Origin of the sequence: Dethiosulfatarculus sandiegensis, assembly GCF_000931935.2 — a bacterium.
GTDB lineage: Bacteria > Desulfobacterota > Desulfarculia > Desulfarculales > Desulfarculaceae > Dethiosulfatarculus > Dethiosulfatarculus sandiegensis.
On sequence record NZ_AZAC01000014.1, the window covers coordinates 115,344 to 346,029 of the forward strand.

General features: G+C 51.6%; 188 protein-coding genes, 1 pseudogene and 1 riboswitch (1 of these 190 running past the window's edge). Of the genes and pseudogenes, 110 read left to right on the forward strand and 79 right to left on the reverse strand.

Going from position 1 to position 230,686, the window contains the following annotated elements; all coding sequences use genetic code 11:
- Positions 1-43: 43 nt before the first annotated feature.
- Both X474_RS10265 and X474_RS10270 read left to right on the forward strand, forming a co-directional pair.
- Positions 44-1,042: a helix-turn-helix domain-containing protein gene (locus tag X474_RS10265; protein ID WP_052515079.1), complete on the forward strand. Its 999-nt coding sequence runs from the start codon at positions 44-46 to the stop codon at positions 1,040-1,042.
- Positions 1,043-1,111: 69 nt separating this feature from the next.
- Positions 1,112-1,474 (forward strand): cupin domain-containing protein, encoded by a 363-nt coding sequence (locus tag X474_RS10270; RefSeq protein WP_044348687.1) that lies wholly within the window; start codon positions 1,112-1,114, stop codon positions 1,472-1,474.
- Between the two features lie 56 nt (positions 1,475-1,530).
- Here the strand turns inward: X474_RS10270 and X474_RS10275 are convergent, their stop codons facing one another.
- Positions 1,531-1,983: a hypothetical protein gene (locus X474_RS10275; protein WP_044348688.1), complete on the reverse strand. Its 453-nt coding sequence runs from the start codon at positions 1,981-1,983 to the stop codon at positions 1,531-1,533.
- Positions 1,984-2,582: 599 nt separating this feature from the next.
- On the opposite strand from X474_RS10275, the gene cooS reads away from it, so the two are divergent.
- The 10 genes from cooS (at position 2,583) to X474_RS10325 (ending at position 17,465) form a co-directional block, all read left to right on the forward strand.
- Positions 2,583-4,628, forward strand: a complete 2,046-nt coding sequence (gene cooS / locus X474_RS10280) for an anaerobic carbon-monoxide dehydrogenase catalytic subunit (RefSeq protein ID WP_044348689.1) — start codon at positions 2,583-2,585, stop codon at positions 4,626-4,628.
- Positions 4,629-4,747: 119 nt separating this feature from the next.
- Positions 4,748-5,611, forward strand: coding sequence for a DUF6544 family protein (locus X474_RS10285; protein WP_044348690.1), 864 nt, complete (start codon positions 4,748-4,750; stop codon positions 5,609-5,611).
- 790 nt (positions 5,612-6,401) lie between these two features.
- Positions 6,402-8,963, forward strand: a complete 2,562-nt coding sequence (locus X474_RS10290; protein WP_052515080.1) for a PocR ligand-binding domain-containing protein — start codon at positions 6,402-6,404, stop codon at positions 8,961-8,963.
- A 211-nt stretch (positions 8,964-9,174) separates the two neighbouring features.
- Entirely contained in the window at positions 9,175-10,113 is a 939-nt protein-coding gene (locus X474_RS10295) for a DMT family transporter (protein WP_044348691.1), read from the forward strand.
- Between the two features lie 596 nt (positions 10,114-10,709).
- Positions 10,710-11,897 carry a metal-dependent hydrolase family protein gene (locus X474_RS10300; protein ID WP_044348692.1) on the forward strand — a complete coding sequence of 396 codons (1,188 nt, stop codon included), beginning with the start codon at positions 10,710-10,712 and terminating at the stop codon, positions 11,895-11,897.
- Positions 11,898-11,935: 38 nt separating this feature from the next.
- Positions 11,936-13,495: an ABC transporter substrate-binding protein gene (locus X474_RS10305; RefSeq protein ID WP_052515081.1), complete on the forward strand. Its 1,560-nt coding sequence runs from the start codon at positions 11,936-11,938 to the stop codon at positions 13,493-13,495.
- Between the two features lie 171 nt (positions 13,496-13,666).
- The gene (gene nikB / locus X474_RS10310) at positions 13,667-14,587 is read left to right on the forward strand and encodes a nickel ABC transporter permease (RefSeq protein ID WP_044348693.1); all 921 of its coding nucleotides are present in this window, start codon (positions 13,667-13,669) and stop codon (positions 14,585-14,587) included.
- The gene (locus X474_RS10315; RefSeq protein ID WP_052515082.1) at positions 14,580-15,476 is read left to right on the forward strand and encodes an ABC transporter permease; all 897 of its coding nucleotides are present in this window, start codon (positions 14,580-14,582) and stop codon (positions 15,474-15,476) included. The genes nikB (X474_RS10310) and X474_RS10315 overlap by 8 nt, the downstream gene beginning before the upstream one ends.
- Complete coding sequence (locus tag X474_RS10320; RefSeq protein WP_044348694.1) at positions 15,476-16,501, forward strand: ABC transporter ATP-binding protein; 1,026 nt, start codon at positions 15,476-15,478, stop codon at positions 16,499-16,501. The genes X474_RS10315 and X474_RS10320 overlap by 1 nt, the downstream gene beginning before the upstream one ends.
- Position 16,502: 1 nt before the next feature.
- Entirely contained in the window at positions 16,503-17,465 is a 963-nt protein-coding gene (locus tag X474_RS10325) for an ABC transporter ATP-binding protein (RefSeq protein WP_044348695.1), read from the forward strand.
- A gap of 20 nt (positions 17,466-17,485) precedes the next feature.
- On the opposite strand, the gene X474_RS10330 is transcribed toward X474_RS10325, so the two are convergent.
- From X474_RS10330 to X474_RS10410, 17 genes are all read right to left on the reverse strand, one after another.
- Positions 17,486-19,084 carry a hypothetical protein gene (locus X474_RS10330; protein WP_044348696.1) on the reverse strand — a complete coding sequence of 533 codons (1,599 nt, stop codon included), beginning with the start codon at positions 19,082-19,084 and terminating at the stop codon, positions 17,486-17,488.
- Positions 19,081-20,256: a glycosyltransferase family 4 protein gene (locus X474_RS10335; RefSeq protein ID WP_082464290.1), complete on the reverse strand. Its 1,176-nt coding sequence runs from the start codon at positions 20,254-20,256 to the stop codon at positions 19,081-19,083. Before X474_RS10335 ends, X474_RS10330 begins: the two co-directional genes overlap by 4 nt.
- Positions 20,256-22,604: a glycosyltransferase family 4 protein gene (locus tag X474_RS10340; RefSeq protein WP_052515084.1), complete on the reverse strand. Its 2,349-nt coding sequence runs from the start codon at positions 22,602-22,604 to the stop codon at positions 20,256-20,258. The genes X474_RS10335 and X474_RS10340 overlap by 1 nt, the downstream gene beginning before the upstream one ends.
- 12 nt (positions 22,605-22,616) lie before the next feature.
- Positions 22,617-23,957: a class I SAM-dependent methyltransferase gene (locus X474_RS10345; RefSeq protein WP_052515085.1), complete on the reverse strand. Its 1,341-nt coding sequence runs from the start codon at positions 23,955-23,957 to the stop codon at positions 22,617-22,619.
- A gap of 22 nt (positions 23,958-23,979) precedes the next feature.
- A complete protein-coding gene (locus X474_RS10350) occupies positions 23,980-25,212 on the reverse strand; it encodes an ABC transporter ATP-binding protein (protein ID WP_044348698.1) in 1,233 nt (410 codons plus the stop codon).
- The gene (locus X474_RS10355; protein WP_044348699.1) at positions 25,209-25,991 is read right to left on the reverse strand and encodes an ABC transporter permease; all 783 of its coding nucleotides are present in this window, start codon (positions 25,989-25,991) and stop codon (positions 25,209-25,211) included. The genes X474_RS10350 and X474_RS10355 overlap by 4 nt, the downstream gene beginning before the upstream one ends.
- Positions 25,992-26,437: 446 nt before the next feature.
- Positions 26,438-27,835 (reverse strand): undecaprenyl-phosphate glucose phosphotransferase, encoded by a 1,398-nt coding sequence (locus X474_RS10360; protein WP_044348700.1) that lies wholly within the window; start codon positions 27,833-27,835, stop codon positions 26,438-26,440.
- Between the two features lie 141 nt (positions 27,836-27,976).
- Positions 27,977-28,339, reverse strand: coding sequence for an RNA polymerase-binding protein DksA (dksA, locus tag X474_RS10365; protein WP_044348701.1), 363 nt, complete (start codon positions 28,337-28,339; stop codon positions 27,977-27,979).
- A gap of 102 nt (positions 28,340-28,441) precedes the next feature.
- A complete protein-coding gene (moaC, locus tag X474_RS10370; RefSeq protein WP_044348702.1) occupies positions 28,442-28,906 on the reverse strand; it encodes a cyclic pyranopterin monophosphate synthase MoaC in 465 nt (154 codons plus the stop codon).
- Between the two features lie 7 nt (positions 28,907-28,913).
- Positions 28,914-30,053, reverse strand: a complete 1,140-nt coding sequence (gene dnaJ, locus X474_RS10375) for a molecular chaperone DnaJ (protein WP_044348703.1) — start codon at positions 30,051-30,053, stop codon at positions 28,914-28,916.
- A 6-nt stretch (positions 30,054-30,059) separates the two neighbouring features.
- Entirely contained in the window at positions 30,060-30,404 is a 345-nt protein-coding gene (locus X474_RS10380) for a hypothetical protein (RefSeq protein WP_044348704.1), read from the reverse strand.
- Positions 30,405-30,406: 2 nt separating this feature from the next.
- Positions 30,407-30,703, reverse strand: coding sequence for a DNA-directed RNA polymerase subunit omega (gene rpoZ, locus X474_RS25595; protein WP_082464291.1), 297 nt, complete (start codon positions 30,701-30,703; stop codon positions 30,407-30,409).
- Between the two features lie 124 nt (positions 30,704-30,827).
- The gene (locus X474_RS10390; protein WP_044348705.1) at positions 30,828-31,829 is read right to left on the reverse strand and encodes a DUF4340 domain-containing protein; all 1,002 of its coding nucleotides are present in this window, start codon (positions 31,827-31,829) and stop codon (positions 30,828-30,830) included.
- Positions 31,826-33,355, reverse strand: coding sequence for a GldG family protein (locus tag X474_RS10395; protein WP_044348706.1), 1,530 nt, complete (start codon positions 33,353-33,355; stop codon positions 31,826-31,828). The genes X474_RS10390 and X474_RS10395 overlap by 4 nt, the downstream gene beginning before the upstream one ends.
- Positions 33,352-34,125 carry an ABC transporter permease gene (locus X474_RS10400; protein ID WP_044348708.1) on the reverse strand — a complete coding sequence of 258 codons (774 nt, stop codon included), beginning with the start codon at positions 34,123-34,125 and terminating at the stop codon, positions 33,352-33,354. Before X474_RS10400 ends, X474_RS10395 begins: the two co-directional genes overlap by 4 nt.
- Positions 34,125-35,090: an ABC transporter ATP-binding protein gene (locus X474_RS10405; protein ID WP_044348710.1), complete on the reverse strand. Its 966-nt coding sequence runs from the start codon at positions 35,088-35,090 to the stop codon at positions 34,125-34,127. The genes X474_RS10400 and X474_RS10405 overlap by 1 nt, the downstream gene beginning before the upstream one ends.
- A 111-nt stretch (positions 35,091-35,201) precedes the next feature.
- A complete protein-coding gene (locus X474_RS10410; protein ID WP_044348712.1) occupies positions 35,202-36,641 on the reverse strand; it encodes a SagB/ThcOx family dehydrogenase in 1,440 nt (479 codons plus the stop codon).
- 104 nt (positions 36,642-36,745) lie between these two features.
- Between X474_RS10410 and X474_RS10415 the strand changes: the two genes are divergently transcribed.
- Positions 36,746-39,142, forward strand: coding sequence for a DUF3536 domain-containing protein (locus X474_RS10415; RefSeq protein WP_044348713.1), 2,397 nt, complete (start codon positions 36,746-36,748; stop codon positions 39,140-39,142).
- 60 nt (positions 39,143-39,202) lie between these two features.
- Positions 39,203-41,317 (forward strand): alpha-amylase/4-alpha-glucanotransferase domain-containing protein, encoded by a 2,115-nt coding sequence (locus tag X474_RS10420; protein ID WP_044348715.1) that lies wholly within the window; start codon positions 39,203-39,205, stop codon positions 41,315-41,317.
- A 52-nt stretch (positions 41,318-41,369) separates the two neighbouring features.
- Here X474_RS10420 and yedF read toward each other — a convergent pair whose 3' ends face one another.
- Positions 41,370-41,975 (reverse strand): sulfurtransferase-like selenium metabolism protein YedF, encoded by a 606-nt coding sequence (yedF, locus tag X474_RS10425; protein WP_044348716.1) that lies wholly within the window; start codon positions 41,973-41,975, stop codon positions 41,370-41,372.
- Positions 41,976-42,361: 386 nt separating this feature from the next.
- Between yedF and X474_RS10430 the strand changes: the two genes are divergently transcribed.
- From X474_RS10430 to X474_RS10465, 9 genes and pseudogenes are all read left to right on the forward strand, one after another.
- Positions 42,362-43,264 carry an MBL fold metallo-hydrolase gene (locus X474_RS10430; RefSeq protein ID WP_044348718.1) on the forward strand — a complete coding sequence of 301 codons (903 nt, stop codon included), beginning with the start codon at positions 42,362-42,364 and terminating at the stop codon, positions 43,262-43,264.
- A gap of 84 nt (positions 43,265-43,348) precedes the next feature.
- Positions 43,349-44,836, forward strand: coding sequence for an ATP-binding response regulator (locus X474_RS10435; protein ID WP_044348720.1), 1,488 nt, complete (start codon positions 43,349-43,351; stop codon positions 44,834-44,836).
- Between the two features lie 30 nt (positions 44,837-44,866).
- Positions 44,867-45,100 (forward strand): hypothetical protein, encoded by a 234-nt coding sequence (locus tag X474_RS10440; protein WP_044348722.1) that lies wholly within the window; start codon positions 44,867-44,869, stop codon positions 45,098-45,100.
- 937 nt (positions 45,101-46,037) lie between these two features.
- Complete coding sequence (locus tag X474_RS10445; RefSeq protein WP_044348724.1) at positions 46,038-47,240, forward strand: ABC-three component system protein; 1,203 nt, start codon at positions 46,038-46,040, stop codon at positions 47,238-47,240.
- Positions 47,237-47,725: a three component ABC system middle component gene (locus X474_RS10450; protein ID WP_044348725.1), complete on the forward strand. Its 489-nt coding sequence runs from the start codon at positions 47,237-47,239 to the stop codon at positions 47,723-47,725. The genes X474_RS10445 and X474_RS10450 overlap by 4 nt, the downstream gene beginning before the upstream one ends.
- Positions 47,722-49,668 (forward strand): DUF3732 domain-containing protein, encoded by a 1,947-nt coding sequence (locus X474_RS10455; protein WP_044348727.1) that lies wholly within the window; start codon positions 47,722-47,724, stop codon positions 49,666-49,668. The genes X474_RS10450 and X474_RS10455 overlap by 4 nt, the downstream gene beginning before the upstream one ends.
- A 251-nt stretch (positions 49,669-49,919) precedes the next feature.
- Complete coding sequence (locus tag X474_RS10460; RefSeq protein ID WP_156360717.1) at positions 49,920-52,796, forward strand: hypothetical protein; 2,877 nt, start codon at positions 49,920-49,922, stop codon at positions 52,794-52,796.
- 251 nt (positions 52,797-53,047) lie between these two features.
- Positions 53,048-53,283: pseudogene (locus X474_RS27255) on the forward strand (type II toxin-antitoxin system RelE/ParE family toxin).
- A gap of 9 nt (positions 53,284-53,292) precedes the next feature.
- On the forward strand, positions 53,293-53,592 hold the full coding sequence (locus tag X474_RS10465) for an addiction module antidote protein (RefSeq protein WP_044348731.1): 300 nt from the start codon (positions 53,293-53,295) through the stop codon (positions 53,590-53,592).
- Positions 53,593-54,069: 477 nt separating this feature from the next.
- Here X474_RS10465 and X474_RS10470 read toward each other — a convergent pair whose 3' ends face one another.
- The 6 genes from X474_RS10470 to X474_RS10495 form a co-directional block, all read right to left on the reverse strand.
- Positions 54,070-54,450 carry a response regulator transcription factor gene (locus X474_RS10470; protein WP_044348733.1) on the reverse strand — a complete coding sequence of 127 codons (381 nt, stop codon included), beginning with the start codon at positions 54,448-54,450 and terminating at the stop codon, positions 54,070-54,072.
- Positions 54,451-54,572: 122 nt separating this feature from the next.
- Entirely contained in the window at positions 54,573-55,460 is an 888-nt protein-coding gene (locus tag X474_RS10475; RefSeq protein WP_044348735.1) for a methylenetetrahydrofolate reductase, read from the reverse strand.
- 38 nt (positions 55,461-55,498) lie between these two features.
- A complete protein-coding gene (locus tag X474_RS10480; protein WP_044348737.1) occupies positions 55,499-56,152 on the reverse strand; it encodes a methylenetetrahydrofolate reductase C-terminal domain-containing protein in 654 nt (217 codons plus the stop codon).
- Between the two features lie 72 nt (positions 56,153-56,224).
- Entirely contained in the window at positions 56,225-59,350 is a 3,126-nt protein-coding gene (nuoF, locus tag X474_RS10485) for an NADH-quinone oxidoreductase subunit NuoF (RefSeq protein ID WP_044348738.1), read from the reverse strand.
- 3 nt (positions 59,351-59,353) lie between these two features.
- Positions 59,354-59,830: an NADH-quinone oxidoreductase subunit NuoE family protein gene (locus X474_RS10490; RefSeq protein WP_044348740.1), complete on the reverse strand. Its 477-nt coding sequence runs from the start codon at positions 59,828-59,830 to the stop codon at positions 59,354-59,356.
- A 26-nt stretch (positions 59,831-59,856) separates the two neighbouring features.
- A complete protein-coding gene (locus X474_RS10495; protein ID WP_044348741.1) occupies positions 59,857-62,529 on the reverse strand; it encodes a molybdopterin-dependent oxidoreductase in 2,673 nt (890 codons plus the stop codon).
- A 474-nt stretch (positions 62,530-63,003) separates the two neighbouring features.
- Here X474_RS10495 and X474_RS10505 point away from each other — a divergent pair, with 474 nt between their 5' ends.
- Both X474_RS10505 and X474_RS10510 read left to right on the forward strand, forming a co-directional pair.
- Positions 63,004-64,287 carry a phenylacetate--CoA ligase family protein gene (locus X474_RS10505; protein ID WP_052515086.1) on the forward strand — a complete coding sequence of 428 codons (1,284 nt, stop codon included), beginning with the start codon at positions 63,004-63,006 and terminating at the stop codon, positions 64,285-64,287.
- Between the two features lie 9 nt (positions 64,288-64,296).
- Positions 64,297-64,800, forward strand: coding sequence for an ACT domain-containing protein (locus tag X474_RS10510; protein WP_044348744.1), 504 nt, complete (start codon positions 64,297-64,299; stop codon positions 64,798-64,800).
- A 38-nt stretch (positions 64,801-64,838) separates the two neighbouring features.
- On the opposite strand, the gene X474_RS10515 is transcribed toward X474_RS10510, so the two are convergent.
- Entirely contained in the window at positions 64,839-65,879 is a 1,041-nt protein-coding gene (locus X474_RS10515) for a DHH family phosphoesterase (protein WP_044349070.1), read from the reverse strand.
- Positions 65,880-66,101: 222 nt separating this feature from the next.
- Here X474_RS10515 and X474_RS10520 point away from each other — a divergent pair, with 222 nt between their 5' ends.
- The 3 genes from X474_RS10520 (at position 66,102) to X474_RS10535 (ending at position 70,254) form a co-directional block, all read left to right on the forward strand.
- Complete coding sequence (locus X474_RS10520) at positions 66,102-67,598, forward strand: pyruvate carboxylase subunit B (protein ID WP_044348746.1); 1,497 nt, start codon at positions 66,102-66,104, stop codon at positions 67,596-67,598.
- Positions 67,599-68,121: 523 nt separating this feature from the next.
- Complete coding sequence (locus tag X474_RS10530; RefSeq protein WP_044348748.1) at positions 68,122-68,637, forward strand: ferritin; 516 nt, start codon at positions 68,122-68,124, stop codon at positions 68,635-68,637.
- Positions 68,638-68,754: 117 nt separating this feature from the next.
- Positions 68,755-70,254 (forward strand): multiheme c-type cytochrome, encoded by a 1,500-nt coding sequence (locus X474_RS10535; RefSeq protein ID WP_044348749.1) that lies wholly within the window; start codon positions 68,755-68,757, stop codon positions 70,252-70,254.
- Between the two features lie 89 nt (positions 70,255-70,343).
- Here the strand turns inward: X474_RS10535 and X474_RS10540 are convergent, their stop codons facing one another.
- Both X474_RS10540 and X474_RS10545 read right to left on the reverse strand, forming a co-directional pair.
- The gene (locus X474_RS10540; protein WP_044348750.1) at positions 70,344-71,624 is read right to left on the reverse strand and encodes a c-type cytochrome; all 1,281 of its coding nucleotides are present in this window, start codon (positions 71,622-71,624) and stop codon (positions 70,344-70,346) included.
- Positions 71,624-72,703 carry a hypothetical protein gene (locus tag X474_RS10545; protein ID WP_156360718.1) on the reverse strand — a complete coding sequence of 360 codons (1,080 nt, stop codon included), beginning with the start codon at positions 72,701-72,703 and terminating at the stop codon, positions 71,624-71,626. The genes X474_RS10540 and X474_RS10545 overlap by 1 nt, the downstream gene beginning before the upstream one ends.
- Before the next feature lie 1,227 nt (positions 72,704-73,930).
- On the opposite strand from X474_RS10545, the gene rbp reads away from it, so the two are divergent.
- The 4 genes from rbp to X474_RS10565 all read left to right on the forward strand — a co-directional run bounded on the left by rbp (position 73,931) and on the right by X474_RS10565 (position 79,585).
- Positions 73,931-74,200, forward strand: coding sequence for an RNA-binding regulator (gene rbp, locus X474_RS10550; protein ID WP_044348752.1), 270 nt, complete (start codon positions 73,931-73,933; stop codon positions 74,198-74,200).
- Between the two features lie 265 nt (positions 74,201-74,465).
- Complete coding sequence (locus X474_RS10555) at positions 74,466-76,679, forward strand: cache domain-containing protein (RefSeq protein WP_052515088.1); 2,214 nt, start codon at positions 74,466-74,468, stop codon at positions 76,677-76,679.
- Between the two features lie 48 nt (positions 76,680-76,727).
- Positions 76,728-78,113, forward strand: a complete 1,386-nt coding sequence (locus tag X474_RS10560) for a sigma-54-dependent transcriptional regulator (protein WP_044348753.1) — start codon at positions 76,728-76,730, stop codon at positions 78,111-78,113.
- Positions 78,114-78,298: 185 nt separating this feature from the next.
- Positions 78,299-79,585, forward strand: coding sequence for an L-lactate MFS transporter (locus tag X474_RS10565; RefSeq protein ID WP_044348754.1), 1,287 nt, complete (start codon positions 78,299-78,301; stop codon positions 79,583-79,585).
- Positions 79,586-80,239: 654 nt separating this feature from the next.
- Here the strand turns inward: X474_RS10565 and X474_RS26105 are convergent.
- On the reverse strand, positions 80,240-80,407 hold the full coding sequence (locus X474_RS26105; protein WP_156360719.1) for a hypothetical protein: 168 nt from the start codon (positions 80,405-80,407) through the stop codon (positions 80,240-80,242).
- Between the two features lie 69 nt (positions 80,408-80,476).
- On the opposite strand from X474_RS26105, the gene X474_RS10570 reads away from it, so the two are divergent.
- The 11 genes from X474_RS10570 to X474_RS10615 all read left to right on the forward strand — a co-directional run bounded on the left by X474_RS10570 (position 80,477) and on the right by X474_RS10615 (position 94,368).
- On the forward strand, positions 80,477-81,604 hold the full coding sequence (locus X474_RS10570; protein WP_156360720.1) for a hypothetical protein: 1,128 nt from the start codon (positions 80,477-80,479) through the stop codon (positions 81,602-81,604).
- 1,432 nt (positions 81,605-83,036) lie between these two features.
- The gene (locus X474_RS10575; protein ID WP_044348756.1) at positions 83,037-84,584 is read left to right on the forward strand and encodes a glutathione ABC transporter substrate-binding protein; all 1,548 of its coding nucleotides are present in this window, start codon (positions 83,037-83,039) and stop codon (positions 84,582-84,584) included.
- A 125-nt stretch (positions 84,585-84,709) separates the two neighbouring features.
- On the forward strand, positions 84,710-85,630 hold the full coding sequence (gene nikB, locus X474_RS10580) for a nickel ABC transporter permease (protein ID WP_044348757.1): 921 nt from the start codon (positions 84,710-84,712) through the stop codon (positions 85,628-85,630).
- Between the two features lie 4 nt (positions 85,631-85,634).
- The gene (gene nikC, locus X474_RS10585; RefSeq protein ID WP_044348758.1) at positions 85,635-86,507 is read left to right on the forward strand and encodes a nickel transporter permease; all 873 of its coding nucleotides are present in this window, start codon (positions 85,635-85,637) and stop codon (positions 86,505-86,507) included.
- A gap of 248 nt (positions 86,508-86,755) precedes the next feature.
- A complete protein-coding gene (gene iadA, locus X474_RS10590) occupies positions 86,756-87,919 on the forward strand; it encodes a beta-aspartyl-peptidase (RefSeq protein ID WP_044348759.1) in 1,164 nt (387 codons plus the stop codon).
- Positions 87,920-87,984: 65 nt separating this feature from the next.
- Complete coding sequence (locus X474_RS10595; protein WP_082464295.1) at positions 87,985-88,971, forward strand: ABC transporter ATP-binding protein; 987 nt, start codon at positions 87,985-87,987, stop codon at positions 88,969-88,971.
- 11 nt (positions 88,972-88,982) lie between these two features.
- Complete coding sequence (locus tag X474_RS10600) at positions 88,983-90,023, forward strand: ABC transporter ATP-binding protein (RefSeq protein WP_044348761.1); 1,041 nt, start codon at positions 88,983-88,985, stop codon at positions 90,021-90,023.
- A gap of 364 nt (positions 90,024-90,387) precedes the next feature.
- On the forward strand, positions 90,388-91,395 hold the full coding sequence (locus X474_RS27050; RefSeq protein ID WP_044348762.1) for a methyl-accepting chemotaxis protein: 1,008 nt from the start codon (positions 90,388-90,390) through the stop codon (positions 91,393-91,395).
- Complete coding sequence (locus X474_RS27260; RefSeq protein ID WP_082464297.1) at positions 91,292-91,510, forward strand: methyl-accepting chemotaxis protein; 219 nt, start codon at positions 91,292-91,294, stop codon at positions 91,508-91,510. The genes X474_RS27050 and X474_RS27260 overlap by 104 nt, the downstream gene beginning before the upstream one ends.
- Positions 91,511-91,590: 80 nt before the next feature.
- Positions 91,591-91,776: a hypothetical protein gene (locus X474_RS10610; RefSeq protein ID WP_044348763.1), complete on the forward strand. Its 186-nt coding sequence runs from the start codon at positions 91,591-91,593 to the stop codon at positions 91,774-91,776.
- A 624-nt stretch (positions 91,777-92,400) separates the two neighbouring features.
- Positions 92,401-94,368 (forward strand): methyl-accepting chemotaxis protein, encoded by a 1,968-nt coding sequence (locus X474_RS10615; RefSeq protein WP_082464298.1) that lies wholly within the window; start codon positions 92,401-92,403, stop codon positions 94,366-94,368.
- A gap of 139 nt (positions 94,369-94,507) precedes the next feature.
- Here X474_RS10615 and X474_RS10620 read toward each other — a convergent pair whose 3' ends face one another.
- Entirely contained in the window at positions 94,508-95,401 is an 894-nt protein-coding gene (locus X474_RS10620) for an NAD(P)-dependent oxidoreductase (RefSeq protein ID WP_156360721.1), read from the reverse strand.
- 308 nt (positions 95,402-95,709) lie between these two features.
- On the opposite strand from X474_RS10620, the gene X474_RS10625 reads away from it, so the two are divergent.
- Positions 95,710-95,952: a hypothetical protein gene (locus tag X474_RS10625; protein WP_044348765.1), complete on the forward strand. Its 243-nt coding sequence runs from the start codon at positions 95,710-95,712 to the stop codon at positions 95,950-95,952.
- A 68-nt stretch (positions 95,953-96,020) separates the two neighbouring features.
- Here the strand turns inward: X474_RS10625 and X474_RS10630 are convergent, their stop codons facing one another.
- The gene (locus X474_RS10630) at positions 96,021-96,857 is read right to left on the reverse strand and encodes a class I SAM-dependent methyltransferase (protein WP_052515090.1); all 837 of its coding nucleotides are present in this window, start codon (positions 96,855-96,857) and stop codon (positions 96,021-96,023) included.
- Positions 96,858-97,773: 916 nt separating this feature from the next.
- Between X474_RS10630 and X474_RS10635 the strand changes: the two genes are divergently transcribed.
- The 12 genes from X474_RS10635 to X474_RS10690 all read left to right on the forward strand — a co-directional run bounded on the left by X474_RS10635 (position 97,774) and on the right by X474_RS10690 (position 109,937).
- Positions 97,774-98,550 (forward strand): putative hydro-lyase, encoded by a 777-nt coding sequence (locus X474_RS10635; RefSeq protein WP_044349077.1) that lies wholly within the window; start codon positions 97,774-97,776, stop codon positions 98,548-98,550.
- Positions 98,551-98,798: 248 nt separating this feature from the next.
- Complete coding sequence (locus X474_RS10640; protein WP_044348766.1) at positions 98,799-99,452, forward strand: GntR family transcriptional regulator; 654 nt, start codon at positions 98,799-98,801, stop codon at positions 99,450-99,452.
- Positions 99,453-99,561: 109 nt separating this feature from the next.
- A complete protein-coding gene (locus tag X474_RS10645) occupies positions 99,562-100,599 on the forward strand; it encodes a TRAP transporter substrate-binding protein (protein ID WP_044348767.1) in 1,038 nt (345 codons plus the stop codon).
- 166 nt (positions 100,600-100,765) lie between these two features.
- Entirely contained in the window at positions 100,766-101,365 is a 600-nt protein-coding gene (locus X474_RS10650; RefSeq protein ID WP_044348768.1) for a TRAP transporter small permease subunit, read from the forward strand.
- Positions 101,362-102,645, forward strand: coding sequence for a TRAP transporter large permease (locus X474_RS10655; protein WP_044348769.1), 1,284 nt, complete (start codon positions 101,362-101,364; stop codon positions 102,643-102,645). Before X474_RS10650 ends, X474_RS10655 begins: the two co-directional genes overlap by 4 nt.
- A 110-nt stretch (positions 102,646-102,755) precedes the next feature.
- A complete protein-coding gene (locus X474_RS10660; RefSeq protein ID WP_044348770.1) occupies positions 102,756-103,451 on the forward strand; it encodes a DUF2848 domain-containing protein in 696 nt (231 codons plus the stop codon).
- A 59-nt stretch (positions 103,452-103,510) separates the two neighbouring features.
- Entirely contained in the window at positions 103,511-103,699 is a 189-nt protein-coding gene (locus X474_RS10665; protein ID WP_044348771.1) for a hypothetical protein, read from the forward strand.
- Positions 103,696-105,108 (forward strand): amidase, encoded by a 1,413-nt coding sequence (locus tag X474_RS10670; RefSeq protein ID WP_044348772.1) that lies wholly within the window; start codon positions 103,696-103,698, stop codon positions 105,106-105,108. The genes X474_RS10665 and X474_RS10670 overlap by 4 nt, the downstream gene beginning before the upstream one ends.
- A gap of 236 nt (positions 105,109-105,344) precedes the next feature.
- Positions 105,345-106,088, forward strand: a complete 744-nt coding sequence (locus X474_RS10675; protein ID WP_052515091.1) for a creatininase family protein — start codon at positions 105,345-105,347, stop codon at positions 106,086-106,088.
- Positions 106,089-106,242: 154 nt separating this feature from the next.
- Complete coding sequence (locus X474_RS10680; RefSeq protein WP_044348773.1) at positions 106,243-106,653, forward strand: FKBP-type peptidyl-prolyl cis-trans isomerase; 411 nt, start codon at positions 106,243-106,245, stop codon at positions 106,651-106,653.
- Positions 106,654-107,568: 915 nt separating this feature from the next.
- Positions 107,569-108,942: a tryptophanase gene (locus X474_RS10685; protein WP_044348774.1), complete on the forward strand. Its 1,374-nt coding sequence runs from the start codon at positions 107,569-107,571 to the stop codon at positions 108,940-108,942.
- Between the two features lie 281 nt (positions 108,943-109,223).
- Positions 109,224-109,937 (forward strand): substrate-binding periplasmic protein, encoded by a 714-nt coding sequence (locus X474_RS10690; protein ID WP_044349081.1) that lies wholly within the window; start codon positions 109,224-109,226, stop codon positions 109,935-109,937.
- 19 nt (positions 109,938-109,956) lie between these two features.
- Here the strand turns inward: X474_RS10690 and X474_RS10695 are convergent, their stop codons facing one another.
- From X474_RS10695 to X474_RS10715, 4 genes are all read right to left on the reverse strand, one after another.
- Entirely contained in the window at positions 109,957-113,244 is a 3,288-nt protein-coding gene (locus tag X474_RS10695) for a response regulator (RefSeq protein WP_082464299.1), read from the reverse strand.
- Positions 113,245-113,707: 463 nt separating this feature from the next.
- Positions 113,708-115,030 (reverse strand): amidohydrolase, encoded by a 1,323-nt coding sequence (locus X474_RS10705; RefSeq protein WP_044348777.1) that lies wholly within the window; start codon positions 115,028-115,030, stop codon positions 113,708-113,710.
- 92 nt (positions 115,031-115,122) lie between these two features.
- Positions 115,123-115,584 (reverse strand): hypothetical protein, encoded by a 462-nt coding sequence (locus X474_RS10710; RefSeq protein WP_044348778.1) that lies wholly within the window; start codon positions 115,582-115,584, stop codon positions 115,123-115,125.
- Positions 115,585-115,586: 2 nt separating this feature from the next.
- Positions 115,587-116,438 carry a DUF3100 domain-containing protein gene (locus X474_RS10715; protein WP_044348779.1) on the reverse strand — a complete coding sequence of 284 codons (852 nt, stop codon included), beginning with the start codon at positions 116,436-116,438 and terminating at the stop codon, positions 115,587-115,589.
- A 687-nt stretch (positions 116,439-117,125) separates the two neighbouring features.
- Between X474_RS10715 and X474_RS10720 the strand changes: the two genes are divergently transcribed.
- Positions 117,126-119,609, forward strand: coding sequence for a plasma-membrane proton-efflux P-type ATPase (locus X474_RS10720; protein WP_044348780.1), 2,484 nt, complete (start codon positions 117,126-117,128; stop codon positions 119,607-119,609).
- 68 nt (positions 119,610-119,677) lie between these two features.
- Here the strand turns inward: X474_RS10720 and X474_RS10725 are convergent, their stop codons facing one another.
- From X474_RS10725 to X474_RS10735, 3 genes are read right to left on the reverse strand one after another with little or no spacing between them, the layout of a single operon-like run.
- Positions 119,678-120,181 carry a universal stress protein gene (locus X474_RS10725; protein WP_044348781.1) on the reverse strand — a complete coding sequence of 168 codons (504 nt, stop codon included), beginning with the start codon at positions 120,179-120,181 and terminating at the stop codon, positions 119,678-119,680.
- 47 nt (positions 120,182-120,228) lie between these two features.
- Complete coding sequence (locus X474_RS10730; RefSeq protein WP_044348782.1) at positions 120,229-121,080, reverse strand: thiamine pyrophosphate-dependent enzyme; 852 nt, start codon at positions 121,078-121,080, stop codon at positions 120,229-120,231.
- 5 nt (positions 121,081-121,085) lie between these two features.
- Positions 121,086-122,774: a 2-oxoacid:acceptor oxidoreductase subunit alpha gene (locus X474_RS10735; RefSeq protein ID WP_044348783.1), complete on the reverse strand. Its 1,689-nt coding sequence runs from the start codon at positions 122,772-122,774 to the stop codon at positions 121,086-121,088.
- A gap of 807 nt (positions 122,775-123,581) precedes the next feature.
- On the opposite strand from X474_RS10735, the gene X474_RS10740 reads away from it, so the two are divergent.
- Both X474_RS10740 and X474_RS10745 read left to right on the forward strand, forming a co-directional pair.
- Positions 123,582-125,825 carry a molybdopterin-containing oxidoreductase family protein gene (locus X474_RS10740; RefSeq protein ID WP_082464301.1) on the forward strand — a complete coding sequence of 748 codons (2,244 nt, stop codon included), beginning with the start codon at positions 123,582-123,584 and terminating at the stop codon, positions 125,823-125,825.
- A gap of 240 nt (positions 125,826-126,065) precedes the next feature.
- A complete protein-coding gene (locus X474_RS10745; protein WP_044349084.1) occupies positions 126,066-126,590 on the forward strand; it encodes a 4Fe-4S dicluster domain-containing protein in 525 nt (174 codons plus the stop codon).
- Positions 126,591-126,662: 72 nt separating this feature from the next.
- Here the strand turns inward: X474_RS10745 and X474_RS10750 are convergent, their stop codons facing one another.
- Positions 126,663-127,160, reverse strand: a complete 498-nt coding sequence (locus X474_RS10750; protein WP_044348784.1) for a hypothetical protein — start codon at positions 127,158-127,160, stop codon at positions 126,663-126,665.
- A 1,105-nt stretch (positions 127,161-128,265) separates the two neighbouring features.
- Between X474_RS10750 and X474_RS10755 the strand changes: the two genes are divergently transcribed.
- The 5 genes from X474_RS10755 (at position 128,266) to X474_RS10775 (ending at position 135,508) form a co-directional block, all read left to right on the forward strand.
- Positions 128,266-130,884 (forward strand): SMEK domain-containing protein, encoded by a 2,619-nt coding sequence (locus X474_RS10755; RefSeq protein ID WP_044348785.1) that lies wholly within the window; start codon positions 128,266-128,268, stop codon positions 130,882-130,884.
- Positions 130,881-131,258 carry a hypothetical protein gene (locus X474_RS10760; RefSeq protein ID WP_044348786.1) on the forward strand — a complete coding sequence of 126 codons (378 nt, stop codon included), beginning with the start codon at positions 130,881-130,883 and terminating at the stop codon, positions 131,256-131,258. Before X474_RS10755 ends, X474_RS10760 begins: the two co-directional genes overlap by 4 nt.
- Positions 131,242-131,643, forward strand: coding sequence for a hypothetical protein (locus X474_RS10765; RefSeq protein WP_044348787.1), 402 nt, complete (start codon positions 131,242-131,244; stop codon positions 131,641-131,643). The genes X474_RS10760 and X474_RS10765 overlap by 17 nt, the downstream gene beginning before the upstream one ends.
- 4 nt (positions 131,644-131,647) lie before the next feature.
- Complete coding sequence (locus tag X474_RS10770; protein WP_044348788.1) at positions 131,648-132,682, forward strand: radical SAM/SPASM domain-containing protein; 1,035 nt, start codon at positions 131,648-131,650, stop codon at positions 132,680-132,682.
- A 774-nt stretch (positions 132,683-133,456) separates the two neighbouring features.
- Positions 133,457-135,508 carry a hypothetical protein gene (locus tag X474_RS10775; protein ID WP_044348789.1) on the forward strand — a complete coding sequence of 684 codons (2,052 nt, stop codon included), beginning with the start codon at positions 133,457-133,459 and terminating at the stop codon, positions 135,506-135,508.
- A 211-nt stretch (positions 135,509-135,719) separates the two neighbouring features.
- Here the strand turns inward: X474_RS10775 and X474_RS10780 are convergent, their stop codons facing one another.
- Complete coding sequence (locus X474_RS10780; protein WP_044348790.1) at positions 135,720-136,775, reverse strand: GAF domain-containing protein; 1,056 nt, start codon at positions 136,773-136,775, stop codon at positions 135,720-135,722.
- A 350-nt stretch (positions 136,776-137,125) separates the two neighbouring features.
- Between X474_RS10780 and X474_RS10785 the strand changes: the two genes are divergently transcribed.
- The 3 genes from X474_RS10785 (at position 137,126) to X474_RS10795 (ending at position 139,451) form a co-directional block, all read left to right on the forward strand.
- Entirely contained in the window at positions 137,126-137,557 is a 432-nt protein-coding gene (locus X474_RS10785; protein WP_044348791.1) for a hypothetical protein, read from the forward strand.
- A 186-nt stretch (positions 137,558-137,743) separates the two neighbouring features.
- Complete coding sequence (locus X474_RS10790) at positions 137,744-138,445, forward strand: CBS and ACT domain-containing protein (protein ID WP_044348792.1); 702 nt, start codon at positions 137,744-137,746, stop codon at positions 138,443-138,445.
- A 58-nt stretch (positions 138,446-138,503) separates the two neighbouring features.
- The gene (locus tag X474_RS10795; protein WP_044348793.1) at positions 138,504-139,451 is read left to right on the forward strand and encodes a universal stress protein; all 948 of its coding nucleotides are present in this window, start codon (positions 138,504-138,506) and stop codon (positions 139,449-139,451) included.
- A gap of 93 nt (positions 139,452-139,544) precedes the next feature.
- On the opposite strand, the gene X474_RS10800 is transcribed toward X474_RS10795, so the two are convergent.
- Positions 139,545-141,476 carry an oxidoreductase gene (locus X474_RS10800; RefSeq protein WP_044348795.1) on the reverse strand — a complete coding sequence of 644 codons (1,932 nt, stop codon included), beginning with the start codon at positions 141,474-141,476 and terminating at the stop codon, positions 139,545-139,547.
- A gap of 289 nt (positions 141,477-141,765) precedes the next feature.
- Here X474_RS10800 and X474_RS10810 point away from each other — a divergent pair, with 289 nt between their 5' ends.
- A complete protein-coding gene (locus X474_RS10810; RefSeq protein ID WP_044348797.1) occupies positions 141,766-142,524 on the forward strand; it encodes a gamma-glutamyl-gamma-aminobutyrate hydrolase family protein in 759 nt (252 codons plus the stop codon).
- Between the two features lie 207 nt (positions 142,525-142,731).
- Here the strand turns inward: X474_RS10810 and X474_RS10815 are convergent, their stop codons facing one another.
- The 5 genes from X474_RS10815 to X474_RS10835 form a co-directional block, all read right to left on the reverse strand.
- A complete protein-coding gene (locus X474_RS10815; RefSeq protein WP_044348798.1) occupies positions 142,732-143,130 on the reverse strand; it encodes a bacteriohemerythrin in 399 nt (132 codons plus the stop codon).
- Positions 143,131-143,309: 179 nt separating this feature from the next.
- Positions 143,310-143,618 (reverse strand): AzlD family protein, encoded by a 309-nt coding sequence (locus X474_RS10820; protein WP_044348799.1) that lies wholly within the window; start codon positions 143,616-143,618, stop codon positions 143,310-143,312.
- Positions 143,605-144,306, reverse strand: a complete 702-nt coding sequence (locus X474_RS10825; protein ID WP_044348801.1) for an AzlC family ABC transporter permease — start codon at positions 144,304-144,306, stop codon at positions 143,605-143,607. The genes X474_RS10820 and X474_RS10825 overlap by 14 nt, the downstream gene beginning before the upstream one ends.
- Before the next feature lie 93 nt (positions 144,307-144,399).
- Positions 144,400-145,242, reverse strand: coding sequence for an AraC family transcriptional regulator (locus X474_RS10830; protein ID WP_044348802.1), 843 nt, complete (start codon positions 145,240-145,242; stop codon positions 144,400-144,402).
- Complete coding sequence (locus tag X474_RS10835; protein WP_044348803.1) at positions 145,239-145,853, reverse strand: GNAT family N-acetyltransferase; 615 nt, start codon at positions 145,851-145,853, stop codon at positions 145,239-145,241. Before X474_RS10835 ends, X474_RS10830 begins: the two co-directional genes overlap by 4 nt.
- A gap of 350 nt (positions 145,854-146,203) precedes the next feature.
- Between X474_RS10835 and X474_RS10840 the strand changes: the two genes are divergently transcribed.
- A complete protein-coding gene (locus X474_RS10840) occupies positions 146,204-147,886 on the forward strand; it encodes an amidase (protein WP_044349086.1) in 1,683 nt (560 codons plus the stop codon).
- 30 nt (positions 147,887-147,916) lie between these two features.
- Here the strand turns inward: X474_RS10840 and X474_RS10845 are convergent, their stop codons facing one another.
- The 3 genes from X474_RS10845 to X474_RS10855 all read right to left on the reverse strand — a co-directional run bounded on the left by X474_RS10845 (position 147,917) and on the right by X474_RS10855 (position 150,823).
- Positions 147,917-148,891 carry a phosphoglycerate dehydrogenase gene (locus X474_RS10845; RefSeq protein ID WP_044348804.1) on the reverse strand — a complete coding sequence of 325 codons (975 nt, stop codon included), beginning with the start codon at positions 148,889-148,891 and terminating at the stop codon, positions 147,917-147,919.
- 202 nt (positions 148,892-149,093) lie between these two features.
- Complete coding sequence (locus X474_RS10850) at positions 149,094-149,417, reverse strand: DUF4387 domain-containing protein (RefSeq protein WP_044348806.1); 324 nt, start codon at positions 149,415-149,417, stop codon at positions 149,094-149,096.
- A 35-nt stretch (positions 149,418-149,452) separates the two neighbouring features.
- The gene (locus tag X474_RS10855) at positions 149,453-150,823 is read right to left on the reverse strand and encodes an acyclic terpene utilization AtuA family protein (RefSeq protein ID WP_044348807.1); all 1,371 of its coding nucleotides are present in this window, start codon (positions 150,821-150,823) and stop codon (positions 149,453-149,455) included.
- A gap of 447 nt (positions 150,824-151,270) precedes the next feature.
- Here X474_RS10855 and X474_RS10865 point away from each other — a divergent pair, with 447 nt between their 5' ends.
- Positions 151,271-152,662, forward strand: a complete 1,392-nt coding sequence (locus X474_RS10865; protein ID WP_044348808.1) for a TRAP transporter large permease subunit — start codon at positions 151,271-151,273, stop codon at positions 152,660-152,662.
- A gap of 12 nt (positions 152,663-152,674) precedes the next feature.
- Complete coding sequence (locus tag X474_RS10870) at positions 152,675-152,938, forward strand: hypothetical protein (protein WP_044348809.1); 264 nt, start codon at positions 152,675-152,677, stop codon at positions 152,936-152,938.
- Between the two features lie 80 nt (positions 152,939-153,018).
- On the opposite strand, the gene X474_RS10875 is transcribed toward X474_RS10870, so the two are convergent.
- The 6 genes from X474_RS10875 to thiC form a co-directional block, all read right to left on the reverse strand.
- Complete coding sequence (locus X474_RS10875; protein ID WP_044348810.1) at positions 153,019-154,371, reverse strand: sigma-54-dependent transcriptional regulator; 1,353 nt, start codon at positions 154,369-154,371, stop codon at positions 153,019-153,021.
- 1 nt (position 154,372) lies between these two features.
- Positions 154,373-155,989, reverse strand: coding sequence for an ATP-binding protein (locus X474_RS10880; RefSeq protein ID WP_044348811.1), 1,617 nt, complete (start codon positions 155,987-155,989; stop codon positions 154,373-154,375).
- A 145-nt stretch (positions 155,990-156,134) separates the two neighbouring features.
- The gene (gene hflK / locus X474_RS10885; protein ID WP_044348812.1) at positions 156,135-157,382 is read right to left on the reverse strand and encodes an FtsH protease activity modulator HflK; all 1,248 of its coding nucleotides are present in this window, start codon (positions 157,380-157,382) and stop codon (positions 156,135-156,137) included.
- Between the two features lie 10 nt (positions 157,383-157,392).
- Entirely contained in the window at positions 157,393-158,277 is an 885-nt protein-coding gene (gene hflC, locus X474_RS10890) for a protease modulator HflC (RefSeq protein ID WP_044348813.1), read from the reverse strand.
- Entirely contained in the window at positions 158,261-160,045 is a 1,785-nt protein-coding gene (gene hflK / locus X474_RS10895; protein WP_044348814.1) for an FtsH protease activity modulator HflK, read from the reverse strand. Before hflK (X474_RS10895) ends, hflC begins: the two co-directional genes overlap by 17 nt.
- Before the next feature lie 215 nt (positions 160,046-160,260).
- Positions 160,261-161,571: a phosphomethylpyrimidine synthase ThiC gene (gene thiC, locus X474_RS10900; protein ID WP_044348815.1), complete on the reverse strand. Its 1,311-nt coding sequence runs from the start codon at positions 161,569-161,571 to the stop codon at positions 160,261-160,263.
- A gap of 107 nt (positions 161,572-161,678) precedes the next feature.
- Positions 161,679-161,868, reverse strand: a riboswitch (cobalamin riboswitch).
- A gap of 376 nt (positions 161,869-162,244) precedes the next feature.
- Between thiC and cbiM the strand changes: the two genes are divergently transcribed.
- The 4 genes from cbiM (at position 162,245) to X474_RS10920 (ending at position 164,958) form a co-directional block, all read left to right on the forward strand.
- Positions 162,245-162,853, forward strand: coding sequence for a cobalt transporter CbiM (gene cbiM / locus X474_RS10905; RefSeq protein WP_044349087.1), 609 nt, complete (start codon positions 162,245-162,247; stop codon positions 162,851-162,853).
- A 64-nt stretch (positions 162,854-162,917) separates the two neighbouring features.
- Positions 162,918-163,508: a NikL family nickel/cobalt ECF transporter subunit gene (locus tag X474_RS10910; RefSeq protein WP_044348816.1), complete on the forward strand. Its 591-nt coding sequence runs from the start codon at positions 162,918-162,920 to the stop codon at positions 163,506-163,508.
- Positions 163,505-164,299: a cobalt ECF transporter T component CbiQ gene (gene cbiQ / locus X474_RS10915; RefSeq protein WP_052515095.1), complete on the forward strand. Its 795-nt coding sequence runs from the start codon at positions 163,505-163,507 to the stop codon at positions 164,297-164,299. Before X474_RS10910 ends, cbiQ begins: the two co-directional genes overlap by 4 nt.
- Positions 164,300-164,352: 53 nt before the next feature.
- Positions 164,353-164,958: an energy-coupling factor ABC transporter ATP-binding protein gene (locus tag X474_RS10920; RefSeq protein WP_156360723.1), complete on the forward strand. Its 606-nt coding sequence runs from the start codon at positions 164,353-164,355 to the stop codon at positions 164,956-164,958.
- 51 nt (positions 164,959-165,009) lie between these two features.
- Here X474_RS10920 and X474_RS10925 read toward each other — a convergent pair whose 3' ends face one another.
- Positions 165,010-169,116, reverse strand: coding sequence for a hypothetical protein (locus tag X474_RS10925; protein ID WP_052515096.1), 4,107 nt, complete (start codon positions 169,114-169,116; stop codon positions 165,010-165,012).
- Positions 169,117-169,337: 221 nt separating this feature from the next.
- On the opposite strand from X474_RS10925, the gene X474_RS10930 reads away from it, so the two are divergent.
- The 6 genes from X474_RS10930 (at position 169,338) to X474_RS10955 (ending at position 174,713) form a co-directional block, all read left to right on the forward strand.
- Positions 169,338-169,583, forward strand: coding sequence for a hypothetical protein (locus tag X474_RS10930; RefSeq protein WP_044348818.1), 246 nt, complete (start codon positions 169,338-169,340; stop codon positions 169,581-169,583).
- 25 nt (positions 169,584-169,608) lie between these two features.
- The gene (locus X474_RS10935) at positions 169,609-169,944 is read left to right on the forward strand and encodes a hypothetical protein (RefSeq protein WP_044348819.1); all 336 of its coding nucleotides are present in this window, start codon (positions 169,609-169,611) and stop codon (positions 169,942-169,944) included.
- Between the two features lie 70 nt (positions 169,945-170,014).
- The gene (locus X474_RS10940; protein ID WP_044348820.1) at positions 170,015-170,941 is read left to right on the forward strand and encodes a permease; all 927 of its coding nucleotides are present in this window, start codon (positions 170,015-170,017) and stop codon (positions 170,939-170,941) included.
- The gene (locus X474_RS10945) at positions 170,938-171,693 is read left to right on the forward strand and encodes a TIGR03943 family putative permease subunit (protein WP_044348821.1); all 756 of its coding nucleotides are present in this window, start codon (positions 170,938-170,940) and stop codon (positions 171,691-171,693) included. Before X474_RS10940 ends, X474_RS10945 begins: the two co-directional genes overlap by 4 nt.
- Positions 171,694-171,943: 250 nt before the next feature.
- Positions 171,944-174,019, forward strand: coding sequence for a methyl-accepting chemotaxis protein (locus tag X474_RS10950; RefSeq protein ID WP_044348822.1), 2,076 nt, complete (start codon positions 171,944-171,946; stop codon positions 174,017-174,019).
- A 67-nt stretch (positions 174,020-174,086) separates the two neighbouring features.
- On the forward strand, positions 174,087-174,713 hold the full coding sequence (locus X474_RS10955) for an HD-GYP domain-containing protein (protein ID WP_044348823.1): 627 nt from the start codon (positions 174,087-174,089) through the stop codon (positions 174,711-174,713).
- A 266-nt stretch (positions 174,714-174,979) separates the two neighbouring features.
- On the opposite strand, the gene X474_RS10960 is transcribed toward X474_RS10955, so the two are convergent.
- The 3 genes from X474_RS10960 to X474_RS10970 all read right to left on the reverse strand — a co-directional run bounded on the left by X474_RS10960 (position 174,980) and on the right by X474_RS10970 (position 176,295).
- On the reverse strand, positions 174,980-175,294 hold the full coding sequence (locus X474_RS10960) for a hypothetical protein (RefSeq protein ID WP_156360724.1): 315 nt from the start codon (positions 175,292-175,294) through the stop codon (positions 174,980-174,982).
- Between the two features lie 31 nt (positions 175,295-175,325).
- A complete protein-coding gene (locus X474_RS10965) occupies positions 175,326-175,778 on the reverse strand; it encodes a flavodoxin (protein ID WP_044348825.1) in 453 nt (150 codons plus the stop codon).
- Positions 175,779-175,968: 190 nt separating this feature from the next.
- Positions 175,969-176,295 (reverse strand): hypothetical protein, encoded by a 327-nt coding sequence (locus X474_RS10970; RefSeq protein ID WP_044348826.1) that lies wholly within the window; start codon positions 176,293-176,295, stop codon positions 175,969-175,971.
- A gap of 285 nt (positions 176,296-176,580) precedes the next feature.
- On the opposite strand from X474_RS10970, the gene X474_RS10975 reads away from it, so the two are divergent.
- The 10 genes from X474_RS10975 to X474_RS11015 all read left to right on the forward strand — a co-directional run bounded on the left by X474_RS10975 (position 176,581) and on the right by X474_RS11015 (position 188,361).
- Complete coding sequence (locus X474_RS10975) at positions 176,581-176,826, forward strand: FeoA family protein (RefSeq protein ID WP_231688319.1); 246 nt, start codon at positions 176,581-176,583, stop codon at positions 176,824-176,826.
- Between the two features lies 1 nt (position 176,827).
- Complete coding sequence (gene feoB / locus X474_RS10980) at positions 176,828-179,296, forward strand: ferrous iron transport protein B (RefSeq protein WP_044348828.1); 2,469 nt, start codon at positions 176,828-176,830, stop codon at positions 179,294-179,296.
- Between the two features lie 2 nt (positions 179,297-179,298).
- Positions 179,299-179,619, forward strand: coding sequence for a hypothetical protein (locus X474_RS10985; RefSeq protein WP_044348829.1), 321 nt, complete (start codon positions 179,299-179,301; stop codon positions 179,617-179,619).
- Between the two features lie 112 nt (positions 179,620-179,731).
- Positions 179,732-180,541 carry a DUF4198 domain-containing protein gene (locus X474_RS10990; RefSeq protein ID WP_044348830.1) on the forward strand — a complete coding sequence of 270 codons (810 nt, stop codon included), beginning with the start codon at positions 179,732-179,734 and terminating at the stop codon, positions 180,539-180,541.
- 122 nt (positions 180,542-180,663) lie between these two features.
- Positions 180,664-181,281: a DUF1007 family protein gene (locus X474_RS10995; RefSeq protein WP_052515097.1), complete on the forward strand. Its 618-nt coding sequence runs from the start codon at positions 180,664-180,666 to the stop codon at positions 181,279-181,281.
- The gene (locus X474_RS11000; RefSeq protein WP_052515098.1) at positions 181,278-182,240 is read left to right on the forward strand and encodes a nickel/cobalt transporter; all 963 of its coding nucleotides are present in this window, start codon (positions 181,278-181,280) and stop codon (positions 182,238-182,240) included. The genes X474_RS10995 and X474_RS11000 overlap by 4 nt, the downstream gene beginning before the upstream one ends.
- Before the next feature lie 250 nt (positions 182,241-182,490).
- Positions 182,491-182,664: a FeoB-associated Cys-rich membrane protein gene (locus X474_RS25610; RefSeq protein WP_156360725.1), complete on the forward strand. Its 174-nt coding sequence runs from the start codon at positions 182,491-182,493 to the stop codon at positions 182,662-182,664.
- Between the two features lie 250 nt (positions 182,665-182,914).
- Positions 182,915-184,198 carry an LbtU family siderophore porin gene (locus tag X474_RS11005; RefSeq protein ID WP_044348831.1) on the forward strand — a complete coding sequence of 428 codons (1,284 nt, stop codon included), beginning with the start codon at positions 182,915-182,917 and terminating at the stop codon, positions 184,196-184,198.
- Positions 184,199-184,325: 127 nt separating this feature from the next.
- On the forward strand, positions 184,326-185,306 hold the full coding sequence (locus tag X474_RS11010; RefSeq protein WP_052515099.1) for a GGDEF domain-containing protein: 981 nt from the start codon (positions 184,326-184,328) through the stop codon (positions 185,304-185,306).
- A gap of 385 nt (positions 185,307-185,691) precedes the next feature.
- Entirely contained in the window at positions 185,692-188,361 is a 2,670-nt protein-coding gene (locus X474_RS11015) for an ATP-binding protein (protein WP_156360726.1), read from the forward strand.
- A gap of 78 nt (positions 188,362-188,439) precedes the next feature.
- Here the strand turns inward: X474_RS11015 and X474_RS11020 are convergent, their stop codons facing one another.
- Positions 188,440-189,603, reverse strand: coding sequence for a M20 metallopeptidase family protein (locus X474_RS11020; protein WP_044348832.1), 1,164 nt, complete (start codon positions 189,601-189,603; stop codon positions 188,440-188,442).
- Positions 189,604-189,939: 336 nt separating this feature from the next.
- Here X474_RS11020 and X474_RS11025 point away from each other — a divergent pair, with 336 nt between their 5' ends.
- Complete coding sequence (locus tag X474_RS11025; RefSeq protein ID WP_044348833.1) at positions 189,940-190,581, forward strand: BsuPI-related putative proteinase inhibitor; 642 nt, start codon at positions 189,940-189,942, stop codon at positions 190,579-190,581.
- A gap of 26 nt (positions 190,582-190,607) precedes the next feature.
- Here the strand turns inward: X474_RS11025 and X474_RS11030 are convergent, their stop codons facing one another.
- From X474_RS11030 to X474_RS11050, 5 genes are all read right to left on the reverse strand, one after another.
- Positions 190,608-192,326: an adenylate/guanylate cyclase domain-containing protein gene (locus X474_RS11030; RefSeq protein WP_197282054.1), complete on the reverse strand. Its 1,719-nt coding sequence runs from the start codon at positions 192,324-192,326 to the stop codon at positions 190,608-190,610.
- 312 nt (positions 192,327-192,638) lie between these two features.
- The gene (locus X474_RS11035) at positions 192,639-194,756 is read right to left on the reverse strand and encodes a TonB-dependent receptor (protein WP_044348834.1); all 2,118 of its coding nucleotides are present in this window, start codon (positions 194,754-194,756) and stop codon (positions 192,639-192,641) included.
- A 122-nt stretch (positions 194,757-194,878) separates the two neighbouring features.
- A complete protein-coding gene (locus X474_RS11040; protein WP_052515102.1) occupies positions 194,879-195,895 on the reverse strand; it encodes a methyltransferase in 1,017 nt (338 codons plus the stop codon).
- Positions 195,896-195,913: 18 nt separating this feature from the next.
- A complete protein-coding gene (locus X474_RS11045; protein ID WP_197282055.1) occupies positions 195,914-197,254 on the reverse strand; it encodes an MFS transporter in 1,341 nt (446 codons plus the stop codon).
- Positions 197,255-197,594: 340 nt separating this feature from the next.
- Positions 197,595-198,587 (reverse strand): helix-turn-helix transcriptional regulator, encoded by a 993-nt coding sequence (locus X474_RS11050; RefSeq protein WP_044348836.1) that lies wholly within the window; start codon positions 198,585-198,587, stop codon positions 197,595-197,597.
- Positions 198,588-199,192: 605 nt separating this feature from the next.
- Here X474_RS11050 and X474_RS11055 point away from each other — a divergent pair.
- Positions 199,193-200,863, forward strand: a complete 1,671-nt coding sequence (locus tag X474_RS11055; protein ID WP_197282056.1) for a glycoside hydrolase family 99-like domain-containing protein — start codon at positions 199,193-199,195, stop codon at positions 200,861-200,863.
- Positions 200,864-200,888: 25 nt separating this feature from the next.
- A complete protein-coding gene (locus tag X474_RS11060) occupies positions 200,889-202,517 on the forward strand; it encodes a phospholipid carrier-dependent glycosyltransferase (protein WP_044348838.1) in 1,629 nt (542 codons plus the stop codon).
- A gap of 92 nt (positions 202,518-202,609) precedes the next feature.
- Here the strand turns inward: X474_RS11060 and alr are convergent, their stop codons facing one another.
- The 7 genes from alr to X474_RS11095 form a co-directional block, all read right to left on the reverse strand.
- The gene (alr, locus tag X474_RS11065) at positions 202,610-203,731 is read right to left on the reverse strand and encodes an alanine racemase (RefSeq protein ID WP_044348839.1); all 1,122 of its coding nucleotides are present in this window, start codon (positions 203,729-203,731) and stop codon (positions 202,610-202,612) included.
- A gap of 167 nt (positions 203,732-203,898) precedes the next feature.
- The gene (locus X474_RS11070) at positions 203,899-204,807 is read right to left on the reverse strand and encodes an aminotransferase class IV (RefSeq protein ID WP_044348840.1); all 909 of its coding nucleotides are present in this window, start codon (positions 204,805-204,807) and stop codon (positions 203,899-203,901) included.
- A gap of 102 nt (positions 204,808-204,909) precedes the next feature.
- Positions 204,910-206,205, reverse strand: a complete 1,296-nt coding sequence (locus tag X474_RS11075) for a TRAP transporter large permease (protein ID WP_044348841.1) — start codon at positions 206,203-206,205, stop codon at positions 204,910-204,912.
- On the reverse strand, positions 206,202-206,705 hold the full coding sequence (locus X474_RS11080; protein WP_052515103.1) for a TRAP transporter small permease: 504 nt from the start codon (positions 206,703-206,705) through the stop codon (positions 206,202-206,204). Before X474_RS11080 ends, X474_RS11075 begins: the two co-directional genes overlap by 4 nt.
- Positions 206,706-206,830: 125 nt before the next feature.
- On the reverse strand, positions 206,831-207,829 hold the full coding sequence (dctP, locus tag X474_RS11085) for a TRAP transporter substrate-binding protein DctP (RefSeq protein WP_044348842.1): 999 nt from the start codon (positions 207,827-207,829) through the stop codon (positions 206,831-206,833).
- A gap of 233 nt (positions 207,830-208,062) precedes the next feature.
- A complete protein-coding gene (gene ald / locus X474_RS11090; RefSeq protein WP_044348843.1) occupies positions 208,063-209,169 on the reverse strand; it encodes an alanine dehydrogenase in 1,107 nt (368 codons plus the stop codon).
- Between the two features lie 77 nt (positions 209,170-209,246).
- Entirely contained in the window at positions 209,247-209,993 is a 747-nt protein-coding gene (locus X474_RS11095; protein WP_052515104.1) for a FadR/GntR family transcriptional regulator, read from the reverse strand.
- A 337-nt stretch (positions 209,994-210,330) separates the two neighbouring features.
- Between X474_RS11095 and X474_RS11100 the strand changes: the two genes are divergently transcribed.
- The 10 genes from X474_RS11100 to X474_RS11145 all read left to right on the forward strand — a co-directional run bounded on the left by X474_RS11100 (position 210,331) and on the right by X474_RS11145 (position 220,817).
- On the forward strand, positions 210,331-211,917 hold the full coding sequence (locus X474_RS11100; RefSeq protein ID WP_044348845.1) for a two-component system sensor histidine kinase NtrB: 1,587 nt from the start codon (positions 210,331-210,333) through the stop codon (positions 211,915-211,917).
- Positions 211,905-213,272, forward strand: a complete 1,368-nt coding sequence (locus tag X474_RS11105; protein ID WP_044348846.1) for a sigma-54-dependent transcriptional regulator — start codon at positions 211,905-211,907, stop codon at positions 213,270-213,272. Before X474_RS11100 ends, X474_RS11105 begins: the two co-directional genes overlap by 13 nt.
- Positions 213,273-213,502: 230 nt before the next feature.
- A complete protein-coding gene (locus tag X474_RS11110; RefSeq protein ID WP_044348847.1) occupies positions 213,503-213,703 on the forward strand; it encodes a helix-turn-helix domain-containing protein in 201 nt (66 codons plus the stop codon).
- 12 nt (positions 213,704-213,715) lie between these two features.
- Complete coding sequence (locus X474_RS11115) at positions 213,716-214,993, forward strand: ABC transporter substrate-binding protein (protein ID WP_044348848.1); 1,278 nt, start codon at positions 213,716-213,718, stop codon at positions 214,991-214,993.
- A gap of 86 nt (positions 214,994-215,079) precedes the next feature.
- Positions 215,080-215,946 (forward strand): branched-chain amino acid ABC transporter permease, encoded by an 867-nt coding sequence (locus X474_RS11120; RefSeq protein ID WP_044348849.1) that lies wholly within the window; start codon positions 215,080-215,082, stop codon positions 215,944-215,946.
- 1 nt (position 215,947) lies between these two features.
- Positions 215,948-216,967 carry a branched-chain amino acid ABC transporter permease gene (locus X474_RS11125; RefSeq protein ID WP_044348850.1) on the forward strand — a complete coding sequence of 340 codons (1,020 nt, stop codon included), beginning with the start codon at positions 215,948-215,950 and terminating at the stop codon, positions 216,965-216,967.
- Positions 216,968-217,768 (forward strand): ABC transporter ATP-binding protein, encoded by an 801-nt coding sequence (locus X474_RS11130; protein WP_044348851.1) that lies wholly within the window; start codon positions 216,968-216,970, stop codon positions 217,766-217,768.
- Positions 217,761-218,507 (forward strand): ABC transporter ATP-binding protein, encoded by a 747-nt coding sequence (locus X474_RS11135; RefSeq protein ID WP_044348852.1) that lies wholly within the window; start codon positions 217,761-217,763, stop codon positions 218,505-218,507. Before X474_RS11130 ends, X474_RS11135 begins: the two co-directional genes overlap by 8 nt.
- A complete protein-coding gene (locus X474_RS11140) occupies positions 218,488-220,224 on the forward strand; it encodes a class I adenylate-forming enzyme family protein (RefSeq protein WP_197282057.1) in 1,737 nt (578 codons plus the stop codon). The genes X474_RS11135 and X474_RS11140 overlap by 20 nt, the downstream gene beginning before the upstream one ends.
- A 26-nt stretch (positions 220,225-220,250) precedes the next feature.
- Positions 220,251-220,817: a nitroreductase family protein gene (locus tag X474_RS11145; protein ID WP_044348853.1), complete on the forward strand. Its 567-nt coding sequence runs from the start codon at positions 220,251-220,253 to the stop codon at positions 220,815-220,817.
- A 163-nt stretch (positions 220,818-220,980) separates the two neighbouring features.
- Here X474_RS11145 and X474_RS11150 read toward each other — a convergent pair whose 3' ends face one another.
- A complete protein-coding gene (locus tag X474_RS11150) occupies positions 220,981-221,568 on the reverse strand; it encodes a hypothetical protein (protein WP_044348854.1) in 588 nt (195 codons plus the stop codon).
- Between the two features lie 168 nt (positions 221,569-221,736).
- On the opposite strand from X474_RS11150, the gene X474_RS11155 reads away from it, so the two are divergent.
- Positions 221,737-222,393, forward strand: a complete 657-nt coding sequence (locus X474_RS11155; RefSeq protein ID WP_044348855.1) for a hypothetical protein — start codon at positions 221,737-221,739, stop codon at positions 222,391-222,393.
- 132 nt (positions 222,394-222,525) lie between these two features.
- Here X474_RS11155 and X474_RS11160 read toward each other — a convergent pair whose 3' ends face one another.
- Entirely contained in the window at positions 222,526-222,726 is a 201-nt protein-coding gene (locus tag X474_RS11160) for a hypothetical protein (protein ID WP_044348857.1), read from the reverse strand.
- 460 nt (positions 222,727-223,186) lie between these two features.
- Between X474_RS11160 and X474_RS11165 the strand changes: the two genes are divergently transcribed.
- The 5 genes from X474_RS11165 to X474_RS11185 all read left to right on the forward strand — a co-directional run bounded on the left by X474_RS11165 (position 223,187) and on the right by X474_RS11185 (position 226,320).
- The gene (locus tag X474_RS11165) at positions 223,187-223,807 is read left to right on the forward strand and encodes a hypothetical protein (RefSeq protein ID WP_044348858.1); all 621 of its coding nucleotides are present in this window, start codon (positions 223,187-223,189) and stop codon (positions 223,805-223,807) included.
- 19 nt (positions 223,808-223,826) lie between these two features.
- Positions 223,827-224,504: a hypothetical protein gene (locus X474_RS11170; RefSeq protein WP_044348859.1), complete on the forward strand. Its 678-nt coding sequence runs from the start codon at positions 223,827-223,829 to the stop codon at positions 224,502-224,504.
- A gap of 11 nt (positions 224,505-224,515) precedes the next feature.
- Entirely contained in the window at positions 224,516-224,989 is a 474-nt protein-coding gene (locus tag X474_RS11175; protein WP_052515105.1) for a hypothetical protein, read from the forward strand.
- 146 nt (positions 224,990-225,135) lie between these two features.
- On the forward strand, positions 225,136-225,345 hold the full coding sequence (locus tag X474_RS11180; protein ID WP_052515106.1) for a hypothetical protein: 210 nt from the start codon (positions 225,136-225,138) through the stop codon (positions 225,343-225,345).
- Between the two features lie 408 nt (positions 225,346-225,753).
- Positions 225,754-226,320 (forward strand): NUDIX hydrolase, encoded by a 567-nt coding sequence (locus X474_RS11185; RefSeq protein ID WP_044348860.1) that lies wholly within the window; start codon positions 225,754-225,756, stop codon positions 226,318-226,320.
- 201 nt (positions 226,321-226,521) lie between these two features.
- Here X474_RS11185 and X474_RS11190 read toward each other — a convergent pair whose 3' ends face one another.
- From X474_RS11190 to X474_RS11210, 5 genes are all read right to left on the reverse strand, one after another.
- On the reverse strand, positions 226,522-227,235 hold the full coding sequence (locus X474_RS11190) for an ABC transporter ATP-binding protein (RefSeq protein WP_044348862.1): 714 nt from the start codon (positions 227,233-227,235) through the stop codon (positions 226,522-226,524).
- Positions 227,235-228,005 (reverse strand): ABC transporter ATP-binding protein, encoded by a 771-nt coding sequence (locus X474_RS11195; RefSeq protein WP_044348864.1) that lies wholly within the window; start codon positions 228,003-228,005, stop codon positions 227,235-227,237. Before X474_RS11195 ends, X474_RS11190 begins: the two co-directional genes overlap by 1 nt.
- Positions 228,006-228,019: 14 nt before the next feature.
- Positions 228,020-229,300, reverse strand: coding sequence for a branched-chain amino acid ABC transporter permease (locus X474_RS11200; protein WP_156360727.1), 1,281 nt, complete (start codon positions 229,298-229,300; stop codon positions 228,020-228,022).
- 62 nt (positions 229,301-229,362) lie between these two features.
- Positions 229,363-230,292: a branched-chain amino acid ABC transporter permease gene (locus X474_RS11205; RefSeq protein ID WP_044348865.1), complete on the reverse strand. Its 930-nt coding sequence runs from the start codon at positions 230,290-230,292 to the stop codon at positions 229,363-229,365.
- 181 nt (positions 230,293-230,473) lie between these two features.
- Positions 230,474-230,686, reverse strand: the 3' portion of a protein-coding gene (locus X474_RS11210; protein WP_044349101.1) for an ABC transporter substrate-binding protein. It continues 948 nt past the right edge of the window; the window shows 213 of its 1,161 coding nt (coding positions 949-1,161); its start codon lies off the right edge, out of view; its stop codon occupies positions 230,474-230,476.

The window sequence follows — 230,686 nt, forward strand, 5'->3', positions numbered from 1 at the left end:
TAAATGGAAAAAGTCATACTTAATCTGACCGGGAAACAAGCCCATGCAAAGCGGTGATTTTTTTCTTAAGGGACCGGAAGAGAGCTCCGGCTGGACCCCTCTTGAAGAAGAGCGGCTTGATGATTCTTTTAAGGGATTAAAAGTAGACGGATTTCAGGACGCAGGCCCTGCCAGCCGTACGTTTGAGCTTTTTCCGGGGGCCTGGGGCGCCTTTAACCGGGGGGCCACCAGTAAGGCGGCTCTGGTGGATTATGAGATCCAAAACGGCCCGGTCTGCTTTTGGTATTGCCTTTGCGGTGAGGTGAATAACCAGTTCAGCCCCCAGAAGGGGAAGCGGGCCGGGGTGACCCTGGATCAAGGGCAGTGCGCCCTTTCCTGGCTGGGCAATGCCCGGGGCAGAATCGAGCCTGTTTCAAAAGGTGAAATCTGCTCCTTGAGCCTGCACCTCTCGCCTGGGCATTTGGCCCGTTTTTTAGGTGCGGAAGAGTTTGACCGCATACCTCGCCTGCTGACCACGCTTTTGGACCAGGCCGACCCCCGGGCCTTCACCCTGGCCATGGCCCGCACAAGGGAAATGGATATGGTTTTGAACCGTATTTTAAATTGCCCCTTTCAGGGCAGTCTGGGCAGGCGATATATGGAGAGCAAGGCCACGGAGCTTTTGTGCCTGCATCTGGCCCAATTGCAGGTCAGTCAAATCAAAAAAGTTCCCGCAGGGCTTAACAGCCGGGATCAGGAAAAGATTCGGGCCGCCAGGGAGATCTTGCTGGCCAGGATGCAAAATCCGCCCGGCCTGAAGGAACTGGCCCACCTGGTGGGGACCAACGAATTTAAGTTGAAGAAGGGCTTTAACCAGGTTTTCGGCAGCACTGTTTTTGGGCTTCTCCATGAAAAACGCATGCAAATGGCCCGGGAAATGCTACTCGATGGCAGGGTGAATGTGAGCCAGGCCGCCTGGGAAGTGGGATATACCAATGTAAGCCATTTTATAACGGCTTTTCGCAAGTGCTTCGGTGTGACACCCGGCGATTTGCTTAAATAAGGTTTTATAGGGCTCTAAATCGAGGTTTTATGCTATAACTGGGCCCTATTCCTGTAAAAGGGGCCTTTTATGCTTAGAAAAATAAATTTGACTGAAAAGTTCAGCCTTATCAATGAGACTTGGTCCCCCAAAATAGCAGGCCAAGTCAATGACTGTCATGTTAAGTTGGCCAAGATAAAGGGCGAGTTTGTTTGGCATTCCCATGAAAGTCAGGATGAGATGTTCTTGGTGGTCTCCGGTGAGATGGAGCTTCAGACCAGGGACCGGAGCCTGATCCTGACCAGTGGTGAGTTTGTCATTGTTCCCAAGGGGGTGGAACATCGTCCCGTGGCTCTTGAAGAAACCTGTATCATGTTGTTTGAGCCGCTTGAAACCGTGAATACCGGAGATGTGGAAGACTCTCACACCCAAAAGGATCTTGAGTGGATCTGAGCCTCGGTGCTGGAAAATTCAGGCAGGCCGGGCTCAATGAACAGCGACGGGTCTGATCAGTCTTTATCCTTGTTTCTTTTTTGAACGGCCCGGTCAAAATCCACCACTTTTCCGTCTGTTTTTTGGTCAGCGCGGGCAGGGTCCACCTGGGCCGCCATGCGTAGGTTTTCAAGCAGCATGGCCTCCAGATGACTGGCCAGGGAACTCCCTTTTTTTTGGCGTAAAATCCAGAGAATGCCTTCCAGCCGCTCCCGCATCAAAGGGGATATGGGGCTTGGGTCAAATGGCGGCAGGCTGAGGTAATCCCTTTTGGAGCGCCCCCTTTCCCAGATAAGCAGGTCCAGGCAGGCGCTGACGGCATGGTGAAAAACCCTGGCAAAACGTTTGCCCATGGGATGGTTGGTGCGGCTGAGCCAAAGCGCGGTCTCCAGGTAGCTGCGTTCGGAGTTGGTGAGAGCTTCAGGTGACTTGTCCGGCAGATGAATCCAGGCTATCTGGCGCTCTTGCATGACTCTTCTCCAGGTTTGAATTCGGGGTGCTGAACCTCGCTAAAATCCACTATTTTCGGATACTCCGAAGCCTTTCACCTGACTATGCATTATCTTGGAGCCTCTGCTGGCAAGTGGCAAAGACACCGTGTTTTTTCCTAAGTTTTTAAAGATGCGGCCCCTAAAATTAACTTTTTGATTGTTTCTCGACTAAATTAGGCCAAATTATTTTTCCGGGCACACCCCTAGGCGCCAAGGCCCATGATCTAAGAATAACCACCTTAGAAGGGTTTGTCGGGTCTTTTCCTGTAAGTCAAAACAATTGAATGGGGCTTTTAATGGTTTTTAAGCCGACTAAAATACTATAGAATATATAGCCTGAAATATGCATTTTGCAAAATGCTTGTAAAAAGTAACCCGCCCCTGTTGTTCATTGCTTGCCAAATCTTGTAACTTGGTGATTTTGAAAAATAAAAATAGAAGGAAGGGAAAGGGGAATTTATTCTATTTTACCCTACTAAAAACATGGAAAGACTTGCAAAATAAATAGTAATGACTACTATTAATATTATTGTCGCCACTGCGCCCCACAGGGCAACCCAAACAAAAGGAGCCGAAGCATGTCATTGGACGAATCCAAACTCAAAAAAAAGGCCAAGAAGGCCTTGAATCCCAAAGAAGTAACGGTGGATGTGGCCACCCAGCAGATGCTGGAAAAGGCCCAGCATGATGGAGTGGAAACTATTTTTGACCGGGCCGTGACCATGAAGGCCTGCAACATTGGCGCACAAGGCACCTGCTGCAAGGTCTGCTCCCAGGGGCCTTGCCGATTGCCTTTGCCCAAGGGCGGAATTGAAGGGGACGACACCAGAAAAGGGCTTTGCGGAGCAACGCCCGAAACGATCGCGGCCCGTAACTTCGCCCGTATGGTGGCGGTTGGTTCCGCTGCCCACGGCGACCACGGCCGCGGCGTGGTCGAGACCTTTATAGCCATGGCCAACCGGGAAACAGAGGACTATTCGGTTCATGACACTGAAAAACTCATGGAAGTGGCTCAGTACCTCAATGTTCCCACCACCATCATGGTTGAGGGTGAAGACGGGGTGAAGCGGCCCGAGATGCGCGAAACCTACGAACTGGCGAGGGATGTGGGCCAAAAGGCCCTGGCCCAATGGACCAGTCAGGAGGGCGAAATCCTCTCCGCCCTGCAGGCCCCTCCGGCCAGGCTGGAGGTGTGGCGGGACCTGGACGTAGTGCCCAGGGGTATTGACCGGGAGATCGTGGAACTTTTACACCGCACCCATATGGGGGTGGACCAGGACTACAGAAACCTGGTCAAGCAGTGTTCCAGAGCGGCCCTGGCCGATGGTTGGGGCGGGTCCATGCTGGCCACGGACCTGCAGGACATCATGTTCGGCACTCCCTACCCCATGCAGGGCGAGATCAACCTGGGCGTTTTGAAGGAAGACCATGTGAACATACTGGTTCACGGTCACGAGCCTCTTCTTTCCGAGATGATTGTCGTGGCCTCCCAAGAGCCGGAGATGCTTGAATACGCCAAACAAAAGGGAGCCAAAGGCATTCTTCTGGCCGGTATGTGCTGCACGGCCAATGAGATACTGGTGCGTCACGGCCTGCCGACCGCGGGCAACTACCTGCAACAGGAGCTGGCTATTGTCACCGGAGCAGTGGAAGCCATGGTGGTGGATGTACAGTGCATCATGGAAAACATCGCCAATGTGGCCGAGTGCTACCACACCAAGATCATAACCACCAATCCCAGGGCCATGATAGAAAGCGGCAATACTACTCATATTGAGTTTGACGAGCATTCCGCCCTGGAGGACGCCCGTAAAATCGTGCGTCAGGCAGTGGAAAATTTCCCCAACCGAAGGCCGGGGGTGATGATCCCCAATGCCAAGGAGCCCATGGTGGCCGGTTTTTCCAAGGAGGCCATCAAGTACCACCTGGGCGGCGCTTTCAGAGGTTCTTATACGCCTTTGAACGACAATATCATAAACGGCCGCATTCGCGGCATCGCAGGCGTGGTCGGGTGCAACAATGCCCGCACAATGCATGACAGCGGCCATCTGACAGTTATCAAGGAACTTTTAAAACAGGATGTTATCGTACTTTCCACCGGCTGCTCGGCCATGGCCTGCGGTAAGGCGGGGCTCTTGGCCCCGGAGTCGGCCAAGGTCTACTGCGGACCCGGACTGGCCGAGGTCTGCGAGACGGTGGGCATCCCGCCGGTTCTGCATATGGGAGCCTGTGTGGATAACAGCCGCATCCTCATGGCCGCCACCGAGGTGGTCAAAGCCGGAGGCCTGGGCAAGGATATAAGCGAGCTGCCCGCGGCCGGAAGCGCACCTGAGTGGATGAGCGAAAAGGCGATTGCCATTGGCCATTACTTTGTAGCCAGCGGGGTTTACACTGTCTTTGGCAACGGGCTTCCGGTGACCGGGTCACCTAAGTTCCAGAAGTTCTTGTTTGAGGAGCTCGAGAATCTCTATGGCGGCAAATGGGACCTTGAGCTTGACCCCTATGCCCACGCCCGCAAAATGATTGAGCACATCAACAAAAAGCGGGCCGCCCTGGGCCTTGACAAAGGCAAGGAAAGGGTGCTGGTGGACATGGCGGCCAGAAGGGAGCTTGACGCAGCCTGATCCGCTTTGTTTCTTTAATCTAAACCGGTTAGGATTCCGCCTGTTCCCGAGGGAGCAGGCGGTTTTCTATTGGGCTTGCTTCAGGTGTGCTATGCTGAATAAAAACAAGGGATGGATCAATGCCTTTTGTAAAAATATTAAGGGTGCTGGTGGTCCTTATATTGCTGGGCTGTGTGGGGCTTTACGGGGCTGATTACCTGGGAGCCGACCGGTTTGAGCAAAGACACCAGGATCTTCTCAAGTCCATGCACCATATGGCAGATCAAACCGCGACTGAGCAATATAAAAGGACTGATCTGGCCGACCTGCCGCCTTTAGTGAGACAGTATCTTGAAAAGGCGGCGCCTTTAGATCAACCAAAGGCCGAGCTGACAAGAGTCTGGCAAAAAGGACGTATAAAAACCACCGAGGATTCTTCCTGGAGTGATTTCGAGGCCAGAGAGCACATAACCCTTTCCACCAGACAAATGGTATGGGCCGCAAAGGCAGATCTGGCCCCCCTGACCAAACTCTATATCCTCACCAGTAAATTGACGGATTCCGCTCGGGTGGATTCCTGGCTCTGGGGCCTTTTGGAGGTCTCGGATAGAAAAGGCCAGGTGATCAGGGCTTATCTCATGCTCCGCTGGCTGGCAGAGGCGGTGTGGCATCCGCATGCCCTTTTACCCGGACCTGATCTCAAGTGGGAGCGCACGGTTAAAAAAATAGGTAGCGGCAGGGCGGCCAGGGTGAGCTTGACCCAGGATGGGATCACGGTCAGTGGAACCTTTCTTTTTGCCGCCTCTAAAGGGGCGCCTTTCTTTTTCCTGGCTGATCCGGGCCCGTTTGCCGAACTCAGGATTCGTCGCTTTTTCTGCCGCTATTCCGATTGGCGCAAAGAACAAGGCACTTACATACCCTTTCGCATGGAACAGGGCACCAGGTACATGGTGTCAGACAGATCCATGCTCGAGATAGAACTCCTCAAGCTGGAAAAACCCTGATTATTCGTGATGTTGGGTGGTAAGCAACGGAATTGTCCGCATACATCCATGATTCACCCTTCTTAGGCCGCGGGTTTTTAAAATCGGTTTCAATATCCTTATTACCTGTTAACATTATTATTAACGGTTTGTTTTGGCTGCTTTATCATTATAGGTTTTCAAGGCGTCAAACTTTCATCTGATTTCATGGATATGGATTTCATGGAAGGCCCGGCCTGTGGCAGCGGAAAAAGTGGTTTTAGTACGGCTATTTCATACAAGGTTTTTTCTCCTTTTGCAGCCATAACTGCAGGCAGGGTTGATTATCCGTTTTGTCTGGTCCCGTAAATGTGCTTTCTGGTGATGGGTTTTGGAGATTGCTAAACAAAAAGTAAAAAAACGATCAGTTAATCTGTTCCGGTTTCGAGTTGACGCGGAATTTGTCCTGCCCGCTGTTCATTGGCATTGCATGAAAAAGAACATCATCTCTTTCCTTCGGCCTTCCACGAGCAAAATCTTGGCTTAAAACCAGGAACCTTCAGATCTGTATCCGCTCCGTGGGCAGACTGACCAAGTCAGTTTCAAAGTAGAACGCCTTGGTTTTATGCAGAGGGTCGGGATTTAAAAAAACCGCCAATGGTTTCAGGTGGCCTTGTTGCTTTTGCGGTTCTGTCATCATTAGACCATGCCGACTTAAGTCTTGGATCATGAGGTACTGATTAGTCATGACACAACAAGCTTAAATAAATATTAAAATCGGAGATTGGCGCCTCAAGGCAATACTAATGCATGGGAAGACAGGGATCAGCTGATGGATGCAAAAAACGCTGTTAAGGGAGGATTGAAACCGGGGAGGGAAAGGCAACACGATTATCTTACCCAATCGCTGCCGATAAGCGTATTTGAGGCGGATTCCGAAGGTAACCTGGTATATGTCAATCCCCATGGGCTTAAGCAATTCGGATACTCGCAAAAGGATTATGCTCAAGGTCTTATGGCTTCCGACCTGATCTCTCCCCCTGATCGCAACAGGGCCGTGACGAGCATGAGCCTCGTGCTTAAAGAAAACAGACCTCATCATTCCGAATATATTTTCATTAGGAAAGACAACTCGGTTTTTCCAGGCATTTTTCATTGTACGCATGCTGTTAAAGAAGACAAGGCAACCGGCCTTGTTGGGACGATCATTGATATCACAGAGCAAAGACAGGCTGAGGAGGCGCTTAGAAAAACCGAAGAAAAGATGCGAGGTGTCATCCAGGCTGCGCCGGTGGGTTTGGGGGTGGTCTCCGATCGTTTTTTTGTGGAGGTCAATGATCACCTGTGCGATATGACCGGCTATACCAAGGAGGAGCTTATTGGGGAAGACGCAAAAATATTATACGCTTCGGATGATGAATATGAAGAAGTCGGACGGGAGATTTACGGACAGCTGCAAGAACACGGGACAGGCAGCCTCGAGGTCCGGTGTAAGAGAAAAGATGGTGAAGTCTTTAATACGGTGCTGGGAGTAACACCGATTGATCCGTCCGACCTTTCAGCAGGTATAACCTTTACCGCTTTTGACATCACCGAGCGCATACGGACCGAGGAAGCCCTGGAAAAACGTATCATGGCGCTGACTCAGCCGCTGGACAAAGCCGAGGATATCCTTTTTGAAGATCTTTTTAACTTAGACGATATTCAGCGCCTTCAGGATGAGTTCGCCAGAGCCACAGGCACGGCCTCGCTGATAACGCATCCCGACGGCACGCCCATCACAAAACCCGGCAACTTCACACACCTTTGCGAAAACATAATTAGGAAAACGGAAACAGGCCGAATCAACTGCCAAATTTCTGATGCCGCCATTGGTAAACATGATCCTCGGGGCCCAATTGTTCAACCGTGCTTAAGCGCGGGCCTTTGGAACGCAGGTGCCAGCATTACCGTCGGCGGCAAGCACATTGCCAACTGGCTTATTGGGCAGGTGCGGGATGAAACCCAGACCGAGGATAACATGCGTGAATACGCCCGGAAGATCGAAGCTGACGAGGAGAGCTTCATAAAGGCCTTCCGGGAAGTCCCTTCCATGTCACAAGAGCATTTCATGTTTATTGCCCAAACCCTTTTCAATATTGCAGGCCAACTCTCCACCACGGCTTATCATAACGTTCAGCAGGCTCGTTTCATATTTGAGCGGAAGCGGGCCGAAAAAGAGAATGAAAAATTGCAGACTCAACTGCGGCAAGCGGAAAAAATGGAAGCCGTCGGAACTCTTGCAGGTGGAATTGCTCATGATTTCAATAATTTATTACAGGCCATCATAAGCTCCACCCAGTTTATCCTTCTGGATGTTGACAAAGGTTCCTCCATGTATCCCAAGTTGCGGGATATTTTATCTGTGAGTGAAAGAGCAAGGGAGCTGATTCAGCAGCTGCTTTTTTTCAGCCGCAAGCTGGAAACGCAAACCAAAAAAGTCAACCTTAACCGGATGATTGAGCAGACAATGGTGCTTCTGGAGCGAACCATACCCAAAATGATCGAGATCCGGGCGCACCTTGACCGGGAGTTATGGCCGGTCAATGCCGATCCTGTGCAAATTGAGCAGATATTGCTGAATCTGGGCTCCAATGCGGCGGACAGTATGTCTGACGGCGGCAAGTTCATAATAGAAACCAAAAATATAATTGTGGACGAGGAATTCATAAATAGCCATTTTGAAGCAAATTCCGGCGCCCATGTCTTGCTCACTGTCTCCGATACCGGGCACGGCATGGATCAGGAGACAATAGACCATGTTTTTGAACCTTTTTTTACAACCAAAGAAGTAGGCAAGGGGACAGGGCTTGGATTGGCTTCTGCTTACGGCATTGTTAAAAATCATGGCGGGTTCATGACTTGCTATAGTGAAGTCGGCCAAGGCACCGTATTTAAAATTTACCTGCCGGCAAGCGAACAGGTGACATCCGAGGCCGAGCCAAGTGAAAAAATAAAGGATATGGGCGGTGGGGAAACCACGGGAGGAACCGAGACTCTTCTCCTGGTGGATGATGAAGAAGCGATAAGGGGAATGGTTTCGGGATTACTGGAAAGGTTTGGTTATACGGTCCTGACCGCATCCAGTGCAGAACAAGCCGTGGAAACTTATGTAAACAGGTCGCATGAAATAGACCTGGTGATCATGGATATAGGTATGCCGGGGATGGGTGGTCATCTGGGGGTAAAGGAAATCATTCAGTTCGACCCCAAGGCCAAGGTCATTATCGCCAGTGGCTATTCCATCAACAGCCAGGCCCAAAAAACCATGGAGGCAGGAGCCTTGGGATACGTCGGCAAGCCATACCGTCTGGCTGATTTATTGGATAAGATCCGAACTGTTTTTGATAGATAATTCTGAAATTGAAGATTCAAGTAATATGCCCCGGCAGGTCTCCTTTAAGGCTGTCTATGGTGGGTTTTTGGCCCGGACGCCCTTACTTGTAGTCCATAGCCCTTCTCAGTGCCGCCTTTTCAGGTAAGTATGATTATCTTTATTCTCTTCCTTTAAAATTTAAATCAATCCTTCTTAAGCTTGTCCTTGCCAAAAAGGGGCCTGCGTGGTTATGCTGACCAGATTGATGGATGAGAGGGGTTTAATGGCAGGTGAGGAAAAAATAGGGCGAGGTGTGTCCTGGACCCTGGCTTCGGTTCTGATGTATGCGATCATGAACGGGGCGGCCAAGGTCGGCAGCGGCCACCTTTCAATCTGGCAGATCGGCCTTACCCGTTACCTGTTCGGGGGGGTGATCCTTCTGGCGGCGGCAAGGCTCTTCGGGCTTTCCCTTTGGGGCAGCCATCTGATCCTGCAATTGATAAGGGCCGGAGCCAGTGTGGCCGCTTTTCTTTTGATGGTCCTGGCCTTTGGCCGCATACCCATATCTGAGGCCATGGTGCTTTTTTACACCTGGCCCGCCTTTACCTGTCTGCTCTCCGCTTCAGTGGTGGGAGAACCGGCCGGACCCAAGGAATGGTCTCTGGTGGTTGTCGCCTTTATCGGTGCGGCGGTGATCCTGTGGCCTCAGGGCGATATCTCGCCCCTTGACTGGGGGCATATGATGGCCTTGACCGCCGCCTTGCTGGCCAGTCTGGCCATGATTCTTGTGCGGCGTCTTTGCAGGGACAACAACCCCATATCAATCTATTTTTACCTTTGCCTGGTGGGCAGTCTGGTTTGCCTGGCACCCTGGTTGCAGAATGGGCTCACGAATTCGGTTTCTTTTTGGCCGGATTCCCGGCTTGGCATAACCGTATTGGCGGTAATGGTTCTGCCCTCGGTTTTGTCACATCTTTTTGTAAACAAGGGTTTTGAAGTGTTGCGCGCCTCCAGGGTGGGGGTGCTGATGATTCTGGAATTGCCTTTGTTGGCTTTTTTCGGGGTGTTTTTTTTGAAGGAGCCACTGACCCTGAAGCTGGTCTTGGGCACTTTTTTGATTCTTGCCAGCAGCATGACCTTGAATCTGGAGAAAAAAGACCGGCAGGTTGCTTGTGATAAGCAAAACTGAATGACTTCAAGCAGGTTTTCGATGTTTCAATTTTGGGGTGAGCACCTGTTAAAAAACTTTTGATCTTTTTTACATTCGTCTGATAAAGCTCATTTGAAAATAGCATAGTTTTGAAAGGTATATTTAGGGGGAGTGTAGGGATAAGATAATAAAAAGTATAAAGATAATTATAACTTTAAAGAAAAATATAAGCTTACTAATCGTGTATAAATTGGAATTTTAATACACAACTTACTAATTTTACGTGGAATGCAATAGTCAAAATAGCTGATTGCTCCATATGTTACAGCTTTTCCAACCTGATTTCTTTGAACTGATATGCCTTTTCGCTGAGTGAAAAAATAACTTGCTCAAGTCGATAGGTTTTGATAAAAGTTTCAGAGTCCGATCTTGGCGACATGAATTAGTAAAATTATGGAATGAAAAACAGAATAAAAAGACTGTTTTTTGCGAAAAATTCTGTTTTTGGAAAATATTTGAATCACTCGTCACTCGTTGTCTTGCATTTTTGAGGGGCAAAACGAGTAGCGATGGGATTTCTATTATTGTAACTCTATAAAATAACAATAAAAACATATTAATCTAAGGGTAATGACATGCCTTTTGTTTTGGTAAACGGCCGAGTCCTGACCGGCGATGGTGAAGTATTTGATTCAGCCTGTGTGGTGGTGGAAAAAGACAGGATCATGGATGTGCTGACTGACAGAGAGGCGCTTTCACCGGACTGGAAACAGTTAGATGCATCGAACCATACCATAATGCCCGGACTGATCGACAGTCATGTGCATATGTGTCTGAACGGATCGGCCGACCCCCTTAATCTGGCCAGCAAAATGAACCTGCCCGCTTTGACGCTCCTGGCCGCATCTCAGGCGGAAAAAACCCTGAAGGCCGGCATAACCACGGTTCGCGATCTCGGCGGAGTGGATGGAGTGGACCTGGCCGTCAGAGACGCCATAAACAAGGGCGAGATAAAAGGCCCCAGAATGCTGGTCAGCGGCAAGCCCCTTTGCATAACCGGCGGTCATGGCTGGTTGATGGGGCGCGAGGCCGATGGTGCGGATGATTTCCGCAAGGCCGCCAGGGAGCAGCTCAAGGCGGGCGCGGATGTGGTGAAGATCATCTCCACCGGCGGAGTTTTGACCTTGGGGGTGGAGCCGGGCAGCGCCCAGGCCTGCCTGGAAGAGCAGAAAGCCGCGGTGGAAGAGGCTCACAAGGCAGGACGTAAGACCGCCAGCCATGCCCAGGGAACCCAGGGAATTCTGAACTCGCTCAAGGCGGGCATTGATTCCATTGAACACGGGTTTTTCTTGAATGACGAATCAATAGAGCTAATGAGGACAAACAAGGTGTATTTGGTCCCCACCATAGCGGCCCTTACCTTTATTGCGGATAAGGGCGTGGAGTCCGGCATACCGGCTCCTTTTGTGGAAAAGGCCAGAAATGTGCGGGAGGCTCATAAAAAGAGCATCCAAAGGGCTAAGGAGTCCGGTGTTCCAATTGCAATGGGCACCGATGCCGGGACTCCTTTCAACCTGCACGGAGAAAATGCCTTTGAGTTGAAATTAATGGTGGATTATGGGTTTACGGCCCATGAGGCGATTATCGCAGCCACCAGTCAGGCCGCCCGGCTTTTGGGTCAGGAGGGAGACTTGGGAGTCGTGGCCAAGGGTAAACAGGCTGATCTTTTGCTGGTGAAGGGCGATCCCCTTAAAGATGTGGAGCTGCTTTCCCGTTCGGAAAACATCACCACGGTTTTTAAGGCCGGGGAACCTGTCCGCTGAAGATCTTTATAATCCAGAGGACTTGAGGAGGTTATGTCATGTTGAAAGGTTTCAGACGGTTCGGATTCGCCATGGCCTTGGCGGTTTTGGCCGCCACGATGATGATTTTTACGGCTCCGGTGGAGGCCAAGGCGCAGATCAACACCCTCACCATAGGCATCGGAGTGGATGCAGACACTTTTAATCCCCAGGAGCAGACCACCACTCTGTTCCAAAATATGTGTGACCTGATCTATGACAACCTTTTCTTCCAGGAACCGGACGGAAATTTGGTGCCCAGGCTGGCCACGGGCTACGAGGTCTCCAAAGACGGTTTGACCTGGACCATCAAGCTCCGAAAGGGAGTGAAATACACCGACGGCACGCCTTTTAACGCCCAGGCCATGAAGGTCACCTTTGACCGCATCTTGAATCCCAAGCTCAGGGTGCCTTTGAGGTTCGCGGTTTCCATGGTCAAGTCCTGCGACGTGGTCGATGATTACACCATCAAGCTGAATTTGAAATACCCCTTCGCCCCCTTGGCTCCCACCCTTTCCATGGCCCTGGTGACTGCCATGAGCCCGACCGCCATTAAAAAATACGGCGAAGACGTGCGTCAGCATCCGGTTGGGGCCGGTCCCTATGTTTTGACTGAATGGGTGAAGGGCGACCGTATCGTAATGGTCCGCAATAAGGATTATTACGGGAAAAAACCCACCGTGGAAAAGATCGTCTGGAAAGTGGTGCCCGAAGTCTCAACCAGGGAAGCCATGCTCAGGTCCGGTGAGATCGATGTCTGCTATAAGCCCTCTCCGGCCAATGTGGCGGCCCTGGATGCGGATTCCAACCTCAAAGTGGACGCTCCCTTGGACACCAGGACCATCTTCATGGGGCTCAACTGCCAGAAGGGCATAACCAAGAACAAGCTGGTGCGTCAGGCCTTTAACTATGCGGTGGATAAAAGAGCCATCGTGAAAAAGATCCTCTTTGGCACTGCCCAGGCCATGGACGGTCCCTGCTCTCCCATTTTGTTCGGCTATAAGAAAATGGCCAATCAGTATGACTATGACCCTGAAAAGGCCAAGGCGCTTTTGAAAAAAGCGGGCTTTGACTTCAACCAGGTGGTCAAGATGCGCACCCCCAATGGCCGCTATCTCTTTGACAAGCAGGTCAGCGAGACGGTGCAGGCCTTTTTGCAGGCCATCGGCGTTAAGGTGGAATTGCGCACCTATGACTGGCCCACCTATGTGGCCGGCCTTTTGAAGCCCATTGAGGAAAGTGAACTGGAAGTCTTCCTCCTGGGATGGGGCCCCTTGTTCCTGGATGCGGATATGGCGCTTTACGGTCAGTTCACCTGCGCGGTGAACCCTCCCAAGGGCCTGGGTTCGGCATTTTACTGCAATGCCGAGTATGACAAGATCATGCTGGCTTCGCGCAGGGAAATGGACCCCAAAAAGCGGAAGGCTCTTTTATTCAAGGCTTCGGATATGGTCTGGGATGACTGCCCCTGGATCTGGCTTCATGTGGAAAAATTCGTGCTGGCCTACAAGAACAATATCAAGGGTATGGTGGTCACCCCTACTGAGAAGTTCTATCCCACCTATATCACTATGCAGTAATTTTTTTACCTGTTGATTTCGCCGGGGGCGATCCCTTGCCCTCGGCGAATGGCGGGAAAAACGGTTCCGGGCCGGGCTTTGCCCGGACCCGGGGCAGTTGCTTTTAAGTGGATAACTCTATCCTTTAGCAGGCCTTTTGAATAAAAAGGTGACAGTGCGATTGGTTCAGCCATGCTGCAATATATTACCAAACGTCTTTTATTTATTATTCCGGTGCTTTTAGGCATCTCTATTCTGCTTTTTTTTATGCTGCGCATGTTGCCCGGCGACCCGGCCCAGGTCTTGGCGGGGCAGATGGCCTCTCCGGAGGATATCCAGCAGATAAGGGTCCAATTGGGGCTGGATAAATCTGTTTTAGTGCAATACGGGCTCTTTCTCGGCAGGCTCGTTAAGCTTGACCTCGGCAGGTCGGCCCGCACCCAGAACCCTGTCAGTCAGGAGATATGGGCCAGGTTGCCGAACACTCTGCTGTTAAGTGTGGTGGCTATTTTTCTCGCCTGCCTCTTCGGCATACCGGCCGGGGTGATCTCCGCGGTAAAACCCTATTCCTGGCTGGATTATTGTGTCACTGCCATTGCCTTGTTCGGTATTTCCATGCCGGTTTTCTGGTTGGGCCTGATGCTTGTGGTGGTTTTTTCCATCTGGCTGCATTGGCTGCCTGCCGGTGGAGTCGGCACCTGGAAGCATGTGGTTTTGCCTGCGGTCACCTTAAGCGCCTTTGTGGTGGCCTTTATTGCCCGCATGACCAGGGCAACCATGCTGGAGGTGCTCTCTCAGGATTACACCACCACCGCCCGCTCCAAGGGCCTGAAGGAAACGGTGATAGTGGTTAAGCATGCATTGAGAAACGCCCTTATCCCCATCATCACCGTGGTGGGGCTTCAGTTTGGCCTGCTCCTGGGTGGAGCGGTGTTGACCGAGACGGTCTTTGCCTGGCCCGGCCTGGGGCGCTTGATCGTTGATTCCATTCTGGCCAGGGATTACCCCATGATTCAGGGCGCGATCCTCACTTTCGGCCTTTTATATGTAATGGTCAACCTGGTGGTGGACCTGCTTTACGCCTATGTGGACCCGAGGATTCGCTATGAGTGAGAAAAGTATTGAAATAGAACGCCAGATTGAAATAAGCGTTCCGCCGCAACAGACCGGACTGGCCCGGAGCTGGAGCAAACTCAAACGGAACAAGGCTGCCCTTTTGGGTGGAGCCATGCTGCTTCTGTTTGTTTTTACAGCTATTTTTGCCCCGTTGCTCTTCCCGGGCAATCCTTCGGCCCCCAACCTGATAAAGGCCCTGGAGCCGCCGAGCGCCCAATACTGGCTTGGAACTGATGAGTTGGGCAGGTCTATTTTAGGGCGCATTATCTACGGCACCCGGATTTCCCTTATGATCGCCGTGGGAGTGGTCATGGTGGGGCTTTTGGTGGGGATTCCCTTCGGCCTGATCTCGGGTTATTACGGAGGCAAGATAGATTTCGCCATCCAAAGGGTGACGGATATGCTTTTGGCCTTTCCCGGTTTTCTCCTGGCCCTTTCCCTGGTGGCCATCCTGGGAGTGGGCATAGAGAACACGGTGATATCCATCGGCATAAGCATGATCCCCATTTATATACGCCTGGTAAGGGGATGCGTGTTGACCGTGCGGGAGCAGACCTATGTGGAGGCGGCCAAGGCAGTGGGAACCAGGGATCACAAGATTCTTTTCAGACATATTCTGCCGAATGTAATGGTTCCCATAACCGTGCAGACTAGTCTGGGCATGGGCTCGGCCATACTCTTTGCCGCAGGGCTTGGTTTTTTGGGGATCGGCGTACAGCCGCCCACCCCGGAATGGGGGGCTATGCTGGGGTCGGGGAGAAATTACCTTTTTAACGCGCCCCATGTGGCCACTTTTCCCGGACTGGCCATTTTCATGGCTGTTTTGGGATTCAATCTTTTTGGTGATGGTCTGCGCGACGCCCTGGATCCGAGGTTCAAACTGTGATGAATGAAAATAAACCCATTTTGGAAATAAAAAATCTGCACACCTGCTTCCACACAATGGACGGAGTGGTGAATGCGGTGGACGGGGTTGATTTCAAGGTCATGCCCGGTGAGATCCTGGGGCTTGTGGGGGAGAGCGGTTGCGGAAAGAGTGTGACCGCCATGAGTATTTTACGGCTTTTGCGCTGCCCCCCGGCCGAGATAAAGGGAGAGGTGCTGTTTGAAGGCCAGAACCTTTTGAAATTGGATAAGGACAGCATAAGAAAAATCAGGGGAAATGCCATCTCCATGATTTTTCAGGAGCCCATGACTGCCTTGAATCCGGTTTTGACTGTGGGTGAGCAGATTGCCGAGTCTGTCAGGCTGCATGAAGGCCTTTCCCAGCAAAAGGCCTGGGAAAAGGCGGTGAGGATGCTCACCAGGGTGCAGATTTCCGAGCCAGAGGCCCGGGCCGCTGAATACCCCCATAAACTTTCCGGCGGCATGCGGCAAAGGGCCATGATCGCCATGGCCCTGGCCTTGAATCCCAGGCTTCTTTTTGCCGACGAGCCCACTACTGCCCTGGATGTAACGATCCAGGCCCAGATCATGGAATTGATGCTCAAGCTGCAAAAGGAGACAGGCTCCTCCATAGTGCTTATCACCCATGACCTGGGGCTTATAGCCGAGACCGTTCAAAGGGTGGTGGTTATGTATGGCGGCAAGGTGGTTGAAGAGGCCCTTGTAAAGGATCTATTCTATGAACCCTTGCATCCCTATACCCAAGGCCTTTTGGGCTCTGTACCGGTGATTGGCCGCAAGGCAACTATGGGACGCAACCTTGATGAGATACCGGGCATGGTTCCCCATCCCCTGGCCATGCCCAAGGGATGCACCTTTAACCCCCGTTGCAAAAAGGCCATGGATATCTGCCGCCGGGAAAAGCCGCCCATGGTTAAACCTGCGCCCGGGCGACGGGTGGCCTGTTGGCTGCACACCGGCAAAGAGGAGATGAACTCTGTTACATCCGGGCAGGGGGGTAAGTGAAATGTCCCTACTTGAGGTGCGTGAACTTAAAAAGTATTTTTCAGTGAAAAAAGGCCTTTTCTCCAAAGAGGTGGCCCAGGTCAAGGCTGTGGACGGGGTGAGCTTCAAGTTGGAGCAGGGGGAAACATTGGGTTTGGTGGGCGAGTCGGGCTGTGGCAAGACCACAGTGGGCCGCACTTTGATGCGGTTTGTGGAACCCACCGACGGTCGGGTGTTTTTTGAGGGGCAGGAAGTCTTTCAAATGGGGCCTTCGGCCATGCGTCAGTTAAGGTCCTCCATGCAGATAGTGTTTCAGGACCCTTACTCGTCCCTCAACCCCAGGATGTCTGTGGGCAATATCATAGCCGAACCCATCCAGAATCATCTTTCCCTTACCAAGGTTGAGGTGAGAATCAGGGTGAAAGAGCTGATGGAAAAGGTGGGGTTGCACCCCGGGCATGTCACCCGTTATCCCCATGAGTTTTCCGGCGGCCAAAGGCAGCGCATTGGTATTGCCCGGGCTTTGGCCCTGAACCCCTCCCTGATTATTTGCGACGAGCCGGTAAGCGCCCTGGATGTCTCGATCCAGGCCCAGGTGATCAATCTGCTGGTGCGCCTGCAAAGGGAGGAGAACATTTCCTTTTTGTTTATTGCCCATGACCTGAGTGTGGTTGAGCATATCAGCCACAGGGTGGCTATCATGTATTTGGGGCGTATTGTGGAGCTGGCCAGTGACAAGGAGATCTATGAAAGGCCCCTGCACCCTTATACCCAGGCTCTTTTATCTGCGGTGCCCATACCTGATCCGGGGCGCAAGACCAAGCGCATAATACTGCAAGGAGATGTGCCGAGCCCCTTGAACCCGCCCATGGGCTGCAACTTCAACACACGGTGCCCTTTTGCCAAGGATATTTGTTTTCAAGAGGACCCGCCGTTGCGTCAACAGGAAAAAGGACATTTGGCGGCCTGTCATCTTCTGAATTGAAAAAAGCCGGGAGGCCGGGATCAATAGGCGAATATGCGCGATATGTGCAGTTTTAAGTTTTTGTTCCCGTCCTCCAGGGCCGATAGGCTTATCAAAAGCGAATAGATCCGGTTAACCCGGTGTCCCAGAAAAAGGCCGGTGACAAAGGTTTGGGATACATAGGCTTCGCCTGCCCGGGAAAAGACCACTTGGGACTCCGCGATACGGGGAGGGTGATGTTTGACCCGAACTGCTATGTCCCTTTTGGCCAAGTCGCCTTCCGCCGTGTCTATGCCCGCCCTCAGGTTAAAGGTGCGCCTGGGATCCAGGTCGTAATCCACAGTAAGCCTGGCCACAGTAGTTCCCTGAGGCACCTGTGAGGCGTTTTCCAACCTGCTCACCACATACACATGGGTGAATCCCCCCAGGGAAAGGGGGGGAGTCAGGTCCAGAGATGTGTTGCTCGCATCCAGGGTAACCGGTTTTTCTATCAAGTCGAAGATTGCCTGGTTTTCGTATTCCTTTGGAGTTACCGGGTCTTGCCAGGGGGGTGTGAAAAGGAGAAGGGGCAAGGAGCTTAAAAGGGCCAGGGCGGAAAGGACGACCCCCAACACCTTTCGCTCCCTGTCTGAGCCGGTCATGGCTCCGGACCGCCCAAACAGGGGCAGGGAATATTCAGCCAGCACCCCCAGGCAGGTTACCAGAAAACCGCCGAGTAAAAGGGCTCTGACCCAGACGGCCTGGGAAAACAGGGTATCCATGTGGGGTTGCCACCAGGCTGAAGCAAGAGCCAGACAACCGCCCAATCCCCACCATACCAGGGTCATGGATCTTAATAACCAGTAAAGGGAGACAGGCTTGGTGGAGTCTTTGGGCACAGATGCACGATGGGGGCCGATATAGCGGAAAAACGCAAGAGCCACCAATATGACCAGAGCAATCGTCATGGGCGCAGGGGAGAACCAAGTCACGGCCAAAGTGGGGCCGGGGCCCAAGCCAATGGCCAGATAAAGAAGCCAGGCGGTGCGTTCTCTGCCCACATAAAGACGCCAGTTTATAAAGGCGGCTCCACTGATGCCGCCCCAAAGCAGGGCCTTGCCCAAGAGTACGGCCAGCTCTTGCGATTCAGGAGGCCAGACTGTGCTTAAGTCCGGGCGCACCCAGGGAATCAGTAAAATGGCGGCCAGGGCGGAGATGGCGGCCGCCGCCAGCGTCGGTGTGATTTCTTTTTCCGGATTGGAAAGGATATAGGCCCGTAAGCGCAAGCTTGTTCCGGCCAGACGCAGGATAATGGCCAGCAGATAAACAATACCCAGCCATAGTTTGAAATTGCCCAGGTTTTGGCTGGCCAGAAGCAGGATCACAAAGACCAAGGCCATGAAAAAGGCAGCCTGGCCGCAGGCTTCGGGGTTCATGGTCTGGGGAATTCGGGCCTTGGGCTCCTTTTTTAAGAAAAGACGCCAGATTGAGGGCAGGGCCAGTAACAACAGCCAGCCCAGGCCAAACCAGATCGCATCCGGTTGTATGGGACCCATTGCTTTTGGGTTGGGCCAGGCAATCAAAATAGTGACGGCGATAACCAGGGACATGCCTGTTTCCAGGGCCCAGCTAAGCATATGGTTGCCTGTTTTGTTTTTCACGTAAGCCCCACTTCCCGGTAGACTTGCCAAGTCTTGCGGGCAGCTTCCTCCCAGGAGAAAAGACAAGCCCTCTTGCGACCCTTTTCCCTCATTTTACAGGCCAGTTCATTGTCATTTGCCAGACGGGCCATAGCTTGCGCCAATTCACCGGGATTATTTGGCTCCACTAAAATACCGGCGTCCGCCACCACCTCCGGAACAGCCGAGGCCCGGGAGGCTATAACCGGCGCGCCCATGGTCATGGCTTCCAGCGGAGGCAGGCCAAACCCTTCATAGCATGAAGGAAAAACAAAAGCCAGACAAGCTGAAAACAGGCAGGGAAGATCCTGGTCTGAAACAAAACCAGGCAGGTGTACGCTTTTTTGCAGGCCCTTTTGTTCTAGGCTGTTAAGCAGCCCCTGGTATGATTTGTCTTCTTCTATATTGCCCACCAGCACCAGTTCATGAGGTTCATTTTTTTGTTTCAGATGGGCCAGGGCCTCGAAAAGGGTGTCAAGGCCCTTTCTTTGGTCAATACCGCCCAAGTACAGAAAAAAGGGGGGCTTTACGCCCAGCCTGCCGAGGACCTCGCCCTGGGCGCAGAGGTCGTCCACCGGCTGAAGCCCGGGATCGCAGGCCTCGGGGATTACCGTAATCTTCTCCGCAGGCAGGCCGTATATTTCCTGAATGTCTCTTTTGGTCTGTTCGCTCACACTGATAAGGTGGGCCGCCCCGAAAAGGCACCTGGATTCCAGCCAGCGTTTGAGTTTGAAAAAGCGGCTGTTTGAGCTGTGACCATAGAGGTGAGGCAGGCGTTGAAAGATAAGGTCGTGCACAGTGATCACCGTTTTGGGCCCCACCCTGGCAGGTGCGTCCAAGTGGCTCAAAAAATGCACAACCTTGCCCTTGTGCCAGCTTGGGGCCAAAGAGCGTCCCACTTGCCAGTGATAGGCGCAGAGCCTTTGACCAAAAGGCAGCCACTCCGGCGCGCATCTGGTTTTCAGGCGCTTGGCCCGGCTTATGGGGCCCGGATCGGGCAGGTTTTCCTGGACTATCAGTTCAAGGTTCTGAGGGCCGTAAAGGTCCTCCATGGCTCTAAGCAGATTGCGGGCGTAGCGGCCTATGCCGCGCTCATGGTGCGCCTTGAACCCCGGCTGCAAGGGCCGTCCGTCCAGAATCATGCTTGGTTCCATTAATCAATATCCAGACCCAGTTTATTGATCAGGGTGTTTTTCAGTTGCTCTCTCACCTGTTCCGGCCAAAAGGCTTTTTCTCTTTCCCGCCCGGCCCGGCTCAGGTCTTGTTTGAGCTTTTTATCAACAAGCACCTTGGCTATAACCTCGGCGGTAAGGATGTGATCCTTTTTCGGTAAGAGAATTCCGCCCTTGCCCAAGGTCCCGGTAACCCCGGTTGAGTCATAGGCCACCACCGGCAGTCCAAAATGCATGGCCTCCACCAATGGTACACAAAAACCTTCGTGTTCGGAAAGGCAGAGATACAGATCACTGGCCTTGTAGTAACCCATTAATCCGGCTGTGGATACATGCCCGGAAAAGTGTACGTCCGGTACGTTTAAGTCTTCCACCAGTTTGCGCAGGCCTCCGCCATAGGCGGTCTGCCAACCGCCGCCGCCGACTATCAGCAGCCTGGCCCCGCCAATGAGCTTGGTGAGCCAGTAGTGGGTTTTGATCAGGTCTTCAATGCACTTGTTGGGCACAACCCGCCCCACATGCAGGATATTGGGCCTTGTGCCCATAAAACGGGTGGTGATGAGCTGGTCCGGCGGTGTTTCCAGGTGGTCGAAGTCGAGTAAAATGGGGACCACTTCCGTGTTTTCGCACCCCGCCTGTTTCAGTTCGCCCGCATTGTAGGGGCTCACCCCTATGCCAAGCTCCACCGCTTTGGAGAGTTCCTTGAGCTGCTCTCTTCCCATACGCGCCCTTTCCGCGGATTCGGGATACAGCTCCTCCAGGAAATGGGCCGGGGTGATGTTGTGGTAGCGCAGCACCTTGCGGCCGGGATAGTGAATAAAGGCGTCGGCCAGGGGGTGCCCAATGGAAAAATGAAAAATAACCACATCTTCAGGGCCGGCCATGCGCGGGTAGTCTTCCGCGTTAAGCGCCTGTCCCGCCATTTTGGGGTGAATGTGCCGGGCAAAGATCTCCGACTCGAACCCCCATGATCGCAAGGCCTTTCTAATGGCGAGGGTGTCGTTTCCTATGGCGTCGCCAAAGGAGAAGTCCGGCAGCATCTGGTGAATGGCCGGTCCCTTTTTAACCTGGTTTTTTGCCCTCCGCGCCCGGGCATTTTGCCAGGCTCCGGGTTTTTTGGGCTCAGGTGCGGGCTCTTGATCAAGTTCCTTTATGAGTTTGATGAATTTTTCGGTTATGCCGGGCCAGGAGTAATTGGCAAGCACATACTCGCGGCCTTTTTCCCCCATGGTTCGGGCCAGGTCCGGATTTGTAAGGAGCATCTCAAGCCCTTCGGCAAAACGGGGGTAGTCCGGGAAATGGAGCCCGCCCTGGCTTGAAACTACATGCCCCTTGGTAACCGCACAGCCCGAGTGCACCATGACCGGGGTCCCGGCCAGCCAGGCCTCCATGATCACAATGGAAAAACTCTCCAAAAGAGACGGTTGCACAAACGCGTCCGCCGCGGCATAGGCGTCGTATTTATCTTGTATGTCTACAAATCCCAGATCATTTATGTGATCTTCGGCGCCCGGAGGGATAGGTGCGGGCAGATTGCCGATGAGTAACAGCTTAAGCCCGTCCGCGCCGCCGCGTTCCGTGACATAGCGATGGAAATATTGACAAAGAAGCGGGGTGTTCTTGCCTTGGTCCTTGCGTCCGGCATAGAGCACAAAGGGGCCCTTAATGCCGAATTTTTCCCGGAATCTTGCGCCGTCGCCCTGCCAGTCGGTATCCACTCCCTCGCCGAGCAGTAGTGCGTTTTTTTCTTTCATGTCGTAAAGGGAAAGGGCCAGATCCCTTTCCTCGGGCACATGAAACACAGCCGCGCGGGCAGTCTCAAAGGCCCTTTTTACTGACTGCATGCGGGCATAGCCTTCATTATGCAGACAGGGGATAAGCACGGATTTCTCCGGGTGGACCATAGGTCCCCAGACCGAGGTGGTGAAGAGATAGGGGATATAGAAAAAAGGTCCGGATTCCGGATGGGCGGCCAGGTAGTCCAGCAGCTCGGGGCTGTGGACCATGTTCTGGTAAAAGGTCTCTTCTTCGTCCAGGCTGAGCCTTTGGCCGGAGACCACCCGATCGTTTATCCGGGCAAAGGCCTCGCCATCCCTTTTGGCAGTGGGAAAACGCCTGACCTTGACCCCGTCTTCGGTGGTGAGGCCGGCGGGAAGGGCGTCTGTATCCCAGTCTGTGCCGAGCCCGGCCAGGCAGGTGGTGAGAACCTCTACATCCACTCCCGCCCGGACCAGTTCCTGGCAGGTGCGCCTGGCTTCCGCCTCGGCCCCGCCGGGGAGTTTGTTGCCGTACCAGGGGGTGACAAATGTGGCCTTTAGCTTGTCTCTCATTTTGCAATCAACCTATTTGCGCCCAACAACGGCGTAGTCTTGATAACTGTAGAGAAGCTGGTTTAAGCGATGGGTGTTTCGGTTGAAAGCCCCGGCCAGCCCCTGGTCGTCGGCCCCGAAACTCTCCAGCCTGGCCTCGGGCGGATAGGGGGAGAGGAAAAGGAGATCCACCTGACCCAGGCCCGCCTTGCTCCAAAGAAAGCGGGCGGCTTCCGGATGAATGGGTTTTTGGTGAGTCATATCCAGATAAAAGGCCCCGCTGAAGGTGGAGAGGCACTGGGGGTTGATCGTCTCGGCCACCAGGGCGCCGCCCTTGGCCAGTTTGGCAACGCAAAGGCTCACCAGCTCCATTAACTGGTTGAGGGTGAGGTGTTCTATCACCTGGGAGGCGATTATGCCGCCCAGACTGGCGTCCGGCACCTGGCGCAGATACTCGAGCGCATCCGCTTCCTTTACCTCAAGCCCCATCTCCTGGCAAAAAGCGGCCATCTCCGGGTTCATGTCCACCCCGGCGGCCTTGAGCCCGGCTTCCTTGGCCAACTCTAAAAATTCACCCCTGCCGCAGCCGATATCCAAAAGGGGATGCTCGTCTGTCACGTTTTCCCTAAAGACCGGCAGATAAATTTCCTGGCGTTTTTTTATCTCTTCCCTGGTGCCCCGGTGCAGGTCTTCAAAGGCCAGATAGTCTTGTCCCCGGCTCTTGGAACGCTGGGTTGCCACGGCCTCTACCGTCTCCTGGGAAACCGTTCCCGCTTCAGCCTGTTTTTCCACTATTTCCTGCAAACGGGCTAATAAAAGCTCTTGGCGGTTGCCGCCCTGGCTCGCCCTGCGGGTCAAATCATCTATGGCGGCCTGCATCTTGGCCAGTTCGCCTTCCAGCCTGCGGTTTTGCTCGGTCAGGGCCCTGCCCAGGTCTTCCACGGAATCGAGCCGTCTTTCATCCCGGTTGGCCCGGTGCCTTAAATCCACATGATGGGGCACCAGTACATTCAGGAGTTTTACAACCTCGTCGTTAAAGAGGACCTGCCTGGCCAGCCAGACGCCCAGGGGGAAGCCGGAGGCCTTGTGGAACATTTTTTTGAACTTAAGTAAAAGCCTGCCCAGGCCGCCCGGTCTGTGGGTCTCCACCGCACAAACCTTGGCGTCCCAAAACTCCTGCAGTTTGGAGTGGTGCAGGTTGAGCTCGGCTTCAGCCCCGCCATCGGCAGGCTGGATAAAATTGACCGCGGTCTCCTCAACCTTTTGGATCTCCACCGGGTTGTAAAAACCGCTTTGCTTTTTTTGTTCAACCTTCTCTTCGATCTCGGCCATTATCTGGTCAAGATTGAGCTCTTGAGGCTTATTCTGGTTCATTTATCCAAATCCTTGTCAATGATCAGCGGGGAAAGACTTCCCAGGTATGGGAAGGCCGAAAGACACCCACGTCGTTGATTATGCTTCTGACTGAAAAAGCCTGGCTGCGCCTTATGTAATCATAGGCCTTGCCGTCTGTGTTGTGCGCCGCCACATCCAGGAAATAGGTGCCCTGGACCAGATCCAGCCGATCCATGATAAAACGGACCACGCCCTTTGTGGGAAGGTCTTCCAAATCAAGACGCTCCAGATGGGTGTTGGTGCCGTAGCATTGCACTTCCTGGGCATTGAAAAGCCCTATGCCAAAAACCAGATCCTTGGTCGGTTTTTTTTGGCAGTACTCCAGTTCAATGGTCAGGGGTTCACCGGAAGTGACCACAGCCCTTTCCGCTCCGTCTTTATCCAAGAGCCGGATCTTTTCTATGACCACATCGCCGTCACCCCAGCGAAGGCCGGTGAGGTCGGCTTCGGCCTGCAGGGCCTCCTGCCTGCGGATGGCGTCTTCCTCCTGGGCCACTTTTTGGCGATAGGCGTCTATGACCCTTCTGGGGTTGCCGCGGGCCGCGATCTGGCCGCCGTCGAGCCAGATTACCTCGTCGGCGTATTTCTCCACAGCCCCCATGTCATGGGTCACCAGACAGATGGTCTTGCCCTTGCGGCGGAATTCATTAATTTTATCTTCGCATTTGTGGGCAAAGGCCTCGTCGCCCACAGCCAAAACCTCGTCCACCAAAAGCACGTCCGGGTCCACGTTTACGGCCACGGAAAAGCCCAGGCGCACATACATGCCCGAGCTGTAGGTCCTGACCGGGGCGTCTATATATTCACCCAAACCGGAATAAGCGGCTATATGATCAAAACGTTTGGCAATTTCAGAGTTGGAAAGCCCCAGGATGGTGCCGTTTAAAAAAACGTTTTCCCTTCCGGTGAACTCCGGGTGAAACCCTGCTCCCAGCTCGATCAGGCTCGAGACCCTACCGCGAACATTCACCTGCCCGTTGTCGGGTTTGTAGATTCCGGCCATGATCTTAAGCAGGGTGGATTTACCTGATCCGTTCTGGCCTATCAGGGCTAAGGTCTTGCCGTGATCAACCGAAAAGCTGATCTCTTCCAAGACAGTTATATAGTCTTTGGCCTTTTTGCGGGAAAAGGGGTTTAATAAAAGGGTTTTCCAGGTTATATAGTCGCGTTTCAGAATTTCGCGCCGAAACCTTTTTCCCAGGCCTTTAACTTCTATGGCTGGCATTTCGCTCATATTTTTTCCGCAAAATATTCCTTGTAGTTCTCAAAAATCGTAGCCGCGGCCCAGTAAAGCCCCAGACTGATGACCAATAGCCCGCCCAAGTGCCCCCAATGGGGCCAGTGCCCCCAGAAGAAGATATCGTGGTAGGCCATGGTGAAGAGCGCCGCCGGGTTGAAATATATCAAAAACCTGTAGTTCTCCGGCACCTGGGCCAGGGGATACAGGATGGGGGTCAAGAAAAACCAAAGGGTTAAAAGGTTTGCCATGATATGTCTGGTGTCGCGCATAAACACGTTGGCCGCGCTTAAAAGAAGCACAAAGGCCAGGGTGAATACGGTGTGAATGATCGCCACCAGGGGAAAGGCTATCAGGTGCCAGGTGATCGGCACACCGGTGATCAGCATGAATATGAGCAGGATCGGCAGGCTCAGTAAAAAGTTGACCAGGTTGGCCGTCACCTTGACTGTGGGCAGGACCTGTTGGGGAAACAGAACCTTGGTCACCAGGCTGCCGCCGTCGGTTATGGCTCCCGCACCCTCCATAAGGGAAGTGGAGAAAAAGATCCAGGGCAAGAGCCCGGTGAACATGAAAACCGAATAATTGTCCATTTTCACCCTGAAATAGACACTGAATACCAGGGCATAAACCAAAAGGAGCAAAAGGGGGTTCAGAAAGGTCCACAAAAAACCAAGCACCGAACCTCTATATCGGCCCTTGAGTTCGCGCCCGGCCAGGGCGTAGATCAAGGCGTAGTGTTTGATAAGCTCAGAGGTGTGTCTTAATACCAGCATGAAAAGTCCTTGTAAAACCCGCTGCCTCAGGCCTGTTTGCCCAGGCGGCCGTGTTATTCCAATAATAGCCTAAGGGTTTGCCAAAAGGCGTTTTCTTGTTCTTATGCCGCCTTTTAAAAGCCCCTAGGCATTGTAAGCCACAATGCCCTTGAGTGCCACAGTCCACTTTATCTGAGCGTCTTTCTTTGCCTTAAGGCGGCTTGAGAAAAACGTTTCCCTCCCCTTGGTAAAACCAGCCCGGCGCGTCCGCTCCAAAGCAGCCGCCCAAAAAAGCTGGTGAATGGGGATCCATCGGTTGATGGTCAGACAGCCGGGCCCATATAGGGCCCGGCCTGGTGTGCGCTTTGCCGCAGGTCTTTGGAAAAGTGGGCGGTTTTAAAACGGCGCAGGGTCTTTGGCTCGAGTTTCAAAGCCCCCAAACGGATTCAATCACAACCGGCCAACGGCTAATAGGCATTGGGGTCTTTCAAGCCCTTGAACACGGTCAGAAACATGATCTTGAAATCAAGGGCCAGGGACCAGTTCTCAATATAGTAGAGGTCGTGCTCTATTCTTTTTTCCAAAGAAGTGTTGCCCCGCCAGCCGTTTATTTGGGCCCAGCCGGTAATGCCAGCCTTCATTTTGTGCCTCAGCATATAACCGGGGATTTTCTTTCTAAAATCACCAATGAATTCGGGACGCTCCGGCCTGGGGCCAACCAGGCTCATCTCTCCCCGCAGGACATTCACCAGCTGGGGAAGCTCGTCTAAGCTGGTGCTGCGCATAAAGGTGCCGAGTTTGGTGCGCCTGGGATCGCCTTCCTGGGCCCAGACCGGTCCGCTTTTTTGTTCGGCATCAATGCGCATGGAGCGGAATTTGTACATGGTGAATACCCGACCGTCCAAACCCATGCGTTCCTGCCGATAAAATACAGGACCCGGCGAGGTGAACTTAACGGCCAGGGTAAGGGCTATGCATACCGGGCTCAAGAACAGAAGGCCAAGGCCCGAGCCGGTGATATCCACCATCCTTTTGGCCACCCTGGCCCAACCCACCATGGGGCTGCCCCTGAGGCCGATGATGGGAAGCCCTTCAAACTCCTCCACCGATCCGCTCAAGCTTATGTAGCGGTAAAGATCCGGTATGACTTTTATATCTACTGTCTCGTCGCCTATGCTGCCGAGCACCTCACCTATTTTTTCGTGGGCTGAAAGGGGCAGGGCGATGATGACTATATTTATGTTGTTGCGGGCGATAACCTGGCTGATATTCGAATAGTCACCCAGGACAGGCACGCCTTCAATGACCTGTCCCACCTTTTGGCTTTCACGGGCCAAAAAACCATGCACCCTGAGGCCCAACACCGGTTGTCCGCCGATTTTTCGGGCCACCAGTTTTCCAAGTTCTCCCACTCCCACAATCAAGACCGCCTCGCCCGAGCCATCAGGCAGGTGCTTGCGCCAAAGCCAGATAAGCAAGGGGCGGTAGATGACCATGGCCAAAACTATAAACACGCCAAAGTGCATGAAGACCAGGCGGCTGAAATCATAAGGCCTTAGAAAGTAGGTGAGGGCGACCGAAACCACAACCCCTATGAGTGCGGCTTGGAGAATTGGCCATATCTGGACGCCCCAGGAGGCCCAGGGCCTTCTGTAGAGACCCGAGACCTGGAGCACCACTGCGAAGACCACAACCACCAGGCCCAAAAGCGCCAGGTAAAGGGAAAGGTCCGGCACGCCTTTGGTGACCGGGACTATTGGTGCGTGGAAACGGACAAAATAGGCTGCCAGCCAAGTGATTGCCACCAGGCCCAAATCGCCGATGTAGAGAATAGAGCGAAAAAAATCCAGACGTTTCTGGAACATGAGTAGGAAGACCGCCTTGGTGAAAGATCTGGTTAAAAACCGACCCGTCCCGCGCCCCGGGCAGTGGCGCTAAAACGAATCACCACCTGCGAAGGAAAAGGCCGGCAAGTCACGAACGTCTGTATTATGCCATAAACCGGCTCAGTTTCCTCTTGCCTTTTCTTTTGCTTCCTGGCGTTTCTTGCACTCAATGCAAAGGGTGGTGACCGGCCTGGCTTCCAGGCGCTTTGGCGAGATATCGTCTCCGCAGGATTCGCAGATGCCGTACTCCCCGTCTTCGATGCGCTGCAAGGCCTCTTCTATTTTGCTGATTAGCTTTCTTTCCCTGTCCCTTATGCGCAACAGAAAGTTGCGGTCCGACTCCAGGGCGGCCCGGTCGGTGGGATCGGGATAATTTTCTTTGGGGTCAATCATGCCGGCCACGGTGCGTCCAGCCTCGTTTAGCAGAGTCTGAAGTTGTTCTTCCAGCAGGTTCTTGAAGTATGCAAGCTGCTTTTCGTCCATTGTGACCTCTCATTCGCCAGGCGCGGTTAACTAAGACTTGAAGGTTCGGGATCGTGCGCCAAGGGAACCAGACCCCATCCACCCCGCAAGGGGGAGTCTCACCTATCTGACATAGTGGCCGCTTTTACCGCCAGATTTTTCTTCGAGCAAAATTTGCTCAATAATTGCAGAGCGGTCCACGGCCTTGATCATATCATATAGCGAAAGCGCTGCCACGCTGACCGCGGTCAGCGCTTCCATCTCCACCCCGGTGGGGGCGGTGGTTGCGACTGTGGCTATAATTTTGACTGAGTTTTCCGTAGTAGCAAAATCTATTTTTACGGAACTTATCGGCAGAGGATGGCAAAGGGGGATCAAATCCGGAGTTTTCTTGGCGGCCATGATGCCGCTGACCCGCGCCACTGCCAAGGCGTCGCCCTTGGCCAGCCCGCCCTGGACAATTAAGTCGAGGGTGCTTTTTTGCATACGCACCACGCCGCTGGCCGTGGCTTTTCTTTTAGTAGGCGGTTTTTCGCCCACATCGACCATGTGGGCCTCACCTTTTTCATTGACGTGGGTTAAGGCCATAAACTCCTCAACTAAACCCCCAAAGCCTTTTCTTTTTATTCTCCAAGGCCTTTTTGGGGGATTTGCTTTCACCTTCGGGCTCCGGGGCGGCAAATTCGTCACCTAATGCAGCAAACTCGTCCAACAGCTCACGCTGTTTTTTGGAGAGTTTTTTCGGTGTGCGCACGATGATCTGCACATTTAAATCTCCGCGGCGCGTTTGCCGCAGATGAGGCATGCCCAGACCCCTCAGGCGCCTGATCTCTCCGGATTGCACACCTTGGGGCAGTTTAAGCTTTTCCTCTCCGTCTATGAGCGTATCCACACTCACGGTGCGCCCCAGGGCGGCCTGGGCCATGGAGACCTCTAAGGTGCAGTATAAGTCACTGCCCTGACGCTCAAATTTGGGATGAGGCCTGACATGAATCATGACATACAGGTCACCGGGTTCGCCACCCAATATTCCCGCCTCTCCCTCTGCGCGCATGCGCAGACGCTGGCCATGCTCAATTCCCGCGGGGATGTGGACCGAAAGCTCCTTTTCCTCGTAGACATGGCCTTGGCCCTGACATTCGGGGCAGGGGTCTGTGACCTTGCGCCCCATCCCCCGGCAGTCCGGGCAGGTGGTGGCCATCCGGAAAAAGCCCTGGCTCCTCAGAACCTGTCCCTGTCCTCCGCAGGTGGGGCAGACCGGAGGGGTCTGACCGTCTTTTTGGCCCATGCCTCCACAGGCCTGGCAAGGCACTTCCTTGCCTATATCGAGCACCTGGTCGGAGCCTTGAGCTGCCTCTTCCAGGTTGATCTCCAGGTCGTAACGCAGATCCCGGCCCTGTTGAGGGCCTCCGGGGCGTCCACCTCCGTTGAACCCTCCGAAAAAGCCTTCGAAAATGTCCGAAAAGGCGCTGAATATGTCTCCCACGCCGCCAAAGCCTTCAAACCCTTGGTTTTTAAGTCCTTCATGGCCATAAGCGTCGTAGAGGCGTCTTTTTTCCGGGTCACGCAGAACCTCGTAAGCCTCGGCACACTCCTTAAAAGACTCTTCAGCCTCGGGGTTGTCCGGGTTACGGTCGGGGTGATATTTCAGGGCCAGCTTTCGGTAGGCTTTTTTAATAGTCTCGCTATCTGCCGTGCGTTCCACGCTTAGGATTTCATAGTAGCAACGTTTCATGGCAGCCTACTCGTCTTCTTTCCCATGGTTCAACAGTTCTGAAGCGGTCCGGGCAAAGGAATCCTTGCCTTTTTCCCCGGCGTTTTTAGCCAGTTCGGCCGCTTCTTCAATTGGCGGATTATTGCCCATCATTTGATGGGCCTGTTTCCACCAGAAAAAGTCGCCTTCCAAGACGGCCTTTTGGCAAACCGCCTTGAGACCTTCGGTGTCACCGGCCGCTTTATAGCAATCCAGTGCCTCTCCCAAGCGGCCTTCTTCAAAATAGGCCTTGGCCGCTTCGGCCAGCTTGGGCGATTCGGTAGATAAAAGGTTGCGCCTTTCAGCCGCGGTCGGCGCGTTTGAAACAGCCATTTTTAAGCCTTGGGAGACGCCTTGGAGGCGTCCTCTTCCGCCTTGGCCTTGGCCTGCATCAGAATTTCCTTTTTGCGGGCTTCGGCTTCGGATTTTTCACGATTTGCTGTACCTTCGCTCACAGGGAAAATTTTACCGGCGGCAACTTCCCTTAAGGAAAGGACAATTTCCTTGTTTTTACTTTTGATGTGAGGCACCGCGCCTTCGCGAAGCTGGTGCACCCGCTGACTGGCAAGGTGAACCAAGCTGAAGCGGTTGTCGACCCTTCTCAGGCAATCTTCAATAGTGACTCGCGCCATAGTGTTTTTATCCTTGGTTTGCCCCGGATTTTTGCTCCGGGCTGGTCTTGATTTATATGCTAAAGGCTTGGACCGTCTTGGATTTGAAGTCTACATGCCGGGTCTTTTAGCAAAACCCGCTTTTTTAATTGTCCTCAGACCGCCCCTTTGCCGGGAGATTATCCCGCACAGCCTTTTTAATCTTTTTCTTCAAGGCCCAAAGGCCCTTTATCTTTTCTTTATCCACCGCCATTACCGGACCGCCGTTTAAGCGGCGGATATAGACCTGTTTTCCGCTTGGGTCAGTTCCACCAAGCAAAATTCCAATAATACCTTTTTTTTCGGCATCAGCCACAGTCAAAGTCATCTTTGCCCATGGCTTTATGAGCCCCACGGCGGTTAAGTTAATACCGCTGTCAAAGAATGCAAGGGCTCTCAGCCCATGTATTCTAAAAAGAAGGTCCAAAACGTCATCTCGAGGCGCCTTGACTTTCGCTCCTGTTTCCCAATTATAAGAGGTTCCCGTTTTTTTGCGATGTAATATCAAATCGTTAGTGTTTCGCTCTTGCCAAAAGGCCTCTTTTACATCCAAGACTACAAAATCCAAGACTTTTTTGTCACGAAGGGAAAAAAGGTTTTGGTTCAGGGCCACCCGCACCGCCCTGGATAAAAGCCAGATTTCGTTTTTTCCGGCGGCCTTTACGTAAAGGCTCTCGCCGGTGGGGCTTAAATCTCCCAAAAGGAGGTCTTGCTCTTTTTGCCATTTTGACTTGATTTGCAGCCTGACCCAGGGCGGGTCCAGGCCGAAATCCTTCAGGTTGGAGGGATCTTTGACTCTTTTTTTTATTCTGGCCATGGCCAGGGCATTTACCATTTGAGTGACATTCCCCTGGTCCGCCGGGCTTTTGATGGGCTTTGTCACCCGAAATGGGTGGCTCACTGCCTCTCTGGCCAGCTCAATGGGCCTGTTAAAGGCCTTGCCCGAGAGTTTAAGAAAAACCACCTCCTGCACCCCATCGACCAAAAGCACCTGGTCCGCCCGGTCTTGGGCTGATTTCTGTTCTTCATTTATCGTTTCAGAGAGGTAATAACCCCCTGCCGTCAGGATGAGGGCCGCGATCATGAACACAACCGCCTTTAATCTCATAGCACCCTCCGCCTGCGTATATAGACGATCAGGCCTGTGAGAAGGATAAGGCCTGGTAGAAAAACCACAGGTATCAGCCAAAAGAGTTTTTTTTCATTCTGTTTCAACAAAAGCGGCTGGGTCTTTTGGGTTTTCGGGGTTATGGAGATAAGGTTGTTTTGCCTGGCCAGGTAGCTGATCGTGTTAAGGATAAGGTCCAGGTTGCCGAGATAGAGCAGGTGGATGTTACTGATGAATGCCGCATCGCCGATCACGGTCAACCCGGCCCTTTTTCCCTTGGTCACAGGCCAGGAGAGGATCGCGCCCAAGGGCAGAGGGCCTTTTTGATCTTCATTTTGATCAAACTCGGCCTGTCCCTTTTCCAACTCCTTCATGTTTGTTTCCGCCCAGGCCTTTCGATTGCTGAGAAGCAGTTCCGCGCCTGTTGCCTTTGGGGGCAGGTTCTTTGCCAAGGCCACTGTGCGGCTCAAGGGAAAATAACTGGCGGTTTTTTTAAGCGGCGCTGTGATTTCATGCTTGCCGTATTGCATGACCGTGGGCCAGGCCAGGTTGCCGCCCTGTTTAAGGCTGGCCGGGTCCAGGATCAGGTTTCCTTTGATTATTACGCCTTTTTGCCGCAGCCATTTGGTAAGTCCGGCGTCAAAGGTCGGCTCCAGCAATATGAGCAGACCGCCGCCCCGGGCCAGAAAGGAATCCAGTTTTTTTATTTCCTGTTGCATGAGCGGTTTTTCAGGCCCGGCAATCACCACCACAGAGGCGGTTTCCGGGACCTTTTCCTCTTTGGCTAAAAACAGCTCGGCAGTGGAGAAATTCCTTTCCTTAAGCAGCTTGTCAAGGCTTGAAAGGCCGTTTTGCTTTTGGTTGGTCAGGGAAAGCTCGCCATGGCCGGTCAGGAAATAAACTTTCTTGACCTTGTCCCCGCCGAGCCTCACCAGGGCGTTGGTAAGCTCTCTTTCCTCGGGGTTTTTGACCTTTTCCCGGTTGGCCCCGTTTGTCAGCACAAACACCCCATAATCCCGCACCTTAAAGCGCCTGGCCAGACCGGGATTTTCTTCGGGGTTTACTATCTGATAATTTATTCTGTCTGAATAATAGGTATAGAGATCCAAAAGCGCTTTGGCCTGGCCTGCGTTTTTTCCGCCTTTTTTTTGAAAAACATGGATCATTACGTCATGGTCCAGGTCTTTCAGCACCTTGAGGGTTTGGGGCGCCAGGCTGTTGATTTTGTCTTCGGACAGGTCAAAACGCAGGTGATGGCGCGAGGCTATGCCAACCCCAAAAACGCTTAAGGCCAGGGCGGCAAAGACCGCCATGCCTGCGCCCAAACCCAGGCGAAAGGACCGCCGGCGGACGGTTTGGCTAAATTTGTCCCTGGCAGTGAAAAAGGCGGCCAAAAGCAGCAAAAGCCCCGATCCCAAGGTCAGCGGCCCCACTATTGGGGGAGTTGCATGGATGGCCTGCCAGATGCCGGAAACAGCCAGGAGAACCAGGCCGGTCAAAGCCAACAGGTTGGATTTGCTTTTCATGCCCACCCCTTCCAGCGTTTGGATTCCAGAATTCTTACCGCCGTGAACAGAAACAACCAGGTGAAGAACAGGAAAAAGGCCAGGTCTTTGGTGTCTATGACACCTTGTAAAAACGGCTCCAGGTGGGACCCCAGGCTGATTTCCCGGAAAAGGGGCTGCAAAAAGGGTGAGACCGCCTGGGAGGCCTGGCCCAGGGTCCAGAAAAGCAAAAGCAGGGCAAAGGAGACGCCCGAGGCTATGATCTGGTTTTCCGTAGCTGCCGAAGCCAGCACCCCCACGGCGCTGAAACCGGCGGCCAGGAGCAACAAACCCAGGTAGCCGGTTGCGATCACCGCGGGGTTGAGCTTGCCAAAGGCCCCCAGCAAAAGCAGGTAAAGCCCGGTGAGAAAAACCGCCAGGCCAAGCACTGTCCAGGCGGCCAGGAATTTGGCCCCGATAACCGAGGTGTCTGAGACCGGATAGGAGAGCAAAAGCTCCAGGGTTCCGTTTTTCTTTTCCTCGCTCAATAACCTCATGCAGACCAGGGGTGCCAGAAGGATGAGGATCATGGCGATATTGCCCAAAAGGGGCTGGACCACCCCCCTTTGCAGGTTCATGCCCGCAAGCATGGGGTCATGCATCATCTGGCGGCTGATCAGGCTGTAAATGCTGACCTGGGAATAAAAGAAGAAACCGGTGAGCAAGAGAAAACCGGCCAAAAGGACGTATACGATGGGGGAGCGAAAAAAAAACGCCATCTCCTTTAGATAGATAGCCCAAAGCCCTTTCATTAGAGCGCCTCGCCTTCCGGCTCGCCCCTGCCGGTTACAAACTGGATAAAAACCTCTTCCAGGCTGGCCGTGAAGGGGGTCATCTCCACAAGCTCCAGGCCGGATTCAACTATGGTCCGGGCCAGTTCGGCGCGGGCCTTTTCTCCGCCTTCAAGGTGAAGGTTCAGGCTGATCGTGGTTGCTTCCTGATCCGGGGCCGGGTTTCCCCTGACCCGGCTCACGCCTTTGATCTTCTTGAGCAGGTCTTCCAGGGTTTGAGGATCGCCCAGGCAGGTGATTTTTAAATTTTGCCGGGACCCGCCTGTTTTCACCAGCATATCCGGCGCGCCCTGGGCGGCCAGCCTGCCCTGATTGATGATAACCACTTTGGTGCAGGTGGCGGCCACCTCGGCCAGGATATGGCTGGAGAGGACCACCGTCTTCTCACCGGCAAAGCCCTTGATCAGCTCCCGGATTTCCACGATCTGAGAAGGGTCCAGGCCCACGGAGGGCTCGTCCAGTATCAGCACCTGGGGGTCGCCCATAAGGGCCTGGGCCAGGCCGACCCTTTGCCTGAAACCCTTGGAAAGCTGGTTTATGAGCTGACCTTTTCTGGGGGCGAGCCCGGTCTGCTCCATTACCCGACCGGCTTGGGCCTTGGCCTTTTTGGTGCAAAGCCCCTTGACCCGGCCTGCGAAGGTGAGGTATTCGGAAACTCTCATTTCCGGGTAAAGCGGCGTGTTTTCCGGCAAGTAGCCCAGCTTGGAACGGGCCTTGCGGGGTTCCTCAAGCACATCGTGACCCGCGAGCCTTATCTCGCCCGCGCTGGGCGGAAAAAAGCCGGTGAGCATGCGCATGGTTGTGGTCTTACCTGCGCCGTTGGGGCCTAAAAAGCCCAGAATCTCCCCTTTTTCCGCCTCAAAACTGAGTCCATCCACTAGAACCGTGTCGCCAAATCGCTTGCTCAACCCTTTGACCTGAATCATGGATACTCCGTCAGCTCGAATTTATAACTTGCCCAAAAGCCGCCCATAGCGGCCGGCCTTGCCTGGTCTGGAGTACAGAGGTGATTAAGTTGTTTTTTTAGACGATTCGGGTTATTTCTTCCGCCCCTTTACATGACCGGTTGCCACTACATACAGGCTGTCTCCTCCCTGGGGCAGGGCTGCCACCTGGTTGGTTTCCTGGTCATAAAAGGCTCCCACACCGCAGCAGCCCAAACCCAGGGCCTGGGCTGCGAGGTAGATTCTCTGCCCGGCCTTGCCCGCTTCTATCATGGCATGACGGTAACTGCGCAGGCCGTTTTCATTGATCAGTGTGTTTAAGTTTCCCCATAAAACAAAGGCAATTCCCGCCTGCCCCACCCAGGCTTGGCCCAGGCAGGCCCGGCCCAGGAGACGGCCAAAATCAGCCGTGGCTTCGCGGGGCTCCATCAGGTTCGGTTTGGGGTGATAAAGGTATTTGCCGCCTGGTATTTCTCCTCCCGGTGAAACCAGAAGCATGGCCCTTATGGGAGAGCGCCTTGGCAGGGAGGCCCTGATAATGGCTCCGGCCAAGTCCTGTTCAAGGGGCCTGGCCAGGAAGTTTCTGCGGGAGCGCCTTTTTTTGATTGCCTCTAAGAGAGGCCCCTCAAACCGGGCCGGTTCAGGGCAGGTCATGGCCTGTTCCGGGGAAGTCTGCTCCGGCCACAGGCGTCCGGGTTCAGGTGTTTCAAGGTTGCCTGATTTGTGGGTCTTCAAGAGCAGGGAATCCCTGCCGATTTTAGCGGACAGGGGGCTGTATTGACGGTCAAAGGGGGGAAGACCCGGGTCTTCCGGTCCGGGATCGTCCGGTTCACCGCCGGTTGTGAGGGTTGCCAGGGTTGCTTCGTCTTCCGTGGCCAGCCCCAGAAACACCCCTGCCGAGACATCGGCAAAATCAAGGCAGGTTTTCACCTCGAGCCCAGCGGCGGCCAGGCTCAGTTCAAGGTTGGCCAAAAGGTGCCCTGTATCCAAAAGACAATAGCGGTAGGCCCGGCTGGAATATTTCCACAGGCTGCGCCAGAACAGGGTGGTTATGAAAAAGGTGAGCCTTTGCGGCCTTTGCCCCAGGATTTTGGAGGCGGTCCGGGCCAGCTTGCCTTCCCAGAGAAGATGCAATCCCGGTGTTTCGGCTGTGAAGTGATACAGCCCGTCTTTAAGGCCTTGCACCTCGGTTGCCACCATATAAATTTCGCATGGATACAAGGCCCCTGCGCTGGCCCAGGACCTGAGGCCCGGTGAATTGGGCACGCCGGGGGTGTGGGCCGTGATTCCGCCCGCCATTAACAGGCAGCCTGCCAAAAGGTTTGCGTCCGGTTTGGGCTGATCCGGTTCAGGCCGGGGCGGATGGTCTTTTAAAAGGTCTTCCAAGGAGGTCTTGGGCAGGGTGGGCGAGGGCAGGGGGATAGGTTCTCTGTGCAGGTATCTCTTAAAGGGCAGGGGCTGGTTGGCCCAATCCAATCCGTGGCCGCCGAGGCTTTCCCTGAAGTAGGCGGTAAGGGAGTGGTATTCCTTCATACTCGTCCTTCCTGCCTGAAAATGGGGTTTGCTTTAAGTGAAGCTTTTGTTTTCAAAGAAAAATGCCGAGAGTTGCCACGGCCGATTGGTGTACTATAGGAATTATGGAAAAATATATATGCATACATGGGCACTTTTACCAACCCCCGCGCATGAATCCCTGGCTTGAGTCCTTGGAGACCCAGGACTCGGCCTATCCCTATGATAACTGGAACTCCCGCATAACCGCCGAGTGCTACGCACCGAATGCCGTGGCCCGCCTTTTGGGTACAACCGGCACCATAGTTGATATTGTAAACAATTACAGCCGGATTTCCTTTAATTTCGGCCCCACCCTGCTCAGCTGGCTCAAGGCCAACAACCCTTGGGTCCACGAAGCCCTGGTTTTGGCGGACCAGGCCTCCCAAAAGCGGCTGGGCAAGGGCAATGCCCTGGCGCAGGTCTATAACCATATCATCATGCCCCTGGCCACTCAAAGGGATAAGTTGACCCAAATCCGATGGGGCATCAAGGATTTTGAAAACCGCTTTGCCAGAAAACCGGAAGGCATGTGGCTAAGCGAGACAGCGGTGGACACCCCCACCCTTACGGCCCTGGCCGATGAAGGGATTTTGTTCACCATCCTGGCCCCGGAGCAGGCGGAACATGTGAGGCCGTTGGGCGGGGACGAGTGGCAGGATGTAACAGGCGGCAAAGTTGACCCAAAAAGCCCCTATCTGGTGAACCTGCCCAATGGAAAAACCATAACCGTGTTTTTCTACGACGGCCCCACCAGCCGAGGGATTGCCTTTGAAAAATTGCTTTCCAATGGGGATCTTCTGAGTTCTCGGCTTACCAAACTTTTTGATCCAAAAGGCCCCCAGGCCCAGTTGGCCCATATAGCCACAGACGGTGAGTCCTATGGTCATCATCACCAGTTCGGTGAGATGGCCCTGGCCTATAGTCTTAAGGAATTGGATGACGACCCTGAATACCGGCTCACCAATTACGCCGCCTTTCTGGCCACCCACCCGCCCCTGCATGAGGTGCGCATAAGGGAGAATTCCTCCTGGTCTTGCGCCCACGGCATAGGCCGCTGGAAAGAAGACTGCGGCTGCGCCATAGATCCGCAAAAAGGCTGGAACCAGAAATGGCGTAAACCCCTGCGTGAGGCGCTTGATTACCTTAAGTCCCGGCTGGATGAATTTTTCGAGCAAAAGGGCGGTGAACTCTTTAAAGACCCCTGGGCCGCCAGGGATGATTATGTGGAGGTCATGGGCCCCAAGGAGCCCGAGGCCTGGTCCGGTTTTTTGAAAAGGCATCTGGCCGCGGAACCGGAGGCAGACACGGCTTTGCAGGCCGCCAAACTTCTGGAGAGCCAAAGGTGGGGACTTTTCATGTTTACCTCCTGCGGCTGGTTTTTTGATGACCTGGCCGGGCTGGAGCCGGTGCAGAACCTGCGTTTTGCGGCCAGGGCCATGGAACTGGCCGGTGAGTTGGGGGCCGGGTCTTGGGAAGAGCCTTTTCTGAGGATTCTGGAACAGGGCAGCTCCAATGAGGCCTTATTCGGAACAGGCCGGGATATTTGGGAAAAAAGGGTGGTTAAAAGAAGGGTCACTCCAGCCAGGGTGGTGGCTCACGCAGCCTTGAGCTCCCTGCATCAGGACCATGGCTTGGCCGGTGGGATTTATGCCTATGATATTGAGTCGCCCTACCAGGAAAAATGGGATCAGGGCAATTTCAAGGTTTCCTGGGGCAGGGCCAAGGTGACCCACAGGCCGGTGGGCGAAGAGGCCCAATACTGCTATGCGGTCCTGCATGCGGGCGAGTTGGATTTCAGGGCCAGGGTGGCCCCTTGCTCGGACAATCATGACCTCACCGCCTTGGCCCGGGAAATTAAAAAGCCCATGGGTGAGGAAGACGCCGCCGGTGTGGAAAATGTTTTTGACCGGCATCTATCCGGGGAGCGTTTTGGCTTGGCCAACCTTTTCCTGGAGGGAAGGCGCAAGCTGGGCAGGGCGGCCCTGGACCGGGCCACCGAAGAAAATTTGAAGCAGGCCAAGGAGATGTACCGTCAAAGCGCGGATGTAATGATCGGTCTGCGCCAGATGGATGTTCCCCTGCCGGAAATTTACCTGGCCCTGGCAGAGGCCATCTTGACCAGGGATCTAATTGATCAGTTGAAGGAACCGGGGGAAAGAGACCTTTCCGACGCCATGATCCGGGTGGCGCAGCAGGTTCTGGCCCTGGAGCTCAAACTCGATTCCCCGGTGCTTAAGCTGGCCCTTGCCAAGGCAGTGGCCCGGTGCCTTACGGAGTATAAGCCGGACAAGGCCTCTGAGGAGCGCCTGGCCTGGGCCGGGAATCTGGTGATCCTGGCCCGCACCCTTGAGATTCCCTTGAACCTGTGGGAGGCTCAAAACGACTTTTTCAAGGTGCTTAAAGACAGAGGGCCCACCGGCTTGACCCCCGCCATGCAGCGTATGGGTAGTTTGTTGGATTTTGAGCTTGGTGTTTCCTGATTAAAACCTTTTTACGCTTGAGCCGCCCTTAAAATCGGGGGCGGCGGTCTGGATTGAACCATGGCCTCTGAAAAGATGACCCTTTTGTTGGTGCTCCATGCCCACCAGCCGGTGGGTAATTTTGATCATGTCATGCATTATGCCTATGAAACCTGCTATGAACCGGTGGTCAAGACCTTGGAGCAATACCCCGAGTTCAGATGCGGGTTGCATTACTCGGGCCCTTTGCTCAACTGGCTCAAGCAAAACCAACCGGGATATCTGGAACAGGTGGCAAAGCTCTCCCAAAAGGGGCAGGTGGAGATACTCACCGGCGGTTATTACGAACCCCTTTTGGCCTCGATCCCCAAAAGGGATGCCAGGGCCCAGATTGTCAAGCAAAGCGGTTTCACCCGGGAAACGTTTGGGAAAAAGCCCACCGGTCTTTGGCTGGCCGAGCGCATCTGGGAGCCGGGAATGCCCGCCAAGATAGGGGGCCTGGATCTGGCCTACACCCTGGTGGATGACACTCATCTTTATTATGCCGGGCTGGGGCCGGAGGCCATGTTCGGTTATCACCTGACTGAAAGAGAGGGTTTTGGCCTGGGGGTGTTTCCCACCCATAAAGAACTGCGCTACAGCATTCCCTTTAAAGATCCCTCCGAGACCCTGGATTTTCTCAAAAGGGTTCTTGATTCCAAAGGCCCCACCTGCGCCACCTATGGCGATGACATGGAGAAATTCGGCCTGTGGCCCGACACCTGGGACTGGGTCTTTAAAAGGGGTTGGCTTAAGCGGTTTATCGAGGCTGCCTTGGAGGCCTCTGATTGGCTGAGCCTGGGGCATTGCGGCCAGTGGGCCAGTGAAAACCCGCCGGAAGGGCGAATTTACCTGCCCACTGCGGCCTATGAGGAGATGTTGACCTGGGCCTTGCCCAGCCGCACCGCAGTGAAGATGGAGGCACTTACCAAGGAGCTTAAGCAAAAGGGTGAGTTTGAGGAGATGCGCCCCTTTTTGCGGGGCGGGATCTGGGACAATTTTTTGGTCAAATACCGGGAATCCAACCTCATGCACAAGCGCATGCTCTTTGTGAGCCAAAAGCTGGCCAATATGGATGCCCCGGAACTGGCCTTGGATCATCTTTATCAGTCTCAATGCAACTGCGCCTATTGGCACGGGCTGTTCGGCGGCCTTTACCTGGCCCACCTCAGAGCGGCGGTGCATGAACACCTGATAAAGGCGGACACCCTGGCGGATAAGGCCCTACACGGCAAGGCGGATTGGGCCGAATGCCGGGCCCTGGATTTGGATCTGGACGGGCGGGAAGAGGTTGTTCTGGCAGGGCCTCATCTGGATGCGGTTATCCATCCCTCCTATGGCGGCAGTGTAAGCGTGCTGGATTTAAGGCCCCAGGCCTTTAACCTGGGGCTGGGTCTCACCAGGCGGCACGAGGCTTATCACGAATTGCTGACCATGACAGGCGACGAAGGTGATTCAGAGGGCGAAGTTCAGTCCATTCACGACCGGGTTGTGTTCAAGGAAGAAAACCTGGAAAAACACCTGATCTATGACTGGTATGAGCGGGCCATGTTCCAGGATCATATCCTGCCCGAGGGAACCGGGCTTAGGGATATGCCCGGACTTGGTTTCAGGGAATGGGGAGACTTTGTAAACCAGCCCTATGAGATCCTGGAAAAGGGCCAGGCCAAGGAAAGGGCCTGGCTGCGCCTTTTACGCAAGGGCGGCATTTATAGCGATGGGGGCAATTGGCCCTTGAACGTGGAAAAGGGCTTCAGCCTTGGCCCCGGGGCCTTGTTCAGCGTGGACTATATAGCAACCGCCCCGGATAAAGGCAGGCCGGGGGTGATGTTTGCCGTTGAAATTAATTTTTCCCTGCTTGCGGCCAGCGACCCGGGAAAACACATTCTGTTGCCCGGTAAAGAAAAGATGGGGCTTGAAAGCCCCTGGGAAAAGGGGCTGGTCTCAAGCCTGGATCTGGTGAATGAGGCCGACGGATTTGTAGTGCGGCTTTCCTTGAATCCGCCCGCGCTTCTCTGGTGCTACCCGGTGGAGACGGTGAGCCAGTCTGAGAGCGGGCTTGAGCGCACCTACCAGGGCAGCTCCCTGAACTTGGTCTGGCCCTTTGCCGCCAATCGGGAAAAGTTATCGGCCGGTATTGATCTGGAAGTATTATGAGATATCCCTCCCCTGACCCTTGGTTGGGGCAGGGAAGGGTATGAAAATTCTTCTAGGCGGTGATCACCTTGCCCGCCAGTTGCAGGCTGGTTACCACATCCAGCATATTGGTGGTCTCGCCCACCCGTTTTTCTTCCAGAATGCCAAAGAAATCCAGGCAGGTGCCGCAGACCAGAATATGCACACCGGATTTTTCCAGTTCCTGTATGGCCTCGAGCACTTCCGAACCCTGGCAGCAGAGCTTGACCCCGCCGTTCAAGAAGATCACCCGCCACAGGTCCGGGCCCATCTCCTTTAAGGTGAGGATAAAGTTTTTCATGAGCCCGCGCCCCAGCTTGTCATCGCCTGAGCCGATGCACTCAGACCTTATGAAGACCAGTTGTTTGGTCATGTCTCCGCCAACGGCAGGGGCGCTCTGTTCCTGATCCTTTGCTTCCGGCATGGGGGCTTCGCCGTCTCTTTTGCCTGTCACCACAAAATCCCCGTCCTTTTCACTCACCTCCGCGCTGAATCCCTGGGTGCCTAAATAGCGGGATACGTTTTCACTGGCGGCTTTGTTATCCACCATTACTTCCACAGAATTCGGTGATTCTGCTTCCACCAGGTTCTTGGTCTGGATAACCGGCTGAGGGCAAGCCATTTTACGGCAATCAAGCATGTCTGCTCCTTGTTTTTTAAAATCTATTATTCAGCGGAATTGGCTCTTTTCAAAAGCTCTTCAAAAATGCGCCGGGTGTTTGGATGGTGGGAAGGGATGATAATTTGATTGCTCAAACTGAACAAGGGTTTCGGCCAGACCCCGCCTACCGCACCCGGGTAGATGCCTGAAACGGGGCTCAGGTAAAGCCGAAAACAAATTTCATGAAATTGGACCTTTGAAAAAAAGTATTTTTATTCGCTAAAAGATAGATACCCCTGAAGCGCTTGTCAATGTTTTCGAACCCGGAGCGGCGGGTTGGCGGGGTTGGTGATTTCTTGTCCAGAGAAAAACTGATACAGTTATGCGCTCAGAACCTTGGGAATATCTAAGCAGGTGAAGCATAAATGAAGCGCGAGATCACAGATGGCCTTATACACGTTATCGGCCCCATATGGCTGGTGCCTGGCCGCGGCCAGGGCAGGTTTCCCTTCAGCCACAGTGTGCTCATAAAAGACAAGACCACAGTGCTGATAGACACGGGCTGTGGGGAAAAGGCGCTTATGCCCCTGGCCGAGTCCGGCCAGGTTGATCTGGTGCTTATAAGCCACACCCACCCGGACCACATGGCCTTGAACCATCTTTTTGCCGATAAAGAGATACTGGTTCCGGAGATGGCAGCAGACTCGGGCGTATCGCTTGAGGCGTTGGGCAGGCGTTTTTTCCCTGATCTTGAGATCAGGGCCATTTGGAAGGATTTTGTGCGGCGGACCATGGGGTTTACGGATTGCCCCATAAGCGGCACTTTTTCGCCGAGCCAGGAGTTTGACCTGGGCTCAACCAGGCTTCAAGTGCTCTTCACCCCCGGCCACACCATTGATCATTGCTGCTTTTTCCTGCCTCAATATGATGTGTTGCTGAGCGCTGATATTGACCTGACCGGTTTTGGCCCCTGGTACGCCAACCCGGAAGGGAATATTGCCCAGACCCGTGAATCCATCAACCGGCTGGCCGAGCTTGATCCCGGAATTCTGGTCTCTTCCCACAAGGGGATCATCAAGAAAAAGATCAAGGAATCCCTTTTGGATTACGCCCGCATAATAGATGAGCGCTCACTGGCGATTCTGAAACTGCTCAAAGAGCCGCAGAGCTTGGAGCAGATCGTGGATGCGGCGATCATATATGGCGGATTTCCCTTTTTACCCAAGCTCCTGCGTCATTGGGAGGGCCAGATGGTTCAAAAACACCTGGCCGAGCTGGTGGACCAGGGGCGGGCGGTTAAAGAGGGGGATCTCTATAAGGCCCTTTAACAGGGGGCCGTTGACTGAATGCCCTCCGGTTTGTCATAATATCAAAGACCCATCAAAATACTAATATTTGGTATGGGTGGCGGCATGTGCGCAAACACAAGCGGGCTTCAGATCCTGGTGGCAGACCCTGAGGCTGAGATCAGAGAGGGTGTTTCCCAGATTCTGGGGCGTCAGGGCTATGGGGTGGTGGAGGCCCGCACCGGCCAAGAGACCCTGGATATCCTTTTGCAGGGCGCATGTGAACTGGCCCTGATCGAACTTTCTTTTCCGGACATGGAAGGCACCGAAGTTCTGGAGCGCCTGGTCGAGGCGGGCCAGGATGTGGACGTGATTGTGCTTACCGGCCAGGCCACCATAGAAAAGGCGGTCTATGCCGTGAGGCTTGGCGCTTTGGATGTGCTTACCAAGCCCTTTGTGCCCTGGCTCTTGAAAAAGGCGGTGGGCAGGGTCTGGGAGCTGCGCAGGCTGGCCCGGGAAAGGGACCGCCTGGCCAGGGAGCGCCAACGGGGTCTTTGGGCCATAACCACCGAAAAAAGCAGGCTGAAGGCTGTGATCAACAGCATGAGTGAGGGGGTTTTGATCACCGATCAGGACGGCGGGATTGTGCTTTGCAACCCGGCCTTCACCCGGCTGATGGAGATGGATTCCAGCTGCGTGATCGGCTCCAGGGTGCGAGAGCACCCGCACTTGGCAGCCCTGCACAGGCTCACCGACCGCATGGCCAGCCCGGAAGAACCCGCCCAGATGATCTCCCAGGAACTCAAGATAAAGGAAGACCCGCCCCGCTTTATCAGGGCCAGGGTGAACCTGGTGGCAGGCTCGGAGGGCGGCGTGCTGGGGTTGGTGACTGTGATCGAGGACATCACCTATCTGAAGGAGATGGACCAGAAAAAGTCCGAGTTCGTGGCCATGGTCTCCCATGAGCTCAAGGCCCCCCTGGCTGTGCTCGACACCCAGGCCAAGGTTATCTTAAAGACCGTGGGCCACACCCTGGATGACAAACAGCAGAAAATGCTTTACCGCATGCAGGAGCGGATCAAGGGCGCGGTTGAGATGATAAACGACCTTCTGGACTTGACCCGAATCGAGGACCAGGGCGTGGTGCGCCAGAAAAGCCCGCTTGATTTGGGCGAATATGCCACCGAAGCCCGCGAGCTTTGGGACGCCTCTGCCAAGGAAAGGGGACACAAGCTGAGCCTTGAGCTTAAAGAAGGCCTGCCCGAGATCATGGCCGACCCCGGGGCCATCAGGGAAGTCTTGATGAACCTGGTGGGCAATGCGGTGCGTTACACGCCGGACGGAGGGGAGATCCTGGTTTCTGTTTGTTTGGAAAAAGGCTATGTGTGCCTTGAGGTCTCTGATAACGGCATAGGCGTGGCCCCGGAAGACCAGAAAAGGATTTTCGACCGCTTTTTCCGGGTGAAAAGCGAACACACCCGCCATATTGTGGGCACCGGCCTGGGCCTGCCGATCGTTAAAGCCATTGCAGAAGAACACCAGGGCAGAATCAGCCTGGAAAGCCGTTTGGGCAAGGGCAGCACCTTTAAAGTCTATTTCCCGGCCCTGGTCTGACTCAAAAGGTAAAGGGGCGCGAAGTTACCCATGATCTACAAACTAAAAAACGGCCGCACCGTGGACACAGCCAGGGAATGCGACTTTGAGCAGAGAAACTTTTTGCAAAAGATGATTATCTATAAACACCTGAAAGCAGACCTGGCCGAGTTCCGCTCCAAATGGCGCACCCCAGGCAACCCGGTTTGGCAAGGCCCCCAAACCCTGACCCAACCCTCGGCAGCGGCGCAGATACTCTTGGATATGGAGAAGGATTTGGGGTAGGGGCTTAGAGGTGGGGGCTCAGAAACAGTTTTAGCCTTCAAGATAGGATTTGGATTTTTAGAATAATCCCGCGTTGGTGTATTTTCGGGCGTGGTTCGGCGAATGGCAGCGGGGTTTGTTTTTCGGGGATGTGGGGTGGCGGCGAATATTATTAATCCTTTATCGAACCTTTGTAAGATAGGGTTAGTATCCAAGAAGTGGGAGTTACTAAGGATTTGCTTGATACTTTTTCTAGATGATGTTGAGGTATAATCTGACATCCGCTGGAAGTGTGTGTAATCTCGGCTTTTAAGTTAATGCAGACCTACATAGGTCTATCGATCCAGGGCCATTGAATTTGAAATTTAGATCGGTTTAAGTTGCTTAGCATGGATTGGAATATTGAATTGAACTCCGGATTGAAACTTGTATAACCTCCCTCAAGACGCACAGAGGTTCGAAAACTTCTCATGAGATCAACCCCCATGGATAAATACACGGTTGACCATGGGTGTAAAATGAACTAATTTGTGGATGATTGTGGCGAGTATTATCTGGGGGGAAACTGTGGCAGAATTCTTAGCCCACCAGCTTCAAAATCAAACATTGCAAATAGAATTTAGAAGTCCACGACTAATGATAACTCTGTGGCCGTTTACATCTGTGTCTATACCGTTTGGGCTATAACAAAGTTACAGTTTTGTTTAGTAAGCTTAAGGGTTCAACTAATGAAGGGAAAAACAATTATCTTTGGGAGCCACGGCACTATCCAAGGATAATATTTGAATTAGTTTTTGCAAGCATGTAGTTTGGACGATTTTTTGTATTATTGCCAGTAATAAGAGCCTCAAGTTGGGTAAGAAAGGTCGTTGATCTTTACAATATGAAAATGTTCCTACTTGAGGATATACGTTCCCATTAAAATTTTAGTTCCGTGATTATTTGGCAGGAATTACTTATGACCTCTTCCAATAGCCAATTTTCAGCACCCGAGCAGGCACTTGGATACATTTACCAACTAAGATATGCATTACTTCAGACACTTCAGCTTCCAGAAGAGGTAGAATGCTTCATTGAAAAAGATGACGATATTGACTTCACAGATCCAGAAGAAGGTAGAATTCTTGCTTCCCTTAAGCATAAGGCTCCTGGGGATTCCCTGAGCGATCTCTCCCCAGACTTCTGGAAATCAGTTAGAATATGGCTAGATTACTACCTCCGAAAAGAAATTTCCACAGACACAGTATCTTTTTATCTATGCACAACTGGTCAGATTTCTACTGGGTCACTGTTAGAGGCCTTTTTACCTGGTGTTCAAAAAACTAACACTTTTTTAGATAGAATTAATGAAACACTTAACCGTTCAGAATCTAAAACAATCGCAAAAACAAAGGATCTTTTAGCTCGGCTCCCTGATAACGATTGGCTGGATTTTTTTAATAGGATTACAATTTTTGACTATCAGGAACGAATTCAAGATATTCCAAATCAGATTATCAATGAAAGGTTTAGGCCGATTCGTCCTCAGTTTCGCATTCCTGTTTATGAACGTCTTGAAGGCTGGTGGATTAACCTATGTATTAATCTTCTAACCGGACATAGGCCTCAAGCTATATGTGGATGGGAAGTATCAGAAAAGCTTGGAATAATTGCGGAGCAATTTATAGAGGATAATCTTCCTGTCGATTTTGAAAATGCTGAACCAGAAGGAAAAATCGATCCAGACTCAGATGAACGCTATTTCGTTAAGCAACTTAGGGCCATTGGTCTACGCTCAGATCGTCTCAGACGGGCAATTTTAGATTACTACAGGGCCTTTGAGCAGAGAGGGGCGTGGTTGCGAGAGGAGGTCACGCTTTCTGGTGAGTTGGAACAATATGATGATCGTCTTGTGGATGAATGGTCGAGATTGAGGGAAATCGTTTTCGAGGAACTGGATGATAGCACACCCGAAGATCTTCTGCAGATGACAGGCAGAAAATTAATCAATCAGCTTTCCACAATGGGCAATCCCAACTTACGCGTTAGAAAGGGTGTGACGGCAACTTTTGTAACCATGGGTAGCTATCACATGCTGGCAAACGAAGAAACACCTCGTGTTCATTGGCATCCAAGATTTAATGAGAGGATGGAGGAAATACTTTACGGGAGTAAATCATGAAGCCTTGGCATCAGCGGCCTCGCGAGATTAGAAATCTCTTCAATCCTGCATTTTGCGGACTTGTTCTGGCTCGTGGACTGGAAAGTTACAATCAATTAGCGAAACGACCTATGCCGTATTCATTGACGCTTTTAATCCTTCCTCTGAGTTTACACAAACGCACACGGGAACTAATAAGATCGGCCCCTCGAACCTACTTTACTAAAATTTTGCAGGGACACCCAGAAATCAGAGTTGGTTTTGCCCTTCGTGCTCGAGGCCTCTTCCTCTACACAATGGAAGCATTCGCCTACTTGATGGACTATGAAGCTATTACCGTAGATGACTCTGGCTGTATCGCACTCAATGATAAAATTGTCCGCAAGACCATTAAGGGCTCACAAGATACCAAAGACTGCCAGACAGTGGCACGGTTGCTAGGGCGAAAATTAGCTCAGGTCAATGATCGAGTTACAATCTACACCATGTTAGGAATTCGACCATGAGAATTCGTGAAATCATCATTTACAGCCACGCCGGTGATATTAGACGTATTTCTTTTCAAATCAATGGACTGAATATTATCACAGGCAGTCCGTCTACAGGCAAATCGGCTCTATCGGACATCGTTGAGTATTGTATGGGACAGAGTAATTTTAATATTCCGGAAGGTCCTATTCGAGATAAAGTTGCCTGGTATGCGGTCATATACCAGTTTCCCAGCGAACAGGTTTTGGTCGCAAAACCAGCCCCGGCGACAAATGCGGCTAGTTGCTCAAGGGCTATGATCAGACGGGGTGCCTCCATAGATCCACCCTCTTTTGAAGATCTCCTGCAAAACGCCGATGATGATACTGTAGTCGCATTGCTTTCGGAGTTACTCGGGATCCCCGCTCCTCAAACACATGTTTCTAAAGATCAAAGTCGACAATCATATCGCCCAACCATTAAGCATACCTACTACTATCTATTCCAAAAACAGAGCCTTATTGCAAATAAGGAGCAATTATTCTACAGGCAGAATGAGGATTATATGCAACAAACCATCAAGGATACCTTGCCGATACTCCTTGGTGTTGTTCCGGAAGACCGCATGGAAATCGAGTCTAAACTCCGAGCTGCAAAACGCAATTTGAAAATTGCACAGAAGCAACTTGCAGATGCGCAACAATTCAGAGAGCAGCTTGATGTTCGGGCATTGGGACTATTGTCAGAAGCTCGTCATGTAGGAATTTTCGCTAACGCTGCAACGCTCAAAACCACAGAAGAAGTATTGTTTCATTTGTCAGAGATAGCTAGGTGGAAGCCCGCCCCGGTTCCGGACGAAGACACGTGGCGTATTGCTGAGTTGGAAAATGAAATAGCAATGATTAGAAAGAAGCGGTCCACGATAAACGAAACACTAAGGGCAACACAGTTATTTGTCCAGAAAGAAGATGGGTTTACAAATGAGGCGCAGGAACAAAAAAGCCGCTTGGAATCAATAGCTGCCTTTCCTAAAAAAACAGAGTCAGGAAAATGGCAATGGCCATTTGCACCAAAGGACTTCGGCCTTAATACCCCTATCGCAAAAGTACTTCTTCAAGAGCTTCTTTCATTAGATCAAGAGTTAAAGGTCGTAGCGGGAGATCGCCCAAATCTAGAAGAATTTAAACAGAAAATCGAAAACGAATTATTCGAGATGAACGAACAATTGCGAATTAAGGGGGAGGAACTTGCATCGGCCATAGCAGCAAACGAGGCGATTGCTGAGATGGGTAGTCGAAATGCTGCTGCAGCTAGAGTAGTTGGACGAATTAGTCTTTTTCTTGAAACCTATCGACCCGACGATGATCTGAAGTCCCTTCAGGAAAGAGTAGATGATTGTGCATCACATGTGAGTCGGTTAGAAAAGGCAGTAGGTATAGATGATAGTGCTGAACGTTTAGCTTCCATTCTAAATATCATTTCGAATCGAATATCCCTGTATGTTGGCAAACTTGATGCCGAATTCGCGCAATACCCGTTTCGGCTCGATCTTGCTAACATGACTGTTTTGATTGACAGGCCAGACCGGCCGGTTCCTATGATTAATACCGGTGGGGGCGAGAATCATTTGGCTTATCATTTGGCAACTCTTTTGGCCCTTCACTATTATGCAGCTAACAACAATAAGCCCATTCCTTCATTTTTATTCCTTGACCAGCCATCTCAGGTTTATTTTCCTTCCGAACAAATCTACAAGAGTGTGTCAGGCTCTGTGGATGAAACAGAAAGGGATGCCGACCTTGAAAAGGTCCGCAACTTGTTTTTGATGTTGTATCGGTTTGCAACTCAAGAAGTATCAAATTTTCAGATTATCATAGCCGAACACGCGAATCTTCGAGATGAATGGTTTCAGAAATCTGTGGTCGAAGTCCCATGGACAAAACCCCCTGCTCTTGTTCCGGATGAGTGGGAAGTCCGGTAAATTTACTTTGCAATATCGATATCTCAACATGACTGCTCTCAATAATATATTTTATGGTAATGGATATGGTTTAGATTTGATAGGAATAATTAGTAGTTATAAAGAAATTACTTTTTCTATATTTTAGAAAACACAGCAAACACTTATTACAAGGTACTACAGCCGCTATGACAATCCGGGAAGTAAGAGCACAGATTCGATTTCATCTTGGACAACTAAAAGTTCAGAATAAGCACCACCACTTCGAGGATATGACACGAGAATTTGCACGACAAAGAATATGTAGAAATATTTTGCCTGGAACAGGGCCTGTTGGCGCAGGCGGAGACCAAGGAAGAGATTTTGAAACGTACAAAACTTATTTGGATGATCTGTTCGTCATAGACGATACAAAACTGTTTGAGGGAGTTTCTAAAGATGGAAATGTGTTTTTTGCTTGCTCCTTGCAGGAAAAAATAGCTCCTAAAATCAAATTTGATATAAAGTCTATATTTTCGCATACGCAGGAAAAACGTCCTGTTATTTATTTTTGTGTTGAAGATGTCTCCATTGCTAAACGAAACGAGCTCATTAAGTGGTGTCGATGTGAATATGGAATAGATTTACAGATTTTAGATGGGCGCGCCTTATCTGAAAACTTAAGCGATCCTGATATATTTTGGATCGCAGAACAGTATCTTCACATACCATCGGAAATGTATCCAACTCCTACTAATGATGACGAATATTATGAAAAATATAGGGAACGTTGGGTTGAAAATAATGAACAGCCTTACAACTTTTCAGATTTCCATGAAATTAAATACGGCCTTAGAAAAGCTACGTTCGAAGAAAAGCTTAAGCCCGACTTAGTGCCATGGTTAAATACTATAAATAAGTTTTTATCAGATGGCGGTGATTATATAAAAAGTAGGGTGCAATACGAGATTTGTGTAGCCGCTCTGCGAGGGCAGAATAATCTTAATGCATATAAAGATATTATCAGAGATTATTTTAAAGATATTGAAGAGATACAAGACCCTGCTAAATTAACAGATGTTGGTGTTTTGTTGATGTATTGTTCGGGTGCAAAGCATCTAGGTCAATTAGATATTGAAGCATCCTATTTACACGATTTGTCAAGAAAATATATGGATCGCACTGACTATTTCCTTGAAAACACAATAGGTATAAATACCCGATGTTCTTTATTGGAAAACAAGGCTCGTGCATTTATGTTCCCACACTTAGAAAGTGTAGAGCCAAACATAAAGATAGATAAAACTTTTGAGTGTTGGCAAGAGCTCGTTGATACAGTTGAGAAAGCGGCGTTATTTCCTCTGGAACATTTTTCTGACACTCTCGCGGTATTAACCCCTATGATAGGAAAGGATCCAAGGTTTCTAAAAATAGCACATCGCGTAGATCAACTGTTAGCAGAAAGGGCTGGCGGTTTTACGGCGGCTGCGAAATGTAGAGATCGGGCTGTGGCTTTTTATGATAATAATCAGATTTTGCTGGCCATAGATCATTTGCACCGAGCGAAAATTAATTGGTTTTCTGCAGAAACGCTTAGGGGAACTATTATTGCATCTCGCTTTATTGCAGAAGCCTATAGTGAACTTGGTCTGATGTACGCTGCGAAATTGTATTTATTATCCGCATTATTCCTTGCATTTCATTCTAGAGATGATGACGTTCAAGATTATATCAGTAAAAGTTTTTTCCAAATCGCAGAGATGTTATATAAGTCCGGTGAATGGCTAACCTTTTTCTCCGTTATGGAACTAGCCTTACTATCGCACCATCATTACGATTCTCAGCCACTAATTTTTGATGAACATGATAATCGTGTAAAGGTTTTTATTTATGGGACGATTGTGAGAACCTTATCGCAAAGGTTTTGGCCCGAAGTAAGTAAACATGTCGAAGTAAAGTTTTCAAAATGGGCATTAGATCAAAAGCTTAGAGAAGAGTTAACTCTATTAGTTGATGAACAGGATGAAAGTTCATATTGGAAAAAAACTTCCATAGAAGACATTTGGTTACAACTTGAAGAAAACCTATCAGGAAAACCGTTTAACGATGTTGGAGAAGTGAGAAAAATAGGTTGGAAAGCACTTGGTGTTGAATGGGAAGTTTGCTTTGAAAATAGTTATGAACTTACACGGGTAGTAGAAGAATTTGTTGCTATTTTGCAGGTAGTATTAGCTGATTTAGCTATGGATGATTTGCAAGTATTGCCTGTCAAAGTTAAAATAAACGCATACTTAACAAAAGAAGATAGGATGAAATTTAGTGAACAATTTGATAGTAAAAAGCTTGAATGGGATGTTGAACTGCCCCGCTTTAAAGATAAAATTCTTCAAGAGCCTGATTACCATACACAAAACACACTCGCATATGCCCTTTCAGTTTTGGGATATTGTACGACTTTAAGCCAAAAAGAGTTCCAACAAAAAATAAAGACCGCTCTTGAAAATGACCTTATCTCTAAAACATTCTTCACGCGTCCATACCCTGAATTGTATAGAGAGGTGCTTACTTCTAAGCTATTTATGGAAGAAGAAAAGAATACCTTGGATGTAATCGAACCAGATCGCATATATAACTTACATGAATATCCCGAACTTACATGGAACAATGATGATGGGAAATTTTTTAGTACAGAAGAAGCCACGAAGTATGTTCAAAACCGCTATAACAGGCTTTCTTTGTTAATGAGCGTTGTCTGGCCTAAAATACTATCCAGTGATAAGCACAGAAGCTTTTTTGAAGAACTCAAAAAGAAAGGATACAAAGATTGGCACCTTTCTTTGATTGTATGCAATGCGGTTGCTAACTATGTAGCTCGAAAAAAGGTTTGGACCGGTTTCGTAAATCATATTTACATGCAAAAGCTACAAGAAACGATAATAAATATTCTTAATGGAAAATTGAACGAAGAAATTTACCAGCTAAATATTGATGAGATAGACGCGGAAAATTTCCAGATGCATGATAAAACTAGCTTTGCATCTATGATGAAAACATGGGGCTTAGTAATTCATGCTCCTGTTCCAAATTTTCAGGCAATTAAACAGTTTATGAGGGAAAGATATAAAGTATTCGAAACGGATGTACCCCATGATGCGCTTTTTACGGAATGACAAGAGCGATTACTAACCAGCAAAAGCATTTGGGGTGCTGCGCCTGAGGAAATAGCCTCTCCGTTTGGGTGAGTTTGAAATTTTTGGGGCCTTAAAAACCAGAAGGAAATGATGGCTAAATACAAGATATATAGAGTCTTGTTTATCACCATGATCGCTTTTAGATTTATCAAAGAGGACATAGCCTTCAAGATTTGGTAACGTTAGACAGTACAACTAAGTTCGCTAAATGGCTTGATGGATTATGAGACATCCAGCCACACATTCTCATTTTGTTTCGTATAGAAAGATTGTCTTTAGGCAACCCCGGCGATGCCAGGCCGGTGGGCACAAAGGCGTCTCTGAACTTCGGATCGATTATGGCCCAGGCTACCGTGTTTACTATTAAATTCAGGGTGAAAGGGGGATCATACTTTTAGCGGGGGGAGACAAGCGCACCCAGGCTCAAGATATCAAGACCGCCCTGGCCCTGGCCGAGAACCTTTAGGAGATTGTCATGGCCAAAACCATTACAACTAAATATGACGTCACAGAACACCTGCGCACTCCAGAGGAGATGGCCGCCTATCTGGAGGCATGTTTTGAAGAGGCACAAGGCAACGCCGCCTTTATAGCCAAAGCCTTGGGCGATATTGCCCGCGCAAAAGGTATGACACAGGTCGCCCGTGACGCTGGTTTGTCCCGCGAGAGTCTATACAAAGCTCTCTCAGGTGAACGTAACCCAAATTTTGACACTATTCTCAAGGTAATAGACGCCCTGGGCCTGAAACTGCACGCTGTAGCAATGACGGCTTGAAGCTGGGTGATCACTCAATTTGTTTAGCCGTACTGCACTTGTCATGAATATAGCCCTGTTTTTGGCCAACCTACCCACGCCTAACCCTGTTTAAAATAGAATCACCAACAGTTAGAGCCTTCCGGCAAATTAGCATTTCCCAGTCTTCTCCCTCGGGGTCCCCAAAAACACCCGGTGTTTTTAGGGGTGCTCTTCCCCCGTGGTCCCCAAAAACCCGCATTGTTTATAGTGGTGCTTCTCCCCCGTGGTCCCCAAAAAACCGCAGTGTTTTTAGGGGTGCTGCTCCTCCGGGGTCCCCGAAAAATCGCAGATTTTTTGGGGTGCTCTTCCCCCGGGGTCCCCGAAAAATCGCAGATTTTTTGGGGCAATAAGAAAGCGGCCCACGTGCGGCGCTCCCTCCCTTTGTGTGCGCGCGCACGCGGCCGCTTAAGGTGCCTGGCGGATGGGCGTTTGGGGCTGGGTGGCCCTTTAGGGGGCCTAGCTCACCAGCTCCAGGATTCTGGCCACTAGGGCGCTTGGATCCACCGGCTTTTCAAAGAAGTCGTCAGCCACCAGATCCTTGCCGCTGGCGTGGGAATAGCTGGTGTCTCCCACATATTCGGTCACCGCGGTGAGCATGATCACCGGCAGCTCGCTTAGGGCGTCGTCCTTGGCCAGTTCCTTGGCCACCTGGTAGCCGTCCTTGTCCGGCATCATGATATCCAGGACAATCAGGTCCGGGTTTTCGCTCCTGGCCTTGGCCAGGCCTTCCACTCCTCCATAGGCCTGAATGGGCTCCATGCCTTCAGCCTCCAGGAGCATGCTTACAGCTTCCACCAGATCCGGATCATCATCGACAATCAAGATTCTCTTGCCCATACTCTCCTCCAGTTACACCAATAGCTCAACTTGGGTTTGCCTTATCGCCCCATCTCATTTGAAACACCCGGAACCGTGCAAAGAGCCGTTCTTGCCTCCTTTGGGTTCCGGAACTGTCTTGCCTAAATGCTCACCTCGGCGGCGGCCAGAATCTCCGGCACCAGCTCTTCCTTGCCAATGGCCATGATATGCACGCCGTGACAAAGGTTTTCCTCTTTGAGCTGTTTCACCATGCGGCCCGCGATCTTTATGCCCGTGGCCAGGGCGTGGCCCTTGGGCGCTTCGGCCATTTCCTTTATCAGGCTCTCCGGCACCAGCACGCCGGGCACGTTTTTGTTCATAAACCGGGCCATGCCCGCTGAGGTCAAAAGGATAATCCCAGCCAGAATTTTAACATTAAACCCATGGGCATAGTCCATAAAAGATTTAAATTTCTCCATATCATAGATAGCCTGGGTCTGGATAAACTCCGCCCCGGATTCGATTTTCTTTTCAAACTTGATCTTCTGAGGCTCCAGAGGGTCCGCCTCCGGGGTGACTATCGCGCCCACGCAGAAATCCACCGCCCCGTCCAGGCGGTTGCCCGCCATGTCATAGCCCTTTTGCAGATTTTTCACGGTGCGCACAAGCTGGCTGGATTCCAGGTCAAAAACACCCTTGGCCTCTTTGTGGTCCCCCACCACCACGGAATCACCGGTAAGGCAAAGCACGTTGTTCACCCCCCTGGAGGCGGCAAACAAAAGATCTGCCTGCAGGGCCAGGCGGTTCCGGTCCCGGCAGGTCATCTGCAGGATAGGTTCAGCCCCCATTTCCCTGGCCAGAAGGGCTCCGCCCAAGGAGGGATAGCGCATAACAGAGCTCTGATGGTCCGTTATGTTCACTGCGTGCACCTTGTCCCGCAAAAGCTCGATATGGTGCTTCATCTTTTCCAGATTCACCCCCTTGGGCGGGGCGGCCTCGGCAGTGATTACAAACTCCCCTGATTCAAGCACTTCCTTGAATGTGCGCATGGTGGGGCTCTCCTTACCGGTTTGATAAAACAGCCGTGCTAGCCGCTGGTCAGGCGGATTTTGCCCGGCTTTGGTTCCACATTGTAGTTCTTGGGCTCTTGATAACGGCGCATGCGGTCCAGCTTGCCCAGTTCGGAAAGCCGCAGGTAAATGCCGGTCCAGGCGCAATCCTTATCCGGGTCGATCTCGCATTTACCGTGGTTGGTGCCCCCGCAAGGCCCGTTGACCAGCCCCTTGTGACAGGCGGTTACCGGGCATATGCCGCCCGTGTCGCCCAGGATGCAGTCCCCGCACTGTTCGCAGGCCTCCTGGAACTCCCCTTGGGCCGTCTCCTTGCCCACAAAAACAGTGTCCAGGGCGGGTATAACCATCTTGCCGGTCTGGGTGGCCAGGGTCTGCACCCCATAGGCGCAGCTCATCACCAAAATGGCGTCCGCCGACTTTAGGGCCTTTTCATGCTCTTCCAGAATTTCATGGCTGAGCTGGTCGCAGGCCACGGGGATCACCGTGGTGCTGGTCACGATTTTGCCGTTTTCCATGAGCCAAAGCCGCATGGATTCCACTTCCTCCACCCCGCCGGTATGGGTAAGGGTGGCGCAAGTGCCGCAGCCGGCCACAAAAAGCCGGGTAAGCCCGTTCAACAGCCGTTTAAGTTCTTCCTGATCCTTGGCCTTGGTAATAGAGCGGATCATCTGCCGCCTCCCGGCGGGCGCTTGACGCGGCTTTGGGCAAAAGGCCCGCAACCGCGTGGTTGCCCGCTTTGTTTATTCTCCCTCAAGGTCGCAGCGCAGGCAGCGCCTGGCTTCGCTCCTGGCCTGTTCTTCGGAATAGCCTGATTCAACTTCCCTGAAATCACGCACCCTTTCCCTGGCTTCCTCAATGGTTATCGGCACCCGGCCGGTGAGCGGGGTCTCGGCCTCCTGTTGGGAAAGAAGCTGGTCATCCTGGCCGAGGGAGCTTTTTTCGTCCGGAATCTCAACCCGGGTCTCATCACCTTTTAAGTATTTGGCAATGGCCAGGGCGGCCCGCCTGCCCGAGGCCACGGCCCGGATCACAAAGGTGGGGCCGGTGGTGAAATCGCCGCCCGCGAAAATCTGGGGGATATTGGTGGCAAGGGTGTTTTCATCCACCTGCAAGGTGCCCCAAACCGCCCGTTCCAGGCCTTCGTCCTCGGAAAGAAAACTCAAGTCCGGGGCCTGGCCTATGGATATCAAAAGCGTGTCACAGGCAAATTTTTGCCGAACTTGGTCCTCGTAGGCCGGGTTGAATCTCCCCTCCATGTCAAAGACCCGGGTGCAGGCCATGAACTCCACTCCGGTGACCTTTTGGCTGCTGATAACAAGCTGCCTGGGTCCCCAGGAGTTTTCCAGCATGATCCCTTCGCTCAAGGCCTCTTCCACTTCCTTTTCCCAGGCGGGCATCTCGTCCCTGGCCTCCAGGCAGATCATGCGCACTTCCGGCGCGCCTAGCCTGCGGCAGGTCCGGGCCACATCCACGGCCACATTGCCGCCGCCGATAACCAGAACCCGCTCGCCCAAAGGCGGGGGCGAACCGGCCTTGACCTGGGAAAGGAAGTCCAGGCCATAGTAGAGCCCTTGGGGATGCGCCTCTTCGCCGGGTATGCCCACCGTGCGGGCCGCCTGGGCTCCGGCGGCAATGAAGACCGCGTCAAAGCCCTGTTCAAGCAGGTGGTGAACGGAGTTATTCTTGTCTATGGGAGCATTAAAGCGAATCTCCACCCCGCGCTTTTGGATGTAGTCAATATCCTGTTCTATGATCGGCCTGGGCAAACGGAATTCGGGCACAGTTACGCTAAGCATGCCGCCCGCCCGGTCCTTGGCTTCAAATACAGTGGTTTTGTAACCCATTTTGCGTAAGAAATAGGCGCAGGTCAGCCCGGCCGGGCCTGCTCCCACCACTGCCGCCTGTTTTTTTTGAGTGATGGGATAGGGCGCGAGGTGCTCCGGCCCTTTTTTGCGCACCCGGTCTGTAGCGTGGCGTTTAAGCGCCCTTATGGCCACCGGCTCGTCCAGCTCGCCCCGCCTGCATTTCATCTCGCAAGGGTGCACGCAGATGCGGCCGCAAACCGCTGCGAATGGGTTTCTCTCCCTTATGATGGCAACCGCCCGTTCATGGTCACCCCTGGCCACGGCGGCCACATAGTTCGGCACGTCTATGCCCGCCGGGCAGGCGTGTTGACAGGCCGAGATAACCATGGCGTCGCAGGCCGCGGCCGGGCATTTGAGTTCCTTGATATGGGTTTCGTATTCCTCGCGGAAATATTTTATGGTGCTCAAAACCGGGTTTGCGCAGCCCTGGCCCAGTCCGCAGAGAGAGGAGTCGCGCACAGTCTCGCCGATCTCCAAAAGGGTCTCTATGTCGCCGGGTTTGCCCTGGCCGCTGGTTATGCGGGTGAGGATGGAGAGCATCTGCTTGGTGCCGAGCCGACAGGGGAAGCACTCGCCGCAGGATTCGCTTTGAGTGAAGGTGAGGAAAAACTTGGCCAAATCCACCATGCAGGTGTTCTCATCCAGGATGATCATACCGCCGGAGCCCATCATGGAGCCCACGCTTTTTAAAGACTCGTAATCGATCGGCAGGTCCTGGAACCGGGCCGGGATGCAGCCTCCGGCCGGGCCGCCCATCTGGGCGGCCTTGAACTTGCGCCCCTTGGGAATGCCTCCGCCTATGTCGTTGATCACCTCGCGCAGGGTGATGCCCATGGGCACTTCCACCAGGCCGGTGTTGTTTATGCGCCCGGTCAAAGAAAAAATCTTGGTTCCCTTGCTGGATTCATTGCCGATTGAGTGAAAGGTTTCCCAGCCGTTTACAATGATCTGGCGCACATTGGCCCAGGTCTCCACGTTGTTTATGTTGGTGGGCTTGCCCCAAAGCCCGGATTGGGCCGGGAAAGGGGGCCTCAGCCGGGGCATGCCCCGTTCGCCTTCAATGGAGCGCATCAGCGCGGTTTCCTCACCGCAGACAAAGGCCCCGGCCCCCACTTTAAGCGAGATATTGAAATCAAAGCCCGAGCCCAGGATGTCTTCGCCCAAAAGGCCCAGGTCCCGGCATTGGGCCAGCGCGGTTTCCAGATGCCTTATGGCCGTGGGATACTCGGCCCTTACATACACATAGCCCTCTTGGGAGCCCATGGCATAGCCGCCGATGATCATGCCTTCCAGAACCAGGTGGGGGTTGCCCTCCAAAAGGGTGCGGTCCATAAAAGCGCCGGGATCGCCTTCATCGGCATTGCAGATAAGGTATTTCTCCTCTCCCGGGCTTTGGCGGCAAAAGCGCCATTTGGTGCCCGTGGGAAAACCGGCTCCGCCCCGGCCCCTTAGGCCCGCTTTTTCCACTTCGTCGATCACTTCTTCGGGGCCCATCTTGGAAAGCACCCTGGCCAGGGCCTCATAGCCCCCCCGTTTCAGGTAATCCTCCATGCTGTTGGGGTCTATGATGCCGTTATCCGCCATGACCAGGCGTTTTTGCTTGGCGTAAAAGGGAACTTCGCTGGAATAGATATAGCGTTTGTCTGTGCGGGGGTCGGGGTAAAGCAGACGCCCCAGAATGTTGTATTGCAAAAGGGTCTGGTCGATTATGTCGTTAACATCCTCGGGCGCCACCTGCTGGTAAAAGATGTCCTGGGGATTGATCACCACCAAAGGCCCCCTTTGACAGAATCCGGGGCAGCCGGTGGGCTTGAGCTCGATTTTGTTGTTCAATTTCCTTTTGTCCAGCTCACTTTTGAACTGCTCAAAGATGCGCACCGCGCCAAGGGCCGCGCAACCGGTGTCCACGCAGACATTCACGGTTATGCCCTTTTTATCCTCAAACAGGGAAAGGGACTGCCGCAGGCGTTCAAGATCCCGAACCGAGGCGAGCCTTTCCATGGCCTACTTCTCCTCTTGGCGGTAAAGGTCTATGGTGTCTTGAATGCGCCTGGGGTTTAAGCGGCCATATACCTGGCCGTTCACCACCATCACCGGCGACAGGGCGCAGGCCCCCAGACAGGCCACGGTCTCCAGGGTGAAGCGGTAATCCTCGTCTGTTTCGCCGTCCTTGAGTTCAAGTTCGTTCTGCACCACCCGGAGCACACCCTTGCCGCCGCGCACGTGGCAGGCCGTGCCCCTGCATACAGTCACCAGGTTCTTGCCCCTGGGCTCGGTGTGGAACATGGAATAAAAGGAGAGAACGCCTTGAATCTGGCTGGGAAAAACCTTTAAGTGCTCCGCCACCTGGACCACGGCCTGGGGCGGCACATAGCCGTACTCTTTCTGCACTGCCTGCAGGGCCGGAATAAGGTCCTTCTGGCCCTTAAATCCTTTTAAAATGCCTGCCAGTTTTTTCAGGTCCGGTTCCGGCGCTTGCATGGCTTTTGCCTCCTGATTATGTGCTTTCACACCTTGCGCAGGCTCACCCTGCAATAACAGGGCAGCCTGGCCGGGCTTGAGTTTGCTTCAAATAAATGGTTGACCTGGGCCGCCGGGGCTGCTGCGGATATAAAGACCATGCCCTTGTCCAGCCTGGGGTCCGGCCTCACCGGCAGCTTGAGGCTGCCTTGGGGCGAACGGATCAGGATCTGGTCTTCGGGGGTAAGCTCCAGGCGCTCATAGTCTTTGGGGGCCATACCGGCAAAGGCTGTGGACTGGGCCTTTATCATGCGCGGGGAATGGCCTGTGCGCACGCCCTGGCCAAAGTGGGGCAGGTCAAGCCCCACAAACAGGGTGTAGGGGTATCCCTTGATCACCGGCTGGGGTTTGTGAACCTGGTGCATGGGCTGGAAAACCGCCTGACCGTCGGGCAAACCAATGCCGTGGGGCAGGGTGTCTGCCACCAGCTCGTTGCCCGGAACGGGCCAGATAGAGGAGCGGTCCTCCAGATCCCGGGTGCTCAAGTCGTGATAAAGGGGCGCTGCCCTTTGGATCTCGGCCATGATTTCATCCACGGATTTGTAACCCCAGTCATGGCCCAGGGACGCGGCCAGCCTGGTCAGCACCTGCCATAAAGGCGGGAAATCCCCTGGCGAAGGAATTGCAGGGGCAAAGGCCTTGACCCTGCGCTCCAGGCTGGTCATGGTTCCGCCTGTCTCGGCTGGCCCCCGCAAGGGCAGGACCAGGGTTGCCTGGCGGGCGCTCTTGGTGAGGAACATGTCGCAAGCCACCAGGAACTCCAGCTTGTCCAGGGCCTTGGCAACATCGTCTCCGGCGGGCAAGGTCTCCACCGGGTTTTCGGCCAGCAGGAAAAGACCCTTCAAGTCGCCTTGGTCTGCGGCTTTAATCATGGCGTCATAGTCAAGCCCGGCCTGGTTTGGCGGCTCTTTGCCCCAAAGCCTTTTCAACTGGGCCTGGGCCTGGCTGTCGTCCACCGGCCTGTGGCCGGGCAACAACTTGGGGCTGAGCCCCATATCCAAAGAGCCCTGGCTGTTTGCATCGCTTAAGACCGGCAATATGCCCGCGCCTTCCCGCCCCAGGTTGCCGGTGATCAGGGCCAGATTGACAACCGCCCCGGCCAGGGCAACGGAATCCGGCAAGCTCATCAGCCTTTTGCCAAAGACCAGGCAGGCGCTCTCCGCCCTGCTTAGGGCCTTGGCCGCCTGTTCAATCAATTCAGGCTCAACCCCGTTGCTTTCCGGCTCAGCGGGAAACTTGATTTTTTCAAGCTCCTGGATCATCTCTGTGAGCCCCTTGGTTTTGGAGTCCACAAATTCGTGATTAATCAGATCCTGATCCAGGAGAGTTTTGATAAGGGCCAAAAGCAGGTTCAGTTCCCCGCCTGGCTGGGGATTTAAGAAAAAGTCCGCCCGAGAGGTTAATTGATGACGCAACGGGTCCAGGACAATCAGCCTGGCCCCTTTTTTCACGGCCCGCTTTACCGCATATCCGGCCAGCGGAGCCTCCTGGGTGAGGTCTGTTCCGATCAGCATTATGAGGCTTGTTTTTTCCAGATCCGCCAGGGTGATGGCGCCTGCGGCAAAGCCCGTGGCCTTTAAGATGGTTTGGGCAAACGGCGTCCAGTACAAGGCGGATGAGCTGTCCAGGTTGTTGGTGCCAAAGGCAATCCGGGCCAGTTTTTGCAGGAGATAGTTTTCCTCGTTGGTGCTTTTGACCCCGCCCAAAAAACCCAGGCAATCCGGGCCGTGTTCCTTGGCCAGATCGCCGAATTTTTGCTGCATGGTCTGAATGGCCTGGTCCCAGCTGATGGGCTCGAATCCGTTTTTGTACCTCAAAAGCGGGGTTGCCAGGCGCTGGGGGCTGTTAAGGTGGTCCAGGCCGAAACGGCCCCTCACACACAAGGTGTGGCTGGCCGGTCCGTTTTTTCTGAGGCCGGCTTTTACGCTTATGACTGTTTGATGGTTGTGGCTGAGGCTCAAACCGCAGCCGCAGGCGCAAAAGGGACAGATGCTTTCCGCGGTCTCTGCCGAATGGTTTATAAGCGGCTTTCCCTTTTCATAGATCGCACCGGTGGGACAGACCTCAAGACAGGTGCCGCAAAAGGTGCAGGCCGCCGCGTCCAGGGGAAGCGAGAACAGGGTGGCCGGATGGGCGTCAAATCCGCGTTTGTTGTAATCGATCACCCCTTCGACCACCAGGTCCTGGTCAGCCCTGAGACACTTTGCGCACATGATGCATTTGCTTAGGTCGCGGGCCATGAAAGGACCCCGGTCTTCGGTGCGGGGATGATAGGGCATGCGGTCCAGGCCGTGATCGCCCAGGCCCAGCTTGGCGGCCAGGGCCCTAAGTTCGCAGGTGTTGCCCTTTTCGCAGACCAGACAGGATTCAGGGTGAGAGGCCATTAAAAGCCGCAGAATATTGAGCCGGTTTCTCTTGACCCTCTCCGAGTCGGTTTCAATCTCCATGTTGTCTGTGATCTTGGTGACACAGGCCGGGACCACCACTCCCCTTTTTTTGTCCTCCACCTGGCAGATGCGGCAGGCCCCGATGGGGCGCAGAAAATCCGCATGGCAGAGGGTGGGGATGTATATCCCGTGGATGCGGGCCACCTCTAAAATGGTGCTTCCGGCGCGGGCGCTTATGGTCTGTCCGTTTAGGGTGAGGGTGACAGCTTGCACGCGGGCTCTCCTTTCCCTGATTGAGCGCATGGGCAAGGGGCCGTTTATCTGAGCGGAAAATTCCTGAGCCGGTCTTTATCTGTGGTTCATATGGTCATGCCTTGGCTTTATGTTCCAGGCGCTTAAAGCATGTCCTTTGATGCGGAAATCTGTTTTTCGATTTTCCGGGAGGAATCCGGCGCTTTTTCACATTTTCCGAAATCTCGACTTTTTTTGTCAAGATTATTCAGGCCGAGTCAGTAATAATGGGGTGAAGGCAACAGGGTTTATAAAGGCCGCCATCTTTAAAGGGCTTTGGGGGCTTGACCAGAAGGTTTGTAATAGCCGATGCTTGGAGATGGGTTTGTTGTTTTATCTGTGGGGATGGTGGGTTTTTAAGCCGAACAAAAAAATATCGCCGCCGGCGCGGAAATTCGAACAGGCCGGGACGAATCCATAGAACAGTTTTTTTCAGAAAACTGTCGGGAGGCTGCCATGAAGACCAGAGCGGATAAAGGGCGGTTCTGGAACCAGGAGCAGGAAACCCTGGCCTGGGAACAGAGGCTTTCCGGCCTGGAAAAACGCTTTTTAGCCACTTTCAGGCATGCGGCGAAAAATTCGCCTGCCTATGCCGAGATTCTGGCCAAGGCGGGAATTGAAGCCGAAGATATAAAAGGCTTTGATGACCTGGAAAAAATTCCCATCCTGCGTATGCAGGATATTGTAGAGCGGCAAAGGAGCCGACCTCCCTTTGGCGGTTTTGAGACGGTTGACCCCTCCCGGGTCCGTCGGGTCTATATCAATCCGGGCCGCATTTTCCAGCCCGGTGAATGGGATTATGAGGATACCTCCTGGGCCGAGGCCCTGGCCGCGGCAGGCTTCGGACCCGGCGACCTGGTGATAAACACCTTTAATTATCATCTGTGGCCCTATGCCTTCATGATGGACGAGTCCGCCAAAATGGTGGGCGCCACCGTGGCTCCCACAGGAGTGGGCAACACCCTGATGCAGGTGAAGATTATAAAGGATCTCAAGGTCAATGCCTTTATGGGCACCCCCAGTTTCTTGATGACCCTCACCCAAAGGGCCGAGGGCATGGGGCTGGATGTGAAAAAAGACCTGGCCCTTGATAAGGCCATGGTCGGGGCTGAGATGCTGCCCGAGTCCTTGCGCAAAAGGTTGCAGGAAAAACTGGGAATGGAGATACGCCAGGCCTACGGCACTGTGTTTCTCGGCTGCCTGGGCTATGAGTGCAGCCTGGCCCGGGGGCTTCATGTGCCGGACAATGTGCTGGTCGAGGTGGTGGACCCGGCCACGGGCAAGGCCGCACCCAAGGGAGTGGCTGGGGAGATTGTGGCCACCACCTTTAATCCTGTCTATCCCCTGGTGCGCCTGGCCACAGGCGATCTTTCCCTTTGGGCCCAAGAGCCCTGCGCCTGCGGCCGAACCAGTGGGGTTCTGCGCAAGGTCCTGGGCAGGGTTGATCAGGCAACCAAGGTGAGGGGCACTTTTCTGCATCCCTGGCAGACCGACGAAATCGCGGCCAAGTATCCGGAGATCTTCAAGTACCAGGTGATAATCACCAGAAAAGACCACACCGACCACATGAGCATGGTGGTGGAGGTGGCAGATGATTACCCCAAAAAGGATATTTTAAAGGCCCGCCTGGAAAGGGATTTAAAGGACCTGTTAACCATAAAGGGCGAGGCCAGGGTGGTTCGGCAGGGCTCTATCCCTGATTTTCACAAGAAAATCGATGACAAAAGGACCTGGGAATAGGGTGGCGGCATGGAAAAGGTCAAGATCGGCGGCATAATGCAGAGTGACGGCAGGGCCCTGGTCAAGCTCCTTAGTGTTCCCTCGAATCCCGAGGCTGCCGGGGCTGTCTGCGCCTCCCTGGCCGAGGCCGGTATAAACCTGGAGCTTTTGGTGCAGAGTTTTGATCTGGATGACGCAGGCAATTTCGCCATGGTCATAGCCCAGAAGGACCTGGACCATGCCCTTTCGGTGCTCGAGGCCGTAAAGCCAAAGGTCCAGGCCAAGGGGGTGACCTATCATCCCGATGTGGCGGTTATCAGTGTCTTTGGCCCCCATTTAAGGGAAAAACCCAGAATCCCGGGCATGATGTTCATGGCGGTGGCCTCGGTGGGGGTGGGTCCATTGGCCATTGCCACTTCCATTTCCAGCGTATCGTGTGTGGTGGAGGGAGGGCATTTGGATGCGGCGGTCCAGGCCCTGAATGAATCCTTTGACGCGCCTTTTCAGGTTAAGAAAAGGCCCAAGGAATATTAGCAGGCCGCCCACAGACAGCCTGCCGGTTGGCCTGCGGTTCAGCCGTTGGCCGGCTTTTTCTTTTTCCATTTTCTGGCGTTGGTCAGGCGGCGGATCACGAATCTGCCCAGGGCATGTTCATCGTGCTTTCTCAAAAGGCTCATAACCTTGGCCACCGGCACCTCGGCCCGGGCCACGGTTTTGTGCCCGCCTGCCGAGCCGATCTCCCCAAAGGCTGTTTGGGCCAGTTTGCCCGCGCTGAAACGGGGTGAGGCGTTTCTGATGATTATCACCAGGTTCTCACCGTAAATTCCGCTCACCGCACAGGAATCGACATTATCCACCTTGAGGAAGAAATCCGCGTTCTGAACCAGGTTGTCCGGGGAGTTTACTTCTCCTAAATAGGCATAAAGCCAGTGCTTTTTAATGACCGCCCGGTCCAGGGCCAGGCGCAGGATGGCCAGGTCCTTGACCCTCATCTCACTGAATTCAATCTTGCGCAGAACAGACTGGTTGGCTTTGGGAAAGAGGAACCTGAAGGCCTTGACGTCCTGCTCCAGGGTGGGGCGCTGGAACCCGCCTGTGTCGTTTTTAATGCCGTACACCAGTGCTGTTGCCAGCCGGGTGGACGGAGTTATCTTGGCTCCTCTTAAATATTCAGTCATAATAGAAGAGTTAGCCCCGTAGCGGGAGCGTACATCCAGATAATCCGCTTTATGACTGTTTTCTGCCAGGGGATGGTGATCAATGATCACCTGAGCATCCAGTTTCTCAAAAAGCTCATTGTGGTTTGGCTGACTGTCCAGAAGCACTCGCTTGGTAAAATCATCCGGATTTTGCTTTTGCAGCTGCTCTAAGGGGATATTCAACAGTCGCACCATGGTCAGATTGTCCGGCCGGTCTATTTCATTGGCGCAGGCAATCACCACCTGGGCTACTTTGCGCCATAGAAGCCTTTTCATGGCCAGAGCGGAGGCCAAAGAATCCGGGTCCGCTTCAATGGCGATCAAAACACGGTCTTCGGAACTGAATTGGGCCAATAACCTGCGACTTTGTTCGGGCAGACTGCGCGGCTTGGCATTGGGCGTTTGATTCTTCATTGTCATTTTCAAAAGGCCGCTATTTATCGTGGTTAATAATTAACAAGAATACCATTAACTAAAGGGGTGTACTACTATCCAAAACCAAATGTAAAAAACCGATTTATCCCTTGACCTCCCTAAGGCCTCTGGGATAATTGCCGATTAAGGAGTCATTTTAAAGATGCCTTTTAATACAGTCCATAAAACCTTTCAACATACTTTTCCCAGGGAGTAAGGAACATGAGCAATGATCTATGGAATGGTAACACCGCTCCACTGAAGATTCAGGACCTGACGCTTCGCGATGGTCATCAGTCCTTGTTCGCGACCCGTATGCGCACAGAGGACATGGTCCCGATTGCCGAGCAATTGGACGAGGCCGGCTTCTGGGCTTTGGAGGTTTGGGGCGGTGCCACTTTTGACTCCATGAGCCGCTTTTTGGGTGAGGATCCGTGGGAGCGTCCCAGGATTCTGCGAAAATATGCCAAGAATACTCCTTTCTCCATGCTGCTGCGCGGTCAGAACCTGGTGGGCTACAGAAACTATGCCGACGATGTGGCCCGGGAATTTGTGGACAAAAGCTGTGAAGCCGGGATCAACGTCTTCAGGGTGTTCGACGCCCTTAACGACTACCGCAACTTTGAGACAGTGGTCGAGCGCATCAAGGCCAATGGCCAGCATTTTCAGGGCACTATCTGCTACTCCCTGACCGAGCGCAAATTGGGCGGCGAGGTCTTCAGCCTGGCTTACTACCTTGATAAGGCCAGGCAACTGGTCGAGATGGGCGCGGATACCATCTGCGTAAAGGATATGGCGGGCCTGATCGCGCCTTATGACGCCTACACCCTGATCAAAGCGCTTAAGGAAAAGGTCGATCTGCCCCTGCATCTGCACACCCATTACACCAGCGGCATGGCCAGTATGTCCTGTTTAAAGGCCGCCGAGGCTGGTGTTGACATCATAGACTGCTGCCTGGCTCCGTTTGCTCTGCGCACCAGCCATCCCGCTGTGGAGCCCATGATTGTGGCCATGGAGGGAACCCCCAGGGATACGGGCATGGATCTTAAGGCCATGCTGACCATGGGCGAGCATCTGGAGAAAATTGCTCCCAAATATCGCGACTATATGGCCACCAACCGCATGGCCACCATAGATACCGGCGTTTTGGTGCACCAGGTGCCCGGCGGCATGATCTCCAACCTGGTGAGCCAGTTGAAGCAGGCCGGAGCCCTGGACCGCCTACCCGAGGTATACGCAGAAGTGGCGCAGGCCAGAAAGGATCTCGGCACCCCGCCTCTGGTCACCCCCACCAGCCAGATTGTGGGCGTTCAGTCTGTTTTGAACGTACTCTTTGGCAGGTACAAGATGGTGACCAACCAGGTCAAGGACCTGGTCTACGGCCTTTACGGCAAGACCCCCACCAAACCCGACCCGGAAGTGCGGGCCAAATGCCTGCGCGGCTATTCCCGCGGCACCGAGCCTTTTGACGGGCGTCCGGCCGACGTGCTCGAGCCTGAAATGGAAGCCGCCAAGAAGAGGGTGGCGGATATCCCCGGTTCAGATGACTGGGATGTGATGACCAGCGCCATCTACGATGTCACCGGCACCCAGTTTGTCAAGATTAAACGCGGTGTGGAAGAGATGCCTGCCGAGATGAAAGGCAAGACCTTGGAAGACGTAGCCGCGGAAGACAAGGCCATGGATGATTGCATGAAAGAGTATAAAAAAGGTAAATAACCTTTTTCTTTAAATTGCCTTGTTGTTAAAGCCGTCGCTCCGGGAAGGGGCGGCGGCTTTTCATGTTTTGGAAGCGTTTTATCAAAAAGGCGGTAAGCTTGACGCCGCGAAAAAAAAGTGCTCCCGTAGTAAGCTTTCTGTCATAGTTTATTTGTCTTCTTCTTATAGTGCCTGACCGGTTTTGGATTGGCCGCTGCTTTTGCCCCTTAATTCCGCTTTTGGCTTTTTCAGGTTGTAAAATGGAAAACAAAAAGAAGATATGTGCAGCATGCAGGCCTGATTGGTTGCCTGTTTCAGCTTATTTAAGGTTATAATTTTTCAGTTTCCGGTTTTATGAGCGCCTTGTTTTCTAGATACAATATATTTGCGATTATCTTTTTGTTTCGGCGGTTTATCTGTAGTTATAATAACCGTCTTGCTATTTTAAAAAACCAAGGCTAAAACAATAAATAAGTGCCTTTAAATAAAAACAGCCGGTTGTATGTGTTTTTCCAATGACTTGCTTTGGCCGAGGGAGGGCAAAATGCTTAGCGAAAAAATGGAAAAGGCCTTTAATGAGCAGATCAAGTGGGAGATTTATTCCTCTTACCTTTATATGTCCATGGCAACCTATTGCGAGGCTCTTCCCATGCCGGGTTTTGCCCACTGGCTCAAGGTCCAGGCCCAGGAAGAGCTGAGCCATGTCTTGAAAATGAATCAGTTTGTCAGTGAAAGGGGCGGCCGGGTAAGGCTAATGCCCATAGACGGCCCGGCCACTGACTGGGAGTCTCCCCTGGCCGTGGCCGAGCAGGTGCTGGAGCATGAAAAGGTGGTGAGCAAAAGGATCAATGATCTGGTGGACCTGGCCCAGGCGGAAAAAGATCACGCCAGTTTCAGCTTTTTGCAGTGGTTTGTAAATGAGCAGGTGGAGGAAGAGGCCAACGCCCAGGACCTGGTGGGGCAGCTCAAGATGGTCGCAAATGCGGCCGGAGGCCTGTTTATGCTGGATAAAGAGCTGGCTGCCCGGGCGTTCACCATGCCCGTGGGCCTGACGATTTAATCCTGACCCCATTAAAAGGCCCTGGGCAATGACTGTTTTCTGGAAGGCCGTGCCCGGTCTTTGTCTTTTCCCTTTATTGCCCGGGGTTAATAGAAATTTTGTTGGAGCGATAATTAAATGAAGCGATGTTTGCTTTTGGGGTGCCTTTTACTTTTTGTTTTCGGTTTTTGTGTGAATTCGGCCCTTGCGGCCGAGCAATCCCCGCCCATAAGTGAGGCGACCCAGTCCTGCCTGGACTGCCACAGCGAGGCAACTCCCGGAATTGTGGCCGGCTGGGAAAAAAGCGCTCACGCCCGGACAACCGTGGCTCGGGGGCTTAAGCGGCCCGAGCTTGAACAAAGGGTCTCGGCCGGGGACAAGGCGCCCGAGGAATTCAAAAACTTTGCAGTGGGCTGCGCTGAATGCCATATCGGCACAGTGGAGCACCCGGACGCTTTTCAGCATGATGAATTCATGGTCCATACCGTGGTTTCACCTCGGGACTGCGCCCAGTGTCATCCCAAGGAGGTTTCCCAATACGCTGAAAATATCATGTCCCAGGCCCACGGCAATCTGATGAATAACCCGGTTTATCTGGACTTGGTCAAACAGGTGGCCGGCCGTTTCAAGTTCAAGCCGTCCGGTCTGGCCCATACACCTCCCCTGGATATGGACCTGGCGGATTCATGCCTTTACTGCCATGGCGCCAAGGTGGAGCAAAAGGGCGTGCGCAAGGTGGTGACCGACTTAGGAGAATTCGAGTTCCCCGTATGGTCCAACTGGCCCAACCACGGGGTGGGGCGTATAAACCCGGACAAGAGCAAGGGCTCATGTGCGGCCTGTCATTCAAGACACACCTTTTCCATTGAAATGGCCCGCAAACCGGCCACCTGCTCGGAGTGCCACAAGGGGCCGGATGTTCCGGCCTATAAGGTCTATGAGGTGAGCAAGCACGGCAACTTATATAAATCATTGGGTCATAAGTGGAATTTCAAATCCGTACCCTGGGTGGCGGGCAAAGATTACAATGCCCCCACCTGCGCGGCCTGCCATATAAGCCTGGTGACAGACCCCGCGGGCAATGTGGTGGCAAAAAGAACCCACCGCATGAACGATCGCCTGGGAAACCGGCTTTTGGGCCTGATTTACGCCCATTCCCATCCCAAGAGTCCGGACACCTCGATCATTAAAAATGCGGACAACCTGCCTCTGCCCACCACTTTGTCCGGGCAAGAGGCGGAGAAGTTTTTGATCGGTGAAAAGGAAAAACAAAAAAGGCGTGAGGCTATGAGCGGCATCTGCCTCTCCTGCCATGCCTCGGGTTGGGTGGAAGGGCATTTTGCCAGGCTGGATAACACCATTGACTATACCAACCAGATGGTAAAGGCCTCCACGCAAACGCTGGCCAAGGCCTGGGAAAAGGGGCAGGTCAAGGGCCTTGACCAGAAGGACAGCATGTTCAACGAATCCTTGGAAAGGCTCTGGGCTGGGCAGTGGCTGATCTATGCCAACAATATTCGCCTGGCCGCAGCCATGGCCGGTGCTGACTACGGCACCTTTGCCGACGGCAGGTGGCAGCTTTCCAACCGTCTTTTGGAGATGCAAAAACGTCTGGATCAAGGCTCCACGAAAAAATAGCCCCTGATCATCATTAGAACAGCCCGGCGATTTGCCTTTCGCCGGGCTGTTCTCCGTTTATTTACAGGCTTTATAGCCTGCTAATTCGGTCAGGGCGTTTTCTTGACCAGATAATCGGCCAAGGTGGTTTTTTCAAGCTCATTGCCGGGGAAGGGCGGCATGTAGGCCCTTTTCCCGCCCATGGTCTGCATGATCTTGAGCAGGTCCGCCTGGTCCATGGATTTGGTCTGAACCAGGATATCATTCCTGGGGCCGCCCATGGAGTGACAGGAAACACAGAGCAGCCGGAAAAGCTCCCTGCCTGCCTGTTCTTGGTTTTGGTCGTTAATTTGGGTTGTCTTGACCCAACGGGCAGCTGTGAGTACGCCCTGTTCCCTGCTTTGGGCAACCTGGTCTTTCAAAAGGCCGTTGGAATACATGTGATCATAGACCACATAGGGCCTGCGGCTGGTTTCCCGCACATATTCAAAAGCCCCCATACCCAGAAAGCCAAGAATGAAAAGACCGACCGCCAGGGCGCTTTGCATGCTAAGAGGCAGCCTGGCGGCCATTACCAAAGCGCCGATTATGATGATCGGGGTGAGGTAGAGAACCCAGTTGGCAAAATAGGCCGGGTCCAGAACTCCGCCGCTTATCATTTCCCGGGCGGCAGGCGGAATCACCTCCAGGTACCACCAGCCGGTGGGGATCAGAACTATAAGCGGCAGGACCACCCACCTGGAACAGTAGCGCACCATGGTCCGGCGCAGACTCTCATCTTTAAGATTTATCGAAGTGAGGTAGCCGTAAAGACCTGCCAGCATGACGGCCAGGGCTGTCCTGAAAAGAGTGGAGGGTAAAAAGGAGGGGTTGATAAGCCCGTCCCAGAAGTTTTTGGTTTTAACCCAATCCCCGGGTGTGAGCATGAAACTGATAATCGCGTTTATGATCACCAGGGAGAGCCAGGCGGCGGCAAAGTATATCCAGCCGATTTTCAGGTGGTTTTGGCGGCTCATCTTGCCAAAGGTGTAGTAATAGATCAAAAGAGTGGCTATCTCTACAGTGAAAAACACCCATTCACTGGCCCAGGCAAAGACGAAATTGTGGATCATAAGTGAGGTTACGCCCGGATGCACCGCGCTTATGGTCAGCCAGATGCCGACCCCGGTCATGGCCCCCAGAACCATGGTGAGCAAGAGAAAGAACCTGGTGTGCTTCTTTATATATTCGGTCATGGTCGGATTGTTTTCCGCGTAGGATTTTCTTTCCGTCCAGACCAGAAACAAACCGCCTCCCACTGCAAAGTGGGCTATATAAACGTGAATTGCCGATACAATGGCGATCAGAAGGCCGCCGCCCGTGGAGAGCATTTCCCATACCGGATAATTCATCAGCCCACCTCCTTTTGCCGAATTTTAAGCAGCTTAAGGCTGTAACCCAACAGGCAGATCCCCAGAAAAAGGACCAGGAGAAACACCACCAGGGCCGAGGCCTGAGTCTGAACCGGCAACTGGTCGATCTGCCAGTAAGGGGAAAGGTAGGCCTCCCTTACCGCATACCTGAAGAGCACCATGAATAAAACGGAGATCACCGAAAGCCAGACCGTGAAATGAATCTGCCTGCTGAATGCTGCCGGTATGGAACCCAAGCCGGCCACCACTCCTAACAGAAACACCAGCATGGTCAATTTGTTCGGCCCAAAGATCTGGGCCAGTACATCAGGGGGAAGCGAGCCGAGATACCAGGCTCCAATAACAAAGTTGATTATGGTGGCGACTCCATACCAGACAAGGCCCCGGCTCATCATGGCCCGGCCAGTCTCAAGGTGGCCTGTATTTTTTTTACGCCTTCCCCAAAGAGCCAGGGCGAGCCCTCCCAAGGCGGCCGAAGCTGCCACGAAATGCAGATACCTGGGTAAAGTGCTGGGGTCTTGGGTCTGCATCATGGCACCGCCGGGCGCGGCGAAATACTGCGGCCAGGCTTCAAGGTTTATCATCAGGACCATGCTTTTGGTGAAGAACCAACCAACCAGGATCATTAAAACCACAGCCAGGGCCATGAGCCAGCGGGTGTTTGGCCCGAGCTTTTCATAAACCAGGTCAGAGGCGTAAACCGCGTAATACGCGGCTATGGCCAGGATGAAGATGGATACCCAGAAAACAGCCATTAAAACCGAGCTGACATAGATGAACTGGCCATAGATGACCTGCATGAATAAAAGCGGGGCCACACCGAAGTTAACCGCCAAGGCAATACCGGCCGCAGTCCTTTTGGCCAAGCCACGGTCAAGATCAGCGGTTGGTACGGAGCCCGGCCATTTCCCCCAGTGGAAAAACCCGATCATGCCTGCGCCGAGCATGGCATTGGTTAGCAGGATGTGAATAGTGAAGGTGATGATCAAAAGGGCGTTCATGAGCCACCCCGGAGCGGGAAGAGTATCTGGGGCTGGTATCAACAGGCTAACGTCCATGAATATCCTCCCAGGAGATGTGTCGGAATACACCATCGTTTGCGCCACCCTGAAAACTTTTTAAAAAGTTCCCGGAGTTCTTCAGAGACTTGGGAGCAGGGCGGTTGCTGTTTGTCCGGCTTTAAAGGCCGGTGTAAACCAGCTCGCCCGGCAGCCCCATTGTTGCCCAGTTTGCGGTGAGGGGCGGGATAATGGTTTTGCAATATAAACCCTAATCAAATAAATCATATAAATCTAATCGAACTCATTCTAAGGATAAGTTTTTGTCTTACCCATGTCAAAGAAGATAAACACCTACCTTCAGGGGGAATAGCTCGTGGAGTGCTTTCCTTTGTGGAACCCTTAGGTAAAGATATGAATTGAAAAGACGCCGTCGGATTAGTCGAAGGCGCTTCTCGAAAAAGAACGGAAGTCATTAAAAATATGTTGGAGGGTGTGCCCCGGCTGGTTGTGAGGTCAAGGTATATTCAAGAAAAAACAGAGGAAAATAAACCGGTTTTGTAAAATGAAATACTGTTTCAAATTGCTTATCTCTGATTAAGTTTGCTGTGGTTCAAGCCTCTACTAAAACGCCATGAAGAGTCTTTATTCTGAAATCATCTTTGCCGACAGATTGTTTCCCCACCTTTGATTTTCCATGGACCGGGCCTTGGGTCGCCTATCTTTCTTTGAGAGATAAACCTATACAGGTGCGAAGGTATGCTGCTTTTCCAGATAATTCCGAATCTTTCGCCGGAGTGTTTTTGGTGTTGTCATGGAGGTTGTGTCTTTAAATTAGTCTTGTGTTTTTAATGTCTTAAATGGTTTTGTGCTGGCTTTGCCCAGTGATTGTTAAATATTAATAAAATATACCCGACAGATGGTTTCCATGAAAAGGCCCTCTATACATAAGTGGTAATAGTTCTTTTTTCTTAGACATTGTTTTTGACGTGTTAAATTGCGGAAAGCCGATAATTATAAGAAATATAAAACGGCTGTTTTCTCTACTCATAACTGTCTATCTGGAAAAATAAAAACCATGTCCTGCAGAGGCAAAAAAATGTTGACAATGACAGTGAGCTAGATATACTCAAGAGGAATCCGACCGCTTTGTCGCAACCTTCCGCTAGATCTGTCGGTGCATTCGTGCCTCCAATCTTAGCAAAAAGTTACGTCTGGTGGGGTTCTTGCACTCTCCAGGTGGGGGATGTGTGATTTTTCTGTTTTTTTTGATGGAGTCTTAAAGTTATGGGAAAGAACATTTACGTGGGCAACCTGTCCTATTCTTCCACTGATGAGGACCTGAGAGCTGCTTTTGAGCAGTACGGTGAGGTCCTTTCCGCCAGGGTGATCACCGACCGTGACACCGGCCGGTCCCGTGGTTTTGGTTTCGTGGAGATGGATGAAGGCGCCGCTGACGAAGCCATCCAGGCCATGAATGGCTCAGAACTTCAGGGTAGGGCCCTTCGCGTTAACGAAGCCCGCCCCCGTCAGCCCAGGCCACCGCGTAACTGGTAGTTGAGCACCGTCCAGAAAACTTACTAAAAAAGACCGGCGCTTCCCGCTTTAAGTTGGGAAGCGCCGGTCTTTTATATTCCGCATTTTGCGCAACCCGTTATTCGGTTCTTTCCTTTATCAGGTTTTCGGCATAAGGCTGAAAACACCTCCCCCCGGCTGTTCTGCAAGTCTGATCCCCCGGTTTTCAGATCAAAAAAATCTCCTTACGCCTGATAATTTGCTATCGTGATGCCTGAAAGATGATCCGTAACCCGGGTGAGGCAAAATGTGGCGGGCTTTTTTTAGGGATAAACAGTCGTATCAGGGCAGACCTTTTTTGCGCAATGCTTCCTTGGGATTGGCCTTGCCCGCAGCGCTCACTATTGTGCTTTTTTTTGCGGCCTTGTTCTGGGAAATCCTGCCCGCCCTGGAAAAGAACCACATGGACAGCAAAAGAGAGATGATAAACGAGCTGACTAAAGGGGCTGTCAACACCTTGACCTATTACCACGGACTGTTTGAAAAAGGTGAACTTACCCGGGACCAAGCCAAACAAAAAGCTATCTCCCATTTACGGGCCATGCGTTATGGGGATGAAAATAAAGATTATTTTTGGATTAACGACTTCACTCCCAAGATTATAATGCACCCTTACCGCCCCGAGCTTGAGGGGAAAGACGTGGCGGAATTTCAAGATCCCGAGGGAAAACGGCTTTTCAGCGAAGTTGTCAGGGTGGTGAAAGAAAAGGGTCAAGGATATGTGGATTATCTGTGGCAATGGAAAGATGATCCCGAGCGGGTTGCACCCAAACTTTCCTTTGTAAAGGGATTTGGGCCTTGGCAATGGATTGTGGGAACCGGCGTTTATGTAGAAGATGTGTCGGCCAGTATGGCGGCGATCACCAAAAGACTTTCCTATTTAAGCCTGGCGGTGCTCGGGTTGGTGGCCCTTTTGGAGTTTTATATTGTTTATCAAAGCATGCGCGTTGAAAAGAGCCGTAAACAGGCGGAAAGCCAGTATCGCAGTTCACGTTGGATGCTGAGGCTGGTTATCGACAATATTCCCCAGTTGATTTTCTGGAAAGATAAAAATGGTTCCTTTATGGGCTGCAACCGGGCCTTTGCCGAACATGTGGGGCTTACCGACCCGGAGTCAGTTAAGGGCCGGACAGATCATGAACTGGCCTGGGGCCAGGATGAGGGTGGCTGGGCAAGGGTGCGTGAACACCGGGTAATGAATGCGGGCGTGCCTGAGTTGCATATTATCGAATCCCATGCCAAGGCCAAGGGGGCGCCCCTTTGGATGGACAGTAACCGCATACCGCTTAAGGATCAGAACGACCGCATAGTCGGAATTCTATGCACTTTGGAAGATATCACCAGGCGCAAAGAAATGACCAAAGCCCTGGAAGAAAGCGAACGAAACTTCCGCACCCTGGTGGAGAACGTGCCGGTGGGGATAACCATTGTGCAACAGGGGGACATTGTTTACGCCAATCCGGAACAGGAACGCATTCTGGGACCGGTGAGACCGCCCCTTTCGCTAAAGAGGCTGCGTAAAAGGGCTTCGGCGGATATGTTGAAACTACTGGATCTGGCCGGTTCGCCCACCGCCACCACGGATCAGCTTCTGGACCTGGATTTAAGCGGGCTTGCTTATGAAAAAGATTCCGATCAAAGAAAGGCCCGCTGGGTGCATTGCCGCACCAGGAATATCACCTACCAGGGAAAAGATTCCCTTTTAGTGATCATGCTCAATATCACCAAGGCCAAGGAACTGGAACAGATGGTCAGCATCCAGGACAAAATGGCTTCTTTGGGCAGGATCGCGGCGGGGATTGCCCATGAGATCAGAAACCCCCTCTCGGGAATAAATATGTACCTCTCCGCCCTGGAGGGTATGCTGACGGATCCGCCCAACCCCGAGGTTGCTTCGGTCATAACTAAAATGCAGGCTGCCAGTGCCAAGACAGAGGGGGTCATAAAAAGGGTGCTTGATTTTTCCAGGCCCAGCGCACCCATGCTGGAATGGGTTAATCTTAATCAACTGGTGTTAAATGCCTTGGACCTTTCCCAGGTCAGCCTGCGGAAGAGCGGCATAAGCCTTGAAACTGAGCTGAACCCCGATCTGCCGCTGGTCCATGTGGACCCGGGGCGTTTGGAACAGGTTTTCATGAACCTGATCACCAATGCCATGCAGGCCCTGGAACAGCAACAAGGTTCTAAAAAAGTCAAGATCTCTTCCGAGTTCACAGACAGGGTCGTAATAATGAAGGTGGCGGATTCCGGTCCCGGGGTCTCCCTTGAGTCAAAAGCCCGCATTTTTGACCCCTTTTTTACTGGGCGTAAAGACGGATCCGGTATCGGCTTAAGTCTGTGTCACCGTATCGTGAGTGATCATGGCGGCAGAATCTCTGTGCAGACAAGCACCATGGGCGGGGCTGTCTTTGTTTTGGAGATTCCGCTTAATCGCGCCTGGGGTGGGCCGGAAAAGGGCTGAAGGTCCAAGCAGATCAGTCGTTGACCGGCAGGGAGCAGAGGGCTTTCTATGGCTGAATTCAAATACAGAATATTTGTGGTTGATGATGAGGAGTTTATTCGGGATGCCGCCCGTCTTAATCTGACTGAATATGAGGTGGAGACCTTTGCCTCTGCGGAAGAGGCCTTACAGGCCCTCAAAAAGGCCCAACCGGATCTGATCCTGATGGATATCGGCCTGCCCGGCATGGATGGCGTGGAGGCCCTGGAGATAATCTCCGCCAAGCGGCCTGAGATCCTGTTTATTATGATAACCGCCTTTGAAGATGTGCAGACTGTGGTCAGGGCCATGAAATCAGGAGCCTATGACTATGTGGTAAAGCCCCTGCACATGGACACCCTCAAGGCCTCTCTTAAGAACGCCCTGGAGAGCATCCGGCTACGCAAGGAACTCAGCCTGCTGCAGGAGCAGTGCCTTAGAGACAACCTGCCTTTTTTCATAGCTCAGAGCAACACAATACAAAACGTCATGGAGTTTGTGGGGCAGGTGGCAAAAAGCCCGGATGCACCTGTAATGATTTTGGGGGAGACCGGAACCGGAAAGGAACTCATAGCAAGCGCCATTCATTTTCAGAGCCCTCAGTACAGGGGTGAGTTGGTGACTGTAAATTGCGCGGCCATTCCCTCGGAGCTGTTGGAGAGCGAGTTGTTCGGCTATGAGCCCGGCGCTTTTTCCGGGGCCAGGCCGGGCGGCAAGGCTGGTTTGGTCGAACTGGCCGGTGGCGGCACGCTTTTTCTCGATGAAGTGGGTGATATGAGTCTCTCCGCCCAGGCAAAGTTGCTGCGTTTTTTGGATACCGGCCAATATTACAAGGTGGGGGCCACCAAGGTGAGCGAGGCCAGGGTGAGGGTGGTGTCAGCCACCAACCGGGATCTGGAAGCCATGGTGGAAGAGGGCGGTTTCCGCAGGGATCTCTACTATCGCCTGGCCATGATAAAGGTGGAGGTGCCTTCGTTGCAAAAAAGGCCCGAAGATATAATCCCCATGGCGCAGTTCTTTTTGGAGGAGATGAACAAAAAATATCAAAGGTCCTTTAGCGGCTTTACGGATGAAGCCCTGAACACCCTTAAACAGCGGCATTATGAAGGCAATGTTCGGGAGTTGAAAGGCATGGTGGAACGGGCCGCGCTCTGCGGAAAAGAGCCTGTGATTGAATCTTCGAATCTGGGCTTGGCCGGTGTGGAGAACAATCTGGGAAAAAGCGCCGGGCCGGCCGACCTGCCTGCCTTGGATGATAAGGGGATTGTTTTGAGCGAGATCCTGGAGCGGGTTGAAGGAAGTTATATTAAAAAGGCCCTGGCCTTGGCCGACAACAACGAAGCAAAGGCGGCAGAGTTGCTTGGCATTAACTATCACACCTTCCGCTACCGTAAGAAAAAGTTCATGCCTGAGTAGAAAAAATGCCATATTCATATGGTAAAATTTCCATCTTTAAAATCACTGCTAACCGATAATGTTTAGTGCGTTTATTCACCTGGCCGAAACTACAGGTAAAAAGCAAAAGATCTTTTTTTGGCATACTTGCTGCTCCAAGACAAAAGTGCAGTCACATGCAAATCCTTTTGGCAAAGGGGCGGCAAATGACAAAGATTATCAATAAAGGCCGGCGGGTGACCATGGCCGGGTTGGGGGTTAACCTGGCCCTGGGGATACTATACACCTGGAGCATCTTTAAACTTGCGGTCAAGGAATCCATAACCCGGGGAGACGGCAGGTTTGAGTGGAGCCTTTCTTCTTTAAACGACCCCTACGCGGTTTGTTGCCTGGTATTTGCCTTTAGCATGATAATCGCCGGCAGGGTTCAGGATAAAATCGGCCCCAGGCTTACCGCCATGATAGGCGGAGTGTTGACCGGCTTGGGCCTTATGCTGATCAGCCAGTCCTATGCCCTTTGGGTTTGGGTCCTGGGGTTTGGAGTGCTCACCGGGGCTGGCCTGGGCTTTGGCTATGCCTCAGCCACCCCTCCGGCAATTAAATGGTTCCCGGCAGCCAAAACGGGGCTCATCGCGGGCCTGGTGGTTTCCGGGTTCGGCCTGGCCTCGGTCTATATTGCGCCCCTTTCCACTTACCTGATTGATCTTTATGGCCTGAGCACCAGCATGATGATTTTTGGTGTGGGTTTTTTAGTGGCGGTCTGCGCCCTGGCTCAGATGCTGATCAATCCACCCAAAGGGTATAACCCGGAAGATAAACTAAACGGTGGTGCTCAAGGCCAGACGTCAAAAAATAGCGATTACGCCCCTGGTGAAATGCTTAAGACCAAGAGTTTTTACCTGTTGTGGTTTATCTATTTTGTGGGAGCAGGCGCTGGGCTGATGATCATCGGCAATGTGGCGGGCATGGCCCGGCAAAGCCTGGGGGAGCTGGCCTGGATTGTGGTTGCCCTGATGGCTGTGGGAAACGCCGGCGGCCGTATTGTGGCCGGGATTATTTCCGACAAGATCGGCCGCACCAAAACCTTGGCCATGATGCTTTCTTTCCAGGGAATCATCATGTTCGGGCTTTTGTTTTTAGATAAAGGCCAGTCCCTGGCCCTGGTGGGCGCGGCGACCATAATCGGTTTCAACTATGGCGCCAACCTTTCCTTGTTCCCTTCCGCTTGCAAGGATTTTTACGGACTTGATAATTTTGGGACTAATTATGGGCTGTTATTCACTGCCTGGGGAGTGGGTGGTTTTGCCTTGCCCAGGTTGTCGCAGATGATTGTGGCGGCCACAGGTTCTTTTCACACCGCTTATCTGACTGCTGGTGTGCTTTTGTTCCTGGGCGCAGCACTGACCTGGGTGGTGGATAGACCGGAACAGGTCAAAGTAGACTGGCGCGTAGAGCCGCACCATAAGGCGGCCCTGCGCCAGAGACTGAATTAGCTCAAAAAAGGCAGGTTGACAAACCAAAGCCTTAAAAGCGGTTCGGGAAGCGCTGGTCGGGGAAAAATGGGGATTTTTCCGGGAAAACCAAAGCTTGTGCAGCGCTCCCCGAGCCGCTTAAATCGCAGATAAGGCCGCCTTACAGTAAAGATTGTGTAATTAATGTGAGTACTCGGGCGGACTTTACTTGTTCTTTACCATGAGGCCTCAAGCGGCCAGGGAGGCCCCGTAAACTTGTGAACTTATTAATCTAGCAATTTTAATAAGTTAAGGAAATGCCTTTTCTGAAAAACCTAAAGGTGCACGGTGCTTTGACGCACCCGGTGCATTGCTTTCAGGATAGTTGCGCGGTCCAGGCCCAAGGCAGGCCATACAGGGGGCTGTTCGCATTGCCTGCCTTGAGGCTTGGGCCGCTTTTTTTGTAGGAAAAAAAGAACCGCGTCAATGTTGAGTAAAGTAATTATAATCATGGGGTTGTGCCTTAAGAAGGTGATAAACATCCTAATATTAAGTCGGAATTATGGCTGATTTGGGCTTGAAGATTCCTTGACCAGAGGGGATAATACCTCTTACTCGGGAGACTGGTTGATTAGATCTGCCTGGGAAGTTACATATCAAAGATATTCGGATTGACCTTGGGTTAATCGCCCTGTTTTATTTAGCAAAAAGGGCGGCGTTGTTTTTCCCCTTGATCAAATACGGAAACGGAACTGAAAAATGTCCCTGAGCGAGCAAGCCAGGATCAGCTTTATCAGGAACAAATTGCACCTGCCTTTGAACCAGGTGCTGGCTGTTTTCTACTATGGTTTGGAAATCAACCACCTGAGATCTTCCCTGAAATCACTTGGCAAATTATTCCCCCAATATAAAGAGCAAGATCCCATACAGGCCATGTACGCCTATCTGGCCAGCTTGGGCATTTCGCCTTTTTCCCCTGAATGCACAAGCGTTAACCTGGTAGCCGCCTTGGGCCAGTTTTGCAGCCTGGAAGTAAATGAATTCGAGCAGTTGCCAAGATGGCAGAGGGAACGCATCATCTATGAACTGGCTGATCAGATCCTTTTAAACGCAGTTTTATCAATGACAGCCAATCCTTCACAGGTAGAGCGTCTGGATGTTCCCTCATTGCCTGGAGATTCTGCAAAGGTTGTATGGCCTGTCACTGAGCGCTTAGCTTATCTCTCCTCTTGCCTTTATTTTTTTCTGCCCATGGAGCAAGCAGTCATAACTTACTGCAAAAGACTCACGGAAGGTTCCATTCCCGCATCCGCCTTAGAGGCAGCTACAATTGTGCAGAAAAAATTCAATGATGATCCTGAATTTTATTCAGAGATAATTGTGGAAAATAAAGAGCTGATGAAGCCGGAAAATCAGCTGAAAGACATTTTTTGGTATCATTCCGTTGCCTTAAGTTCATTGTCCAGTACGGAAAAGGGCCGGTCTCTAAAAGCCGGAGGTTTGAGGGATTTGGTGGTTTTGGTCGTTCTGGATTCCGTGCTTTTAAAAACCGCATTGGCTGAGCATAAAAAAAGCCGCTTACGTAAGACACCCGGTAAGTCAGGCGTAAATACATCGGGGAATGCGGAGAAAATAACTTCAGTATTTAAAAGGGTTATATCGGCAGGTAAAGAGATTCCCTTCTCCCAGGTCATAGCCCTTTTGTTGCAAAATATTCAAAGGGATGAACTGAAAACCATAGTTTTTAACCAAGTGCTGAAATTGGATATCGAAACTCAGATTCAGGTTCACGCCTTTTTAAAGAAAATGACCAGCCAGATAATAGCCAGTAATTCGGCTCGCCATAAAACAGGAAAAGTGCTGCTAAGGATCGCCGGTTATGTTCAAAAACAATTAGTATCGGCAAATAAGTTAACAGATAACGCTAAGTTAAAAGAAATAGTTTCTGCTGTTATATATATATTTGTCGCCCGCCTCTCTTTAGTCTGTATAGATCATCCGGAAACAGCCTTACAGGTAGGCTTGGAAGTTTCAAAACCGGCTAATTCCGTCAATCAGTAGAAGAAGGACAAGCCTCCTCTTAATTGTTGGTATGAGTGAGGAATGACTGACCGCCCTGGTCACTAATTGCGTTTGCCGTCAGCCTGAATTGAGATAGCCTGTTTCCCCTTAGCATAATCGGGTATCCGAGGCCTAAATTACCACGCCTATGCCCCTCTTTTTATTAAGCCATACCAAACTTGCCTATTCCTTACCGGGTGTGTGCTTTCAAGGTTGCCTTGACTCCTTGATGCGCCAAGGCCTGAATCCAGGCATCTTGTGGGCTGGATCTCAATTAACCCCTGTAATATAAGTATGTTTTTCTGTAGTGCGGAATAGGTGGATTTCCCTATCTGTGAAGTCTGGCTTAACCTGAAGCCTATTTGGTTTCTTTTGATTGTTCTCAATAAGTTGCCCTATCTATTCCCTGCCTGACATAAGGCTGTTTGTTCCCGATAACGGCCTGATTGAATATATATTTTATAATTACGTGCTGCATCTTGAAGAATTTAATCAGCTAAATTGGTTTTATAAGACCCGTCTTTTTTGTTCTTGTTCCAGCCCTTAGGCTAAGGTTTTACTAGCCTTTATTTGGTGAGGTCCAAGAGCTGCGTAAATAACCGTATGGGGCTTGGGTGCTGTGTTTGATTGATCTGGTAATGTAACTAGCTGTTTTGGAATATAAAATAAATTTATGCGCTCCCGTTTGGTTTTTATGAACAGTTGTGCTTTTTTATTTTTTATCTTTTTGCCTGATTTAGTTCTAGAATTAGTATGTCTGGATTTTGAAGTTGTAATGGATGCTTTGTTTGTTTGTAGTGTTATATGGTAAATTTAATTTTTTTGATTTACTCTTCTGATTAGATCAAACTTTTCTGCATGATTTATATTTAATTAATTGAACATAAAATTAATGATAAGTTTCATATTAACTAAAATTAGAAAATACTATTAACACTTAGTAAATTAATAAAAATGTAATGTGTATATGCACGTATTATTATCGCCGGTAACTATACGTTAATTCGTAATTTTTCTATAAAAAATTACGTTACATTCTTGTAGTGCGTTTTAGACTTGACACCAAGGTTTAGTACATAATAACGTTTTAAAAAATTTAAAAGAGTTAATAAAGAACCAATTAAGCCCTGGGGCTTGGATGCCAAAAAAATCGTGATTATGCGTTAATAATCCTTTGCAGGACGTTTCCGTTTGTAGTTTCTGCAAAAAGGTTTAAATCAGGTGCGTGTTTTTACGGCCGTTCTTTCGCCTGTTAGTAGGTGCGCCTTAAGATACCGGATATTGATGCTTCTTGGGGAATAAGCATCAAGGCCTCCGGTTTATAGGCGACTTCGCCAGGTTAAGGGCGCTTTTTTTGAGTACCCGGCTGGAACAGGGCAGGGGTGACTTACCTGGCGCCCCAAAACAAAACAACGAGGGAGGTTTTTAGTAAATGAAAAAAGCGTTCATGACATGCCTTGTTTTGCTGATGGCATTGGCGCTTTGCGCCCCGCTTGCGTCCTTTGCCTCAGACGATGGCAAGACCCTGGTTTTTGCAATTGGTGCTGAGCCTATCAAGCTTGACCCCCCCAACCAGACTGACAACCCCTCGGAGATGGTCATCCGCACCATCTATGATGGATTGGTTGATTTCGGGCCCAACATGGAGATTGTTCCCCGGGTGGCCAAGTCCTGGGATATCTCCAAAGACGGACTCACCTATACTTTTCACCTGCGCAAAGGCGTGAAGTTCCATGATGGAACTCCCTTAAACGCAGAGGCCGTGGTTTTCAGCGTTTCCAGAAACCTGGACCCCGACCACCGCACACGCAGAACCAAACTTTACCTTCCTTTTATTGAATCCATAAAGGCTGCGGATGAATACACCGTGGTCATGAAGTTGAAAAACCCCTTTGGCGCCATCCTCGCTCATTTCGCCCATGCCGCCGGAAGCATTGTCAGCCCGGCCGCAGTAAAAAAATACGGCGATAAATTGGCCGTCAACCCTGTGGGTTGTGGACCTTACAAGTTCAAGGAATGGGTGCCCGGCGACCGTATTGTGCTGGTGGCCAATAAGGATTACTGGGGACCCAAGCCCAAATTGGAAGAGGTTGTCTTCAAGCCTGTTCCCGAAGCCGGATCCAGGGTGGTTATGCTCGAGACCGGTGAGGCCGACCTGGTATACCCCGTGCCGATTATTGAGGTGGATCGCCTGAATGCGAGCAAGGTGGCCAAGGTGGAGAGCTCCCCCACAGCCAGGGCCATGTACGCGGGTATGAACATCTACAAAAAACCCTTTAACGATGTTCGGGTCCGTCAGGCGATCAACTACGCCATCAACAAAAAATCCATTGTCAAAAACATTTTAAAGGGCATGGCCTCACCCAGTAAATCCATGATGGGTAGTCTGGTCTGGGGTTACACACCGTCCGGATACTATGATTACGATCCTAAAAAGGCCAAAAAACTCTTGGCTGAGGCCGGTTACCCCAATGGCTTTGAAATCAGCTTCTGGACTCCGGAAGGCCGCTACCCCATGGACGCCCAGATCAGCGAGGCCGTGGTCGGCATGCTGAACAAGGTTGGCATCAAGGCCAAGCTGCGCAAATGGGAATGGGCTTCCTATCTTAAGAACCTGCGCAAAAAACCCGAAGAAGCCAAGTACGACATGTTCTATATTGGCTGGTCGCCTTCCACTGGTGATGCCGACTGGGCTCTGCGTCCCTTGTTTGCCACAGACATGTGGGCTCCCGAAGGCAACAACCGCCAGTATTATTCCAGTAAGAAGGTGGATGAAGGCCTGCTTAAGGGCATGAAGACCGCTGATCCCGAAAAGCGCAAGGCTGTTTACGCCGAGGTGCAAAAAGAGCTGGTCAAGGACGCCGCCTGGGGAATGCTGGTGGATATGGTCCAGTCAGTGGGCATGGTTCCCTCTTTGATGGGCGTGGAAAGCTCTCCATTGGAGTTTGTGTTGGTGCGAAACGCCTATTTCAAGAAATAAGGCCAATGGTTCCAATCTGAGCCCACAAAATCCCCCACTGGCTTTCAAGAGGGCAGTGGGGGATTTTGTCTTCCATTAAGGGCGTATTGGGAAATTTTTGTGAATCCCCTTAAAAGTGTGGTTCCATGTTAAGACTAATCAGCCGCCGTCTACTATATCTGATACCGATTATAATCGGCGTTACTTTCATATCATTCGGCATCATGCGCATGACCCCCGGCGATCCGGCCCAGATCCTGGCTGGTGAGGATGCGTCGCTGGAAGATATCGAGTCCATCAGAAAACAGTTTGGACTGGATAAGCCCTTTTTGCTGCAATACGCCATCTATCTGGGAAACCTGGTGCAGGGCGATATGGGAGTATCCATACGAACCCAGAGAACGGTTTTAAGCGAGATCATGGCCCGCTATCCGGCCACCTTGGAGCTGGCCGGTCTGGCTGTGCTGGTGGCTACTGTTTTGGGGCTGGTAACCGGCATAATAGCGGCTAAAAATCAAAACTCGTTTTTTGATTACGGCTCCATGGTGGTCTCGCTCTTCGGCATATCCATGCCGTCATTTTGGCTGGGACTCATGCTCATGTTGATCTTTGCGGTGATATTGGGCTGGTTTCCGGCGGTGGGCAGGGGCGGGTTTTCCCACCTTGTTTTGCCTGCCATATCCCTGGGCGCCAACTCGGCCGCCATTATTGCGCGCATGACCCGGTCCTCCATGCTTGAGGTCATCAGACAGGATTATATCAGGACCGCCCGGGCCAAGGGTTTGGCCGAAAGGGTGGTGCTTTATAAACACGCGGTGCGAAACGCCCTTATCCCCGTGGTCACTGTGGTGGGAATTCAGTTCGGCTACATGCTTAGCGGAGCGATCCTCACCGAGACGGTTTTCGCCTGGCCCGGGGTGGGGCGCATGATTGTCCAGGCCATATACACCAGGGATTACCCACTGGTCCAGGGAGCCATTCTCTTTGTGGCCATCAACTTTACCCTGGTCAATCTTTTCGTTGACTTACTATACGGTTACATAAATCCCAGGCTGCGGGTGGAATAAGATCATGGCAGCAATCAACAATAAAATAAAAGGACAAAGCCAATTTACCCTGGCTTATCGTCAGTTCCGTAAAAACAAAGGCGCCATGGTGGGGCTGATCATTGTATGCATTTTTGTGCTGAGCGCCATCTTTGCCCCCCTGATTGCTCCTTATGATCCCCTGGACTCTAATCTGGAGATGTCCTTAAAAGGCCACAGCGTAGAGCATCCCTTGGGCACCGACGAACAGGGCAGGGATATATTGAGCCGCATAATCTGGGGCGGCAGGGTCTCTTTGGCCATTGGGGTGGTGGCTGTTTTCATTGCCATGGTCCTGGGGGTGTTTATCGGGGTTCTGGCAGGCTATGTGGGGGGGAAAATAGACAATGCCCTGATGCGTTTCATGGATATCCTCATAGCGTTTCCCGGCATTCTGCTGGCCATGGCCATTGTCAGCGCCTTGGGCCCCAGTACGATAAACCTGATGATAGCCATAGGCATCTATTCCGTTCCCATGTTTGCCAGGGTGATCCGTTCTTCGGTTCTCTCTGTAAAGGAGATGGAGTTTATTGAAGCGGCCAGGGCTGTAGGGGTGAGTCATTTCAAGATCGTGCTGACCCATGTGTTGCCCAATTGCATCGGGCCTTTTCTGGTCTTGGCCACCTTAAGGGTGGCAACCGCCATTCTGGCCGGGGCGGGCTTGAGCTTTCTCGGCATGGGACCCCAGCCCCCGACTCCGGAATGGGGCGCCATGCTTTCTTCGGGCAGAACCTATCTCAGGGCCGCGCCTTGGGTGGCCACCTATCCGGGCTTTGCCATTATGTTTGTGGTTTTGGGCTTCAATATCTTGGGTGACGGCATACGTGACGCGCTCGACCCCAAACTTAAGACCGATTGATTCTTCAAGATGCATACCGGTTGCGGCAACTTGGTAGCATAATAGCCAAAGGAGCTTAATTAAAGGCAGTTTCATTGGGAATACAGTTAAATTGCCGATACGTCTATTTGTTTGGCTATCCGCCGAGAGTTGGTGAAAAACAGTTTTCCAATCCTTGGCCGGAATCATTTGGTTAAAAAAAAGCAATTAAGCGGGTGTATTAAGGCCCGCAGCCAGGCTGCATCAAGCGGCCTGGTTGAGAGGTGCACATGTTTACATTGATAAAAGGCGCCAAGGTCTTTGCCCCCCATGATCTGGGAGTGCAGGACATTTTAATGGCCGGCGGGAAAATCGCCGCAATACAGGAAAAAATAGATCCCCCGAAAGGGCTTTCCGTCAAAGAGGTCAAGGCCGAAGGAATGATAGCCACCCCAGGGGTTATTGATCTGCATGTTCATATCACCGGAGGAGGAGGCGAGGGCGGCCCGGCCACCAGGGTGCCCGAGATAGATATAAGTCATCTTACCCAGGCCGGTGTAACCACTGTGGTGGGAGTCTTGGGTGTGGACGATTTCTCCAGAAATCCTGATACGGTGATGATCAAGGTTTTGGGCCTCAGGCAGGAAGGCATGAGCGCCTATATGATGACCGGTTCCTATGGATTCCCCCCTTCCACCATAACCGGCTCCCTGCGCAGAGACCTGGCGCTTCTGCCTCCGGTGGTGGGGGTTGGGGAGCTGGCCATATCGGACCACCGCTCCAGCCAGCCTACTTTTGAAGACCTGGCCAAGGTGGCGGCCGAAGTGAGGGTCGGCGCCCTTTTGGGAAACAAGGCCGGATTGGTGCATCTGCATATGGGCGGGGGCCAGGCCGGTATGGATTATCTCTTCCAACTGGTGCGAAAAACCGAGATCCCCATCACCCAATATCTGCCCACCCATGTAACCAGGACGGAAGAGCTCTTTGAACAGGCCCTTACCTTTGCCTCCATGGGCGGTTTCATTGATATCACCTTGACCGGCGAGCGCCCCACCCAGGAGATAAACGTGGCAGAGGCCTTGACCAGGATGAAGAATAAGAACATTAAAACCGATTGCCTGACCTTCACCTCGGACGGTAACGGCAGCCTGCCCAAGTTCGATGAAAACGAAAATTACATAGGCATGGGCATAGGCAGCCCCTCTTCCCTCTTAAGGGAGTTTAAACGCCTTGTGGTTCAAGGCGGGTTTGAGGCCAGCGATCTCCTGCCTTGCCTTACCTTGAACCCGGCCCGCAGGATAAAGGTTGATGGGAAAAAGGGCTCCCTTGAAGTGGGCAAAGACGCGGATCTGATCCTGTTTGACGGCGATTGGAATATAGACAGTGTCTGGTGCCTGGGCAAACACATGGTCAAGGGCGGCGAGCCTTTGGTTAAGGGATTCTGCGCCCGCTGAAAAAGGTTTTCCGGGGTTCCCGCCTTAAGGGCGGGACTCCCCTTTGCCAAAGGGAGATGCCATTAATGCCTTTAATTGAGCTCAAGGAACTTAAAACCTATTTTCGTACGGATAAAGGCTTGGCCCGGGCAGTTGACGGGGTTAACTTCAGCATCAAAAGAGAAAGAACCCTGGGAGTGGTTGGTGAAAGCGGCAGCGGAAAGTCGGTGACCGCCATGTCCATCATGGGGCTGATCCCCAACCCGCCCGGTAGTATAGAAGGCGGCGAGATTCTGTTTCGCCACAAGGGCCAGACTATAGATTTAAGCAAGCTGCCGTCCAATGGCTCTAAGATGCGCAGTATCAGGGGCAATGAGATCGCAATGATTTTTCAAGAGCCCATGACTTCCCTGAATCCGGTTTTTACCATCGGTGATCAGATAAGCGAAGCCTTGATACTGCACGAGGGACTTTCCAAAAAAGATGCCAAGGATGAGGCCATAAAGATGTTGGAGGAGGTGGGGATCCCCCTGCCTGCCCAGCGTTTTGACGAATATCCCCACCAGCTCTCGGGGGGAATGCGTCAAAGGGCCATGATCGCCATGGCCCTTTCCTGCAACCCTGCCTTGCTTATTGCGGATGAGCCGACCACGGCTCTGGATGTGACGATCCAGGCCCAGGTGCTGGAGCTGATGAACCGGCTGCAGGAGGAACACAGGACAGCCATTATGTTCATCACCCATGACCTGGGGGTTATTGCCAATATGGCCGACGATGTGGTGGTGATGTACCTGGGGCGAATTGTGGAGTCCGCTTGTGTGAGGGATGTTTTTCATAACCCCAGGCATCCCTATACACAAGGGTTGATGAAGTCCATTCCTTCGCTTACAGCCAGCCGCGAGGACCGGTTAAAGCCAATCAAGGGAGTGGTGCCGGATCTGGTCAACATACCGCCTGGTTGCGGCTTTGAACCCCGCTGCCCCAATGCCATGCCCATCTGTCGAGAAAAACGCCCCGTCTTAAGGGAAATCGCGCCCGGACATCAGGTTTCCTGCTGGCTGGAACTAAAGTAGCGGAGGTGATAATGGGAAATCTGAATGACAATATATTGCTTGATGTTAAGGGATTAAAAAAACATTTTCCCATTCGCAAGGGCTATGTCAAAAGTGAAAAGGCAACAGTCAAGGCTGTGGACGGGGTCAACCTTTTCATAAAAGAAGGGGAGACTCTGGGGATCGTGGGGGAAAGCGGTTGCGGAAAAACCACGGCCGGACGCTCCATCCTGCGCCTGATTGAGCCTACTGAAGGGGAAATATCCTTTAAGAGTAAAAAATTGGCCGGTCCGGGTGAAAAATACCGTCAAGTGGATGTAATGAGATCCCCTCCTAAAGAGCTTAAATCCTTGCGCCAGGAGATGCAGATCATATTTCAAGACCCTTATTCTTCTTTGGATCCGCGCATGACTGTGGGCAGGATTGTGGGCGAGCCTTTGCGGGCCCATGCCCTGGCCAAGGGAGAGAGGGCGGACAGGGTGGCTTATCTTCTTGAGTCCGTGGGGCTCAAGCCTGACCATGCAAATCGTTATCCCCATGAGTTTTCCGGCGGCCAGAGGCAGCGCATCGGAATTGCCCGGGCCTTGGCTCCCAACCCCAGCCTGGTGGTGGCTGACGAGCCTGTCTCGGCCCTGGATGTCTCCATCCAAGCCCAGGTAACCAACCTGCTTTTAGATCTGCAGCAGGAGTTTGACCTCACCTACATGTTTATCGGTCATGACCTGTCAGTGGTGAAATATGTCAGCGACAGGGTGGCTGTCATGTACCTGGGCAAAGTGGTTGAGCTGGTGAGTGCAGGCAAGCTTTTCAGTGAGCCCAAGCATCCTTACACAGAGGCGCTGATGTCTGCCGTGCCGGTGCCAGATCCTGATTTTGAAATGAAACGAATTCTTCTGCAGGGCGACGTACCCAGCCCGGTAAATCCGCCTTCCGGGTGTCATTTTCATCCTCGTTGCCAATATGCCAGGGATATTTGCAAGGAAAAGATCCCTGAATATCGCGATTTGGGAGGGGAGCATTTTGTGGCCTGCCACAGGGCCGATGAATTGGACCTGTTGCCGGTGGTTGGTTAAAGCGTTTTCCCAAGATTGTTTGCTTAATAAAATATAATTAAATATAGGTGGGTAGAAAATCCGGTTTGCTGAAAAGTAAACCGGATTTTTTTGAAATTCTTATCGTTATTCTTAATAGGTGTGTAAGGCTGTTGTCGGACCTGTGGATTGTTGATCTAAGGCTTGATAGTTAGCTTAAATTGAAGATGCTTTCATTGCCGGATTCGAGCCCAACGCCCTGGTTGGTAAAGACGAAATTTACCGTAATAAACCTGGGTATGACCAAACCGGGCGCTATGTTCCCTATTGGAATAGGGTGAATGGAAAGCTAAGCTGGTAAAACATTCAAAATTATACTGAGCCTGGTAAGGGCGACTACTATCTCTTGCCTTTACGAACCAGCCGGGAAAAGATTTTTGACCCGATTACCTATAATATAGACGGAAGGGAAATTTGCCTGGTCAGTTTGACTGTACCGGTTTTTTCCCATGGCAGGACCATTGGAGTTATTGGTATAGATCTCTCGGTGGAACAATGCAGGGCCATAGTCAGCCGACAAAGGCCTTACGGCACGGGATATATGGCCATGATAAGCAACAACGGCGTGGTTGTGGCTCATCCCAACAAAGGCTACATTGGAAAAAATATCTTTGATCTTGATTGTAAAAATAAATACCTGGTTGAAATAAAAGAGGGAAAACCGCTCACCGTAATACATAACTCCAAATATACCGGCGATAACGTATATCTATATTTTTCTCCCATACACCTTAGCGATGATGATAAACCCTGGTCTGTAGTGGTCGCTGCGCCTGAAAAGGCTGTTTTGGCGGGCGTGACAAGGGCGCGCAATTTAGCTGTGTTAATTGGTTTGCTTGCCCTTTTGATTGTCTCTTCAGGTGTTTATTTGGTTGCCGGAAGCGTTGCCGGACCCATTCAAAAAAGCACCCAAAACATAAGCCTCAGTGCTGAGAGTGTATCCAGCGCCAGTGAACAGATAGCATCGAGCAGTCAGCAGTTGTCCAGTGGAGCTACTGAACAGGCTTCCGCCTTGGAGGAGACCTCCGCCGCTCTGGAAGAGATCGCTTCCATGACCGGGCAAAACGCGGACCACGCCGACCAGGCGGACAATTATATGAAAGATGTTTCTGTGCTGGTTAAAGAGGCGGAGTCTGATATGGAAGAGTTGGTGAAGCATGTTGCAAGGATCAACCAGACCGGCAACGAGACGGCAGGGATAATCAAGACAGTGGAAGAAATTGCTTTTCAGACTAATTTGTCGGCCTTGAATGCTGCTCGGGGAGGCTGCCCGGGCCGGGGATCACGGAGCGGGTTTTGCAGTGGTGGCCGACGAGGTGAGGAACCTGGCTCTGCGTTCTGCCGAGGCCGCTAAAAACACCTCTGTTCTTATTTTGGAAAACCAGAACAACCCGAAGGCGGGGTCTGAGGTGCTTGAAAAGACCGATAGCGCCTTTTTCCGGGTCAGCCGGGAGGCTGAAGGTTTTTGAACTGGTAAATGAAATTGCCGCCGCTTCCAAAGAACAGGCCCAAGGTATAGATAGACCAAGTCAGCCAGGCCGCGGTTAATATGGGCCAGGTGACCCAGCAGGTGGCGGCCAATGCCGAGGACTCGGCCGCTGCAGCTGAAGAACTTGCAGGACAGGCCTTGAGCATGAGACAAGAGGTCCTCAAACTGGCTCTGGTTACTGAAGGTGAGAAGGGTAAGTCCGGAGCAACCCTTATTGGGAATAACCTGGAAACTAATCACCAATAAAAAATCTGGGCCAGGGAATCATTGGGCGGTGTTTTGAAAGGATTGACGCGTAGGAAGAAGAAGGACTGCTTGATCGGTGTTTCTCCGGATAATGCCTTTCAGGCTTTTCTGCTATCAGCTATGAACAAGGCCTCTAAAGGATTTTGCGATTTTCAGGGCCTTTTTCTATGTAATCCGTTCATTCTGAGCTTCTTAGGGGAATAGGGGAGAAAGAGTCTAGTTAACCTTGATAACTTTATAACCGGCGCAGGCTTAAATTAGATGCCAGTGTATTTTGGGGGGCTAAGATGAGCAGTTATTGGGGGAGGGAATTGATGTGACGGTTGGATGAAATTTTAATTAAGGTTTTAAATGTTTTTTAATTTTAACTATTTATAATGTTAATCTTTTTGGTGAAGGGTGCAAGATCCATATATTTTGTTGACCAGGTTTTAGTGAATCTTCTGCCCTGGTAAATTATTTTCAAATTTTAGGACCAATTGTTTGAAGAATTTTATGAGTGAATGGTTGAGATCGTAGCCGTATGATATGAATATATAATATATCATTAAAAAATAGTATGTATTGTGCGTATTTTGAACCCAAAAAATAACGAACAGATTCTGTCAGTGGGGGGCTGTTCAGATGGAGAGTTCCATGCTGGAAAAGATGAATCTCAAAATCAGGCTTCTGACAATCCTGAGCCTTGTCTTCTTTTTAAGCCTTACCTCAGTGATCACCTTTCTGACCTATAATGCCCAGGAAAACGTAGGAAACGAAGCAGAGGCCCGTTGTCTGGAGTTGGCAGACAAACAGGCAGCTCAATTAAAAGGGGTGCTGCAGGTAGGACTGGATGCGGCCAGAACCTTGCGGGATTCTCTGGTGGGAATCAAGAAAAGCGGTCTTGAATTTGACCGCCGAATGCTTGATTCCCTGATTCGGGAATATGTAGTCACCAACCCGGAATTTCTAGGGGTCTGGGCCGGTTTTGAACCCAATGCCCTGGATAACAAAGACGCTCAGTTTGCCAACACCGACCGGCATGATAAGACCGGCCGGTATATCCCTTATTGGAACCGGGGCTCGGGGCAGATTACCTTTCAACCCTTGGGCAACTACACAACCGAAGGAAAGGGCGATTATTATTTGGTTCCTCTAAGGAGCGGCAAGGAAAAGATCCTGGACCCCTTGACTTATACCGTGGCGGGCAAGGAGATAACCTTGGTCAGTATTACAATTCCCATTAAATATAAAGGGAAAGCAATTGGCGTGGCCGGTGTGGACCTATCTCTGGATCAGTGTAAGGCCATGGTGACCAAAGAAAAACCCTACGGTACAGGCTATGTCACCCTTATTACTGACTCGGGAATGATCGTGGCCCATCCCCAAGAGGATCTGATGGGGAAAAATATATCAGAGTTGGGTCTGGGCAAGCAATATCAGGAGGTAATCAAACAGGGGAAGACCCGTTTATTAACTCATGAGTCGGCGGTCACGGGGGAAATTTCCTATTTGGTGATAGCTCCCATCCCTTTGGGGGATGCCAAACAGCCCTGGTCTGTGGTGGTGAGTGTGCCTCAGGATGCAGTTTTGGCGGCCACTCAAAAAACTCTTCATTTCAGTATCATGGTGGCTCTCATCGCCCTCTTGGCCGTTTCCGTGGTGGTCTTTTTAGTGGCTAGAACCGTTGCCACACCGATTCAGGCCTCGGTTGTTTCCTTGGGAAGAAGCGCGGAGAGTGTGAGCACGGCCAGCCGGGAAATCGCCTCCAGCAGCCAGGTCCTTGCCAATGGGGCTTCTGAACAGGCATCGGCTTTGGAGGAAACATCCGCGGCCCTGGAGGAGATGTCTTCCATGACCCGCCAAAATGCCGATAACGCAGATCAGGCTGATAATCTTATGAAAAACGTCTCCAGGGTGGTGAAGGAGGCGGAAACGGCCATGGAAGAATTAAAGCTTACTGTGGAGAAGATAAACAAAACCAGCGCCGAAACAGCGGGCATAATCAAAACTGTGGATGAAATAGCCTTTCAGACCAATCTGTTGGCCTTGAACGCCGCAGTGGAGGCTGCCCGGGCGGGAGAGCATGGGGCAGGCTTTGCCGTGGTGGCCGAGGAAGTCAGGAATTTGGCCATGAGGGCGGCCGAGGCAGCCAAAAACACCGCCGACTTGATTGAAGAGAATCAAGTTAACGCCCAGGAAGGTTCCCAGGTCTTGCAAAAAACAGATCAGGCGTTTTCCCAGGTAAGCGGGGAGGCTTCCAAGGTGGCGGAATTGGTGAATGAGATAGCGGCCGCATCCAAGGAACAGGCCGAAGGCATTGATCAGGTGACCCAGGCCACCTCAAATATGGACCAGGTCACCCAACAGGTGGCTGCCAATGCCGAGGAATCAGCTGCCTCGGCCGAGGAACTGGCTTCCCAAGCTGTCAACATGAACAAGCAAGTGCTTAAGTTGGCACAGGTGGCGGAAGGGAAAAAAGACCACGATGCTTCTCCATCCAAGCCAGAGGCTCCTGTTTCCGATCGGGAAAAAGGCGTTGCCCAAGGGCGGGTTTTAAGAGGACCCACCCAGCTTGATCGGACTGCCTTGCCTTTGGATGAAGATTTTTAATAAAAGACTTGTAGATAGTTATACCTCCTTTCAGAAGGCCTTTTGCCTTCTGAAAGGAGGTATAACTTATTGTTATTAGTGATAATTTTTATATTCTATCAGGCCGGACGGATCTTTTTCGACTCAACTTGTCGCCGGTTTATTCTCCGTTCATTCTTTCAAACACCTTGTACAGAGCCTGAATGCCTAGATTCTCGTAGCCTTGAGCCATTGCTGAAATATAAAACTGGTTGGCAAGGGCCAGACCTGGCAGGGAAAAGTTCATCCGTTTTGCCTCGGCCAATGCGATGCCCATATCCTTCACAAAGTATTTGATAAAAAATTTAGGATTAAAATCTCCCTCGGCAATACGACGGCCCAACCCGTTGATACAAGCAGAGGCCCCAGAGCCTGTGCCGATCACGTCGATGACCTCATTAAGATCCATGCCAGCCTTGTAGGCATAGAAGAGAGATTCAACAGCACCGACGATATTGCCGGCAACCAAAATCTGGTTGCACATCTTGGTGTGGTGTCCGGCTCCGGCAGCGCCTCTGTACTGGACATTGTTGCCCATGACATTCAAGATGTCCCTCACCTTGTCAAAAGTCTCTTTTTCGCCCCCGACCATAATCGCCAGAGTCGCTTCACGAGCTCCGACATGGCCACCGGTTACCGGGGCGTCCAGCGCTTCTACACCCTTGGCTGATGCATCTCGTGCAATACGCTCGGCCAATGCGGGCTCGGAAGTGGTCATATCCACAATGATTTTCCCTGGATCGGCATTGCCAAGGACTCCGTCCCGGCCCAGGATGATCTCTTCAACATCGGGGGGAGCGCCCAGGATGGTGAAAATTACCTCCGCATTCCCGGCTACTTCCGCAGGTGAATTGCACCAGGCTGCGCCTTCCTCCATAAGGCTGCTTGCCTTCGACTTGGTGCGGTTAAAGACAAATAATTCATTCCCTGCTTTGAGGAGGTGCATGCACATGGGGGACCCCATGACACCAGTTCCAATCCAGCCTATTTTTTTCCCCATATTTCGTTCTTTCATTTTGGGTGCTATTTCGTGGCAGGCAAGTCACAGCATGTAGACTGATCTGTCTGTCCTGGATTAAGTCCAGTTTTGTATAGCAAGTTTATTCCTAAGATATCAAATTGCTTTGAGATTGCAAAAATTTACAAAACACCAGATAGTATGGCGGTTCAGTCAATATAATCGGCGGCAGGATGATTCTTCATTTGCCGCTAACTTACCTTTTTTCAGATACTCATAACAGGCTCATAGTGGATGTCATAAAAGGCAACCATCATAAACTTCAACGAAAGCGCATTTCTGAGTAGATCATGGAGCTGTCCGGCGTGGAGAAAGATTTGCTTTGCAAGGGTGTGGAAGCGAATGAAATCTTTGGCTTGCCCCCGGTCTGCCCAATACAGGGTATGCACATAACGGATATCACCGGCGGCCCCAAATCAATTGGGTTGTCCTTGATCACCTTGAGGTGTGAAAAACACGGTGATTGGTTGAAGCGCGCACCGAATTGGATCAAACGGTTGCTGGACGAGGATATTAAACAACACTTATTGCTGATTGTTGGCTTGTAAATGGCCGAACGTCCTTTTAGAAGGCGCCTGGCCTTGTAAAAGGACGTTTTGATTAAATAAAGAAGATATCAAGCCGCTTTTGTGTATTTTTCTGCGCCCTGAAAGGCAAATCGGCTGATCTGATTGGATTTGGCAATAGGCGGAATAAATCTCAAGAGTTTTGTCCAACCCAGGCGGGGTTCGGGTTGGTCGAAATAATACCATTTGTTTAACTGAATCAGGCCAGGGAGCCATGATTCTATTTTCTTCGGATCTTTTATGCCCCAGTTGAACTTGGCCTTGGTGAGTTTTACCATGACGTGCTTGGAAGAGTTTTTTTTCACCATTGGTGTGCAGCTGTCAAAAACAATCTGGGTCGGCGCAAAGTTTTGATTAAGGTAGCCAAAAAGGTTCCTGACCTGTTGTTCGTAGAGGTACATTAGTACGCCTTCAGAAATGAAAAGGATTGGCCCCTTGCCAAATGCCTTTACTTTTTGAGCCCAGTTAAGATCCAGAAAGGAGCCTTTGATTATAAGTTTGCGGGGGTGGGGCTCAAAAAACCTTTCGTAGATTTCAAAGGTTTCCGGAAAATCCATCAGTACAAAGCGTGTTTTGCCATTATCAAGACGCTCAAAGCGGGTGTCCAGTCCGCAGCCCAACTCCACCACAGTGCCTTCCGGGTGGCTGGCTAAAAAAGCCCGGACCTGACGGTCTATTTCCCTGGCCCTGAGGATTACGCAAAAGTGGACGTAATCCTTGATTTTTTTAAGGGGTTCAAAACGCCAGTCAATCTGCTCCACCATCATCCGGGCCTTTTGGTCATGCATAATTCCGTTTTTCAGACCTGATTCCCTGGCCCGGCTGTAAAGAGGCAAAAGCAGCGTTTCTGCCACCGAATTAAGCTTGCTAACGTCAATTTTTGCCATCACAGCATCCTTTAGCGTTTAATTATTTTTATTTAATTAGATAATCCTAATTATAAATATAGTCAACAACAAAGTAAGATAATTAAAAAATTCCAAAATTATCAGTTTAAAGCCTTTTCATGACCCGGCCCCGAGAGATGCGTGTTGTGCTCCGGAATGCGCAACTCAGATTTTTGGTTTTGCCCAAAGCGGGTCAAGGGAGGCTTCTTTTAAAAAAAAATGAATAAAATAAAAAGTTTAGCTTGAAAAATACCGGATGGTATTTTCTGGAATTTTCATACCGTTTGGTGGAAAATGTGTTTTAAAAAGGGCATGGCCGGGACTGTCTCTTACAACTCTCTGGATTTTAAGCGAAAAAAAATCCGGCTTTCGGATTGGGCTATTATGATTTTAGCGCTGCTTAACTTGCACCCTTTATTTGGAAAGTTACCAAGTGGTAGGTTCCAACGACTCAACTTAAACTGAACAATCAGGCGTCTTGGCTGATAAATACTATTTTTCAATATGTTACAGGTAAGGACAGCATTTGGTACACCCCTTGCTCCTGGTGATGTCAATTGGAAATAGAAAACAAAAGAACACACTTAACTAGTAAAGAATATAAGAGTATTAAGTGTTCAGATAGTGGGGCTGCCGGGTTTTTTAGTTGCCGGTTGGCTTTATGCAAAAGGCGCCCGATGGACTTTGGGTTAATGGATTGGCTCTGTTGAGGATCGTGCGTGGGGAGCATGGCTCTCCTGGCGGGGTGTAAAAGACCAGGTCTTTGTCTTGACGCACGGGAGCGGTTGTAATACAAACATTACATACCGTGAAAAATGAAACCTCACTTAACCTGTTAACTGAATATTATTTTTCAGCTATCCAGTGTTTCCGGCCCACACTTCCAACAACCCAACCTTTGGATGAAGAGAGAACCATGACACCTGCAGAACTCAGAAAATTATCGGCAGAGGGTAAGTTTACCGATCCCACCACTGGTTATTGCGATGGCTATGTTCAGGCCAATATGGTGGTTTTACATAAAGAGTATGCTGAACATTTTGAGGAGTTCTGCCGAAAAAACCCCAAACCGTGCCCTTTACTTGAGGTGGTGGGGCCAGGCACTTCCCTCACTTCCAAACTTGCGCCCGGAGCTGATCTTTTGGACACCATTCCCCGTTACAGAATCTGGAAAGACGGTGAATGTGTGGAAGAGCCTCTGGATGTGCGTAAGTATTACAGCGAAGATTTGGTTTTCTTCCTTTTAGGTTGCTCTTTTTCCTTTGAGGAGGCCCTGATCTCTGCCGGCATTTCTCTCAGGCATGTGGATGAAAAGAAAAACGTATCCATGTACCGCACTAACCTTCCCCTGGAACCGGCCGGACCGTTCCACGGTGAAATGGTGGTGAGTATGCGCCCCATTCATCGTTCCCAGGTGGCCGAAGCTTGCGTGATCACCAGTCGTTTTCCCGAGGTTCACGGCGCTCCGGTGCATGTTGGCTACCCTGAGATGGTGGGCATCGACCACGTGGAAAAGGCTGACTATGGGGACAGCGTTGATATAAAGGAAAACGAACTGCCTGTGTTCTGGGCCTGTGGGGTGACCCCGCAGAATGTCCTGGTTAAGGCTAAACTGCCTTTCGCCATTACCCATGCACCGGGCTACATGTTTGTGAGTGACCTGAAAAACGCAGACTACGCCACCGGCGTCTAGGAGGGTGGGGCAAAAGCCTTTCCCTGCTTAACGGCTTTTAGTCATTGAATATTGGTTTTTTCTGTTTATTTAGCAAATTAAAATAGTTAATTTTTAAATCTTTCGGGCTTTTTGATGGTTCGGAGGCTTTAAAAACAAGGTTCCCAGGGGCGTTAATTTCAGAAGAGTGTTTATCCGGCAAATTGATGCCGAGGTTACTTGGTATTTTTAGCTTGCTTTAAGAAACCCGTTTCAGATATATCACGAGTATGTCACAGCAACTTTTACGCGAAAAAGCATATCGCCAGGTGAAGCAAAAGATTGTCACCATGGAATATCCCATGGGCAAGCAACTTGTGGAACAGGATATCTGCCGGGAACTGGGCATAGGACGCACTCCGGTGCGGGAGGCCTTGCAGCAACTGGCCCGGGAAAACCTCTTAGTAATCATCCCCAGAAAAGGCATGATTGTCTCTGATATCACGGCCTTTGAACTTAACAGGCTCTATGAGGCCAGGGCCATGCTGGAGCCCTATTGCGCCAGAAAGGCCGCCCAGGTGGCCAAAATCGAGCAGCTTGAATATTTGAGAAGCCTTTTTGACCGGGCCGAGGAGATGGCCAGGCAGAGGAGGATCAGCGAGCTGCTTGATCTGGACCGCAATTTCCATGAGGGGATAGTCTCTATTTTGGAAAACCCCTACATCTTCGAGATGGCGGGGCGCATTTACGACCTGCTGGCCCGCACTTGGCATCTCTCCTTTCAAAGGCGCAGTTTCGAGGAGTTGAAAAACACAATTGATGAGCACTTAAGCATTATCAGGGCCTTGGAATCCCGCGATCCGGACAGGGCCGAAGAAGCGGTGCTTGAGCATTTAAGGCAGTATCGCGCAAAGGTTTTGCAAGAACCTTTGCGTGTTGAATAAAGGGCTTTTTTGGGCCGAAACCCGGGCCTGATTAAAACGGCCCTGCCAAAGGGGGTTATATAACGCAAGCTTAGGACAGCTTAGATCAAACTCTCAAGGAGGTTAATAAATGAAAAAGAAACTTTTGGTTTCATGTCTGGTAATCGCCTTTGCCCTGACCGCGGGTGTCGGCCTGGCCCAGGCAAAAAAATTGCGTGTAGTGGGCAGCTGGAACAGCCTTACCCTTTTCAAGAATTTTGAAAAGCCGTTCTGGACCGAGGTAGTGCCCAAAGAATTGGGTTTAAAGACCAGCATGACCTCCTTGGGTCAAGTAAAGCTCAAGGGCCCGGCTGTGATGCGCCAGATGAGCATGGGCGTTTTTGACGTGGTGCATACTGTGGCCGACTATGTGGTGGCCGACTCCCCGGCCCTGGCCGGACTGGACCTGCCCGCCCTGGCCACAGACCTTAAGCTGGCCAAAAAAGTGGTGGAGGCCTATCGCCCGGTAATGGCCAAGTACCTGGAAAAAGACTTTGACGTCAAACTGCTCAGCGTGATTCCTTATCCCGCTCAGGTCCTTTTCAGTAGCGAAGGCATCAAGGGCCTCGGCGATCTCAAGGGTAAGAAAATTCGCGCCTCCGGCTGGACCACCAGCGAGTTCGTCACCGCCCTGGGCGCCACCGGCGTGACCCTTTCCTTTAGTGAGGTCCCCCAGGCCCTGCAGCGCGGCGTGGTTGACTGCGCCGTCACCGGCAGCCTTTCCGGCTACTCCGCCGGTTGGGGCGATGTCAGCAAATTCCTGTATCCCCTGCCGGTTGGTGGTTGGGACTATGTTATCGGCACCATGAGCATGACCACGTGGAAGAGCCTGGGTAAGGAAAAACAGGACAAGCTCATGAAGCTGATCAAGGAAAAACTGGAAGCCCCCGCCTGGAAGGTCACCGAGCGTGAGACCGAAGAAGGCGTGGCCTGCCTGGGCAACGGTCCCTGCCCCCATGGCCGCACCTATGGCCTGACCATTATTCCGGTTTCCGAGGCTGATAAGAAAAAAGCCTATGAGGTACTGGTGGACAGTGTTCTGCCCGCATGGTCCCAAAAGGTCAGCCCCGAGGTGGTCAAGGAATGGAACGAGACCATCGGCAAGGTAGTTGGCCTGACTGCCAAGTAAGCCAATTTTAGTGCAAAGGGCGCATTTTTATGCGCCCTTTGCACCTTTTATGCGCGCTTTTGTCTTTTAATGGCCTTGGGCGTGTCCCTTTTTCAATTCCAAAGGTCTGTGCGCTTTTTCGGAACAAGTGGCTCGGCCTAAAAAACGCCGGGTAAAGGTGAAACCGATGAATAAGCTGCTTGAATTAAGTGAAAAGGTGTCAACTTACGCCGCCTGGGTCAGCGGCGGTGTTTTGTTTGCCACCTCCATTCTGATCGCCGTGGAGGTGACCTTGCGCAAGGTCTTTGCCATCTCCATGGGCGGCGCCGATGAGATTTCCAGCTACGCTCTGGCCATGGCATGCACCTGGTCTTTTGGCTTTGCCCTTTTCCGCAAGGCCCATATCAGGATCGACGTGCTTTATATAAGGCTCCCGCAGCCGGTGAGATTTGCCCTTGATATTCTCTCACTGGTGTTTTTCGCCCTGTATATGGTGATTCTCACCTACTATGGCTATATTGTTCTCTATACCTCCATAATCAAGGATTCCACAGCCAACACACCTTTGCATACGCCCTTGTGGATTCCCCAGAGTCTGTGGTTTGTGGGCCTGGTCGCCTTTACCATTACTATCTTCCTGATTCTGACCGGCACTATTTACAATCTTTTGAAAAAGAATTTCCAGGCCGCCTCCGCCCTTTCAGGCGCCAGCACCCTGGAAGAGGATATTGAAGAAGAGGGCGGGCCCACTGAGACTGTCCTGCCTGAAAATGGAGGGCAAAAATGATAGTTGCTGTCACACTCGCCATACTGCTTTCGCTTTTGCTGTTAAGCATCCCCGTGGCGGCCACCCTCATCACCCTGGGGCTCTCTATCGGTGAAATCTTTTCTCCCTTTCCCCTGCACAGGGCCATGGGTGAGATAAGCTGGGCCGCCAGCGCGGATTTTATCCTGCTGTCCATTCCCCTGTTTGTCCTTTTGGGCGAGATTCTTTTGCGGGCCGGAATCGCAGGCCGCACCTATAAATCGTTGGATAAATGGCTTTCCTGGCTGCCCGGCGGTTTGATGCACGCCAATATCGGCACCTCGGCCATGTTCGCCGCCACCAGCGGCTCCAGTGTGGCCACTGCAGCCACCATCACCACCGTGGCCCTGCCTCAGGCGCGTAAATACGGATACGCCGAGAGCCTGTTTGCCGGTTCCATTGCGGCCGGCGGCACCTTGGGCATCCTGATCCCGCCTTCAATCAACCTGATTGTCTACGGCTTTTTGACCAACACCTCCATTCCCCGCCTGTTTTTGGCAGGAATTGTACCGGGTGTCTTACTTTCCATAATGTTCATGGGGTGTATTCTGGTCGCCTGCCTGATCAAACCTGAATTGAGCGGCGGAACGAACAAGGCCACCTGGAGTGAACGCTTTCGCAGTTTGCAGGATCTTCTGCCGGTGTTATTCATTTTTGTGGTGGTAATTGGCTCCATTTACTCCGGTATAGCCACCCCAACCGAGTCGGCGGCCCTGGGCGTGCTCGCCTCCATGCTTCTGGCTGCCAGGTATAAAGCCATAAACAGGCAGTTCTTCAAAGAGGTCTTTGAAGGCACCATGCGCACCACGGCCATGATCATGCTTATCCTGATCTCGGCCAACTATCTTAACTTCATCCTGGATTCCATTGGACTTTCCGATGCATTGACCGAGTTTGTCAACACCTTGGGCATGACCCCCTTTAACACTCTTTTGGTGATCATCGCCATGTATGTGGTTTTGGGCTTTTTTGTGGAGACCTTGTCTCTCATGGTCATCACCGTGCCTATTGTGACTCCGGTTCTGGTGGGGCTGGGCTTTGACCCCATCTGGTTTGGCGTGCTTTTAATCCTTCTGATCGAGATGGCTCTGATTACTCCGCCGGTGGGCTTAAACCTCTACGTGGTGCAGGGCGTCAGGCAGGAAGGTTCCATCTCAGACGTTATGATCGGCGCTATTCCTTTTGTTTTGATGATTGTCTTGATGATCGTGGTGCTGGTGGCCTTTCCCAATGTGGTGCTTTACTTCACCCAGTTTGTTTAAGCGCCCGGTATAAGAGATTCTTTCAAATAATTGACCGGCCTTCTGAGGCCTTTTCGGGAAAAGGCCGGTCAATCACGCAAGCCACTGACGCTTGCTGACAGGAGTAAAAAATGGTCTCAAAAAAAATGAATCTGACCTTGAACACCCAGAACGGATCCCAAGAACTTTCCTTGGAGCTTAAGCGGCTTATTGTGGCCGGATGGGTGGGCAAGGATAAAGAGGCCCTCATGGCCCATATAAAGGAGCTTGGTGAATTGGGGGTCCCGGCTCCCTCCCGCACCCCCACCTACATGAACCTTTCCCCGGAAAACCTCACCACCGCCGATCAGATGGACGTGGTGGCTCCCGAGTCTTCGGGTGAGGTGGAGTGCGTTCTTTTCAAGTCGGGCGGTAAGGTTTATATGGGTGTGGGCAGTGACCACACTGACCGTGATTTTGAGCAATACGGCATCCCGGCCTCCAAGCAGATGTGCGCCAAGCCGGTTGCCCCGACTGTTTGGGCTCTGGATGAGGTCAAGGACCATCTGGATAAGATAATCCTGCGTTCCTATATGACCGTAAAGGGCGAGCGCAAACTTTATCAGGAAGGCCCTTTGGGCGATAACCTGAGCGTGCTTGAGATTTTGGAAGAAATCCCCACCGAAGACGGCCTGGGCCTGGATGATTTTGCCCTTTACTGCGGAACCTTTGCCGCCATCGGTGGAATAGCTTATGGCGAGCTGTTCGAGTTTGAGATGGAAGATCCAATCTTAAACCGCAAAATCACCCACAGTTACGGGATTTCGGTTCTGCCCCAATACCTGTAGGCCGGTCTTTTGAATAAGCCCGCCTTTTAAAAGGGCGGCTTACCAGAGGAGGTTTTCAAATGTCTGCACAATCGGCAGAGATCACCATCACGGTTTTCGGCCTCAAAATTTCCGATGCAGAGAGGGAACTCTGGGAGAAAACCGTGGCTGACATGGCCGCGGCCGGTGACAACCTAAGCGGCCTGGATCAGATGGACGCGGAACCCATGAATATGTTCAATCCCGGGTTCGGAAAGGCAGAAGCATGACCGGTCTTGATATCAGGCAAATGGATCTGCTTTCCCTGGCCGACGGCCTGCGCAAAAAAGAAATTTCTCCGGTGGAGTTGGCCACGGCCTGTTTGGATCGCATAGAGGCTTTGAATGAAAAAACAAACGCCTTTATCACCATCACCCGGGAATTGGCTTTGGAACAGGCGGCTCGGGCCGAGCAGGAGATCTTAAAAGGCGAGTACAAAGGGCCTTTGCACGGCATGCCCTATGCCGCCAAGGACCTGTTTGAGACCAAGGGTGTGCGCACAACCTGCGGCTCAACGATTCTTTATGAGAATTTTCCCCAAAAAGACGCCGCCGTGGTGGAAAAACTGGCTCGGGCAGGGGCGGTTTTGGTAGGCAAGACCAATATGCATGAATTTGCCTTTGGGCTCACCAACCACAACACCCACTATGGACATGCCAAGAACCCCTGGGACACCGAGCGGGTGACCGGCGGTTCCAGCGGTGGTTCCGGCGCTGCCGTGGCTTCTGGTTGCGTGCCCATGGCTTTGGGTACGGATACCGGCGGCTCCATTCGCATTCCTTCTTCGCTCTGCGGCTTGACCGGGCTGAAGCCCACCTACGGCAGGGTTAGTAAATACGGAGTTTATCCCTTGTCCTGGACCCTGGACCATGTGGGTCCCCTGACCAGGACAGCGGCCGACGCAGCCGCAACCTTGAATGTGCTGGCCGGTTATGATGAGAGGGACCCGGGCTCGGCCGACCATTCGGTTGCGGACTATGTGAAGGCCCTGGAAACAGACTTGCAGGGCATGGTCATAGGCTGGGTTGATTCCCTTTTCTTTGAGATGATGGACCCCGAGGTCAAAGCCCTGGTGGAGGCGGCCAAAGAGCGTTTCCAGGAGCTGGGCGCCAAGGTGGTTCCGGTCTCTGTGCCTGACCTGGATAAAGCGGCTCAGGCCACTTTGCTTATCCTCTCCAGCGAGGCTGCCAGCGCCTTGAGCGGGCATCACCGCAACCACCCGGATAAACTCGGGGCTGATGTGAAGTCCCGCCTGGATGCCGGGGCCATGCATCTGGCCACCCATTACGTGGACGCCATGCGCTGGCGTAGAAAGACCCAGGAGGGCTTTGCCCGGGCCTTTACCGAGGTTGATCTGTTGTTGACTCCGGGTAGCAGCATTACCGCTCCCTTGATCAAAGACGCCGCCGTAAACCTGGAAGGGGTTGATGTGCCGGTGGGCGTGGCCCTGACCCGCTGCACCCGGATATTCAACCTTATGGGCCTTCCCAGCCTGGTCTTGCCCTGCGGCTTTGACCAAAAAGGCCTGCCTGCGGCCCTGCAATTGACGGGGCGTCCCTTTGACGAAGCCGGAGTCCTGGCCGCAGGCCATGCCTATCAAAAGTCCTGCTTTAAGATGGAGAACTGGCCTGAACCGTAATTAATTGGTTAATCATATAGTTGGACCTGCCTACCACGCATGTTCAATATATTTGTCTTGATGCCTTGCCGGGAACCATCCCGGTGAGGCATTTTTAGATGAGGCTTAGGTTTTATTGTGAACAGAGCTGGTTGAATAATTGATGATTTGATTGGTTGGTAAATTAATAAATTGATGAGTTATTAAATTAATAATTAATCAGTTTGATAAAAACTTACAAGACCGGGGAGTGATTGATGGGCGCATTGTTTATGGATCAGATGACTTCTTTTGAGATCAAGGAGAAGCTGGGCTCAGGAACAGATACAGTGGTCATGGGGTTTGGCTCCCACGAACAGCACGGCCCGCATTTGCCAGTGGGCACGGACAGTTTTTTGGCCGATGCTCTGGCCCTGGGGCTGGCCGAGGGATTGGGGGCTTTTTTGGCTCCCCCTTTACGCCTGGGATGTTCCGAGCATCATATGTCCTTTGCCGGAACCATAACCCTTACAACGGAGACCTTTAAGGCTGTGGTTAAAGAGGCGCTCGCCTCTTTTTGCGTACACGGATTTAAGCGCATAATTCTCTTGCCCACCCATGGCGGTAATTTTGCTCCCTTAAAAGAAGCTGTGGATGAGTTTTCCGCTCCGGACGGGGTTCTGATTCTTGCCTACACGGATCTTGAAAGCCTGGTTGGCTCCTGGAAGGAGATGGCCCTGAAAAGAGGAATAACCCCTGAGGCCTCAGGGGCTCACGCAGGGGAGAATGAGGCTTCGGCCATGCTTTATCTACACCCCCAGATGGTGCGTATGGACCTGGCCAAGCCCGGCTTTGTGGGGGATCATGACGAGGCTATTGCCAAGGTTTTTAACGGGATTGAGCATGTGCATCCCTTGGGGGTCATAGGCGATCCCAGGGCGGCCGATGCAGAAGCCGGAGAAGTGTATATAAAAAGTTTGGTGAAAATGCTGCTCAATTGGGTCCATGCCCGGACAACTTGAGGACAGGCGGCTTGAACCGGCTGTTTGGGGCGAAAGGTAGCATAGGGGGTTTTCAACTGCTACAGTTGAACCAAGGGGCTGATCGGTGCAGACCGCCCGGTCCTTTTAGGCAAGAGAATTTTCTAAATAATTCAAACCGGGAAAAGGAGCCCCAATGGCAGAAATCAAAGCCGGAGACAAGGTTCGCATTCACTACACAGTCACATTGGACGACGGAGTAGCGGTGGACAGCTCTCGCCAGCGCGAACCTCTGGAGTTTGTGGCCGGCAGCGATGAACTCATCCCCGGAGTGTCACAAGCCGTTATCGGCATGCAAACCGGTGAAACCAAAACGGTTGTGGTGTCGCCGGAAGAGGGATATGGACCCCATATTCCCGAGGCCGTGCAACAGGCTGAGCGAAAACATTTCCCCCCTGATGTAAAGGTGGGCGACACCTTTAAGGCTGTAGCCGGGGACAAGGAGATGATGGTGCGGGTGACCAAGGTGGGCGAAGAGGACGTGGAGATAGACGCCAACCATCCCCTGGCAGGCGAGACTCTGCATTTTGACCTGGAGATCATGTAGGAAATCAAAAGCTAATCTCTGGATTGCCGGCTGCTTGGCCCTTTGGTTCTGAGTTGAGCCGCGAACAGGATCCAGGGCATGGTTCTTTGAACACATTTTGTTTGTCGTGGATCAGGCCGGATGAAAATCCGGCCTGATCCGTTTTGGCGCATGGACGTGAAAAGCCCCCCGGCTATTGCCGGGGGGCTTGGCTCAACAATCAGGTTCAGGTGTAGTTTGTGCTTGAGATGCGATGAACTTGAGCTTCAACTTCTGCTTCTGATGTCGCTTGAGGTCCGCATGAGGACCTGAATTCCACCCCACTTTTGGTTCCACTCAGTTGAGCGGTTAAATGATGCTTTCTTTCTTTTATTATGTCAAGAAAAAAAGTGGAGAGAGCTCCAAAAAAGTCGTTTCTTTATGGCTACAAATAAGACGGATATAGTCTAGTTTTACGGTGATCTATAACCGGCATAAGGAGCGCTGAACCAACAAAGACCAGGAGTGTTTCAAGACAAGCAGACTCCGGGATAATTGTTATTCCCGGTTGGCTCCCTTTAAAAGTTGTGTTAATCTTTTTGATGTCAATAAAGGCTGCCGGGAAACAAGGGTGATGACAACCATTTGCCCGGCCGGGTCTGGTTTTAAAAAAGGTTACTGTATTCAGAAGGTTGGGATCACTAGATGAATTACCACACCCTGAAAGCAAATCTAACCGATCCAGAGACACGCCTATGCAACACCGAAACCCGCCAGGGGCTCTTTTGCTCAACCAGGCTATATGCTCCGCATAAAAAACAACTCTACAGCCTGGTAAAACGGGGCATGGAATAAAACATCCGCTCATTTTTGTTCTCTTTTTCGAATTCTATTCAGCTGGCTATTGTTGTGGAGAAAACCGGCTGTGCACTGGTTTTTTTTAAAGGAGCGGAATAAATGAAGACTATCATTGAGCCATTCAAGATCAAAACAGTTGAGCCTATTAATTTCACCACCCGCGAACAAAGGGAAGTGCTCCTGAAACAGGCGGGCTATAACCCCTTTTCCCTTACTTCGGAATCCGTGATTATCGATCTTATGACGGACAGCGGCACCTCTGCCATGAGTGCGGCCCAATGGGGCGGTATTATGCAGGGCGATGAATCCTATGCCGGAGCCTCGAGCTTCACCCGCTTTGAAAAGGTGATAAAGGAAATCACCGGTATGAAGCATATCATCCCCACCCACCAGGGTAGGGCCGCGGAGAGAATCCTGTTCGGCATCACAGGTGGTGCGGGCAAGGTGATTCCCAACAACACCCATTTCGACACCACCAGAGCCAATGTGGAGGTAAGCGGGGCAAAGGCCCTGGATCTTCCCTGCCCGGAAGGCGGCGACCCGGCGCTTATCGCCGATTTCAAGGGCAACATGGATATTAAGGCCCTGGAGGCGTTTCTGGAAAAAGAGGATAAAGCCAATATCCCCCTGGGCATGATGACCGTAACCAACAACTCGGGCGGCGGCCAGCCTGTTTCCATGGAAAATATCAGACAGGCCAGCGAGCTTTTCCATAAATTCGGAATCCCCTTTTTTATCGATGCCTGCCGGTTTGCTGAAAACGCCTATTTCATTAAAAAACGTGAGCCCGGCTATGAGAGCAAAACCATAAAGGAAATAGCCCAGGAGATGTTTTCCTATGCCGATGGTTGCACCATGAGCGCCAAAAAAGACGCACTGGTCAATATGGGCGGCTTCCTGGCCATAAACGACGACGCCCTGGCTCAGGAAGCCAGGAATATTCTGGTGGTGACCGAAGGCTTCCCCACCTACGGCGGATTGGCCGGGCGCGACCTGGAGGCGATCGCCATTGGCCTGGAAGAGGTGTTGGAAGAGGCTTACCTGAAATACCGCATTCGTTCCATGGAATATGTGGGTGAAAAGCTTACCGCCATGGGCATTCCCCTGGTGCTTCCCACCGGCGGGCATGCGGTCTTTATCGATGCCAAGGCCTTTGCTCCTCATATCCCGCCGCATCAGTTCCCCGGCTGGTCCCTTTCCTGCGAGATGTATCTGGAAGGCGGCATCAGGAGCTGCGAGATCGGCAGTGTGATGTTTGGCCGCACAAACAAGGAAACCGGCGAGTTTGAGCCTTCGCGCATGGAGCTGGTGCGCATGGCCGTGCCGAGAAGAGTCTACACCCAAAGCCATATGGATTATGTGGTGGAGTGCCTGGAAGAAGTTTGGAGAAACAAAGAAAAATTAAGGGGCATGAAATTGGTCTACGAGGCCCCGGTGCTTAGGCATTTCACAGCCAGGCTGGACTATGTCTAGTCTGTAACTTTATTGTTTGAAAGATAAAAAAGCCGGGCGCGGGAGAAAGACATATTCCCTCGCGCCCGGCTTTTTTCTGAAAGTGACAAAAGAGCCCGGCGCCTGTTCTTCGGTTGTCGCTTGTGGCAAAGACCCGAGCGGGATATGATCATCTGGCAATACTTGACCGGTTAAAAGGCATTTTTTCTGTTTCTTTTTGGAAGAGCGGATCAATCAAGGTGCAAAGTTTGGGGAAAAAATACTTGGCGGTTTTTTGTATTTCCTTTTGGGCTGCTGTTTTTTTGTTTATTTCAGCCTCCGCCCCGGCCCTGGCCCAAGACACCTTGCGTCTGGTTTATTCAGACGGTTTTGCCCCTTATTCCTGGCGTGAAAACCACCGGATGAGGGGCATATTAGTGGATGTGATGAACGAGGCCCTGGGGCGCAGAATGAAGGTGGCCTTAAGCCACCAGGGTTTTCCCTGGAAAAGGGCCCAGGCCCTGGTCAAAAACAACCTGGCGGACGCCTTTGTGACCGTCCCCACCCCGGCCAGGGCGGGATTCACAATCATTAGTAAAGAGGCCGTGGTATCCGCCACTTATCAGATGTATGTCAAGGCGGGCAATCCCCGTACACCCAGCCTGCTCCAGGTGAAAAAGGCAAGTGACTTAAAACCATTTTCCCTTGGAAACTACCTGGGAAACGGCTGGGCCAGGAAGAGTCTGGCCGGAATGCAGGTTCACTGGGCAGGCAAGATCGCAGAAAGTTTGCGCATGTTGGTCAAGGACCGGTTTGATGTATTTGCCGGAAATTCCCACGTGGCCAACTATCAGATAAAAAAATTGGGCCTCACCGGCCGGGTTATTGAGCTGCCGATTGTGCTGGATATAAACACCTTTAATCTTTGCGTGCGCAAGAATTCCGTTTTTGTACATCTTTTGGATGAGTTTGATCAGACCATAGCCCAGATGCGCAAAGAAGGGGTTTTGACTGAAATATACGCCCGCTATCGCTGACCAGAGGGGGAAAACGCCTTTACTGGTCAGCCCGTTGGGACATCTCCATGAATCTGGTAAGAGACTTTTGCACAGGCTCTGTAAAAGCCGAATTATTGGCGGAGATATTCAGCACAAACAGGGCGGTGGCCAGCACGTCACGCCATTTGGGATTTTTGGGCAGGGTCTTGGGCGCAAGGTATTTGTCCAGGGTGCGGGTGCGGTAGGTGCCCGAGTCTAAATAAGCCTTCCATAAACCGCTTTCCAGGGCCAGATCGATCTTGGTTTTTCCGGTTTCCTCTTCCCAAAGCGCCAGCGAGGCCGTCATGATTTCGGTTAACAGTGATCGGTTTAAGGGGCCTTTCCCCTTATTTTCCCAAAACCGGCCGGGAAGTTGGAAAGTGTGGCTGAACTGTTTAACCTTGCGGATAAATTCCGTGTCCGAATCTCCCAGGATCTCACCAACCTGATCAAGGGCGCCTTTCAGGGCCTGATCCTTGCCCGGAGATAGAGACTGGCTGTAAAAAGGCAGGAAAACAGCCAGCATATCTTCCCCGCCAGTCCTGACCAAAGAGACAGAGCCACTGTAGACAGGCCTCCGGTTTAACCCTGTTTGGGTTTCTTTTTTCAGGCTGATCTCCAGGTGAACCACCTGGCCAAAGGCGCTTTGCCTGCCAAACCAGAGCATCTGCTCCTTGATTTTCGCTGAGCTGGGCTGGTCAAAGATCATGGAAAGGTCCTGGTAAAGGACTTGGTCATGGCTCAGGGCTGTAATTTTTTCGGCTCCCTGGTTGAAGTAGCTGATTTTAAGATCCTTATCCAGGGCTATCAGGGCCGTATCCGCCACATCCAGGATATCCAAAAGCCTTTGCCGGCTTTGCTTGAGCTGTCTTTCCACTTGCTTCCGCTGTTTGATCTCCCTTTCCAGGGCCTTGACCTTTAAGAGCCTTTGGGCGGCCTTTTTGGCTTTCAGGTGCAGGTCCACCCTGGCCAGAAGTTCATCCTTTAAGAAGGGCTTCAGTACATAGTCGTTGGCCCCCATCTCAAAACCCTTCACCAGGTCGCTTACCTGGTTGCGGGCGGTGAGGATGATAATAGGTAAAAAGGTGAATTCATGGGCAGCCCTTATGCGGCGGCAGGATTCAAAGCCGTTCATCACCGGCATCATAAGATCCATGAGAATTAGGTCCGGTTTTTCCTTTTGGGTGACCATAAGCGCCTCTTCACCATTTAGGGCACTGAGAACCCGGTACCCGGCCATTACCAGATAATTGGTAACCACCTCCATGTTCAGGGCCTCGTCCTCAACCACCAGGATTGTTTCACCCTGGGCATTTTCCGGGGAGAGCGGCATGGGCCCCGTTGTTGATGGCCTTTTGGGCAAAACCTCCACAAAGCGGTTGGCCAGATTGGTTGCCGCGCCTCCACTGGGCACAGACGCTTGGGTTGCCTTTGATTTGGGCAGGCTGAAGCAGAAGCGGGAGCCAATGCCTTCCACACTTTCCACCTCTATGAGGCCGTGGTGCAGCTCCACCAGTTGTTTGCAGATGGCAAGGCCAAGGCCCGCACCTTTATTGCGAACCCCGATCAGGGGACTGTGTTGTTCAAAAGGCTCGAAGATGAGTTTTTGTTTTTCCCGGGGGATGCCGATTCCGGTGTCGCTCACCGAGATCAGGACAAATTCCCCTTCAGCTTTGGCTGAGACGATTATCTTGCCTTCAGCGGTGTATTTAAGGGCGTTGCTCAAAAGGTTGGCCAGTATCTGCTGCAATCTGCCTTCATCAGCCCGGACCAGGGGCAGATCCGAGGGGATCTGGGACTCAAGGCTGAGGCCACGTTGCCTGGCCAGGGGGGCTATGACCGTAAGGCTGGTCTCGACCACTGCCCCCAGGTTCACGTCTCCGGGCCATAAGGTCATGACCTGGTTGGAGATTTTAGAGAAATCCAAAAGGTCGTTTATCAGGTTGGAAAGGGACTTGCCACTGGTCACTATGCTGGTGAGGTTTTGGCTTTGTTTTTGGCTCAATGGCCCGCCAAGCCCGTCCAAAAGCGCCTGGCTGATACCGATAATGCCGTTTATGGGGGTGCGCAGCTCATGGGAAGTCTTGGCCAGAAAATCATCTTTCAGCTTGTCCAGCCTGGAAAGCGCCAGGTTGGAGTCCTCCAGGTCCCTGGCCTTTTTATCCAGCTCGCCCAAGGTGATCAGGTTTTTTACGGTATTTGCGATGTTGATCAAAAGGGCCTGAAAAAGCGGATGCAGGTCTTTTTCCTTTTCCTGATCCATGGAGTCCTGGATCCATATTTCGGCCCAGAGTTTATTTTTGGCCTGGTCGACAAGCTCAAGGTGAAGCCCAGTTTTTGTAATTGTCTTTTCGGAGGCCCGGGTTTGTTTCAGTCCGGTCAGGTCCTGGGGCAGGTGGAAAAAGGTGTGGACCCTTAAGGGATAACCGGCCAGCTTGCTGAAAGACAAGCTGATCTGATCCGCCAGTTCTTCAAATGAGGCGCAGGCTGATATTTGCCTGCCTTGTTCACTTAACAGCCTGAGCTGGTCCATATTGCTGACAAGCCTTTGTCTGGCCCGCAGAAATTTGTTGACCATGAGCTGAAAAGACTCTTTGAGAAACTTGAGATCCTCTCCCAGATTGGATTTGATTTTAAAATCAAAGTGCTCCAGGTTGTCCAGATCCAGGCTGCGCACCGCTCGGGTGAACTGGGAAAGCGGCCGCCCCAACAATTTATGGCTTACAAAGAGGTATACCAGCCAAAAAACAATGGATTTGATCACCGCATTGATGGCGATCAGTATAAAGCCCAGCTTTACCTCATCTATGACCACCGAGGCGTTGGAATACACCGTGCACACGCCCAGGACCAAATCCAGGCCGTCTTCCCGATAACGGATGTCAAAGGAATAGGAATAGGGCTTGTTGCGCCATGATTTGGTATGGTTGACCCGAATCTGCCTGCTGTTTTTGATCCTGAACTGTTCCCCCTTGTCGTTTGAAACCAAACCGGCTCCGTGCAGCAGGTTGAGCTGGTTTTTATCTTCGATCTTAACCCCTTTTAAGATGGGATTTTTCAGCATGCCCTTGATGGTTGATATAAGCTGCTCTTCATTGACTGTCCACAGAGCGCCAGCCAAAGCCGGATTAAAGGTGCTTTCAAGCAGTTTGAGCTGTCCGAAAACCCGGGTTCTGGTGTCGTCGTATTCCAGGTACATGTGGACCAGGGTGAGGAGCAGGGTGACCAGAACATAGACCACGAAAACCAGGCGCATGATGCGCACCGCTGTGGAGTTCTTGTCTCTTTGGGGTAGAAAAAAGGGCATTAGCCTTGGTCTGAATATTTGGTTCTTTAACTGTATCCTGGTGGGGGGAAGGCGTATTAAGGGCAGGGCGCCGTCTGGAAATTATAAAAATGCAGGGTTCCCTTTTTTGCCTTACTGCCTCACCAGGGCCGACATGGGGGTACCTGGCAGGTTTATATACTATAAACACCCTATAATGACTAATGAAAACCTCTTTCAGACTATGATCACGGTCTTTTGGTGGACGTAAAGCCGAATAACATAAGACCCTTGACCAAAAATGGATTGGAAAAAATGTCTGCAAACGGGCCGGTGAGTTGTGAGCATTTTCAGGCCGGAAAATACAAGACGGTTGGCAGCCTCAAGTTTTTGGCAACCGGTTTTTGATTAAGTTCGGCGGGGAAGCATAAAAAAAACAACCCCGGCCCAATGAAACGGACCGGGGTTGTTATTTCAGCTTCAGGTCGGAGAGCCTTTGGCCGGACTATTTAAAGGTGGTGGTCTTGGTCAGGTCTTCGAGAAGAGCAATATACTCTTCTTTGGAAAGGACCGGGACAAAGGCCTCTGTGATGCGGTCGGCCTCCTTGCCTCCGTCGGCCAGAAGATCCACCAGGGTTGCGGCCAAAAGTTTGGCCGGCATGATAAGCGCCGTGTCAAAGTCCGTAACTTCAAAATCCCTGGTATGCAACGCACCCTTCACCCCTCCGATAAAGGGGTGCAGGCTCGGCATTAAATGGGATACATCGCCAAAATCAAAGCTGCCGGTAAAGTCTCCGCCATCGGTAATGGCTTCTTCGCCCACCAGCTCCAGGGCGTTTTGGCGGGTCAGGGCATCCAAGTCCGGATTAGTCAGCAGGGGGAGGTAGCCGCAGGTGTCTTTAATTTCCACCTGAGCCCCCACGGCCAGGGCTCCGGCCTTGAGCGCCCTGTCCACCTTTTGATTGGCATCGACCATGGCCTCCACAGTCCTGGCCCTGGTGTAGGATTCCAGGCGAACATCGGCAGGCACCACATTCACAATGTCTCCGCCTTTTGTGATCATGGGATGCACCCGCACCCTGTCTTCGTCCTTGAAGGTCTCCCTTTGGGCATGGATGGCGCTTAAGCCTATCATGGCAGCGTTAAGTGCGTTGACCCCGTCCTCGGGCGCGGACCCGGCGTGGGATTCCTGGCCGATGAAACGCACTTCCTTGCCTACAAAACCATTACCCTTGGGGCCTATCAGCACCTTGCCGTTATCAGACAGGCTAAGGGCGTGCATCATCACGGCCAGGTCAACATCGTCCAAATACCCCTTGGCTATCAGCTCCTGTTTGCCGCCGAAATATCTGATGCTTCCTTCTTGTCTCAGTCCGGAGCGGAAGGAGAGCTCAATAAACTCTTCCGCCGGGACGGCCATAAAGCGAACCGAACCGGTGAGCTGATCCATGACGCCCGAGGCGGCCAGTCCCAGGGCCACACCGGCCATTACTCCCACTTGCAGGTGATGGCCGCAGGCATGGACCGCCTTGGTCTCCTTATCGCAGCATTCGTGATCAGGGCAGACAATGGCATCCAGCTCGCCCATCACTGCAACCACCTTGCCCGGCTCCTTGCCCTCAAGCTGGGCTTGGCAACCGGTGACAGCCAGGTTTTCCGTGGTTTCAAGGCCCAGGTTGCCCAAGAATTCAGCGACCTTTTTGGTGCCCTCTTTTTCCTTGTAACCCAGTTCGGGGTGGTCCCACAGATAAAGGGAAAGATCTTTGATTTCCTGTTTGCGGTCCTCAATGGCAGAAAAGATTTTTTGCTTGAGAGCGTTTTTGTCCATTTCGCCCCTCGGGAGTTTCCGGGCTCAGGCCCTTATACTGCAAAGGGCCTTTCCCTTTTGAAAACCGGGTAAAAAACCGGTTGTATTTTAAGTTAGATAATGCCCTGCATGCGCAGAATCATCTCTGAAATAATGGCGGAGCCGAAAAAGGTTCCGCAGAACACGGCCATGGCAACTATAACCAGCTTCCATCTTATTTTTTTAAGGGCATCCACTTTGTTGCCCACGCTTATACCGGCAAAGGCCAGGATCGGGGTGGTGGTCCCCAGAAAGTTGACTTTTTGGGTCCAGGCCAGAAACATGGGCGCAGTGGGCATGAAAGGCATGCTCAGAATTAAAGCTATCATAGTGGCCCAGGCAAAAGCAGGGAATTTCAACTTGGGGGTGAGGTCTTTAAGAATGAGGGAAACCATGCAAATGGCAAGGGTGGCCAGGATGCCGGGGATCGCTTCCACCACAGAGAAGCCAAAGCCCACTTTTTGGGCCAAAAGCACCATCATGGAGATTACGATCAATACCTTGAGCTGATTGAGGGTGTTTTGAATATCCAGCATGGTTATTCCCCCTTTCCGAAGAGCTTGACGAATTTGCCGTACATAAAGTTGGTGGCGGGCAGGGCCAGGAAGATCACCGAGTACATGCCGGTGACCCCGGTGAGCATGTTGCTGGTGGCGGCATAGGCCAGGATAGTGTCTTTCATGGCCGGGTCCACGGTCATGGAAAGGGCCCCGCTGGCCGCTGTCATCATGGAGGCGCTGCCCATGCCGCAGGCCATGGCCAGGGCATAGGGATGCAAGCCGGTGTAAACCGCAAAGCTGCCCAAAATGCCGAAGAAAATGGTGCCGACCACGGTGCCGACCATGTAGGTGCCCAAGGTGCCGGTGGCTTCGGGGGAGCGCATGCCGTAGCGTTCGGTCATGACGCCCAGGGTGGGTTCGCGGCAAATGGAAACAGCCGCGCCGATGGCTTCTCTTTTAAGGCCCAAAGCAACCGCCAGGGGAAGGGCGATGAAGATGGTGCCCAAGTTGCCCAGTTCCTGCAATAAAAAGGCGGGGCCCGCGTTTATGATTTTGACGATGTTGGGGCCGACCAGGGTGCCGTATTTCACACCCAGGGGTAAAAGGGCCAGCATGACCATGGGGCCGGCCAGCTCTATTTCTTCTTTGCCGATGATCTTACGCAAGAAGGCAAGGGGTTTGCCCAGAATATCCGGGGTTATCAAAAGGCCCAATATGACTGCGTAAAGCATGGGCAAAAGCACCACTGAACCGGGGCCCAGGGGGATCTTTTTTATTCCCAGAAGTTCGGAAATCACGATGATGCCAACCACCGCGGCAAAGAGCTTCAAGAAAATACCCAGCCTTCCCCCGGTCTGGATAAGCTCTCTGTCTGTCAAATGTTCCGACATACCCACCTCCGTTTGGATGATTTCGGTTTGGAAGAATGCCGCCCTTGAACCGGCCGCCCCCAAGGCCGGATCAAGGGTGACTGAATCCGCCGAAGACTTGGACCCCGGCGGGGAGGCCGTTTTGACGGGTCTCCCTTTTAGCCTCTTAACCTCAATTGTTTTAGGGACCCTCCCTTATTGCTTAAAAAGGAGGTGCTAAAACATTGAGGCCTGGAAAAGATTGCAAACAGCTAGCACTTGTTTAGGGATTGGAACAACCACCTAAACGGTAAAAACCGGTCAAAAAAGCCTTTGTCTTTGTAATATTTTGAAATCGTTTATCTTTTTTAGACTAAACTGGTCAAAAGCAAGCTTGCTTTAACCAGATTGCCCGGTTGTGAGTCGATCTTTTTTTTGAGCTTGGCGCTTGTGTCCGGGCGGTTTAAGCAAAAGCAAGCTTTGTTTCCAGGTCGCCGTCAACGGGTGATGGTTTTTTCTGATTTAGCTAAAGCAAAAATTTAAACCAGCCTCGGAAATGACTGGAACAAGGCGGAGTGGAGCGCGGAAGTTCAGGATGATCGGTTCATTGGGGGGAAGCAGGAAGTGAAATTTTCATAAGATTGTCAATACAAACGGCCATAGTTGAATTAAATAATACTATAATGGCAGAAGTGTCTGTAATGATTTTCCTAAAAAAAGGAAGCAGGTATGGCCATAGAGGCAATATCAGGCGAAAAGTCACAAGAAATGAGTCTGGAGCAATTGTTTGAGGCCCTGGATGCCAAACCCCAGGGCCTGGGTTCAGATGAGGCTCAAAAGCGGCTTGACCGGTTTGGCCCCAATGCCCTTAGCGAAGAGAGTAAAAGCGCGCTTAAGGTGCTGGCCGGGTTTTTCTGGGGGCCCATCCCATGGATGATAGAAGTGGCGGCCTTGCTTTCGTCCCTGGTGGGGCATTGGGCCGATTTTGGCGTGATCGTTGTATTACTTGTTTTTAACGCCTTGATCGGGTTTTACCAGGAGCACAAGGCAGAGAGCGCCCTTACAGCCCTGAAGGGTCAGCTTGCCCTGATGGCCAAATGCCTTCGCGACGGTTCCTGGCAGGAGATACCGGCCCGGAACCTGGTGCCCGGTGATGTGGTGCACTTGAAATTGGGTGATATCATCCCGGCTGATGTAAAGCTCATGCAGGGCGGTTTTTTGAGTGTTGATCAGGCCGCCCTGACCGGCGAATCCCTGCCTGTGGCCAAAAAAGCCGGAGATGAGGCCTATTCCGGTTCAGTGGCTAAAAAAGGCGAGGTCTCGGCCCTGGTTTACGCCACCGGTGAAAACACCTTTTTCGGCCGCACCGCCCATTTGGTGGAGACCGCTTCCGCGCCTTCGCATTTCCAAAAGGCCGTGCTCACTATCGGCAATTACCTTATCTACCTCACCCTGGCCCTGGTGGTTCTTCTGGTGTTGGTGGGGCTGGAAAGAAGCCTGCCGATAATGGATCTTCTCCAGTTCGGCTTAATCCTTACCGTGGCGGCGATTCCGGTTGCCATGCCCGCGGTTTTAAGTGTGACCATGGCCGTGGGCGCTTTGAGCCTTTCCAAAATGAAGGCCATTGTAAGCCGTCTGGAATCCATAGAGGAAATGGCCGGGATGGATGTGCTTTGTTCTGACAAGACCGGCACCCTCACCAAAAATCAACTGACCCTGGGGTCTCCCCTGGCCTTTGACAAGAACCCGGCCGAGGCTGTGATCCTGGCCGCAGCCCTGGCCTCGCAGAAAGATGACCCGGACCCCATTGACCAGGCCGTGCGTCAGGGAGCAGAGGAAAAACAAGATCTTTCTCCTTTTCGTGTTCTGGAGTTCATCCCCTTTGATCCGGTGAGCAAGCGAACCGAGGCCCTGGTCCAAGGGCCGGATCAGGAGAAATTCCGGGTCAGCAAGGGCGCGCCCCAGGTTATGGCCGAGCTGTGCCGGGACCGGGATCTGGCTCGAAAGATCTCAGACCAGGTGGAAGAGCTGGCGGCCAAGGGATACCGCACTCTGGGAGTGGCCAGACAAGAGGAAAACGCGGCCTGGAGTTTTCTTGGCATCCTGCCTTTGTTTGATCCTCCCAGGGATGATGCCAAGGAGACGATTGAGCAAGCCCTGAGCCACGGAATCAAGGTCAAGATGATAACCGGGGACCATGGGGCCATTGCCAGGGAGACAGCCAGGCAATTGGGGCTTGGTATGAATATCAAGCCTGCGGAACAGGTTTTTTCCGCTGTAACGGGTGGTCTTTCGGATATTGTTTCACAGGTGGAGGAGGCCGACGGCTTTGCCCAGGTTTTTCCGGAGCATAAATACAATATAGTCAAGACATTGCAATCAAACGGACATTTGGTGGCCATGACCGGAGACGGGGTGAACGACGCGCCTGCCCTTAAGCAGGCCGATGTGGGGATTGCGGTGAGCGGGGCCACGGACGCAGCCCGGGCGGCGGCTGACCTGGTGCTCACCGCACCGGGGCTCAAGGTGATTGTGCGGGCCGTGGAAGAGGCCAGGCGGATCTTTGAACGCATGAACTCCTATGCCATATACCGCATCACCGAGACCATACGCATCATGATCTTTGTGGTCCTGGCCATGTTGATCTATAATTTCTACCCCATCACCGCCATTATGATTATTTTGCTGGCCCTTTTAAACGATATCCCGATCATGACGATTGCCACGGACAACACCCGGCTCCCGGCCGGGCCGGTGCGCTGGGAAATGAAAAGGGTGCTCACCGTGGCCAGTGTGCTGGGCGGCATCGGGGTGGTGGAGACCTTTGGCCTTTTAATGCTGGCCAAAAACTGGCTGGGCCTGGATCTCGCCCAGATCCAGTCGTTTATTTTCCTCAAGCTGGCGGTGGCCGGTCATTTGACCCTGTTTGTGGCCCGCACCCCGGATTCAATGTGGAAAGGCCCTTATCCGGCCTCACCCATGATCTACTCCGCCCTGGTGACCAAGCTCCTGGCCACATTGGTGGTGGGCATGGGCTGGTTTGTGGCCCCCATATCCTGGGCCAATATTGCCTTGATTTGGGTTTATTGTCTGGTCTGGATGCAGATTGAGGATTGGGCCAAGCTTTCCGTGTTGCGTCATCTGGACGGGCTTCGTAAAAAGACCCACGCCTTCAGCCGCAGGCTGGGCAGGGTGCTGGTGCACAGGGGATAAATAAGAGCGGATAAAGAAATTACCCGGCCGTCAGGGCGTGAATTGCCTGACGGCCGGGTGTTCGGCGTTTATAGATTTTGTTTTCGGTCTTCTACTGCTTTACCGGGCTTTATGGTGAAAACCGGAATTTTGGCGTTTCTCACCACTTTTTCCGTGGTGCTGCCGAAAAACCTGGGGCCTGCGCTCTCATCTCCCCAGCCCTGGGTGGCCATGACAATCAAATCCACCTTAAGGGTCTCTGCCGCCTCCAATATCTCCCTGGCCGGGTCTCCGGTCACAATGTGCTTGATCTGCACCGGGCAGCCGGAGAGGTCGTTCTGGCAGATGTTGTTTATCTTTTCCTCTATGCGCGCCCTTTCCTTTTCCTGCAATTTGACCATAGCCTTGGTATTGGCGTCTCCGTAGATGTGGTCATATTCATTGAAATCCGTGGCAACATAGAGGAGGTGCACCTGGGCGTCAAAGCGGGAAGCCAGCATATCCACATAGGCCGAGGCCGCCTGGCTGCCCGGGGAAAGATCCGTGGGCCAAAGAATGGTGTTTATTTGGGGAACAAAGGGGGAATCTTTCATGACCGCCTCCATTGTCTTGGACTTATTTCTTGCCCGTTTTACTCTTCCTACTTATAAGTCTCCAAAATATTTTTAAATTTATCAAGGTCCACTTCCATCTTGGCCAAGGGCCCGTGCTTAAGCGCCTCCAGGTGCTCCCCAAAGGGCTTTCTTTCGGTCTGATAAAGCACTCCGATCGGGATTTGATCGCCAAATTTACGGCTGAGTTCAAGAGCCCTGGTCCAGTCGGTGGGGTCGTGCTCGCCTTCGATTTTATAGACCCTCTCCTGGTACCATTTATGGGTGTTTATCTTGTTAAAGGAAACGCAAGGTTGCAGCACATCCACCAGGGACAGGCCCTGGTGGTCTATGGCTCCCTTTATAAGCCCTGCCAGGTGCTCCGTCTCCCCGGCAAATCCCCGGGCCACATATCCCACCCGCATGGCAACCGCCGCGGCCATGGGATTAAAGGGGGTGTTCTGGGAGCCGTGGGGCTGGGCTTTGGTTGTAAAGCCCCTTTGGCTGGTGGGGCTGGCCTGGCCCTTGGTCAGGCCGTAGACCTGGTTGTCGTGGGCAATGATGGTGATGTTGGGGTTCCTGCGGCAGGCGGCCATAAAATGGTTTCCACCTTCGCCATAGTGGCATCCGTCGCCGCTTTCGGCAATGACCACCAGATCCGGGTTGGCCATCTTGATGCCCGTGGCCGCAGGCACACTTCTGCCGTGCAGGCCGTTAAAGGCGTTGCAGTTCAGATAGTGGGGCATCTTGGCGGCCTGGCCGATGCCGCTTACCATGCATATTTCATGGGGCATGAGGCCCAGGTCAACCAGGGCCTGGATCAGGGCCTTTCGTATGCCGAAATTACCGCAGCCCGGGCACCAGGCGGTTTCAAAGACTCCGTAATCTTCTATTGTCGCCATGATTCTTATTCTCCTTTACCCAGGCTGTCTAAAATGTATTCCGCATCAAAGGGAAGCCCGTCGTAACGCAAAACCAGACGATGGGCCTCAAAGCCGGTTTCCCGGCGCACCAGCTTGGCAAACTGGCCGGTGGCATTGCCTTCCACAAAGACAACCTGACCCGCCTTTTTGAACGCATCCAAAAAATGGCGCTGGTCCAGGGGCCACACCTGGCTGAAATGGCAGGCTTGGGCCCTTTGGCCCCTTTGCTTCAGTTCCTGTACAGCCTCTTGGCATATGCCCTTGCTGCTCCCCCAGGAGACCAAAAGGATTTCCGGGCCGGTATCCCCTTCAAACTTGGGCGGAACAACCTTTTCCAATAAAAGGGCGTGCTTGCGCAGGCGCTTGTCGTTTATTTCAATGCGTACAGAGAGGTCTTCCGTGATGTGGCCGTCCGGGGTGTGCTCGTCACTGTCCGTAACCACCAGCCATTGGCCCAGGCCGGGGATGGCCCTGGGCGAGAGGCCGTCTTGGGTGATGACATAGCGCTGGTAATCGCTTCCAAAACCGGTTTGGTTCTTTCCGGTGACGAGCGGGGTGAATCCGGCCAGGTCAAAGGGCTCCACCGCCCGCAGGGAATCGGCCAGATACTGGTCGGTGAGGATGATCACCGGCCCCTGGGTGTCTTCGGCCAGCTTGACGGCGGACCGGGCCAGGTCAAAGCATTCTTTCACACTTCCCGGAGCCAGGATGGCCCTGGGAAACTCGCCATGCCCGGCGTGCAGGGCAAACTCCAGATCCGCCTGCTCGGTGCGGGTCGGCAGGCCGGTGGCCGGGCCGGGCCTCTGGGCAATTGCGATCACCACCGGCACCTCGGCCATACCGGCCAGGCTTAAGCCTTCGACCATAAGGGCAAAGCCGCCGCCGCTGGTGGTGACCAGGGTCGGGGCCCCGGCATAGGATGCGCCCACGGCCATATTTATGGCCGCTATTTCGTCTTCGGCCTGTTCATAGGCCACTTTCATTTTGTCGGCATGCTTGATCACGGTAAGGGCAATGGAGGTGGAAGGGGTCATGGGGTAAAAGCTCAAAAACTTTATTCCCCCGGCCAGGGCGCCGAGGCCCAGGGCTTCGTTTCCGTTCAGCATAAGCCGCTCCGGCCCGGTCAAGGGCTCGGCCAGCTGTTCAAAGCCGTTGGTTGCTTCTTCCGTGAAACCATAGGCATTGTCCATGGCCTGACGGTTTTTTTCCATAATATCCCGGCTCTTTTTGCCAAGCAGCTGCAAAAGGGCGTCTAAGACCAGCTCCTTTTTAAGGCCCAGTAAAGAAGCCGCCACCCCTAAGGCCAGGGTGTTTAAGTAGCGCTTTTCGGCCAGCTCCTTAAAGGGAACATTAAAACAGCCGGTTGTGCCGCAGGTAAGCCCCTGATCTGCCACAACCAGGGCCTTTGGGTTGAGTTCATTTTGATGGTCATCCACGGCCTGTTGATTAAGGGCCACCAAAAGATCGATATTACGGGCCGGTGCGGTTATTTTCTTTACAGAGGCCCTGATGGCAAAGGTGTTGTATCCTCCCCGAACTCTGGACATGTAATCCTGGCGAACCACAATATGATATCCGGCCCTGACCAGGGCTTTGGCCAGGCACTGGCCAATGGTGACCAGGCCCTGACCCGCCTCTCCACCTATCAGAATGCTAAGTTGGTTTTTTTTCATTTGCCTGCCTTTCCAAGGGGGCAGTTGATGGAACTCGATTTTCTTGCTTGATAAATGCCTGAGTCGGCAATTTGAATCCATTACCAAAAGCATGACTATGGATTTAGTTGAATGTCAAGAAATCAATTTAATTTCAGAGTTGTGAGTGTCTTTAACTTGAGTTGGGAAAAAAGGATCATTGTAAATTACTGATCTTTTAAATCAAAGATGGTTAAGGATTTATCCGGTTAGAAATCAGAATTTAAAATTAACTAAGAAATGGAATTATTTTCTTGGAAAAACAATAAATTATTAACTGATTTCACAAAAAAACCTCACAGGCCTTGTGTTGGGCATGCCCTGCCCATAAAATCCGCTGTTTTTTTGAATATGCTCACGGGCTTGTTCTCCCGGACAACGGCTGTTTTCTGGTCTTTCAAGCTCCGGTGGGGGCAGTCCAGCTGCTCCTTGGGGAGAGTTTGTCATATATATTGTTTTTTTAGAGGTAATATCCTGTTCTGCCTAGGAATTATGGGGGAACCCGTCCCGGTTGCCTTTGAAACTCTTGAAAATTTCGAAAATTATTTGATAAATCAATAGGTTTTATCTGAAATATTTTTTCAGTGAATTGCCTGTGTTTTTAACCTGACAATATTACTTTAAATTTGCTTGATTGGTTTGATGTTCGGACCACAAACCCGCTTGACCATAATCGGCTGATCCAGGCACTATTATAGATAGTACTTTTGTATACGGCATACAGATAATAGGAATTTTTTCAGTTCATCAGCGGCTTATTGAAGTTCCAGCGGGGGGCGTTTTTTAAAAATGCGACCATCAGAAGATGGTGTGCCTATGAAAGGCATGCCAAATGATAAACAGCCAACCATGGTCAAACCGACCATCTGCTCCATATGCAGCCCGGTCACCCATTGCGGCATAGACGCTCATGTTAGGGACAACCGGGTAGTTAAGATTGAAGGCAGCAAGGAAAATCCGCACAGCAAAGGAGCCCTTTGCTCAAAGGGTGCTGCCAGCAGGCAATACATTCATCATCCGGACCGGCTTAAAACCCCTCTTTTACGTAAGGGCCCCAGGGGTGAAGGAGATTTTGAGCCGATTTCCTGGTCTGAGGCTCTGGATTTAATGGCTGAGAGGCTTCTGCAATATAAAAAGGAATCAGGCCCTGAGTCTGTGGCCTTTTTCGCCGGCTACCCCAAATGGCTGCGGCCCTTTTTGCGCAGGCTGTGCCTGGGGTTCGGTTCGCCCAACTACATGACCGAATCCTCCACCTGCTCCGCGGCCGCCTCCTTGGCCTTTAACCTTAATTACGGGGCTGCGCCGGGTCCCGACCTCTCCAAAACTAAATGCCTGCTGGTCTGGTCGCGCAATCCCGCCTTTTCCAATAACCCCATGGCCAGGTCTTTGGACAAGCTTATAAAAAGGGGAGTTCCCATTATCGATGTGGGGCCCATCTTCACCCCTTTGTCTGCCAAGGCCGCGGTTCATCTGCGCAACAGGCCCGGCACCTCCGGCGCTTTGGCCCTGGGCATGGCCAGGGTGATTGTAAACAATGATTTGTTTGATCGTGAATTTATTCGGCAATGGAGCCATGGATTCAGCGAGTTTCGGGCATATATCCAGGAGTTCACCCCGGAAAAGACAGAAGAGATAACCGGGGTGCCCAAGGAGCTGATGGAAAAAGCGGCCCGCATGTATGCCGCTACAAAGCCCGCGGCCATGCTCACCAGCCCCAATGCGACGGTGCATCACACCAACGGAGTGCAAAACCACCGCGCCCTGACGGCCCTGATCGGACTTACCGGCAATTATGACGCTCCGGGCGGCAACAAGGTCATGCCCGGGTGCTATCTGTATGTGAAAAACGGGCACACCACCAGGCAAAAAAAGTTTGAAAGCCCTTGCTCCATAGAAGACCTGGCCCCAAGGGTGGGGCAGGCCGAACACCCCCTTTGGTGCAGGTTCACAGGCCAGGCCCAGGCCATGCATTTGCCCGGCTGGTTGAAAAGGCAAAAGCCTTATCCCATCCGCTCCCTGGTGGCCTTTGGCCTGAACCACCGCATGTGGCCTGCTCCGGACCTGCTGCGAGAGAGTTTGGCTGAGCTGGATTTCCTGGTGGATGTGGATCTGTTTTTTACTGACAGCGCCAGGATGGCGGATCTGGTTTTACCTGCCTGTTCTTCTTTCGAACGAAGCGAGTTCAAGGCATATCCTGAGAATTACGCCATATTCACCACACCCGCCCTGGAACCCCTGGGAGAATCCAGGCCGGATGTGGATATAATCTGCGATCTTGCCCAAAGGCTGACTCCGCAAGACGAGCTGTTGACCAAAGGGCATGAGGCCTGTCTGGACTGGATGCTCAAGCCCATGGGCCTGACTGTTAATGATTTCAAGGGACATGTACGGGGAAGAAAGCTTCCCCCACCCAAGCCGGTGGCCTATTACAAATACAGGGAAAAGGGTTTTGACACCCCCAGCGGCAAAATGGAGTTTTATTCCGAAAAAATGGCCCGATCCGGGCTGGACCCCTTGCCAAAATATCAGGAGCCGCGCTTAAGCCCCCTTGATTCGCCTGAAAAAGAGTCTTTCCCCCTGATTCTGACTACTGGTTTTCGGCTGCCCATGTTCATCCACAGCCGCACCTTCAGAGTGCCCTGGCTAAGGGCCCTTTATCCGGACCCTTGCGTGGATATAAACCCTGAAGACGCCCGGGCAAGGGGGCTTGGCCAGGGGGATTGGGTGAAGCTCGCCACCAAAAGAGGGGCCATAAAGGTGCGGGCCAATCTTACTGAAATGCTGCCGCCCAAGGTGGTGAGCATGTATCACGCCTGGCCCGAAGCAGATGTGAACCTATTAATTGAGCCCGATTATCAGGACCCTGTCTCGGGTTATCCCGGATTTAAGTCCCTTTTGTGTGAGGTCTCCCTCTTTGAAGAAAAGAATTCTTCTTTACAGGTGGGAGAACGGCATTTTGATTTGTCTGAAACGACGAATCAGAACCTTGGCCCGGAATGCGACGGAAATAATAGATTGGTTTTTTATCAGTGATTCATCGCAGGTAACCGGTTTTTTGAAAAACAGGTTTTGTTTATCACTGGTTTTATAAGATTGGGCTTGCCTTAGTATCTAAAATTTGGCAATTTGTCCCAATCATTGCAAAATTTGATCACTTCCCTTTATGGCGGCCGGTTTTGGATTCTTTTCACCGGCTTTGGGTCGAGCTTTTTCGCCCGGCTGTTTGGGGAAGGGGCTGTCCGGCTAACCGGACGGTTGGAGGGGTGGTTTGATATGCAGTGGGTATTCACCTTTGACACCTATCTGTGCTCCGGTTGTATGGCTTGTGTAATCGCCTGTCAGGATCAGAATGATCTTTCACCGCAAATGGGCAGTTTCAGGATTGTGACCAAACAGGAAGAGGGCTCACACCCCAAGGTGTCTCTTTCTTTTGTATCCGTGGCCTGCCAGCACTGTGTTGAGGCCCCTTGCGTATTGGCCTGCCCCGTAGACGCTCTGTATAAAAGGAGTGAGGACGGCCTGGTGCTGGTAAACAAAGATGTCTGTATCGGCTGCCGCACCTGTGAAGATGTCTGCCCTTATGGGGCGGCCCATTTTGATTATCAGGGCAGAATGGCCAAATGCCATTTCTGCGTGGACCGCCTGGCTCAAGGCCAGGAACCCGCCTGTGTGCGGGTCTGCCATACCGGGGCCTTGGGATTTGGCCCCAAAGAAGAGATGATAGACGTGGGGCTTGAGGAAACAACAGGCCTTTTGAGCCAGGCCTTGGGCTCCCAGAACCGCCTGGACCCGGCTTGAAGAACCGCTCTGCTTAACTTGTTGAAACTGACCACCGTTTAAGCCTGTGCCCGGTGGTGGCTTACTCGCAGGTTAAACCCTGACCATGAATGCAATCCGAAAGCTTTCCTCGTTTTTTCGTTCCCAGGCTGGAGCCTGGGAACGCACTGACCTGCGGCTCCGCCGCCTTTTTATCCATGGCGCAATCCCGGCCTTTAATTTTGATAAAAGAAACACCTTGTTTCCTGGCCGGAACAGTGCCCGCTTTTCTTCCAGTATTTGTCGAATCGCAGGAATTTCCTCGTTCCCAGGCTCCAGCCTGGGAACGCACTGAACCAGCGGCTCCGCCGCTTTCTTATCCATGGCGCGATCCAGGCATTCAATTTTGATAAACGAAACGCCTTGTTTCCTGGCCGAAACAGTGCCCGCTTGTCTCCCAGTATTTGTCGAATTGCAGGAATTTCTCGTTCCCAGGCTCCAGCCTGGGAACGCACTGACCTGCGGCTCCGCCGCTTTCTTATCCATGGCGCGATCAAGGCTTTTAGTTTGGATAAAAGAAACGCCTTGTTTCCTGACCGGGACAGCGGCCACTTATCTCCCAGTATTTGTCAAATTGCAGGAATTGATTCCTTCTTAACCACGACAATAAAATCCGAAATTCCGATCCAGGCAAGAGGGAACTTATCCACATGAAATCTTAGATAAAAATACGATACGCCAGGAATTGGATTATATTTCTCAAAATCCAGTCCGCCGAGGCTGTGCAGATAGAGCGGAGGATTGGAGATATTAAAGCGTCTGGATTTATATTAATAGCGCTGGTTTAATTTGCGGTGTGACGCAATGCTAGGAATGAAGATGAGGCAGAGCCTCAAATTCATTACATTCCCAGGCTGGAGCCTAGGAACGAGAAAACGCTATAACTCCAAGTGTTAGGTTTTAAAAACCATGATCAGTGTCAGTTGCCATGCGGAGTTTTTAGCCGTATTAGGGCTTTCTGACCTTGCTATTCTATTTGGCGTTAATACCGTCTGCTCAGTTGCTGGTCAACTCATAGCTTCCACGGTTCTTTTCATATTTAACCTTCCCGACGATTTGGCCCTTCCTGGGGCGGCGGCTGGATTCTACAACCTCGTACTTATTTATTTTTCCTTTGGCAGGCCTCAAGCGTACTATTGGATTTTGAAACCTTCATGGTATGGGGGGAGTAATTATTTTGACTCTGCCAGGGTGCTTATAATAAGATAAACACACTTAAAATGTAGGCCATTCGAGATTTGGGGGGCACGGAAATTGCGGTTTTTTGAGATGTAGTGGCGTGGTGTTGCCCAGTGCCAGTAATTAAATCGAAAAGGCTGAGTATTACCTCAGATTTCCAATCTGTTTTATTGGGAAGATAAAAATTGTGTGAGTCCTTTTTTAGTGCTGAATCTATGATTTTTATGATCAGGTAATTCTTAAAAAATGGATTATTATTCTAAAACTTTTTTGAGCCCATGATGATGTGATTATGCTTTAATATTGAGCCTTGGGAATTGTTTTATGTTTAAAGTTATGGTAGGAGGACTATGACCTGATACATAAAGTGATGAATTGTAATAAAGTGCTAATAGATGCTACGAATGAAAATTGAAAACTTTAATAAATTAATTAAAATATGACACGTCAAAAACTTCTACACAGATCAAGTACTCTTTTGGGACGTTTTGCACACGAGGTAAAAGTCGCGAATGCCATGGGGCTATTCGATATAAACACCGTCGCGGAAGACTTCCTCATCCCCATTTTCACGATTGCTTTCAATTGTCCTGATCTGTGCAACCAAAACCGCATCAAAATGAATTTCCCAGCCATCGATCTTGGATGCGAAACTAGCAGAACTTCAATCCAAATCACTTCTGACTCCTCTAGCAACAAAGTGCGGGAAACGTTAGAGAAATTTGATACTTACGATCTTGGTAAGGATTTTGACCGCCTCTATGTGTATGTAATAACGGAAAGACAGAGAACGTATACTTCACAAAAATTGACAGAAGTGGTTAACCGTTTGTCAATTGCCTTTGATCCCACGAAAAACATTCTCGATTTTCGAGACTTGGTGAAAAGGTTTTTTGAGCTCACTAACGAACAATTGCAAAGTATCAATAGACATCTCGAAGTGGAGTTCGCAAAAACAGACGCAAATCTTCAATTTCGTGACAATTTGGACGCTTTCCTAGAAGTTAGTCGACAAAAGATAGAGGACGAGAAGCGAACAAAGAAATATATTCCGTCGGTCTTTGTGGAGACCTCGGAAACGAAAGAGGAGATGAGGTATTTTGCAAATCCCTTGTTTTTCTATAGAAAGATCGATGACGATCTCAGGCGAATTGACTTAGATTATTTCAATGAGCTTCTTGGCATGGCCAAACTCAAACCTGTTGCAGGCAATTTACGCGAAATCACCACTCTGGAGGTTCCAAATAACCTGTTTGAACTTAGGGCACGTTTTGTTCAACAAAACACTGCGCTTGAAACCATCCAGAAGGATGTTTCTCTGTTTTCTCGGCATGGCGATCATGCTGAGCAGTTTGAACCTGACGACGACTTGAAGGGCTACTGGATGGTGTTTCGACATAGTATCGAGTCAAGCGGAAGCGGAGTGTTCAGGTCGCTTGAAAACCTCTCCAAGAAAATTGGAATTGCCCAAGCAAAGATTTTTTTAGTTACGGGCATGGCCGGGCAAGGAAAAACAAACTTTGTCTGCGATTTGATCGAAAATCAATTCAAGGCATTTGAGATTCCAACAATCTTTATCCCTGCACGTTTATTGAACGATTATCCAGGTCCCGATCGAATATTTTCGTATGTCAGAAATAATCGGTTTGCTCCCAATACGCCAACCATTAACGATCTTTTTAAATTGCTAGACAAAGTTGCCAATGAGTGCAAAAAACCGTTTGTAATAGTCATCGACGGAATAAACGAAGTTAACAATCTTGATGGGTTTGTTGCTGAACTCCGAGTCTTCTTTACAGCCTTGTGTCAGTATGACTTCGTAAAGATCATCTTAACCTGTCGGAGCGAATTTTTTGAGCATAAATTCGCAGGGGTATTTGGATCTCAATTCTACGATTATTTGTATCATGTGCAAGACCTACGCAGGGAGATGTCAGAAAGTAATAAATCTCGACTACTAGAAGCTTACCTGCACCACTTTAAGATAAAAGCACAACTTTCAGAAGTTGCGGACGAATTCCTCAAAAACGATCTTATTCTACTGCGGATTTTTTCCGAAATTTATCAAGGTAAGAATATTGGATATGTGTCAGATATTTATAAGGGGGATATATTCGAGAAATATTTGGAAATGAAGATTGAAGAGTTTCCGACTCCTTCGAGACAGAAGGTCTTACACTCCCTATACAAAATTTGCTCTAAAATGCTGGAAGAAGAAAATTTCTTGCAGATATCCGTTGAGGATTTTGATGGTTCCGAACGACAAATTATTGAACGACTGATAAGAGAGGATATCATTCTTCGAAGGGAAGTGCCATCTTTAGGGCTTGCGTCGATTGGCGTTGAAAATGTCTCATTTACGTATGATGAACTGCGTGATTTCTTGCTTGCTTATTATACAGTTATGGAGCTATCAGGATCACATATTGCACAGGTGAATGACATTTTCGCGAAAATCCCAAAATGGCCTATTTATGAAGGTTTTTTCCGGTACGCCTATATTTTGGCACGCAAGAGAAACAGCGAACCAGTCTTAGCCGCTTGCGAGGCTTCAGATGACTTCCGAAACCATTATCTTAACAACCTACCGTTCCTATCAGCAGACATTCAAACGTCCGAAGATGTGGCACGGGTTGAGAATATTTTGAAGGACTGGACAACTGAGTATGAACTCGGACAGGTTTCTTGGTTCCTATTCGATAAAAGAGATGAGTCGGAACCTTTAAATGTTAAAATTTTATTCGACCATATTAGCACCCTAGATGATAAAGAATCTGAGCGGTTTGTCAGATCAATGTTTTTCACTTCAGGCGATTTTAGAGATAAAAATTGGCGTGTTAGTGTTAATCAACTGCTCCATAGGTTTAATGAATTAAGCAACAATAAAAAAATTGGATTGGGAGTTCCGACGTTAGCACTTGTACTGCATTTTGCACCATATGCTTTTTGGGATGAAAAAGAGGCCGCGCTAGATTTCTTTGAAAGGCATCAGCTCACGCCAGAAGTTGGCGACGTTATTAGAGCCTGCGCAAATGCGGCATCTGTGAAGGTACAGAGCTGCTTGAAAGAAATCGCAAAAGAACGGGAGGAACCATGAGAAATGAAATCCAATTGGTTCTCCCAATTTCATGGGAACCTGATCGAAATGAGTTTCTCACAGCATTAGGGGTATTTCGTGGAGGTCTTGGCGAGTATTTTTTTGGAGCCGTCTACGACGCACTCTTTGTCGCATCCATTGAAGCCAAGAGTGAGTTTAAAAAATACTATTCCGTAGAGTATACTAACTTGTCTGAGTACTTGGAAATTCGCTACGGTATTACCTTAAGCGAAGAAAAACTTGAAGCAGAACGGGTGTTCTTGGTGACTTGGCTGCCACATGTCATCCACGGCATATACGAGGATAACAAGAAAGACATCGTACTGGAATGCATTAATAAGCTAGACGAGGCGCATAATGAAGATCAAATTTGACTTCGTTTCTAATAGCTCATCGACCTCGTTTGTGTACATCTCAGACGAAGAGCTGAGCGAAGAGGTTTTTCTCAAAGCTGCCGGTGTGGATGGTGATGGTCTTGTTGGGGATTTGTTTCGTCAGATGCATTCAGAGATATGCACTGCAATTCGTCACTACGGAAAACAAGTCACGACAAAGGATGACGCCGACAGCTTTGCTGGAAGACATGAGTTCACGCCGGAGGTTATCGAGAAGATGAAGGCTGCGATTAAACAGGGGAAAAACGTCGTTACAGCAACGCTAGACAGCGATGGCCCTCTTGCTGAGTCGCTTCTGTGTATGGCCATGTTTGAAATCGATTCAGAACGCTTCTACATCAACGCCTACAATAATTATTGGTAATTTCATGCTAAAAGCCATCCGCTACAAAAGCTTGGGGTATACGTCGTTTTTTAATCCAAATACTGGCTTCTTCGCCCGAGTCCCTGATAAGGGGGAAAAAGAACCTTTCTGGTCACCACACGGGCCGGAGCTGATGGATATTTCAATAACGAATTGGTGCGATAAAGGTTGCTCATTTTGCTACAAGTACTCGACTAAATATGGTGAACACATGGCGCTGGATGACTACAAGGATGTGATTGATCAGGCAGCAGATATGGGGACATTTCAAGTAGCTTTAGGGGGAGGCAACCCTAACCAACATCCAGATTTTGTTGAAATCCTTAAGTACACAGCTTCCAAAGGAGTAGTTCCGAACTACACTACGAACGGTCGTGGCCTAAGTGATGAAATCCTCGATACCACGCGAAAGCATTGTGGTGCTGTTGCTATTTCTGCATACCCACCGTACGATGAAACTTCTGATACAATCAAGAAACTTATCCACAACGGCATCAAGACAAACGTTCATTTCATATTGGACGCCATCAGCGTCGACACTGCAATAGACTGGCTAAATGAGCCTCCCGATTTCTTGAGGGGCATCAACGCCATTGTCTTTCTAAACTACAAACCATCTGGGCGAAAAGTTTTTGAGAATAAGCTCTTGCGACATACTACAAGGCTGAAAGAGTTTTTTAGATTGGCCACCTCACCTCAGAGAAAATTAAAGGTTGGTTTTGACGCATGTTGTGTAAGCGGAGTGCTTGCATACACGGATACCAATACCTCAATGGTTGACGCTTGTGACGCGGGCAGATTCTCTATGTACGTCTCTGAAGATTTGAAGGTATATCCCTGCTCCTTCCAGAGTGCTTTGTCGGAAGGAGATCAGCTTGACAGCGAGACAACACTTCTGGACATTTGGACAAAGTCTCGAAATATGGGATCGTTTCGAAGTTACTTCAGTTCAGATCGCTGTGGGGCGTGCAGACACCGTTCGTCTTGTATGAATGGTTGTCCGTTATTTGATGAGCTTGTAGTTTGCGGAAACCGGTGAAATCTTTTTCGCCTGGCTACCGGTATTTGCCTATCCACAATTTGCTGAGGTTATATTTTAATCATGCTAGTTTCTATAAATGTAACGTGGAGCCAAAATTTAGTCTTGCCAGGAAAGAAATCATCCACAGGAAATTTGAAATAAAATATGCTGTACCCGTGGATTATATTCATTAAAATTCAGTTTGCCTAGGCTATGTGGATAGACCTGAGGATTGGAGATATTCAAGCGCTAGAATTATATCAATGGCATCGAGTTAATTTGCGTCAAGACGCAGTGGTTGGAACGAAGATGAGGCAGAACCTCAAATTCATTGCGTTCCCAGGCTGGAGCCTGGGAACGAGATAAAATTGATTTTTTTTAAATCACGACACAAATAATATCCAAAATTCCGATTCAGGCAGGGGAAAATCATCAACATGAAATCTTGGATAAAAATACGATACGCCAAAAATTGAATTATATTTATCTAAATTCAGCCCATCGAGCCTATACAGATAAACCGGAGGATTGGAGATATTAAAGTGTCAGGAATTATATCAACGGAATTGATTTTGTTTGCGTTAAGACACAATGGTAAGAATGAAGATAAGGCAGAGACTCAAATCCATTACGTTCCCAGATTGGAGCCTGGGAGAGAGATAAAGCAATCAACGAAAGATCGCCTTAATATCATTCTCAAGCGTAAGAGTTAACGCTGTATTGACTGTTATGGATGTTATCAAATTAGTATATCCATGGGCTATAATAAAGCACCAAATGAGGTAGCATATAATGTCTAATGGTGGCGGAGCAGCAACAAATACTGGCATAGACTACCAGCAGAGGCTCGCAGCATATTTTTTGATCCAAATGTTGCTCGAAATGGACTCACTAATCGGTATTGGACTCGATGGAGTTCATTCGATTAATACGGTATCCTTTGAATCTTCTTCCTGTATCGATGATATAACTTTAACAACAGATATTGGCAATCTTTATTTCCAAGCAAAACGAAATATAAGTATATCTGGTAATGTCAATTCAGAATTTTATAAAACAACCAGCCAATTCGTAAACCAATTTCTGTCTGACCCAACTTCGAATGATAAATATATATTAGCAACATCGTCGACAGCCTCATCAAAAGTAAGGTATGATTTAAGGAAAATATTGGAAAGTGTGAGGTTGAATGATACAAATTTCAAAGAAAATCCTTTAAATAAGTCTGAAAAAGAGGTTTATGCCAAATTAAAGAATAATCTTTCAACTGCATATCAAAACTCAACGAATGAAGTCATTGCAGAAACTATTTTAGTTAGTCTCTTGAAGCGGATTTATGTTGTAATTGCTGATGTACAACAAGGGACGCCACTCGAAGGCGCAATCCTCACGGTTTTATCGGCCAGAAGTAAAGTAAAACCAGAACTTTTGTTTTCAATAACTATCTCACTAGCATTGTCACTTGCTTCTCAAAGACAATCGATTAACAAAAGGGGGATTGAGAGTAAACTTGCTAGATATCTTGATCCAATTAGTTTAGAAAATAAACTAACTGTTGAAAAAGATATGCTTAATGTAGAATTTGATGGAAGCAATATTCCAAGTGACCAAGATGTTCTCTTGGTTGATTCGATCTTGAATGAAGCAGACTATATGATTATTACTCTATTCAGATTTGATGATGCAGGAAACAAAAGAGCACAATTTTATGGTGACACCTGCAAAACCCCAAATGGAATTGAATGGAAAGTAATTCATAGAGCGGCGACATATGCTGGTATACACAGGTTTATAGAAGAAAAACCAGATTTATTTACTGACAAAAAAGTTGTGATTCTTGAGCCAGCTGCGGATACTGAACTCAGTAGCTCCTTTAGTTTGGCGTACCAGGAACTTTGCAAAAGTGTTTTGGAACGTAACACACAAATACTCCAGTGTCTTCACTGTGGAGACTTTATTTCAGAGAGCAGTTCACCTCTCATAGAAATTGACCAGACAGATGCTGATCATTCTCTTGGACTTGTTCATAAATCATGTTTGAAACCTATAGATCGTGTCATAGGTCTAATCAAATCTGATTTCTTTGAGGATCATAATTTTTTGAAGCATTTTGATTACAAATCTTGGATTGACTTGGCACCCAAAGGCCAAGCATTGTTTGCGTCGCTTCAAGGTAAAATAAAGCAAGTAATGTTTATGGCTTGGAATCCAGAAGGAGCAAGTGAGTTTAAGGGTAACCACTGTTTGAAGATAAACCTTAAAGACGGAAGTTCTAGATATGTCCATCATCGCGGTCAAATAGTTCGAAAAACAATGTCCTCAGCAAGTGATATGGCCAGTTTTTTTAATTCGCAGTTTGAGCAAGCAAGGTTAAATGGAGATCCTACCTGTTACTCATCTGCGAAAGAGGTCTTTGGCCCGTATTCAATTTGCATGCAAATGAAAGATGAAAGTGAAGAGTGTATTGAATGTATCAATGCCGAAGTAGTAAAATACACGCTAGCAATTGAAAATGCCTACAATCGTTTTTCAAATTATTACGCACCAGTAGTAGCTCTTTTTTCAAAGGAATCAGGACAGCCGGTAATTGTCAAAAATACATTGTTCATAATTGACAATCCTCTTAAACTAAAAGTTTTTTTAGACAACTGGTCAAAAGCGGGTATAGTTTTGCCTGAGTACAAAATTGAAATAATAAAGTCTGATGACGAATTCGATAAAATCCTATCAAAACTATTAAAAAGTGGTATTCAGGTTGTGGCAAACCCATTATTCGACATGAAGCAGAATCCGTTAAGTGGTATTGTATTCCGCCATATTGATGAACTTGAGACGATACATTAATAAAAAGGGAGAACTAACTAATTGTCCAGTTTGTACAGTATTGCTATTAACCTATCCCTCCCCTCAACCACCCAAACTCCAACAGCCCTTTACCCGCAGCTAAAAAAAGTTTGCGCCCAGGGCTCTTAAAAAAGAGCCGCTGGACGCACCCTCCCGTGTTCAAATTAATGCGCCCTTATAAAAAAGGGCAAAAGGCAGACCACCCGGTTGGTCAGTCTTTTAGAGCCAGGTCTGTGCGGTAATGCTTGGCGTGCATGTCTTCCAACAGATCCTGGTAATCGTCACTGTCTGCTTTTAGTTTGATCATAAGCTGGTTTTTGGTCAAGGCGCTGCCCACATGGGCGGCCATGGCACTCATCCAGGCATAGTCGCCTTCGTCCGGGATAAATTCAAAGAGATAATAAAAGCGCAAGGCCCCCACAACGGTGTCACCGGCAAAGACCGGCAGGCCGATTATCGATTCAATCTTTTCTTCCGCCGCCTGTTCGGGGTATTGCACCCTTTCATCATCCAATACGCAGGTCACGCAGACCGGGGCCTGGCTGCTCACCTCTCCCAGGCTTTTATCTTGGGATATGGATCCCTTGGAGATGTATTTCTCCGAAAGCCCCACACTTTTGATGAGGTCAAGGGCTTTTGTTTCCCGATTGACCAGCCACAGGGCGCAGCCTTTGGCATGGGCGCTTTGGGCCGCGGCCTTGAGCAGGCGTTCCATGGTCTTGTTAAAGGAATAGAGCGCGGGCATGCGGTGGATTTCCGTGGTTTCCTTAATTGATTCAAAATAAAAGTTTTTCCTAAGGGCCTGGCCCGCCTGGTTGGCAAAGGACTGCATGCCCTCCAGTTCCTCTCGGGAAAATTCCATGGGCTTGTCATAGTAGAGGCGCAGGGAACCGGCCATTATGCTGCCCAGAGAAAGCGGCAAACCCACAATGGAAAGAATGCCTTCCCTGGCCGCGGCCTGACGGTATTGCACCTTGGAGTCGGTGGCTACGTCTGTCACCACCACGGCAGACCCCAATATGGTTTCCTGCAGGCTTCGGTCAGGGCTTATGGGGCCTTTATCCAGATATTCACGGCTTAAGCCATAGGATTCACTGATCTTAAGGGAGCCGTCGGCCATATCAAAAAGCATGATGGCCGCGGCCTTGGCCTCAAACAGATCGCGCGCATTTTCAACAATGGTTTTTTGGGTTTTCTTCAGATCCAGAGAAGCGTGTACGGCTTCGCAGGATTTGAGAAGAGAGAGCCAAAACTGCTGTCCGGGCATTACCCAAATCTCCTCTATTGTCCGATAACCGCTTGCCTGGGCTGAGCGGAAAAAAACAAAGCCGGATTCCGGCTTCACGCGTGACCTCAGTATAGCATTGGCTGACCATGTAAAACTACTTAGGCGATAGAAAAACTAAAGAAATATTTTGCTATGCGTAAAATCGCCTTGTTTTTGCCACTTAAATGACACTGTTGCCTTGTCTTACCCAGGTTAAAATAGAACCAAAACAGCATGATGCGGCAAAGGCCTGGTTTTGGTTTTTTCTAAAAATTTTAAATAGTCCCTATTAAATAAAAAAATTTCGTTAATGATCAAGCTTAGATATCGGATTTGGATCAGGAGAAGAAATGTCTGACCACAAAAGCGGAACCAAAAACAGAGAGAAAAGGCTTTTAAGGGAGAAGCAGGACCGGACAGGTTGTGTTGTCGCGACCAAAACAAACGCCGTGCTTAGCCTTAAATGCCTGGGCGGCTTTGATGCGGAGATGATAATTGACAGCCTGCCCGAGCAGTTGGCCGGGATAAGGGGTCTAGACAGGTTTAACCTAAACATCGCCGGATGTTCGGACTTTAATAACCTTGCCCTCAGCGCTCTTTTGGTGGTTTTAAGGCAACATGCAAAAGGGCTGGAAATAGTAGAGATTAACGGGCTGGCCCCCTGGGCCGTGGCCAGGTTGGCCCGCACCCCCCGGCACAGGCTTCTGAGTTCAAATTGGCAGTTGTGCCTGGAAAACAAAAGCGCGGTTTTTTACCAGGAAACAAAAATGCAGGCCGCCTGATAAAGCCTTTTGATCTCCTCCCTTCCGCTAAGCACGTCTGCCTTGCCTTTGGCAAAAGCCGGGCGCATCTATCTGCATAATTGAAAAAAACGCGTTTATTGAGCTGTTGGCTTTCTATTGCCTTGCCCCAAAAGGTGGTGATGACCGATACTCATTATGAGGTTTCCTATTTGAAGGAGGTTTTGAATGCTGATCTGCAACTGGATGAGCACTCGACTCATCAGCGTAACTCCCGATGAAACAATGGCGGGCGCGGCAATGCTTTTAGAGGATCACCGTATAGGCCATCTGCCGGTTTTAGATGGAAATAAACTGGTGGGAATTGTCAGTGACCGCGACGTGAAAACAGCCAGTGCCTCACAAGCCAATTCCCTGAGCAAAGGCGAATTGGCTTATCTTTTGGATAAGATCAAGGTCAAGGAGATCATGACTCCGGACCCGGTGAGCGTGGGTATCTACGACACCGTGGAAGAGGCGTCTTTGATCATGCTGGAGAAAAGAATAAGCGCCTTGCCGGTTCTGGACCAGGAAGGCACACCCCTGGCCGTAATAACCAAATCCGACATTCTTCGCTCCCTGGTGAGCCTTTCCGGCGTGACCAGAGGCGGAATCCAATTCGCCATCGATCTTCCGGACGAATCGGGGAGCATTAAAAAGGCCGCTGATCTGATCAGAAAATACGGCGGCAGCCTGGTCAACATAATGACCTCATATGACCGGGTGCCCAAGGGGAGGCGCAGGGTTTACATCCGCATGAAAAATATCGACCGTTCCCGTCTGGTGGAGCTTAAAGACGAGCTTTCCGAGCTGGGGGTGTTGAATTATGTGCTGGACAGCCGTTTGGGTAAAAAAGAGCTGCTGGCCATGGGAGGCCTTGATCTGACCTGAACCAGGGGAAAAAATTGGCAAGAGCCATGATTTGATTGACCGGTAAAAGGAGCAGAAAATGAACGCTAATGCCCAAAATAAAATAATGGTGGCCATGGACCGTTCGGAAGAAGCTCAAAAAGCTGTTAAATATGTAGCTTCCATGGTTTCACCGGAAAATACCCAGGTGGTTCTGTTGCATGTGCTCAAGGCCAATCCCTGGCGGCTTTGGGGCCTTAAAAAAGACCCCGCCTTTGCCGAGGACGTGAAAAACGGCCTGGCCGATTGGGAAAAGCAAAAGAAAAAGGCGATGAATAACGCCATGGAACAGGCCCTGGCAAGCCTCACCAGTCAGGGGTTCAGCCCGGACAATGTCGAATTCATCACCCTGGAAGGCGGGGAAGGCGTGGCCAGGGATATCATCGAAGAGGCTAAAAACGGCTATGACGCGGTGGTGGTGGGGCGGACCGGCACCAGCCAGCTCAAGGACCTGGTCCTGGGCAGCACCTCCATGAAACTGGTCAATAAGCTGCACAAGATCCCGGTCTGGGTGGTCGGAGGCCAACCCAAGGGCAGCGATGTGCTGGTGGCCATGGACGATTCCGAAGGCTGCATGGATGGGGTGATTCGTTCGTCCGGGATCCTCGCCGGAACCAAGGGGCGCATCACCTTGTTTCACGCCCTGACCAACAAGGAAAGCTTCCACAAATACCTGGACGGCTATTTCCCGCCGGGTTTTGAGGAACAGTGGATCAAAAGCGCCACGAACGCCATGAATAAGGCCTTTGCCAAGGCCACGGATGAGCTTGTCTCAAGGGGAGTGGCCAAGGACAGGATAAACACCCATTTGATTCAAGATATTTATTCCGCATCGGGAACCATATACGAGCAGGCCAAAAAAGGCGGCTATGGAACAATTATCATTGGCCGGCGCGGGATCAGCGCGGTTGAGGAGTTTTTAATCGGAGGCGTGAGCAAAAAGGTGGTTCACCTGGCCAAGGAGCAGGCGGTCTGGGTGATGAGTTAAAAAATTCTTCAAAGCGGCATCTGCCAGGTCCGTAAGGGCTTGGGCAGCGGAAATAGTCATAAACCCCGCCCTTTTTGAGGGCGGGGTTGTTTTTTAAAGGGAACGCCCCAATTCATCAGCCTCGGTCTGGGAATCAAGCAGGGTGCGGGGGGATTTGGCATCGCCTATGGTAAAGACCTCGGCTCCGAGATTTTCCACCACCCGCGCTGCCTCCAACATGGGCTTCATGCCCTCTGCCAGGACCAGGTCGGTGAAATCCTCCAAAAGATGCCTTTGCCCTTGCGCCTCGAACATAAGCCCGTTATCAAAAAATTTCTTTATTACAACCCGCTTGTAAAGGCAGATTTCCGGGCGCTTAAGGTTTTCCCTGAGATAGGTGCGGTCATTGGCCGAGATTTCGGGGGCGTAATGGTCAAAGCGGTTTAACACCACCACCCTGCGGCCGTTTTGAGCCAGGTGATCAGCCAGGGTGAGGGCGGCCACGCCTCCACCCAGGATCAGGACATTGTTGCCCAAGGGAGCGCTGGGTTCAAAGGCATCCAGAACCGTGTGCATCTCCATTTCCGTGTCAAAGAGCCCCTGGATCTGGGGCATGGCGGGCAGGCTGCCTGTGGTGAGGACTATCTTGTCCGGGGCCAGCCCTTGAACCGTGGCCTGATCAACCCTTGCCCCCAGGCATAGATCCACGCCCAGCCTTTTGTTTTCGGCCAGGTAGTATTGAATCATGTCGTTTATCTCGCCCCGGCCCGGAGCCAGGGCAGCCACCCGGGCCAGGCCTCCGGCCTGGGCCTGTTCTTCCAGTATGGTGACATGGTGGCCGCGTAAGGCCGCCAGGCGGGCGCAGGCCAGACCGGCCGGACCCGCCCCTATGATCACGATTCTCCTGCTTTGGGAGGCGGGCTTAAGCTCGCCGAGCATGTACTCCCGGCTGACTTCCGGATTCATTACACAGGTGGATTCTTCCAGGGCAAGGGCCCGGTCTATGCACCCCTTGCAGCAACCTATGCAGGGCCTGATTCGGGAGAACTCCTGTTTCCTCGCCTTTTCGGTCAGGGCAGGGTCGGCGAGCTGGGCCCTTCCCATGGCCACCAGGTCTGCCTCGCCGTTGGCTATGATCGCATCCGCCTGGCGGGGGTCTTTTATGCGTCCCACACAGATCACAGGTATCTGAACGGTTTGTTTCACCGCCTTGGCCAGGTGGACAAAGCAGCCGTGCTTGGCATACATGGAAGGTATGGTGATGGGAAAGGAGCCGTATATACCGGCTGATATATGCAGCCAGTCAGCGCCCGCCTGTTCCAGGATGGGGGCCAGCATAAGGCATTGGTAAAGATCCCAGCCGTTTTCAATGTAGTCTTCGCCGTTGATCCTCACCCCCACCGGATACTCAGGCCCGGTTTCCTGTTTTATGGCCTCAAGGATCTCCAGGAGAAAGCGGGTTCGGCCCGTGAAATCCCCGCCATAGTCGTCATCCCTGAGATTGGAAAGAGGGGCCAGAAATTCGGAGATGAGGTAGCCGTGGGCTGCGTGTATCTCCACAAAATCAAACCCGGCCTGTTTACAGCGCCCGGCTGCCCGGGCATGGGCCAGGACCATGTCCTGGATTTCATTTCTCGTCAATTCCCGGGGGATTTCCCTTACCACGCCCAGGGAGGGCAGGGGGGAGGGGGCGACCTTTTCAGCCAGATAGGCCTGGCGGCCGCCGTGCAAAAGCTGCATGCCCAACCGGGATTCATAGGGGGCCAGCTCTTCCACCAGGCGGCTGAGCTTGCCGATGAACTTGTCGTGCCAGACCCTGGGCATGCGGGGCAGGTCCAGGCCGCTTTTATGCACAGCCCCTCCGCCCACCACAATCATTCCCGGCCCGTGCTTGGCTCTGGCCTTCAGGTATTCCCAATGCTGCTCAGTTACAAACCCTTCTTCATCCACCCCGAAGTTGATGCTCATGGGCGGCAGAACCAGTCGGTTATTTAGAGTCATTTCCCCCAGTTTTACTGGGCTGAACAGATGTTCCAAAGGGTGCATTGGTATTCTCCGGCCGGTTGGTTGTGAAAAAGGGAACTCACTATAGCATATATTATTCAATTTGGGACAAAAACCGCTGGATCTTGTCTTCTTTGAAAATCATGGTTTTAACGGTAAGTTTCAAGATGATTATTTGCTTGTTTTTAGATGTGGTTTTGGTGCAAAGTGAATTTTTATTTCGGCCTGGGGGGGCACTGGACCGGATGCGTTTTTTTTTACGGTCCCGGCAGTTTGACAGGATAATTTTTAATTTTAGCCTCTTAATAGAATAACAGGAAAATACTTGATCATGTCTTCCCGGAAAAAACCCCTGATAGGGGTTAGTTGTGCAACACGGATAGCCGATGGCTGGGGGACTTTTTCCTCCAGTGTGAGATTCGACGGCCTTAATTACGCCTATACCGAAAGCCTGGAAAAGGCGGGCGCATCGGTGATGATCATTCCCTGCCTCAAGGAAAAAGAGAGCCTGGGGCGGATACTGGACAGTGTTGACGGAGTGCTGTTTTCCGGAGGCGCGGATGTGGCCCCCCGCCATTATGGCGAGGAAATGCAATACGGGCTTTTGAATGTGGATCATCCCTTGGACGATATGCAGCTTGAGCTGGCCCGTCAGACCCTGGACCGCGGTTTGCCGGCTTTTGGCATCTGCCGGGGCATTCAGGTGATGGCCGTAGCCGCGGGCGGAACCCTTTATCAGGATATCAAGACCCAGGTGCCGGGCTCTACCCTGCATCGTTCCGCTGGTGACATAAGCACCCTGGTTCATGAAATAGAACTGTCCGAGGGATCTTTGCTTAAAGGCATAATAGGCGAAAAGCGCATCTGGATCAATTCCGGTCATCATCAGGCGGTAAAGGATGTCCCCCAGGGCTTTGCAGTCAGCGCCAGGGCTTCGGACCAGGTGGTGGAAGCCATGGAAAGAAAAGGACCCGGCTTTTGTCTGGGGGTGCAGTGGCACCCCGAAGGGCTCTACAAAGAGAATCAATACGCCAGGAGGTTGTTTAAGGCCTTTGTTGACGCCTGTGGAGATCAGGCGCGGGCGGATTGATCTGAAACCGGCTTGAGCGAACGAATTCCGAACCTGGGGATGCCAGGCCATGGCCGGGAAGAGCTTTTCAAACTTAATTTAAGGCCGGTTTGCGAGAAAAACGGCATCTGCCAAAGTCCGAGAGGGCTTTGGCAGCAGGTTGAAACGCTGATTTTAGAAATATACGGTTGGCTTTCGTGCCGGAAACGGCGAAGGGAAATGTTTTTGCTAACCGTTGCTGACTTTCTTGACAGCCTTCAAATCAGATCCCAGGATATGATCCAATATCCAATCGGCTATCAAAGCCACAATTTCTTTGTTAATGGTTTTGTCCGCGGTTTTCAGTTCTTCCTTAAGGCCCAGCACCTTGTCGGCCAGTTCGCGGTGTTCCTCAATATGCCTGCGCATATCGGTGTACCCGTTTTGGCGCATCCACCTTTCCTCGGCCGCAAAGTGCTCTATGGTGTAGTTGAGCAATTTATCCAGCGTCTGTTCCGCTGTTTGGGTGTTGAGACTCTGGCAGGTGGCTTCTTCCAGGCTATTTAAAAGATTCACCAGCTCCTGGTGCTGTTTGTCTATGGTTTCATCGCCGATACTTAAGTTCTCGTTCCATTTGATAATGGCCACGGTATTTCAACTCTTTCTATCAGATCAGGAAGCAACAGAAAAAAATTAGATCATAGTGTAACAGTTGGTTTTGTTTTGTCCGCTTTTTAGTAATTACGATAAGTTGATAGATATTTACTTGCTTATTTTGTTTGGGTTGGTTTATTATAACTAAAATTTTGTAAAATGTTTATTGTTAATTAGAAAGCCAGATTTCTTTGCAGGGCCACAATGGCGACTCCAACCACCATGCCTGCGAAAACATTGTTCATTTTATATGTGACCAAGGCAGTGGAACAGGCTGCGGCTATTCCCCAGGGGCCTTCGGCAAATATGGATGGGGTGACCAAAGAGATCAGTATGGTTCCGGGCAGAGCCTCCAATGCCTTGCTGACCCGTCCTTTTTGGGGCAGCTTGCCGCCCAAAAGCAGGCCTCCGGCCCTTAGCGAGTAAGTAGCCAGGGCAGCCATGAAAATGGCCAGCCAAGTTTGAGGCTCAGCTGAGTACATTTTGTTTTTCTTCCTTTTGTTCTAAGGGAATAAAGATTTTGGTCAAGGCTCCGCCAAGACCCCCGACCAGGATGTACCATTTTCCGGGAAGCAGCTTTTCCGCAACCAGGGCCAGCACCATGGCCGTGATCCAGGGCAAAATGTCGGATTTGCCTTGCCACAGGCTTACCGCCAGGGCGGTGAATACAGCGGTGAAGGCGAAATCCAGGGCATAGGTATCCGGATTCTGCACCGCAGCGCCGAAGAAAAGCCCGGAAAGGGTGCCCAGGCACCAGGCAGTCATCACACAGACCCCGCCGCCTAAAAGAAAGTTTAGGTCCGCCTTGCCTTCGCGCTGATAGGCCATGGTGAGGGCCCAGTTTTCATCCGTGACCATATGCATGTAGGAGAGCTTCACCATTAAGGGCTTGCCCCTGAACATGTCTCTTAAGGATGCGCCGATCAAAAGATAGCGCAGGTTGATAACCGCCACGGCAAGCGTCATCTCAAAAAGCGGCAAGGGCGGGTTCCACATATCCACCATTACAAATTGGGAAGACCCGGCGAATATGGCCAGGTTCATTATGAGGATTTCCAGCCAGCTAAGGCCTTTTTGAACGGACAAGACACCCAGGACACTGCCGTAGGCCGCCACACTGGCCGCCAGCGGCAGGGTGGCTTTGAAACCTGTTATGCTGCTTTTGGTCATCTAACCCTCCCTCTTTGTCATGCTTACAGAATTGAGGCGGGTTTTTCTTGAATGAAATTGCTTTGCTTAAAAAAGACGGGCAGGAGAAGAATATCAGGAGAAAAGCGATCTGCGAAAAGACCCCGGCGTGACGCCCAGGATCGCCCTGAATTGCCTGGTCATGTGGGCCTGGTCACTGAATCCGGCCTTATAGGCAGACTGGCTCAGGTCATGGCCCTTTTCTATAAATCCCTTGGCCAGCTCCACCCTTTGCTGCACCTGATAGGCATGGGGAGGCAGGCCGGTGGATTCTTTGAAAAGCCTCAAAAAATGGTATTTGGAGAGCCCGGCCTGCCGGGCCAGATCATCCAGGGAAAGGTTTTCCCGGGCCTGGTCCCTGATCTGCTCCAAGGCCTTTTTGATGAGGCCGGGGTTTTGGGGTTGTTTAAAAGATGCGGCTTCGGTAAAAACCGCGTACCGGTTTATTATCTCAGCCACAACCTCTATAAAGCAGGTTTGGGCTGCCAATTTGCTTTGAGTTTCTCTTTCCAGCAACACATGGGCCTTGAAGAATTTTTCCGCCAATTGAGGGTCTTTGGTCACCGCTTGCCTGAAAAAGGGATATGCGCCCGGTTTTTTGCCCCAGGCCTCGGCGATTTTTTTTACCAGGTCGGGATGCACATAGGCCACCCGGTAGATAAAGCCCTGTTCCGTGGCTGAGCTGCCGTCATGCACCTCTCCCGGGTTGATTACTATCAGGTGTTTGGGTGGGGCAAAGTGCTCTTTTCCCCTATGGAAAAAGCGTTCCACTCCGGTTTCTATGACCCCCATTACATATTTTTTGTGGATGTGGCGGTTATAGCGGTGGGTGGTGAAACTGGCCTTCAGGAGATCCAGATCACGAAATTGATTGGCCTTCCATAACCGGGCCTGGTTTTGGGCTGCCTTTTTCTTCATTTGCTTTCAAACGGGGCAAGTCCGGTTAAAGGGCATTGCATCAGGTATGCCCCTCCTTTATGGGGTATTAGCCTGTGCGGGTCTATGCGCACAGACCGGACAATTTCAAAGCCGGTTTTTTGATAAAGCCTTAAGGCTTTATCGTTATCCTTGAATACAATCAACGCCAGACTTTTCAGTTTTTTGTCTTGGGCCTTGCTTTTCAATGATTTTATCAGGTTTTGGCCGATACTTCTGCCCTGGTATTCGGGCTCCACGGCCAGAGTGCTTAAATAGAGGCTGTCTTCCACCCTGGCTTCATAAAAATCAGTTAAGTGCAGAAGCCTGTCAGAGGGGAAAAAATCCTTCATCTCCTGATTAATGCCATGGTGTTTGCTGTCATAGCAAAGCGCCATGGCGATCACCTTTCGGTTGTGCCTTGCCACAATGGTGTTTTCATAGGAATGGGGCTGGCCCTCGGTGGCATAGGAGATGGCCATGACCTCGGCAGGTGACTTGCCGGGCACAAGGTCCAGGAATAAAAAATCGCTCATCCCCCCACTGGCCAGCTCGGCAAGCCGGGCCAGGTGCGGGCAGTCTTTTTTTTGGGCCGGTTCAATGGTCCATTCCATGTCTCCCCCCTTGAAAACACCTGATGTTGAGTCGATTGAATTCAAGCCTTCCTCTGTTTGGAACAGTTGCTTTTCCTTGCAATAAAACCCGAGCCGTTTTTTAAGTCAACCCAAAACCGATAGCCGGGGTTTACTGTATATTGCCGTATTGATGGATTAATGAGTTAATAACTTAATAATTAATCAAGCCATCAATATTTCTCACCTTTGGGCAACCATGCCGGTTATTGCAGAAGAGCCTGTTTCAACCGGGAGAAGGATAATTGGGCGCAAAAGATTTTTACTTGCAAAGCTATCTGATTATAGGTTGTTATAACCTCAGGGAAAAGAGTCGTGAAAAGGCGAAAAACATGAAGCGCAGAGTGTTTATAAATGTTTTGGGCTCTTTGGGTTTGGGCGCCACCTTATTGCCCGGGGCCTTGGCAGCCCTGGCCAAGGAGGGCAAAAAAGTCACCCTTGAAATGATGCAAAAGGCAGAGGAAATTTCGGGGCTCTCCTTTAGCGAGCCAGAGAGGCGTGAGGTTCTTTCCCGGCTTAATCAAAACCTGAAGGCCTATTGGGAATTGCGGAACCTGCCTTTGGAGAACGAGACTCCGCTCAGCCTTTATTTTGATCCCCTTCCTCAAGGAAAGGTTTTAGAAAAACAACCAAACAGCATAAGGCTGGAGCTTAGGCCGGTTAATCCGCCTGCCCAAATCCAGGATGCGGCATTTTATCCGCTCTCTCGGCTGGCCCAGCTCATCAAGCAGGGAAATATTTCTTCGGTCCAATTGACCAAAATGTATCTGGCCAGGATGGATAAATACAATCCCCTTTTAAACTGCGCGGTTACGATTTGCCATGAGCTGGCTTTGGAACAGGCGGCCAAGGCGGATGAGGAACTGGCAAAGGGCAACTACAAAGGGCCCTTGCACGGCATTCCCTATGGGCTGAAAGATATTTTCAGTGCAAAAGGCACGCCCACCACCTGGGGATTGAAAAGGTATCAGTACAGGGTGATTGCCAAAGACGCCACTGTGGCGCAAAAGTTGGCCCAAGCCGGGGCTGTGCTTTTGGCCAAACTCGCGCCTGGGGAATTGGCAACAGGGGATCGGTATTTCAAGGGGCGGACTCTGAATCCCTGGAATCCGAGGCATGGTTCCGGAGGCTCTTCGGCAGGCCCGGCCAGCGCGGTTGCCGCGGGCCTGGTGGGGTTTGCCATGGGGACAGAGACCAATGGGTCTATAATAAGCCCCAGCCTTTTGTGTGGGGTAAGCGGCCTTAGGCCAAGTTTTGGCAGGGTTAGCCGCCATGGCTGTATGAACATTGCGCCAAGCTATGACAAGCCCGGACCTATGTGCAGGTCTGCCCAGGACTGCGCCCTGGTTTTGCATGCCGTCTGCGGGCCGGATCAAAAGGACCGGTCGGTAAAGGAGCTTGGCTTTGCCTGGGAACCCAAGATTAACCTCAAGCAGATCAGGGTTGGGTATGTGTCCCGCCTGTTTAAAAGAAAGATTAAGCATTCGTGGATATCCCAGGTGCTGGCCTGTCATGAAAAGGCCCTCTCGAGGCTTGCGGATATGGGAGCCCAAATAAAAGAGCTGAAAGGAATAGATCACGCCTACTTAAAACGCCTGGTCAAGGCCTCTTCCCTGGGTATGATGGTCGAGGCCGCTGCTTTTCATGAAAACCTGAACCAGGGACATAAATCCGACGATTTCCAGCACAGTGACTGGCCCGCCCGTTTCAGGGGGGCCAGGTATGTGCCCGGCGTGGAATATCTACAGGCCAACCGGGCCAGAAGTCTTTTGATCGAAGAGACCAGCCGGATCATGGACCAGGTCGACGTTTTGCTGGGTCGTCTCACCCTGGGAGGCTTGCTGACCAACCTGACCGGTCACCCCGAGCTGGCCATACCCCACGGCCTTTCAGACAACCATATGCCCCTGGGCATTGTTTTCACAGGCTCCCTTTACCAGGAATCCAGCCTCCTGGGGCTGGCCCACAGGTATCAGAAAGAGACCGGTTATCAGCTGAGGCATCCTTCTCTTTAGAATTATCCGGCCGGGGATATTCGTCCCATATCACCAAGCCTCCGGGTTAACCAGGTTTTTTGGTTTTATGCCTTGGGCTGCTTTGAGCAGGTTATCCACGGTTTCCCGGCACATTCTGTAAAGGGCCTCATGACTGGCCCAGGCCATATGCGGGGTCAGGATCACGTTTTCGAGTTCAAACCATGATGGGTCTTTTAAAGGCTCCACTTCATACACATCCAGGGCGGCTCCACCCATGGAATTTTGCTCAAGGGTCTTGAAAAGAGCCTGGGAGTCGATCAACCCGCCACGGGCGGTGTTTATCAAAAGTGCACTCGGCTTCATCAGGGAAAGGGCCTCTTGGTCTATCAGGTGGCTGGTCTGGGGGGTGAGGGCGCAATGCAGGCTGATGATATCCGCTTCCCTGAACAGGGTCTTTGGTTGAACCCGGGCGATATCATATTGAGCGGCAAATTCCTCGGGCCAATGAAGGGTGTGGCCCATCAGTTTAAGCCCGAAACCAGCCGCCCTTTGGGCCACAGCCCTGCCAATGGGGCCCAGTCCGATGAGCCCCAGGGTCTTGCCGCTCAGTTCCATGCCCAGGTATTTTTGCCATCCGCCTTGGCGCAGGCTTTGGTCTGCGGCCGGAATGCGCCGGGCCAGGCTCAGGATCAGCCCCAGGGTGAAGTCGGCCACGGCTGTGGTGTTGGCTCCCGGATTGTTGCAGACAAGAACCTTGTTTTTGGTGGCGGCTTTGAGGTCAATATTATCCAGGCCAACCCCCAGCTTGGAGATGAAGCGCAGCTCGGGAGCCAGCTTGAAGAATTCGTCGCCAAAAACAGGAAGATTGCCGGGAATGAAACCCCAGGCATGGGGCAGGGCCTTTTGCAGTCTGGGATCATCTATGGATAAATCGTATTCCCTTAAATCCACCAGATTGAATCCATTTGAAGCAAGAGTTTCCAAAAACTCCTCGCCCTGGCGGCCAAAGGCCGGGCTGGCCATGATAATGGTGCGTTTTTTCATGAAATGTGCTTTCCCCCCCTTTTATGAGCCCGGCATTAAAAGGGCATTCTAGTATAAAGAAAACAGCTGCCGGGTGGTTTAAAAGAGATTGTATGCCTGGCCTGCCTTTGAATGCAAGGCAAGTGATTAAAGGGGGATGCTACTTAAATGGCCTGGGCGTAAAAAGGCGTTCCCGGCCCCCTGTAGGGAGCCGGGATGGTGCTTAAGGCACTTTTATTTCCAGGTCCAAAAGGGGGGGATATTGCTGGCAGCCAAAGCAGTCGCTCTCACCGGGGCTGCCGCTGGGTTCTGCCCGGTAAATGGTGAATTTGATGGCAAAGGCAGGGTCGAACTCCACAAAATCGCTGATCCTGTCCTGGTCTATGGCAAACAGCTCGGCTACGGAGTTTCTGTTAAGCGCCCGGCTTTTTTTTACCAGCTCATATATCTCGGGGTCTGTGAAGATGATGTCAAAGGTGATTTTGTCTGTGCCCGCGTTTTTGCTGCGTATGGTTTTGGCCAGCTCGGTGAGCTTTTTGGTCTTCATTTTTTTCTCCATTCAGGCTGGTTGGGAGCCTTGGGCTATTTCCCGGCCTGGTCAAAGTGCAGTTCAAAAAGCTCCATGGGGTCTTTCACCGGCACCACATGGTTCATGGTCCAGCGATGGGCCGCCCTGGCTGTGAGCACCTCGTCCACGGTATAGGCCGCTGTGCCCGCGGTGCCCTTAACTTCGGGAAGGCGGGCATAGAAGATGCCCCTGGTGCCCATGGTGGCCACCAGTTCGGCCTGTTCGGCTGTGGGGGCCACGCCTTTGATCACCACACAGAGTTCGTGGGAGGTGATCTCCTTTTGGGGCTCCATGTCCCCCATTACCCCGTTTTTACCGTAGACAATGAAATGAAGCTCATAGTCCACGCCCTTCATCTGTTCGGCAACCTGCTCCCTGGCCCAGGCAAGCACCTTGTCTATGTTTTTGATGGAGTAGGGGTCGCGCACGCCTGCAATGCCCACCCGCATTTCGCCCACCTTGCCCGAACCTTCCAGCTTGACCAGATAGGGGTCCTCCCGGGGCTTGAATACCGGGCCGGTTATGCGGCAGGTCTTTTCATCGAACTGTTCATAGGAGCAGTTGGTCATATCCAAAAGCCCGCCGGCCACATATTCGTAATAGGGGTTTGAACGTTCATACATGGCGTGCCCCGCCACAGAAGCGATTGAGCAGCGCTGGTCCGGATGCATGGCCGTCACCTTTACATCCTCTTGGGTGATGGCGCCCAGAACGCTTTCCTTGGCCCCATAGGGTTCGGCGCAGAAAGAGGCGCACTCAAGCACCTTGCCCAGGTAGTAGGAAAGGTCGGGGGGGAAGCCCTCAAAGATCGCCGGGGCGGCAAAGACCGCGCAGTCGCTGCACCTGCCGCCTATGATCACGTCCGCGCCCTGCTTGAGCGCCTCAATAAAGGGATGCACCCCGGCCACGGCCACTATGCGGCTGGTGGCGTCAAGCTCTTCCTTGGTCAGGGCCGGGCGGTTGTCCAGGCCTTTAATCTCCACCCCCGCATCCATCTTGGCCTCAAGCGCGGCCTGGGGAAGCTCTGAATAAAAATAGGCCAGCTTAAATGGTTTTAAGTTGTGTTTTTGAGCCAGGTTTTTAATTATGTCCACATACATGTCCACCCGGCTGTTGGAGCCCGTATCTCCGGCTGAACCGATGATCATGGGTGCGTTTTGTTCGCGGGCCGCCAGAAGCATCATCTCCAGGTCATGGACCTGCCAGGCATAAGGGCTGGCGCAGGCGTCTTCGCCCAAGGGAACCGGGCCTATGTCGTCGCTGCCCGAGTCACAGCAGTAATAATCCGGGTGTTGTTCCTTGCCCAGGGCAAAGCTGCCTTCCTTGGAAGGCGCAAATCCCAGGTGGCCGTTGGGGCACAGTATCTTAAGCTCGCTTTTGCTCATTGCCGACTCCTTGGTGTTCCAACCCGTTCCGGGAGTTTGGCATCCTGCCGGGCGGGAGGGAGCGCTTTGTTTTTTTTGCCTGGTTGGCTTTGAACCCCTGCCAGGCCTCTTTGCCACAAAGCAGCCAGCAATTTGCATGCCACCAATTCGGGCCGTCTAGAAGAGGCATGACAACTTCTTTAAAGCGTTTATCAAGGGATGGCTTATTTACCGTTAACCAGCCGGGAATAACGGCTTCCGGGGAGAGGTGTCTAATTTTTATACATGACTTGATCGGGTTTATAGCCTGTTTTTGTCGAATTAATAGACATTGGCCGCTGATGTGCCCCATTAGGCGGGGCTTGAGCCACGGCACGGCATTTGCTACTTACTCGCTCTGTCTGATTGACGAATGGGAGATCAAAGAGAAGCTGACAATGGTTTGTCCCGAGATACAGGAGAGTTCAGATGGGGTTGGATATTGTTTATCTCTTGGGCCTTTTGGCGGTTATTGTGCTTTGGTTCGTTTTCATGAAAAGGCCCATATACGAAGCCATGCTGGTGGGATATGTGGTGGTTTTTTTTGTGATCCTCTGGGGGGGAACCAACCTTGACAAGGGCCTTGCGGCCGCCCAGTTCTGGGACTTCCTGATCAAGCCGGCCACCAACACCCTGTTCTACGCCATTGTGGGTTTTCTGGCCCTGGCCTTTGTCTTTGGCAAGACCAATGTGGTCCTGGCCATAATCGATCTGATCCTGGCCCTGGTCGGCAGGGTGCGGGGCGGGGCGGGGTATGTCAGCCTTTTCGGCAGCACCTTCATGGCCTCTCTTTCCGGCACCGGCCCGGGCAATGTGGCGGCCACCGGAGTTTTCACCATACCCACCATGGTCAAGACCAAATTCCCCCGCGCCCTGGCAGCTACAGTTGAGATGTCGGCCAGCTCCCTGGGGCCGATCATCCCGCCTTCCGGAACCATCCTCCTGGCCTTTGGGGTCTTGAACACCCTTTATCCCGAGAAGTACAGCCTTTCCTACTTCTGGATGGCCGTATGGGGGGTGGGTGCTTATTTTATCTTGCAACGGGTCATAACCCTTTATGTTTTTTGCCGTCACTACAAGGTGGAGCCGGTCCCTAAAGAGCAGCTCCCCAAATTGGGTGAAGTATTCAAACACCAGTGGCCCGCGCTTTTGGTGCCGGTGATCATCTTTTTGCCCCTTTACCTGGACTTTGAGTTCGGCTCCACGGTTATCAAGGATATTCTGGGTGCCAAGGGAGCCAAGGCCTTTTCCAAAAGTGTAATTTTGTTTGCTCCCGGCCTGGCCACTCTGTATGCCATTTTCATCAGCAGAAAACAGATAAAAGGCGGGGCTTCCGCAACCAATCTATTTAACCTTTTCAAGGGAGGCTCGCGCCAGGTGGTGCCGGTTGCGGCCACGGTTTATTTCGCCTATTCCATATCTTATCTTTTCAAGGCCGCCGGTGTGGGGGAAGGACTGGGCCATGTGATGCAGGATATGCAGATGAACACCTGGCAACTGGCCTTGGTTATACCGGTCTTTACCTGTCTTTTGGGCATGATCCTGCCGGGCTCGGCCCAGATCGCCATTTTCGGCGGGGCCATTGTAACGATCATGGCCGCAGGCGGCATGGACCCGCTTTTGGCTGCCTGCATCCTGCCGGCCATCACCGGGGCCTTGGAAGGCATGACGCCGCCTTTGGCTCTGGCCATGTTCGCGGCCATGGGTATTGCCGATTCAGGAATTGGAGAGACTTCCAAGCTGGCCTTTATCTGGGTCTTTGCCCATCTGTTTGTGGCTGTTCTGATTATGGTCGGGTTCCTGCCCAATTTCCTGGCCTAGGGAGGTGCATAGATGATCAAATCGCTTAAGGCAGTCTTCAGTGCTTCGGTTTTGCTAAGTGTACTCGGCGGAGCGGTTATGTTTCTGCTCTTTATCATTGCCATGTTGATGGGAGGAGAAAAGGGTCAGGATCTGGCTTTGTTTGCCAGAAACAGCTTTTTACCCTGGGTGATCAGGCTGGCCACCCTGGGGGTTGGGGCCGGATTGTTGGGTTTTTATTTGGGCGAAGGGCATTCCCTCTCCCTGAAGGATCACGGCAAGGAGGGTGAGCCCTGATATACCCCTTAATCTTAAACTGTCCGGCGAAACGCGGTAAGGGATTTGGGTGCCTTGCCGCGTTTTTTCGTGATACAGGCTCAGTTAACTTTGAGTCTGTTGTAAAGGGTTTGCCGGTTTATGTCCAGGATTCTGGCCACCTTGGCCTTATTGCCCTTTTCCCTTTCCATGATCCTATCAATGTAAAGGTTTTCCAGCTCCCTCAAGGTGAGATCCCGGTTCAGGGATTCCGCCAGGGAGTCTACCGGGGCAAAGCCCCGGGGAAGGTGTTTTTTGCGCAAGGTGCGGTCCTGTGGGCCTGCCATTACCACTGCCCGCTCCACAGTGTTCTGTAGTTGCCTTACATTGCCTGGCCAGGGGTGGTTCATAAAGAGGTAGAGCACCTCAAGGTCTATTTCAGAGAGATTTTTCTCATAGCGCCCGGCATAGTCACCTAAAAAGCGCTTTGCCAACAGAGGTATATCCTCTTTTCTTTGGCTCAGGCGGGGCAGGCTTAAATGAACCACATTAAGGCGGTAGAAAAGATCTTCCCTAAACTTGCCCTGGGCCACCCTGGCTTCCAGATTACGGTTGGTGGCCGCAATAACCCTCACATCCACCGGCAGGTCGGCCGAACCGCCCACCCTTTGGATCACCTTTTCCTGTAAAACCCGCAAAAAACGCACCTGGGAGGCCAGGGGCAATTCACCGATTTCATCCAGAAAAACCGTGCCCTGATGAGCCTGCTCAAATTTGCCCGGCGTGGTGCGCAAGGCTCCGGTAAAGGCTCCTTTTTCATAGCCGAACAGCTCGCTTTCCACCAGGGTTTCCGCAATGGCGCCGCAGTTTATGGTCACCAGCGGTTTGTCCTTTCCGGTGCTCAAGCTGTGAATGGCCCGGGCCACCATTCCCTTGCCCACCCCGCTTTCACCTGAGATAAGCACCGTAGCCTTGGTTTCGGCCACCCTTTCCACCATATCGGCCAGCTCTTGCATTTCCTGGCTCTTGGCAATCATTCCCTGGAAATTGCCCCTGTTATTTAGCGCCCTTTTCAGTTTGCGGTTTTCTTGGTGCAGATGCCTGTGCTCCAGGGCCTTTTGCACGGTGAGCAAAAGTTCGTCCGGGGTGAACGATTTATGGATATAGTCAAAGGCCCCGTTCTTCACCGCCTGGACCGCGCTTTTAAGGTCCGCATAGGCGGAGATGAATATCACCTCCAGCAAAGGGTCCTTGCCCTTGGCCTTTTGAAACAGGCTGAGCCCGTCCAAGTCGGGCATGCGTAGGTCTGTGATCATGAGGTCATAGATATCCTGATCCAGGCAGTTCAAGGCCTCCATGCCTCCGGCCACAGCCCTGACCTGCCAGCCCGCTTCTTGCAATAAAAGGGAAAGGGTTTTTAAAATGGCCGCTTCGTCATCAACTAAGAGAATATTGGCTTGATGTGGAACAGGCATATCAATCTCCAGGCAGCTTCATTTGGCAGGCGGAATCTTTACTAAGGGGGAAAACCACGCAGAAACAGGTTCCCTTGGGATTTAAGTCTTCCATAGAGACTCTTCCTCCCGCTTCCATAACCAGGCGGTGCACAATATAAAGCCCTATGCCGGTTCCGTGCTCCTTGGTGGTGTAAAAGGGGTCAAACAGGTTGTTTTTCTCTTCCGGGTCCAGCCCGCAGCCCGTGTCCGATACCTTGAGGAAGAGCTCACCTGAGTTCGTGAAGGTCTCAAGGCAAAGGCGTCTGGGGCCTTTTCCCCGGGTTTCAATAGCCTCCACACTGTTTATGATCAGGTTAAGCAGGATTTGTTTCAGGTTGTCCTTGCTGAGGTTGATCAGAGCCTCTGCTTTGTCGGAAAAAAAGTCGAGAGAGATTTCCCTTTTTCTCAAGTCCGCTGCCATGAGGTTCACTGTTTCCCGAACGGTTTCCCCCACCCTGCAAACGGAATTAAAGACCATCGGGGGATTTTTGCAGAAAAGGTGCAGGATGTTCTGCAAAAAACGGTTAAGCCTTTCGCTTTCATCCTCAATGGTGGTCAAAAGGCTTAGGCAGGTGGGGTCTTCTCCCAGCCTTTCCGCCTTTAGCCTCAGCATGCTGCTGGCTGTACGGATCGGCAAAAGCGGGTTGCACATTTCATGGGCCAGCCCGGCGGTTAGCCTGCCGACTGCGGAGAGCTTTTCGGCCCGCATCACCTGCTCGGTAAGCTTGTCCTCCATGGTGGTGTCCCTGAAGATGCAGATGCAGCCCTTTACCGTTCCGTCCTGGGCCCGCAGTAAAGAGGTGCTCAGGCGTACATTCACCCATTTGCCGTCTTTTTGCCTTAGCTGGTTTTTGGCCTCAAAAAGCGGGGTTTCATTGTGGAGCGTCTCCAATATTTTCAGCTTTTTGTCTGGTTCGGTCAGGTTCAGCCGATCTATGTGCCTGCCCAGGACCTTTTCCATGGTGTGGCCGGTTATTTTTTGGGCCGCCTGGTTAAAGGCCAGCAAACGGCCTTTTTTATCCACCACCATCACCCCGCTGTTTATGCTCTCCAAAATCCGGCTGGAAAATTCCTCACTCTCCCGCACCCTTAAGTTGGTCTGCATCAGGGTGGCCAGTTCTGTCGCGATGATTGAGATAAGCTGGACCTGCTTTTCCCGGAACTGTCCCGGCCTGGTGCTTGAGATGCTCATAACCCCTTTTAAATCGTCGCCCGCCACCAGGGGTGCGGCCAGAAAACTCTTTATCGGCGGATCCTCGGGTTTGCACTGGCGGATATTGAAATCCTCCAGGTGATCCGCATCCCGCACCAAAAGGGCCTTTCGCCTGGCCGCCACCCAGCCTACGGCCCCTTGGCCGACCTGAAAGCGGTTGCGTTTTCTCAGGGCGGGTAGACTGGCCCCCTTGCAGGCGACCACTTCCAGTTCCTCTCCGGCCCGGTTCAGCTTGTAGATGACGCACATGTCGAAAGTGATCACGGTGGAGATGAAATCAAAGATGATGCCTGCCAGGCTTTTCAAGTCGCTGGCCCTGGCCATGCGCATCATGGTTTCAGAAAGGTATTTAAGATCAATAATATGTGCCTGGTCCCGACCCATTTGCCGCTCCACTTGAGGCGAGGCTTTTCCCAGATCCGCGTAAAAGGTCTGTTGCTGGAATATAGCAAGACCCGTGCCGGGATTACAAAGTGTAAAAAACTTCACGGCAAGGGGACGGATGCCGGAGGGGCGGCCGGACCGGTTACTACTGCTCGGCCACCCAGCTTTCCACCCGTGATCCTTTAAAGAATATGAACTCCTGGGCATAATCCCAGCGTTCATCACCGGCGGGGTTGTTGGTGAGGACTGTCACCTGGTCCGGTTCGCCAAGGCTGGCGGTGACCTGCTCAGCGGTCATGCCCTGGACCACCCGGCCTTGGCTGATCGCCTCGGTGATGTCTGGGGGGAGTTCGGAGCGGTTTTGCAGATAATTTTCACGTCTGTCCTGGGCGCTTTTCGGGAGGGCATTTGCCTGGTCCAGGCCGTCGGGCCGAGGGCCTGCGGCGCCTTTTCGGTGAACCAGTTTGAGCTTTACCGGCCTGCCGTTTTGATCGGAGGTGGTCACATATACCTTGACCCTGGGCAGGGCCTTGTCCACCAGCTCCAGGAAGAGTCTTTCCCTGGTGACCTTTGGCGCGTTTACATATTCCCTGAACAGCTCCCTGAATCGGCTGGATTCTCCTTCAGCCGCCGATACCTTGGCAAAGGCCTCGGCCCCGGCCTTTTCCAGCATGCCCCGGGCCCTGGCCTTGGCTCCGGGGATCACCTTGTTTTTGTAGTTGTTGGCCTGGTGAATGGCAGTGGAGCGTTCCTCCCTGGCGTTGATTACGTCCTTAAAGGCTCCTCTCACCGAATTCGGCGGCTGGATCTGTCTGGTTTCTATACTCACCAGGGAAAGCCCCAGGTCCGAGTCTTTTATTGCCCTGGTCAGGTCCTCCCTTATCTTCATTTCCAGTTGGCGTTTGCCGGTGGTTAAAAGCGAGTCCACCCCTCCTTGGGCAATGGTCGTTAAAATCACCTGGTTGGCCTGGCTTTTCAAAACATTTTCCGGCCGGTTAACCTGAAACAGGTATTTGGCCGGGTCTGAGATGCGGTATTGAATGGAGAAAGAGGCATGGATGATATTTTGGTCCCCGGTAAGGCAATAGGGGGTTATGCTCTGGTATTGGGCGGCCTGGCTCTGCAGGTTCGGCGAAAAACCCACGTTCATGGTCTTGACCTGCCTTATGCTGACCTTGTCCACCTGGTCAAAAGGCCAGGGCAGACGATAATGGATGCCCGGCCCCACTGTCTCCAAAACCGATCCGAAACGGCGCAAAACAGCCGCCTGGTTGGCCTCGACAACATAGATGCCCGAGGCTGCGTAAAGTAGAAACAGCCCGGTCATACCGGCCAAAATGATCCTGTCTAAGTTTTTGAATACATCTTTGTGCTGGCGCACAAACTCTATCATGGGGTACTCCTCACTCCTTAAGGTATTTAAAGAGCTTGGAATGCTCGGACAGAATCAGGGTGGTTTGATTGTCCAGGATCTTGCCGTAGGTCTGCATGGTGCGCCAGAATTCGTAAAATTCCGGGTCCTGTCCAAAAGCGCTGGAATAGGTGCGGGCGGCCTTGGCCTCTGCCTTGCCCATGACCTTTTGAGATTCCTCATAAGCCCTGGCCAGGATAGCCGCCTTTTCCCTGTCCGCCTCGGCCCTGATAACCGACGCTTTTTCCTGACCCTCGGCCCGGTATTTGTTGGCTATGGCCTTTCGCTCGGCCTTCATGCGGTTGTAGACACTGCTTGCGTTCTGAGACGGCAGGGCCAGCTGGCTGATGCCTGTCTTGACCACTTTGATGCCGTAAAGGGCCAGGGTGCTTTGGCCGATATCCTTTTGAATGCGTTTTTCCAGGTCCTTGATTTTGATTTTGCGGGAAAGCGACACCAGGTCCTCAAATTCAAAGTCACCGATCGCCGCACCGCCCTTGGAGATGAGGATATCCTCCAGCCGCTGCCTGGCCTCCTCAAAGTTCCCCAGGGATTCAAAATATTGCTTGGGCTTTTCAATTTGCCACTGCACATAGCATTTGAGGATCAGGTTTTTCTTGTCCCTGGTCAGGTATTCGCTGAGCCTGCTTTGAAAAAGCTGCAACCTGCGGTCGAACTTGTGGTTTTTTTGCACCCAAAGGGGATACTTAAAATAGAGCCCGGCCTGTTCTATTATCCTCACCGGTTTACCGAACTGGGTGACCACTGCGAATTCACCCTGGTTGACCACAAAGGTGGACTGGTAAAAAAGGCTTGCCCCTACCAACAGGCCTATTATCCCAAACAGTATTTTTTTCACGTCAACCTTCCAGTTCATCCAGGTTAACTCGCCTGGTCCGGTTTGTTTTGCCCTCTGTCTCGGCTCCCAGGCCGGGGATCTGCCCAGGTGCGGATTCAATTATGAAAAGTTCCACATTTCCGGCCTCCCCGGACGGCATAATGAATTTGTCCTTGCCGGAAAGACAGCCCTCCATGGTCTCCAAAAGCAGGCGCTTTTTCTCAACTTGCGGATTTTGGCGGTATTGGGCCTGGTTTTCCAGAAAGCGAAAACTTTCGCCCCGGCTTTTTCTGACCAGCTTTTCCCCGTCCGAGTGGGCCTGTTTCAGCCTGATCGCGGCCTGGCCCCTGGCCTGGGGAATGAGGTCGTTTTCATAACCCTTGGCCTGGTTTATATAGGTTTCATAGTCCACTGCCGCGCCGACCACTTCTTCAAAGGCCGAGGCTACATTGGTGGGAGGGTGAATATCCCTTAAGTTCACGGATAACAGCTTGATTCCCAGGGGATTTTTTTTCAGCAGGGCGCTGATCTCCCGGTTTAGGGCCGTCTCCAGTTCATCCCTGCCCGTGGTCACCAGGTCAAAGAACCTGGCCCGGGCCATTTTTCTGAGCAGCACGCCCTGGCTTATCTCCCGCAGGTTTTCTTCTGGCCTGCCGGATGTATATAAAAAGGCAAAGGGATCTCCAATGCGGTAGTTTAAGATTATGCCGGTGTCGGCAAATATGTTTTCACCGGTCAGCAGGTTGAATTCCCGGATGTAATGCACATTGGTCCAGAGAAATAAAGGACTTTTGTCACTTACTTCCGTGCCGACCACCATGCGTCTCACCCTCAGGGCATCGACCTTTCTGACCTGGTCAATGGGCCAGGGCAGGGCATAGTGGATTCCCGGCCCCAGGGGATCTTCCTTTTGCAAGGGCCTGCCAAAACGCTCCACAATCGCCAGCTCACCGGGCTGGACAAAGAAAATTCCACCGGCCAAGTAAATACAGATAATCACCCAGATAACCGCTAATGTGGTTATTTTTCCGGCCCTGGCCATGGCTTTTGGGCTGGGGGTGTCGGTTCCCCAAACAGCATTACAGAATCGGCTCCTCAAGACGGGCAGCCTTTCCGATAACAGTTTTTGCAGCCAGTCCGGATAGGGGTGCTCCAGGGGGGTGTGGCCGTTTTTGGTTTGCCGGTATACCAAAACCAGCACATGACAGGCCTCAAAAAAAACAAATCCCGCTATCATAAGCGCCGCCGCCCGGTCCAGGCTCAGGCCCAGACCCTCTCCCACCAGGGCGGCTGCCACCAAAAGGGAAACCAGCATATCGACTTTGCTGTGATGAGAGTCTGCCACTAAGGCCGTGGCTTTTTCCTGGCCTCCGACCTTGGCCTCCAGTCTGGAGAGCAAAAGGGAAAACAGGGCCAGCCCCAGCATGGCCAGGCCCGCGGGCACCGGATAGGTCAGATCCATTTTCACCGGTGAAAAGGCCTGCAGAAATACACTCAAGGCCACCCAGAGTAAAAACAGGCCTATGCAAAGGGCCACCACGGTCTGCAGGTTTTTTTTCAGATAAACGCGGACCGGAGATTGGGCTTCTTTATCTGCGTTTCCCTCTGGTTTTATATGTACGGCGAAAAGGACAGCCAGAGAGGTTCCCACATCTGTGAGAGAGTGCAGAGCTTCGGCTGTAAGGGCCAGGCTGCCGGTGAGCTGGGCCAGGAAAAATTTGGCCAGGGTCAAAAGGCCGTTGACTATGACCGCGGTCATGGCGGTCTTTTCCGATGGATTCAGGCCAAGGGTCTTGTTTTCGGTCATCTTCGCCGTTCTCCGGCGTCAGAGGGTGTTTTAAGGGAAAAAGTTTATCTGGTGAATAGGTCAAAGTTTTTTTTATTACGCCTAATAATGGGAATAAATGCCCTTTGCCTGGCTGTTTGTCAAGGCCGCAAAATAAAAAAGCCCCCGGCTTTGATTGGCCGGGGGCGGGGCGAAAGCCCCCGATACGTAAACCCTGGGGGCCGGGGCAGGCGGGGTTATTCCTTGGCTGTGCCTTGGAGCAGATGCCCGAAGACCTGGTTGCCGCCTTTATTGGCGCAGAATTTGCCGCACATGGTGCAGACTTCTTTGTCTTCCGGGCTGCGGTCTTTGCGAATGGCGCGCGCGTCTTCCGGGAAGAGGGCCAGATTAAACTGACCGGGCCAGTCCGAATCCCTGCGGGCATGGCTCATGGCCAGATCCCGGTTGCGGTTCTTTTCAGGGTATTTGACCGTGTCGCCGATATAGGCCGCCACCCTGGCGGTTTTCACACCTTCGATTACGTCTTGCTCATTGGGCAGGGCCAGGTGTTCGGCCGGGGTTATGTAGCAGATAAGATCAGCCCCAAAGCGGGCGCTTTGGGCCGCGCCAATCGCCGCGGTGATGTGGTCATAGCCGGCGGTGATGTCGCAGGGAATGGGCCCCAGCATGTAATAGGGCGCGTCCATGCTCATGCGCTTTTGTAAAATGATATTGGCCTCTATCTGATCCAGGGGCACATGACCCGGACCCTCCACCATCATCTGGCAGCCGTTTTTGCGCCCCAGCTCAGCCAACTCGCAGTTGATCAAAAGTTCTTGGACCATGGCCCGGTCAAAGGAGTCGGAGACGGCTCCGGCCCTTAAGCCGTTGCCCAAAGACAAGACCACATCGTATTTCTTCAATATGGCGCAGACTTCGTCAAAGTATTCGTAAAGGGGATTTTCCCTTTTATGGTGTTTCATCCAGGCCACCATGCTGGTTCCGCCCTTGCTCACCAGGCCGCCGTGGCGGTAGCCCTGCTTTTCCAAACGCTCGATTGTATAGAGGTTTATTCCGCAGTGCACCGCCATAAAGGCCATGCCGTCGGCGCATTGCCTTTCAATGAGGTCAAAGAGCATCTCTTTGTCAAGCTTGTTGGGGTCGCCGTATTTTTGATCGGCCTCGCAAAAAGCCTGGTAAAGGGGAACATTGCCCACCGGCAGATCCACTGCCTGGATCACCTCGCGCCGCACCTTGTCCAGGTCTCCCCCCACCGAGAGCTCCATAAGGGTGTCGGCCCCTGCCTTTTGGGCGGCCAGGGCCTTTTTCACCTCTGCATCTATATCAGCAATGTCGGTGGAGGTGCCGATACTGGCGTTGACCTTGGTGCGAAGCCCCTTGCCGATGCCCACATTCTTTGGCTTGCGATTGCTGTTTTGGGGGGAGACGATGGTGCCTTGGGCAAAGCCCCGGCAGACCAGTTCCGGGCTTAGGTCTTCGGCCCGGGCGATTTCACGCATGGCTTGGGTTATGACGCCCTGGGTCGCGGATTCTACTGAGCTTGCCATGATTCCTCCTAATATCCCGTCAGGATGGAAGTTTGGGTTATGGTCCGCGTTTCAGGGCATAAAAAATCCCTGAAACGCAAAGCGCTCCAAGGATTTGCCATCTCCTCAGATTAAGCCGGTTGGCGGCAGGTCTTCTGACTTCCGGATCATCCTACAACTCCCGCACCTTCCCGTTTTAAAAAAAACAGTGGTTTTTCTGCGGGTTTCGTCCCCGGTTACAGCGGCGGGTCCGTGCCGGATTTGCGCCGGCTTCCCTATTACGGCTTTTTACAGCCACCTGCCAACCGCCAGTAAATTTTCTGTCACTTATGTAATAAAACCACACCCTGGTGTCAACCCTTTTGAGGGACTTTGAAGAGAGTGGGGGAGTGCCTTAAATCTTGGGTTGCCACGGGATCTTTTTAATGATAATCCTAAAAAAGTAAGTCGGCTCGAAAGCCGATTGTGAATCTCAGCTTGTGCGCAGACTCTTTTTTGCGCAAGGCCCCAAGCAGAGCGGATTCAAGGAAAACCTGGAAAAACCAGAAGGTCGCCAGGCCCTGAGGGAGAGGTTTGTAGGAAATTTTTCTTAAGGGTTACACAATGTTAAGGTAAGCGCCCGGCAGATCTGAACAGGTTTTAGGATTTTTAATTTTCTGTATCTGACCGGGCCATGGGAAAAAGGGTTTTAGCCATGCATATTTCCGAAGGCGCTTTATCTGTGCCTGTACTTACTGCCGGAGCTGTTCTCACCGCCTTTGGTGTGGCCAAGGGCCTGAAGAAACTGGACCAGGCAAGTCTGCCCCAAACCGCTATATTGTCTGCGGTGTTTTTTGTGGGCAGCTTGGTGCATGTCCCACTTGGGCCTTCAAGCATACACCTGCTACTGGGTGGGCTGATGGGAGTCATTCTGGGTTGGATTTGCTTTCCTGCCCTCTTGGTTGCGCTTTTTCTGCAAGCAATTCTTTTTCAATTCGGCGGCCTGCTGGTTTTAGGTGTGAATACCTTTGACGTGGCCTTTCCCGCGCTTTTGTGTTACTGGGCCTTTGGTAAGATGGTTCAAAGTCCCAAGCAGAGCCTGGTTATTGTCGGTGGTTTTCTGGCCGGCGGTGTTTCCGTTTTCCTGACCGCCTTAACCACTGCCCTGGCTCTTTATCTTAGTGGGGAAGAATTTTTACTGGCCGCCCAGGGCCTTGTTTTGGGGCATTTGCCCCTGGTTCTGGTGGAAGGGGTTTTTACAGGCTTTGCCGCCGCCTTTTTGCGAAAAGTGCGTCCCGAGGTTCTCGGGGTCACCAGTATCTGACAAGGTTTTTTTACGAAAGCTGAATTTAGAAAAAACTGGGGAGTTTCTCCCTTGGGAGGCTGTTATGGCTCGTCTTACCAAAGTGGTTTTGTTTTCCATGGTTATCCTGGCGGGATCTTTTTCTGCGGCCCAGGCGCATAAACTTTTTGCCGCAGCCTATGGCGAGGGCGGCAAACTTGAGGGAGAAGCCTCTTTCAGCACCGGTGATCCCTGCAAGGAATGCCAAATAAAGGTGCTGGATGCGGCTAAGAAGGAAATCGGCCAGGCCGTTACCAATGATGAAGGCACCTTTTCCATGGCCATGCCCAAAGGGGAATTCCCCTGGGTGGTCAAGGTTGACGGGGGTGGGGGACATAAGGCGGAATGCCAGGTGACCAAAGAGGACGCTGGTGTTTTGCCTGATACGACCGGAGAGGTAAAGGAAGCCGCCTCTGCAAAACCGGAAACCGCCACCCAGGCGGCGGTCGGCGTCAGCAAGGAAGATCTGGACCGACTGCTCTCTAAACAATTGGGTCCTCTTAAGTCCCAGGTTAAAAAATTGGTGCGCAGCTCAGAGGCGGTGACCGTAAAGGATGTGGTCGGAGGCCTGGGCTGGATCATTGGTTTGTTGGGGATCGGGGCCTATTTTTACAGCCGCAGGCAGGATAAAGCTTGAAAAAGAGAATTAAAAAAGAACGCTCTGCCGTGAGCGGCCCTGGTCAAAAAATGGAAAGGGGCCTTTTGCCGGAGCTTGACCCCAGATCCAGGCTTCTGGTGAGTTTCGCCTTTACCCTGGTGATAGCCACGGCCCAAACCCTCCCCCTGCCTGTCGTGGGGTTGGGTTTGGGCTTACTCGCTTGGTTGGCCTCAGGCCTGGGGGCAAGAGTCTGGTTAAAGCGGAGTGTGGTGGTCAACACCTTTGTGGCTTTTTTATGGCTGACCCTGCCTTGGCGGATTGTTCCCTCCCAAGATGGGTTGGATTTTGTTTTTGCCCGGGCGGGGATCGACTTGGCCTGGTTGATCACTCTTAAGGTAAACGCTATCTTCATGGTCACCATGAGCCTTTTGTCCACTTGCCAGGTCCACGAGCTGGGGCATGGAATGGCCAGGTTGGGCGCACCTGAAAAACTGGTGGCCCTGTTTTTGTTGTTTTTTCGGTATGTGTATCTTATTCAAGAGGAATTATCCAGACTTAGCCAAGCTATGCGCATAAGGTGCTTTAAGCCGGGTACTAATTTTCATACCTATTCCTCCTATGCCTCGCTCTTGGGCATGCTTTTGGTCAGGGGCTTTGATCGGGGGACAAGGGTGCATCAGGCCATGCTTTGCCGGGGCTGGCAAGGCCGTTATAATTGTCTGGATTATCTTGCCTGGCAAAAAAAAGACACTTTTTTTGTGTCCTTTTCTTTGGCCGGTTTGGCCGTTGTCTGGCTTTTGGATTGGAGCTGGGTGAGTTGGAGCTTATAGGTTTAAGCAAAATAGATTTTAGTTATCAGAATGGAACTCGGGTTTTTTCTGACATGGAATTCAGCCTCAACCTGGGCGAGAGAGTGGGAATAGTAGGCCCCAACGGCGCGGGCAAGTCAACTTTGTTCAAACTGGCCATGGGGCTTAACCGGCCCGACAGGGGCGAGGTTCGGGGGCTGGGCAAAATATGCTCAAAGGAAAAGGATTTCAGAAGGCTGCGCACCAAGGTGGGGTATTTGTTTCAAGACCCTGAAGATCAGCTTTTTTGCGCTACTGTGGCCGAGGATGTGGCCTTTGGGCCTTTGAATCTTGGTAAAACCCGTTCCGAGGCCCTGGAGATAACCTCCAGGGTGCTAAAACAAGTCGGCCTGGAGGGGTTTGAGAAAAGGGTGACCTATCAGCTTTCCGGTGGGGAAAAACAATTGGTGGCCCTGGCCAGTGTGCTGGCCATGGAGCCCATGGCCCTGCTTTTGGACGAGCCTTCAACCGGTCTGGACCTGGAACATAAAAAACAACTTTTGAAAATTCTAAACGCCAGCGATTTAAGCTGGGCCATGGTCTCCCATGAACAGGATTTTCTGGAGCAGACCTGCACCAGCCTGATTTATTTGAACCACGGCCTTTTTCAGCCCTTTCCCTGCGCCGGGCATGCCGCCTGAAGCAGGCTGGTGAATCCGGCCCGACCCTTGACGGGCGGGCCGGAAAGAAGATCATTTCTCAGGTTTTTTGGCCGCCTTTCTTCTGGGAAGCCTGTAATCCCATTTCACCCAGTATCCGCCCTGACCCAGGCATTTGTAGCCCCAGCGCAACCAGGACAGCAGGGAAAAGGCCAGCCACAGCGCCCAGGCCAGCATAACACCCTGAAAAGCCAGTCCGGGCAGGGTCCACACCCTGGGCCTGGGCATGATTCCGCTGATCCGGTCCTGGGTCCAGTTTAGGTTAAAGGCGCTGCTGTTGTTACCGAGTATCTGCATGTCCGGTATACCCAAAAGCCCCTGTTCAATGGCCGAGTACATCCCGGCCAGGGCTGCGAAGGTCAAGAGGACCAATACCACCTGCACGCTGTTAAAGGTAAACCAGGTCGCCTTGGGGGGATTCTGAGCCCTTTTCCCCAAAAGAATAAGCCAGGCCACCACCACCAGGGCCATGACCGGGTGAACCTGGGTGAGCCCCAGGCCCAGGAGCATCCATTGCCAGGTCTTTAACGGGGTGAGCCTGGTTTTGCCGAGTCCCCAGCCCGCCAAAATAATCACCGCCAAATAACTCCAGAATAAAACCGCGGGTCCCATGGTGGGGCCGCTGGCCCACAGGATCCAGCGATCCGTTGGCAGCTTAAGGTTTATCCTGGCGTTTACCGCGCCTGTTCCCAGATCCACTTGAGGGCCTCTTAAAGCGGTAAAGGAGCCTCCGGGCTGACGCCATTCCAGGAAAACCTTTTGCCCGCCGGGGGTTAGGGGAATGGTCAGCTTGCCTTGCTCCGGCCGGATGGGTTGCAATTTGTTTTTGATCTTGATCTGTTCCAGGTGGGCTTTTGGCGGCAGAGTGATGGTGTGCTGACCTCCTTGGCTGCTTCTCAAATAAAGGGAGAGTTTAACCAGGTCAAAGCGGTTGCCCGGCAACCAGCTGAGGTGGGCCTGGTCAATGGTTGTGATGCGTCCCTTTACCGCCAGGGGTTTGGTTATATTGACTGTCAGCTCTTCTCCCGGCCAGGGGCGGAATTTGGGGGTGAAGCCGCCGGTTCGGTTCTGCCTGGCCACCATGGGGATCCCTTTGAAAGCGCTGTGCCATATGGGGCTTATCCTAAGGGTCCAGGTCTCTGTCCAGTTGGTTTGTTGAGCCGCCTTCAGCTTTAACTCCGGAATCGTTTCCAGGCTGGAGGTGAAATAGGCCTGCCCTTGATTGGGCGCCAAGCTTATTTCAACCTGTTTATTTTGCACCTTAATACCAGGCGTATTCACTGTTTCGTTTGCTAATATGGGCAATCTGATCAAGGCCGGCTCCCCGGTGGGGGTGAGACGTTTGATTATGGTGTTCACCTGCCAGGTGAGCCCAAGGGTAAACTCCCTTTCAACCTGGAAAAAAGCCGGCAAACGTACGGATTCAGGCCTGGAGCGGCCTGCCACCTGGTTTGTCCGCTTGAGCTGAAGGGCGGCTCCGGCCTGTCCCCGGGGCCCCAATCCGCTTATCTCCCAGCCCGGCGCCGTCACGTTGACCTTCTTGGGACGCAAGGGGAGATTAATGCTGAACCTGTCCAACCCGTTTATTTTTGCCTGCAACAGAAATCGGTTTACCCCCTTGGGAACCAGGGCCCACATGATTCCGTTTTTATCTCTGGTCAGGCCCGGAGCGGGGTTATCGTTCAGAAAAACCTTTGTGAAGCCCCAGTCCGTTTGAGCGCCCGGTAAAGGTATGGCCGTATCGATTTCTGCCTGAGCTTCAAGCAGTATGGTCAGTTCATTTGCATCTGCCTTAAGTTGCATTCTGGAGAAAACCGCACAGTTGGGGAAGCAGTCATGGGGCTTCAGCAGCCTGGCTTTCAGCTCTTTTAGAAGAGATTCCGGCGGGTAGGCAGAATCAGCGGCCTGGGCCTTTTGAAGCGGGATGAGCAAGAGGCCTGCCAAGAGACAGGCCACGCCGAAATATTTGAGTAATCCTTTGCAACTCCCCTTGGGGATGATCAGGGCGGCGAGTATGGCCGCCACCAGAATAACTCTGAGCCAGGCCAGGATAAGGTTGATTGTGGGGCAGAAAAGATAGAGCCTCAACTTGTGATCCTTATCCACCGGCCCGTTCCAGGACAGATTGACCGAGCGCCAGCGCCAGTCGGGCAGCCCGGGTCCGGTCTGAACAAGGGCGTTGGGATCGGTCATGGTGATGGGTTTTCGCTTTATATTTGCCCGTCCCATTTGTTTCTGTTGCGAGCGGTAAAGGACTTTTGCCTTGCTCGGAGCCTGCATCACCCTGGCAGGCGCCTTTTTCATTCGGGGCGCAGGCGCGGGCGCCGACTTTTCCATCATATCGGCGCTCTCGTCTTCTGAAAAGGAGAATATGGTCGGCGCCACAGATGTGAAATAATAATCAGGCCTTTCCAATTGTGGATAAAGCCCCACTCTGGCCTGGTTCACTATAAAGGGAATTGCCACCACTAAAAGAAGACCGGCCGTCACCCAGCGGGTGAAATCCATCAGGCGTTTCAAATTGCCTTGGGGCAGGAGTCTGAACAGGGCCAGGGCCGCCAGTAAATAGAGCCAGGTGAATTGCGGGGCGGCCGGTTCGTGAAAGGAAAGCCCCACCCCGAAAAAGGTGATGATCCCCCAGCCCCAGTTTAAGAGCCGCCATACCGCCAGGCTGATGATCAAAACCAAAAAGATATCCAAAAGGCTCCATCTCTTCAGCAGGCTGTTTGACACCTGGTCCACCCCTTTGGCGCAAAGGAGCTTCCACCCCGGCGGAAGCCTTAAGCTGAGTGAGGCCTTTTGAAAGTCATGATCCCAGCCCACAGCTTGAATTTCCTGTTTTTCAAGGGGCATGGTTGACTCGGCTGTGAGTTCTAAGCGTCCCTGTCTCAATTCCACTCCGGGGTTGGATTCAGGTGTCAACCTGGTAATGAGGCGGTCACGGCCCGAGACGCTCACCCTGCCGAGTTGAGCAGGGGGATTAAGCCCAAGCCGCCAGCTTTGGCTGAGCACTCCGGAGATGCGGTCCTCTACAGTGAAACCTTGGCCATTGAAATCAAGCCACCAGGTGCGATTTATGGTGAGGCGGTCCGGAGCCGGATCCGCCTCTCCCCTACGCAGGGTTTTAAAGGCAAGGGTGTCTTGGGGGTTCATCACCCTTGCCCTGTATCTGCGCCAGGCCTGGGGAAGCTCTGTCTGCCCCGGGTCAATGGGAACTCCCCCGTCTAGTTTCACCATGCGCAGTTGGTTTTCTGCGGCAAAGGCCCAGACCTCTGGACCGAACGCCGCTTTTACAGGGCCGATTTTATTCACCGGCCCGGGAAACCTGGCCAGGATTTCAATAATAAAACGCCCCGGTTTTGCCTGTAGGGTCAACTCGCCCTTACTGTTTAAGCGGGCGGGGACAGGGCTGTTCAGCCTCATGGGAATGGTATGGGGCAACAGGATGTCTTTGAGGGAGATTTCCCGTTGTTCTCCCGCCAGATTCAGGCTCAGCCGGGTTGTGACCAGCATGGGAATGGAATCCTGCAAAAGGCGGTTTATACGCAGCTTGACCGTGGATTCAGCCTTCCGGGGCTTGGTCTTGCCTGTGAGCCACAGGGCTCCGTTTTTATCAAAAACAGGTTTTTCCTGCGGCTTGCCGGAGATGGACAGTTTGACTAGGCCGCTCTGGGCCGGGATGTGGATAGTTTCCGGCATCCTGGGCCAGTTAAACCTGCCCGTAACCTGGTGACTGCCCGCCGGAGCCTTTATACAGGGTCTGTTCCCACGGGATATGACCGGTGCAAAATTACCGTTTAACTGCACGTCTTGGGGCCACTCGTCTTCCCCTCCCGGCAGGATAAGCCATGTTTGTGCGGTGAGCAGCCAATCTTGCCTGAACTCACCTTGAGTGTCATCAACCGCCAGATCAAGCCTGCTGGGCCAGGCGCAGATGTGCGCCCCTGGGTCATTAAACCGGGCCGGACAGGTCTGGCTTTCCTGGCCGTACATCACCCATTTTTGCCAGGTTTTCAGTTCCTGCGGGATATGGATTTGCTCTGAATCAGTCGTTTTTGCCGGGGAAGAGGGGGATAAACAAAAAAGTTGAACAATGAGCAGGCAAAGCCAAAGGGCGCCTGCCTTTTTGGTCAAGATCATTTTGCTTCTCCAGAGATGTCCCAATAAGGGGGAAAACAGATGATTATTCAATTCAGTTTAACACACAAAAAGACCTGATCTTAATTAATGGAAATAAAGCTTTTGATTTAACGCTTAGATTGATGTTTTTTGACTTGTTTATGTAAATTTCTTTTTATGACAAATAATCAGCCGGGACAGTCGGCGCTTTTCGCATGTATTATTTTTGCTGGAGATGAAAAATGAATCCCCCGGCCGCGGCCAGGCTTGCCATAGCCGGCTTGACAGTGCTGTGGCTGATAAGGACCTTGGGCGCCTTTCACCTCTGGGTCTTCACCCGGAATTATCCAGTGGGCGTGGCTGTGATTCTCTCCTTTTTGGCTGCATGTTGTTTAAGCCTGTTTTTTGTTACTTTTTTCTTTTTTTCCAAAAAGATTCTCCAAGACCGTCTGATGAAAGCAAGCCTTTGGGCCTGGCGGGCAGCTTAATGGGCCTTTTATACGGGTGAGAGGCATGGCTTTGGTTTTTGATTTGCCTTTCCCCCGGCTCCTGATTGATTGTGGAGGATTGAATGCGCCGATCTCCTTGGCCGCGGAAAAAGGAAATATATATCTGCTAAGGGCCAATACATGGGCTCCGACTGGTATGTCTTTGGCTTGCCTGGTTCAGGTGGGGGCCCTGGCGGCATTTTGGGCTCGAATAAATAATCCTTGGATGGTGCGGGAATTTAGCGGAACCCGGCAAGCCGTGCTGGGGGGCTGGGTCTTTGCCAGCCTGGGCCTTTTGATCTTTATGTTTTTCTTTTTTATGTTATTAAAACAATATAAGATTAGCTCCCGTCTGGTCTGATTTTTTTCAGATAAAGATATGCCTTTTATTACCCGGCCCATGAACTCGGCAAGGTGCTCAATTGTCTGCTATGCCCGAAGGAATAGACCTTTTTTTTCGTATAACCCTGGCCATTTTTCTGGAGGCCGCTCCTTTTTTGCTGTTGGGATCTTTTTTGGGGGCTGTGCTGGAATTTTTCGTGAGCCCCGAACGCATGGAGCGCCTGTTGCCCAAAAATCGGGCGGCCGAGGTTCTGGCCGGGCTTTTGGGGGGCATGGTCTTGCCGACCTGTGAATGCGGAGTTGTACCCATAGCCAAAAGGCTTTTACATAAAGGCGCAACGCCCGCCTTTGCCGTCACTTATATGCTGGCCGCGCCGGTTATCAATCCCGTGGTTATTGCCTCCACCTATGTTGCCTTTCAAGGCAACTGGACCATGGTTTGGGGCAGATGCCTTTTAGTGGCCTTGACCGCAGGCTGCATGGGGCTTTTCCTGGGCAGACACCCGGCCATTGCCCTTCTGCTGCCTGAGGCAAGGAATCCTGAGCCTGCCTGCGGGTGTTGTCATCACCACCATGAATCCTGCGGCCACGAACATGAAACAGAGCGGCCGAGGCTTGTGGGGGTGCTGTTACACGCAGGGGATGAATTTTTAGGCATGGTCAAGTTCTTATTGCTTGGTTCTTTGGCTGCCGCCGCCTTTAAAACCTGGCTCCCGCCTCATGTGGTGACCTGGTTTATGGAAAATGTCTGGCTTTCCGTGCTGGGCATGATGCTTCTGGCTGTGCTGCTTTCAGTATGTTCAGAGGCGGATGCCTTTGTGGCCGCCGGTTTCAGCCAGTTCCCCATGGCGGCCCAGCTTTCCTTTTTAGCCCTGGGACCCATGTTTGACCTTAAACTCCTGGCCATGTTCACTTCTGTTTTCAGGCGGCCCGTGGTTCTTGGACTTTCCCTTTTGCCTTTTATCATGGTTTTTTGTTTGAGCCTTGTCTGGGCTTTGGTGGAGAGCTGGCTATGAACTTAAGGGGCATTATTGTAATAAAGCCTTTTTGCTTGTTGTGCCTCGGCCTTTTCATGGTCTGTTTTCCCTTTTCCGAAGATTATTGGCTTTTATTAAATCCGAAGTTCAAGTGGCTTACCTTTAGCGCCGGTTTTGGACTGGTTGTTCTTGGAGCGACCGCCTTATGGGTTGTCGGCACAAAAAAGGCATGGCCAACCCTTTTGCTAATCGGCGTTTTGGCAACAGGGCTTTGGGGGATAAACGTTTTTTCCCCCCAGACGGACCATACGGCCGCGGCTCCCTGGAAGAAACCTGAAACTTCGGTTATCCATCAATTCAATGGAGAAAGATACACACCTATTAATTTGGCTGAGCTGAATTTCCTTACTGAACAGCGCCCGGAGTCCCTGGACCGGGAGAGGTTTGTTTTCCAGGGCAAGGCAAGCCGGGTGCAAGGGTCGGGTAAAGGTGATTGGGTGGTTTTAAGGACCACGGTCTTTTGCTGTCTGGCCGATGCCGTGGCCATGGGCTTTGTTCTTGCCGAAAGTGATTTCAAGGGGATAAACCATGGGGATTGGGTTAAGGTTTATGCAAGGTTAATTCCCTGGTCTGATAAAGAAAAAAACATACCCCAGATCAGAACCAGGGGTGCGTTTTTTACTTCAATAAATCGTAACTTCCAGGTAAGAGCCGATAAGGTGGAAAAAATAAATCAGCCAAAGCTGCCATTTATTTTCGTGATTCACACTAAACCACCTTATACTTATTAGTTATGAAGGCCAAGTTTTAGCACTGAAAGCTCTGGTAAAACCGTCTGGTTTGGTTCTGAATACACCTTTCAATTGTTCATACCCTATTATTTTGCTGTGCAGTCAACCGTCGGGTTTGTTTGTTTTTTGCTCTAAAATTTTGTATATGACCGGAGATATAATATCATTTAAAAAAGTACATTTATTACTTGAGTTAAAAGTTTGATGCCAGGGGGGGACTTTAAAAAAATTCGGGAGGAGGACTCCGATTATGAACAAAATGAAATTGGGAACCAAGCTTGTCGCTGCTTTTTTAGCGGTGGGTGTGATTCCATTTGCCGTGATCGGCCTCATATCCCTTTATAGTGCCTCCCAGGCATTGGACGAGCAGGCCTTTGAACACATGCGGAGTGTGCGTCAGCTTAAAAAAATACAGATTGAAAATTATTTTGAAGACAAGATGAATCTGATGCGCGATGTGCAGAAAAACCTCCGTTTTATTCAAAGTATTGAAGCTTTTACTCAAGTTTTCCCTCAAGGATTGGAAAGCCCGGCCTACCGGCAGCTGTATGCCCAAAGGGTGGGCCCTCTCAAACTTTTTATGGATGTTTTCGGATTTTATGATGTCTTTCTGATTGATCTGGATGGAAATGTTGTTTTTACCGTTTCCAGAGAATCGGATCTCGGAGCAAACCTTAAAACCGGCAAGTTAAGCGACTCCGGTCTGGCCAGGGCTTTCAGAGAGGGATCCAGTCGGCCCATTTTGGTGGATTTTTCCTGGTACACCCCTTCCAATGAGGCCGCCGCCTTTTTGGCCACTCCGGTAAATGATAATAACGGCAAATTTTTGGGAGTCGCCGCTTTTCAGGTTTCCTTGACTGCGATTAACAAAATAATGCAGGAGCGCACCGGCCTGGGGCAGACAGGCGAGACCTATCTTTTAGGGCCGGATAAACGCATGCGCTCTGATTCTTTTCTTGATTCCCAGAACCGTTCGGTCAAGGCATCCTTTGCCGGCAATATCAAGGATAACGGGGTGGATACCGAGGCCAGCCGGGCCGCCTTGGGCGGTCAGATCGGCGAGGAATTGATCATTGACTACAACGGCAACTCGGTTCTTTCAGCCTATACGCCGGTTAAAATTGGAAATCTCAAATGGGCCCTGATGGCGGAGATCAATGAATCCGAGGCCTTTGCCGCTGTTTACACTCTGGAGTGGATCATGGGTGTGGTGGCCGTGATCGGCATTATCATTATTACAATCATGGCCCTTTTGGTGGCCCGAAGCCTGCGCAGGCCCATTGCCGCGGCTGTGGATGGGCTTAAGCTGGTGGCCCAAGGCGACTTCACCTTACAGCTCGAACAGGCATACCTGAAAAGGGGTGATGAAATAGGCGATATGATGCGCGACCTCCAGGGCACGTCGGATAATTTATCCACCACCGTACAAGAAGTCATGCTCGCCACCAACGCTGTGGCAGACTCCACCAATGAGATCAGCCAGGGCAACCAGGACTTGAGCGAGCGCACCCAGCAGCAGGCCAGCGCCATTGAAGAGACGGCCAGCGCTGTGGAGCAGATGACCGGCTCGGTCAAGCACAATGCGGAAAACGCCCAAAACGCAAATGTCCTGGCTTCTCGCACTTCCACCATGGCCCAAGAGGGTGGGCAAGTGGTGGAAGAGACGGTCACCGCCATGGAGGCTGTCACTGAGAGTAGTAATAAAATCAGCGAAATCACCAATCTGGTGAATGAGATAGCATTCCAGACCAATCTGTTGGCTTTGAACGCCGCAGTCGAGGCAGCCCGGGCCGGAGAGGCGGGCAGGGGATTCGCCGTGGTGGCGGGCGAGGTGCGCAACCTGGCCGGACGCTCGGCCTCTGCGGCCAAGGAGATCCAGGGCCTTATTACAGATACCGTGGGCAAGGTGGAACAGGGCAACGAACTGGTGGCCAAAAGTGGAAGCCTGCTTCATGAAATAATCGAAAACGTGCAGAACGTGGCAGGCACCATAGGCGAAATTTCAGCCAGCAGCCAGGAACAGGCCCAGGGTATTGACGAGATCAATAAAGCTGTGGCACAGATGGATGATGCGGTGCAGCAAAACGCAGCCCTGGTGGAAGAGGCTGCCTCTTCAAGCGAGAACATGGCCGCCGCCGCCGAAGAGCTGAGAAGCCAGATGGCGCAGTTCAAGGTGCGGGGCCAGACAGGCGGCTCCCCAAAACCCAATAAGGCCAAGAGCCCTGCCGCCAAAAAGCCCAGTTTGGAACCTCCAGCCAAAAAGCAGGAGGAACCCAAGGATGATTTTTTTGACGACGGTGGGTTGGATGGATTTGAGCAGTTTTAAGGTGTCTTAAAAGAAACTCAAAGGGACGGGGAGACGCCTTGTTATAATCTGTTGCATGGAGTTCGGCATGACGCAAACAACTGAAGCTGTGGCAAAAGCCGCCACCTCCCTGGCCCGTAAAGATGTAGTCACCTTTTTGTACAATATGTACAACATGATTTCTCCGCCCCTTTGGCTCCACAGCAAGGAATTGGCCGATGCGGCCGAGGCCCTGGCCAAGGCCATGGGATGGGACGAGGAAAAGGTCAGGGTGGTTTATCTGGGTTGTCTGTTCCATGATGTTGGGCATTTGATGGTTCCCTCGCAACTGAGCTATTGGACCAAGGGAGCCATGCCCCCCAAGATGGATTTGGAGACGGAACATCCCAAGATGGGGATTAAGCTGCTTAATCGGGTGAAATGCCTGGAAGATATATTGCCTGTCATTAAGCATCACCATGAAAACTTTGACGGCTCGGGTTTTCCGGACGGCCTGGAAGGGGCCCAGATACCGGAAGAAGCCAGGCTGGTGACGGTTGTCCATTCCTATCTGACTTTGATCAGGGGCATGGGTTCAACCCCTCCCATGAGCGAGAGAGAGGCTCGTCAGGTGGTCCGGGAAGATGCGGGGATTCGTCTGGACCCTCGAATGGTGGAGGTCTTCATGGAAAACCTGCCCTCACTTGGCGCGGAAGATTACAGCCAGACCAAATAGATTCCGGAAGCCCTTTATAGAAGACTTTCATCCGGGATATCTACCTTTAAACCTGTCAAAACCAAACAGCATCTGACAAAGTCTTCCGGGACTTGGTCAGATGCTGTTTGCCAAAAACAGTTAGCTTTAATTTTAGATAAAAAAAAACGGTTTGTGGACGGTAAAATTGTGGCCAGAACCGCCCGCATTCCCTGATACGGCTTAATTCAAATCCGTAAGCACGTTTGTGGAGTGCCTGCAAAGGGATGCGGGCGGATGATTCATGGTTAATGGACTGAGACTCGAGCCAGGTTTTTAGCTATGGTGTCATAAACCACATTATCATTGCCCAGCTTGCCTTGAATCAGTTCAAGGGCGCGACGATAGTGCGAGGCTGCCTTGGAAGGGGCGTCCAGTCCTTCGGTCACCAACCCCAGGCTGTTAAGAATTTTGGCTTCAAAGCAGCTAATTTTCAGTTCACGGGCGCTGGTCAGGGCTTTATACAGCTTTTTTTCCGCCTCTCGTGCGTGGCCCTGGCTGAATTCTTCCATGGCCGTTTTGTGCATGCGGCCGATTCCCTTTAATCTGCAATTACAAGGCATGAATCTCTATCCTGCTGTATCAAATTCGGTTTCAGGCCGCTTTGGCCAGATCTGCCACTTTTTGGGCCCAGTCTTCTATCTCATCGCGCACATCGTCCGGGTCTCCGTCAATTTTGAGCGGGGACACATCAATCTTGGCTCCGCCTGCCTGGGCTTTTTCAGTGATGGCATCCACAGCTCCGCAGAAATGGGTGTAGGTGCTGTCTCCGCAGCCAAAAGTGGCGACAAGCTTGCCGTCAAAAGAGACTTTGTCCATACCCTCGTACAGGGGTTCAAAATCCTCCTGTAGTTCAATGTCATCGTCTCCCCAGGTGGAGCAACCAAAAACGAACAGGCCGAAATCTTTTTCCATAACCTCCAAAGAGGCGTCGACCGCGTTTAACAGGGTGGTCTCAACCTTGTTTTTATCCAGGACTTCCTGAACAACTTCTGCCGTATATTCTGTGTTGCCTGTGGTGGACCCGAAAAGAATCAATGCTTTCATGAATCACTCCTCTATGAATAGAGATTGGCGAAAAGGAGCCTTTAAAAAACTGAAGGACAGTATAACAAATTATTTATGTCGTGCCAACTAAAATTAGTATTACCTAAAAAATAGCTCGCAATATAGCCCTTGCCTGGTTTAAGGGCAAGGGCTGAAGAGTATTTCCAGGCCGATCAGGTCCGAGGGGGCTTTATCTGGGGCATTTATATGCCTTACCCAGGGCAACCGGGTTTCGGCCCCCTCTTTTCCCGACCCACACCACATGAGTTGCTCCCTTGGCGCCTGCCTGCTGCAGGCCTGATTGTTGGGCGCTTCTCAAGGCAATGGCGCTGGTCGCCGGGCTTCTGAGTTTGGACTTGCCGGAGATTTCCCCGACGTATTGGCATGACCTCACCTGTTCTGTGGTTGCTTCCACGGCAGGCGGCTTTTCCATGCTTAAGAATGAAGATTTGTTTGCACATCCGGCAGCAAAAAGGCAGACTCCCAGCACCAAGGCGCTGACAACTATTTTTTGCATGTGTTTTCTCCTTTTTGTCCCTTCTATTTGTAAAGGTGCTGGGGCGTTAATAGGCTTATATCTACCTACATGAATTGTAATAGCATAAATAAATTTGTCTATCCAAATATTGATTGACACCGCCCAATTTGTCTGTTAGTAGAGCCTAATAAATTTACAGTTTTCCAATTGGCCCTGCTCCCCTGTTGTGACCCCTTTCAGTTCACAAAACGAGCCATGACCCGGGAGATCAAAGGCTGTTTACTCTTTGACCCGGACATTAGCCTTTAAGGAGCTGATATCCGGTTGAGATTACCAACAAGGAGTGAAATGATGACCTTAAACGATATTAACCCTGGCGAAGGATGCAGGGTTAAGGCTCTCAAAATAGGCGGCAATTTGGGCCAGAGGCTGATGGATCTGGGCTTTTTCCCTGGCGTACAGGTTGAAGTTGTCAGAAATGCTCCACTCTTGGACCCTGTAGAGGTTAAGATGGTCGGCTATCATGTGAGTATACGTCACTCCGAGGCTGCTTTCGTGGAGGTGGAGTGATATGTCCCGTCGCTATCTGGTTGCCTTGGCCGGGCAACCCAACTCCGGAAAATCGACAGTATTCAACTTATTGACTGGGGCCCGCCAGTTTGTGGCCAATTATCCCGGTGTGACGGTGGAGAAGAAAACCGGGCTTTTCTCGCACCAGGACGTGGGCTATGAGCTGGTCGACCTGCCGGGTACCTACAGCCTTACCTCCTATTCTCTGGAGGAAAGGGTGGCCAGGGATTTCCTTTTACATGATCAGCCTCAGGCTGTGATAAACGTGGTCGATGCCTCCAATCTGAGGCGAAATCTTTACCTTACCTTTCAGCTGCTTGAGATGGGAACCAAGGTGGTGGTCGATCTCAACATGATTGACGTGGCTGAAAAGAGGGGCTTTGAAATTGATCTGGATGCCCTGGCCTCCCACCTGGGAACCAAAGTGGTGGTGACTGACGGCAAAAGAGGCAAGGGCGGGGAAGATCTCTGCCTGGCCCTGCGGGATTTGGTCCAGGATAAATCAGAACCTGATTTCAGGGTGGATTACGGGGCCCTGGAAGCCTATATCTCTCGGATTCAGGAGGGTATAGAAAAGGCGAGCGAACTTGCCGCCAAGTATAAACCGCGCTGGCTGGCGATAAAACTACTCGAGGGGGACAGCCAGGCATTGGACCTGGTCAATGAATACAGTTTGAGCGCCGACAGCCTGGTCGCCCTGGTGACTGAGTTGCGCAGGGAGTTCGAGGAAAAGGAAGGCGATCCGGCAGAACGCTATATTGCCTATCGCCGCCACAGCCTGGCCTCTCAGATCGTACAGGAGGTGCTGAAAAGTACAGGCAGCGAGGAGAAGACCTCAACCGATCGGGTCGATGCGGTGCTTTGCCATCGTTTTTTAGGGCCGGTCTGCATGGTTTTGGTTTTTTACACCCTTTATGAGCTGGCTGTGAATCAAGGCGTCAAGCTGGCGGCCGAGGTTACGCCATACTTAAGTTCACTGCAGACCTTTTTGGAAACCTTTTTACCGGCCGAAGGGTTCATTGAAATCCCCCTTTTGACCTCGCTCGGCAGCTGGTTCATGACCAGTGTGAATGCCCTTTTGGTTTACATCCCCCAGTTTTTCATTCTCTTCGCCCTGGTGGCCGTGTTGGAGGATGTGGGCTACATGCCGCGTATGGCCTTTATCCTGGACCGGCTTTTCCGGCATTTCGGCCTGCACGGCAACTCAACCTTGCCGATGATCTTGGGCGGTATATATGTGGGTGGCTGCGCCGTACCCGGGGTTATGGCCTGCAAGGCCATTCCGGACGACCGTTCCCGCATGGCAACCATTTTAACTGTGCCCTTGATGAACTGCCTGGCCAAGACGGTGTTCTACCTTATGCTGGTGGAGGCGTTTTTCCCGCAGCATAAAACCGTGGCCATGCTATTTATCTCAAGCATCACCCTTTTATTTGCCTTGCCCATTGCCAAGATTCTTTCACTCACCGTGTTGAAAGGGAGGGAGACCGCGCCTTTCATCATGGAAATGCCTCCCTATCACCTGCCGACCATAAGGGGCGTTTTGACCAGGGCGGTGGAGCGTATCTGGGTTTACCTCAAGAAGGTGGTGACGATTGTGGCCGCCGTGGCTGTGGTTATCTGGGCTCTGCTTCAGTTCCCTGGGTTTTCGCCTGAAAAACAGGCAGAGTTCCAGGCCCAGGCGGATAAGGCCTTTGCCACCTTCCAGAGGCAGGTGAAAAAAGATTCTCTGCAAAAAGACTTGGGCTCCATGGACCAGGTGCTCGCCCTTTTGTCTTTCAGAGATGCATATCGGGCTGCCAAGGCAGGCGCCGGTGGAGATCGTCAGGCCAGCAAGGCCGTTGATCAGGAATTCAAGGACAATAGCCCGGTTTTCTTCAAAGTTTTGAAGGACCGCAGATCCAAGATTCATCGAGCCTTTAAAAAATTGCGCAAAACCCGGTCCCGGATTATGCGCGAGATGCAACAGGCGAGGGTCAACTCAAGCCTCTTGGGTAAGGCCGGTAAGGCGCTGGAGCCCTTGAGCCGGTTCGCCGGTTTTGATTGGCGAACAAATGTGGCCATGCTGAGTTCTTTTGCCGCCAGGGAGAGCGCCACGGCCACTATGAAGGTGCTCTACGGGATCGGACCGGACGGCAAGTATAAAGGCGAGATGGGTGATGGTGAGCAGACAATCACGGATCTCAACGCCTTGGCCCTGATGTTGTTCATGGCCCTGTTCCCCCCCTGCCTGGCAACCACCATCATGGTGAAGGTGGCCACGGGCAAGTACAAGTGGATGCTCTTTTCCTTTGCTTACCCGGCGTTTTTGGGAATGGTGGTGGCCGCCGGGGTTTACACCATCGGAAGCGCCCTGAATATGACAGGTGGCGAAGCCATGGCCTGGGTATATGCACTGGCCATTGGATTGGCCGTTACCATGGGCTTTGTCAAAGATAAGAAAAAACCAGAAGCTGCGTTAGGAGTATGAAAATGAAAAAATTATTCTCATTGGTTGTTGTTTTTGTGTTGGGCCTGGCCCTAAGTCAGGTGGCTTTCGCCCATGCACCTTTACTTTCCTGCTGGGATAATGGTGACGGCACCATTACCTGCGAAGGTGGATTCTCTGACGGTGGTTCAGCTTCCGGCGTGCAGATGTTCGTCAAGGATCCTGCCGGCAAGGTGCTGTTAAAGGGAGCCATGAGTGGGGACAGCGAGTTCTCCTTTGATAAACCGAAGGGTGATTATGTGGTGGAGTTCAACGCCGGTGAGGGGCACACCATTCAGGTTCCCGGAAGCGAGATCGTGGAGTAGTTTAAGCAATACGTAGGATATACAGGCCGCTTTCTAAGCGGCCTGTTTCAGGGGCTTTTTATTAATCAATCCAAATAATTTTTTTTAGTTTTTATCTGTTTAGGAGGGTGCAATGAAAAAGTGGATTCTGGCCCAAGTGGCGGCTTTGGCCATTACCTTGACTGTGGGTGGTGCGGCATGGGCTCACTTCCAAATGGTCTATACTCCGGATAGCGCTCTGCCCAAGGGCGGAACTCTTGATTTCCGTGTGGTGTTCACCCATCCTTTCGAGGCCGGTCACACCATGGATATGTCAGGCATTGAGCAGCTTTTTGTGTTGCATAAAGGCAAGAAAAAAGACCTTTTGAAAAAGGCCCAGCCCATTGAGTGGACCAGCCTGACCAATAAGGGCAAGGCCTATAAGTTCACCGATAAGCTGAGAGGCATGGGTGATTGGGTTTACTGCCTGGTGCCCGGCCCCTATTATGAGAAAAATGAGGATATCTATATCCAGCAGATCACCAAGGCGGTTGTGAACGTAAACGGCTCCCCCACTGACTGGGATGCCGAGGTTGGCCTTGATGCCGAGATCGTGCCCCTTGACAAGCCCTATGGCCTTTGGGCCGGCAATGTGTTCCGGGGTGTGGTCAAGAGCGCCGGACGCCCGGTGCCCTTTGCCGAGATCGAAGTCGAGTTCATGAACCACAAACCGCTTATGGCCGAAAATGCCTTTGCCAAAAAGGCCGAGGTGGAAAATGTGCCGAACGATGCCTTTGTAACCATGATGATCAAGGCCGATGCCAATGGTCAGTTTGCCTTTGGCATTCCCAAGGCGGGCTGGTGGGGCTTCTGCGCCCTGGGCGTGGGTCCTGCCAAGGAATACAAGGGCAAGGAATTGTCCCAGGATGCAGTTATCTGGGTGCAGGCCTTTGATATGAAGTAAAGGGCTCTTGGTTTTAAAGAAAGCCCTGCGGGCAAAAGCACCCCCTTTATTTGGCGGGTGCTTTTGCCCTCAAGTTAAGGACCCTTGACAAAACCTGTACATGGGGCTTAATAAAGAGCCCCATGTACGTAAATCGAACCATAAAATCCTTTCTGTTGCTCTGGATTGCGACCTTGATAATAGTGGGGCCGGAATCCGCTCTGGCCCATCCTCATGTATTTGCAGACACCAGCCTTAATATAGTTTTTGACCAGAAAGGACTTTCCGGCATAGGGGTGAAATGGGTTTTTGACGAGTTTTTCAGCTCTATGATTCTGGAAGAGTTTGACAAGGACCATAACAACAGAATCAACCCGAATGAAAATAAGGGCTTGGAGCAAGGCGCTTTTCAGAATCTTAAGAAATATAATTACTTTAACTGGATAGCTATAGACGGCAGGAAATTCGTCATTAAGTGGGTCAAGGATTTCAGAGCGCAAGTCAAAAAGGGGCGTTTGGTGTATTATTTTTTTGTCCCCTGTCATCTAAAGGCTTCCCAAAACCGGAAGACAGTGGTTATAAGTCCCTCAGACCCCACTTATTATACGGCGCTTGAGTTTGCCGTTCTGAATCCCGTAACCATAAAAGGTGGAAATAACTTTTCGGTGAAGTATAAAATAGCCCCCAGTACTATACGGACCATATACTACGGCATGGTCCATCCCACCGAACTCACCTTATCTTTTAAGTTAAAAAAATGATAAAGCTTTTCGGATTGGCTATAACTCTGGCGCTTTTGTTTTCCCTGCCTCTTTCCGTGACGGCCAATCCCTTTTTGAGCGGCTCCGGGCCTGACAAGGAAGCCACTCGCCCGAATGAGCAGATTGCCGGGCCTGAGCAAGCCCCGGCCAGGTCCATGGGCGCTGCTTTTGGATTCAGCCCATATTTGGCCAGGATCATCAAGTTGCAGGCAGCCTTGAATTCCCGTATTTCAGGATTGATATCTCAGGTAAGCTCTGAAAAGCAAACAGGTGCGCTTTTTCTGCTGTTGGCCCTGGCATTCGCATATGGTGTTTTGCACGCGGCCGGGCCGGGACACGGCAAGGCTGTGGCTGCCTCCTTTGTTTTGGCCAGGGGGGGAGGAATCGGCCAGGGATTGTTTTTGGGCAACCTGATAGCTTTCTTTCATGCCTTGTCCGGGGTTCTGTTGGTGCTTCTGGTGCGATTTGTCTTGGATGCCGGATTTAGCGGGTCTATGGAACAGGCAACCTACTGGACTCAGGTGATCAGTTACAGTTTGATAACAGTTTTGGGTGCCTGGCTTTTGCTCACAGGCCTTTTTAAAAAAACAAATCACCCGCAAGCAACATCTGCCGCAGACAGTGTCTTCTCTAAAGGACATGAAAATAAAAATATTTTCACGCTTGCCCTGGTTACAGGCATGGTCCCCTGTCCCGGTGTGATTCTGGTTTTATTGTTTTGCCTGGCTAAAGGCGCTGTTGGCCTGGGGCTTGCTCTGACAGTCTGTCTTGCCGGCGGTATGGCCCTTACCATTTCAGTGGTCACCCTCATGACCTTGGGGGGCAAGAAAGTCTTTTTCAGGTTTTTTCAAAAAAAACCTGACACGGCACTCAAGGCGGTTAATTTTATTGAGGTTTCAGGTGCTTTTTTGATCATGATCTTGGGGCTTTTCTTCTTATTGCCTTTTTTATTTGCCTGATAAATCTGTTTTTTCTGTCCTGGCAACTCCTTATTTTTTCTCTCTTTTTAAGAAATACGGCCAAAATTTGAAATCTGTCAGAAAGTGCTTGACATGTAATAAAGTTTGGCGTATCTAATCTGCTAAAGAAAACAAAATCATCTATTGCAGGGGTAATCGCCGTCGGTGCAGAACGGATTTATGAAAACTCCCTTGAGGGTTATTATCTTAGTAGGGTGTGCATAAGATCTTTACAAGGGAGATGAGATCCATGGGAACTATTCTGGTTATCTTGATAGTTATTCTAGCTGCGGCTTATGTGGGCAGGAAGTTTATCAAGTCCGCCAAGGGCGGAGGCTGTGGTTGTGAGGATTGCACCTGCTCATGCGACCAAACTAACGGAAATTGCCTCCAAAAAGACATCGAAGACAAGCGCGATCTTTAGTCTTTTAATGCAACAAAGTGTCGAAATCCCCATGGGGGTGGGGGTAGTAAAGTCATGCCGCTTTTGAAAGAAAGCGGCATGAAACATGTTTCACTTTAAGAGGAAGAGGCGGCCGTCCCGGCCAAGGTAACTGACCGCCTCTTCAACCGAAGGCTTCTCCCTAATAAGGGAGAATTGGGTCCTTCTGCTCTCAAAAATAGCAGAGCCCAGGGCCCTTGGTCAAACATTCAGAAATAGTGAGGAGAAGGGAATGGGTTCTGAGCTGACAAGACCAAAACGTCTGCCTCTTGCAAAAAAAATTTCAATCGGCCTGTTGGGGGGCCTTTTATGCCTGCCGGGCATGGCCCAGGCCGCTGAGCTGGACCCCGCTGTCCAGGCCCTGGTGAATGAGGTCAAGGAATTGCGTATGCGCCTGAACCAGATGGAGAGCCGTCTGGAAGATGCCAAAAAGAAGGCCGAAGCAGCCACGCTTCAAGCCGACAAGGCCAGGATGGAAGCCCGCAAGTCCACCAGCACCTCGCTCAAGGCCTCCAGCATGCTTTCAAAGGCTCAAGTGAAAAAGGCTGAAGGTGTGCTTACCGAAGCTGGTAAACGCCTGACTATCGCCGGTGCGGTTGAGTTGGAAGGCTACTATGAGAAGATGGACCCCAAAAACGGCGAGGAGTCCAAAACCAGTGGGTTGGACCTGGCCACAGCCGAAGTCTTCTTCACCGCCAATATAAATGATTACACCACAGGTGTGATCCACATGCTTTGGGAAGAAGGCGATGACGGTGTGGGCCTGGATGAAGGCTTCATCGTATTGGGCGATACCGAGGATATGCCTTTCTACCTCATGGGCGGCCGCATCTATCCTGCTATTGGTATGTTTGAGAGCTACTTTATTTCCGATCCCCTTACCTTGGAGGTGTTTGAAACCCAGGCCACAGCGGCCGAGGTGGGTTGGAACGGCGAATGGCTCAGTATTGGCGCAGGCCTTTACAACTCTGACGTAGCCGAGATTGATGATGCCCCTGACGACAACATCAATACCTTCTACGCCCGTGTACAGGTGGAGACTCCCGAAGAGATGTTGAACGGTGCTGTGGTCAAGGCCGGCGTTGCCTATACCAACAACATCGCAGGCAGTGATTTCCTGCGCGAGCAGGTGCCTGGCGACGGCCTGGATGATCTGGTCGGCGGTTGGTCTGTGATGGCCGGCGTTGAGTTCGGCATGTTCGCCTTTACCGGTGAGTATGTGGCTGCCCTGGACGACTTCAAGGCTGGCGAGCTTGGCTTTGCCGGTGATGAAAAGGCCTCTCCTTCGGCTTACAACCTGGAACTGGCCTTTATGCCTTTGGATAAATGGACCTTTGCGGCCCGCTATGAAGGCACAAGCGACCTCTATGAAGAGCATCCCGAGCATCAGTACGGCCTGGCTGCCTCCTGGGAGTTCTTGCCCGACACCGCCTGGAGCGTGGAATATCTGCGCGGTGAGTTTGAGAATGACGACACTCGCGACCTCGTGACAACCCAGCTGGCGGTTGCTTTCTAGGCATTTCAATCCTAAGCCAAGGGAGCCTGACTGCGGGCTCCCTTGGTTGCCCGCCTTTAATAGTGAAGGCCGTTATCTGTGCCTTATTCTTAGCGAACTTTAGGGTGGCTTCAAAAAAGAGAAAAAAATGGTGAAGTTCAGGGCTCAGTGGGGGATACGCGCCAAACTTTGCGTGGCGCTTCTATTCATAATGGTTTTGCCCGGGCTGGTCATTCTTGTTTTGGTTGAGCCCCAAACCAAGCAGGACTATGACACTTGCCTGGCCGTGCTTCTGGCGTTGGCTGTTTCCCTTGTTTTTCCCCTGGCTCACCTGCTCGCCAGGTTTGTCATTGTGGCCGAGCTGGATAAAATTAATAAATTTTGTCTGCAAGTGAGAAAAGGTAAAAGGGGCATTTTTTTCGATCTGCCTCTTCAAGCTGATGAGGAAAATGAGATCCTCACCTTGAAACGTAATCTGAACTGGATGCTTTACGCCGTAAGCAGCAGGGAAAAAAGCCTTTATACTTATCTGGCGGAAACTAAAAAAGATAAAAATCGCTTCCAGAAGCTATCCACCCTGGATCCTTTGACTCAACTTTATAATCGGCGTTATTTTGATTCCAGGCTTCATAGGGCCATTGAGGAGTCATTGTCTGACGGCTCGGGTTTTTGCCTGGTTTTGATGGACTTAGACAGGTTTAAACAGGTAAACGACAGCTTTGGACATCAGGTTGGAGACCAGTTACTGGTTAGCCTGGCGACGAATATCAAAGATTCCACCCGCAAGGCCGGTGACGTGGCCTTTCGCTATGGCGGTGATGAATTCGGGGTGCTTGTCTTTTCCGAAGACCCGGATGGAGTTGTAAAAGCTATGAAACGCATCCTGGTGCGTCATGCGGTTTATATGGTTGGGGACTCCACCTTAAGCATGGGGATGGCCTATTTTAACCGCCAAGACAAGGCGGATGGAGATGTTAACGATTTGTGCAGGGATTTGTTTGAACAGGCCGATCAGGCGGTTTACCAGGCCAAGAAAAAAGGGGGAGGACAGATTGTTTATGAAAAAAGTATGAAAAGAAGAGGGCGCAATAATCCACCTGACTTGACCCTTTTTGTTGGAAAAGGTTAGCTGTTGTCTGAATCTTTTAGATTTAATCTTTACACCAGACTCCCGCCTTTTTTAATTGCCGGAACCATATCAAGTATCTTCTATACCTGCTTGTTTTTATTGCTAAAATATTACGATAAGCGGGTGGAGGCCTTTTGATCGATCCAATCAGGCTCTTTGTTTTATCCTGTTAGATTGCTGTTTCACTGCATGCTTTACTGTAATAGTATTTTCTTTATCCTGCCAATTTGTCATTATAATACTTAGAAAATCAAAGCATTTTCATGATCATCACGATCCTTCACCGTATTTGTCAAAGGTGACGCCTGCCTTGATGTGGATATAGCGAACAAGTCGCCTTTGAAATCTGCTTTTGAGCGGCTTGGTCTAAGCAAGGGAGTTGACCGTGAATGAGTTAAATGTTGTACGCATGCACGTCCAGTCCGTAACAGCCAGGCTGGAGCGGGACATAACCCGTTATTATGATGCGCTTTACGAAATGGAAAGGCTTTCTCTTCTGCTTTTCCGCACCCAAAAAGCAAGCCGCACAGTCATTGAAAAATGGCTTCTAAAAGAGGGGTTTCAAGAGGATGAGGATGGCTTCTGGCAAAGTCAGCCTCTGCTTGAAGCCTATCGTAAAGGCAAGGCTCCCAAAAATGCCATAAGTGTTTCCTGGGATGCGGCCATCAAGAATGATCCCCTGGCCAGGGAGCGAATGTATTGCCTGCGTGGAATCGGGCCTTTTCTTGAGGAAATTCACAACCGTCTGGCAGGGGCGGCCTGGATTTATTATCAGGATATCACCAATACTGCCCTGCAATATCCTTACATTGATCAAAGTACGGCCATTCCACATGATTTTGACTGGTCTACCTATCATACCTGGCTCTCCGTGGACCCGGAGCACAACCCCGAGCGCGAGGTCAGGTGGACACCGCCTTCGGTTGATTACGCCGGCGAAGGGGCTATTCTTTCCATTTCCATACCCGTTTACCAAAGAGATGAGTTCCAGGGGCTGTGGAGCATTGATGTGCCGATGCGGGTATTGCTCACCAACTATGAAATAGAGACTCTTTTACCGGGCCAGGAGAATTTTATCCTGGACAGAGATGGCAAGATAGTGGTCCACCCGGTGATCGTCACTGCCATTGATAAGGAAAAGGGCAGTGTTTTTCAGCAGGATAAAAGGGCTCTGGGCCCTGATTTTGCAGAGCTTGACATGATTGAGCTCATGGAAAAGGGGCAAGGGCAGCTGGAGCTTAAAAATAAAGATGGTGCGGATTGCATTGGGTATTACAACGCCATTAAGCAGATCGGCTGGTCTATTTTTGCCATATTCCCCAAGAAAAGTCTTTTTGAGATTTTTACCAGTGACATGACCGACGCCTTTGAGCGAATCAAGCGTGGTGATTTGTCTTTTCGCATTGAAAATCACACAGCTATTGATCAGGCCCAGTCTCTTATCAATGGCTACAACGAGATGGCCAGGGAGCTGGAGGCCCAGGAAGCAAAGCGCAGAAAAGCGGAAAATGATTTAAAGGACAGCGAACACCGCCTGGCCAAGGCACAGGCCCTGGCCCATGTGGGCAGTTGGGAGCTTGTCTTGCCGGAAAACCACCTGACCATGTCCCAAGAGCTGTACCGGATAGTCGGCCTGCCCGAAAATCGTGCAGTCAGGCCTGGGCATATTTTGAAAATGGTTCACCCGGAAGACAAAGAAAAGGCCCAAGACCTTTTTCAGAGGGCGATTGAAAATGAAAAATCCTTAAGCTTTGAGATGCGCATAATTCGTCCGGACAAAGAGCAGCGCTGGATAAGGAATGAGGGAGAGATCCATTACAACCGGGCAGGGGAAGTGATCCGGATTTTCGGCGCCACCCAAGACATTACCGTTCAGAAGCTCGCCGAGCAGGAACGCAATGCCCTTGAGAAACAGTTGCGACAGGCCCAGAAGATGGAGGCAATAGGAACTTTGGCCGGTGGCGTGGCCCATGATTTCAATAATATCCTGCAGGCCATAGCCGGTTATGTGGAGCTTATGATAGCCGACCGCGAATTGAGCCAGGAGCACAGGGAGCAGATGGTCAGGGTGAACGGCGCGGTTTTGCGGGCAGCTGAGCTGGTCCGTCGCCTTTTGACCTTCAGCCGTAAGGTCGAGGCCGCCTTTAAACCCTTGGACCTCAATAAGCAGATTTTGGCCACCATGCGGCTTTTGGAGCGCACTTTGCCGAAGATGATCAGCATTGAATTGGACCTGGCCGATGAGTTGCCGGTCATAAAGGCCGACCCCAGCCAGTTGGAGCAGATACTGATGAATCTGGGGACCAATGCCAGGGATGCCATGCCTGATGGCGGCAAGTTCTTCATAAGTACTGAAACTGTTTTTTTAGCTGCGGGAGATCGTTCGATTAACATGAATCTTGAAAAGGGCGAGTATGTTCAGATCACAATCACGGACAATGGCCACGGCATGGATCAAGAAACCAGTCAGCACATTTTCGAGCCTTTTTTCACCACCAAGGGAGTGGGCAGGGGCACCGGACTGGGGCTTTCCACGGTCTATGGAGTGGTGAGAAACCATGGCGGTCATATTGAGTGTTTTAGCGAGCCCGGTTTGGGAACCACCTTTAAAATACTCATCCCCGTGCCTACGGAAAAATTGCCTGAGGAGGAAGAAGTGAAGCCCGCAAGCCAGAATATCAAAGGCGGAGATGAGACCATAATGGTGGTGGATGATGACAGGGCTGTGCTTGATGTAGCCCTTAAGATGCTTGAACGCAATGGTTATGAGGTGATTACCGCGGGCAGCGGGGAAGAGGCAATCGAGATCTATGAAAAACACGGGAACGGACTGGACTTGGTGATCATGGATTTGGGCATGCCGGGAATCGGTGGCTACAAGGCTCTTAAAAAGATAGTAAAAATCAATTCAAAGGCAAAGGTTCTCATTTCCAGCGGCTATTCCCCGGACGGGGCAGAGGTCCGCGACAAGGATTCACTGGCGGCCGGTTTTGTGGGCAAGCCCTATCAATTGGCCGACATGCTGAGAACCATAAGGGATGTGTTGGATGGGTGAGGATTTTTGCGCCGCATTAATGCGAAATGCCCGGCGGCCCTAAGCCCACCGGGCATTTTTTCGGGGAAACGAGGCGCCTTAAGAAAGCAGTTTAACAACCGCCTTGGCAAATATATCAACACCTAAGGCCAGCACCCTTTCGTCAATATCAAAATAAGGTGAATGCAGGGGATATACGATGCCTTTGTCCTGGTTGCGGCTGCCCAGGCGGATTATGGTGCCCGGGATCTGCTCTGCGTAAAAAGCGAAATCCTCTCCGCCGGTTGTGGGCGGCAGCCACAATACGTTTTCTTCGCCTACCACTTGGGCCGCGGTTTCATGCATAAAGGTGGATACTTCGGCGTCGTTGATCACCGGGGGATTGCCGGTGCGCAAGGTGAGTTCGCAGTTTAGGCCGTAGGTTTCGGATATGCCCTTGGCTATTTCCTGAAGCCGTTTTAGCAATGTTTTTCTGACTTCATGGGTCAGGGCCCTTATGGTTCCCTTTATTTCCACCTCCTGGGGGATGACGTTAAAGGTTCTGCCCCCGTTTATGGCTCCAATGGTGATAACTCCGGCCTCCAGGGGGTCTATGCTGCGTGAGACCACGGTCTGCACAGCCTGGATAAAGGCGCCGGTGGCTACAACCGGATCAACGCACTGGTGGGGCCTGGCCCCATGTCCGCCCTTTCCCTTCATCAAGGCAATAAAGGTGTCTGTGGATGCATGGCTTTTGGTCTTGGCTATGCCGATTTTCCCATAGTCCACATCAGGAAAAAGATGACCGGCCAGTATCCAGTCCACCTTGGGGTTTTCGAGAACCCCGCGGTTGATGAGTTTTCGGGCGCCCTGGCCGCCTTCTTCGGCGGGTTGGAAAATAAATTTTACATTGCCGTTTAATTCTTTTGCCTTGCCGGATTCAACCAGCCATTTGGCCACACCAAGCATAATGGTGGTGTTGGCATCATGCCCGCATGCGTGCATAATTCCTTGGTTACGGGACTTGTGTTCCACATCTGTAAGCTCATCCAAAGGCAGGGCGTCCATATCCGCCCTCAGGCCAATAGTGCGTCCGCCCTCTTTATTTTTAATGAGCCCCACAACGCCTGTTACATCATCAAAGGTGCGGGTCTCTATATTGAGGTCTTCCAATATGGATTTAACCAGCTCTGTAGTGATTTTTTCCTGATAGGCTAGTTCAGGTTTCATGTGTATTTGACGCCTGGTGTTAACCAGCCATTCTGAAATATTTCTGGGCTCCATGAATTCCTTCCCGGTTTGGTTTAATGGGTGGCAAGGTTGATATCCTTACAAGGTTGATTAACTAGTTAATCTATTTTTATTAAAAACATCAAGCTTCTAAAAAAAATAATCCGGCCGCGAGGCCAGCTGTCTTAATATGCCTTTATTTTACCCCCAGATTAAGGAGGTTGACTGAAAATGTAATAAAAAACTACTATTATAATTATGTAACCTATTATTTAAAGGAGTTTTCCCAAGCACAGACTCTCCTTTGCCTGCCCCATAAGCGCCGTTTACTTGAGGTTTTTAGACCAATAAAGAGCCTTTTAAAATCTCTTATGGAGAAAGGCGGAGAAAATGGCTGTTTTCGAGGGGTATCTTTTTTCCAAGCTTCACCTGATCGGGTCCAAGTCCGAAGGTGTCTCCTATTTTTTACAGCTCTCAGACTATGAGGAGGTTTATGTAACTAAAAAAGCGGTGCTTTGGCAGCAAGACGAGGTTTTACATCCCTACCTGAATCAAAAGGTGAGCATAAAGGGGGAACTTGTCCAGGGGGCCTTGCAATATGAAGAGATAAGCCCTCTGGGTTATCTGGGCATTCGTACGGACCGCCAGGAAGGCATGGAGGTGGAACTGGCCGCAAAACCGGCGATTATCTATCTTCCCAAGGAAGGCGAAACTCCTTTTTTGCCTTTAACCATGACCCTTTCCGCCATCTGGACCAAGCGCAGTGTATGGCACGGGCTTTGCCCCACCTCGCAGATCTATGATTTCTGGGCCGAGTTCAACGGCAAGGAAATATGGCGCTGGAGCGCAGACCGTGTATTCATGCCGGTGGTGACCCAAGTGGTCATGACCGGACATGTGCCTTATCACTATAGTGAGTCCTGGCTTATCCCCCCTGAAGCCATCTCCGAACCCGGGACCTTGATGCTGAACGGGATTTATATCCCCACAGGACAGGAAGACTCCCTGGGTATTCAGGTAAAGTCCGATTAAAAGCGGTCCGGACCGGCAGGTTGTTGTTAAACAGCCTGCCGGTTTTCTTTTGGGGCCTTGTCTATGGCGTGCAGGGTCATTGCTGCTTCCACACCCTTTAGTTTCGCCTCAAAACTGCGTATAAGGCTCACCTCAAAGCCAAGGGCTTTTAAAAAATTGCTGGAGGCCACGATTTCGCCGCCTTGCGCCTGGGATTGAATGCGATGGGTTACATTGACCGGACCGCCGACTATGCCGTATTTCGCCCTGGTTTTGGAACCGATGTTTCCCACCACCACCTCGCCTGCGTGCAGGCCTATGCCGGTTTGCAACTCGGGTAATCCCTGCTCAAGGGCCGAATGGTTGAACTGGTTGGTTTTATCTCTCAGTTCCAGGGAGCAATAAAGGGCGCGGCCGGTTGACCGGCCCAGGTCTTTTTCCGGGTTGTCAAAAAACACCAGGACCGCATCCCCCAGAAAATCCACAATAATGCCCTTGTGCTTTTGGATTACATCAATAACCACCGAGAGGTAGCGGTTGATTACGGCTATGGTTTTCTCCGGGCTCAGCTCTTCGCACAAGGGGGTGAATCCCCTTATATCGGTCATCATTATGGCGACAGCCCTTTTTTCTCCGCCCAGGCTGCCCGCCCTGGGATCAGCCATCAACTCTTTAGCTATGGCCGGGTCCATGTAGCGGCCAAAGGTGTCTCTGATCATGTCCCTTTCTTCAAGTCCCTTTACCATGGCGTTGAATTCATGGGCAAGGGTTTGGAATTCATCCCTGGTCTCCGGAGAAGGGATCTCTGCGTAATTACCTTGTGCTATATCCTTGGCCGCTTGGGTGAGGGTCTGCACCTGGGCTGCGACTTTACCGGTAACCTTTAGAATAAGCACCAAAACCAGGCCAATGCAGAGAAAACCCACCAAAACATATTGCCGTAAAAAGCTGAATATGGGGCTCAAGACCTTATCGCCGGGGGCAAAAAGCACCAGGCTCCAGGGCGCTTTTTTCAGACGGTGCCAGCCGCTTACTATTTCAGCAGGGTGTCCCGGCCCCAAAAGGGTTCCATATTCTTTTTTGGCCAGTTCAGAGAGGGTTTTTTGCATAAAGGCGTGGTTTGCGATTTGGTTGAGGCCTTCTTGGTTTTTATCAGGCCGGGTCTGGGTGAGTATCTTGCCGGATTTGTCCAGAAGCAAAACAGTTTCAGTCCGCCACCAGGAAAGGGCCTGAAGTTCCTGTAATAAATACTTGAAACTTAAAACTATTTCTAGATTTCCCAACTTTTGGTTGTCCGGGTCCGTCAAGGTGAATGCAATTGTTACGGTTTTTTCTTCCGCCTGGGTGTCGTAGGTGGGGGAGGTGACTTTGGTTATGGATGCCCGGTGGGGGCTCATTCCCATGGCCTCTCTAAAACGCCCCATGCCTCGCCCCGGCCCCGGCCTGTGCCGGTCTCCGCCCGGTTGATTATTATCTGTTTCCTTAAAGGTAACTCTCACCACACCCGGGATGCGGTTTAATTCCTTTTCCCATTGTGGCAGGGAGATCCCCTGAGCGGCCCCCATGCTGCTCATAAGGGTGATGGCTTCCACAGGGCGGCTCAGGCGCATGTCTATGGTGTGGGCTGCTCTTTCCAGACTAAAAAGCGCGTTTTCGCGCCAGCCCTCCAAAAGGCTTTCCCTGGTTTGGACAAAGCCCAATATTCCCAGGCCGGTGAGCAAAGCGGCCACAGGCAGCAGCAGAAAAATAATCAGTCTTTGTCGCAAACTTTTGGGCCTCATAACGCGCCTTTGAGGTTAGCGGGAATAATCAGATAAATAAAAATACAATCAAGGTGTTTGTTTCATTCTAGCGGGTTGATTCAGGTTACAGGCCCAAAAAAAGGGTTTTTCAATCATTAATGAAAAAGCGGGTTGCTTCGGGTTTAGCAGTTTTTATTGAAATGGGTGTAAAAGGATTTGGCAGGGAGTCGGCGCCTGTCAGGTAATTGAATTATGACCCCGCCGGGCTTGTGAGGCTGCCCCATGGTCACGCCCGGCGAGATACTTGAATTTAGATCGGTATATCTTCAGCTGGTTTCAAAACCTGTACCTGAGGGTTATTCCCACCATGCGGGGATCACCTTCCACTGCCTTGAGCACTCCGCTTGACATCATTTCATCCAGCACGGTGAAGTACTCTTGGTCAAAAAGGTTTTTGCACCACAAAACCGCATCAAAAGACTCTGTTTCATAACCCAGTCTAAGGTTAACCAGCTCAAAGGCTTCTTGTTTCATGCGGTTGGCCGGATCGCCGAAGTATTCGCCCTTACCAGTGATGGCGGCGGCCAGGAAAAGTCCGCTTTCATGGCGGTATCTGGCCCCCAGATCAAAGGAATATTCAGGGGCGTAGGCCAGTTTGTTGCCTTCGTAATCCACAACTCCCTGGTTTGACGCAAAGCGCCATTGATCTATATTGGTCTTTAAAATGCCGAAGTTTCCGAATAAGACCAGGCCGGGCATTACATCGGCCTGAATGTTCAATTCGGCGCCATAGGAGTGAACCTTACCCGCGTTTTGGATATCCGGGGCCATGGGCACGCCCCTGGCGCTGGGGTTGTTAACGTCAATTTGCTTGTCGGTTATGTCCACATAAAAGAGGTTTCCGTTAATGATCAGCCGGTTATTGAAAAAGGTGTTTTTGCTGCCTAACTCATAACTCCAGGAATATTCGGGCTCATAGGTAAAGGTGTCCGGGCTCATGACCATTGAATAGTTGTAACCGCCGGTCTGGTAACCTTTGGCGGCGCTCAAATAAACGTTACTGTTTTCGGTCAGGTCAAAGGCCAGTGCGAATTTAGGCAACAATTCGTCATAAGAAAGGTCTTCTGAAAATGATAAGCGAGATGGTAAAAACGGCATCATGGCGGTGCTGTTATTCACCACCTTGCCGCTTATATCCTGATGGTCGTAGCGTAAGCCCGCTGTGAGGCGCCACCTTTTCATGATGTGCCAGGTGACCTGGGAGAAAAGTGCGTTGCCGTTTGTTTCTATATCCCCCACCGGGTTCCAGAAGCTGGAGGTGAATTTAGGCAAACGGTTTCTTATATCCAATTTAGTCCCGGTGTCTTCTTTAAAACCATAGAGCCCCACCAACCAACTCAGAACGCCCCCCTCTTCGGAGGAGATTCTGACCTCCTGGGAATAAAGCTCATCGTTAAATCCAAAACGGGCATAGGAAGGTCCGTCTGCAAAGTCCATATCAGATGTAAAATCAATGTCATAGTCCTGGCGGGAGGTGATGGAGACCAAATTCCACCCCAACCCCCGGTATTTTATTTTGAGACTCTGATTGTTGCCGTTTTCATCCTTGCCCAAGTCGGGGTCGCCGCTGTTAACAGTGTACCGATCGCTGGCTTTGGGGCCGTTAACCAAGCGGTAAACTCCAAATCCGTCGTCCTGGTTGCTGAATCCCGCGCTAAAGGAGACGTCCAACTTATCCAAAGGAGTGAAGCGAACAATTCCCCTGCCTGCCAAGTGACGTTCTTGGTCCACGCCGTCTTCCCCGGTGGCCAAGTCCTTTCTGAACCCGTCTGAGTTCAGAGCGTGTACAGCCAGGCCAAGATATAGCTTGTCTTCCAATATAGGGCCGGAAACAGATGCGCCTGCCTGAGTATTTAGCCCGTTGTTATCGCTGTCATAACTTCCCAGGCTGAATTCCATCTTGCCCCGCACTTGGTTGCCCGGCTGGCGGGTGATCACATTAATTAGACCGGCTTCGGTATTCCTGCCATACAGAGTGCCCTGTGGCCCTTTGAGCACTTCAATTCTTTGAATATCCCATAACCCCGGGTTGGTCATATAGCTTAAGGGGTAGGATACATCGTCCACATAAAAACCGGTGGGTGAAAGAAATGAACTTTTAAAGGAAGATATGCCCCTTATTATGATTGGGCTTTCAGCCGCATTGGTTTTCATGAATACATTTGGGGTGTACATGACCACTTCGGACATGTCTCCCAGGCCGAGATCCTCTATTTTTTGCTCAGAGAAAAGGTCAATGGCAATAGGCACCTTTTGAGCGTTCTCTTCTTTTTTTTGAGCTGTAACAGTGAGGTCTTCCAAGTTGCGGGACGGTTCTTCTGCCTGGGCCGGAAAAGCCAGGCACAGGACAAGGGCCGCCAAGCCCAAGCCAAGGGTAAGTTTTTTTCGTTTCATTTCAATGCACTCCGTTTTGGTTCTCCTCGTGTTGATTGAATCTTGCCAAAAGCCTCTTAGGGCAAGCCTTTCGGCAGGGCCGGACAAGGCCCTTGACCATTTACCAAGGGCGGGTGGCTGGATCAGACCTTTCTTCCGATATCCATGGCCATCTCGCCGATGCCGAAAGAGATCTGTTCCGAGACGACGGTTTTGAATCCGGCCTTGACCATGGCTTGTGCAATAAGGCCTTTTTCAAGGCTAAGCTCCTGCCACATCATGGCCACCGGCATCCAGCTCAGGGCAAATGAAGCGGGCCGGGTGCCTTCATGGGTGAGCCCGTCGTGTATGCTTACAAAGACCCCGCCGGGATTTAAACTTTGATGGATTCTTTTGATCATCTTTGTGAGGTCTTGCCGGACAAAGTTAAGGCAGGCGGAGGCCAGGATCAGGTCGTATCCCTGGCCAAAAGAGTCGGCCTGAAAGTTACCCGGTATAACAGATAGCCTGCTTCCTAGTTGATATTGTTTGATATATTTTTGGGCTACCTCAATAACCGCCGGTCGGTCAAAGAGCACTCCTTTAAGGCTTGGGTGGGCCTTGATTATTTCCAGGGCGTTTATTCCCGGGCCACCGGCCAGATCCAGCATGCGCCCAAAGGAATGAAACTCATCCAGGCCTGAGATGATGCGAGCCAGGGCAGGACCGGTGCAGGCCTTTTGGAATTGCGCGATTGCGGTTGCGCCCAGGGCCCAGAGTTCGGGATCGTCTGCCTTTGCCTCTCTGGCGGGTGGGCCGTTTTGTAGAATTGCCTTGAAATTGTCAAACAAGGGCGTATTCCACTCGGCGTGATAGAGAAGATAGTCCCCGATATAGAACTCTGAATCCTGGTCCAGATAGGTTTGGCTCAAGGGGCTGTTTTTGTAGAGGGCCTTTTTTTTCTTAAGCAGGCCGATCGCAGCCAGGCCGTTAAAAAACCGGGAGGTGTTGGCAGGATGAGTGTTTAGTTTTTGAGCCGCATCAAAGGGGCTGGCATAATTTTTGAGGTGCTTGAAAACCCCTAGCTCAAGGGCTGTATGTAAGAGATTGGAATAGAAATATCCCTGATGCATCCGGTACAGACGCTTAAAGTCATTTTTTGTTTTGGCTGTTTCCGACATATTTTGCTCCCTTGCTGGTTAAGAGGAAAATGGCTTCGTTACGGAGCCGGGCTCTGAATCCGGTTGATTCAGGGAGCGCAGGCTGTCGAGAAAAAGTCTTTTGACCGGAAAAATGAAGACCAGGGAACCCAGGGCCAGAAAAATATAAAATGGGCCATAGCCCAGGGCTTGACTGAGATAGCCGGCTGCAATCACAGCGCAGAAGGAGGTCAGGTGCTGTACGCCGCATAGGATGCCGTAGTCTGTACCTGATTGGGGCCCTACGCTGGCCCGTAGGATAAGGGTGTAGATGGCGGCCATTATGCCTCCCATCAGGATCTGCTCCAGCCCAATCATTGCGGCCAGAACCCACTTTGAACTGAAAATCGAACCTGCCACGCCCCAAGACAGAAAGCCCAGTAGCCCTGCCAGGGCGCACGCCGTCTGAAACAGCTTGTTCATGGCGGTTCTTTTCAAAAACACCCCTGTGAGAATGGTGCCGACCATGGAAAGGGGGGAGCCAGCCCACAGGGTCAGCGAGCCGATCTGGCCTGGGTTCATTCCCAGATCAGCCAACAGGGAGAGGCGCACCTGATAACCGCTTTTAAAGACAATGGCGGCTATTACCAGTAAGACAAAAAGCGCCTTGGTCTGGGGACGGGCCACAAAAGAAAGGGGATGGGGTTTTTGACTGGGATCCTTGTCTGCTTTTTTGGTTTGCCAATAATTACGGGTCAGTTCTTTGTGAAAGGCCATGGGCATGGTTAGCAACAAAATGAAGCAGGCCATCAGCCACAGGGTTATCTCCCAGCCCAGGTGATGATAAAGGATAAGAAAGACGCCGCCTCCGACCATGAACCCAGCGAAATTTCCGGTTATCTGCAGGCAGGCTCCCCAGGAGCGCTCCTTGGGCAGTAGTATGTCCGTGGCATAGCCGTCCACTGCCAGATCACTTACCGCGAAAAAGAAATTCATAGCCAGAATCAGGCAGATCGGAAGGACCAGGCCCTGTTCCGGTGAGTTCCCGGCCAAAAGGAAAAGAGTGACCAGGGCCATGACCCTGGTGATCATGATCCAGCCCTTTCTGCGGCCTGCAATAGGCAGGGGAAAGCGTTCCAAGATCGATGAATAAAGGAACTTGAGCGCCCAGGGAGAATATAAAAGGGCCATCATGCCGATGGCTCCCAGGCTGAAACCATGGGAGCGCAGGATGACCGGCATGGTGAGCCAGGTGAATCCCACCGGTGCGTATTGGCCAATGTATAAGCTAAGGAATAAAAGATACTTGGCTGTTGAGCCTAAGGTTTTTTCAGAGTGGGGGGCAGGTGGAAAAATTCTTTGGTGATAGTTGTCTACGCCCGTATTATTACAAATTTTCATGCTTATGGCTTTCAATGGCAGTAAATGCCTCATAAAAAGTAACCGCAACCATTTTTTGACATCCCACTTGTTCCGCCCGGGCCTTGGCGGTTTCAGGAGTCATTTTTGTGAAGGTATCCTAGGTGATAGGGCAGGGATGCGCTAACGGTGGAATATTTGATTTTAGCGATTCCGTATGAGCAGGCGGCTGTAATGCCGCAAATGGCTTTTGACTGGTTGAATTTGTAATGTGGCTTGTAAATTTGGCTGTGCAGGCTTCCCGATTCAGGTCAGGGAAAGACAGGAGATCTATATAAAACTATTAAATATTGCAAAGAGGTGGAATCTGTGTGTGGCTAATTTATCTAACTGGCTGGTTTTTTTTGAATAGGCAGGGGTGAATTCCGAACTGCCGGGAAAAAGACTTGCTAAAGTGGCTTAGCGAATTATATCCCACGGAAAAGGCTACCTCTGTGACGTTCATGCCGGTTTCCAAAAATAACCGTCGGGCCCGGTTGAGGCGCATCTCCCTTAAATAGGCAAACGGTGTGTGCCCGTATATTTCCTGAAAACCCTGGGAAAGCCGGTTGCCGGAAAGACCAACCCTGCGGGCCAGCTCAACCAGGTGGGGCGGCTTCTCCATTTCTTTTGCCAATATTAGCCCCGCTTCCAGTATTTTTTCCTTTTCCTGGGCTGAGAGTTCCCGGCTTGCGCGGTTTTTGGGGATCAACTGTTCCATTTGGAGGCCTATGAGTTCCAGTAGCAGGCCTTCCATTATTAGTAGCTGATTACGATTAGTGGGGGATAGTTTGCCGAGTCGGTAAAGGGCCATTTGAATGGCCGGGGTGTTTCCATTTATGGCGTAGGCTCCTTTAACGCCATTTCTATACACTGCCTCATTAAAGGACCTGGGCAGGAGATTCAGGTTTTGGCCATACAGGTTTGAGAAAAAGGAGTGGGTCATGGTTATGGTGACCACCTTGAGCGGTTCGCCCGGGTGCATTATGCCTTGCCCAAGGGGGCTGGGTTGAAAGGCAATGCGGTTCAGGCCTTTTTGCAAATCCATCTTATTTTCAAAGCTGTGATTGCTATAGCTGATTTTTCCTGAGAGAAAATAAATAAAATTAAAACCCACCGGCCAGGTGTCAGACTCCATGGAGACTGGGGCAAAGAGCCTGTAGTCAGTCAAAAAGAGATTGAGTCCGGGCTTTATTTCAATCTTTTTTATTGTCCCTTGCCCCATATCACCGGGCAATCTGCCCAGGCCGGGCTGAGTGGAGCCTTGGGGCGGGGCTGTACTGATGGGGTAGGTTTTTTCGGGAAGGCCGGACTGTTTTTTTAACCAGAGATTCATTTAAACCCAATCGCGCATTTTATTTGAATGTTGCCCAACCGTTTACGGGAGGGGTTCATTTATGAGCTTCTTTAATATATAGAAAATTTTTTAGGCAGTAAATAGAATCTTCAGATCGTCTGCATTTGGTGTCGATAGGTATATAACTGTTGAGGCGCTTTGGCTTAACGTCTTGAAGGGGCTCGGTAAATCATGATTTGGGGTTATTGACTTGTTTATGAATCAGGGAAATGATGAGTTTCCGACGACAGCGTAGTTCGTGCTTGCTGCCCATGGGCCTGCAAACAGCAGCCATAATAACTAACGTAAGCCTGATCAACCAATGCCCTGCTGAGAACTAAACCAAGACAATTCCTTGAACGACTAAGCCGTAAAGAACCGATTGTTTCATGGCTTGCCTTGGCAGGGGTTCCTTGTTTTTTTGAGCAAGTTTCTTTGACTAATGTATGATTGACCAGACAGTTCAATATGGGCTAACATGCCGAGGTTCTGTACGGGATAAAAACACGATTTTTTCCCTATAGTTAAATGATTTTTAAAATACCGCCGGTCTGGAACCTGACCGGCCTTGCGCCCTGCCGTGGATTCGGATGGAGAGAGAAAAGTTGACCTTGAAAGCGTGGGTTTGTCTGGCCTTTTGCCTTTTGGCCACAGGGCTGCAATTAAACTGGCTTTATCATCACGGCCTGGAAGGCGCCTGGCGGCTTCGCCTGGTCGTGGCCCTGGTTGGGGGCTGGGTTTTGCCCTGGCTGTTTTTCAGGCTGCGTGAGCTGATAAAGGGCTATAAACCGGGCAGGGCCTTGCCCCCTTTGGGTTGGCTCGTAAAAAGCAGAATATCCAGACTGGTTTTTTTGGGGATATTGATCTGTGCCGTGGGTCAGGGGGCGTTTTATTGCTTTTCCGGCAAAACCACCCTGCAGGACGAACGCCTTTTGGTGGGGGCGCCTTATTACCTCTGGTATCCCGCTAATTTCAGAGAGGGTTTTTTAAGGGACAAATTGTCTCCACCCCAAAAACCTGTCTTGGGGCTTTACAATTCCACAGACCGGAAAACAGCGGAACAACATATAGCCTGGTGCTCCAGCCATGGTATTGATTTTCTGGCCCTTGACTGGTGGCCTTCGCGCCAAAAACAAAACAGCGCCATAGAAAAGGCCTTTTTAAAGGCCAAAAATATCGCGGACGTAAAGTTCTGCATTTTTTACGAAACCTGGGACCTGGCCTGGGACCCCAAGGTGGGGGCCACGGTTTTTGACAACAAGACAGCAGAATTCCTTGAAAAAGATGTGTTGGGTCTGGCCGAGCGGTTCTTTGATCATCCTCAATACCTGACGGTAAACGGGCGACCGGTTCTGTTTTTTTATCTCACCCGCACCTTATGGGGTGATTATGCCCCGGCCTTTAAATCACTCAGGGAAAAGTTGAAACAAAAGGGTTATGACGCCTTTTTTATAGCGGATGAGGTTTATTATCAGACCTTGAGCGCCCAGGATCCCCTTCAAAAGCCCACCCCTCCGTTGCCCCTTGCCGATGACCCTCAGCTTAATAGGATTAATCTGTTCGACGCGATCTATGCCTACAACATGTATCTCTCCGGTGTGGGGCATCATATGGGCTATGGAGGCAAGAGCGCCTTTTTAGGAGATGTGAAGCGGGTTTACCGGATATATCAAAAGGCATGCTCAGAGGATAAGTATTTTGTGCCCGGGATCATCCCCGGCTACAACGAGCGGGGGCCAAGGTTAAAGGCGAATCATCACGCCATACCCAGGAGGTGGCTGCCGGACCAGGGAGAAGGCAGTTTTTTAAAAGAGATGATAAGCCGGGTCGGCCTTCCCTTTACCGACCCCAAGCTTAACATGCTGATGATCACCTCTTTTAATGAGTGGAATGAGGACACAGCCATTGAACCGGTGGCCGCAGCCCCTGCCACCACAAAAGACCAGAGCGGATCCGGCCACGCCTATACCCAGGGGTATGCCTATGCCGGTTTTGACGCAACCTACCTGGAAGTGGTCAGGGACCGGCTGCATTCAATTTGGGGAAGGGTGCTGACTAAAAACGGCGGCCCCAAGGCGGGCATTCCTGTTTACGCCACGGACTGGTGGGGTTTCAAGGTGCTGAAGACCCACACTGACAGCCAGGGGTATTACACCTTTTCCCGCTTGAACATGCCCCCTGGTGAATACCGCGTCACCCCGGCTATGGGTGAAAGCCGCTGGCTCACTCTGGAAAGTAATGCACCGGCAGCCAGGCTCGATCTGAAGGCAGACTAAGCAGCAAAGACTTAAAGGAGCAGTTTTGACAAGAACGGGATTCATAACAATTCTCGCCGGGTTGTTGGGTTTTATGAGCCAGTTGAACTGGATCGCAAGCCATGGCCCGGATTCCATCTGGTATTTACGCCTGGCTCTGGGAGGGCTGGCGGGCTGGGGCCTGGCCAAGGGTGTTTTATGGGCCTGGGTAAGGTTTACCGGCCGCGGCATCTGGCCCGGGTTTGAAGGGTTCCGGCAGGGGCTCGCCAAACCAAAGGTGCTGTACAGCTTATGTTTTTTGTTTTTGGCGACTATTTATCTGCTCTCCATGGGTGGGCATTTTTACTCATATGACGACCGTTTCCGTTTTGAAACCACCAAGGCCATTGTGGAAAGAGGAGAGCTTTTAGTGAGTTTGCCGCCGGGCAGCCCCCAGGTATACAGCAAATACGGCATTGTGCAGCCGGTTCTAAGCCTCCCTTTGTATCTAGTGGGGAAAAGCTTCCTTGGCCCGGAAGAGGGTTTTGAACATTTTGACCAGGTCATGGTCAGCACCTTTATGCAGATAACCACGGCACTTTTGATGCTGGTGATATTTTTAATCCTGCGCGAGTTGAAATACAGCAAAAGGGTGGCTTTGGGCACGGTGGTGATAATAGCCTTTACCACCATGTTTTGGCCCTATGCCAAGTTTTATTTTACCGAGCCCTTTAACGCGCTTTGCCTGATGTTTGCCTTTTGGCAGCTTATGCGGCTTAAATCCACGGGCTCCAACCAAAACCTCCTGGCCGCGGGCGTTTCTCTGGGCATTGGCGGGGTAAACGCCACCATGCTTTTTGCCACGGCCATGCCCATCCTCGGGCTATATGCCGTCTGGATTCTCTGGCCCAGACCAGGGGGGGTCTGCACCACCTGGAAACAGGCCCTGATCAAGATTGCTTGGTTTATCGGGCCGATGATAATCGGGCTCGCCTTTTTGCTGGGCTTTAATGATTTCCGTTATGGCTCACCCTTTAAAACTGGCTATGAGGGGGACCGGGGGTTCAGGACCATTATTCAGGACGGAAGGCCCGGTTTTTCCATCCCCTGGTTTGTGGGGCTGTACGGCCTTTTGTTCAGCGCGGGTAAAAGCGTTTTCCTTTATAACCCCCCCCTGGTTCTGGCTGTTGCCTGTCTGGGTCGTTTCATGAGGCGCACCAAGGCCGAAGCCTGGGTGGTTATTGCGTTTTGCCTGGTCTGGCTGGTTTTTTACTGCAAATGGTGGGCCTGGCACGGGGATATTTGCTGGGGGCCGCGTTACCTGCTGCCTGCTTTGGGTTTTGCCTTTTTACCCCTGGCCGAGGCCCTGGCCCGTTGGCGGCAGAGCTCATGGGGTTTTAAGTCCCTGTTTATAATCCTGGTGGGAGCCGGGCTGGCTGTGCAGCTTTTGGCCATAAGCGCTCCCTTTGCCGCCTATTTCCAGGCCACGGAAGGGCCCCGGCAAAGCAGATGGCACCTTTTGCATTATGTGCCTCATTTTTCACCGCTTTGGGGACAGGTCAAGACAGTGGCAAAGGGCATGAATGTGGACTTTTATCTGCAGAAAAGCGGCCTTAGCCTCTGGTTGGCCTGGCTGGCCTCCGTGCTGGGTCTTCTGCTTTGGATGGGGTCGGGGAAGATAAGTAAAAAAGGATAAAATTGATTAAAAAAAGCCTGCTGCCAAGGCCGGAAGCACCTTGGCGCAGGCTTTTTTGTTTGCAAGGAATATGATTTTTCAAACCGGCGGCATCAATCCAGGTAAACCCTTGTCAGCCGTCCGGCCATGCCGGTCACGATTTCATAGTTGATGGTCCCGACTTTGGCTGCGATCTCGTCAGCCGTGATCCTGTCGTCACCGCTTTGACCCATGAAGACGATTTCATCGTTGACCTTGGCCTGGCCCAGGGCGCTTAAATCCACCATGAACTGATCCATGCAGACCCTGCCGATAATGGGGCAGCGCACTCCCTTTACCAGGACTTCACCCTGGTTGGAGAGCGCCCTGGGGATGCCGTCGGCATAACCCATGGGCACGGTGCCGACAAGGGTGTCTTTGGTGGTGGTGAAGGTGCAGCCATAGCTTAAGGGGGATCCCTTGGGCACGGTTTTCACATGGGCCAGGCGGGCCTTGATCGTCATGGCCGGGAAAAGTTCTATGGCAGGATTTTCCGCCAGGGCGGCGTCCGGATATTGCCCGTAAAGGGCTATACCGGGCCTCACCATATCCAGGTGAGTCTGGGGAAAATAGATATTTGCCGCGCTGTTGGCAATGTGCCTTGTCTTGAATGCAACCCCCGCCTTTTTAAGCATCTCCAAAAAGCCGGAGAACCTTTTGAACTGGATTTCGGTATAGCCGTCTTCCGGCGAGTCGGCTATGGCAAAGTGGCTGAAGATGCCTTCCACCTCAAGGTTTTTGAGTTGGGTGATTTTAAGGATTTCCTTTATGGATTCTTCCTCGGGCTGATAACCCAGTCTGCCCATGCCCGAATCCACCTTGATGTGCACCTTGACTTTTTTACCCATGGCCCGGGCGCACTGGTCCAGGATTTGGGCCTGACCATAGTCATACAGGGCAAGGGTGAGGTCATAACGCACAGCCTGGTTATAATCTTCTTCAATAGTGTAGCCCAGGATAAGTATGGGTTCGGTGGCTGCGTTTTTTCGCAGTTCAAGGCCTTCTTCCACAGTGGCGACACCAAAACGGCCAACATTCTGTTCGCGTAAAACTTTAGCCACCTGCACAGAGCCGTGACCATAGCCGTCTGCCTTGATTATGCCCATCAGCATGACGCTATCTTGGGTCTTGGCTTTTAAGTTGGACACGTTTTTCTTTATCGCGGACAGGCTGATCTCAATCCACGCCGCTCGCATATTAATCCCCCTTTTTTTACGGTCCGCAAGTTGCTTATGGAGCAAAGGGTTGGTCAACCTCGCGGAGCCAGTGCTTTCTCAAATATGAAAATAGGCCTGAAACCACTTCTCCGGCTGCCCTTTTTGAACAGCCGGAGAAGCACGAGACCAAAATCCGTTTAAAGGACTCAGCCTACCTTGGTGAACCAGTCTTTGAACCTGTCGTCCTGCAGGGTCAGTATCTTATGCATCATATCGGAAATCTTTTGAGTCACAGGCCCGGGGCAGGAGGGAAGCTCCCTGTCTTCAATGCGCTTGGCCGGGGTTACTTTGATGCCGGTGTGGGCGGTGAAGATTTCATCGGCTTCTTTCAGCTCCTCCGGGGAGATGACGGTCTCGACCGCCTCGATGCCGCAGACCTTGCAGGCCTCTAAAATGGAACGGCGGCTGACGCTTCTCAGGATTTTGCCTTGGGGCGGAGTCTTGAGCACGCCGTCTTTGACCATGAATACAGACTCAATGGATCCCTCGGCCACGGTGCCGTCTAAGTTGAGCAGGATTCCCAGGTCAAAACCACGGTCCATGGCGTCTTTTCTGGCCAGCATGCCGTTTAAGTAAAAAGAGCAGGCCTTGGCCTCGGTGGGCATGGTTTCCGGATGGAGTTTGCGCCATTTGCTGATGCAGACATCAATGGGCTCCGGAGCAATGGCCGCCGGGGGGTTGTCTTCGGGAACCGCGCAGATGCAGACATCCAAGTCAACATCCAGGACCAGGTTTATCAGGGCCTGCTCGCCCATATAAACCATCATTTTGATGATGCCCTGTTCCATATTGTTGGCCTTGACCGCCTGCTCGACGCCCTCAATGAGCTCTTCTCTGGTGTAAGCCAGCCTCTGGCAGAGCAACTCGGCACTGCGGTAGAGGCGGTCCAAGTGAGTGTCCATGCGAAAGGCATAAGGGCCGTCCGGGCCTTTGTGGATGCCAAACACCTCGAACATGGCCGAGCCACGGCTGAACCCATGGGAAAGCATGGGTACCGTAGCCTCTTTCATGGGCTTTATTTCACCGTTCATCCAAACTTTGAGATCATCGAACATTTTGAAACTCCAAATGGTTTTTTATAATGCTTTAGCCCCGGCCTGGCCGGGAGTTAAGCCATTTTCAAACGGCCGCGTCGGGGGTAGCCTAAAGGCTGGCCGCTAGTTCATAATCAAGCTGGGCAGCCAAAGCGATATCTCCGGAATAAAAGTGACCAAAAGCAGAACCGGCAGGCTGCCAAAGACAAGATAGGGAATGCAGTCCCGCACAAAGGCGGTGACTGGTATGCCCGACACCCTGGCTGCGGTGAACAGGTTTGTGGCCACCGGTGGGGTCATCTGCCCGCTTCCCTGGTTGACGGCCAGGATAGCCGCCATCTGAAAAGGGCTCACCCCCAGTTTCATGAACAGGGGATAGAGCAGAGGCGCCACTATGAGCATGCTTGAGATATCGTCCATGATCATGCCCATTACGATCATGAATAAATTTATCAGAAGCAAAAGGATTATCCGGTTATTTGTAAGGTCCAACATGGCATCGGCTATGGCCTCGGGCAGGCGCTCGTAGGTGAAGAGCCTGCTCATGATCATGATAAAGGCCATGATAAAAACAATGGCCCCTTCAATGCTGGCCGTTTCTTCGGCAGCTTTGATAAAGCCTTTCATGTTCAGTTTTCTGGTGGCCAGACCGACGCAGATGGCATATACCGCCGCTACACAGCCCGCTTCGGTGGGAGTGAAAACGCCGCCATAGATTCCCCCCAATACCAGAATCGGCATCATAAGGGCCAGGCCGGAACGACGGGTGGCCAAGGCTGCCTGTTTGACGCTTTCTTTGGGGCCGTGGCTTGGCTCCACCTTAATTTCCGGGTGCCTTCTGCAGTGGATGTAATTAATTATGGCATAGGCGATTATAATCAGGATTCCCGGACCGGCCGCAGCCAGAAAGCATCCGGCCACAGATGTGTTGGTGAGCATGCCGAAGAGAATCATGGGGATGCTGGGCGGAATCAGCTGACCCAACAGCCCTGAGCAGGCCACCAGCGCGGTGGCGTATTCCCTTTTGTATCCGTATTTTTCCATTTGCGGCATGATGGTCATGCCGATGGTGGCGACCGCCGAGGCGCTGGAGCCGCTGATAGCCCCGAAAAGGGCGCTGGATAAAATTGTCACCACTCCCAGGCCGCCCTTGAACCTCCCCACCATGGCGTTTGCAAATTCCACAATGCGGCTGGAAAGTCCGGAAGCGGTCATAATGCCGCCGGCAAAGATGAAAAAGGGGATGGCCATGAGCACGAATGAGTTTAAGTTGGTGAAGATCGCCGGTATGGCAAAGCCGGAATTCATTTCCATGGCGAGCATCATGGCCAGCCCGCCCACGCCAAAGGAGACATAAAGCGGGAAGCCTACCAGGATCATCAGGATGGTCATGCCAATCAGCAAGATAAGTTCGGTCATGACCTTGCTCCTTTATAGTAACGGGCCACTTGGCCAATGCTGTCAAAGAGATGATAGAGCGTGTGGATGGCCATAAGGACTCCGGTAACTAAAAAGGTGCTGTGCACTACCGCGAGGGGCACCCCCAGCACAATGGAACTCATGTTCCTTCTCAAGGAATGGGCCACAAATTCATAGGACCAGTAGACAAAGACGCACAGAAAACCAAAACAGACCAGCTTGGAAAGCAGCTCGAACCAGAGCACGCCAGGTTCTCTTTTAAAGATTCCCCCCATCTTGATGTGGCTGTCTTCCCTGGTGGAAACTACAGCCCCTATGAATATGGACCAGATCATGATAAAGCGGGCCGCTTCCTCCATGGCGGGGGAAGACCACTTGAAAAAAATACGGGCCACCACCTGGATAAAGACCAGGGCGGTCATGGTCACAATGGTGAATATGCGGCCCGCGTCTTCGGCGATATGCAGATATTTAATGGTTTTGGTGATGAATTCCTTCATCCGCTCCTCCTGGCTTGGCCTGAAGCCGGTCGCTCTTGGTTAGGGGCGTCTCCGGCCAAGACTCATTGGGGCGGCCCGGCCTTTTGGGGCCGGGCCGCGCCGGTATTAACCGGCCTTGAAAAGTCTTACTTGGTTACATTTTTGCGGATGATGTCCATGGTCTCCTTGCCGATGACCTCTTCGAACTTTTTCCAGCTTTTCTTGCCGTACTCAAACCACTTGGCCCTTTGCTCCGGGGTAAGCCTGGTGACCTTGATCCCCATGTCGGCCATTTTTTTCATGTACTCGTCGGCTGTGGCCTCTGCCTTGGCATTGGCCCAGGCCAGAGATTCGTCGGCCGCCGCCTGAAGGGCCTTTTTCTGGTCTTCGGGCAGGTTTTCCCACAGCTCCAAGTTCACCATGAGAACCAGGGGCTCAAAAAGGTGGTTGGTGTCTGTATAGTACTTAGTCACGTCGCGCAAAAAGGTGTAGGTGATCAAAGGAGCGTTGTCCTGGGCATCGGCCACACCGGTCTGCAGGGAGGTGAAGAGTTCGCTGAAGGCTATATCCACGGTCTGAGCGCCCATTTCCTGGAAGAAAAGTCGGTCGGCCGGGTTCCAGGTGCGGACCTTGATTCCCAGTTTGGCCACGTCTTCGGGCAAGACCACCGGGCCCTTGGTGGTGCCGAAACCGTCCATGCCCATGAAGTAGAATCCCAGGGGCTTTACACCCAGCTCCAGGAAAATGGGCTCCAAAAGTTTGAACATCCAGCCGCCGGGGGCGTAAATCTTACGGCCTTCTGCCCAGGTCTGGGCCAGGTAGATGGTGTAGCCGGCCTGGAGGCGCTTGTCAAACTCGGGGCTCAAGGGAAGAAGCCCTGATTCCTGCACTCCCCTGACCACGTTGTCGAACTGGTCGCGGTAAGGGCCGAGCTGCTCGGCGGGGTACGAGTCGATCTTGATCTTACCGCCGGTTTTCTCCGCCACCAGGGAGCACCACTTTTTAAGGCAGTCGTCATCAAGGGTGTCCGCCGGGGCCACACCGCCAGCCCTCCATTTTCTGGCTAAAGCCGAGCCGGGAACCGCGAGCGCAATGGTCAGGGTCAGGGCCAGGGTGAGCATACCCAGTTTTTTGAAGGTCGTCATGGATTTCCTCCCATTTCGTGTGAATCGATCAGCTTTACAAAAGATTTTCAAACCCTTTTTATGATTTCCATCCCCCTTGGTATTTCATAAAAAGGCATATTATTCCAAACAGTTCCGATTTTGGTTTCCCCTCTTCCCGAAAGGAGCCTCCTCCCCCCGGGTCTCCTTCAGAGTCCTGATCCCTGGTGAAAGATCATGCCTCGAGGCGACATTTTGAGCGGGTCTGTCTGGGATTACAGCTTAACTTTACCGCACTTCAGCTCAAACGCATCGGCCACGGCCTGATAACAGACTTCGCCTTTGAGAAGGTTGAGTCCCTTCAGCAGGGCGGGGTCTTCCTCAAGGGCTTTTTTAAGTCCCTTGTTGGCAATGGCCAGGCCATAGGCCAAGGTTACATTGGTCAGTGCGATAGTCGAGGTGCGCGGCACTGCGCCCGGCATATTGGCCACGCAATAGTGCACCACGTTTTCTTCTATGAACGTGGGGTCCTCGTGGGTGGTGGGACGGGTGGTCTCGCAACAACCTCCCTGATCCACGCTGATGTCCACCATGGCCGAGCCGGACATCATGTTCTTGAGGATATCCCTTGTAATCAGCTTGGGGGCCTTGGCCCCGGGTATCAAAACCGATCCTATCACCAGGTGGCTGTTTATGCACTCGGCTTCCACATTGGCCGGGTTGGACATGACTGTCACCAGGCGTGAGCCCATAATGTCTTCCAGGTAGCGCAACCGGGAAGAGTTGTTGTCCAGTATGGTCACCTGGGCTCCCATGCCTACGGCCACCGTGGCTGCGGAGAGCCCGGCCACCCCGCCACCGATAACCGTGACCCTGGCGGGCCTCACCCCGGAAACTCCCGAAAGCAGAATACCCATGCCGCCGTTCTTGGCCTCCAGGCAATAGGCGCCCATCTGAACCGAAAGCCTGCCGGCCACCTCGCTCATGGGGGCCAAAAGGGGCAGGGTTCCGTCGGCCAGTTGCACGGTTTCATAGGCCACGCCCACAATACCCTTGTCCAAAAGCTTATCCGTAAGCCCCCTGTCCGCAGCCAGGTGCAGATAGGTGTAAAGGATCTGGCCCGAGCGCATGCGGTCGAATTCAGGCCCAATGGGCTCTTTGACCTTGATCACCATCTCGGCCTGGTCCCAGACCTCTTCCGGGCTGTTCAGGATGGTCGCCCCTGCCTCAACGTATTCCTGGTCAGTGAAACTGGAGCCCTGACCAGCACTTTTTTCCACGAAAACCTTGTGGCCGTGGCTGGTAAAGGCCCTGACCCCGGCCGGGGTGGCGGCAACCCGGTTTTCTGCCGGTTTTATTTCCCTGGGCACTCCTATTTTCATTTGAACCTCCCAAGAAAGGCTTGTGAGTTGGTTTTCCCTTAAACGGGGCTTTTATCTTCGGCTTAAGATTTATTGGCTCATTTTTTTTGGGGACCCTTTTTACGGGCCGCGTCAACCAGATCCTTTTCCTGCTGGGCATGGAAATGGAGAGCGTCATCAATAGCCTTGGGATCCTTGCTTTTAATGGCCCCTAAAAGCACCCGGTTCGACTCGAGCAGCTTTCCTGGTCCTTCGGGGAAATATTCTTCCAGGACAGGCATATATGCCTTTTTCAAAATGTCTTGGAAAAGGTTCCATATAATATAGAAAATTTGATTTTTGGTGGAAAGGGCCAGCTCTTGGTGAAAGGATGTGGCCAAGGGGAAATAGGCGTTTATGTCTTCACCGGTGGCTTTCATGTCGCTGATTATTCTCTCCAGCCTTTTTATTTCTTCAGGGCTGGCCTTTTCAGCGGCCAGATGGGCAATGCCGATCTCCACGTATTTGCGCACTTCCCACAGGCGGTCAATGGTTTCATCTTCAATGCGAATAAGAAAAGCCAGTTGCTCGCGCACCGCCTCCAGGTACTGCGTTATATCCAAATCCTTTACTGTGGACCCGTTGGCCCCGGTTTTTATCTCCACCAACCCCATGATGGAAAGAATTCTCAGCGCTTCTCTTATGGTTGGCCGGCCAACGCCAAAGGTTTCGCATAGATCCCTTTCCGAGGGCAGGCGGTCCCCCGGCTTTAATATGCCGTCAAAAATGGCCTGCTTGATCTGCTCGGCCACCTCTTCATAAAGCCGCGATCTTTTCACCTGTTTGAAAGGAAGGGGTCTTTTCATAGTTTTGTTCCCAAATAAATATGAATGAATGGTAATACCATTATTTAGTTTTTGTAAAGAAATTTTCTGGGTTACGATTAAAAAAACAACAAAGGGGTGTATTTAGTATGTTTTTAGGTAATATGTGGTTTTAATTAATAAATTAAAAAGATTGGCAAATAGGTAAATGTGTTGTCTTCCCTGCCCGGCTTGCTCTTTAATGCCCATTTATGCTACAGAATATTAGGTGTATCGGCTGGTTCCCTCCCTTTATTCCTGAAATTGTTTTTTCCTCTGCTTGACCTGTTTGGGGTGAGCCCCGAAAAAACGATCAACTAACTCAGACCTGGGATGCTCCATGACAAAAAACCCCGGATTCAGGGAGGAGAACACCTGCCTGCCTTTTTGCGAGGTCAAGGGGGCAAAAGACCCCAGGGCCAAAAGCTTTTACAAATGGCTGCGCGGGTATCAAGAAGAGATTACAACTGAATGGGTTAACCGTTTAAGCCGGCTTTCCCCTCAGTATCAAAAGCGCTCCATAGAAGAGCTAGAATTCACGGTGGGGGAAGCCTTTAGCGCTAATCTCGAGTTGATAGGACAAGGCAGGTTTGAGCGTATTGACCGGTTTATCGACTTTATAACTCAAAAGCGGCTTGAGGCTGGTTTTCTCTTATCCGATGTGCAAAAGGCTTTTGAACTCTTTCGTTTCATCGTCACCGTGCGCCTCACCCGGACCGGGCCCGCGGACCTGGCAGCCTATTGCAGCCTTCCCTTGAACAGCTGCCTTTCCTACACCATTCATCGTTTTTCCGATCATTTTCAGAAAATGCACCAAAGCGCCATCACCCGCCATGCCAGGGAGCTTGAAAAACAGGTGGCCGAACGGACCAGGGAACTGGCCGAGAGCAGGAGGCGCTACAAAACCCTGGTCGAGGAAATCCACGACGGATTTTTTGTTATTCAGGATCAGAAGATCACCTTTGCCAACCAGGCTTTTTGCCGCATGCACGGACTGGAGCTGGATCAGGTGCTGGGGCGCAGTTTCGTAAGCTTTGTGGCGCCGCCCTCCAGGTCAGAGGTGAGGCTGGCCTATGAAAAGGCCCAGAGCAAGGGGCCGCCTGCGGGGTATCTGGAATATGACCGCCTTGGTGTGGAGCCGGGCCGGGCCGCCACCGAGGTGCGTTCGCGCATGGTTGATATGGGCCAGGGTATGGTCACCCTGGGCATTTGCCGTGATATTTCCCAAAGGCGGGCCATGGAGGCCAAAGTCAGGGAACATGAGCGCATGGCCTATGTGGGGCACCTTACCGCCAGTCTTTCCCATGAAATCAGAAACCCGCTCTCCTCACTTAAGATGAACCTGCAGATTTTGAGGAGAAAACTTGAACTGGAGGGGTTTGATCAGCGCAGGCTGGAGATATCGGTTCACGAAGTCACCAGGCTGGAGGGGATACTGCGTCAGCTCTTGGATTACGCCCGGCCTGTGGCCCTGGATCCGGGGCCGGTTAACCTGGCCCTTTTGGCCAAGGGATGCCTGGATCTTTTGGAACCCAAGCTGAATGAAAAACAGATCCAGGTCAGACAAAGCCATCCCAAAAAGCTGCCCCTGGTGAATCTGGATGCCGGAAAAATGGAACAGGCCCTGATCAATCTCTTGAAGAATGCAGTGGAAGCTGCGCCCGCTCAAGGCGAGATACAGCTTTGGACCAAGGCCCTGCGCAATCAGGACGCTTTGGAATTGGGGGTGAGGGATAACGGCTCAGGCATAACGGCCAAGGAGAAGAACCAGGTTTTTACTCCATTTTTCACTACCAAAACCAAGGGCACCGGTCTGGGCTTAAGTAATGTAAAGCGTATTGTCCAGGCCCATGGGGGCAGTGTGTCGGTGAAAAGCCGCAAGGGTCATGGGGCCAGCTTTATCATGAGGTTGCCATGTCAGCCCTGAACCGGGTTCTGGTCATAGATGACGAAGCCTCCATAAGAGAATCACTTGAGATGTTCTTGAGTGAAAAGGGGCTCAGCGTGCGCAGCGCAGGCCTGGCCGAAGAAGGCTTCAGGCTGTGGCGCACTTTTCATCCCCAGGTGATTATCCTGGATATCCGCCTGCCAGACTGTTCCGGCCTGGACCTTTTGAAAAGACTAACCAGTCGTGACCCGGATGTAAAGGTGATCATGATCACCGCGCATCATGACATGGCCACCACCATAGAAGCCATGCGCCAGGGAGCCTATGATTATATCCACAAACCTCTGGATGTGGACGAGTTTGACCAGGCCGTGGATAAGGCCCTGCACAGCGCCGAGGCAACGGTTCGCACCAGGCCGATTTTAAAAAGCAAGGATGAAGAAGACCCCAAAACCAGAATTGTCGGCAGCACGCCTGAGTTGCTGGCCATATTCAAGACCATTGGCCGCCTTTCCCGCAACCAGGCCACAGTGCTGATTCAGGGCGAGACCGGTACAGGCAAGGAACTCATCGCCCGGGTGATCCACGAAAATTCCGATTTCAAGGATGAGCCCTTTGTAACTGTGGATTGCACCACTTTGGTGGAATCGCTTTTGGAATCCGAGCTGTTCGGCCATGAAAAAGGGGCTTTCACCTCAGCGTCCGAGGCCAAGACCGGGTGGCTGGAGCTGGCTGGGGAGGGCACCATCTTTTTTGATGAGATAGGCGATCTGCCCCTTTCCCTGCAGGCCAAGCTCTTGCGTTTTTTAGAGGAGCGCCGTTTTACCAGGGTGGGGGGCACCAGGGTGTTGCATTCCCTGGCCAGAATCATTGCCGCCACCAACCAGGACCTGACTGAACTGGTAAGACAGGGCAGGTTTCGCTCCGACCTTTTATTCAGACTCAAGGTGATAGGCATCAAGGCCCCGCCCCTGAGACAGAGGATCGAGGATTTACCCGCCCTGCTGGAGTTCTTTTTAAACCGCATAAATCAGGAGCTTAACACCCGGGTGACAAGGGTGGAGGCCCAGGTCTTATCCATGTTGAAGGCATATACCTGGCCCGGTAATGTGCGGGAGCTGAAAAATCTGCTTATCAAGGCAGTGCTGAAGACCCATGGTAGTGTATTGCTGGCCGATACGATTCAACAGTGTTTGGGCGGTCTCACCATAAGGTTGGGTAATGAGTGCCTCTCCACTTTGGAAGAGGTTGAAAAGGCCCATATTCAAAAAACCCTGCGTCAGATGGGCTGGAATATATCCGCAACGGCCAAGGCCTTGGGGGTTTCCCGGCCCACCTTACGCAAGAGGCTCAAGTCTTATCGGCTTTCGCCGCCTACGGAATTGACCGGTTAAGGCCTTGGATGCCTGGAAAGCCTGTTGCCACCCGCTGGAAAGGTATTTTCCAGAATCTGTTTCCATCAGGACCCGCCATAATAATTAAATTTTAAAAATCATAACAGTAAAAGCCTGTTAAAGCCCAAGGTTCAAGGTGGCACGGCCCTTGCTCTAAGGAGTGGTGCTTTAAAAGTGCTCTACTACGCGGCCGGACAGGTGTCAGTTGCCCATGGCCAACAAGGAGGGCAATGGAGAATATCAAGCCACTTTGGCAGGTTCGCAGGGAACACATCATGCGGGTTTTAAGCAAAACCAATGGTGATCTGGACCGGGCGGGCCGGATTCTGGGGATCAGCCGGGGACATCTAAGGCGCATCATGAACGAGCACCGGATATCCTGGCCTTCTGATCAGAATAACCATGCAAAACCCCATAATAAAACCCCATAAAGGAGAAAATTCATGGCCTCCAGATTAAAAGGTTTATTGGGCATCTTGGTGGCGATTGCCTTTATCGGACTCTCCCCTGGTCCAGCCATGGCGGCCGATCCCATTGTCCTGGGATGTCCTTTGTCCACGGCCTTTCTTTACGGCTGGGACGCTGAAAGGGCCATCAAGCTGGCGGTGGAAGAGATCAATAAAGCCGGCGGGGTCCAGGTGGGCAAGGAAAAACGCCCCTTCAAAGTGGAGGTTATCGACACCAGGGACTTGGAACCCGGGGTGCCGGTAAGCGAAGCGCTTTTGGGGGTGAAAAAGCTGATTCTGCAAAAAAACGCCGACTTTATCCTTGGCGGCCCCATAAGGAGCGAGGCTGCCCTGGCCGCCATGCCCCTTCTGGCCAAGGAGAAAAAGGTTTCCATTCTTTCTTCCGGCACCTTGACGCCCAAGTATCACAAGACCGTGGCCAAATCCCCGGAAAAATACAAATACCTGTTCCGCATCTCCGGAGAGGCTGTCTGGATGGTCACCGGCGAGATCATTCCCTGCCTGATGGATTTGGGCAAGCGTTTTAACCTTAACCGTCTTTTCATCATGATCCAGGATGTGGGCCACGCCAGGGCGGGCGGCGGCATTATCGCCAAGATCATGAAGAAAAAGGGATGGACCGTTCTGGGCGACCCGGTGGTCTACCCCACCGGAGCCACGGATTTTTCCATGGGGTTGCTTAAGGCCAAAAGGGAAAAGGCCCAGGTGATCTTGATCTGGATGGATATGCCCGAGACTTCGATTCTGCTTAAGCAATGGAACGATATGAAGATTCCGGCCCTGCCCTTTGGCTCGATCATAGCCGCGGCCGAGCAGCCCGGTTTCTGGAAGGCCACCGAAGGCAAGGGCGAGTACTGCCTGGCCAACGTGGTGAACGCGGGCAACGCGCCGTGTGAAGCTACGCCCTGGACCATGAAGTTTGTCAAAGCCTATGAAAAGAAGTGGGGCGTGGAGCCGGAAGGCTATGGATCCTCTTCCAGCTATATGGCTGTCTATGCCTTAAAGGACGCCATTGAGCGGGCCGGGTCCTTGGACAGCGACAAGGTGGCCGACGCCTTAAAGAAAATAGACCTGATGGGTGTTTACGGGCGGGTTCGTTTTGACCCCAAGAGCAACCAGGTCATCCCCAGCCTGGACCCCAAAGAGGGCGCAGTGGGAACCATCTTCCAGTGGCAGGGCGGCAAAAGGGTGGTGGTTTTCCCGCCCAAGATCGCAACTGGCGAGATCAAGCTGCCGCCCTGGATGAAAAAATAAATATTTTTACCGGTTTGCCAAGGTCCTTATGTCAAGCCTCGGGTCCTGGTTAAAAAAGGACTCGAGGCCCGAAACCCGGAGCAAGCATGGATATTATCATCTACGGAATCATAAACAGCGTAACCCTGGCCCTGATGGCATTGGGCTTCACCCTGGTTTATGGGGTGAGCCGTTTGCCGAACTTCGCCCATGGGGCGCTTTATGTGCTCACCGGTTTTCTGGCCTGGTTTTTTATTAACCAATTCACTGTGAACTATTTTCTGGCGGGTTTGGGGGCGCTTTTGATCACAGGTGTGGTCGGGGCCTTGATGTACCACCTTATCCTGGTGCGGGTGAGGGGGATGGCCATAAGCGAGATTATCGCCTCATACGCCATTGGCCTGGCCATTTTGGAAGGGCTCCGCTATGGCGGGCTCAAGGGCGGCACCTATGTCTTGCGTCCCTTTGTGGATGGAAGCACCAGCATTCTGGGGGTTCCCGTGGATTACCAGCGCATTCTGGTGGTGGTACTGGGCGCTCTGTTGGTGGGCATGCTCTGGTTTTTTGTGAACAAGACCAGGTTGGGCCTGGCCCTGAAAGGCATGGCCCAGGATGAAAGAGCGGCGCTTACCCTGGGTATAGATTCGGATCGCATGGCAGTTGTGTCCATGGCTTTGGGCTCTGTATTCGCCGGTCTGGCGGCATTGGTTTTGATGCCTTTGGGCAATATAGCGGTTGAGGCAGGGTATCACGTTTTGATCATGGCTGTTGCGGTCTGCATTGTGGGCGGCCTGGGCAGTTGGACCGGGGCTGTGTTCGCGGCCTTTATCATCGGCTTTGCCCAGATCCTGACCGATGTGATTCTGGGGGCCCATTTCCAGGTGGTGGTGGCCTTGATCGCCATAATCATCACCCTGATTCTGCGCCCCAGCGGTTTGTTCGGCAGGCAAAAGGAACTGGAGGAAAGGGTCTGACATGGCAAAAAGAGCCAACCAGAGAAAAGAGCGCATTGACAGGGGTATCAAGGTCCGGGCCGACGGTGTCTACGCCATCTCATCCTGGCAGGAAATCGGTTTTTTAGTCGGCCCCAGGCTTACCCTAATCCTGGGACTTCTGCTCTTGCCCTTGGTGCTTACCACAGCTCCCTATTGGCAGAGCGTTTTGGGAATTGTCTGCATTTATTCGCTTTTGGCTGTCAGCTTTGACTTTCTGGCCCATTACGTGGGACTGGTCTCCTTGGGTGGGGCCTTTTTCGTTGGCGTGGGGGCGTATATCTCTTCACTTTTGAATGTCGAGCTGGGGCTGCCTCTCTTTGTGACCATTCCCCTGGCCACGGTTTTTGGGGGAGCCTTTTGCACCCTTTGCTTTTGGCCCTGTCTGCCTTTACGCGGGGTTTATTTTGCCATTGTGAGCCTTATGTTTCCCCTGCTGGCGGCCAGGGTGATCGAGGCGCTGGATATCTTTGGCGGAACCGACGGAGTGTTGGGGGTGGAAGGGTTCAGCAGTTCCTTTGCGGAACACTACCTGCCGATTGCCAGTGTTTTGGTTTTACTTTTCTTTTTACGGCGTCTGGTGAACGAGGACCTGGGGCTTGTCCTGCGGGGGGTGAAGGACAATGACCAGGCTGTAAAGGCCTCGGGGATCAATATAAACCACTTGAAGGCCCTGGCTGTGTTTATCTCCTCCAGCCTTGGCTGCCTGGCCGGGGCGCTTTTGTGCCACGTAAACATGTGGGCCGGGCTTTCCCAGTTTGCCCTGGATTTCTCCATCCTGCCGATCGCGGCCACTGTGGTGGGCGGAAGTGGCACCTTGGTGGGGCCGGTGCTTGGCTGCCTGATTCTGGTGCCTGTTTCAGAGCTTTTAAGGGATTTCGGGACCTTGCGGATCGTGGCCTATGCCGTGATCCTGACCGGTTTCATTGTGTTTAAAAGCGAAGGCCTCATGACCTATGCCGCGCGCAAATACAACCAGTTTGAAAGGTGGGTGGATATCTAGATGAATTTTAAAAAGCCCAAGCCAAATAACGGCCCGCTTTTAAAGGTTAGCGATGTGAGCAAGACCTTCGGCGGGGTGCAGGCCCTTTCCAATGTGAGCTTTAACCTTGAAAAAGGGCAGATCATGGGGGTGATCGGTCCCAACGGTTCCGGCAAAACCACTTTGGTTAACGCCATAACCGGTTTTATAAGGGCCGATTCAGGGGCTATTGAGTATCAGGGCAGGAACATACTCGGCATGGCTCCCCACAAAATAGCGGATCTGGGCCTTACCCGCACGTTTCAGGTGATGCGCCCCTACTACAGTCTGCCTGCCTATAAAAACCTGATTATCCCTTTGTTCTCCCCCAGGGCCAGGCGCACCGGCGGCTGGAGAGGGGGCGGAAAACTGGGAGACAGGGACACCGTGGCCGTGGATATCCTGGAGGAGATCGGCTTTGAAAGGGATTCCTATGTGCCCTATAAGTCGGCATCTTCCTTGCCCACAGGTTATTTGAAACGCCTTGAGCTGGCCCGCTGCCTGGCGCTCAGGCCCGAGGTGGTTATCTGCGACGAGGTCTTCAGCGGGCTCAGCATGAGCGAGATGGCCTCCATGCTGCCCTTGATGGAGCGGCTGCAGATGGAGGGGATCACCCTTATCATGGTGGAACACAGGCTGAGGGAGCTGTTTCGCCTGGCTACTCGGGTGATCGTGCTTAATTTCGGGCGCAAGATCGCGGAGGGTGTTCCGGACGAGGTCATGGAGGAGCCGGAGGTCAAGGAGGCTTATTTCGGGTCCGAGGAGGTCTTCAGTTATGTTTGAGGCAAATGGGTTGATGGTCTTTTATGAGAACATGCTGGCCTTGAACAATGTGAGCCTGGCTTGTGGAAACGAGCAGATTATTGGTGTCTTCGGGGCCAACAGCGCAGGTAAATCCACCCTCATGTACACCCTGGCCGGAATTATGCTCGATATTCGCAAAAAGGAGCAGATGGCCGGTGGGGAGCGCATAACCTTGAGGGGGGAGATCAGCTTTCAGGGTGAACGGGTTGAGGATGCCAAGCCATCTGTCAGGGCCAAGGCGGGGATTATCCTCTGCCCGGAAAGAAGGCGCATTTTTCCGGAGAGCTCGGTTCTGGAAAACCTGGAGATCGGTTCTTACCTGGCCACCAGGGAGCAGGCGGAAGAAACCCTGGAATATGTCTTTGAGATTTTTCCGGCCTTAAAGGCCATAACCCGCAGGCTGGGCGGTTTTTTAAGCGGTGGCGAACAGCAGATGCTGGCCATTGGCCGGGCCCTGATGGCCCAGCCCAAGCTGTTATTGCTGGATGAACCGCTTTTGGGGTTGAGCCCCGCCATTCAGTATCTCCTGGCCAAATCCATCAAGGAAATTAAGGAACAGAGAAAAACCTCCGTGATCGTGGCCGAGCAGTATGCCCGGCCCATTATGCCTATTATTGATCACGGCTATATCCTGGAGAACGGCTCTGCCGTGGTGGAGGGGGGCCGCCGGGAATTAATGGATAATCCGGATGTGAAAAATGCCTATTTCGGTACATGAGGGAGCCTTGTCCTTGAATTACGAACAGGGAAACACCTCTGATGAGGACGTTTGGGGAGGCGATGCCTTGGAACAGGAATTCACCTTTACCCGTTTTGAAATGGCTCAAGCCAAATACCCGAACAATATCGCCCTGATATTCTTGGGAGAGAAATTCACCTATATCAAGCTGAAGGATATGGTGGACCGCTTTGCCCTGGGGTTGCACAGGCTGGGCCTTAAAAAGGGCGACCGCCTGGTGCTTTACATGGCCAATTGTGTGCAGTATGTGGTGGCTTTTTTGGCTGCCCAGAAACTGGGCCTGGTGGTGGTCCTGGTCTCGCCGATCTATACGTCTTCTGAAATCGAGTACATGATAAACGACTCCAAGGCCAGGGCGGTGATCTGTCACGACACCAACTATGGCTATGTTAAGGAGATTTTGGAAGCGACCATTCTGGAAAAGGTTATTGTAACCAATCTGTTGGATCTGGTCTCCCGGCCCAAAAGGCTGGTGGCGGCCCTTTTCGACAAGGCTCCCAGGGGCAAGGTCAAGGGCGGGGATGAGACTATCTGGTTCAATAGCCTGCTTAATAACCCGCCCGAGCCGCCAAAGGTGGAGCTGGACCCGGTAGAGGACCTTTCATATATTCTCTATACCGGCGGCACCACCGGGTTTCCCAAGGGAGTTCCGGGCAACCATTGGGGACACACCTCTTATGTAAACGATATAACCGATGATGTGTTCAAAGATTATGCCCTGCCGGGCAAGGATGTGTATGTGGCGGTGAACCCCTTGTTCCACATCATGGCCCTGGGGTTTTTCCTGGCCCTGGGCCTTAACCAGGGCAACACCACCGTACTCATGCCCATCCCCCAGGTGGATTCCATTTTAAAGGCCATAGAGCGCTACAAGGTGCGCTGGATGCTGGGAGTACCCACCCTTTACCGCATGATTCTGGAGAATGACCGTCTAAAGCATTACGACCTTGGCTCCCTGCGTTATTGTTATTGCGGCGGAGATGTGCTGCCCAGGGAGGTGCAGGCCCGCTGGAAACGCCACGTTGGCGAGCCCATTTACCAGGTCTATGGCTCCACCGAGGCGGGGCATGTCACCTATTCCAGGCTGGATCAGGGCGAACCTCCGATCATGTGCATCGGCACCCCCTTGAAATCCCGCCAGGTCAAGGTGCTGGACCCGGAGACGGAAGAGATTGCCAAGATCGGCGAATCCGGTGAGCTTTTAGTTACTTCCCAATACAGCATCAAGGAATATTTAAACAAACCGGCTGAAACCAGCGCCTCGTTCATACAGCTCAATGGCCAGGTCTATTACCGCACGGGCGACTTTGTGAAGATGGGTGAAGACGGTCAGATCTACTATGTGGAGCGCTCGGCGGACATCTTAAAGCATAAGGGCTACCGTGTGAGCGCCTCTGAGGTGGAGGCGGTCTTGCAGGATCACCATGTGGTGGTGGGGGCCTGCGTGGTTGGGGTGCCGGATCCCAAGGTGGGAGAACGCATCAAAGCCATTGTGGTGCTTAAAGAAGACGCCAAGGGAGTGGGGGCAACCGAGTTGATCCGTTTCTGCAGGGAGTGCCTGGCCCCTTACAAGGTGCCATCCTATATTGAGTTCCGGGACATGTTGCCCAAATCCAAGGTGGGCAAGCTCCTGCGCCGCGAGATCCGGGACGAGGAAAAGCGTAAGAGCGAAAAAGATAAAAAGGCCGGAGCCTGACGGGAATCCGGCCAGGGAGAGGGGGAATGGATTTTTCGGAAGTTTTGCAGGGCAGGAGGAGTTGCAGGAGTTTTTCAGGGGAGTCGGTGGAAAGGGATCTGGTCTCCTCGCTTCTGAATAAGGCTTGCTGGGCTCCCAGCCCGCTGAATATGCAGGGCTGGCGTTTTCTGGTCATAGAAGACGCGGAAAACAAGAAAAAAGTCCGGCTGCTTGGAGAAGAGGCGCAAAAGGCGGTCATGGCTCAAGACGGCCCGGGCTGGGCCGGGAAGTATGGCTTTTCCTTTTTGGAAGAGGCCCCTTTGCTGGTTGCCGTTGCCTATAATCCAACCAAAAACGGGCTGGGTTTTTTCTTTAATCAACCCCACGGCGCCTTGATGGCGGCATCGGCCCTTATTCAGAACTTCATGCTGGCGGCCTGGGAAAAAGGCCTGGCCAGCTTGTGGTTCACTTTTTTTGATCCCGGAGAAATGAAAAAGGCCCTGGATCTGCCGGAGAAATGGGAGCTGGCCGGGGTGATTCCCCTGGGCAGACCGGAGGGTGAGCTAAAAGCGCCGCCCAGAAAAGAGGCTTGGATCAGCTGGGGAGAATGGTAAGGCAAGATCGACGTAAGATTTGTTTGGCGGGGTTAGTTTACGGGCTTCCTGTTTTTGGCCAAGCAGGAGTGAAAAGCCCTTTTAGGTTGCCGGGTGAAAAATATTAAGGCGAAATATGGCCGGTGCTTTAGATGCTTCGGCCATATTTTTGCCTAAGTTTATTTCATGGCATCCAGGTGATAATGCCGTCATCGGGGTGTTTTTTTTGCCATTGCCAAAAGGAGTCAAGGTCGCGGATTCCGCCTTCAATGACTGCCTGGTAAATCTTGATCGACATTACCTTCTGATCCGCAGGGATCGAGTCTTTGATCGTCAGGATGGCCAGGCGGGTCTCAGGGGTCAGGGCCTTGGCAATACGATCCGCCACCTTTTCAAAATAACCTGCAAAAGGGGAATCCGGCAGAATGTGGATCAGGTCAATCTGCCAGGCGTCTCCTTGCTTGTCTTCGTAAAAAGCATGCCACTCCAGGCATTTGTCTTCCGCCTCAAGCAGGTTGGTGTAGAAGATTTGCTTGATCCGTTTGTTTTCAGCCAGGCGCGCCATAGCCGAAAAACTGTCTCTCAGGGAAAACGGATCGGTATATATGTGAAAATCAATATCCCGGTTGTTTATCAAAAGCCCTGTCTTTAGTGAGCCCACCTGGTTGATCGTAGCGCCGATCGCTTCCCACAGGTTGATCACATCCGTATCTTTGATTATTTCCCATGCCTGCCTTTGCCTGTTTTCTGCTATGGTGAGAATTCGGTTCATTTAGGAAACGTCCTTTTGGAGTTGAAGTGCTTGGTCGGTTTATTGAAAGGAAAATTCCAATGATATATCAACGTTAGAGAAAATGTTAGTTCGGGGCGTTTTTTTGTTGAAAAAAGGGTTTTTGTAAACAATCTGATTTTTTTTAGTTTGCTTGTCTGTGGGGGGAGCATGCCGGATAATTTTGCCCAAGGTGTAAGGAGTAATTCACTTTCAGGTGTTAAAGGTCCCAATATTTATATTAAATTAATTAAAGAAGCCTATACCTCTCCTGTAAAGTATTTTAAATTTTTCCAAAAACTTAATCTGTCTGTGTCCTTAAAATATTTTTTAATCTTGATGTGGATTAGTTTGTTTGCTGTGTTGGTGGAGCTATTGGTATTTGGGGCTCCCTTTGAGGCTAACCTGAATAGTAATGCGGGATGGCGGATATATGCCCTTGGATATTTTGCCAGCACCATAGTTCAATTTTTTATAGCTACGGTGCTTAATTGGATCTTATGGGTAATTCCTTATTTGATTGCCGTGTTTCTAATCTTCAAGTTAATTTTATTTCTTGAAATTGACCTGAAAAAAATAAGTTTGATGTTTGTCGCGGCGCAGGTGTATAATTTTTATTTCTTTCTACCCTTGAGTGAACTTTTTGGATGGTTAGCAGTTGGTCTGGTTCTAAGGTTTCAGATGTTTTTAGCACTATATTCCACATTTTTGACACAGGTGGAAAGAAAGGGTAAGAGAATCGGAGGTGTGATTGTAATAGTGGTGTGCTTTGAGCTTGCCGATAAAATAAAATTAATTTTAGAAAGTAATTTTTTCTCAAATCTATGAATATAGTGCGCACCCCAATGGCTGGTTTTAGTCGGATTCCATGGCCTTGGTGGAATGCAAAGGCTCCTTCACACCCATGACCAAGCTGTATGGGCAAAAAGGGGGGCTTTGTTTTGTCCTATTGCTTTGTAATCAGGATCTCAGCATGGCTCCGCCGGGCAGCATGTCATCAGGTGGAGGCTGGCCGTGCTTCTTTCGGTACTCTTTGCGTTTACACTCATTCTGTTTGGGGCCTTTGCAGTATAGGGTTACCAGCCCCTGGCAAGCGGCTTGGTGAGACTTGGCGTGTTTTTGGAAAAATCCGCACTTATCCAGCAAATCACAGTTCGACATGGGCTCTCTCCTAAGCAAGCTGGCAGATAGATGACCCTTTGCCTCTTGAGTCCTTTGAAAATTCAGTGCTGGAAGTTTCAGTTAGGGGAACCTTATGCCTGGTAATTCAAGTTCAGAAAGAAATGTCCGGCTACGGTAAGACCCAAGACCCTCCTCTAAAATCATGATAATTTATGGTTCAGGAAAATGCAATATTATAAGCTATCTGGAATTGTTTTTTAATTTTTAACGCATCCTTTGATGAAAATATTTTCAGGTTGAGGTTATTTTTTTGTCCTTGAATCACTCTTGATTATTAAAGAATTTCTAATGAGAAAAAAGGACTTTAGTGCGTTTAGTTTTTATGCTTGACTGCCCTGTTGGCTAGCCTGTAAGAATTGTGTTAAGTGAAAAAAGTAAGTTAGTTTTCTGGGATCTGTATTTATTTTAAATTTGATGTTATATCTTAAGCAGCTTAGTGATGATTCATTTTTTAAGTAATGTGAAATTTAAGTTCATTTTTAGTAGTAATATCTCTAAACTTTATGCAAAAGCTTTTGCTTCCCCTGTAAGTTATTTCAGACTATTACAAAGAGTAAAAGGGGAAGATGCTTTCTTGTTTTTTATACTTGTCAGCTTGATAAATTTTATAGTTTTGTTCTACGGATTACTGTTCTTTCGCATGGCTTTTGGAATTACTTTAGGCGCTGGCGGCTATGATGCTACTAGTGTGTTAAGTTATGGAGTTAAAGCAATTGTTCCTGTGCTTGAAAAATACTTTTGGTGTTTTTTGATTGATATTATTTGTTTGGTTTCGTTTGCTCAAATATATAAACGTAAAAATACCTTTGGGTGCACCTTTAAGAAGGTGCTTTTAATTTTTCTCGCTTCTCAGGTTTTTAATATTTTTTTATTTTTTGAGCCCTTTTTTTGTTCAACTTTACTTCCCTCTGGTTTGCTTTCTTTTTGCTTGACGATGATTTTCGGTATTGCTGTGATTTTTAAGGTTACTACTGCCTGGGTTGTTCATATTGTTGTTGGGAGTGTTCTAATAATTTCCAACTTGATATCCAAGATTCATTTTTTTCTATGTGAGATTTAGTGTTAGAAGAGGCGACTGTATGGATAGTAAGACAATATCTATTGAATATAATGCTATTTTTTCTGCCTGTAATGTTTTTAAGAGGCTGTTATGTGTAGCTTTTAAACGGCCTGTTGATTATTTTATTTTGTTTGTTGGTCTTAAATTACAACAGAAACTTTTTTTCTTAGTCTTGTTTTTATCTATCAATTTTATTCTTTATATAATCTGGGCTAATATTTACGTTTTTTGTTTGCCAGACTACCTATTTTATACTGATCACATTGCCGGTAATGGTGTTTCGAAAGATTACCTTTTATCTGTAGGGGAATTTGGCAGATTTCACATTCTACTTTATCTGCTGGTTTACCTCCCCGGTTATTTAGTGGCATATATAGGGCTGAATCTTACAAATTCTGCTGATATTTCTTTTAAAGGTATTATGGATATTTTTATTGCCTCGCAAATCTATTATCCGTCATACTATCCCATTTTGGCTATAGGCCATTATTCTAAATGGCTAGAATTTGTATTCTTGTTGGTAATAACTACATGGGGTCTGAAAGGGGTTTTCAAAGTTAAGGGGATCTTCCCTGTTTTTTTATTGCTTCTCGGATTTTTGCCTGGCATTTGTCTTATTGAATACTGGAAAATTTGGAAAATATATGGTCTATTCCAATATTTGGGTGAGGCTTTAGCCAGCCCTTTATTGCAATAGCTACTATTTGAATGGCTAACGAAAGCCCGGCGGCCAACCTGGCCGCTCAGCTTCTGGTGGAATCGGCCCTGGTGACTCAGGGCAAGCTGGTGGTGGCCGTCCGCGCCAACCGGAGTGCTTCGACCGTGACCAGGCCCGGAGAAGCCAATCCGCTTTTCTATCATATCCCCACCTCCCGGGGCGTGAAGAAGTTCCGCATGGGCGACCGCTGGCCCGATCCCGAGGTCTATGTGAATTATCCCAGCAGCCAGATGTTGGCTTACATGGATATCGGAAACCTGAAATGCACCTGGCCGGGCAAGGAAGACGGCGCCATCACGGAAAAGACCTGTTATGCCTTTTACAAAGTGATTGAAGAAAAAAAGGTGGATGTCTTTATTGATTATCACGAGCCTGAACCGGAGTCCCCGGTTATCAGCACAATCTTGACTCATCAAAAGATGACCGAGGCCGCGGTCATGGGCCGGCATTATGCTTACCGGTGAGGAGTTCAAACGGCCGATCGGCATGGAATATTCCCCGCCGACCCTGCACGCCCTTTCCCATCGGGAAGTCGCTGACCACACCCGGGCGGCCTCGCTTTTGTTTGAAACGCCGGAACCGTTTTCGGACCGGGTGCGGTGCGTGACCGATGAAAAACTGGTTTTTGGAAGGCAAGGATCCCTTTGTAATGAAGGCCGGAGAGCACAAATTACTTTATGAGCAGATTACTGAAGAGGGCTGGCCCATTGACGTGCGAGTGGGCAGACACAGTTCCGCCACCTTAAAGGTCGCTGAACTGTGCTCGGAGCTGAATCCGGAGAAGGCTATTGTCATAAGGGGCGTGCCTCGCTATGCATAGGTAATTGAAAAAGGGGAGGGGCATTGGTTCTGGAACCCCTCCAAGGCGGACTCTGCCCGAGTTTATTATGAATAAAACTTGAAAAGGATCTGGAGTACACCCCAAAATGCTGATGAATTATCGGGGTGTTAACTGACGGCTCGCAGAATAGTGACTCCTTCAAAAGGTAATTGATTTTGCCAAGTGGCATCTCACAAAGGACAGGGAGCCCGGCCCTTTTGGGTAAGACTTGTCTTACTCCTTGATTCTCGGCCTTGGATTTCCCATTGGGTTGGCAATCGGTTTTTCGGCTTTACTCTCCGTTTTTTTCCCGCCAGGCCTGTGATAAGGTTTTGTCTGAATTGTTTCCAAGCAGCCTCCAATACGGAGTCCCTTTTTATAAGACTACTCTAAAGTGGGAGTTTTCTTTTGAGCCATATAAGCAAGTGGAAGATAACCGAATCCGAATATGTTGTGAATGACAGATGGATAAAGGTCAGGGCCGATAGATGCGAGTTGGATAATGGTGTGATTATTGAGCCTTATTATGTCCTTCAGTATCCGACCTGGGTGAATACCTTTGCCTTGACCCCGGATGAGGAAGTGGTTTTGGTAAGGCAATACCGTCACGGCATTGGCCGGATTGTCCTTGAACTTCCTTCCGGTACTGTGGAGCAAAGTGACGATTCCATTGAAAAGGCCGCCAGGCGGGAGCTTATGGAAGAGACCGGTTATGGAGGCGGCGCTTTCATGGAGACCGGTTGCTTATCGCCCAATACGGCCAACCATTTAAACCTGGTGCACTGCTTTTTGGCCAAGGATGTTGAACTGATCGCCAAACCCCAAGAAGATGATTACGAGCAGATCGAAACCGTAGTCAAACCCCTGCCGGAGGTGATCGAAATGGTCAGAACCAATAAATTTCACCAGGCGCTTCATACCTCTGCGGTCTTTTGGGCTTTGGATAAACTGAACCGCCTGGATATCCATGCGTAGTCGGGAGCCTCTCTGTTTCATTTGAAGCTCGGGCGTCTTGTTCGGGCAGGGAATTGATAGGGTTTCGATGGGGTAGGTTTGAGTGACTTGTTTTCAAGCCTGCTCTCCGGCAGGGGCTTAACCTGTTGTTCCTGCCGGTGAATGGCATTTTGATCACAAAAGCGCCTTTGGGCCTGTTGTCCCAAGGCTTGGTTTCCGGCCTCATCCCCCCAAATAGGCCTTTTTAACCTCCGGGTCTTCCAGAAGAGCCTTGGCCTCGCCTTTGAGGGCGATTTTTCCGTTTTCCAGCACATAGCCCCTTTGGGCGAATTTAAGGGCCAGCCGGGCGTTTTGCTCCACCAGGAGAATGGCGGTTCCCTGCTGGTTGATCTCTTTCAATGCCTCAAAGACCCTCAGCATCAAAAGCGGGGCCAGGCCCATGGAAGGTTCGTCCAGGAGCATCAGCTTTCTGCCGCTGACAAAGGCTCGGCCCACTGCCAGCATCTGCTGTTCGCCACCGCTTAAGGTGCCGGCCTTTTGCCATTTTCTTTCATCCAGGCGGGTGAAGATCTCAAACACCTGTTGAATGTCTTTTTTAACGCCCTCGTGGTCCTTTCGGGCAAAGGCGGCCAGCTCCAGGTTTTCCCGCACCGTCAGGTTTCCGAAAAGACGCCTTCCCTCAGGCACATGGGACACGCCCAGACGGCTTACAACCTTGTCCGCGCTGAATTTTAAAAGATCCACGCCCTGACAGGTCATGCTGGTGTTGGGCCCCACCTCCACCATGCGGGATATGGCCCGCAAGGTGGTGCTTTTACCCGCTCCGTTGGCCCCGATTATGGTTATGATCTCTCGTTCGGCAATCTCAAAGTCAATCCCGTGCAAGGCCCGGATGTTGCCGTATGACACCTCGAGGTTTTTTACGGAAAGCAGCATCAGTCCAACTTCTCCTCGCCAAGATAGGCCTCAATAACCTTGGGATTGTTTTGAATCTCTTCCGGGTTGCCTTCTGCTATCACCTGGCCGAAGACCAATGTCTGTATCCTTTGGCAAAGTTCCATGACAAATTTCAGCCTGTGTTCGATAAGGAATATGGCCAGGCCGAATTTCTGGTGGACCGTGCGGATGATCTGAATCATCTGGCTCAGTTCTTCAGGAGTCATGCCCACTGTGGGCTCATCCAAAAAAAGCACCTTGGGGTCGGTTGCCAATGCCCTTGCCATTTCCACTCTTCTCTGGGCCCCATAAGGCAGGTTCAATACCACCTGATCGGCCAGGCTGTCTACACCGAGCATCTCCAGGAGGCTCATGGCCACTTCCGTGGCTTGGGCCTCTTGTTTTTTTCGTTTGGGCGTGCCCAGAAAAGCGCCGGTGAAGCCATAATCGATTTTGGAATAGCGGGCCATCTTCACATGCTCCAGGACTGTCATGTGCCGCCACAAGCGCAGGTCCTGGAAGGTCCTCCCCAGGCCCAGGGAGGCTATGTAATGGGGCCTAAGGCCGGTTATCTCTTGACCGTTAAAAGTGATTTTGCCCTCGGTGGGGCAGTATATGCCGGTGATAAGGTTAAAGATGGTGGTCTTGCCCGCTCCGTTGGGGCCGATAAGCCCCATGATCTGCCCCGGCTCCAGGGTCAGGTTGTAGCTGTTGACCGCCACCAGGCCGCCAAAACGATGGGTCATCTCTTTAACCGAAAGAAGTGCCATAGCCAAAAAACCTTTTATTTCCTGGGCGCCAGGATGCGTTTTAAGTTGAACTCCTTAAAGGCGATAAGCCCGGTGGGACGATAGATCATGACCAGAATCAAAAGGGTGGGGATTAAAATCCACTTAAAGAGTTCCAGGGGCCTTAGGGCTTCTCCCATGATCTGGATTCCCACCGCGCCCACAATAGAACCGTATACCGAGTTCAAGCCTCCGAAATAGACCATGGCCAGGACCTCGGCCAGCTTTTGAATGCCAAAGGTTCCGGGGTTTACATAGCGCAGCACGTGGGCAAATAGCGCTCCCGCCACCCCGGCCCAAAAGGCGGCGAACATAAAGGCCACGATTTTGGTTTTTCTGGTGTCCACAGTCATGGCGTCTGCCGCCATTTCATCGTCCCGGACAGCGTTCAAGGCCTTCCCCAATATGGAGGTGACAAAGTTGTTGATCATCCAGACGCCGATAATGGTGACCAGAAACACAGTCGGCAGGTTTGCCCAGTTGGGCTGGCCGCTTAATCCCCTGGGGCCGCCGACCACCTCCAGGTTTTCGATCAGGCTTTTGACGATAAACATAAAGGCCAGGGATATGATCGCCAGGTAATCGCCCCTGGTGCGGAAAGAAGGGACGGCAATGGCAAGCGCGCCGACCGAGGCTGTGAGCCCGGCTATGATAAGCCCCAGGGGAAAAAGATAAGGTCCCAGTTCCGGGGGCAAAAGGGCCGGGCCAAAGAGTTTGTCCTTGGCAAAAAGAAGCACCGTGAATACAGAGCCCATATAGGCGCCAAGGGCCATGAATCCCGGATGTGAACAGGAAAATTCCCCCATGTAACCGTTTATGATATTCAGGCTCAGGGTCAAGAGTACGGCGATCAGGGTCAGGCGCAGGGTGAGGTTGCGGTAATCGCTTACCTCAGACCAGGTGTGCAGGGCAATATAGAGCAGAATCAGATGCAGAACCGCCGAGATGATCAAGGGCATCCTGTCCAGAGCAGCAGCCAGTTGATTGGTGATCGAGGCCGTGATCCGGGCCACTCCGATAATTGGGATGAAAAAGATCAATAAGTCATAGGCAAAAACACTAGGTATCATAAGCGGGGTCTTCAGCATGATCACAAAGCCGAAGAGCACCGGGATTTTGGGCAGGCCCAGCCCTTTGGCCAATTGGGTGCCGAAATATTGTTCCAGGAAAACCGCAACAATGACCCCCAAAAGCCAGCCCAACATGGGGGCCTTTGCGAGAAATGCCCTGATGCCTTGCCAGAGGCCCCGGGCGGAGGAATTGTCTTTATTCTGCATGGCCATATCCTCAAACTGTTTCAAAAAGCCGCGTCAATAAAGTGCCATCGGGTTTTTTCAGGTCACAGGCGCAGGCGGGCGCTGTAGGGCTCGCCGAAAAAGCCGTGGGGCCTGAAGACCAGAATCAACAGAATGATTGAGTAGGCTATGAAATCCCGCAGGGTGGAGGGGAAGATCATGGCCACGAATATTTCAATGAAACCCAGAAGGAAACCGGCCAGGGTCGCGCCAAGTACGGAACCCCTGCCTCCCAGGATGGCTGCCACAAAGGCCTTCCAGCCAAAGACAATGCCCATGTAGGGGTCCAGCACCGGATAAGCCACCCCGAAAAGGATCCCCGCCGCCGCGGCCAGGGCCGAGCCTATGGCAAAGGTCAGCGCCGCGATGGTGTTTATGGAAACACCCATCAGGGGGACCACCACATAGTCAAAGGCCATGGCCCGCATGGCCATGCCCCACTTGGTGCGTTTGATGAACTGGTGCAGGGCTATCATCAGAGCCAGGGAGACCAGCACGATCATTATTTTTTTGTTGGTGATGTAAACGCCGCCCAGGTTGTAGGTGGTGGATTCTATGAGCGAGGGAAAACGAATTCGGCGGGCTCCCAAAAGAGCCAGGTTGCCGGTCTCCAAAATGATGCCGATCATAAGCCCGGTAATGGCGGCCGAGGCCCTGGGCGCTTCACGCAGGGGCCGGTAACCCACCCTTTCCACGATCATGCCCACAAAAGAGGTCAGAAACATGGAGATGATGATGGTCAGGACCAGGACCAGCCATCCCGGCGCGGCCGCTGCCCAGGCCGAGGTGGAGATGATGGCCAATAGAGCGGTGGCCACTCCAAAGCCAATATAGGCCCCGACCATGAAGATGTCGCCATGGGCAAAGTTGAACAGCATCAGGATGCCGTAGACCATGGAGTATCCCAGTGCGATCAGGGCGTAGAAACTGCCCCATTGCAGGGCATTGACCAGGTTTTGAAGGAATAATTGCATCCTGCTTAAGCTCCGCTTAGTCTCAGGTGGCGGTTAAGTTTTTTGAGACTGTTTAATGTTTCAGCGGGAAACCGGACCGGCTAAAAAAGAGCGGCGATCCGTTAAGGGCCCGTCCATGCCGGAGAAGTCTTGGGGAAGCTATTCCGGCATGGGCGGGCAGGTCAGGTGCTGTTAGGGGTGCTTAGGGGCAAACCGACTTGAAGAATTCAAATTCGCCCTTGTCGCTGATCTTCACCACCACGGCGCATTTGATGGGGTCGCCGTCTTCGGTAAAGGTCATCTTGCCGGTGATGCCCTCAAACTCCTTGATCTTGGCCATGTTGTCCCTGATGCACTGACGGTCTTTCTTCACATCGCCTGTGATGTTGCCGCACATCTCAATGGCTTTTTGCAC

Excerpts from the sequence above, each read along its gene's own strand:
- X474_RS10265 (WP_052515079.1), top strand. The coding sequence starts at position 44 with ATGCAAAGCGGTGATTTTTTTCTTAAGGGACCGGAAGAGAGCTCCGGC.
- X474_RS10270 (WP_044348687.1), top strand. The coding sequence starts at position 1,112 with ATGCTTAGAAAAATAAATTTGACTGAAAAGTTCAGCCTTATCAATGAG.
- X474_RS10275 (WP_044348688.1), bottom strand. The coding sequence starts at position 1,983 with ATGCAAGAGCGCCAGATAGCCTGGATTCATCTGCCGGACAAGTCACCT.
- cooS (WP_044348689.1), top strand. The coding sequence starts at position 2,583 with ATGTCATTGGACGAATCCAAACTCAAAAAAAAGGCCAAGAAGGCCTTG.
- X474_RS10285 (WP_044348690.1), top strand. The coding sequence starts at position 4,748 with ATGCCTTTTGTAAAAATATTAAGGGTGCTGGTGGTCCTTATATTGCTG.
- X474_RS10290 (WP_052515080.1), top strand. The coding sequence starts at position 6,402 with ATGGATGCAAAAAACGCTGTTAAGGGAGGATTGAAACCGGGGAGGGAA.
- X474_RS10295 (WP_044348691.1), top strand. The coding sequence starts at position 9,175 with ATGCTGACCAGATTGATGGATGAGAGGGGTTTAATGGCAGGTGAGGAA.
- X474_RS10300 (WP_044348692.1), top strand. The coding sequence starts at position 10,710 with ATGCCTTTTGTTTTGGTAAACGGCCGAGTCCTGACCGGCGATGGTGAA.
- X474_RS10305 (WP_052515081.1), top strand. The coding sequence starts at position 11,936 with ATGTTGAAAGGTTTCAGACGGTTCGGATTCGCCATGGCCTTGGCGGTT.
- nikB (WP_044348693.1), top strand. The coding sequence starts at position 13,667 with ATGCTGCAATATATTACCAAACGTCTTTTATTTATTATTCCGGTGCTT.
- X474_RS10315 (WP_052515082.1), top strand. The coding sequence starts at position 14,580 with ATGAGTGAGAAAAGTATTGAAATAGAACGCCAGATTGAAATAAGCGTT.
- X474_RS10320 (WP_044348694.1), top strand. The coding sequence starts at position 15,476 with ATGAATGAAAATAAACCCATTTTGGAAATAAAAAATCTGCACACCTGC.
- X474_RS10325 (WP_044348695.1), top strand. The coding sequence starts at position 16,503 with ATGTCCCTACTTGAGGTGCGTGAACTTAAAAAGTATTTTTCAGTGAAA.
- X474_RS10335 (WP_082464290.1), bottom strand. The coding sequence starts at position 20,256 with ATGGAACCAAGCATGATTCTGGACGGACGGCCCTTGCAGCCGGGGTTC.
- X474_RS10340 (WP_052515084.1), bottom strand. The coding sequence starts at position 22,604 with ATGAGAGACAAGCTAAAGGCCACATTTGTCACCCCCTGGTACGGCAAC.
- X474_RS10345 (WP_052515085.1), bottom strand. The coding sequence starts at position 23,957 with ATGAACCAGAATAAGCCTCAAGAGCTCAATCTTGACCAGATAATGGCC.
- X474_RS10350 (WP_044348698.1), bottom strand. The coding sequence starts at position 25,212 with ATGAGCGAAATGCCAGCCATAGAAGTTAAAGGCCTGGGAAAAAGGTTT.
- X474_RS10355 (WP_044348699.1), bottom strand. The coding sequence starts at position 25,991 with ATGCTGGTATTAAGACACACCTCTGAGCTTATCAAACACTACGCCTTG.
- X474_RS10360 (WP_044348700.1), bottom strand. The coding sequence starts at position 27,835 with ATGTTCCAGAAACGTCTGGATTTTTTTCGCTCTATTCTCTACATCGGC.
- dksA (WP_044348701.1), bottom strand. The coding sequence starts at position 28,339 with ATGGACGAAAAGCAGCTTGCATACTTCAAGAACCTGCTGGAAGAACAA.
- moaC (WP_044348702.1), bottom strand. The coding sequence starts at position 28,906 with ATGGCCTTAACCCACGTCAATGAAAAAGGTGAGGCCCACATGGTCGAT.
- dnaJ (WP_044348703.1), bottom strand. The coding sequence starts at position 30,053 with ATGAAACGTTGCTACTATGAAATCCTAAGCGTGGAACGCACGGCAGAT.
- X474_RS10380 (WP_044348704.1), bottom strand. The coding sequence starts at position 30,404 with ATGGCTGTTTCAAACGCGCCGACCGCGGCTGAAAGGCGCAACCTTTTA.
- rpoZ (WP_082464291.1), bottom strand. The coding sequence starts at position 30,703 with ATGGCGCGAGTCACTATTGAAGATTGCCTGAGAAGGGTCGACAACCGC.
- X474_RS10390 (WP_044348705.1), bottom strand. The coding sequence starts at position 31,829 with ATGAGATTAAAGGCGGTTGTGTTCATGATCGCGGCCCTCATCCTGACG.
- X474_RS10395 (WP_044348706.1), bottom strand. The coding sequence starts at position 33,355 with ATGAAAAGCAAATCCAACCTGTTGGCTTTGACCGGCCTGGTTCTCCTG.
- X474_RS10400 (WP_044348708.1), bottom strand. The coding sequence starts at position 34,125 with ATGAAAGGGCTTTGGGCTATCTATCTAAAGGAGATGGCGTTTTTTTTT.
- X474_RS10405 (WP_044348710.1), bottom strand. The coding sequence starts at position 35,090 with ATGATTCAGGTCAAAGGGTTGAGCAAGCGATTTGGCGACACGGTTCTA.
- X474_RS10410 (WP_044348712.1), bottom strand. The coding sequence starts at position 36,641 with ATGAAGGAATACCACTCCCTTACCGCCTACTTCAGGGAAAGCCTCGGC.
- X474_RS10415 (WP_044348713.1), top strand. The coding sequence starts at position 36,746 with ATGGAAAAATATATATGCATACATGGGCACTTTTACCAACCCCCGCGC.
- X474_RS10420 (WP_044348715.1), top strand. The coding sequence starts at position 39,203 with ATGGCCTCTGAAAAGATGACCCTTTTGTTGGTGCTCCATGCCCACCAG.
- yedF (WP_044348716.1), bottom strand. The coding sequence starts at position 41,975 with ATGCTTGATTGCCGTAAAATGGCTTGCCCTCAGCCGGTTATCCAGACC.
- X474_RS10430 (WP_044348718.1), top strand. The coding sequence starts at position 42,362 with ATGAAGCGCGAGATCACAGATGGCCTTATACACGTTATCGGCCCCATA.
- X474_RS10435 (WP_044348720.1), top strand. The coding sequence starts at position 43,349 with ATGTGCGCAAACACAAGCGGGCTTCAGATCCTGGTGGCAGACCCTGAG.
- X474_RS10440 (WP_044348722.1), top strand. The coding sequence starts at position 44,867 with ATGATCTACAAACTAAAAAACGGCCGCACCGTGGACACAGCCAGGGAA.
- X474_RS10445 (WP_044348724.1), top strand. The coding sequence starts at position 46,038 with ATGACCTCTTCCAATAGCCAATTTTCAGCACCCGAGCAGGCACTTGGA.
- X474_RS10450 (WP_044348725.1), top strand. The coding sequence starts at position 47,237 with ATGAAGCCTTGGCATCAGCGGCCTCGCGAGATTAGAAATCTCTTCAAT.
- X474_RS10455 (WP_044348727.1), top strand. The coding sequence starts at position 47,722 with ATGAGAATTCGTGAAATCATCATTTACAGCCACGCCGGTGATATTAGA.
- X474_RS10460 (WP_156360717.1), top strand. The coding sequence starts at position 49,920 with ATGACACGAGAATTTGCACGACAAAGAATATGTAGAAATATTTTGCCT.
- X474_RS10465 (WP_044348731.1), top strand. The coding sequence starts at position 53,293 with ATGGCCAAAACCATTACAACTAAATATGACGTCACAGAACACCTGCGC.
- X474_RS10470 (WP_044348733.1), bottom strand. The coding sequence starts at position 54,450 with ATGGGCAAGAGAATCTTGATTGTCGATGATGATCCGGATCTGGTGGAA.
- X474_RS10475 (WP_044348735.1), bottom strand. The coding sequence starts at position 55,460 with ATGCGCACATTCAAGGAAGTGCTTGAATCAGGGGAGTTTGTAATCACT.
- X474_RS10480 (WP_044348737.1), bottom strand. The coding sequence starts at position 56,152 with ATGATCCGCTCTATTACCAAGGCCAAGGATCAGGAAGAACTTAAACGG.
- nuoF (WP_044348738.1), bottom strand. The coding sequence starts at position 59,350 with ATGGAAAGGCTCGCCTCGGTTCGGGATCTTGAACGCCTGCGGCAGTCC.
- X474_RS10490 (WP_044348740.1), bottom strand. The coding sequence starts at position 59,830 with ATGCAAGCGCCGGAACCGGACCTGAAAAAACTGGCAGGCATTTTAAAA.
- X474_RS10505 (WP_052515086.1), top strand. The coding sequence starts at position 63,004 with ATGAAGACCAGAGCGGATAAAGGGCGGTTCTGGAACCAGGAGCAGGAA.
- X474_RS10510 (WP_044348744.1), top strand. The coding sequence starts at position 64,297 with ATGGAAAAGGTCAAGATCGGCGGCATAATGCAGAGTGACGGCAGGGCC.
- X474_RS10515 (WP_044349070.1), bottom strand. The coding sequence starts at position 65,879 with ATGAAGAATCAAACGCCCAATGCCAAGCCGCGCAGTCTGCCCGAACAA.
- X474_RS10520 (WP_044348746.1), top strand. The coding sequence starts at position 66,102 with ATGAGCAATGATCTATGGAATGGTAACACCGCTCCACTGAAGATTCAG.
- X474_RS10530 (WP_044348748.1), top strand. The coding sequence starts at position 68,122 with ATGCTTAGCGAAAAAATGGAAAAGGCCTTTAATGAGCAGATCAAGTGG.
- X474_RS10535 (WP_044348749.1), top strand. The coding sequence starts at position 68,755 with ATGAAGCGATGTTTGCTTTTGGGGTGCCTTTTACTTTTTGTTTTCGGT.
- X474_RS10540 (WP_044348750.1), bottom strand. The coding sequence starts at position 71,624 with ATGAATTATCCGGTATGGGAAATGCTCTCCACGGGCGGCGGCCTTCTG.
- X474_RS10545 (WP_156360718.1), bottom strand. The coding sequence starts at position 72,703 with ATGGACGTTAGCCTGTTGATACCAGCCCCAGATACTCTTCCCGCTCCG.
- rbp (WP_044348752.1), top strand. The coding sequence starts at position 73,931 with ATGGGAAAGAACATTTACGTGGGCAACCTGTCCTATTCTTCCACTGAT.
- X474_RS10555 (WP_052515088.1), top strand. The coding sequence starts at position 74,466 with ATGTGGCGGGCTTTTTTTAGGGATAAACAGTCGTATCAGGGCAGACCT.
- X474_RS10560 (WP_044348753.1), top strand. The coding sequence starts at position 76,728 with ATGGCTGAATTCAAATACAGAATATTTGTGGTTGATGATGAGGAGTTT.
- X474_RS10565 (WP_044348754.1), top strand. The coding sequence starts at position 78,299 with ATGACAAAGATTATCAATAAAGGCCGGCGGGTGACCATGGCCGGGTTG.
- X474_RS10570 (WP_156360720.1), top strand. The coding sequence starts at position 80,477 with ATGTACGCCTATCTGGCCAGCTTGGGCATTTCGCCTTTTTCCCCTGAA.
- X474_RS10575 (WP_044348756.1), top strand. The coding sequence starts at position 83,037 with ATGAAAAAAGCGTTCATGACATGCCTTGTTTTGCTGATGGCATTGGCG.
- nikB (WP_044348757.1), top strand. The coding sequence starts at position 84,710 with ATGTTAAGACTAATCAGCCGCCGTCTACTATATCTGATACCGATTATA.
- nikC (WP_044348758.1), top strand. The coding sequence starts at position 85,635 with ATGGCAGCAATCAACAATAAAATAAAAGGACAAAGCCAATTTACCCTG.
- iadA (WP_044348759.1), top strand. The coding sequence starts at position 86,756 with ATGTTTACATTGATAAAAGGCGCCAAGGTCTTTGCCCCCCATGATCTG.
- X474_RS10595 (WP_082464295.1), top strand. The coding sequence starts at position 87,985 with ATGCCTTTAATTGAGCTCAAGGAACTTAAAACCTATTTTCGTACGGAT.
- X474_RS10600 (WP_044348761.1), top strand. The coding sequence starts at position 88,983 with ATGGGAAATCTGAATGACAATATATTGCTTGATGTTAAGGGATTAAAA.
- X474_RS27260 (WP_082464297.1), top strand. The coding sequence starts at position 91,292 with ATGCTGCTCGGGGAGGCTGCCCGGGCCGGGGATCACGGAGCGGGTTTT.
- X474_RS10610 (WP_044348763.1), top strand. The coding sequence starts at position 91,591 with ATGGGCCAGGTGACCCAGCAGGTGGCGGCCAATGCCGAGGACTCGGCC.
- X474_RS10615 (WP_082464298.1), top strand. The coding sequence starts at position 92,401 with ATGGAGAGTTCCATGCTGGAAAAGATGAATCTCAAAATCAGGCTTCTG.
- X474_RS10620 (WP_156360721.1), bottom strand. The coding sequence starts at position 95,401 with ATGAAAGAACGAAATATGGGGAAAAAAATAGGCTGGATTGGAACTGGT.
- X474_RS10630 (WP_052515090.1), bottom strand. The coding sequence starts at position 96,857 with ATGGCAAAAATTGACGTTAGCAAGCTTAATTCGGTGGCAGAAACGCTG.
- X474_RS10635 (WP_044349077.1), top strand. The coding sequence starts at position 97,774 with ATGACACCTGCAGAACTCAGAAAATTATCGGCAGAGGGTAAGTTTACC.
- X474_RS10640 (WP_044348766.1), top strand. The coding sequence starts at position 98,799 with ATGTCACAGCAACTTTTACGCGAAAAAGCATATCGCCAGGTGAAGCAA.
- X474_RS10645 (WP_044348767.1), top strand. The coding sequence starts at position 99,562 with ATGAAAAAGAAACTTTTGGTTTCATGTCTGGTAATCGCCTTTGCCCTG.
- X474_RS10650 (WP_044348768.1), top strand. The coding sequence starts at position 100,766 with ATGAATAAGCTGCTTGAATTAAGTGAAAAGGTGTCAACTTACGCCGCC.
- X474_RS10655 (WP_044348769.1), top strand. The coding sequence starts at position 101,362 with ATGATAGTTGCTGTCACACTCGCCATACTGCTTTCGCTTTTGCTGTTA.
- X474_RS10660 (WP_044348770.1), top strand. The coding sequence starts at position 102,756 with ATGGTCTCAAAAAAAATGAATCTGACCTTGAACACCCAGAACGGATCC.
- X474_RS10665 (WP_044348771.1), top strand. The coding sequence starts at position 103,511 with ATGTCTGCACAATCGGCAGAGATCACCATCACGGTTTTCGGCCTCAAA.
- X474_RS10670 (WP_044348772.1), top strand. The coding sequence starts at position 103,696 with ATGACCGGTCTTGATATCAGGCAAATGGATCTGCTTTCCCTGGCCGAC.
- X474_RS10675 (WP_052515091.1), top strand. The coding sequence starts at position 105,345 with ATGGGCGCATTGTTTATGGATCAGATGACTTCTTTTGAGATCAAGGAG.
- X474_RS10680 (WP_044348773.1), top strand. The coding sequence starts at position 106,243 with ATGGCAGAAATCAAAGCCGGAGACAAGGTTCGCATTCACTACACAGTC.
- X474_RS10685 (WP_044348774.1), top strand. The coding sequence starts at position 107,569 with ATGAAGACTATCATTGAGCCATTCAAGATCAAAACAGTTGAGCCTATT.
- X474_RS10695 (WP_082464299.1), bottom strand. The coding sequence starts at position 113,244 with ATGCCCTTTTTTCTACCCCAAAGAGACAAGAACTCCACAGCGGTGCGC.
- X474_RS10705 (WP_044348777.1), bottom strand. The coding sequence starts at position 115,030 with ATGGACAAAAACGCTCTCAAGCAAAAAATCTTTTCTGCCATTGAGGAC.
- X474_RS10710 (WP_044348778.1), bottom strand. The coding sequence starts at position 115,584 with ATGCTGGATATTCAAAACACCCTCAATCAGCTCAAGGTATTGATCGTA.
- X474_RS10715 (WP_044348779.1), bottom strand. The coding sequence starts at position 116,438 with ATGTCGGAACATTTGACAGACAGAGAGCTTATCCAGACCGGGGGAAGG.
- X474_RS10720 (WP_044348780.1), top strand. The coding sequence starts at position 117,126 with ATGGCCATAGAGGCAATATCAGGCGAAAAGTCACAAGAAATGAGTCTG.
- X474_RS10725 (WP_044348781.1), bottom strand. The coding sequence starts at position 120,181 with ATGAAAGATTCCCCCTTTGTTCCCCAAATAAACACCATTCTTTGGCCC.
- X474_RS10730 (WP_044348782.1), bottom strand. The coding sequence starts at position 121,080 with ATGGCGACAATAGAAGATTACGGAGTCTTTGAAACCGCCTGGTGCCCG.
- X474_RS10735 (WP_044348783.1), bottom strand. The coding sequence starts at position 122,774 with ATGAAAAAAAACCAACTTAGCATTCTGATAGGTGGAGAGGCGGGTCAG.
- X474_RS10740 (WP_082464301.1), top strand. The coding sequence starts at position 123,582 with ATGCGACCATCAGAAGATGGTGTGCCTATGAAAGGCATGCCAAATGAT.
- X474_RS10745 (WP_044349084.1), top strand. The coding sequence starts at position 126,066 with ATGCAGTGGGTATTCACCTTTGACACCTATCTGTGCTCCGGTTGTATG.
- X474_RS10760 (WP_044348786.1), top strand. The coding sequence starts at position 130,881 with ATGAGAAATGAAATCCAATTGGTTCTCCCAATTTCATGGGAACCTGAT.
- X474_RS10765 (WP_044348787.1), top strand. The coding sequence starts at position 131,242 with ATGAAGATCAAATTTGACTTCGTTTCTAATAGCTCATCGACCTCGTTT.
- X474_RS10770 (WP_044348788.1), top strand. The coding sequence starts at position 131,648 with ATGCTAAAAGCCATCCGCTACAAAAGCTTGGGGTATACGTCGTTTTTT.
- X474_RS10775 (WP_044348789.1), top strand. The coding sequence starts at position 133,457 with ATGTCTAATGGTGGCGGAGCAGCAACAAATACTGGCATAGACTACCAG.
- X474_RS10780 (WP_044348790.1), bottom strand. The coding sequence starts at position 136,775 with ATGCCCGGACAGCAGTTTTGGCTCTCTCTTCTCAAATCCTGCGAAGCC.
- X474_RS10785 (WP_044348791.1), top strand. The coding sequence starts at position 137,126 with ATGTCTGACCACAAAAGCGGAACCAAAAACAGAGAGAAAAGGCTTTTA.
- X474_RS10790 (WP_044348792.1), top strand. The coding sequence starts at position 137,744 with ATGCTGATCTGCAACTGGATGAGCACTCGACTCATCAGCGTAACTCCC.
- X474_RS10795 (WP_044348793.1), top strand. The coding sequence starts at position 138,504 with ATGAACGCTAATGCCCAAAATAAAATAATGGTGGCCATGGACCGTTCG.
- X474_RS10800 (WP_044348795.1), bottom strand. The coding sequence starts at position 141,476 with ATGCACCCTTTGGAACATCTGTTCAGCCCAGTAAAACTGGGGGAAATG.
- X474_RS10810 (WP_044348797.1), top strand. The coding sequence starts at position 141,766 with ATGTCTTCCCGGAAAAAACCCCTGATAGGGGTTAGTTGTGCAACACGG.
- X474_RS10820 (WP_044348799.1), bottom strand. The coding sequence starts at position 143,618 with ATGTACTCAGCTGAGCCTCAAACTTGGCTGGCCATTTTCATGGCTGCC.
- X474_RS10825 (WP_044348801.1), bottom strand. The coding sequence starts at position 144,306 with ATGACCAAAAGCAGCATAACAGGTTTCAAAGCCACCCTGCCGCTGGCG.
- X474_RS10830 (WP_044348802.1), bottom strand. The coding sequence starts at position 145,242 with ATGAAGAAAAAGGCAGCCCAAAACCAGGCCCGGTTATGGAAGGCCAAT.
- X474_RS10835 (WP_044348803.1), bottom strand. The coding sequence starts at position 145,853 with ATGGAATGGACCATTGAACCGGCCCAAAAAAAAGACTGCCCGCACCTG.
- X474_RS10840 (WP_044349086.1), top strand. The coding sequence starts at position 146,204 with ATGAAGCGCAGAGTGTTTATAAATGTTTTGGGCTCTTTGGGTTTGGGC.
- X474_RS10845 (WP_044348804.1), bottom strand. The coding sequence starts at position 148,891 with ATGAAAAAACGCACCATTATCATGGCCAGCCCGGCCTTTGGCCGCCAG.
- X474_RS10850 (WP_044348806.1), bottom strand. The coding sequence starts at position 149,417 with ATGAAGACCAAAAAGCTCACCGAGCTGGCCAAAACCATACGCAGCAAA.
- X474_RS10855 (WP_044348807.1), bottom strand. The coding sequence starts at position 150,823 with ATGAGCAAAAGCGAGCTTAAGATACTGTGCCCCAACGGCCACCTGGGA.
- X474_RS10865 (WP_044348808.1), top strand. The coding sequence starts at position 151,271 with ATGGGGTTGGATATTGTTTATCTCTTGGGCCTTTTGGCGGTTATTGTG.
- X474_RS10870 (WP_044348809.1), top strand. The coding sequence starts at position 152,675 with ATGATCAAATCGCTTAAGGCAGTCTTCAGTGCTTCGGTTTTGCTAAGT.
- X474_RS10875 (WP_044348810.1), bottom strand. The coding sequence starts at position 154,371 with ATGCCTGTTCCACATCAAGCCAATATTCTCTTAGTTGATGACGAAGCG.
- X474_RS10880 (WP_044348811.1), bottom strand. The coding sequence starts at position 155,989 with ATGGGTCGGGACCAGGCACATATTATTGATCTTAAATACCTTTCTGAA.
- hflK (WP_044348812.1), bottom strand. The coding sequence starts at position 157,382 with ATGATAGAGTTTGTGCGCCAGCACAAAGATGTATTCAAAAACTTAGAC.
- hflC (WP_044348813.1), bottom strand. The coding sequence starts at position 158,277 with ATGAACTGGAAGGTTGACGTGAAAAAAATACTGTTTGGGATAATAGGC.
- hflK (WP_044348814.1), bottom strand. The coding sequence starts at position 160,045 with ATGACCGAAAACAAGACCCTTGGCCTGAATCCATCGGAAAAGACCGCC.
- thiC (WP_044348815.1), bottom strand. The coding sequence starts at position 161,571 with ATGGCAAGCTCAGTAGAATCCGCGACCCAGGGCGTCATAACCCAAGCC.
- cbiM (WP_044349087.1), top strand. The coding sequence starts at position 162,245 with ATGCATATTTCCGAAGGCGCTTTATCTGTGCCTGTACTTACTGCCGGA.
- X474_RS10910 (WP_044348816.1), top strand. The coding sequence starts at position 162,918 with ATGGCTCGTCTTACCAAAGTGGTTTTGTTTTCCATGGTTATCCTGGCG.
- X474_RS10920 (WP_156360723.1), top strand. The coding sequence starts at position 164,353 with ATGGAATTCAGCCTCAACCTGGGCGAGAGAGTGGGAATAGTAGGCCCC.
- X474_RS10925 (WP_052515096.1), bottom strand. The coding sequence starts at position 169,116 with ATGATCTTGACCAAAAAGGCAGGCGCCCTTTGGCTTTGCCTGCTCATT.
- X474_RS10930 (WP_044348818.1), top strand. The coding sequence starts at position 169,338 with ATGAATCCCCCGGCCGCGGCCAGGCTTGCCATAGCCGGCTTGACAGTG.
- X474_RS10935 (WP_044348819.1), top strand. The coding sequence starts at position 169,609 with ATGGCTTTGGTTTTTGATTTGCCTTTCCCCCGGCTCCTGATTGATTGT.
- X474_RS10940 (WP_044348820.1), top strand. The coding sequence starts at position 170,015 with ATGCCCGAAGGAATAGACCTTTTTTTTCGTATAACCCTGGCCATTTTT.
- X474_RS10945 (WP_044348821.1), top strand. The coding sequence starts at position 170,938 with ATGAACTTAAGGGGCATTATTGTAATAAAGCCTTTTTGCTTGTTGTGC.
- X474_RS10950 (WP_044348822.1), top strand. The coding sequence starts at position 171,944 with ATGAACAAAATGAAATTGGGAACCAAGCTTGTCGCTGCTTTTTTAGCG.
- X474_RS10955 (WP_044348823.1), top strand. The coding sequence starts at position 174,087 with ATGACGCAAACAACTGAAGCTGTGGCAAAAGCCGCCACCTCCCTGGCC.
- X474_RS10960 (WP_156360724.1), bottom strand. The coding sequence starts at position 175,294 with ATGCCTTGTAATTGCAGATTAAAGGGAATCGGCCGCATGCACAAAACG.
- X474_RS10965 (WP_044348825.1), bottom strand. The coding sequence starts at position 175,778 with ATGAAAGCATTGATTCTTTTCGGGTCCACCACAGGCAACACAGAATAT.
- X474_RS10970 (WP_044348826.1), bottom strand. The coding sequence starts at position 176,295 with ATGCAAAAAATAGTTGTCAGCGCCTTGGTGCTGGGAGTCTGCCTTTTT.
- feoB (WP_044348828.1), top strand. The coding sequence starts at position 176,828 with ATGTCCCGTCGCTATCTGGTTGCCTTGGCCGGGCAACCCAACTCCGGA.
- X474_RS10985 (WP_044348829.1), top strand. The coding sequence starts at position 179,299 with ATGAAAAAATTATTCTCATTGGTTGTTGTTTTTGTGTTGGGCCTGGCC.
- X474_RS10990 (WP_044348830.1), top strand. The coding sequence starts at position 179,732 with ATGAAAAAGTGGATTCTGGCCCAAGTGGCGGCTTTGGCCATTACCTTG.
- X474_RS10995 (WP_052515097.1), top strand. The coding sequence starts at position 180,664 with ATGTACGTAAATCGAACCATAAAATCCTTTCTGTTGCTCTGGATTGCG.
- X474_RS11000 (WP_052515098.1), top strand. The coding sequence starts at position 181,278 with ATGATAAAGCTTTTCGGATTGGCTATAACTCTGGCGCTTTTGTTTTCC.
- X474_RS25610 (WP_156360725.1), top strand. The coding sequence starts at position 182,491 with ATGGGAACTATTCTGGTTATCTTGATAGTTATTCTAGCTGCGGCTTAT.
- X474_RS11005 (WP_044348831.1), top strand. The coding sequence starts at position 182,915 with ATGGGTTCTGAGCTGACAAGACCAAAACGTCTGCCTCTTGCAAAAAAA.
- X474_RS11010 (WP_052515099.1), top strand. The coding sequence starts at position 184,326 with ATGGTGAAGTTCAGGGCTCAGTGGGGGATACGCGCCAAACTTTGCGTG.
- X474_RS11020 (WP_044348832.1), bottom strand. The coding sequence starts at position 189,603 with ATGGAGCCCAGAAATATTTCAGAATGGCTGGTTAACACCAGGCGTCAA.
- X474_RS11025 (WP_044348833.1), top strand. The coding sequence starts at position 189,940 with ATGGCTGTTTTCGAGGGGTATCTTTTTTCCAAGCTTCACCTGATCGGG.
- X474_RS11035 (WP_044348834.1), bottom strand. The coding sequence starts at position 194,756 with ATGAAACGAAAAAAACTTACCCTTGGCTTGGGCTTGGCGGCCCTTGTC.
- X474_RS11040 (WP_052515102.1), bottom strand. The coding sequence starts at position 195,895 with ATGTCGGAAACAGCCAAAACAAAAAATGACTTTAAGCGTCTGTACCGG.
- X474_RS11045 (WP_197282055.1), bottom strand. The coding sequence starts at position 197,254 with ATGAAAATTTGTAATAATACGGGCGTAGACAACTATCACCAAAGAATT.
- X474_RS11050 (WP_044348836.1), bottom strand. The coding sequence starts at position 198,587 with ATGAATCTCTGGTTAAAAAAACAGTCCGGCCTTCCCGAAAAAACCTAC.
- alr (WP_044348839.1), bottom strand. The coding sequence starts at position 203,731 with ATGCGAGCGGCGTGGATTGAGATCAGCCTGTCCGCGATAAAGAAAAAC.
- X474_RS11070 (WP_044348840.1), bottom strand. The coding sequence starts at position 204,807 with ATGTTCGATGATCTCAAAGTTTGGATGAACGGTGAAATAAAGCCCATG.
- X474_RS11075 (WP_044348841.1), bottom strand. The coding sequence starts at position 206,205 with ATGACCGAACTTATCTTGCTGATTGGCATGACCATCCTGATGATCCTG.
- X474_RS11080 (WP_052515103.1), bottom strand. The coding sequence starts at position 206,705 with ATGAAGGAATTCATCACCAAAACCATTAAATATCTGCATATCGCCGAA.
- dctP (WP_044348842.1), bottom strand. The coding sequence starts at position 207,829 with ATGACGACCTTCAAAAAACTGGGTATGCTCACCCTGGCCCTGACCCTG.
- ald (WP_044348843.1), bottom strand. The coding sequence starts at position 209,169 with ATGAAAATAGGAGTGCCCAGGGAAATAAAACCGGCAGAAAACCGGGTT.
- X474_RS11095 (WP_052515104.1), bottom strand. The coding sequence starts at position 209,993 with ATGAAAAGACCCCTTCCTTTCAAACAGGTGAAAAGATCGCGGCTTTAT.
- X474_RS11100 (WP_044348845.1), top strand. The coding sequence starts at position 210,331 with ATGACAAAAAACCCCGGATTCAGGGAGGAGAACACCTGCCTGCCTTTT.
- X474_RS11105 (WP_044348846.1), top strand. The coding sequence starts at position 211,905 with ATGTCAGCCCTGAACCGGGTTCTGGTCATAGATGACGAAGCCTCCATA.
- X474_RS11110 (WP_044348847.1), top strand. The coding sequence starts at position 213,503 with ATGGAGAATATCAAGCCACTTTGGCAGGTTCGCAGGGAACACATCATG.
- X474_RS11115 (WP_044348848.1), top strand. The coding sequence starts at position 213,716 with ATGGCCTCCAGATTAAAAGGTTTATTGGGCATCTTGGTGGCGATTGCC.
- X474_RS11120 (WP_044348849.1), top strand. The coding sequence starts at position 215,080 with ATGGATATTATCATCTACGGAATCATAAACAGCGTAACCCTGGCCCTG.
- X474_RS11125 (WP_044348850.1), top strand. The coding sequence starts at position 215,948 with ATGGCAAAAAGAGCCAACCAGAGAAAAGAGCGCATTGACAGGGGTATC.
- X474_RS11130 (WP_044348851.1), top strand. The coding sequence starts at position 216,968 with ATGAATTTTAAAAAGCCCAAGCCAAATAACGGCCCGCTTTTAAAGGTT.
- X474_RS11135 (WP_044348852.1), top strand. The coding sequence starts at position 217,761 with ATGTTTGAGGCAAATGGGTTGATGGTCTTTTATGAGAACATGCTGGCC.
- X474_RS11140 (WP_197282057.1), top strand. The coding sequence starts at position 218,488 with ATGCCTATTTCGGTACATGAGGGAGCCTTGTCCTTGAATTACGAACAG.
- X474_RS11145 (WP_044348853.1), top strand. The coding sequence starts at position 220,251 with ATGGATTTTTCGGAAGTTTTGCAGGGCAGGAGGAGTTGCAGGAGTTTT.
- X474_RS11150 (WP_044348854.1), bottom strand. The coding sequence starts at position 221,568 with ATGAACCGAATTCTCACCATAGCAGAAAACAGGCAAAGGCAGGCATGG.
- X474_RS11155 (WP_044348855.1), top strand. The coding sequence starts at position 221,737 with ATGCCGGATAATTTTGCCCAAGGTGTAAGGAGTAATTCACTTTCAGGT.
- X474_RS11160 (WP_044348857.1), bottom strand. The coding sequence starts at position 222,726 with ATGTCGAACTGTGATTTGCTGGATAAGTGCGGATTTTTCCAAAAACAC.
- X474_RS11165 (WP_044348858.1), top strand. The coding sequence starts at position 223,187 with ATGATTCATTTTTTAAGTAATGTGAAATTTAAGTTCATTTTTAGTAGT.
- X474_RS11170 (WP_044348859.1), top strand. The coding sequence starts at position 223,827 with ATGGATAGTAAGACAATATCTATTGAATATAATGCTATTTTTTCTGCC.
- X474_RS11175 (WP_052515105.1), top strand. The coding sequence starts at position 224,516 with ATGGCTAACGAAAGCCCGGCGGCCAACCTGGCCGCTCAGCTTCTGGTG.
- X474_RS11180 (WP_052515106.1), top strand. The coding sequence starts at position 225,136 with ATGAAAAACTGGTTTTTGGAAGGCAAGGATCCCTTTGTAATGAAGGCC.
- X474_RS11190 (WP_044348862.1), bottom strand. The coding sequence starts at position 227,235 with ATGCTGCTTTCCGTAAAAAACCTCGAGGTGTCATACGGCAACATCCGG.
- X474_RS11195 (WP_044348864.1), bottom strand. The coding sequence starts at position 228,005 with ATGGCACTTCTTTCGGTTAAAGAGATGACCCATCGTTTTGGCGGCCTG.
- X474_RS11200 (WP_156360727.1), bottom strand. The coding sequence starts at position 229,300 with ATGCAGAATAAAGACAATTCCTCCGCCCGGGGCCTCTGGCAAGGCATC.
- X474_RS11205 (WP_044348865.1), bottom strand. The coding sequence starts at position 230,292 with ATGCAATTATTCCTTCAAAACCTGGTCAATGCCCTGCAATGGGGCAGT.